This window comes from Pseudomonas sp. zfem002, from assembly GCF_032621685.1.
GTDB lineage: Bacteria > Pseudomonadota > Gammaproteobacteria > Pseudomonadales > Pseudomonadaceae > Aquipseudomonas > Aquipseudomonas japonica.
This window is the reverse complement of sequence record NZ_JAVYJH010000007.1, coordinates 1-163,274: the sequence shown is the minus strand read 5'-3', so window position 1 is coordinate 163,274 and position 163,274 is coordinate 1. Positions and strand designations below refer to the sequence as shown.

Here is a 163,274-nt window from a genome sequence, read left to right as displayed (position 1 = left end):
AGGCGCCCGCTGCCTGAAAAAGCACCAGGACTGAAATATTGAGCGGGGTTTTCGCCAGCAACACCGGAGAGCTGTGTTGCTGGCGAAGCTATGTCTGGAGGAATCGTTTTTAAAAAAGTCCTCGAAGACAGTTGCTCCTACAGAGACCGCGCCAGCCAGAAGATCCAGCTTGTACAGGGTTTGGCGTGGGTCTCAGACCGCCATCGGCGCCGTCATCGGCGGATGGTGCTCATAGCCTTCCAGGCTGAAATCGCTCGGTTCGATCTTTTCCAGCCACTCCGGCTCGTACTTCCCGGTCCTGGCGAACTCCGGCACCCGATCACTGATCACCAGCTTCGGCGCTGCCAGCGGCTCGCGGCGCAGCTGCTCGTTGAGCATGTCCAGGTGGTTCTCGTAGACATGCGCATCACCGATGAAATAGGTGAACCAGCGCGGCGTGTAGCCGGTCAGGCGACCCACCAGCGACAGCAGCGCGGCGCCTTCGGTGAGGTTGAACGGCGTGCCCAGGCCCAGGTCGTTGGAACGGATGTAGAGGGTCAGGGAGATCTCTTTGGTCTGGGTGTTCGGGTGGAACTGGTACAGCAGGTGGCACGGCGGCAGGGCCATTTCGTCCAGCTGCGCGCAGTTCCAGCCATGGAACAGGATGCGCCGGCTGTTGGGGTCGTTGACGATGGTGTCGACGCACTGGCGAATCTGGTCGATCGCCTTGTACAGCACGACGAAGGCCTCGCCGTCTTCCTCGGCCTCGGCAATCTTGACGAAGCCATTGCGCTGCGCCAGCTCGATGGCCGCGGCATTGCTCAGCGGGATGCGCTTGTAGGCCGGCCACTGGCGCCACTGCACGCCGTAGATCTCGCCGAGGTCGTCAGGCCCCTGGCGGAACGGGTTGGCCAGCCAGGCGGCGTTCTCGTTGGCGTTCTGGTCCCAGACCTTGCAGCCCAGCTCGCGGAACTGCGCGGCATTCTTCACGCCCCGCAGGAAGCCGACCATCTCGCCGATCGCCGACTTGAACGCCAGCTTGCGCGTGGTGATGGCGGGAAAGCCCTTCTGCAGGTCGAAGCGCAGCATGGCGCCCGGCAGGGCGATGGTGCGCACGCCGGTGCGGTTTTCCTGCAGGGTGCCGTTCTCGATGACGTCGCGGACCAGGTCCAGATACTGTTTCATAGCGTTCCTGTAACGAAGACGGCAGGGGGATTGCCCCTGCCGTGGAAAATCAGACCGCCGGTTTTACCGTCGGCTTGCGATTATAGGCCCACCAGATCAGGCCGAGGCCGCCGGCGATCATCGGCACGCAGAGAATCTGACCCATGGTCAGCCAGCCCCAGGCCAGGTAGCCGAGCTGGGCGTCCGGCACGCGGACGAATTCGACGATGAAGCGGAAGATCCCGTAGAACAGGGCGAACATGCCGGACACCGCCATGGTCGGCCGCGGCTTGCGCGAGTAGAGCCAGAGGATCAGGAACAGCGCCACGCCCTCCAGGGCGAACTGGTACAGCTGCGACGGGTGGCGCGGCAGTTGCGCGGGGTCGCTGAACGGCGGGAAGACCATCGCCCACGGCACGTCGGTGGCCTTGCCCCACAGCTCGGCGTTGATGAAGTTGCCGATGCGCCCGGCGCCCAGGCCGATCGGCACCATCGGCGCGACGAAGTCCATCAGCTCGAAGAACGACTTGTTGTTGCGCTTGCCGAACCACAGCGCCGCGAGCATCACGCCGATGAAGCCACCATGGAACGACATGCCGCCCTTCCACACTTCGAAGATCAGGGTCGGGTTGGCCAGGTAGGCGCTCAGGTCGTAGAACAGCACGTAGCCGAGCCGGCCGCCGACGATCACCCCCATGGACAGCCAGAACACCAGGTCCGAGAGCTTTTCCCGGGTCCAGGTCGGATCGAAGCGGTTCAGGCGGCGCGAGGCCAGCAGCCAGGCACCACCGATGCCGACCAGGTACATCAGGCCATACCAATGGATTTTCAGCGGCCCGATGGCCAGTGCCACGGGATCGATCTGCGGGTAAGGCAGCATGGTGACTCCTCTCGTTAAAGCAGAAAGCTCAGGCCGACGCAGAACAGCAGCGCGGCGAACAGGCGTTTGAGCAGGCGCGGCGACAGCTTGTGCGCCAGGCGCGCGCCGAAGCGGGCGAAAAACATGCTCGTCACGGCAATCCCGAGCAGCGCCGGCAGGTAGACGAAACCGAGGCTGTGGGCCGGCAGGTGCTCTTCATGCCAGCCCAGGGCCATGAAACTCAGGGCGCTGACCAGGGCGATCGGCAGGCCGCAGGCCGACGAGGTCGCCACCGCCTGCTGCATCGGCAGGCTGCGCCAGGTCAGGAACGGCACGGTCAGCGAACCACCGCCGATGCCGAAGATCGCCGACGCCCAGCCGACCACGCTGCCGGCCAGGGTCAGGCCGGTCTTGCCCGGCACACTGCGGCTGGCCTTGGGCTTGAGGTCCAGGGCCATCTGCACGGCGATCACCAGGGCGAACACGCCGATGATCTTCTGCAGGTTCGGACCCTGGATCAGCGAGGCGGTCTTGGCCCCGATGCCGGCACCGATGAGGATGCCCAAGGTCATCCAGGCGACGATCGGCCACTGCACGGCGCCCTTGCGATGGTGCTCGCGGATGGCGTTGAGCGAGGTGAAGACGATGGTCGCCAGCGAAGTACCGACGGCCAGGTGGGTCAGCACCGAGGTATCGAAGTCTTGCAGGGTGAAGCTGAACACCAGCACCGGCACGATGATGATGCCGCCGCCAACGCCGAACAGCCCGGCCAGCACGCCCGCGCAGGCGCCCAGCAGCAGATAGAGCACGAATTCCATTGTCGCCCCCGGAAAATTCAGTCCGGCATGGTAACGGAAGGTGGTGCCCGGCCTCCAGTGAAGACGCCGACAGGCAAGTCTGGGTACAGTGACGCACTACCACAGGCCTGCCAAACGGGAACCATGATGTGCCTGATCGTTTTCGCCTGGCGGCCGGGCCATGCCCGCCCGCTGATCGTCGCGGCCAACCGTGACGAATTCTACGCCCGCCCGACCCAGGCGCTGGCGCCCTGGGACGAAGCACCGGGGGTCCATGCCGGACGCGACCTGGAGGCCGGCGGCACCTGGCTGGGGGTCGGACCGCGGGGGCGATTCGCCGCGCTGACCAACATTCGTGATCCGGGCCAGCCCATCGGCGCGCGCTCGCGCGGTGAACTGGTGGCCGGGTATCTGCGCGGGGAATTGTCGGTGGAGGCCTACCTGGACAGGGTGGCCGGCGAGGCGCAGCACTATTCCGGGTTCAACCTGCTGGCGGGCGACGGCCACACGCTGGGTTACCTGCATGGCGGCGATGCGGCGCCACGTTTGTTGCCGGCGGGGGTCTACGGGCTGTCGAATGCCGCGCTGGACACGCCGTGGCCGAAGCTGGTGAAGGCGCGGGAAGGCTTGCGCGGACTGCTGGACGAGACGGCGCCGGAGGCGTTTTTCGCCTTGCTGGGGGATGATCGTCAGGCCGCCGATGCCGAGTTACCAAACACCGGGGTCGGCCTGGCGACCGAGCGGCTGCTGTCCAGTGTGTTCATCGCCAGCCAGAACTACGGGACGCGGGCGAGTACGGTATTGATCGTCGAGGCGGATAGGAAGCGGCGGTTGCTGGAGCGGAGTTTCGGGCCGTTCGGGGGGCATCTGGGGGAGGTAGCGCTGGAGATCTGAGGTGCCTGGTCTGGCCTCATCGCGGGCAACGCCCGCTCCTACAGGGTTCGGCAGCGCACGCGGCCCTTGTGGGAGCGGGCGTTGCCCGCGATGGCGTCGGAACAGTCAGCCAGGTATCAGACCCCGTGCCCCTGCCCCGGGTTGATCATCCGCGACAACCCCAGGTTCTTCAGCGCCAGCTGCAACGTACTGTGGATAACCTGCGGGTTATCGATCTCCATGACCTGCGCCAGCATCTCTTTCGACTTGCCCAGGCTGATCTGGCGCAGCATCCATTTCACCTTCGGCAGGTTGGTGGCGTTCATCGACAGGCTGTCGAAGCCCATCGCCATCAGCAGCACCGCCGCCGCCGGATCACCGGCCATCTCGCCGCAGATGCTGACCGGCTTGCCTTCGGCATGTGCGGCGGTGACCACATGTTGCAGCGCTTGCAGCACCGCCGGGTGCAGGTAGTCGTAGAGGTCGGCGACCCGCGGGTTGTTGCGGTCCACCGCGAGCAGGTACTGGGTCAGGTCGTTGGAGCCGACCGAGAGGAAGTCCACCTGGCGCGCCAGCTCCCTGGTCTGGTACACCGCTGCGGGGATTTCCACCATCACCCCCACCGGCGGCATCGGCACGTCGGTGCCTTCGTCACGCACTTCGCCCCAGGCGCGGTGGATCAGGTGCAGGGCTTCTTCCAGCTCGTGAATCCCGGAAATCATCGGCAGCAGGATACGCAGGTTGTTCAGGCCCTCGCTGGCCTTGAGCATGGCGCGGGTCTGCACCAGGAAGATTTCCGGGTGGTCGAGGGTGACGCGGATACCGCGCCAGCCGAGGAACGGGTTGTCTTCCTTGATCGGGAAGTAGGACAGCGCCTTGTCGCCGCCGATATCCAGGCTGCGCATGGTCACCGGCAGCGGATGGAAGGCCTGCAGCTGTTCGCGATAGATCGCCAGCTGCTCCTTCTCGCTGGGGAAGCGCTGGTTGATCATGAACGGCACTTCGGTGCGGTACAGGCCGACGCCCTCGGCGCCACGCTGCTGTGCTCGCGCCACGTCGGCGAGCAGCCCGGTGTTGACCCACAGCGGCATGCGGTGGCCGTCGGTGGTTTCGCAGGGCAGTTCGCGCAGGGCGTCGAGGCCCTGGGCCAGCTGGCGCTCTTCCTCGACCACATCGGCGTACTGCTTGCGCAGCACGTCGCTGGGGTTGGTGTAGACGTCGCCCTTGTAGCCGTCGACGATCATCTGGATGCCGTCGACCTTGGAATACGGCAGGTCGACCAGGCCCATCACCGTCGGGATGCCCATGGCCCGCGCCAGGATCGCGACGTGGGAGTTGCCCGAACCGAGTACCGAGACCAGACCGGCCAGCTTGCCTTCCGGCACTTCGCCGAGCATCGCCGGGGTCAGCTCCTCGCTGACCAGGATGGTGTTGTCCGGATAGACCAGCGACAGCTGGCGGGCTTCCTGGAGGTAAGCCAGCAGGCGGCGACCGAGATCCTTCACATCGGAGGCGCGTTCGCGCAGGTAGGCGTCGTCCATCAGTTCGAAGCGATTGACATGCTCGCCGACCACCTGGCGCAGGGCGCCCTGGGCCCACTGACCGGTCTTGATCACCTCGACCACCTCGCCACCCAGCGCGGCGTCGTCGAGCATCATCAGGTAGACATCGAACAACGCCCGCTCTTCAGGGCGCAGCTGGGTCGCCAGCTTGGCCGAGAGGGTGCGCATGTCGTTGCGCACGCCTTCGAGGGCGTTGTTGAAGAGTTTCAGTTCGGCATCGATGTCGGTGACGGTCTTGTCCGGCACCACATCGAGATCCGCCGGTGGCAGCATGACCACCGCGGTACCCACCGCCGCACCCGGCGAACCCGGGACGCCGACGAACTTGGCTTCCTGGATGCCCTTGCCCTGCCGGCCCAGGCCGCGGATCGAGCCGGTGGCCTCGGCATGGGCGATAACCCCGGCGAGCTGCGCGCTCATGGTGACGAGGAAGGCTTCCTCGCCCTCGTCGAACTGGCGGCGCTCCTTCTGCTGGATGACCAGCACGCCCACCACGCGACGGTGGTGGATGATCGGTGCGCCGAGGAAGGAAGCGAAACGCTCCTCGCCGGTCTCGGCGAAGTAGCGGTAGCGCGGGTGATCGGCGGCGTTTTCCAGGTTCAGCGGCTCTTCCCGGGTACCGACCAGGCCGACCAGGCCTTCGTTCGGCGCCATGCTGACCTTGCCGATGGAGCGCTTGTTCAGGCCTTCGGTGGCCATCAGGACGAAACGGTTGGTTTCCGGGTCAAGCAGGTAGACCGAGCAGACCTGGCTGCCCATGGCCTCTTTGACGCGCAAGACGATAATCCCCAACGCCGTCTTGAGATCCTTGGCGGAGTTAACTTCCTGGACGATCTTGCGCAGCGTATTGAGCATGGCTCGGGGTCGAACTCCGTCGTCAGTCGCGCGCCAGCAGGCGCGGGGCAAGCTCTTTGAGCGCGCGGCGATACACTTCGCGCTTGAATGTCACCACCTGGCCCAGCGGGTACCAATAGCTGACCCAGCGCCAGCCATCGAACTCCGGTTTGCCGGTGAGGTCCATCCGCACCCGCTGCTCGTTGGACACCAGGCGCAGCAGGAACCACTTCTGTTTCTGGCCGATGCACAGCGGCTGGCTGTGGGTCCGGACCAGACGTTGGGGTAAACGATAACGCAACCAGCCACGGGTGCAGGCAAGAATTTCCACATCCTGACGCTCGAGGCCCACTTCTTCGTTCAGCTCGCGATACAACGCATCTTCCGGCGTTTCGTCGGGATTGATCCCGCCTTGTGGAAACTGCCAGGCGTCCTGGTTGATTCGCCGAGCCCATAGCACCTGTCCAAGATCATTCGTGAGAATGATCCCGACATTGGGGCGAAAACCATCGGGGTCGATCACGGCAGCAGCCTCGCAAACGCATGTCGCCGCATTGTTCCACAAAGCCAGCAAGCCCAGCAACGCGCCCGCCATACCTTATGTGCAGCGTCGTGAAAAGTCCGTATTCTGTGGGACTTTTCAGATGTTATGCGAGTGACTCTTCAATGCGCCTGGCTTTATTCGATCTGGACAACACCCTCCTCGGCGGCGACAGCGACCACGCCTGGGGCGACTACCTGTGCGCCCGCGGCATTCTCGACCCGGTGGAATACCAGAACCGCAACGATGCCTTCTACCAGGACTACCTGGCCGGCAAGCTGGACCTGCAGGCCTACCTGAACTTCAGCCTGGAGATCCTGGCCACCACCGAGATGGCCCTGCTCGACGAATGGCACGGCGACTTCATGCGCGACTGCGTCGAGCCGATCATCCTGCCCAAGGCCCTGGCCCTGCTGAAGAAGCACCGCGATGCCGGCGACAAGCTGGTCATCATCACCGCCACCAACCGTTTCATCACCGGGCCGATCGCCAAGCGCCTGGAGGTGGAAACCCTGCTCGCCACCGAGTGCGAGATGGTCGACGGCCGCTACACCGGCCGCAGCATCGATGTGCCGTGCTTCCGCGACGGCAAGGTGACGCGCCTGCGCCGCTGGCTGGAAGAGAACGGTCTGAACCTGGAAGGCAGCCACTTCTATAGCGACTCGATGAATGACCTGCCGCTGCTGGAGCAGGTGGACAACCCCGTGGCGGTCGATCCAGACCCGAACCTGCGCGCCGAAGCCGAGAAACGCGGCTGGCCGGTGATCAGCCTGCGCGACTGAGGAAAAACGTCAGACCGGCTTGGCGCCCATCAGGCCGGCGATGGCGATGAAGCAGACTCCACTGAACAGCGCCAGGGCCAGGGTGAACTGCGGTTTGCCCTTGGCCGGTTCGCTGCGCAGGCGATTGACCCGGGCCAGCAGCCAGAGCCAGGCCAGCGCACCAAAGGTATAGAGCAGGCTGGAGCCCAGCACCCAGGTCTGCCCCAGCGGCCAGCCCACCCGATGCACCAGCCACCAGCCGGTGAACGGCAGGCTCAGCAGGCACAGCCCCATCAACAGCCAGGCAAAACCCTGCGGACGGGCCAGCAACTGCCCGTAGACCGCCGTATCGCCCGCGCGTCGCGCACGCCAGGCCCAGATCGCCAGCCCCAGCGCACTGCCCAGCAGCAGGACGAGGGCCAGTACGTGGGCGACTTTCAGGGCGGTCAGGCTTTCCATGGGTGCAATTTCCTCGGGTGTTGCTCACAGCGTAGCCGTTCAGCCAAGGAACAGCCGGTACGCCGGGTTGCCGGTCTCGTCCCAGTACGGGTAGCCGATCTTCTCCAGCGCCGCCGGCACCAGGTGGCGCTCGTCTTCCGGCACCTGCAGGCCGGCGACCACACGACCGTCCGCCGCGCCGTGGTTGCGGTAGTGGAACATCGAGATGTTCCAGCGCCCGCCCAGCTTGTTGAGGAAGTTGAACAGCGCCCCCGGACGCTCGGGGAACTCGAAGCGCAGCACCAGCTCGTCGGCGGCCTCGGCATGGCCACCGACCATATGCCGCAGGTGCAGCTTGGCCAGTTCGTTGTCGGTCATGTCCAGTACCGGGAAGCCCTGCTCGGTCAGGTGCTGGATCAGCGCACTGCGCGGGTCGGTCTCCGGGTGGGTCTGCACGCCGACGAAGATGTGCGCTTCGCGGCCGGTGTGGTAGCGGTAGTTGAATTCGGTGATCTGGCGCTTGCCGATCGCCTCGCAGAAGGCCTTGAAGCTGCCCGGCTGCTCGGGGATGGTCACGGCGATGATGGCCTCGCGGCCCTCGCCCAGCTCGGCGCGCTCGGCGACATGGCGCAGGCGGTCGAAGTTGACGTTGGCGCCGGAGTCGATGGCCACCAGGGTCTGGCCGCTGACGCCGCGCTGCTCCACGTACTTCTTGATCCCGGCAACGCCCAGGGCGCCGGCCGGCTCGGTGATCGAGCGGGTGTCGTCGTAGATGTCCTTGATCGCCGCGCAGATCTCGTCGGTGCTGACGGTGATCACTTCGTCGACGTATTGCTTGCAGATATCGAAGGTGTGCTGGCCGATCTGCGCCACCGCGACGCCGTCAGCGAACAGCCCGACCTGCGCCAGCACCACGCGCTCGCCGGCGGCCATGGCGGCCTGCAGGCAGTTGGAGTCGTCCGGCTCGACGCCGATGATGCGGATCTCCGGGCGCAGGTACTTGACGTAGGCGGCGATCCCGGCGATCAGCCCGCCGCCGCCGACCGGGACGAAGATCGCATCGAGGCGACCCGGGTGCTGGCGGAGGATCTCCATGGCCACGGTGCCCTGGCCCGCGATGGTGTGCGGGTCGTCGTAGGGGTGGACATAGACGAAGCCCTTTTCCTCGACCAGCTTAAGCGAATAGGCCAGCGCCTCGGGGAAGGAGTCGCCGTGCAGGACCACCTTGCCGCCGCGGGAACGCACACCCTCGACCTTGATTTCCGGGGTAGTGCGCGGCATCACGATGGTCGCCTTGACCCCCATTTCCTTCGCCGCCAGGGCCAGGCCCTGGGCATGGTTGCCGGCCGAGGCGGTGACCACGCCACGGGCGCGCTCTTCCGCGCTCAACTGCGCCAGCTTGTTGTAGGCGCCGCGGATCTTGAAGGAGAACACCGGCTGCAGGTCCTCGCGCTTGAGCAGCACCTGGTTGCCGAGGCGCTTGCTCAGCTGGCCGGCGGCTTGCAGAGGGGTTTCCACGGCGACGTCATAGACGCGCGAGGTGAGGATCTTCTTGACGTACTGTTCGAGCATCGGGAGTGCATCACAGGCGGCTGGACGGGGGATCGGAGTCTACCCCAGCGCCTTGTCGGGCGACCACAGCAAGTCAGGGGTTTTAGCCGCTATAATGCCCGGCTTCACGATACTCTCCCGCTTCGGAGCCCGCATGACCCAGGACCAACTCAAACAGGCCGTCGCCCAGGCCGCCGTCGACTTCATTCTGCCCAGCCTCGATGACAAGAGCATCATCGGCGTCGGCACCGGCTCGACCGCCAACTGCTTCATCGACGCCCTGGCCAAGCACAAGACCGCCTTCGACGGCGCCGTGGCCAGCTCCGAAGCTACCGCCGCGCGCCTGAAGGGTCATGGCATCCCGGTCTACGAGCTGAACACCGTGAGCGAGCTGGAGTTCTACGTCGACGGCGCCGACGAGAGCGACGAGCACCTGAACCTGATCAAGGGCGGCGGCGCGGCCCTGACCCGCGAGAAGATCGTCGCGGCCGTGGCCCGGAAATTCATCTGCATCGCCGACGCCAGCAAGCTGGTACCGGTGCTGGGCGCCTTCCCGCTGCCGGTGGAAGTGATCCCGATGGCCCGCAGCCACGTCGCCCGCCAGTTGGTGAAGCTGGGCGGCGACCCGGTGTACCGCGAGGGTGTGCTGACCGACAACGGCAACATCATCCTCGACGTGCACAACCTGCAGATCACCAACCCGGTGGAACTGGAAGCGCAGATCAACGCCATCGTCGGCGTGGTCACCAACGGCCTGTTCGCGGCGCGGCCGGCGGATCTGCTGTTGCTGGGCACCAGTGAAGGCGTTAAGACCCTGAAGGCATAAGCCCTTCTCGAGAACACCGCAAAACCCTGTGGGAGCAACTGTCTTGCCAGTTCCCACAGGGTCCGTGTTCAGTCTGCTGGCTGCCTGAAGACATAGAACAGGTTCGGCTCGCTCACCAGATACAACGTCCCCGCATCATCCATGGCGATCCCCTCCGCCTGCGGCACGCTCTGTTCCAAGCCCTGGAAGCCCTTGCGCAGCGACATGCTCGCCAGCGGCCGGCCCTTCACATCCAGTTCCAGCACCAGCTTCGACTCGTCCGACAGCGCCAGCAGGTGGCCGCTGCGCTCGTCGAACTGCAGGCTCGACAGATCCCGCACGAACAAGCGGGAATCGCGCTTGCGGTCCTGGACCACATGCACGGCATACGGCTGCTCCGGGTTGTCATGGGGGAAACCGTGGACCTCGTAGATCAGCATCGGATCCCGCTCCTTGGCCACGAACAGGCGCTTGCCCTGCTGGTCGAACGCCAGCCCCTCGAAGCCCTTGTTGCCGTTGAGGCCGATGCCCAGGGTCAACTGCTCGGCATCCTTGGCGTCGAGAAAGGGCGTGTCGTCGGTCAGGCGCACGCGAATCAGGCGCTGCTCGCGCTCGTCAGTGATCACGTAGCTGTCGCGCCCGACATACTCGACCGCCTCCGGATCGCCGAAGCCGGTCAGCGGCACACGGCGCAGGATACGCCCGTCCAGCGACAGCTCGATCAGCTCGGGATCCTTGTTGGTCACGGTAAACAGGCTGTTGCGGTCCGGATCGAAGGTCAGCGCGGAGATGTCCTTGTCCAGGCCCTCGATGGGTTTCGCCTCGATCGCAACCTTGTAGCGGTCAAGCCCGATGCTCTGCTCGGCCGGTTGCCACCAGGTCTTGAGGTTGAACCAGCCGCGTTCGAACAGGCGGTAGTGCTGCCCCGCGAAAAGCAGGACAGCCAGCAGGGCAGCGAGCAAGGCAAGCAGGGAAATTCGCAGACGCATCGGGAAGGACTCTGGCGGGGAATCGAAACGGCCTGAATCTAACCATGTTCAGCTGAATCGAAGCTTAATGCCACTATCGGAAAAATCGCCGTGCATCATTCCTTGCGAAAGCGATAGAACAGGTTCGGCTCGCTGACCATGTACAGCGTGCCCGCCTCGTCCATTGCCACGCCTTCGGCACGGGGAATGCGCTTTGCCAGGCCGTTGAAGCCGCCGAGCAGGGTCATGAAGCTGACCTGCTCGCCCTGCTCGTCCAGTTCCAGGAGCATGTTCGAGTCCGCCGACAGGGCCAGCGTGTGCCCGGTGCGCGGGTCGATGCCGAGGGCGGAAAGGTTGCGCAGGTCGAGATCGTCGCTGGGCAGTTCCTGCTTGGTCCCGCTCAGCGCCGAGCGGCCATCGGTACGCCAGCTGAACAGCCGCGGTGGACGCTCTTCGCCCAGCAGCAGGCGCTGCTGCGCCGGGTCCCAGGCGATGGCTTCGAAGGCCTTGTTCTGGTTTTCCGAGGGGCCGAGGTCGTAGCGCGGGAAGTCCTTGATATTGAGCTCGCGGGTCGAGTCGTCGAGGCTGACCAGGACCAGATCGTGGTTACGCTCGTCGACGATGGCCAGACGCCCGTCCGCCATCACCGCCACGCCCTCCGGGTTGGCCCAGCCCACCAGCGGCAGCTTGCGCAGCACGTCGCCATTCAGGTTCAGCTCGACCAGGAACGGGTTCTTGCCCATCACCGCGAACAGCGTCTTGCGCTGCGGGTCATAGGAAAGGTCCGAGGCCTCGTCATCCTCCATACCCGGCAGCACCTTGGCATCGATATCGGCATGGTAGTCAGGCAGCCAGATACTGGCCTTCTGCTCGACCTGGCTCTGGAAGCGCTCCTGCAGCCAGAGCAGACCGCGGTCGTCCCAATGCATGGCGATGGCCACGCCATAACCGATCACGGCCGCGGTCGCCAGCCAGGTAGACCAGCGCAGGGCAATGGGACGCTTGCGTCCGGGCGACCGGGTGTCGCCAGGGGTGCGAGAAGTGAGGGGGGTGGCCATCGATGATTCCTGTTGTTATCCCGGCTGACGGACGCAGCCAGAAGACCGGGTAGGAATTATCCAGATGTTTTGTGAAAAAAACGGCAAAAGCCGACGAAGCGCATTGACAAGATGGCCGGGACGACCTCTCTGGCCGCCCCGCACCGCCGGGATCAGAGCACCCGGCCTTCGAAGCGGCTGACGCCCGGCAGTTCCAGGACCAGCTCGTCGCCGACATTCAGCGGCCCGACGCCCGCTGGCGTACCCGTGAGGATCACGTCGCCAGCATGCAGGGAAAACTGCGAGGCCATGTGCTGGATCATCGGCACGATGGGGTTGAGCATCAGCGCGCTGTTGCCGTCCTGGCGCACTTCGCCATTGATGGTCAGGCGAATGCCGATATCGGCGAGGTCCTCGAAGGTGCTGCCGACCACGAACGGCGGCAGGACGCAGGCACCGTCGAAGCACTTGGCGCGTTCCCAGGGCAGGCCCTTTTCCTTCAATTGCGCCTGCAGGTCACGCAGGGTCAGGTCCAGTGCCGGGGCAAAACCGGAAATGGCGTCCAGCACTTCCTCCTCGGAGGGTTGCGGCGACAGCGACTTGCCCAGCAACACGGCGATTTCCGCTTCGTAGTGCACCGAGCCGCGCTCTTCCGGAATCTTGAAGCCGCCGTCCAGCGGCACCACGCAACTGCCGGGCTTGATGAACAGCAGCGGCTCACTGGGGATCGGGTTGTCCAGTTCCTTGGCGTGTTCGGCGTAGTTGCGCCCGATGCACACCACCTTGCCCAGAGCGAAGTGGATGCGCGTTCCGTCTACATATTGGTGCTGATAACTCATGGACGACTCCTGGAGCGCTGGTTGAAGCCGAGGCGGGTCACTCGGGGGCGAAGATCTTGCCCGGGTTCATGATCCCGTTGGGATCGAACACCGCCTTGACTGCTTTCATGTATGCGATTTCCGCCGACGAACGGCTGTAGGCGAGGTAGTCGCGCTTGGTCATGCCGACGCCATGCTCGGCGGAGATCGAACCGTTGTACTTCTCGACGGTTTCGAACACCTGCTTGTTGACCACCGCGCACCGGGCGAAGAACTCGTCCTTGCTCAGGTCGTCGGGCTTGAGGATGTTCAGATGCAGATTGCCATCACCGATATGGCCATACCAGACCACTTCGAAATCCGGGTAATGGGTGCTGACGATGCTGTCGATATCGCGCAGGAACGCCGGGACTTTCGCCACGGTGACGGAAATGTCGTTCTTGTAGGGCGTCCAGTGGGAGATGGTTTCCGAAAGGTACTCGCGCAGCTTCCACAGGTTGCGCAGCTGCTGCTCGCTCTGGCTCATCACCCCGTCGAGCACCCAGCCCTGTTCCACGCAGTGCTCGAACAGCGCCAGGGCGTCGTTGGCGACCTCCTCGGTGGTCGCCTCGAATTCCAGCAGGGTATAGAACGGGCACTGGGTTTCGAACGGCGCCGGCACGTCGCCCCGGCCGAGGATCTTGGCCAGCCCCTTGTCGGAAAAGAACTCGAAGGCAGTCAGGTCGAGCTTGCCCTGGAAGGCATGCAGCACCGGCATGATGGAGTCGAAGTCCGGTGTGCCGAGGACCATCGCGGTGAGGTTCTTCGGTGCCCGGTCCAGGCGCATGGTCGCCTCGACCACGAAGCCCAGGGTACCTTCGGCGCCGATGAACAGCTGGCGCAGGTCGTAGCCGGTGGCGTTCTTGATCAGGTCCTTGTTCAGCTCCAGCAGCTCACCGGCACCGGTGACGACCTTGAGGCCGGCAACCCAGTTGCGGGTCATGCCGTAGCGAATGACCTTGATCCCGCCGGCATTGGTGCCGATGTTGCCGCCAATCTGGCTGGAACCGGAAGAAGCGAAATCCACAGGGTAGTACAGGCCCTGCTCCTCGGCGAAGGCCTGCAGCTGCGCGGTGATCACTCCCGGCTGGCAGACCACGGTGCGGTCGAAGGCGTTGAAGTCGAGGATGCGGTTCATGTAGTCGAACGACACCACCACCTCGCCATTGGCCGCCACGGCGGCGGCGGAGAGGCCGGTGCGGCCGCCCGACGGGACCAGGGCGACCTTGTGTCGGTTGGCCCACTGGACGATGGCCTGGACCTGCTCGATGCTTTTCGGGAAGACGATGGCCGAGGGCGCCGGCGGGAAATGCCTGGTCCAGTCCTTGCCATAGGCCTCGAGGGAAGCGGCGTCGGTCAGGACCTTGCCGGGCTCGACAAGGGTCATCAGTTCAGCAAGCAGAACAGGATCGGTCATCGAACGAACTCTCGAACTATTCATGGTCACCCTGAGCACACTTCACGTGCCGGGGATGGTCTGAGCGCGGCGTCGGTATGCTAGCATACGCCCCCCGCTAATCGTGCTTCAGGCCGATCTGCGATAGCTCCACTTCCCTGCCATTTTTCTCCGGGACACAGGTTTACGCAGATGAGCAAGACTTCTCTCGATAAGAGCAAGATCAAGTTCCTTCTTCTCGAAGGCGTCCACCAGAATGCCGTGGACGTCCTCAAGGCCGCCGGGTACACCAATATCGAGTACCTCACCGGCTCCCTGCCGGACGAGCAGCTGAAGGAAAAGATCGCCGACGCCCACTTCATCGGCATCCGCTCGCGCACCCAACTGACCGAAGAGGTCTTCGACTGTGCCAAGAAACTGGTCGCTGTCGGCTGTTTCTGCATCGGCACCAACCAGGTCGACCTGGACGCGGCCCGCGAGCGCGGTATCGCCGTGTTCAACGCGCCGTACTCCAACACCCGCTCCGTTGCCGAGCTGGTGCTGGCCGAGGCCATCCTGCTGCTGCGCGGCATCCCCGAGAAGAACGCCTCCTGCCACCGTGGCGGCTGGATCAAGAGCGCGGCCAACTCCTTCGAGATCCGTGGCAAGAAGCTGGGCATCGTCGGCTACGGCTCGATCGGTACCCAACTGTCGGTCCTGGCCGAAAGCCTGGGCATGCAGGTGTTCTTCTTCGACCCGCTGACCAAGCTGCCGCTGGGCAACGCCACCCAGGTCACCGACCTGCACGAGCTGCTGGGCCTGGCCGACATCGTCTCGCTGCACGTACCTGAGCTGCCATCCACCCAGTGGATGATCGGCGAGAAGGAAATCCGTGCAATGAAGAAGGGCTCGATCCTGATCAACGCCGCCCGCGGTACCGTGGTCGAACTGGACCACCTGGCCGCCGCGATCAAGGACAAGCACCTGATCGGCGCCGCCATCGACGTGTTCCCGGTCGAGCCGCGCTCCAACGACGACGAGTTCGAAAGCCCGCTGCGCGGCCTGGACAACGTGATCCTGACCCCGCACATCGGCGGTTCCACCGCTGAGGCCCAGGCCAACATCGGTCTGGAAGTGGCGGAAAAGCTGGTCAAGTACAGCGACAACGGTACCTCGGTATCGTCGGTCAACTTCCCTGAAGTTGCCCTGCCGGCGCACCCTGGCAAGCACCGCCTGCTGCACATCCACGAAAACATCCCGGGCGTGCTCAGCGAGATCAACAAGGTCTTCGCCGAGAACGGCATCAACATCTCCGGTCAGTTCCTGCAGACCAACGAGAAAGTCGGTTACGTGGTGATCGACGTCGACGCCGAGTACTCGGACCTGGCGCAAGAGAAACTGCAGCACGTCAAGGGCACCATCCGTTCCCGCGTCCTGTTCTGAGTTCACTTCGACAGTGAAAGGGGAGGCCTGGGTGCCTCCCTTTTTTATTGGCCGGACAAAAACAAAAAGTTGCGTAATTGCGCGACAAATATTGCAGCCACCGTCAAACATCCCGGACTCGTTGCGGTCACAAGGGGCAACTTGACCGTGGCAAATCAGAAAGCCACGGCAATACTGTGTCTATTGCCAATAAAAAGGGGCTCAAATGCGTTTTCTTACCGGGGCATTGTTTGCCGCCAGCCTGCTCAGTCCGTGGGCCCACGCGGAATTGATGGACGAAGTCAGCGACCGCAACGAATTGCGCATCGCCATCGAAGCCAATACACCACCGTTCAACTTTCGCGACAGCGCCGGGCAACTGAGTGGCTTCGAAGTCGAACTTGGGCAGATGCTCGCCCGTGAACTGGACGTCCACGCCTCCTTCGTCGAAGTCGGTACCGAGGACCTGCTGCCCGGCGTGCAGAGCGGCAAGTACGACATTGCCCTGAACCAGGTCGCGGTCAGCCCGGAACTGCAAGAGCGTCTGGACTTCAGCACGCCGTACAGCTACACCCGCGCCCAGTTGATCGTGCGTCAGGAAGAGAAACGCCTGCTGCACAGCCTCGAGGCCTTCAAGGGGCACAGCCTCGGCTTCGTCCAGGGCAGCTCGTTCGCCGAACAGGCGAAGGCGGTGGAAGGTGTGGACCTGCGTGGTTATCAGGACACGACCCAGCCGATCAAGGAGGTCGCCGGCGACCAGATCGACGCGCTCATCAGCGATCGCCTGCTGGTGCCCTACGCGATTCGCGACAGCAAGCTGCCCGTGACGGAAGGCGCCAGCGTCGGTCCGGTGCTGAGCCTGGCGATTCCGTTCCAGAAGGGCAGCCCGGCGTTCCAGAGTGCACTGGATAACGCCCTGCAGCGGGTCAAGGCCGATGGCCGCCTGGCGGAACTGTCGAAGAAGTGGTTCGGCGTGGATGCCACCGTGCCGCCGAAACCCTGAATTCGGTTGCGGCAATCGCGTTGCAGGAGCTGGTTCATCACACGCCTACGGAGGAGATTGCAGCCCATCCAGCGCGACGGCAGCCTCTTCCAGTTCCAGCTCACTGAACACCAGCACCCCTTCCCGCCGCAGCAAGGCACTGGTCACGCCCTCGCCCGTGATCTTGCTGCCCGTGAACGTGCCGTCGTACACCAAGCGGTTGCCACACGACGGACTCCCGGACTTGAGCACCGCCACCCGGATGCCATGGCGCCGCACCAGCTCCAGCGCCTGGCGGGCACCGGCGAGAAATTGCGCGCTGACATCCTCGCCCCGCACCGTCACCACCTGCGCGTCCCCATCCAGCACCGCAGCGCCCTGCCCGCCGGGGATCTCCGCCGGTGGACGCGGCGTTGGCAGACCACCCGCAACCTCGGGACACAACGGCACCACGCGACCTTGCGCCTGCCACCGCCGCAGCAGGTCGGGATGCCCGCTGGCACGCCCGTCATAGCGCACCGGCTGGCCGAGCAGGCAGGCGCTCACCAGTACCGGCGGCAGCTCAGAACGGGTCGTTGCCACGGCGGCGGAACCAGCCGGTGACCGACAGGCGCTCGCGGTTGGCGGCGAGCACTTCGTGCGGCAGGTCAGCGGACATGAACACGATCAGGCTGCCACCGAGCGGCGGCACGTCCTGTTCGCTGCCGTCGGCGAAGAACAGGCGCAACTGGCCGCCATCGTCGGGCTGCCAGTCCTCGTTGAGGTAGATGATCGCCGACACGCTGCGCCGGTCGTCGTCGCGAAAACGGTCCAGGTGCTTGCGATAGAAGCTCCCCGGCGGATACAGGGCGAAATGGCACTCGAAGTCTTCCAACCCCAGGTACAGGTCGCGGTTGAGCGCTTCGCGCAGGCTGTCCATCAGCGCCAGGTACTGATCGCAGGCCTCGGACTGACCGGGTTCGAGCCACAGGATGTGGTCGCCGCGAATCCCCTCGCGGACCTCCTGCCCCTGGCCCCGCCCTACACTCGCCGGCGCCAGCTCGCCCTCGGCCTTGCGCCGCCGGCACTCGACCGCCAGCGCCCGGGTCAGGGCATCGGGAAGGAAAATGGCCTGCCGCGACCAGCCCTGGTTGGCCAGGTCGTCGACGATGCCGAGCAACTGCGGATGATCGGAGGATATGTGCATGCCGCGCATGGTAACGGGCCGTCAGGCAAACCGACAGCGCCACTTGGTCGCATCGACGCAAAGGCGTCTCGACAAAGCCCCGCAAGGCCACGGACAATAGCCGCCTGCCGACAGGAGTCCTGAATGCGCCGTCTGTTTTTTCTGCTGTTGATCCTCTGCACCACGCCTGTCCGGGCAGACTCCCTCGATCAGCTGTACAAGGTCGCCGGCTGGCCCGAGCAGCGTGCCCACTTCTCCGATGCCATCGCCGCCGCCCAGCAGCGCTACCAGAAGAGCCTGCCACCGGCGGTGTTCCAGGCGCTGGTGGACAACAGCAACCAGCGTTTCGAAGCCAAGGCCGTCGATCGTCGCGCCGAGGCCCAGTTGCGCGCCAACCTGAGCAACCCCGCCCCGGCCCTGAACTTCTTCCAGTCGCCACTGGGACGCAAGGTGGTGGCCGCCGAACTGCTGGCCACCCGTCGCGATCAACTGGCCAGGAACGCCAAGGGCCTGCCGAAGGTCGCGGCCAGCGATACCCGCCTGCTCATCGTCGGCCACCTGGCCCAGGCCCTGCCGGCCCGCGAAGCCGGGGCCGAAGTCAGCCTGGCGATCGCCGGGGTGGCCGCCGACAGCCTCAGCCAGATGATTCCCGGCCTGTTCGGCGGCGGTCAGGCCCAGGGCTTGCTGGATGGCCAGCGCCAGCGCCTGATGCAGCAGATCGGCGAAGACCTGAACAACACCCTGCTGTATGTCTATCGCGACCTGTCCGACGCCGAGCTGGAGGAGTTCGCCACCTTCGCCGAATCCGCCGAAGGCCAGGCCTACTACAAGGCCGCCCTGGCGGCGATCCGCGCCGGCCTCGCCGTCGGCCAGAGTACCTCCGACCTGCGCTGATCAGCCCAGGCGCTGGCCGATGAACGCGAAGTAGCGCTGGCGGATCTCCGGCAGTTCATTGGCCAGGTGGTGCCGCGCCTGCGGCAGCATGAGGATCTGCGGTGCATCGAACTTGCCCTTGAGCACGTCCAGGTTGTAGCGCCAGTCCACCGTCATGTCCGCCTCCCCCTGCACGATCAGCGGCCGCCGTGCGCAGCCGGGGGCCGCTTCGATCCGACGAATCCACTGCAGCAGCGCGCCGACCCAGGCCGTGGGCAGGCGCCGTGGCTGCAGCGGATCGGCCAGGAGGAACGGCAGGAAGGTCGGGTCGTTGCTGTTTTCGCTGAAACGCCGGGCGATACCCGTCACGAAGGGGCGCAGCAGCCAGTAGCTGAGCTTCGACCAACCCCAGGCCCGTGGCCGCACCAGTGGCGCCAGGAGGATCACCTCGCCGCTCACCGGGCTGCGTTCACCGTGATGCAGCAGGTGATCGACCGCGATGGCACCGCCGGTGCTCTGCCCGCACAGGTGCCAGGGTTGCGGCAGTTGCAGCTCGGCGGCCTGCTCGAACAGGCCGTCGAGCACCTGCTGGTACACGGCGAAATCATCGATGCTGGCCCGCTCGCCGCTGGACAGGCCGTGCCCCGGCAGATCGCAGGCAATCACCGCGAAACGCCGCTCCAGCGCCCAGTCGATGACATGCCGGTACAGGCCCATGTGGTCGTAGAAGCCGTGCAGCAGCACCAGCGTCGCCACCGGCTCGGCGGGCAACCACACCTGGCTGACCACCTCGAATCCGGCGCGGGAAAAGCGCCCCAGCCAGCTTGCCGCCCGCGGCGCGCGGTCCAGGCCGTAGAAGCGCTGATAGGCCTGCCCCTGCACCGACAGCGGCTGGCGTGCCGCCAGCGCGGGCAGGCTGGCACGCAGGGAATCGGCTTGGAATGACGCGGACATGGGGATTTCCCGAAAAGGCGGCAAAGGATTGATCTGCGATATTCATCTGTCGGCGGGGGCATGGCAAGCTGGCCCCCTTCAATTTGCCAGGATCGTCCATGTCGGGGAAAAAGCTGCTCGCCGTCCTTGCCCTTGTGCTGTGCGCCGCCGGCCTTTGGTGGGCCTACGAGAATTTCCAGCGCCAGTACCTGCGCCCCTTCGACAACCAGACCGCGCTGTTCGCCGGCGAGCGGCTGCGCCTGCCGCCCGGGCTGGCCGGCCCCGGTCCGATCCGCCTGGTGCACTTCTGGGACCCGGCCTGCCCGTGCAACGTCGGCAACCAGCAGCACCTGGCCGAACTGATCGAGCACTATGCACCGCAAGGCGTGTCCTTCCATGTACTGCAGAAACCTGGCAGCCATGGCCAGCTCCCCGCCAACCTCGCTGCCTTGCAGCCCATCGCCGACCTGCCGGGTGCCGAGCACCTGCCGGCCAGCCCCGCCGTGGCGATCTGGGACCGCAATGGCAACCTGGCGTATTTCGGCCCGTACAGCGAAGGGGCGACCTGCAATGCCAGCAACAGCTTCATCGAGCCGATCCTGCAGGCGCTGATCCAGGGGCGACCGGTACAGGTGACGCAGACCCTGGCGGTGGGTTGCTATTGCCCCTGGCAAGCGAACCCTTGACCAGGAGCGCAAAGCAGCCCCCGGGTTTCAACGCACCCGCGCCGGATTGCCCACCACCGTCGCCCCCGCCGGCACGTCGCGGCTGACCACACTCCCCGCCCCGATGATCGCATTGTCGCCCACCGTCACCCCGGGCAGGATGATCGCCCCACCGCCGATCCACACGTTGCGACCGATGGTCACCGGCTTGCCGCTCTCCAGCCCGCTGCGGCGGAGGTCCGGATCGCGCGGGTGGTCGGCGGCGTAGATCTGCACCGCCGGGCCGATCTGGCAGTCGTCGCCGATGCTCACCCTGCAGATGTCGAGGATCACGCAGTTGAAGTTCATGAACACGTTCGCGCCCAGCTCGATGTTGTAGCCGTAGTCGCAATAGAACGGCGGACGAATCACCGCGCCAGCGCCGACCTTGGCGAAATGCGCGACCAGCAGTTCGCGGCGCTGCTCGTTGAGCAGGTCGACGGCGCTGTTGTAGCGCTGCATCCAGTGCTTGTTGGCGATCTGTTCGGCCTGCAGTTCCGGGCAGGTCGCGCGGTACAGCTGGCCGGTGAGCATCTTCTGTTTCTCGCTAAGGTCCATTGGCCATCACTCCTGGCTGATCTATCGGCTGGCAAAGTCTATCCTCTGTCCGATCATGACCGACTCGCTGCCAGAAAGATCCCAAGGAGCTTCGATGAAACGCAGCCTCACCCTTCTCGCCGTGGCCATCGCCGTGGCGGCGGCCGGCGCCGGCTACCTGTACATGCAGGACAAGCAGCCGCAGCGCGACGGCGAACTGGCCCTGGCGAAACTGCAGGCGCCGGTCAGCGTGCGCTATGACGAGCGCGGCGTGCCGCACATCCAGGCGCAGAACGAAGCAGACCTGTACCGCGCGCTGGGCTACGTGCACGCCCAGGACCGCTTGTTCCAGATGGAGATCACCCGGCGCCTGGCCCGTGGCGAACTGGCCGAGGTGCTGGGGGCGAAGATGGTCGCCACCGATACGCTGTTCCGCAGCCTGCGCATCGGCGAGCAGGCGCAGGTGTATGTCGATCGCCAGGACAAGCAGGCGCCCGCCTGGCAAGCCCTGCAAGCCTATCTCGAAGGCGTGAACGCCTGGCAGGACAGCCACCCGCGACCGCTGGAGTTCGATGTACTGGGCATCAGCCCGCGCCCGTTCACGGCGCAGGACACCCTGAGCATCGCCGGTTTCATGGCCTACAGCTTCGCCGCGGCATTTCGCACCGAGCCGCTGCTGACCTTCGTTCGCGATCATCTCGGTGCCCCGTACCTGAAGGTCTTCGACCTCGACTGGCATGCCGACGGCGTGCTGCAACGCGCCCCGGCGCTGGCCGACGCCGACTGGAAAACCCTTGGCCAGCTGGCGCAGGTCAGCCAGCAGGCTTTCGCCGCGGCCGGCCTGCCGCAGTTCGAAGGCAGCAACGCCTGGGCGGTCAGCGGCAGTCGCACCCGCAGCGGCAAGCCGTTGCTGGCCGGCGACCCGCATATCCGCTTCTCGGTGCCGGCGGTGTGGTACGAGGCCGAGCTGTCGGCGCCAGGTTTCCACCTCTACGGCTATCACCAGGCGCTCCACCCGTTCGCCTTCCTCGGCCACAACCGCGAGTTCGGCTGGAGCCTGACCATGTTCCAGAACGACGACGTCGACCTGATCGCCGAACAGGTCAACCCGGACAACCCGGACCAGGTGCGGGTCCATGGCCAGTGGCAAGCGCTGACCCGCAGCGAGCAGCAGATCAAGGTCAAGGGCGAGCCGACGCAGACCATCACCCTGTTGCGCTCGCCCCATGGCCCGATCGTCAACAAGGTGCTCGGCCAGGACGCCGGGGCGGCGCCGATCGCCCTGTGGTGGGCGTTTCTCGAAAGCCCGAACCCGCTGCTCGATGGCTTCTATGAAATCAACCGCGCCAGCACCCTCGACGCCATGCGCAATGCGGTGCAGAAGGTCCAGGCGCCGGGGCTGAACTTCGTCTGGGCCAACGCCCGTGGCGATATCGGCTGGTGGGCGGCGGCGGCCTTGCCGATCCGTCCGGAGGGGGTGAACCCGGCGTTCATTCTCGATGGCAGCACCGCGCAGGCGGACAAGTCCGGGTTCTACCCGTTCAGCGCCAACCCGCAGGCGGAGAATCCGCCCAGCGGCTATATCGTCTCGGCCAACTTCCAGCCCCGGTCGCCCAGCGGCGTGGCGATTCCCGGCTACTACAACCTGCCCGACCGCGGTCGCCAGCTCGACCGGCAACTGGCCGACGACCAGGTGAAATGGGACCTGCAGAACAGCCAGGCGTTGCAACTGGGCACGGCGACCGACTATGGCCCACGCCTCCTCGGCCCGTTGCTGCCGGTGCTGCGCCAGGTGGTCGAGGACCAGCAGGGCCGCGAGCTGGTGGAGCAACTGGCGGCCTGGCGCGGCGACTACCCGCTGGATTCGGTGAGCGCCACGCTGTTCAACCAGTTCCTCTACGAACTGGCGTTCGCCGCGATGCACGACGAACTGGGCGATGCCTGGTTCCAGGCGCTGATCTCGACGCGGGTGATCGACGATGCCCTGCCGCGCCTGGCCGCAGACCCCGACTCGCCCTGGTGGCAGACCGAGGGCAGCAGCGAGCGTGGCAGCCGCACGGCGGTGGTCAGGCAGGCCTGGGATCGGACCCTGGCGCACCTGGGCGAAACGCTGGGCAAGGAGCCATCGGCCTGGCAGTGGGGCAAGGCGCACACCCTGACCCACGGGCACCCGCTGGGCATGCAGAAGCCGCTGGACCACTTGTTCAATGTCGGGCCGTTCGCGGCACCGGGGACCCATGAGGTGCCGAACAACCTGTCGGCGAAGATCGGCCCGGCACCGTGGCCGGTGACCTACGGCCCGTCGACGCGACGGCTGATCGACTTCGCCGATGCGGGAACGGCGCTGAGCATCAATCCGGTCGGGCAGAGCGGGGTGCTGTTCGACAGGCACTATGCCGATCAGGCGAAGCCGTATATCGAGGGGAAATACCAGCGGGCGTGGCTGGGGTTGGCGGGGGAGACCGAGGGGACCTTGCGGCTGGTGCCTGCCAACTAAAGGCCTGCCCGCGATCACTCTGTAGGAGCGTGGCTTGCCCGCGAAGGACCGCGTAGCGGTCCCAGACCTCATCGCTATCTGGGACCGCTACGCGGTCCTTCGCGGGCAAGCCACGCTCCTACGAGATGTTTTCGGGAAAGCCTCCAGAAAGAAAACGGGCCGGGTGGAAACTCCACCCGGCCCGTTTCGTCCTGCAGCTCGCCTACACCTGGGCGACAGCAGCGGGACGCCGCACTTCCGGCTGTTTCCAGCCATCCGCGGCCGCTTCCTCGATGGCCTGCTGGATCGCGCGCTTGCGGCGCTCTTCGGCACGGCGGCTGAAGTACCAGACCATGAAGGTCGCCAGCGACACCGCCAGCAGGATCAGGCTGGCCACGGCGTTGATCTCCGGTTTCACGCCCAGGCGCACCGCCGAGAACACTTCCATCGGCAGGGTGGTGGAACCCGGACCCGAGACGAAGCTCGCCAGCACCAGGTCGTCCAGCGACAGGGCGAAGGACATCATGCCGCCCGCCGCCAGCGACGGCGCGATCATCGGGATGGTGATCAGGAAGAACACCTTCCACGGCCGCGCGCCGAGGTCCATGGCGGCCTCTTCGATGGACAGGTCCAGCTCGCGCAGGCGGGCCGACACCACCACCGCCACATAGGCGGCGCAGAACGTGGTGTGGGCGATCCAGATGGTGACGATGCCACGCTCCTGCGGCCAGCCGATCATCTGCGCCATGGCCACGAACAGCAGCAGCAGCGACAGACCGGTGATCACTTCAGGCATCACCAGCGGCGCGGTGACCAGGCCACCGAACAGGGTACGGCCCTTGAAGCGAGTGACCCGGGTCAGCACGAACGCCGCCAGGGTACCTAGCGCCACCGCGGCGATCGCGGTGTAGCAGGCGATCTCCAGCGAGCGCATCACCGATCCCATCAGCTGGGTGTTATCGAGCAGGCCGACGTACCACTTCACCGACCAGCCGCCCCAGACCGTCACCAGCTTGGAGGCGTTGAACGAGTAGATCACCAGGATCAACATCGGCAGGTAGATGAACAGCAGGCCCAGGACCAGCATCAATTTGGAGAATTCGAAACGCTTCATGCCCTGCCCTCCATTTCTTTCGCCTGGCTGCGGTTGAACAGCAGGATCGGCACGATCAGGATCGCCAGCATCACCACGGCCAGGGCCGAGGCCACGGGCCAGTCGCGGTTGTTGAAGAATTCCTGCCAGAGGACTTTACCGATCATCAGGGTTTCCGGACCGCCGAGCAGCTCGGGAATCACGAACTCGCCCACCACCGGGATGAACACCAGCATGCAGCCGGCGATGATGCCGTTCTTGGACAGCGGCACGGTGATTTTCCAGAAGCTGTTGAAGCGGCTCGAACCCAGGTCCGACGCGGCTTCCAGCAGGCTCGGGTCATGCTTCACGAGGTTGGCGAACAGCGGCAGGATCATGAACGGCAGGTACGAATAGACCACGCCGATGTACACCGCCAGGTTGGTATTGAGGATCTGCAGCGGCTGATCGATCAGCCCCAGCCATTGCAGGAACGCATTGAGCAGCCCGTTGTTGCTGAGGATGCCCATCCAGGCGTAGACGCGGATCAGGATCGCCGTCCAGGTCGGCATCATGATCAGCAGCAGCAGCACGGTCTGGCTTTCCTTGCGTGCGTTGGCGATGGCGTAGGCCATCGGGTAGCCGATCAGCAGGCACAGCAGGGTGCTGAAGAAGGCCATCTTCAAGGAGCCCAGGTAGGCCGAGATGTACAGCTCGTCCTCGGTCAGCAGGCCGTAGTTGGCCAGGTTGAGCACGACCTGGATCTTGTCCTCGACGTAGCTGTAGATCTCCGTGTACGGCGGGATCGCCACGTCGGCTTCGGCGAAGCTGATCTTCAGGACGATGAAGAACGGCAGCATGAAGAACAGGAACAGCCACAGGAACGGCACACCGATGACCAGGTGCCGGCCTTCGGGTGTCAGGCGGTTGAGCGCTCGCTTGAGCTTGCGCGGGTTCATGAGCGCAGTACCACGCCGCTGTCGTCTTCCCACCAGACGTAGACTTCATCGCCCCAGGTAGGACGCGAGCCCTGGCGTTCGGCGTTGGCGACGAAGGACTGGACGACCTTGCCGCTCGGCAGCTCGACGTAGAACACCGAGTGACCACCCAGGTAGGCGATGTCGTGGACCTTGCCGCGCGACCAGTTGTACTCGCAGGTCGGTTGCTGGGTGGTGACCAGCAGTTTTTCCGGGCGCAGTGCGTAGGTGATCGACTTGTCTTCCACCGAGGTGGTGACGCCGTGACCGACGTAGATCGGACGCTCCAGTTCCGGGCTGGCGATCCGTGCGTGGCCTTCGGCATCGTCGACCACTTCACCGTCGAACAGGTTGACGTTGCCGATGAACTCGCAGACCAGGCGGCTGGTCGGGGTCTCGTAGACGTCGATCGGGCTGCCGATCTGGGCGATCCAGCCCAGGTGCATGATGGCGATGCGCTGGGCCATGGTCATGGCCTCTTCCTGGTCGTGGGTCACCATCACGCAGGTCACGCCGACGCGCTCGATGATTTCCACCAGTTCCAGCTGCATCTGCGAACGCAGCTTCTTGTCCAGCGCGCCCATCGGCTCGTCGAGCAGCAGCAGTTTCGGACGCTTGGCCAGGGAACGGGCCAGGGCCACGCGCTGGCGCTGGCCACCGGACAGCTGGTGCGGCTTGCGCTTGGCGTACTGGGTCATGTGCACCAGCTTGAGCATCTCGGCCACGCGGGCTTCGATCTCGGCCTTGGGCATCCTGTCCTGCTGCAGGCCGAAGGCGATGTTCTGCGCCACGGTCATGTGCGGGAACAGCGCGTAGGACTGGAACATCATGTTGATCGGCCGCTCGTAGGGCGGCATGTCGGTGATGTCGACGCCATCGAGGAAAATGCGTCCTTCGGTCGGACGCTCGAAGCCCGCCAGCATGCGCAGCAGGGTCGATTTACCCGACCCCGAGCCACCCAGCAGGGCGAAGATCTCGCCCTTCTTGATTTCGAGGGAGACATCGTCCACCGCGACGGTTTCGTCGAACTTCTTCGTGACCCTGTCGATCTTGACCAGCACCTGCTTGGATTGCTGGTCGCCTTCAAGGGCTTTCTTATAGGCGCCGGAGGCAACTGCCATGTGTGAAACTCCCAACAGAATGTTCTGCACCCGCCCCTGCCGTGGCGGGTCCGGATTTTTATTTGCCCGACTTGACCTTGGTCCAGATGCGGGTCATCAAACGCTGCACTTTGGGCGGCAACTCGGAATTGACGTAAAGCTTGTCGATCACTTCCTGCGGTGGGTAGACCGCGGGATCCTTCCGTACATCCTGGTCCATCAGGTCGCCAGCCTTGGGGTTCGGGTTGGCGTAACCAACGTAATCGCTGACCTGGGCGATCACCGCAGGTTCGAGCAGATAGTTGATGAAGGCATGGGCCTCCTTGACGTTGCCGGCATCCTTGGGGATGGCCAGCATGTCGAACCAGAGGTTGCCTCCCTCCTTGGGAATCACATAAGCCACGTCCACACCCTTGCCGGCTTCCTCGGCCCGGGCCTTGGCCTGGAACACGTCGCCGGAGAAGCCGGCGGCCACGCAGATGTCGCCGTTGGCGAGGTCCGAGATGTATTTGGACGAGTGGAAATAGGTCACGTAGGGACGGATGGAGAGGAGTTTGTCCTCGGCCTTCTTGTAGTCCTTCGGGTCTTCGCTGTTGGGGTTCAGCCCCAGGTAGTTGAGCATCGCCGGAAGCATTTCGTCCGCCGAGTCGAGGAAGGCGACGCCGCAGCTGGAAAGCTTCTTGATGTTCTCCGGCTCGAACAGCGTGGCCCAGGAGTCGATCTTGTCGGTGCCGAGCACCGCCTTGACCTTCTCGACGTTGTAGCCAATACCGTTGGTACCCCACAGGTAGGGCACGGCGTACTGGTTGCCCGCGTCGTTGCGCTCGAGGCGCTTGAGCAGGGCAGGGTCGAGATTGTTCCAGTTCGGCAGCTGGGCACGGTCGAGTTTCTGGAACGCACCGGCCTTGATCTGCTTGCCGAGGAAATGGTTGGACGGCACCACCACGTCATAACCGGTGCGACCGGCCAGGAGCTTGCCTTCCAGGGTTTCGTTGGAGTCGAAGACGTCGTACAGCGGCTTGATGCCGGTGGTCTTTTCGAAGTCCGCGAGGGTGGTCTGGCCGATGTAGTCCGACCAGTTGTAAATGTGCACCGTGGGCGCCGCTTGGACGCTGCATGCCAGCGTCAGACCCGCTCCAGCCATGACGGCCTTGCGAAGTATGGAAATAGACAAGTGGGAGGTCCTCTACATTAGTGCCCGTGTGGCGTGCGGCAGAAATGACTGCCGGATCACCGAACCGGCGCGCAACTTACCTTCGATACACCCATCCAGCAAAAAAATTTGTGTTGCGGCCGTCAAGGACGCGGCTTTCGCCGCGTCCCGAGGCAAACATCGGCTTACTTGCCCGATTTGATCTTGGTCCAGCTGCGGGTGATCAGGCGCAGGGTCTGGGCATCCTGGTCGCTGATCGCGTACAGCTGCTTCTTCACTTCATCCGACGGGTAGATGCTCGGATCGCCGGAGATGTCCTTGTCCACCAGCGGGGTGGCCGCCTTGTTGCCGTTCGGGAAACGCACGGCGTTGGTGATTTCGGCCATGATTTCCGGCTGCTGCAGGAAGTTCATCCATTGATAGGCCGCGTCGACGTTCTCGGCATCCTTCGGAATGGCGACCATGTCGTAGAAGGTGCCGGCGCCTTCCTTCGGAATCACGTAGCTCAGCTTGACCTTGTCGCCAGCTTCGTGGGCACGGGCCTTGGACTGCTCCAGATCACCCGAGTAGCCGACGGCCACGCAGATGTTGCCGTTGGCCAGGTCCGAGATGTACTTGGAGGAGTGGAAGTAGGTGACCGATGGACGAATGCTCAGGAACAGGGCTTCGGCGGCCTGCAGGTCCTTCTTGTCCTTGCTCGCGGTCGGCTTGCCCAGGTAGTGCAGCGCGGCCGGGATCATTTCGGTCGGGGCGTCGAGGAAGCTCACGCCGCAGCTCTTCAGCTTGGCGATGTTCTCCGGCTTGAAGACCACATCCCAGGAGTCGATCTTGTCGATGCCCAGCGCGGCCTTGACCTTCTCCGGGTTGTAGCCGATGCCGATGCTGCCCCACATGTACGGGAAGGCGTACTTGTTGCCCGGATCGCTGGCGTCGCCGACGGCCTTGAGCAGGTCTTCGTCGAGGTTCTTCCAGTTGGTCAGCTTGGACTTGTCCAGTTCCTGGTAGACGCCGGCCTTGATCTGCTTGGCGAGGAAGTTGTTCGACGGCACGACCACGTCGTAGCCGGACTTGCCTGCCAGCAGCTTGGCTTCCAGGGTCTCGTTGCTGTCGAAGACGTCGTAGACCACCTTGATGCCGGTCTGCTTCTCGAACTTGGCCACAGTGTCCGCGGCGATGTAGTCGGACCAGTTGTAGACATGGAGAACCTTGTCGTCCGCCTGAACAGCACTAGCCACCATCCCGGCGAGGGATACGGCCAACAGCGTCTTGCCGAATTTCTTCATGCGTATTGCTCCAGAATTTTTATAAAGCCATCTGTTCAGCGGCCGGCCCTGTCCGTGCCAGTACTGGGCGACTGAAACAGGCGCTAGTCTGGCAAGATCCAAGGCGCTCTTTCAACGCCTTGGCATGCCGCAAAGCCACTACGCCAGCCTAGCAGGCGATCAGCTCAGTGCTTCGAGGGTCAGATCCAGACACTTGCGGGCCTTTTCCACCAGTTCGTCGATCTCGACCCGGCTGATCACCAGCGGCGGGGCGATGATCATGGTGTCGCCCACCGCGCGCATGATCAGGCCGTTGTCGAAGCAGAACTGGCGACAGATCATGCCGACCGCCTTGCCTTCGTAGCGGCTGCGGGTGGCTTTGTCCTTGACCAGTTCGATCGCACCGAGCATGCCCAGACCGCGGACCTCGCCCACCAGCGGATGGTCGTTCAGCTCGCGCAGACGTTTTTGCAAATAGGGTGCCGTTTCCTCGCGAACGCGCTCGACGATCTTCTCGTCGCGCAGGATGCGCAGGTTTTCCAGGCCCACCGCCGCCGCCACCGGGTGTCCGGAGTAGGTGAAGCCGTGGTTGAAGTCGCCGCCTGCGCCGAGCACCCTGGCCACTTCGTCACGGACGATCACGCCGCCCATGGGGATATAGCCGGAGGTCAGGCCCTTGGCGATGGTCATCAGGTCGGGCTTCAGGTCGTAGTAGTCGGAGCCGAACCACTCGCCGGTACGGCCAAAGCCGCAGATCACTTCGTCGGCGACGAAGAGGATGTCGTAGCGGGCGAGGATCTCCTTGATCTTCGGCCAGTAGCTGTCTGGCGGGATGATCACGCCGCCGGCGCCCTGGATCGGCTCGGCGATGAAGGCGGCGACGTTGTCCACGCCGACTTCGAGGATCTTCTTCTCCAACTGCTCGGCGGCCCAGATACCGAATTCCTCCGGGCTCTTGTCGCCGCCCTCGCCGAACCAGTATGGCTGCGGGATATGGACGATGCCGGGGATCGGCAGGTCGCCCTGCTCGTGCATGCCGGACATGCCGCCGAGGCTGGCACCGGCCACGGTGGAGCCGTGGTAGCCGTTGACGCGACCGATGATCACCTTCTTCTGCGGCTTGCCTTGCAGTGCCCAGTAGTGGCGGACCATGCGCAGCACGGTGTCGTTGCCTTCGGAGCCGGAACCGGTGAAGAACACATGGCTCATGCCCGCCGGCGCCACGTCGGAGATGGCCTTGGCCAGCTCCAGTGCCGGTGGGTGAGCAGTCTGGAAGAACAGGTTGTAGTAGGGCAGCTCGCGCATCTGCTTGCTCGCCGCCTCGACCAGTTCTTCACGCCCGTAGCCGACCGCCACGCACCACAGACCGGCCATGCCGTCGAGGATCTTGTGGCCCTCGCTGTCCCACAGATGCACGCCCTGGGCCTTGGTGATGATCCGCGGACCCTTCTCCTGCAACTGCTTGTAGTCGCTGAAGGGCGCCAGGTGATGATCACGGCTCAGGTCCTGCCACTCGCGGGTTTGCGGGTTCTTGACGCTCATGTGCTTCTCCGATTGCTGGCGGCCGCGCTCCTGCGGCCCCGGGGTTTATCAGACCGCGAACAGCAGGAACTCGCGTTCCCAGGAGCTGATCACGCGCTTGAAGTTTTCATGCTCGGCGCGTTTGGTCGCGACGTAGCCGGCGATGAATTTCTTGCCCAGATAGGCCTCCAGCGCACGGCAGTTCTCCATGCGTTCCAGGGCGTCCTCGATGGTCAGCGGCAGGCGCAGGTTGCGCCGCTCGTAGCCACGACCCTGGACCGGTGCGCTGGCATTCACGCCCTCGACCATGCCGATGTAGCCGCACAGCAGGCTGGCGGCAATCGCCAGGTACGGGTTGGCGTCGGCGCCGGGCAGGCGGTTTTCCACACGACGGTTCTGCGGACCGGCATCCGGTACGCGCAGGCCGACGGTACGGTTTTCCTCGCCCCATTCCACGTTGACCGGCGCCGAGGTGTCGGGCAGGAAGCGGCGGAACGAGTTGACGTTGGGGGCGAACAGCGGCAGCACCTCGGGGATGAACTTCTGCAGTCCGCCGATGTGATAGAGGAACAGCTCGCTCATGCTGCCGTCTGCGTTGGAGAAGATGTTCTTCCCGGTCTTCACGTCGATGATGCTCTGGTGCAGGTGCATGGCGCTGCCCGGCTCGCCGGTCATCGGCTTGGCCATGAAGGTGGCGGCGACGTTGTGCTTGAGCGCGGCCTCGCGCATGGTGCGCTTGAACACCAGGATCTGATCGGCCAGGGACAGCGCGTTGCCATGACGGAAGTTGATTTCCATCTGCGCGGTGCCGTCCTCGTGGATCAGCGTGTCGAGATCGAGGTTCTGCAGTTCGCACCAGTCGTAGACGTCCTCGAACAGCGGGTCGAACTCGTTGGCAGCCTCGATGGAGAACGACTGGCGACCGGTTTCCGGGCGGCCGGAGCGGCCGATCGGCGGCTGCAGCGGGAAGTCCGGGTCTTCGCAGCGCTTGGTCAGGTAGAACTCCATCTCCGGCGCCACGATCGGCTGCCAGCCCTTGTCGGCATAGAGTTTCAGGACTTTCTTGAGCACGTTGCGCGGCGACAGCTCGACCGGGTTGCCCTTCTTGTCGTAGGTGTCGTGAATGACCTGGGCGGTCGGCTCGATGGCCCATGGCACGAGGAATACCGCGTTCTCGTCGGGACGGCAGACCATGTCGATGTCGGCCGGGTCGAGCAGCTCGTAATAGATGTCATCATCGACGTAGTCACCGGTCACCGTCTGCAGCAGGACGCTCTCGGGCAGACGCATGCCCTTTTCCGCGATGAACTTGTTGGTCGGCGAGATCTTGCCGCGGGTGATACCGGTCAGGTCGCTGATCAGACATTCGACTTCGGTGATCTTGTGCTCTTTCAGCCAATCGGTGAGCTGGTCGAGATTGCTGCTACTCATACATACCTCGGGAGGTAAATGCCTGGACTGTGGTCAGGACGCCCGCAACGGGCCGTCTCCAGCATTCTGGATGCCGCGCGGAGGCAAAGCAAAAGCCGCGCGGGAAGAATGCCGCTCCGGCATCCATCGGGATGCGGGGGAGCCGACTATAGTCATGAATGGCAGTATGAGAGGGTGAATCTTTCGGGAACACGTCGCCTTGGCCGTCAACTATTTTGGCCGGATTGAACGCTACGGGCAGGTAGCGATCGCTGCTCGCGAAAGTGGCGCTCAGGCCTGTCCAGACTGGACAGCCACGATCGCCGTTGATCGACAGGCGGAACATGTAACCCCCGGTATTATTGATGTTATGGGTTGCGACCGAGCTTAGCCTTGTTCATTTTTTTACACAACACCCCCGTAAAAAATAAAATACGGCTTTCATGTTCCAGCGCTTCGGCGACTAAAGCAGTCCTTGTCGACGCCCTCAATTGCAGCAAAAATGCCGCTCTGGTGCCTTTTTAGGGCATCATGGGCCTTGCTTGACTTCACTCGGGCTTTCCGTTTGACTGGGCTTGCAAGCCCCACTTGATTGATATTTTTAACAACAAAGGTGTTGCATCATGTCGGTACCCCCGCGTGCCGTTCAGCTTAACGAAGCGAACGCGTTCCTTAAGGAACATCCTGAGGTTCTCTACGTTGACCTTCTGATTGCAGATATGAATGGTGTGGTGCGTGGCAAGCGCATCGAGCGCACCAGCCTCCACAAGGTTTACGAGAAAGGCATCAACCTGCCCGCCTCCCTCTTCGCCCTGGATATCAACGGTTCCACCGTCGAAAGCACCGGTCTTGGCCTGGACATCGGCGATGCCGACCGGATCTGCTACCCAATCCCCGGCACCCTGTCCAACGAACCCTGGCAGAAGCGCCCCACCGCGCAACTGCTGATGACCATGCACGAACTCGAAGGCGAGCCGTTCTTCGCCGACCCGCGGGAAGTGCTGCGCCAGGTGGTGAGCAAGTTCGACGACCTGGGCCTGACCATCTGCGCCGCGTTCGAACTGGAGTTCTACCTGATCGACCAGGAAAACGTGAACGGCCGTCCGCAGCCGCCACGCTCGCCGATCTCCGGCAAACGTCCGCAATCGACCCAGGTCTACCTGATCGACGACCTCGACGAATACGTCGACTGCCTGCAGGACATCCTCGAAGGTGCGAAGGAACAGGGCATTCCCGCCGACGCCATCGTCAAGGAAAGCGCCCCGGCGCAGTTCGAAGTCAACCTGCACCATGTCGCCGATCCGCTGAAGGCCTGCGACTACGCGGTCCTGCTCAAGCGCCTGATCAAGAACATCGCCTACGACCATGAGATGGACACCACCTTCATGGCCAAGCCGTATCCGGGCCAGGCGGGCAATGGTCTGCACGTGCATATCTCGGTGCTGGACAAGGATGGCAAGAACATCTTCACCAGTGAGGATCCCGAGCAGAACGCCGCGCTGCGTCACGCGATCGGCGGTGTGCTCGAGACCCTGCCCGCCTCGATGGCGTTCCTCTGCCCGAACGTCAACTCGTACCGTCGTTTCGGTGCACAGTTCTATGTGCCGAACGCGCCGAGCTGGGGTCTGGACAACCGCACCGTGGCCCTGCGCGTACCGACCGGCACCGCCGATGCCGTGCGCATCGAGCACCGCGTGGCCGGCGCCGACGCCAACCCGTACCTGCTGATGGCCGCCGTGCTGGCGGGCGTGCATCACGGCCTGACCAACAAGGTCGAGCCGAGCACGCCGGTCGAAGGCAACGCCTACGAACAGGTCGAGCAGAGCCTGCCGAACAACCTGCGCGATGCCCTGCGCGAGTTGGACGACAGCGAGATCCTCAACAAGTACATCGATCCGAAGTACATCGACATCTTCGTCGCGTGCAAGGAGAGCGAGCTGGAGGAGTTCGAGCACTCCATCTCCGACCTCGAGTACAACTGGTACCTGCATACCGTGTAACTGAAAACGCCGCCTGATCAGGCGGCGTTTTTCATGGCTTCATCGCTGGCTTGCCAGCGATAGGGCCTTGGAGGACTACAAAGCCTTCTCGAAGATCTTCGAATTGCGCTGATAGTTGTACAACGACGCCCGCGCCGCCGGCAGCCGCTCCACCCCGCTCGGCACGAACCCGCGCTCGCGGAACCAGTGCGCCGTCCGGGTCGTCAGCACGAACAACGTCTTCAAGCCCATCTCCCGCGCCCGCGTCTCGATCCGCTCCAGCAGGTCATCCCCGCGTCCGCCGTGGCGATACTCCGGATTCACCGCCAGGCAGGCCAGCTCCCCGGCATCGGAATCGGCAATCGGATACAGCGCCGCGCAGGCGATGATGGTGCTTTCCCGCTCCACCACGCTGAACTGCTCGATCTCGCGCTCCAGCACCTCGCGGGAGCGCCGCACCAGGATGCCCTGCTCTTCCAGCGGGCTGATCAGCTCCAGCAGGCCGCCGACATCCTCGATCGCCGCCTCGCGCACCAGCTCGAACTGCTCCTGCGCCACCAGCGTACCGCCGCCCCCGCGGGTGAACAGTTCGTTGAGCAGCGCGCCATTCTCCACGTAGCTGACGATATGGCTGCGCGCCACACCACCACGGATCGCTTCCGCGGCGGCATCCAGCAATTCGCCCTGATAGTCGCTACCCAGGCGCTCCAGATGCGGCGCCACCTGCTGCGGGCGAATCTCCCGCACCAGCCGGCCACTGGCGTCCAGCAGGCCCGGTTCGGCACCGAACAGCAGCAGCTTGTCCGCCGCCAGCTCGATGGCGGCGCGGGTGGCGACGTCTTCGCAGGCCAGGTTGAAGATCTCGCCGGTGGGCGAGTAGCCCAGCGGCGACAGCAGCACGATGGAGCGCTCGTCCAGCAGGCGGTTGATACCCTTGCGATCGACCCGGCGCACCTCGCCGGTGTGGTGATAATCGACACCCTCGACGACCCCGATCGGCCGCGCGGTCACCAGGTTGCCCGAGGCCACCCGCAGGCGCGCGCCCTGCATCGGCGAATTGGCCATGTCCATCGACAGGCGCGCCTCGATGGCGATACGCAGTTGCCCCACGGCATCGATCACGCACTCCAGCGTCGCCGCGTCGGTGATGCGCAGGCCATGATGGTAATGGGCGCTCAGGCCACGCGCGGCGAGGCGGCTTTCGATCTGCGGACGGGAACCGTGCACCAGAACGAGGCGTACCCCGAGGCTGTGCAACAGCACCAGGTCGTGGACGATATTGCCGAAGTTGGGGTGTTCGACCCCGTCTCCCGGGAGCATGACCACGAAGGTGCAGTCCCGGTGGGCATTGATGTAGGGAGAAGCATGACGCAGCCAGTTGACGTATTCGGGCATGACCTGAGCCTGTAAGAGTTAAAACAAGAACGGAACGGCACACAGCGCTCGAAGGGTTATCGTCGCAGCAGGCAAGGCGTCACGCGCGTTCTCCTCTGGCAAGAAATGGGTTTTGTCTCAGCGGGCGATCGCCGGGCTGAGGCAGTAATGCTGGATCAGCTCACGCAACAGACGCACTGTAGGCGCCAGGCGTGACAGTTCCAGGTACTCGCCGGGCTGGTGGGCGCAGGCGATGTCGCCGGGGCCCAGGACCAGGGTCTCGCAGCCCAGGCGCTGAAGATAAGGCGCTTCGGTGCCGAAGGCTACTGCCGCGGCCGCATGACCGGTAAGACGTTCGGCCAGTTGCACCAGTTCCGCATCCGCGCTCTGCTCGAATGGCGGTACCTCGGGGAATAGCGGCGCGTAGTCGATCTTCACCTGATGCTGCTCGGCCAGCGGCGCCAGCTTGCCGCGGATCGCCGCGCGCAGCACCTGCGGATCCATGCCCGGCAGTGGCCGCAGATCGAACTCCAGGGCGCACTGGCCGCAGATGCGGTTGGGGTTGTCGCCACCATGGATGCAGCCGAAGTTCATCGTCGGTTGCGGCACCGTGAACTGGGCATTGTTGTACTCGCGCTGCCATTGCCGGCGCAGGTCCATCAGCTCGCCCATGACCTGGTGCATGGCTTCCAGGGCACTGTGCCCAAGGGACGGATCCGACGAATGGCCGCTGCGCCCGAGGATGTCGATGCGCTCCATCATCACGCCCTTGTGCAGGCGGATCGGCTTCAGCCCGGTCGGCTCGCCGATCACCGCGGCCCGTCCCAGCGGCCGTCCGGCCTCGGCCAGGGCGCGGGCGCCGGACATGGAGCTCTCCTCGTCGCAGGTCGCCAGAATCAGCAACGGCTGCCTGAACGGCTGGTCGAGCAGCGGCAGGACCGCCTCGATGATCAGCGGGAAGAAGCCCTTCATGTCGCACACCCCCAGGCCGATCCAGCGGTCGCCCTCTTCGCTGAGCGTCAGCGGGTCGCTTTTCCACAGCTGTGGATCGTACGGCACGGTATCGCTGTGCCCGGCCAGCACCAGGCCGCCGGGGCCGCTGCCGAAACTGGCGAGCAGGTTGAACTTGCCCGGGGTCACTTGCTGGATCTCGCAGGAGAACCCCAGGTCGCCGAGCCAGCCGGCGAGCAGGTCGATCACCGCGCGATTGGACTGGTCCAGATCCGGTTGGGTACAACTGACCGAAGGCGCCGCAATCAGCGCGGCGAACTGGTCCTTGAGCGATGGCAGCGGCATGCGCGTTCTCCTGGAAACGAATCCCATCATAGGGCCATCGGGCTGCATGAATAAACCGTCGGCGAGCGACTCCTGTACACTGCACGACCAAGACGTACCCCGCCCTTCCAGCCTGGTTACCCGGCAATGAATAAAGAAACCGAAATCAAACTGCGGATCAGCCGCGAGACCCTCGCCGCCCTGCGCGAACACCCGTTGCTGAAAAAGCGCAACAAGTCCGGCTGGCAGCAGCGCGAGCTGCTCAACCAGTACTTCGACACCCCGGAGCGCGATCTGTCCGCGGCCAAGGTCGCCCTGCGCCTGCGCCGTGACGGCGACGTAGTGATCCAAACCCTGAAAAGCCGTGGCAAGAGCGTCGCCGGCCTGTCCGAGCGCAACGAATTCCAGTGGGAGCTGGCGAAGGCCAAGCTGGACCTGAAGAAGCTCGACGACACCTGCTGGCCAGCCTCCCTGGCCGAGCTGGACAAGAAAACCATCAAGCCGCTGTTCACCACCGATTTCGTCCGTGAATTCGCCGATATCGCCTGGGGCCGTGGCAAGTCCAAGGTGGTCATCGAGGCGGCCCTGGACCTCGGTACCGTCAGCGCCGGCAAGCAGAAGGAAGAAATCTGCGAACTGGAGCTGGAACTGCGCGAAGGCGAGCCGGAAGCCCTGCTGGAACTGGCCGCCGAACTGGCCGCGAGCCTGCCGCTGTTCCCCTGCGACATCAGCAAGGCCGAGCGCGGCTACCGCCTGCTCGACCCGGCCAGCTACCACGTGAACCTGCCGGCGCCCGAGCTGAACGCGGAAATGTCCCTGGACGAGGCCTTCGCCGCCATCGCCTGGCACCTGCTCGCCAGCAGCCAGCGCCTCGCCGAACAGTTCCACCACACCGGCCACTGGCGCCTGCTGCAGGACTGGGTGCAGAACCTCGGCGAACTGCGTGCCCTGGCCAGCAGCCTCGGCCAGGCCGCGCCGCGCGCCACCACCCGCGAGCTGCGCAACGTGCTCGACGCCCTGCTGGAAGACTGGCGCACCCTGGTCCTGGCCGGCAACGACGACGAAGATGTACGTCGCGCCGCCCCCGAGCAGTTCGCCGACGAACTGCTGGACACCCGCTGGGGCCAGTTCTCCCTGGACACCTCGCGCTGGCTGCTGGCCCGCGGCTGGACCGCCGAACGCAACAAGCGCGGCGAGCGCCAGGGTGCAGCGCAACTGGCCAACTGGCTGAGCGTGGAACTGGGCGACGAAGCCAAGGCCCTGCAACTGCCGCTGTACCAGCAACAGCCGGAAGACCTCGCCGAGCAGTTGCCGCGCATCGAACGCCTGCTGGTCTGGCTGCACTATGCGCGCAACGTCCTGGAAGTGCCGGAACTGGACCGTCTGTACGGCGAGCTGGTCAAGCTGCAGCACCTGGCCAACCAGCCGATCAGCGACGAAGTCCTCGATGCCCGCGTGCAGCAGGCCTTCGCCGTTGCCCAATGCCGCGCCTGGAAACAGCTGACGCGCAAATAAGCCGGTTTGGGGCTGCGCTTGCGCGCGGTCCCAATGGCTTAACGCAAGACCGGCAGGCTGGTCGTGGACTTGATCTCCGACAACGCCACGGTCGAGTTGACCTCCTGGATCCCCGGCACCAGCGACAGCTTCTCGAAGAAGAAGCGCTCGTAGGCCTCGATATCCGGGGTGACGATGCGCAGCAGAAAATCCACCGCCCCCATCAGCACATAGCACTCCAGCACTTCCGGAAAACCGCGGATCGCCTCGGTGAACTCGGCGAAGTTGGAACGCCCGTGGGCGTTGAGTTTGACCTCGGCGAAAATCTGCGTGTTGAGGCCGATCTTCTTGCGGTCGAGCAGGGTCACCTGGGCGCGGATCACCCCTTCCTCCTTCAGCCGCTGGATGCGCCGCCAGCACGGCGATTGCGACAACCCCACCTTCTCGGCGATCTGCGCGCTGGACAGCGAGGCATCGTCCTGCAGCAGGGCCAGAATGCGGCGGTCATAGGCGTCCAGCTCGCTCTGCATGATTATTTCCCCTTATCGCCATCCAGCGAATTGAATGATTCGAAAAAATGCCACAGAGGCCAATGATAGGAAAACAATCTCCGCTTCGCCGTGCAAAGATTCCTGCATCGCTTTCGGAGATTTCCCATGACCGCACTCGAACGCACCGACCACTTCGCCGCCGCGCAACTGCAGGATGCCGACAGCATCGGCAGCGAAAACAACAAGGTGCGCTACCACTATCAACTGCAGGTCGAGCCGGAATCCGACAGCCTGTGCCGCATCCTCAATCTGTTCGCCCTGCAGTGCCTGCTGCCCCATGGCGTGCAGATGCGCCAGCAGGCCGATCTGCTGCAGGTGGAAATCGCCATCGATGGCCTGAGCTGGCACCGCGCACAGTTGATCGCCCAGAAGATGCGCAACCTGATCTGCGTCTGCGAAGTGGTGCTGCGCACCGCGCTGCTGTCCGGCGACGCACCGGGAAAAACCCTGCAACCCTTCTGAAGCGTCAGCCCGCGTCTGTGCGACTAGCCTTGGCAGCCTCGCCATTGCACAAGGACGTCGCACATGGATCGCCGCCTGGATCTGCTCCAGTTGCTCGACGCGCTGGTCGCCCAGCACCGTATCGCCCCCGACGCGCGCCAGCGCTGCACGGCTGACGCCGAGGGCACCCATCCCCTGGAAACCATCGCCCGCCAGCACCTGGAAGACCTGCGCCAGCCTGGCCAGGTATTCGACCTGGACCGCCTGTGCCAGTGGCTGGCGGAACAGGCGGAGCAACCGTTTCTTCGCCTCGACCCGCTGCAGATCGACCTCGCGGGCACCAGCGGCCTGATCTCCGCCGCCTTCGCCCGGCGCCACGGCATCCTCGCCGTGGCGCAGAGCGCCGACAGCGTCACCGTGGCCAGTGCCGAACCCTGGGTGCGCAGCTGGGAGGCGGACCTGAGCCAGGCGCTCAAACGCAAGGTGATCCGGGTGGTGGCCAGCCCGCTGCGGATTCGCCAGGTCAGCCAGGACTTCTTCCGCCTCGCCCGTTCGGTCAACGGCGCCAGCCAGCAGGAGGTGCCCACGGCGCCCGGCGGCAACCTGGAGCAACTGCTGGACCTGGGCGACGGCAAGCATGATGCCGACGACGCGCATATCGTCAGCATCGTCGACTGGCTGTTGCAGTACGCCTTCGAGCAGCGGGCCAGCGACATTCACCTCGAACCGCGCCGCGACCAGGGCCACCTGCGCCTGCGCATCGATGGCGTGCTGCACGGCGTCTATGCCTTTCCGGCGGCAGTGGCCCTGGCCATCACCAGTCGCCTGAAGAACCTCGGGCGCATGAATGTCGCGGAACGACGCCGGCCGCAGGACGGCCGGATCAAGACCCGCACACCGACCGGCGAGGAAGTGGAGTTGCGCCTGTCGACGCTGCCCACCACGTTCGGCGAGAAACTGGTCATGCGCATCTTCGACCCGCGGCTGCTACGCCAGGATTGCCAGGCCCTGGGCTTCGAGGACGACCAGTTGCGGCGCTGGCAGAACATGCTGCGACGGCCCCACGGCATCATCCTGGTCACCGGCCCGACCGGCTCGGGCAAGACCAGCACCCTGTACAGCGCGCTCAAGCAACTGGCGACGTCGCGGGTCAATGTCTGCACGCTGGAGGACCCGATCGAGATGGTCGAGCCGGCCTTCAACCAGACCCAGGTCCATCCGGGTATCGGCCTGGACTTCGCCAGTGGCGTGCGCGCCCTGCTGCGCCAGGACCCGGACATCATCATGATCGGCGAGATTCGCGACCTGGAAACCGCGCAGGTCGCCATCCAGGCCGCGCTGACCGGGCACCTGGTGCTGTCCAGCGCGCATACCAGCGATGCCTGCGGGGCGATCGGCCGGTTGCTGGAGCTGGGCGTTGCGCAGTACCTGATCAAGGCGACGCTGGTCGGGGTGGTGGCGCAACGGCTGGTGCGGACCCTCTGCTGCGCGTGCAAGTCGGCGAACGGCGCGGTGGGCTGTCGGGAATGCCGGCAGACCGGCTATCGCGGGCGGACCGGGGTGTACGAGGTGCTGGAGCTCGATGACCAACTGCGCGAGTTGATCGGGGTTGAGTGCGACGTGCAGGCAATGCGCAAGCGGGCCCGGAGCCTTGGCATGGAGGGACTGCGCGAGGTTGCCGAACGCAAGGTCGCGGCGGGGATCACGACGATGAGCGAGGTGGACCTGCTTTCCACATGACCCTGCGGGAGCGGATAAATCCGCTCCCACACCAATCAAGTCACGATCCAACCTCAGCGATAATCCTCCACCGGCACACAGGCACAGAACAGATTGCGGTCGCCATACACATTGTCCACCCGGTTCACCGCCGGCCAGTACTTGTGCGCCCGGGCATGGGCGCTCGGCGCCACCGCCTGTTCCAGGCTGTAGGGTCGGTCCCACACCCCCAGCACGTCCTCCAGGGTATGCGGCGCCCGTTTCAGCGGGTTGTCCTCCGCCGACCAGTTGCCATTCTGCACCTCGGCGATTTCCGCGCGAATGCTCAGCATCGCCTCGACGAAGCGGTCCAGTTCGGCCTTGGGCTCGCTTTCCGTGGGCTCGACCATCAAGGTGCCCGGCACCGGGAAGGACATGGTCGGCGCATGGAAGCCATAGTCCATCAGGCGCTTGGCCACGTCCTCTTCGCTGATCCCGGTCTGCGCCTTGAGCGGCCGCAGGTCGAGGATGCATTCGTGCGCGACCCGCTCGTTGCGGCCGCGATACAGCACCGGAAACGCGCCGCCCAGACGCTCGGCCAGGTAGTTGGCGGAGAGGATCGCCACCTCGCTGGCATCCGCCAGTTGCGGCCCCATCATGGCGATGTACATCCAACTGATCGGCAGAATGCTCGCACTGCCCCAGGGCGCGGCGCTGACCGCGGTGTTCTGCGGATCCGGTCCCGGCACCGGGACCACCGGGTGGCTGGCGACGAACGGCGCCAGGTGCGCCCGCACACCGATCGGACCCATGCCCGGCCCGCCGCCACCATGAGGAATGCAGAAGGTCTTGTGCAGGTTCATGTGCGAGACGTCGGCACCGATATCCGCCGGCCGTGCCAGGCCGACCTGGGCATTGAGGTTGGCGCCATCCATGTAGACCTGGCCGCCATGGCTGTGGATAACCTCGCAGATCTCGCTGATACCCTCCTCGTACACGCCATGGGTCGAGGGATAGGTCGCCATCAGGCAGGACAAGCGCTCGCCGGCCTCCCTGGCCTTGGCCTTGAGGTCTTCGAGATCGACGTTGCCGGCCGTGTCGCAGGCAACGATCACCACCTGCATCCCGGCCATCTGCGCCGAAGCCGGGTTGGTGCCGTGGGCCGAGGCGGGAATCAGGCAGATGTCCCGCTGCCCCTGCTGGCGGCTCTGGTGGTATTTGCGAATCGCCAGCAACCCGGCGTATTCGCCCTGGGCACCGGAATTGGGCTGCATGCAGATGGCATCGAAACCGGTGATCGCGCACAGCCAGCTTTCCAGTTCGTCGATCAGGGCCTTGTAACCCGTGGCCTGCGCCAGCGGAACGAAGGGATGCAGGTCGGCGAACCCGGGCCAGGTGATCGGGATCATTTCGCTGCTGGCATTCAGCTTCATGGTGCAGGAGCCCAGCGGGATCATCGACTGGTTCAGGGCCAGGTCCTTGTTCTCCAACTGCTTGAGGTAGCGCAGCATCTCGGTTTCGCTGTGGTGCAGGTTGAACACCGGGTGGGTCAGGTAGTCCGAGCGGCGCAACAGGGCGTCCGGGATGCCGGCGGGCAGCGCCTCGCCGTCCAGGTCCTCGACCCGCAGCGCGTGATCGACCCCGAGGAAGATATCGAACAGGCGCAGCACGGTGCTTTCGTCGCTGGTCTCGTCGAGGCTCACGCCCAGATGGCCCCGGCCAAGGATGCGCAGGTTGATCCGCGCGGCTTCGGCGCTCTGGATGATCGCGGTCTGGCTGCCACCGACGTCCAGGGTCAGGGTGTCGAAGAAGTGTCGATTGAGGCGTTTGATGCCGTTGCGCTCGAGGCCGGCGGCAAGCAGGGTGGTCAGCCGGTGCACGCGCTGGGCGATGCGGCGCAGGCCGTCCGGTCCGTGATAGACCGCGTAGAAGCCGGCGATATTGGCCAGCAGGACCTGCGCGGTGCAGATGTTCGAGTTGGCCTTCTCGCGGCGGATATGCTGCTCGCGGGTCTGCAGGGCCATGCGCAGCGCCAGGTTGCCGCGGGCGTCCTTCGAGACGCCGATGATGCGCCCGGGCATGGCCCGCTTGAATTCGTCGCGGCAGGCGAAGTAGGCCGCATGCGGACCGCCGTAGCCCATCGGCACGCCGAAGCGCTGCGACGAACCGAGCACCACGTCGGCGCCCTGCTCGCCCGGCGGCGTCAACAGCAGCAGGCTGAGCAGGTCGGCGGCGACACAGGCGATGGCCTGCTGGCTGTGCAGGTGCGCGATCGCGGGACGCAGGTCATGCACGCCGCCATGGGTATTCGGGTAGTGCAGCAGGGCGCCGAACACCTGGTGCTGGTCCAGGTTATCCAGCGAATCCACCACCAGTTCGAAGCCGAAGCCCTCGGCACGGGTCTGCAGCACCGACAGGGTCTGCGGATGGCAGTGCTCGTCGGCGAAGAAACGGTTGCTGCGCGATTTGCTCACCCGCTTGGCCAGGGCCATGGCTTCGCCGGCGGCGGTGGCTTCGTCCAGCAGCGAGGCATTGGCCAGGTCGAGGCCGGTCAGGTCGATGACCATCTGCTGGAAGTTCAGCAAGGCTTCCAGGCGGCCCTGGGCAATTTCCGGCTGATAGGGCGTGTAGGCGGTGTACCAGCCCGGGTTTTCCAGGACGTTGCGCAGGATCACCGTGGGCGTGCGGGTCGCGTGGTAGCCCATGCCGATCAGGCTGGTCCAGCGCTCGTTCTGCTCGGCGTAGCCACGCAGCTTCTCCAGCGCGGCCTGCTCATCGAGGGCGGGGGGCAGATCCAGAAGGCGATTGAAGCGAATGCCGGGCGGCACGGTCTGTTCGATCAGCTCGGTCCGGCTGGCGACGCCAAGGGCTTCGAGCATGGCCTGCTGCTCGGCGGCATCGGGGCCGAGGTGGCGGCGCAGGAACGGATTGGGGTCGTGCAGTTGGCTCAGGGACGGCAACAAGGACATAGCGGCTCTCTCTTCCTAGACCAAGCCCCGATGGGTGTCGGAGCCATTAGAGTCTAGGAAGGGATTACCGATCGCGTCGGAAAAATACGCGAGGTAGGGTCTTACTCGCCGATGGCGGCCTGGTAGCCGGCGGCGTCCAGCAGCTTGTCCAGCTCGGACGGATTGGCTGGTTTCAGCTTGAAGATCCACGAATCGTAAGGTTCTTCGTTGAGCAGCTCAGGGCTGTCGGCCAGCTCTTCGTTGACCGCGATGACCTCGCCGGAGACCGGGGCGTAGATGTCCGAAGCGGCCTTCACCGACTCGACCACACCCGCGGCGTCGCCCGCGGCGAACACCTTGCCGACTTCGGCCAGCTCGACGAACACCACGTCACCCAGGGCTTGCTGGGCGTGATCGCTGATACCCACGGTGACCGTACCATCGGCCTCCAGCCGGGCCCATTCATGGCTCTCGGCGTAACGCAGGTCGGCGGGAACATTGCTCATAGTTGTCTTTCCTCAACAGGTCAGCGGTCGGCCCGCCGGAATGGATGTCAGATCAGGATCCTGCCATGACGCACGAACGTCGGCTTGACCACACGTACGGGGTACCACTTGCCGCGGATTTCCACTTCGGCCCGGTCGGCGGTCGCCATCGGAAGGCGCGCCAGAGCGATAGCCTTGCTCAGCGTAGGTGAGAAACTACCACTGGTAATCTCTCCTTCGCCAATTTCCGCTACACGAACGACCTGGTGGGCGCGCAGAACGCCGCGCTCTTCCAGCACCAGGCCGACCAGTTTCAGCGAAATACCGCGGTCTTTCTCGGCCTGCAGCGCCGCACGCCCGATGAAATCCCGCTCGGCGGGCTCCCAGGCGATGCTCCAGCCCAGGTTCGAGGTCAGCGGCGAATGGGCTTCGTCGATATCGTTGCCGTACAGGTTCATCCCGGCCTCGAGCCGCAGGGTGTCGCGTGCGCCAAGGCCGCTGGGAGCGATGCCGGCACCGACCAGGTCGTTGAAGAAGGCTGGCGCCTGCAACGCCGGGAGGATGATTTCCAGGCCGTCTTCACCGGTGTAGCCGGTGCGGGCGATGAACCAGTCGCCTTCGAAGCGGCCTTCGAACGGCTTCAGTTCGCGGATCAGCGCGGCACGGGAGGCACTGAGCAGTTCGGCGACCTTTTCCCGCGCCTGCGGGCCCTGGATGGCGAGGATCGCCAGCTCCGGGCGCTCGCGGAACTGCACCTCGAAGCCACTGCGGTGCGCTTCGAGCCAGGCCAGGACCTTGTCGCGGGTAGCAGCGTTGACCACCACCCGGTAACCGTCGTCGAGACGGTAGGCGATGAGGTCGTCGATCACCCCGCCGTGTTCGTTCAGCAGGGTGCTGTAGAGGGCCTTGCCGCTCTCGTCGAGGCGGGCGACGTCGTTGGCCAGCAGATGACGCAACCAGTCACCGGCATCGACACCGTCGATGTCGATCACGGTCATGTGCGATACGTCGAAGACTCCGCAGTCGCGGCGCACCTGGTGGTGTTCCTCGACTTGCGAACCGTAATGCAGGGGCATATCCCAACCGCCAAAATCGACCATCTTGGCGCCCAGCGCCAGGTGAAGGTCATACAGAGGCGTACGCTGTCCCATGGGTTTCTCCTTCCGGGCGTGGCGAGGCTACGGCTGATGGCAGCGTTTCGGCTACCTGGCCAGGGGCCGGCCGCAGCGAATGCCGCGCATTGTATCCGCAAGGAGGCCGGGTGGCATCCGTCAGTGACTTTGACCAGGGTGACGAGCGGAGCGCCGTATCAGCCCGATGACCGGTAGCAGACCGACCAGCACCAGGGTCAGGGCCGGCAGCGAAGCCCGTGCCCACTCGCCCTCGCTGGTCATCTCGAACACCCGCACCGCCAGGGTGTCCCAGCCGAACGGGCGCATCAGCAGGGTCGCCGGCATTTCCTTGAGCACATCGACGAAGACCAGCAACGCCGCACTCAGAGCCCCCGGGACCAGCAGGGGGAGATACACCTTGAAAAACAAACCGGGCCCACTGACCCCCAGGCTGCGTGCCGCTTCCGGCAGTGACGGGCGGATGCGCCCGAGGCTGTTTTCCAGCGGTCCGAAGGCCACGGCGATGAAGCGCACCAGATAGGCCAGCAGCAACGCCGCGAGACTACCGAGCAACAGCGGTTTGCCGGCCCCGCCGAGCCAGCCGGAAAGCGGAATCACCAGTTCGCGATCGAGGTAACTGAACGCCAGCATGATCGCCACCGCCAGCACCGAGCCGGGCAGCGCGTAACCGAGATTGGCCAGGCTGACCCCGGCGCGGATCGCCGGTGCCGAGGACTGGCGCCGGGCGAAGGCCAGCACCAGCGCAACGCCGACCGTGAGCAGCGCGGCGGCGCCGCCGAGGTAGAGGGTGTGCAGGATCAGCGCGGTGTAGCGCTCGTCGAGGTCGAAGCGACCGCGCTGCCAGAACCAGGCCAGCAGTTGCAGCACCGGCACGACGAACGCGCAGGCAAACACCAGCAGGCACCAGCCACTGGCAGCAGCGGCCTTGATCCCGCGCAGGTGATACAGCGCCTTGCCGCGCGGTCGCTCGTTGCTGCTGCGCACCGCACCACGGGCACGGCGCTCGCCGTAGAGCACCAACATCACCGCGAGCAACAGCAGGCTGGCCAGTTGCGCAGCGCTGGACAGGCTGAAGAAGCCGTACCAGGTCTTGTAGATGGCAGTGGTGAAGGTGTCGAAGTTGAACACCGAGACCGCACCGAAATCGGCCAGGGTCTCCATCAGCGCCAGCGCCAGACCCGCCAGGATCGCCGGCCGCGCCATCGGCAGGCCAACGCGCCAGAACGCCTGCAGCGGCGATTGCCCGAGCACCCGCGCCGCCTCCATCAGGCCCTTGCCCTGGGCCAGGAAGGCGTTGCGCGCCAACAGATAGACATACGGATAGAACACCAGCACCAGGACGACGATGACCCCACCTGTGGAACGCACCCGCGGCAGGCGCATCGGCCCGAACCACTCGCGCAGCAGGGTCTGCACCGGTCCGGAGAAGTCCAGCAGGCCGACGAAGACGAAGGCCAGCACGTAGGCGGGAATGGCGAACGGCAGCATCAGCGCCCAGTCCAGCCAGCGGCGTCCGGGGAATTCGCAGAGGCTGGTGAGCCAGGCCAGGCTGACGCCGATCAGCGTCACACCGACACCGACACCGAGCACCAGGGTCAGGGTATTGCCCAGCAGACGGCTCATCTGGGTATCGAACAGATGCGACCAGATCTGCTGGTCGATGCTCTGCCAGGACAGCAGCAGCACGCTGAGGGGCAGCATCACCAGCGCGGCGACGGCGAAGACCAGGGGATACCAGCGGCGTTGGGTGGGGCGGGGCAAGGGTTGGGTCTCGAAGGGTGTGATGTGTTTGAGGGCCTCCTCGCGGGCAACGCCCGTTCCCACAGGGGCCGCGTACACCGCGAAACCTGTGGGAACGGGCGTTGCCCGCGAGGAGGCCCTCAAAGGCCCGGCAAGGATAAGGGCTGAGCCTTAGTTCCAGCCAGCCCGATCCATCAGGCGAATCGCTTCAGCCTGACGCTTGCCGGCAACTTCCACCGGCAGGGTGTCGGCCTTGAAGCTGCCCCAGGCCGCGACTTCCTCGGACGGCGCGACTTTCGGGTTGGCCGGGAACTCCTGGTTGATGCCGGCGAACATCTTCTGCGCCTCTTCGCCGGTCATCCATTCCACCAGCGCCTTGGCCGCCTCTGGATGCGGCGCATGCCTGGTCAGACCGATGCCGGACAGGTTGACGTGAACCCCGCGGTCGCCCTGGTTCGGCCAGAACAGCTTGACCGGCAGCTTGGGGTTGGCCTGGTGCAGACGCCCGTAGTAGTAGGTGTTGACGATGCCGACATCGCACTGGCCGGCGGCGATGGCATTGACCACCGAGTTGTCGTCGGAGAACACGTCGGTGGACAGGTTGTTGACCCAGCCCTTGACCAGTTCTTCGGTCTTCGCCTCGCCGTGGGTCTCGATCAGGGTAGCGGTCAGCGACTGGTTGTAGACCTTCTTCGCCGTGCGCAGGCACAGGCGGCCTTCCCACTGCTTGTCGGCCAGGGCTTCGTAGGTGCTCAGGTCCTGCGGCTTGACCCGCTCGGTGGAGTAGACGATGGTCCGCGCGCGCAGGCTCAGGCCGGTCCAGTCATGGGAGGACGCGCGGTATTGCGGCGGGATGTTGGCATCGATCACGGCGGACTTGATCGGTTGCAGGATGCCCATCTGCTCGGCCTGCCAGAGGTTGCCGGCATCGACGGTGAGCAGCAGGTCGGCCACGCCGTTCTCGCCCTCGGCCTTGATCCGCTGCATCAGCGGGGCTTCCTTGTCGGTGATGAACTTGATCTTCACCCCGGTCTTGGCGGTATAGGCGTCGAATACCGGCTTGATCAGCTCGTCGATGCGCGAGGAGTACACCACCACTTCGTCCGCCGCCTGGGCAGCACCGCCGAACAGGGTGAGGGTCAGGGCAGCGAGTAAATGCTTGCGTGGCGACATCGGTAGCGCTCCTCGGTATCGAAATAAGGCGCAAATGGTAGTTAATGTCATTTGCAACCACAAACCGAACGCCCGACCGAGGCGTTACCAGATGTTGCCAAACGCTCAGGCCTTGGCCAGCTCCGGCAGATCGCCGCTCAGCCCGAGGGCCTGGCGAACGAACAGCGCCTTGGCCTCGGGCATCTGCTCGACCCATTTCAGGCCGCTGTTGCGCAGCCAGCGCAGCGGCAGGGGATCGGCCTGGAACAGGCGCTCGAAGCCTTCCATCGCCGCCATCAGCGCCAGGTTGTGCGGCATGCGCCGGCGCTCGAAACGGCTCAGCACGCGCACATCGGCCAGGCGCTCGCCACGCTCGCAGGCCGCCTGCAGGACTTCGGCGAGCACCGCGGCATCGAGGAAGCCAAGATTGACGCCCTGCCCGGCCAGCGGGTGGATGGTGTGCGCGGCATCGCCGATCAGCGCCAGGCCCTCGGCCACGTAGCGTTTGGCGTGGCGCTGGCGCAGCGGCACGCAGAGCCGCGGATCGGCAGCGAGCACCTCGCCCAGACGCCCCTCGAAGGCCCGTTCGAGCTCGGCGCAGAAGGCCTCGTCCGGCAATGCCATGAGCCGTTCGGCCTGCTCCGGGGTGGTCGACCAGACGATCGAGCACCAGTCCTGCTGGCCATCGCGCAGCAGCGGCAGGAAGGCCAGCGGGCCGTCGTCGGTGAAGCGTTGCCAGGCCGTGGCCTGGTGCGGCCGGGCACAACGCACGCTGGTGACGATGGCGTGGTGCAGGTAATCCCATTCGCGGGTTTCGCAACCGGTCAGGCGGCGCACCGCGGAGTTGGCGCCGTCGGCGGCGACCACCAGCGGCGCGCGCAGGTTGCGGCCGTCGGCAAGGGTCAGCAGCCATTCGTCACCGGAGCGGCGCATGCGCTCCAGGCGGGCATTGGCCAACAGGCCGATCTCGCTGTCGTGCAGACGCTCCAGCAGGCCGTCCTGGATCACACGGTTCTCGACGATATGGCCCAGCACCTCGGCATGCACGCTGGCCGCCGAGAAGTGAATCTGCCCGGTGCCGCTGCCGTCCCAGACATGCATGTCCGAGTACGGGCTGGCGCGGCGCGCGCTGATGCCCTGCCAGGCCCCGAGGCGCTCGAGAATGCGCTGGCTGGCCGCCGACAGGGCGCTGACCCGCGGCTCGAACGGCGCCTCGGCGTCGAAGCGCTGCACCGACAGCGGGCTGCCGTCGAGCAGGAGAATTTCCAGGCCGCTGTGCTGCAAGGCCAGGGCCAGGGCGCTACCGACCATACCGGCACCGACAATCAACAGATCCGCGCGCATGTCCATGCTTCAAGCCTGTTCCACGTAGAAGAAAGAAGGGGTCATGCCTTGCCCTGGAGGTCGGGGCGAGTGCCCAGGCCCATGGCCTGGCGGGCGAACCAGCGCTTGGCCGGGGGCAGCAGGTCGAGGCCGAGCAGACCGAGGTTGCGCCCGGTGGCGACGAGCGGCTGGGCGGTGCCGAACAGGCGGGTGACCTTGTCGGAGAAGCCGACGGTGAGGTCCTGGTCCAGGCGCTGGCGCTCGCGATAGGCGCGCAGGGTGGCGAAGTCGCCTGGCGTATCCGGTCCTGCCAGCAGCCCGTCGGCCAGCGATTGCACATCGCGCAGCGACAGGTTGAAACCCTGCCCGGCGATCGGGTGCAGGCTGTGGGCGGCATTGCCCAGCACCACCAGATGCGGGCGAATCTGCTCCTCGGCTTCCACCAGCGACAGCGGGTACAAGTGCCGGGCGCCGACCTGGCGCAACGCGCCGAGACGATAGCCGAATACGCCCTGCAACTCGTCGAGGAAACTGCGCTCGTCCAGCTCGGCGAGGCGCCTGGCGTCCATCCCGGCACGGGTCCAGACCAGCGCGCAGCGGTTTTCCGGCAGCGGCAGCAGGGCCATCGGGCCATCGTCGGTGAAGCGCTCGAAGGCCTGGCCGCAATGGGCCTCGCCCGGGGTGATGTTGGCGATCAGCGCGCTCTGGTTGTAAGGGCGCTGGCGGACATGAATGCCCAGTTGCTCGCGCAGGCCGGAACGGCCGCCATCGGCGAGCACGGCGAGGTCGCAGTCGACCATGGTTTCATCGTTGAGGGACAGCCGGTAACCGTCCTCCAGCGGCTGCATCGCGGTGACTTCCGCCGGGCAGCGCCAGCTCACCACTTCGGCGTCGAGGCCTTGCCACAGGCACTGGCCGAGCCAGGCGTTCTCCACCACGTACCCCAGCGCCGGCACGCCTTCCTCCAGCGCGTCGAGACGGGTGGCGCCGAAGCGGCCCCGGTCGGACACCTGGATCTGGCGGATCGGCTCGGCGCGGCGGCTGATGCTCTGCCACAGCCCCAGGCGCTCGTAGATCTGCCGGGTGCCGAAGGACAGCGCCGAGGAACGCGCATCGTAGCTGGGCTGGAAGCTGTCGCCAGGCGCGAACGGCTCGATCAGCAGGATCTTCCAGCCGCGGGCGCGGGCACCGGCCTGCAAGGCCAGGGCGAGGCTGGCGCCGACCAGGCCGCCACCGATGATTGCCAGATTGACCCGGTTCATGCGGCCTGGCTTCTCGCCGCCGCCATCAGCGCCTCGATCTCGGCGACCGTCTTCGGTACGCCGGCGCTGAGGATTTCACAGCCGTTTCGGGTTACCACTACGTCATCCTCGATTCGTACACCGATACCACGCCATTTCCGGGCGACGTTCTGGTTGTCCGCGGCGATATAGATGCCTGGCTCGACCGTCAGGGTCATGCCCGCTTCGAGCACGCGCCACTGGCCGCCGACCTTGTACTCGCCGACGTCATGTACATCCATGCCCAGCCAGTGTCCGGCACGGTGCATGTAGAAGGCCCGATAGGCCTCGCTTTCGATCAGTTCGTCCACGACCCCTTCGAGCAGGCCCAGCTCCACCAGGCCCGCGGTGATCACGCGCACCGTCGCCTCGTGGGCGTGATTCCAGTGTTTGCCCGGGGCGATCTCGGCGAAGGCCGCTTCCTGGGCCTTGAGCACCAGCTCGTAGATCGCTTTCTGCTCCGCCGAGAACACGCCGCTGACCGGGAAAGTACGGGTGATGTCGCTGGCGTAGCAGTCGATCTCGCAACCGGCGTCGATCAACACCAGGTCGCCATCCTTCAGCACCGCGTCGTTCTGCTGGTAGTGGAGGATGCAGCTGTTGCGTCCGGCGGCGACGATCGAGCCATAGGCCGGCATCTTCGCCCCGCCCTTGCGAAACGCATAGTCCAGCTCGGCTTCCAGGCTGAACTCGTGCAGGCCCGCCCGGCAGGCCTGCATGGCGCGGACATGGGCGCCCGCGGAAATGGCCGCGGCCTCGCGCATCACCTTCACTTCCGCTGCCGATTTATACAGGCGCATATCGTGCAGCAGATGATCCAGGGCAACGAATTCGTTCGGTGGCGAAGCGCCCATGCGCGCTTTGGAACGGATCACATTGATCCAGTCCATCAGCCGCCGGTCGAACTCGGCATTGCTGCCCATCGCCGAGTAGACGCGGTCGCGCCCCTCGATCAGGCCGGGGAGGATGTCGTCGATATCGCCGATGGGGAAGGCATCGTCGGCGCCGAAGTCGCGTACTGCGCCTTCCTGGCCGGCGCGCAGACCGTCCCATTGTTCCCGTTCGGGGTTGCGCTCGCGGCAGAACAGCACGTACTCGCCGTGCTCGCGCCCGGGGATCAGGGCGATCACCGCCTCGGGCTCGGGGAAACCGCTGAGGTACTGGAAGTCGCTGTCCTGGCGATAGACGTGCTCGACGTCACGGTTGCGAATGACAACCGCGGCCGCCGGCAGGATGGCGATGCTGTTGGGTTCCATCTGCGCCATCAGCGCCTTGCGGCGACGGGCGTATTCCGCTTTCGGGATATGGGTGACTGCCACGGGGAACCCCTGTTCGGCCTCAGTGCAAGGAAGGTTTGGCGGCGGGCGCGACCGGTTTGCCCAGCTCCGTGTAGAGCAGCAGCGGTGCGACGCGCAGGTACTCCATCACTTCCATATAGTCGCTTTCGCCGTCTTCGGATTCTTCTAGGGCGTCCTGGACCTGGGAAATCGCGCTCAGGTCCTGCAGCACTTCGTTGACTTCACCGCTCAGGTCCTTGCCGCCGGCGTTCAGGCCGAAACCGCTGAGGAAGCCCTGGCACCACTGGCCCAGCGCGGTGGCGCGCTCGGTCAGCGGCTGGTCGTCGCCCGGCAGGAGCAGGACGATGGTGATATCTTCGCCAGTCAGCTCGGCCTTGACCATTTCCTGCAGACCGATCAAAGCGCTGCGCACGTTGTCTACTGGTTCGGTTTCCAGCAACTGGGCGGCATCGGCCAGCCAGCCGTCGACATCGAAGCCGGCGCCCGCGCAGCTGCGACCGAGCAGCAGGCCATGCAGCTCGGCGGGGGAAACAGGATGACCGTTGCTGTTGAGCAGGGTGGCGAAGGCGGTGTACGGCGAATTGGTAGTAGGCATGGGCAACTAGGCGCCAGACGGCGCAATGACTAGAATGAAGGCCTTGTATCCTAGCACCGGCAGGCGCGCCAAGACCATCGACGCGGGCAATTCCGGTCGCGCAGGACGCGGGATCCCGGGCTGTCGGACGGTCGGACCGAATCGAGTGGCGAGCAATGCAAGAAAACGAGCTGCAAACGCTGAAGAGCCGACTCGAACTGCTGATTGAGCGGGTCGAGCAACTAAAACGGCAAAACGCACTCCTATCCGTGCAGGAAAAATCCTGGCGCGAGGAGCGTGCCCATCTCATCGAAAAAAACGAAATCGCGCGACAGAAAGTCGAATCGATGATTTCGCGGCTCAAGGCCCTGGAGCAAGACTCATGAGTTCACCGAACAACGTCACCGTGCAGATCCTCGACAAAGAGTATTCGATCATCTGCCCGCCGGAAGAGCGCAGCAACCTGATCAGCGCCGCCCGCTACCTGGACGGCAAGATGCGCGAGATCCGCAGCAGCGGCAAGGTGATCGGCGCCGACCGCATCGCGGTGATGGCGGCACTCAACATCACCCACGACCTGCTGCACAACCAGGAGCGCCCGGACGCGCAAAGCGGCGGCGCCACCCGCGAACAGGTGCGCGACCTGCTGGACCGCGTGGACCAGGCCCTGGCCGACGACGCAGATACAAAAAGCAACTAAGTTTCTGTATACTCCGCCCCACTCCCTGGAGTGCTTGCCAGTCGGTCATGTCCCTGAGCCGATACGCACAACCACGGGGGTTGCACGTTGGGGCCGGTGTGCATGTCCGCTTGACGGAAAGCCTTAACGCCTCCTGCAATCTCCACCTTGAACTTTCGGGTTCAAGGGCTACACCGACAGCGGTTCGTCGGGGAGCCTGTTTCTCGTTGTTCGCGCCTTTTCTCCCTCCCGCGCGAGCATTCGCGAGGTCATGCCGTGACGCTCGCCCCAAGGGACCGTCCGTGCCATGACCGACACCGCGTCGCTGACCCGCCCCCAACTTCGCCGCCTGCTTCGCGAGGCCCGCCGCGCCCTGACGCCGGCCGAGCAGCGTCGCGCCGCTCGCGGCCTGTACCGCCAGCTGGCGCAGCACCCGCTGTTCCGCCGCGCCCGGCACATCGCCCTGTACCTGCCCAACGACAGCGAAATCGACCCGCGCCTGCTGCTGCGCGAGGCCCAGCGTCGCGGCAAGTTCACCTACCTGCCGGTGCTGCACGCCTGGCCCAGGACCAAGATGGCCTTCCAGCGTTTCGAGCACGGGGAAAAACTGCGGCCCAACCGCTTCCGCATTCCCGAGCCGAGCGTCAGCCTGGCCCGGCAACGGCCGATCTGGGCGCTGGACCTGATCCTGCTGCCACTGGTGGGGTTCGATGAACTGGGCGGGCGCCTGGGAATGGGCGGTGGCTTCTACGACCGCAGCCTGGCCTATCAGGGTCGTCGCAAGGCGTGGAAAAAGCCGTTGTTGCTGGGGCTGGCACACGAATGCCAGAAGGTGGAGCGCCTGGCGCAAGCCAGTTGGGACGTGCCGCTACAGGGAACCGTATCCGATCGAAGCTGGTACCTGGCGCGCTGAAAGGCGCCGGCGGATCAGCGCTGGGACTGCACCTGAGCAGGCGCTACCGGCATCTGGTACGCCGCGTCGGCCTTGCGTTCCCACAGCGTCTGGGCGTAACCGGTGGTGACCACGCCAAGACCGAACACAAAAACGAGTACCCAGAACAGATCCGGTTTGCGATTCATCGATTGCCCCCCTCAGGCAAACTCATCACGATGTCCGCAGCGGTTCTTGTTATAGGCCGTGCAGCAGCGTCAAGCTCAAAATTGGCGCATTTTCCGACAACACGCGCCCGCAAGCAAACGTTGACGTCAACCGGCTGTCGGTTTGATGCAACAGGTTGTTTCACGCCATCAAGGAACTGAATCCATGGCCTACTGGCTGATGAAATCCGAACCCGACGAGCTCTCCATCACGGACCTGGCGCGGCTTGGCGACGCCCGCTGGGACGGCGTGCGCAACTACCAGGCGCGCAATTTCATGCGGGCCATGGCGGTGGGTGACGAGTTCTTCTTCTATCACTCCAGCTGCCCCGAGCCGGGCATCGCCGGCATCGCGCGGATCAGCCGCGCCGCTTACCCGGACCCGACCGCGCTGGATCCGCAAAGCCATTACCACGACCCCAAGGCCAATGCCGAGAAGAACCCGTGGAGCGCGGTGGACGTCGCCCATGTGGAAACCTTCGGCAAGGTCCTCGGTCTCGGCTACCTGAAACAGCAGACCGCCCTCGCCGAACTGCCGCTGGTGCAGAAGGGCAGTCGCCTGTCTGTGATGCCGGTCACAGCCGAGCAGTGGGCGGCAATACTTAATCTTCGCTGAACGGCGTAGGATCGGGGCTCATTTGACGCGAATCAATCCGCCAGGAACGGCGGCACGTCACAATCAGACGTGTATGCAGCAGGACGCAGAATCATGTCGAAGAGCCAACGCACACCCAAACTGTTCGCCGGCGCACTGATCGCGCTACTCCTGGCCGCCGGAGGCCTGGGCTACTGGAAATCCCTGCACGACCGCCTTCCCGAAGGCCTGGCCATGGGCAATGGGCGCCTCGAAGCCACGGAAGTGCAGATCGCCAGCAAGGTCCCCGGACGCCTCGCCGAGGTGCTGGTCCAGGAAGGCGACAAGGTGACCCGCGGGCAACTGCTCGCCCGTATCGATACCCGCACCCTCGAAGCCCAGCGCACCCAGGCCGAAGCCGAGGTGGCGCGGGCTCGCGAGAACTACGCGGCGGCCCAGGCCACCGTGCAGCTGCGCCAGAGCGAGCAGTTGCTGGCCAGCCAGGAGCTGAAGCGGATCAGGGAAATGTTCCAGCGCAAGTACGCCAGCCAGCAGTTGCTCGACCAGCAGCAGGCGCGTTTCGACACCAGCAACTCGGCGGTGCTGGCGGCCCGCGCGCAACTGGCGGCGATCAAGGCGGCGATTGCCGCGGCTGAAGCCCAGGTCGCCCAGTTGACCAGCGAGATCGACGACAGCAGCCTGCGCGCGCCCCTCGACGGGGTGATCCAGCTACGCCTGGCCGAGCCGGGCGAAGTGCTCGGCGCCGGCGGTCGCGTGCTGCTGCTGATCGACCCCAGCGACCAGTACATGAATCTCTACCTGCCCGCCTCCACCACGGGCCGCCTGACCGTCGGCGACGAAGCGCGGATCGTCCTCGACGCCCTGCCCGGACAGGCCCTGCCGGCGAAGATCGCCTTCGTCGCGGCCAAGGCGCAGTTCACCCCCAAGCAGGTGGAGACCCGTGACGAACGGCAGAAACTGGTATTCCGGGTCAAGCTGCGCCTGACCGCCCCCGACGCGGTACCCCAGGCCAAGCCCGGCATGCCCGGCGCCGGCTACGTGCGCAGCGCCCCGGTGGACTGGCCGGCCGACCTGCAATGAACGCCCCGGCCCTGCGCGCCAGTGCTATCGCGCATCGCTATGGCACGCTGCACGCCCTGCAGGACATCGCCTTCGAACTGCCCGCCGGCACCCGCTGCGGCCTGATCGGGCCGGACGGCGCGGGCAAGTCGACCCTGCTCGGCCTGATCGCCGGGGTGAAACAGCTGCAAACGGGTCAGCTCGAGGTGCTCGGCGGCCCGATCCAGCGCCGTTCGCATCGCGCCAGCCTGTATCCGCGCATCGCCTTCATGCCCCAGGGGCTGGGCGGCAACCTCTATCCGGACTTGTCGATCCGCGAGAACATCCGCTTTTTCGCCACCCTGTTCGGCCTGTCGCGCAGCGAGTGCGATGCGCGCATGCGCACCCTGCTGGAGGCCACCGACCTTGCCCGCTTCGCCGAGCGCCCGGCGGGCAAGCTGTCCGGCGGCATGAAGCAGAAGCTCGGCCTGTGCTGCGCCTTGATCCATGAGCCGGACCTGCTGATCCTCGACGAGCCCACCACCGGTGTCGACCCGCTGTCGCGCCGGCGTTTCTGGGAGCTGGTGGACAGCGTGCGCCAGCAGCGCCCGCAACTGACCCTGCTGGTGGCCACGGCCTATATGGAAGAGGCCGAACAGTTCGAGCACTGCCTGATGCTCGACCGTGGCCGGCTGATCGCTGCCGGGCTCAGCGCGGAACTGGCCCGTGCCACCCCCGGCGGCAAGCTCGACGAGGCCTTCACCCATTTCCAGGGCGACCGCCATCACGCTGCCGCCCCCCTGCACATCCCGGCACGGGACGCCGGCGACAGCAGCGTTGCCATCGAAGCCCACGAACTGACCCTGCGCTTCGGCGACTTCACCGCGGTGAACAAGGTCAGCTTCGCCATCGGTCGCGGCGAGATCTTCGGCTTCCTCGGCTCCAACGGCTGCGGCAAGACCACCACGATGAAGGTGCTCACCGGCCTGATGCCGGCCAGCGAAGGCAGCGCCACCCTGCTCGGTCGCCCGGTGGATGCCAAGGACCTGGCGACGCGCAAGCGGGTCGGTTTCATGTCGCAGAGCTTCTCGCTGTACGGTGAACTCAGCGTGCGCCAGAACCTGGAACTGCACGCACGCCTGTTCGACCTGAGCACGGCCGAGAGTGCCCCGCGCATCGCCGAACTGATCGAGCGCTTCGACCTCGGCGACAGTGCCGAACAGCCGTCCGGCGCCCTGCCCCTGGGCCTGCGTCAGCGCCTGTCGCTGGCCGTGGCGGTACTGCATCGACCGGAAGTGCTGATCCTCGACGAGCCCACCTCGGGCGTCGACCCGGCGGCGCGCGACGACTTCTGGCGACTGCTGATCGAGTTGTCGCGGGAACAGGGCGTGACCATCTTCCTTTCCACCCACTTCATGAACGAAGCCCAGCGCTGCGATCGCATTTCCCTGATGCACGCCGGCAGCGTGCTGGCCTGCGACACGCCCGCGGCGTTGCAGGCGCGGTACGGCGGCGAAACCCTGGAAGACGCCTTCGTCACCTGCCTGGAACAAGCCCAGGGCGGCGCCCCGCAAACCCCGGCAGCCCGTCTCGATAGCCCCGACGCCCCGGCCAGCCCGCCGCCGCGTCGCGGCTTCAGCCTGACCCGCCTGCTCGCCGTGGCCAGCCGCGAAGGCAAGGAGCTGCTGCGCGACAAGGTGCGCCTGGCCTTCGCCCTGGCCGGAGCGCTGTTCATGATGGTGATCTTCGGCTTCGGTATTTCCCTGGATGTGGAAAACCTCGCTTTCGCCGTCTACGACCAGGACCAGAGCCCGCAAAGCCGGGCCTATCTGGAAGCCTTCCGCGGCTCGCGCTACTTCGCCGAACAGCCGCCGATCCGCGATCCGCAGCAACTGCACCAGCGCCTGCAGCGCTCGGAGATCAAGCTGGCCCTGGAGATCCCGCCAGGCTTCGGTCGCGACCTGCTGGCCGGGCGCCAACCGGTGGTGGCCGCCTGGCTGGATGGCGGCATGCCGTTTCGCGCCGAGACCAGCCGCAACTATGTCGAGGCGGTGCATCAGGGCAACCTCGAGCAACTGGCCGCGCTGAGCAGTCCGGCACAGCCGCGCCAGGCACCGGTCAAGCTGGAAACGCGGTTTCGCTACAACCAGGACGTGATCAGCGTGAACGCCATCGGCCCCGGCGTGATGGCGCTGATCCTGGCCTTCATCCCGGCGATGCTCACCGCCCTGGGCATCGTCCGCGAGAAGGAACTGGGCTCGATCACCAATTTCTACGCCACCCCACTGACCCGCCTGGAGTTCCTCCTCGGCAAGCAGATGCCCTACCTGGCGGTCAGCCTGGTCAACCTGGCGCTGCTGGTGGCGATGAATCGCTGGCTGTTCGGGGTGCCGTTCAAGGGCAGCGCCCTGGCCCTGGCCTGCGGTGGCGTGCTGTACCTGCTGGCGACCACCAGCCTCGGTCTGCTGATTTCCGCCTTCACCCGCACGCAGATCGCGGCGATCCTCGGCACCATGATCCTGACCAGCCTGCCGACCATCCAGTTTTCCGGGCTGATCGTGCCGCGCTCGTCCCTCGACGGCTCGGCGGCACTGATGGGCCAGCTGTTCCCGGCCGGGCATTTCCTCGATATCGCCGTCGGCACCTTCACCAAGGCCCTGGACCTGCGCGAGCTGTGGCCGCAATGCCTGGCGCTGCTCGGGTTCTTCGTCACCTTCACCGGGCTGAGCCTGGTCATGCTGAAGAAGCAGGAGGCCTGATGCAGCGTCTTGCCCATATCCTGCGCCTTGGTCTGAAGGAGCTGACCAGCCTGCGCCACGACAGCGTTCTCCTGCTGTTCCTGCTCTATGCCTTCAGCGTGGCCATCTACATGCCCGCGGCAGGCTCGGTGATCGGCGTGCACAACGCCAGCGTCGCGGTGGTCGACGAGGACCGCAGCCCGGTGTCGCGCAAGCTCGCCGAAGCGCTGCAGCCACCGGAATTCCAGGCCGCCGTGCCGCTGGCCTACGCGCAGATGGACCGCAGCCTGGACAGCGGCCTGTTCACCTTCGTCATCGATATCCCGGTGAATTTCCACAGCGACCTGCTGGCCGGGCGCTCGCCGGAAATCCAGATCAATGTCGACGCCACGGCGATGAGCCAGGCATTCATGGGCGCCGGCTATATCGGACGGATCTTCGAACGCGAACTGCGCGACTACGCCAACCCCGGCGGCGCCAGCCGCACGCCGGTGCAACTGGAGCCGCGGGCACTGTTCAATCCCAACCTGGAGGGTGGCTGGTTCCTCGCGGTGATCCAGATCGTCAACAACATCACCATCCTCGCCATCATCCTCACCGGCACGGCGTTGCTGCGCGAACGCGAGCACGGCACCCTCGACCACCTGCTGGTGCTGCCGCTGACCGCGCTGGAAATCATGCTGGCGAAGATCGCCAGCAACGCCCTGGTGGTGGTGCTGTGCACCTGGGTGTCGCTGGAAGTGATCGTGAAGTGGGCGCTGGGGGTGCCGCTGGCGGGTTCGCTGCTGCTGTTCCTGGGGGTGACCGCGCTGTATCTGTTCGCCAGCACGGCGCTGGGCATCTTCCTCGCCACCCTGGCGCGCTCGACGCCGCAGTTCGGCCTGCTGGCGATCCCGGTGATCATCCCGATGCTGCTGCTCTCGGGCGGCAGCACGCCGCTGGACAGCATGCCGCAGTGGTTGCAGTGGGTGATGCAACTGTCGCCATCGACCCACTTCGTCAGCCTCGGCGCCGCGATCCTGTTCCGCGACGCCGGGCTCAACGTGGTCTGGCCGGACCTGCTGGCCCTGGCGGCGATCGGCCTGGCGTTCTTCGCGATCGCCCTGGCGCGTTTTCGCCGCAGCCTGGCCTCGTGATTACTGGACGATCAGGTTGTTGAACAGCAGGTCTTCGACGACCGGACGGCCTTCTTCGTTTTCCAGTACCTGCTGCACCTGTTTGAGGGCTTCCTGGCGCAGCTTTTCCTTGGCCTCGACGTTGCTCATGGCGTCCAGGGTCTGCTGGGTGAACAGCGCCACCAGTTGGTTGCGGATCAGCGGTTCGTGGTGCTTGACCGCGGCGGCATCGGCGTCGCCGCTGACCTTCAGCGCCACGTCGGCCTTGTACACGCGCAGGCGCGGGGTGCCGTCGAGGGCATAGTTGCCGACGAAGGGCGGGGTCAGGCTGATGTAGGACACCTTGGGCGCCGCACCTTCCTTCTCTTCTTCGGCCATCGCCGCTGCTGGCAGCATCAGTGCCAGTACCACCAGGATCCACGCTTTCACGAATTCACTCCTCGAAACAATTGGTCGCCAGCATACCCAGCGCATCCCGCAAACCCAAGCCCGGGCTTATACCGGCCCATTCAGGCCAGGTCTGCTCGTTGACCCGGAATCTCGCACACCTACACTTATCGGCCACCACTCGCAAAGGAATAGTCCTGATGAAAGCCGTGTTGTGCAAAGCCCATGGTCCCGCCCGCGACCTGGTGCTGGAAGACGTCGCCAGCCCGACGCCGAAGAAGAACGAGATCCTCCTGGATGTACATGCGGCCAGCGTCAACTTCCCTGACTCCCTGATCATCCAAGGCAAGTACCAGTTCCAGCCGCCGCTGCCGTTCTCCCCTGGCTGCGAGGCGGCCGGGGTGGTGGCCGCGGTGGGCGAGAATGCCGGTGCCTTCAAGGTCGGCGACCGGGTCATGGCCATGACCGGCTGGGGCAGCTTCGCCGAGCAGGTGGCGGTACCGGCCTACAACGTGCTGCCGATCCCCGACGGCATGGACTTCGTCACCGCCTCGGCGTTCGTCATGACCTATGGCACCTCGATGCATGCCTTGCGCCAGCGCGGCCAGTTGCAGGCGGGCGAGACCCTGCTGGTCCTCGGCGCCTCCGGCGGCGTGGGCCTGGCGGCGGTGGAAATCGGCAAGGCCCTGGGTGCGCGGGTGATTGCCGCGGCCAGCAGCGCGGAGAAACTCGAAACGGCAAAAGCCGCGGGTGCCGACGAAGTGATCGACTACAGCCAGAACAGCCTCAAGGACGAAATCAAGCGCCTGACCGGCGGCAAGGGCGTCGACGTGATCTACGACCCGGTGGGCGGCGACCTGTTCGAGCAGGCCGTGCGTGGCCTGGCCTGGAATGGCCGGTTGCTGGTGGTGGGCTTTGCCAGCGGGCAGATTCCCGCCGTGCCGGCGAACCTGGTGCTGCTCAAGGGCGCGGCGGTGGTCGGCGTGTTCTGGGGTTCGTTCGCCCAGCGCCAGCCGGCGGACAATGCGGCGAATTTCCAGCAGCTGTTCGCCTGGTTCTCGGAAGGCAAGTTGAAGCCATTGGTGTCGCAGACCTATCCGCTGGCGGAGACGGGGAAAGCGATCGAGCACCTGGCTGCCAGGAAGGCGGTGGGCAAGTTGGTGGTGAACGTCAGGTAGGACCGGGAGGGCCAATCGCTGGCAAGCCAGCGATGAGGCCCTCAAGCCTGACCCTGAGAGTGGCAGCGCTTGTAGCGTTCCTCCAGCCCCCGGTCCGGCATCGCATGGCTGCGCAACGCCGCCAGGGTCTGCTCCACATACTCCCGGGTCGTGCCATAGCGCCCCTTGGCGCTGGCGAGAATATGGCTGAGCAGGCTGTCCGGCAGATTCCCCGCGTAGCACGGCAGATGCCGCTCCAGCACGAAACCCAGGGCCTGCACCTTGCTGCCGTCGTCGAGCCGGCAGTTCAGCCAGTGCGGGCGATAGGCCGGGTAGGGCATCTCCCGCTGCCACAGGGCCAGCAGCGAATCCTGCAACGACTCTTCCGGCAGGCGATAGGCGAAACCGCTGCACGAACCACCGCGGTCCAGGCCGAACACCAGGCCGGGACACTCCGGCGTGCCGCGATGCTCATGGGACCAGAGATACAAGCCACGGTGATAACCATGCACCCGCCCGCGACGGCGCTCGGCCGACTGGCACTCCGGGCGCCAGATCAGCGATCCGTAGGCGAACAGCCAGACCGGCCCGCCCTGATGCAAGGCCATGGTCTTGCGCACGGAGTCGAGAAGTTGCTCCCGGGACAATTGCTGCCCGAAATCAAGTACCGGCGGATACGCCAGGGAAAAGGGTGCTGGTTCGAGTACCGACATGTTCGCCGCCAAAGTTCCTCGTGAAATACCGAAGTACCTCACTATAAAGCCAAGCCGCTCGCTGAACACTTACCGTACGGCAGATAACACTGTTTTAACAAGCCCCATCGCACTCAGAACCCCTGTCCGTCGGGCATTTCAGAAAGTTCGAGGGTACTCTTGCAAGTGTAGCGATAGTTTTTCGCGGCGTGCGCAACAATTAAGGAAGGCGATTTGCTTATAAGGTTTACTTGCGTGCCTGGTTATTTAAAACGGCGCGTCATTGCAACGCGCCTTATTACCAAAGTTAGCCACGCGGGGCATAAGCGAAAACATCGGCACGCATCTGATGCGCATCCATGCCCGCGTCGACCAGCGCGTCGAGCGTGGCATAGACCATGGCCGGCGAACCGCTGGCATAGACATGGATGGACGACAGGTCGTCGATGTCTTCGCAGACCGCTTCGTGCAACAGGCCGCAACGCCCCTCCCAGCCACACAGATCGCTGACGACCTTGTGCAGGAACAGGTTGGGCAGGTGCTGCCACTGCGCCCATTCCTCGAGCTCGTAGAAATCCTCGGGCCGCCGCACGCCCCAGTACAGGTGCACCGGGTGCTGGAAACCGCGGACCCGGCAATGTTCGATCAGGCTGTGCATCTGCGCCATGCCGGTGCCGGCCGCGATCAGCACCAACGGGCCATCCGGCAACTCGGCCAGGTGGGTATCGCCGAACGGCAGTTCGATGCGCGCCATGCGCTCACGCTGCAGTTGGGCAACCAGATTCTGGGCACTGGGTTCCCGGGCCAGGACATGCAGCTCCAGGTCGCGCCCGCGATGCGGCGCCGAAGCCAGGGAAAACGCCGCCTTGTCACCGCCTTCACGCTCGATCATCAGGTACTGCCCGGCGTGATAGCGCGGCGCCTTGCCCGCCGGCGCGCGCAGGCGCACGCGCCAGACGTCGCCGCCGACCTCCGTGCACTCACTGACCTGACAGGCCAGCGTGCGCACCGGCAGCTCACCCAGGGCGAGCACGCCGTCCCACAGCAGGACGCAGTCCTCCAGCGGCTCGGCGATGCAGGTGAACAGCTCACCGTGATCGCGCACTTCGCCGTTCTGGCGCACACTGCCTTCCACCAGCAGCGCAGCGCAGATATGGCAATTGCCGTTGCGGCAGCTCTGCGGACAGTCGTAACCCAGGCGCTGCGCCGCCTCCAGAATCCTCTCGCCGGGGTTGAGGGTCATCACGGCCCCGGACGGCTGCAAGGTCACCTGCATCACTCTATTCCCAACTGGTTCCACAACTCATCGATCCGTCTGGTGACGGCTTCGTCCTTGACAATGACCCGACCCCATTCGCGACTGGTCTCGCCCGGCCACTTGTTGGTGGCGTCCAGGCCCATCTTCGAGCCGAGGCCCGAGACCGGCGAGGCGAAGTCCAGGTAGTCGATCGGCGTGTTGTCGATCATCACCGTGTCGCGCTTGGGGTCCATGCGCGTGGTGATGGCCCAGATCACGTCGTTCCAGTCCCGCGCGTTGACATCGTCGTCGGTGACGATAACGAACTTGGTGTACATGAACTGTCGCAGGAACGACCAGACACCCAGCATTACGCGCTTGGCGTGGCCGGGGTACTGCTTCTTCATGGTCACTACCGCCATGCGGTACGAGCAACCTTCCGGCGGCAGGTAGAAATCGGTGATCTCGGGGAACTGCTTCTGCAGGATCGGCACGAACACTTCGTTCAGCGCCACGCCGAGGATCGCCGGCTCATCCGGCGGCCGGCCGGTGTAGGTGCTGTGGTAGATCGGCTTGGTGCGGTGGGTGATGCGCTCGATGGTGAACACCGGGAAGCTGTCGACTTCGTTGTAGTAGCCGGTGTGGTCGCCATACGGACCTTCCGGCGCGGTCTCGCCCGGATGGATCACGCCCTCGAGGATGATTTCCGCGGTGGCCGGGACCTGCAGGTCGCTGCCGCGGCACTTCACCAGCTCGGTGCGGTTGCCCCGCAGCAGGCCGGCGAAAGCGTATTCGGACAGGGTGTCCGGTACCGGGGTGACCGCGCCGAGGATGGTCGCCGGGTCGGCGCCCAGGGCCACGGCCACCGGGAACGGCGTGCCGGGGTTCTTCTCGCACCATTCGCGATAGTCCAGGGCACCGCCGCGGTGGCTCAACCAGCGCATGATCACCTTGTTGCGGCCGATCACCTGCTGACGATAGATACCGAGGTTCTGCCGCTCCTTGTTCGGCCCGCGAGTGACGGTCAGGCCCCAGGTGATCAGCGGCGCGACGTCGCCCGGCCAGCAATGCTGGATCGGCAGCATGGCCAGGTCGACATCGTCGCCCTCGATGACCACCTCATGGCACGGCGCATCCTTGACCACCTTCGGCGCCATGGCCACGACCTTCTTGAAGATCGGCAGTTTCGACCAGGCGTCCTTCAGGCCTTTCGGCGGCTCCGGCTCCTTGAGGAAGGCCAGCAGCTTGCCGATCTCGCGCAGTTCGCTGACCGATTCGGCGCCCATGCCCATGGCCACCCGCTCCGGGGTGCCGAACAGGTTGCCGAGCACCGGGATGTCGTAACCGGTGGGACGCTCGAACAGCAGTGCCGGCCCCTTGGCCCGCAGTGTGCGGTCGCAGACTTCAGTCATTTCCAGGACCGGCGAAATGGGGACCTGGATGCGCTTGAGTTCGGAGCGCTGTTCCAGGCCACGGATAAAGTCGCGCAAATCGCGATACTGCATGCAGGAGCCTCGTGTTGGCCGTATCGGTCGGGGTTGGCAGTGTAGCGCCGAACCGGGCCGGTCAGAATAGTCTGAAGGACAGATAGCAAAAAGCCGGGTTTCCCCGGCTCTTGCACATGGCGAGTGCTTACTTGCGCTTCATCGACAGGAAGAACTCGTCGTTGGTCTTGGTCTGCTTGAGCTTGTCGACCAGGAACTCGATGGCGGCGATCTCGTCCATCGGGTGCAGCAGCTTGCGCAGGATCCACATGCGCTGCAGTTCGTCATCGGCGGTCAGCAGCTCTTCGCGGCGGGTACCGGAACGGTTGATGTTGATGGCCGGGAACACACGCTTCTCGGCGATGCGACGGTCCAGCGGCAGTTCCATGTTGCCGGTGCCCTTGAACTCTTCGTAGATCACTTCGTCCATCTTCGAGCCGGTTTCGACCAGCGCGGTAGCGATGATGGTCAGCGAACCGCCTTCCTCGATGTTGCGCGCGGCGCCGAAGAAACGCTTCGGTTTTTCCAGGGCGTGGGCGTCGACACCACCGGTCAGGACCTTGCCGGAGCTCGGGATCACGGTGTTGTAGGCACGGGCCAGACGGGTGATGGAGTCGAGCAGGATGACCACATCCTTCTTGTGCTCGACCAGGCGCTTGGCCTTCTCGATGACCATCTCGGCCACTTGCACGTGACGGGTCGGCGGCTCGTCGAAGGTCGAGGCGACCACTTCGCCGCGCACGGTGCGCTGCATCTCGGTCACTTCTTCCGGGCGCTCGTCGATCAGCAGGACGATCAGATGGCACTCGGGGTTGTTGCGGGTGATGTTCGCCGCGATGTTCTGCAGCATGATGGTCTTGCCCGCTTTCGGCGGGGCGACGATCAGGCCGCGCTGGCCCTTGCCGATCGGAGCGCAGAGGTCGATCACGCGACCGGTGAGGTCTTCGGTGGAACCGTTGCCGGCTTCCATCTTCAGCCGCTCGTTGGGGAACAGCGGCGTCAGGTTTTCGAACAGGATCTTGTTCTTCGCGTTTTCCGGACGGTCGAAGTTGATGGTATCGACCTTCAGCAGTGCGAAGTAACGCTCGCCCTCTTTCGGCGGCCGGATCTTGCCGACGATGGTGTCGCCGGTGCGCAGGTTGAAGCGACGGATCTGGCTTGGCGAGACGTAGATGTCGTCAGGGCCGGCCAGGTAGGAGGAGTCCGCCGAACGCAGGAAGCCGAAACCGTCCTGGAGAATCTCCAGCACGCCGTCACCGGAAATTTCCTCGCCGCTTTTGGCGTGCTTCTTCAGCAGGGAGAAAATCACATCCTGCTTGCGCGAACGGGCCATATTTTCTATGCCCATCTGTTCGGCCATTTCGAGCAGATCGGTAATCGGCTTTTGCTTGAGTTCAGTCAGGTTCATAAGGGGAATGGAGTAATCATGTATGAAGGGAGAGATTAAGCATCTGGCTTAATGAAGCCGCGCCGCGGGAGGCGAAAGATCGCGTACTGAATTCGAATTGGAATGCGGCGACGGGCGTGCAGGGGGCACTGAAGAAACAGTGCGAGGCCGAATGTAACACCTGCTTTTTCTGGCGTCTAGTCACCAGAAAGAGAAAAGCCCCGACAAATGCGGGGCTTTTCCGAGGCTCACAGATGAGCGTCGAGGAAGGCTGTCAGCTGGGATTTGGACAGGGCGCCGACCTTGGTGGCCTCGACGTTGCCGTTCTTGAACAGCATCAGCGTCGGGATACCACGTACGCCATGTTTGCCAGGGGTATCGGCGTTCTGGTCGATGTTCAGCTTGGCGACGGTCAGGCGGCCTTCATAGCTGCTGGCAATCTCGTCCAGGACCGGAGCGATCATTTTGCACGGGCCGCACCACTCAGCCCAGTAGTCCACCAGTACAGGGCCTTCGGCCTTGAGGACGTCGGCTTCGAAGGAAGCGTCGGTGACGTGTTTGATAAGATCGCTGCTCATGGAAATCTCCAAGGTCGGAAGCAAAAAACGTCGCCCATCATAGCCGCCCTGCCTGTCGACAGGAAGTCGCAACCGATTGAGTCTAACTATGATAGTTGATGATCCAGCGTATCGACTGTCACACAGAAGTCATATTTCCTACGCAAAACTGCGCCATATCAAGCCCGAGATTACCGCGCGTTGGCGTAAGCCGACTATCGTGGCAGGATTGCCAGGTTAACGACCGAGAAGCCAACTACCATGCCCCATTCCGCCGCCAAGAATCTCTCCCTGATCGCCGCCATCGACCTTGGCTCCAACAGTTTCCACATGGTTGTAGCCAAAGCCCATCACAGCGAGATCCGCATCCTCGAGCGCAATGGAGAAAAGGTTCAACTGGCGGCCGGCATCAATGAAGAGCGGCAGCTCAGCGAAGAATCCATGCAGCGCGGCCTCGACTGCCTGAAGCGCTTTTCCCAGCTGATCAACGGCATGCCACCGGGCTCGGTGCGCATCGTCGGCACCAACGCCCTGCGCGAGGCGCGCAACCGCGGCGAATTCATCCGCCGCGCCGAAGAAATCCTCGGCCACCCGGTGGAAGTGATTTCCGGTCGCGAAGAGGCCCGCCTCATCTATCTGGGCGTGTCCCACACCCTCGCCGACACCCCGGGCAAGCGCCTGGTGGCCGACATCGGCGGCGGCAGCACCGAATTCATCATCGGCCAGCGCTTCGAGCCGCTGCTGCGCGAGAGCCTGCAGATGGGCTGCGTGAGCTTCACCCAGCGCTATTTCCGCGACGGCAAGATCACCCCGGCGCGCTACGCCCAGGCCTACACCGCGGCACGCCTGGAACTGATGAGCATCGAAACCGCCCTGCACCGCCTGGGCTGGGACGAAGCCATCGGTTCCTCCGGGACCATCCGCGCCATCGGCTCGGCGATCAAGGCTGGCGGCCTGGGTAGCGGCGAAGTCAACGCCGAGGGGCTGGCCTGGCTCAAGCGCAAGCTGTTCAAGCTGGGCGAGATCGACAAGATCGACTTCGACGGGGTCAAGCCCGACCGCCGGGCGATCTTCCCGGCCGGCCTGGCCATCCTCGAAGCGATCTTCGATGCCCTCGAACTGCAGCGCATGGACCACTGCGACGGCGCCCTGCGCGAAGGGGTGCTGTACGACCTGCTCGGCCGCCATCACCACGAGGACGTGCGCGAGCGCACCCTGACCTCGCTGATGGAGCGCTACCACGTCGACCAGAGCCAGGCCGCGCGCGTCGAGCGCAAGGCGCTGCATGCCTTCGACCAGGTGGCCGAGGCATGGGATCTGCAGGACGGTATCTGGCGTGAACTGCTGGGCTGGGCGGCCAAGGTGCATGAAGTGGGCCTGGACATCGCCCACTACCACTACCACAAGCACGGCGCCTACCTGATCGAACACTCCGACCTGGCCGGCTTCTCCCGCGAGGACCAGCAGATGCTGGCCCTGCTGGTACGCGGCCATCGCCGTAACATTCCCAAGGACAAGTTCGCCGAGTTCGGCGACGAAGGCGTGAAGCTGATTCGCCTGTGCGTGCTGCTGCGCTTCGCCATCCTGTTCCACCACATCCGCGGCACCCAGCAGATGCCGAAGGTGGAACTGCACGCCAGCGGCGACAGCCTGGCGGTCGCCTTCCCGGATGGCTGGCTGCTGGAAAACCAGCTGACCCAGGCCGACTTCGACCAGGAGGCCGAGTGGCTGACCCGGGTCGGCTTCATTCTCAGCGTACGATAAGCACCGGGTTGCTCAGGCGCTCCAGCAGGGTCGCCTGGGCGCTGCGCGGGTTCTGGTTGCCGGTCGGCGAGCTGCGCACGTAGCGGCCGTCCGCCTGCAGGATCCACGCATGGGTGTTGTCGGTCAGGTAGCCTTCCAGCTCCTTCTTCACCCGCAGCAGCAATTTCTTGCCTTCCACCGGGAAGCAGGTCTCGACGCGCTTGTCGAGGTTGCGCTCCATCCAGTCGGCACTGGACAGGAAGATCTGCTCATCGCCGCCATTGAGGAAGTAGAAGACCCGGGTGTGCTCGAGGAAGCGGCCGATGATCGAGCGCACGTGAATGTTGTGCGACACGCCGGCAATGCCCGGACGCAGGCAGCACATGCCACGCACCACCAGGTCGATGCGCACGCCGGACTGGCTGGCCTTGTACAGCGCGCGGATGACCTTCGGATCGGTCAGCGAGTTGAACTTGGCGATGATGTGCGCCGGCTTGCCTTCCAGGGCGAACTGGGTTTCCCGGGCGATCATGTCGAGCATGCCTTTCTTCAAGGTGAAAGGCGCGTGCAGCAGCTTTTTCATGCGCAGGGTCTTGCCCATGCCGATCAGTTGGCTGAACAACTTGCCGACGTCCTCGCACAGGGCGTCATCGGAGGTCAGCAGGCTGTAGTCGGTATACAGGCGGGCATTGCCGGCGTGGTAGTTGCCGGTACCCAGGTGCGCGTAGCGGACGATCTCGCCCGCCTCGCGCCGCAGGATCAGCATCATCTTGGCGTGGGTCTTGAACCCGACCACACCGTAGATCACCACGGCACCGGCGGCCTGCAGACGGCTGGCCATCTGCAGGTTGGATTCTTCATCGAAGCGCGCGCGCAGTTCGATGACCGCGGTGACTTCCTTGCCGTTGCGCGCGGCGTCCACCAGGGCATCGACGATTTCCGAGTTGGCGCCACTGCGGTAGAGGGTCTGGCGCACCGCCAGGACGTGCGGGTCCTTGGCCGCCTGGCGCAGCATGTCCACCACCGGGGTGAAGGACTCGAACGGGTGCATCAGCAGGATGTCCTGCTTGCTCACCACGCTGAAAATGTTCTCGCTGTTCTGCAACAGCTTGGGGATCGCCGGGGTGAACGGCGTGTACTGCAGCTCCGGATGGCTGTCCAGGCCGGTGATGCTGAACAGGCGGGTCAGGTTGACCGGGCCGTTGACCTGGTAGAGCTCGTTCTCGCTCAGGCTGAATTGCTTGAGCAGGTAGTCGGACAGGTGTTTCGGACAGGTATCGGCAACTTCCAGGCGCACCGCGTCACCGTAGCGCCGCGAGAACAGCTCGCCACGCAGGGCGCGGGCCAGGTCTTCGACGTCTTCCGAGTCCAGCGCCAGGTCGGCGTTGCGGGTCAGGCGGAACTGGTAGCAGCCCTTGACCTTCATGCCCTGGAACAGGTCGTCGGCGTGGGCGTGGATCATCGACGAGAGGAACACGTAGTTGTCGCCGGGGCCGCCGACGTCTTCCGGCACGCGGATGATCCGCGGCAGCAGGCGCGGGGCCGGGATGATCGCCAGGCCGGAGTCGCGACCGAAGGCGTCGATGCCTTCCAGCTCGACGATGAAGTTCAGGCTCTTGTTCACCAGCAACGGGAACGGGTGGGTCGGATCGAGGCCGATCGGGGTGATGATCGGCGCGATCTCGTCGCGGAAGAAGCGACGCACCCAGGTCTTGAGCTTGGTGGTCCAGTGACGGCGACGGATGAAGCGGATCTGGTGCTTTTCCAGCTCCGGCAACAGCACATCGTTGAGGATCGCGTATTGGCGATGCACTTCGCTGTGCACCAGGTCGCTGATGCGCGCCAGCGCCTGGTGCGGCTGCAGGCCGTCGGCGCCGGCCTGCTCGCGGGCGAAGGTGATCTGCTTCTTCAGGCCCGCAACACGAATTTCGAAGAACTCGTCCAGGTTGCTGGAGAAGATCAGCAGAAACTTCAGCCGCTCCAGCAAGGGGTAGGACTCATCCAGCGCCTGTTCCAGCACGCGGATGTTGAACTGCAGCTGCGACAGCTCGCGATGGATGTACAGGCTGCTGTCATCCAGGCCCGGCACGGCAACCGCCGGCACGGGCGCGACCGCCGGCGCTTCCGCCGCCGGTGCCGGCACCACTTCGGGTTCCGGCGGGGTTTCCAGCATCGGCTCGGGTGCGGCCGGTACTTCCTTGACGTCCTTCACAGCGGCTTCGATCAGTGCTTCGTTATTCATCTTGCGTTCCTGAAGGGCGTTACTGCCCTCTCATCAATTGTGCGGCGCGTACAGCGAAATACGTGAGGATGCCGTCGGCCCCTGCCCGCTTGAAGGCGGTGAGCGATTCGAGAATGACGCCCTCGGAGAGCCAGCCATTCTGGATCGCGGCCATGTGCATCGCGTATTCGCCGCTGACCTGGTAAACGAAGGTCGGCACCTTGAACTCGTCCTTGACCCGCTGAAGGATATCCAGATATGGCATGCCTGGCTTGACCATGACCATATCGGCGCCTTCGGAGAGGTCGGCCGCCACTTCATGCAGCGCCTCGTTGGTATTGGCCGGATCCATCTGGTAGGAGGCCTTGTTGGCCTTGCCCAGATTGAGCGCCGAACCGACCGCATCACGGAACGGACCATAATAGGCGCTGGCGTACTTGGCCGAGTAGGCCATGATGCGGACATTCACATGGCCGGCCAGTTCCAGGGCTTCGCGGATGGCCTGGATGCGACCGTCCATCATGTCCGAAGGGGCCACCACCTGGGCGCCGGCTTCGGCATGGGACAGGGCCTGGCGGACCAGCGCATCGATAGTGATGTCGTTCTGGACGTAGCCCTCTTCATCGAGGATGCCGTCCTGGCCGTGGGTGGTGAACGGGTCGAGGGCGACGTCGGTGATCACCCCGAGCTCCGGGAAACGGGCGCGCAGCGCGCGGGTGGCACGCTGGGCAATGCCGTCCGGGTTCCAGGCTTCGGCGCCGTCGAGGGATTTCTTTTCCGACGGGGTTACCGGGAACAGGGCCAGCGCCGGAATGCCCAGGTCAACCCACTCGGCCGCCGCTTCCAGCAGCAGGTCGATGCTCAGACGCTCGACGCCCGGCATGGAGGCGATTTCCTCGCGGCGGTTTTCACCGTCGAGGACAAAGACGGGCAGGATCAGATCGTCGACGGTCAGAACATTCTCGCGAACCAGACGACGGGAAAAGTCGTCGCGACGGTTGCGACGCAGGCGGGTAGCGGGGAACAGGCGATTGGCGGGGGTAAAGCTCACGGCAGACTCCTGAGCCCGCGCGGACAGGCGGGCGCGACAGTTATAAGCGGCCATTATGACGCTTGTGTGACAGGCAGAGGTAAGCCTGCGACCTACAGACGCAGTCATTGTCCCCTGTAGGAATTGTTCACGTCGAGACACATTTGGACACTTTCCCAAGAGCGCTCGAAGGGGTAGGCTTCGCGTTCATTTCGCCAGCATCCAGAAAATGCTTCAACAATTCCTGCAAGATTTTGGCTACTTTGCCCTTTTTCTAGGTACGTTCTTTGAAGGCGAGACCATCCTGGTGCTTGCCGGATTCCTGGCGTTCCGCGGTTACATGGATATCAACCTGGTGGTGCTGGTGGCGTTCTTCGGCAGCTATGCCGGTGACCAGCTCTGGTACTTCATGGGCCGCCGTCATGGGCGCAAATTGCTCGCGCGCAAGCCGCGCTGGCAGATGATGGGCGACCGCGCCCTGGAGCATGTGCGCCGTCACCCGGACATCTGGGTCCTGAGCTTCCGTTTCGTCTACGGCCTGCGCACCGTGATGCCGGTGGCCATCGGCTTGTCCGGTTATCCACCGCGCCGCTACCTGCTGCTCAATGGCATCGGCGCGGCGATCTGGGCGCTGGCCCTCGGTGCCGCGGCCTATCATTTCGGCGCGATCCTCGAAGGCCTGCTGGGCAACGTGAAGAAGTACGAGCTATGGGTGCTCGGCGGCCTGCTGCTGCTCGGTGGCTGCCTGTGGCTGCGCCGGCGTTTCAAGGCCGCGCGCATCGCCAGGCAGGAGGCGGCTGGAGTACAGGCCGACCAGGCTGAGCAGACTGTAGGCGAGCAGCCCGACCCATCCGAGCGCGGTGACCGGCCCTAGGCCGCTCCACCCCGCCAGGGCGAACGCCGGCAGGTTCAGCGCCAGCCGCAGCAGTTCCAGACGCAGTGCCCAGGGACGGTTCTCCAGCGCCGTCCCCAGCACGAACAGACCAAAGCCCATCACCCCCGCGCCGAGCAGCAATGCCGCGACCGGCAGCCGCGCGCCCGCCTCCATCAGATAACTGCCCAGCGCCACGTACACGGCGAACTGCAGCACCACATAGAGCTGCCGCGGCCAGGCCAGCGGCACCTCGAACTTGCGGAAATCGAGCAGATTCTGCTTCGCCTGTGGATAACGTCGCGCCACATCGTCCGGGCGCCAACCGGTCGGCATGAACCAGATGCGCAGCTTGTCCCACCAGCGCTCGGCATGCCGCGCGTCATGCCACAACTGGGCGTAGAACTGCAGGTTGGCCCACAGCGGATTCCAGCTCGCCAACGGCGTGGTGACTCCGAAAATCACCGGCTCGGCGTCGTCCTCGGGCTGGAAGGTGCCGAACAGGCGATCCCAGAGAATGAACACCCCTCCATAGTTGCGATCCAAGTACAGAGGATTCTGCGCATGGTGAACGCGATGATTGGACGGTGTGACGAACAGCCACTCGTACCAGCCGAGTTTCGGGATATGCCGGGTATGCACCCAGAACTGGTACAGCAGATTCAGCGCACCGACGCTGACGAACACCAGCAGCGGCACACCGAGCACCGCCAGCGGCAGGTAGAAGATCCACGACAGGAGAAAGCCGGTGCTGGTCTGGCGCAGGGCCGTGGACAGGTTGTAGTCCTCGCTCTGGTGATGCACCGAGTGCGCGGCCCAGAGGATGTTGCGTTCATGGCCGAAGCGGTGCAGCCAGTAGTAGCAGAAGTCGTAGGCGACAAAGGCCAGCAGCCACACCCACCAGGCCTCGGCCGGCAGCTGGAACACCGCCAGATGCTCCACCGCAACCGCGTAGGTCACCAACCCCACGCCCTTGGTCAGCAGGCCGAAGGTGGTGGACAGGACGCCCGCGCTCAGGCTGTTGACCGTATCGGCAACCCGGTAATTGCGCATGCCGCGCAAACGATCGGCCAGCAGTTCCACCGCGATCAGTACGAAGAAAAACGGCACGGCGTACAGGATGAAGTCCATGACAGGTCCATTTTCAGGCAATGGATCAAGATTAGGCTGACAATGCTGTAATCCCTATGGCGACAACTGCCAAACTAGACGACATTTAGCGCCTCGAATCGGGAGTAGGAAGCATGACCAAAAAAGTTGCTGTGATTCTGTCAGGCTGCGGCGTCTACGACGGCGCGGAAATCCACGAGAGCGTGATCACCCTGCTGCGCCTCGATCAGCGTGGCGCCCAGGTGCAGTGCTTCGCGCCGAACATCGCGCAATTGCATGTGATCAACCACCTGACCGGCGAGCAAATGCCCGAATCGCGCAATGTCCTGGTGGAGTCGGCGCGCATCGCCCGCGGCAACATCAAGGATCTGCGCGAAGCCGATGTCGACGATTTCGATGCGCTGATCGTGCCCGGCGGGTTCGGTGCGGCGAAGAACCTCTCCAGCTTCGCCGTCGACGGCCCCGGCTGCACGGTGCACCCGGACGTCCTGGCCGTGGCCGAAGCCTTCGCCGAGGCGGGCAAGCCGGTCGGCCTGATCTGCATCTCGCCGGCGCTGGCGGCGAAGATCTACGGCCCAGGCGTGGTCTGCACCATCGGCAACGATGCCGACACCAGCGCGGCCATCGTCAAGATGGGTGGCACCCACGAAGAATGCGATGTGCATGACATCGTCGAGGACACCCAGCGCAAGCTGGTCACCACTCCTGCCTACATGCTGGCGCAGTCGATCAGCGATGCCGCGGGCGGCATCTACAAGCTGGTGGACCGGGTGCTGGAGCTGACCCACGAAGGCGAGTGACCCCGCGTAAACGCGCCCCTCTCGCAGGGGCGCGGCTTTACCGCGTCAGCCGCGTCAGAATCCGATCCAGCGCATTGGCGAACGCCTGCTTGTCCTTGTCCCCATAGGCCGCCTGCCCTCCCCCCACCTGCCCCTGCTCGCGCAGATCGGTGAACAGATTCCGCACCGCCAGGCGCTCGCCCATGTTGCGCTCGTCGAACTCGCGGCCACGCGGGTCGAGTGCCGCCACACCTTTCTTGATCAGCCGATCGGCCAGCGGCACATCACTGCAGATCACCAGTTCACCCGGTACCGCGTGCTCCACCAGATAGTCATCGGCGGCATCCATGCCGCTGGGCACGACGATCAGCTTCACACAGGCGAACGGCGGCTTGGCCTGGGGCCCACCGGCCACCATCAGCACTTCGAACTGACGCTTGAGAGCGAATTTGACGACTTGATCCCTGGCCAGCTTCGGACAGGCGTCGGCATCGATCCAGACACGCATGAGGGAGTTATCCACAACGACTTGATACGGGCGGGCAGTATCGCTGCTTGCCCGCCCCGCTTCAAATCAGGACGCGGCCACGCGACGGGAGGCCAGCCAGCTGCGCCCGTAGAGCACGACGATGGCCAGCAGCGCGGCGGCCTGGGCGGCCAGGGAATAGGCATCGGCGTGAATGCCCAGCCAGTCGAAGTCGAAGAACGGCACCGGGTGGGTGCCGAAGACCCCGGCCTCCTGCAGCGCTTTGACGCCATGCCCGGCGAACACCACCGACAGCGCGCAGAGCAGCGCCGCGTTGATGCTGAAGAACAGCGACAGCGGCAGCTTCGCCGAACCGCGCAGGATCACCCAGGCCAGGCCGACCAGCAGCACCAGCGCCGTGGCCCCACCGGCCAGCACCGCCTGATGACCCGCCGGGCCGGCCTGCAGCCACAGGGTTTCGTAGAACAGGATCACTTCGAACAGCTCGCGGTACACCGAGAAGAACGCCAGCACGGCGAAGCCGAAACGGCCACCACCGCCGACCAGACTGCTCTTGATGTAGTCCTGCCAGGCCGCGGCGTGCCGACGGTCGTGCATCCATACGCCGAGCCACAGCACCATGACGCAGGCGAACAGCGCCGTGCAGCCTTCCAGCAGCTCGCGCTGGGCGCCGCCGACATCGATCACATAGGCCGCCAGCGCCCAGGTGGCGAAGCCGGCGAGCAGCGCCAGGCCCCAGCCGACGTTGACGCTGCGCACCGCGGCCTGCTGGCCGGTGTTGCGCAGGAAGGCGAGGATCGCCGCCAGCACCAGGATCGCCTCGAGACCTTCACGCAGCAGGATCAGCAGGCCGGAAATGTAGCTCAGCGACCAGCTCAGGCCGTCGCCACCCAGTAGCCCGGCGCAGGCTTGCAGCTTGGCCTTGGCTACCTCCAGCCGGGCCTTGACCTGCTCCACTGGCAGGCCGTCCTGCAGGGACTGGCGGTAGGCCATGAGCGCCTTCTCGGTGTCCTTGCGCACGGTGCTGTCGACGTTGTCCAGCGAGCTTTCCACCAGCTCGAAACCTTCCAGGTAGGCCGCCACCGACAGGTCGTAGGCCTGCTCGTGGTCGCCGCCCTGATAGGCCGCCAGGCTCTTGTCGAGGGTGCTGGCGGTGTAGTCGAGCAACTGGCCTGGCCCGCGCTTGACCTGCGGCGGCTTGGCGCGCTGGGCACGGAAACTCTGCAGCGCGTCGGGGCCCTGGCTGACTTCGACTTCGGCCGGGGTCTGCCGGGCCAGATCGCCAAGGCTGAACGCCGGGTCGCTGCCAGCCCTGGCCGGATCGGCGGTGAAACTGGCGATATAGGTGGCCAGGTCCCAGCGCTGACGCTCGTCGAGCTGATCGGCGAAGGACGGCATGTCAGTGCCTTCGATACCCAGCCCGAGGGTGTTGTAGATGTCGTAGAGGCTCAGGCGATCGAGCCGCGCCACATCGCGCAGGTTGGCCGGGGCCGGTTCCAGGCCGACACCCGCCGGGCCGTCGCCGGCACCGCTGTCGCCATGGCAGACCGAGCAATGCTGGGCGTACAGCGGCGCGCCGCGAGCCGGATCGGGGGTGATCAGGGGCGCCAGGGCAACCTCGTAGGCCAGCGCCAGCTCGGCCCCCAGCTGCCGGGCCTGGCGGGCCACGCCGGCCCCGTCCTGGCGCTCGTCGATGGCCTGGCGCAACGCGACTGCGCCGTCTTCCAGCGCCTTGCGCTGCGGACGCTCGGGCAAGGTGGCGAGCAGGCCCTGAAGGGTCCCCATGAATTCCAGCTGTTCGCGGTATTCGGACGTGTCGACGACCTTGCCGGACTCGACGGTGGCCGGGTAGTCGGCGCCGATGTAGTCCAGCAGGTGCAGGGCTTTTGCCGCTCCTTCGACAGGTTCGGCCAGTGCCATGGCACTGCCAAGGGCCAGCACTGGCCACAGCAGCCAGGCAATCAAGCGGGAGCGGGAATTCATGGAGCGGTCTCGGACGTCAGCGATAAGGCGAATATTGTCGGCCGCTGTCCGGGCGGGCTCAAGGCGAATCGTAAAAATTAGCAACAATTTCATCAATTGCCACTTTCATCACGCCGGAAGTTACCGTTCATCCAGCACTTCGGGGATAATGGCACCCGTAATGGCACTCACCCGCTGTAACAATCAGCGCGCCTGGGTCGACGGGAATTCGCGCTTAATATGCCGCGCTTTTCGTTATAGCCATTCGAAACTTCTGCCTAATCCATAAGAACTTTTCGGACTTTATGATCCGAAAAACACACTCCGCCAACACTCAGGGAAGAAGCAATGAAATCCCGCGTTCTCACGCTTGCCGCGCTTTTCGTGGCCACCCAGTTGACTGGCTGCGCGGTGTTCCGCAGCTACGACAACGAGCTCAAGGAAACCAATCAGCACCTCAGCAGCGGCAATGTCGACGCCGCGCTCGCCGTGCTGGAAAAGAACAACAAGGGCGAGGACAAGGACCTGCTCTACTGGTTCGAGAAGGGCGAACTGCTGCGCTCCAAGGGTGATCTGAGCGGCAGCCAGACCGCCTGGCGCGAAGCCGATGGCCTGGTCTTCAAGTGGGAAGAATCGGTCAAGCTCGACACCGAGAAGTACCTCAGCCAGTTCGGCAGCTACCTGGTCAACGACAAGGTCCGCCGTTACGAAGGCTACGACTACGAAAAAGTCATGCTGACCACGCAGATGGCCCTCAACCTGCTGGCGCAGAACGATTTCGACGGCGCTCGCACCGAAATCAAGAAGACCCACGAACGCGAGGCGGTGATCGCCGAATTGCGCGACAAGGAATACCTCAAGCGCGAGGAAGAGGCCGAGAAGGAAGGGGTCAAGACCGAATACAAGGACCTCCAGGGCTACCCGGTCGCCGCCCTCGACGCACCGGAAGTGATCAACCTGAAGAACAGCTACCAGAGCGCCTTCAGCCACTACCTCTCCGGCTACGTCTACGAGGCCCTGGGCGAACAGGGCCTGGCCGCGCCGGGCTACCGCAAGGCCGCCGAGCTGCTGCCCAACACCCCGCTGCTGGAGCAGGCCCTGCTCGACCTCGACAAGAGCGCCGGCAAAAGCAAGGACAAGACCCAGGACAGCGACGTGCTGATTGTGGTCCAGAGCGGCCTGGCTCCAGCCCGCGACTCGATCCGCATCCCGCTGCCGCTGGTGATCAGCGGTAACCTGGTGATCACCCCGCTGTCGTTCCCGATCATCCGCGAAGACACCTCCACCGCGCACATCGGCCAGATCAGCCTGGACGACAAGACCCTGGGCCTGACCGCGCTCAACAGCACCTCCGCCATGTCGCGCCGGGCCCTGCGCGACGACATGCCGGGCATCATCCTGCGCACCACCGTGCGCGCCGTCACCCGCGGCGTGGCGCAAAAGCAGATCAACGACGTGAACCCGATGGCCGGCCTGGTCATGGGTATCGCCTCCACGGTCACCGAAGGCGCCGACACCCGCACCTGGCGCACCCTGCCCAACGAAACCCTGGTCACCCGCGTGCGCCTGAGCCAGGGCGAGCACCAGCTGAGCCTGCCGTCGAACCTGGGCGGCAGCAAAATCTCGGTGAAGGTCGATCGTCCTTATCAGGTCGTCGCCCTGCGCGTGGTCGGCAACCAGGTCTTCGCCGCCGGCCAGGCCGCCCACGTCGTCACCCCATCCGCGCCGGCAACCGCCGTCGCCAGCCTCAAGTAAACGAAGGACTCGTCATGCGTTTCAAACTTACCCTCGCCCTCGCCGCCGCCCTCCTGGCCGGCTGCGCCACCCCGCCGCCACCGGCTCCCGGCAGCGCCGCCAGCAAGGTGGTGGTCATGGGCAAGCTGAAGAACATCGAGACCGGCCCGATGCGGGTGGCCCGCGAGAACGGTTTCCTCACCGTCAAGGTCGCGCTGAACAACACCAGCGGCAGCAACAAGACGCTGCTGTACCGCTTCGCCTGGCTGGGCAACGACGGCTTCCCGGTCGCCGATGAAGAAAGCTGGAAGGCCCTGAGCCTGTACGGCTCGCAATCCACCGTACTGCCGGCGATTGCCCCGGTACCGCAGGCCACCGATTTCCGTCTCGAAGTCCAGTCTCAGTAATTTTTCCCAGGAGTTTTCCATGAAGTTCGTCCAGATTTCCCTGCTCGCCACCGTCGTTGCCCTGGCCAGCGGTTGCTCCAGCCCGTCCCCGGTACTCGGCGGCAAGAACATCGGCTACGGCGACACCAAGGCCGTCGAGCTGGTGACCAACGAATTCGGCTCCACCGACCTGCAGATGATCGCCGAAAGCATGACCCGCTCCCTGGCCCAGTCCGGCGTGCTGCAGGGCCGTCCGGTGGTGCAGGTCTACGACGTGAAGAACAAGACCAGCGAGTACATCGATACCCGCGAGATCACCACCTCGATCAAGACCCAGCTGATGAAGTCCGGCACCGCCCGCTTCGCCAGCGACAACAACCAGATGGACAGCCAGGTCGACCAGCTCAAGCTGCAGAACCAGAGCGGCCTGTACAAGAAGAACACCATCGCCAAGACCGGCAACATGATCGCCGCCAAGTACCGCCTGGAAGGCTCGATCAGCTCCATCGTCAAGCGCAGCAGCGACTACAAGGACGTGTTCTACAAGTTCAGCCTGCAGCTGGTCGACGTCGAAAGCGGCCTGGCCGAGTGGATGGACGAGAAAGAAATCCGCAAGACCACGGAGCGTTAAGCGATGCGCGCATGGATGGGTATTCTCGGCCTGGCCTGCGCCTTCGGCGTGCAGGCGGCCCCCAAGGTGGCAGTCACCGACCTGGCCTACCAGGAGCGTGTGGAGCAGTACATCCACATCGTTTCGGCGCAGAACAGTTCGTCGGCGAGCATGTACCACGCCAACAGTTCGTCCAGCTACAACGAGTTCGAGAGCAGCGAGAGCTACATCGAGCAGACCGAACTGCGCAAGTTCAGCGGTGACATCAAGGGCGAGATCCTCAAGTCCGGGATGTTCCAGCTGGTGCAGGGCACGCCGTACATCACCGGTGCCAAGACCGATGTCTACGACATCATCAAGCGCATCAAGGCCGGCGACTTCAAGGGCGCCGACTACGTGCTGTTCGGCACCCTGTCGGACATCGACTTCCAGCAGGACATCAACGCCATCGACAACACCGACGCCTATTCGGCGGTGCTGGGCCTGAGCCTGGTGGCGGACTTCAGCCTGATCAACACCCGCACCTACGAAATCACCTCGGCGTTCACCGCCATGGGTGAGGGGCAGGACACCAAGCTGGTGAAGAGCCGCGATCGCAAGATCAGCCTGAACCGGCCGCGGGTGGTACGCGAAGTGTCGAAGGAACTGGGCATGGATGTCGCCCGGCAGATGGCCGAGCAGTTGGGCGGTTCGGTGCCCGGGCAGGGTCAGGGGCAGTACGCGCCGCGCAACAACCTGCCGCCGGATGAGCCGGCGCAGATCCTGCGTTAAGTTCGGCCGCGAAGGGCTTGTAGGAGCGAGGCTTGCCCGCGCTCCTACAGGTCAGCGCCAGCGAAGACCTTTCAGACCGGCGCCCGCCGGATGGTGGCCAGCAAGGTCGCCGCGCCCAGGAACAATCCCGCGAAGGTGCGGTTCATCCGCCGCTGCTGCTTCGGTGTGCGCAGCAGGCGCAGTACACGCGACGCCAGCCCGGTATAGCCCGCCATCACCAGCAGGTCGACGCTGATCATCGTCACGGTGATCGCCAGGTACTGCGGCAGCAGCGCTTCATGCGGATTGATGAACTGCGGCAGCACCGCGAGCATGAACACCAGCGCCTTGGGGTTGCTGACGTTCACCAGGAAGCCCCGGAACACCAGGCTCAGCGGTTTGCCGATCGGCCGCACCGCGGCATCGTCGGACAGGTCCGCCGGCAGCGCCCGCCATTGCTTGACCGCGAGATACACCAGGTAGGCGACCCCGAACCATTTGATGACCTGGAACGCGGTAGCCGAGGCGGCCAGGACCGCGCCCACACCGGCGGCGATGATCGCGATCTGCAGGATCAGGCCCAGTTGCAGGCCCAGGGCATTCCAGTAGCCGCGCCAGAAACCATACTGCAGGCCGCAGGACATCGAGGCGATGGCCCCGGCGCCCGGCGACAGACTGATGACCCAACAGGCCGCGAAAAAGGCCAACCACGTTTCCAGCGACATCTCACACCTCGGCCAAAGAACTTGTTCAAGGGTTCAACGCTAATCCGCCTGTAAAAAAATCACCACGAAATTTTTCAGGAAACGATCAGTTGTCGCTGGACGTGCTCTCGCCCACCACTGGCAGCCCATCGCTACCACGCCAGCGGCGTACCGACTTCTGGAAGAACTGGCTGTTCGGCACCTGCACCAGCGCACCGCCGGTCTCGGGCAGTTCCACCAGGGTGGTGAACAGCAGATTGATGGCGATGACCCGACCCTTGATACCCGGCTTGTCGGTGGTATCGACCAGCTCCACCACGTCGCCGATGCGAAACGGTCCGACGGTGAAGATCAGTACCGCGCAGAGCAGGTTGGACAGCACGCTCCAGATCGCGAAGAAGGCGACCGCGGCCACCGCGACGAACCCGGACAACGCCGTCCACAGCACGGTGGCGGAAACCCCGAGGCGCTCCAGGACGAACAGCAGCGCACTGCCCATGATCAGCCAGCGCAGACCACCGCGCAGCGGCATCATCAGTTGCGGCGGCAGCGGGTAGCGCTCACTCAGGCTGTGCAGGCTGCGCGCCACCACCCGTTGCAGGACAAAGGCCACGACCAGGATCAGGAGAATCTGCAAACCCATCCAGAAAGGTCCGATCAACTCCACCGGCAGGACCTGCCGCAACGACTCCATCAGGACAACGCCTCCAGCTCCGCCTGCATGTTCTCCAGCACTTCGAGCGCAGCCATCCAGGCTTCCTCCAGTTCGGCCTCACGGGTCTTCAACTGGGCCTGGCGGGCCAGCAGGTCACGCAACTCATCCTTGCGCGCCGCCTCGTAGACACCGCTGTCGCCGAGGCTGGCCTCGACCTTGGCGAGGTCTTCGTGGAGCTTGTTCAACTCGGACTCGAGCTTGTCGGCCTGGCGCTTGTGCGGTGCCAGTTGCTGGCGCAGGGCCGCGGCGGCCTGGCGCTGGGCCTTCTTGTCGGTCTTGTCCGGATTGACCGACGCATTGCTGACTGGCGCATTGCGCTGGCGGTAATCCACCAGCCAGCGGGCGTAGTCGTCGAGGTCGCCGTCGAAGGCTTCCATCTTGCCGTCGGCCACCAGCAGGAACTCGTCGGTGGTGCTCTTGAGCAGATGGCGGTCGTGGGAAACCACCACCACAGCACCACTGAATTCCTGCAGGGCCATGGTCAGCGCCAGGCGCATTTCCAGGTCGAGGTGGTTGGTCGGTTCGTCGAGCAGCAGCAGGTTCGGCCGCTCCCAGGCGATCAGCGCCAGGGCCAGGCGGGCCTTTTCACCACCGGAGAAATTCACCACCGGCTCGTCGCAGCGATCGCCGCGGAAGTCGAAACCGCCGAGGAAGTCGCGCAGGGTCTGCTCACGCTCGGTCGGTGCCAGGCGCTGCAGGTGCAGCAGCGGGCTGGCCTTGCTGTCCAGGGAATCCAGCTGGTGCTGGGCGAAGTAGCCTACCGCAGTGTTCTCGCCACGAACCAGGCGCCCGGCCAACGGCTCCAGCTCGCCGGCGAGGTTCTTGATCAGGGTCGACTTACCTGCGCCGTTGGGACCGAGCAGGCCGATCCGCGCACCGGGGACCAGTTGCAGCTTGATCTTTTCCAGCACGGTCTTGTCGCCATAGCCGAGACGGGCTTCGGCCAGGTCGAGCAGCGGGCTGGAGATCTTCTGCGACTCGCGGAAGACGAAGTCGAACGGTGAGTCGACATGCGCCGCGGTCAGCTCTTCCATGCGCTCCAGTGCCTTGATCCGGCTCTGTGCCTGACGGGCCTTGGTCGCCTGGGCCTTGAAGCGGGCAATGTACTTTTCCATGTGCGCGCGCTGGGCCTGCTGTTTTTCATAGGCCTGTTGCTGCTGCGCCAGGCGCTCGGCCCGGGCCCGTTCGAACGCGGTGTAACCGCCGCGGTAAAGGGTCAGCTTGCACTGCTCGACATGGGCGATGTGATCGACCACGGCATCGAGGAAATCACGATCGTGGGAGATCAGCAGCAGCGTGCCGGGATAGCCCTTGAGCCAGTCTTCCAGCCAGAGGATCGCGTCGAGGTCGAGGTGGTTGGTCGGTTCGTCGAGCAGCAGCAGGTCGGATGGGCACATCAATGCCTGCGCCAGGTTCAGGCGCATCCGCCAGCCGCCGGAGAAATCGCCGACACGACGGTCCATCTGCTCGTTGCTGAAGCCAAGGCCTGCCAGCAGCTTGCGCGCGCGTGCATCGGCGGTGTAGCCGTCGGCGCTGTCGAGTTCGATGTGCAGGCGCGCCAGGGCGGCGTTGTCATGGGCAGCTTCGGCGGCGGCAAGATCGGCCTGGACCTTGCGCAGGCGGAAATCGCCATCGAGCACATAGTCCACGGCCAGGCGATCGAGGGTATCGACTTCCTGGCGCATATGGGCGATACGCCAATCGCCAGGCAACTGACAGTTGCCCGCGTCCGGAGTGAGCTCGCCGCGCAGCAAGGCGAACAGGCTGGATTTGCCGGCGCCATTGGCACCGATCAAGCCGGCTTTCTGGCCGGCGTGCAGGGTCAGCTCGGCGCCTTCTAGCAGGCGTTGCGGACCACGCTGTAAAGTGAGGTTCGAAAGTCTGATCATAATGGCCGCGGAGTCTACCAGCTTCGATGGCAACTGGCGCGAGTGGGACAATGCACACCGACCTGTGGGATTTCGCCATCGAGCTTTATGCCCGCCCCGGCGTGGAGGCAGCCTGCCTGGATTTGCAGGAACAGGGGGCGGATGTCTGTCTTCTGCTATGCGCGGCCTGGCTCGAACGACGTCGGGCGGGAATCAGCGAAGAACGTCTCGAACAGCTCCGACAACTCGCCGGTCCGTGGCAGTCCACGGTGGTACGACCGCTGCGTGCCCTGCGCCAGCAGTGGCGCGCGGACGCAACCAACGATCCGCAACTGGCGGCATTGCGCGAACGCTTGAAGGCGTTGGAACTGGATGCGGAGCGCCTGCAATTGCAACGCTTGCAGGCAATCTGCGAGGGCTGGCCGCGCGAAGGTGGCGACCGCTCGGATAGCTGGCTGAGCCGGCTGGCGCCGGCAGCCTCCCGCGATCACGACGCGCTGCGGGTGCTGCGCGTCGTGGCGGGTATGACTCAGGAAGCCGAAGACGGCGATTGAGTGCTGTTGGCAGGAGCAGCTGCGGGTGCTGCGGGTGCTGGCGAAGCAGCCGGTGCAGGGGCTGGAGTAGCGGCCGGGGACGCTGCCGGTTTTACCGCGGGAGCTTTGCTCGCTGCAGGTTTGGCTGCCGGTTTGGCGGCGGCTGGCTTGGCGGGTGCTTTCGCGGCAGCAGGCTTGGCTGGCGCTTTGGCGGTAGCAGGCTTGGCCGCTGCAGGCTTCGCCGCGGGTTTGGCTGCGGCTGGTTTGGCAGGCGCCTTGGCGGCTGCAGGTTTTGCGGCTGGCTTGGCTGCGGTGGCTGGCTTGGCTGCTGCAGGTTTGGCAGCGGCAGTTTTCGCGGCTGGCTTGGCCGGCGCTTTGGCTACTGCGGGTTTGGCGGCAGGTTTAGCAGCGGGCTTGGCTGCAGCGGTTTTTGCAGCTGGCTTGGCGGCTGGTTTGGCGGCAGCGGCTTTCGCGGCAGGTTTGGCAGCTGGTTTGGCGGCGGCGGTTTTCGCGGCAGGTTTAGCCGCTGGTTTGGCGGCGGCAGTTTTCACGGCAGGTTTGGCAGCTGGTTTGGCCGCTGCGGTTTTCGCCGCTGGCTTGGCGGCTGGTTTGGCCGCTGCGGTTTTCGCAGCAGGTTTGGCAGCGGCAGGTTTCGCCGCAGCCTTGACTGGAGCTTTCGCTGCAGCAGGCTTGGCTGGAGCGGCCTTCGCAGCAGGTTTTGCGGTAGCGGGTTTTGCCGGCGTACGGGATGCGAGAGCCTTGCCGGCCGCTTCACGAACTTTGCCAACACCCTGAGCCAGTTTCAGACTTTCCTGGGCATCGCGTTTCAGTTGCGCGATATAAGAACGGGTCTGGGTCTGGCGATCTTTCAACGAGACGAGAACTTCTTCCAGTTCAGCAACGGCGCCTTTTGCCTTTTCCTGCGCCTTGGCTTTACCGGCGGCAGCGACATCCTGAAGTTTCAGACGAGACTTGTGCAGTTTTTCCTGAGCCTTGCCACGTTGTTTTTCCAACTTGGCGAGGAGTTTTTCCGCATCGGCCAGCGCTTGCGAGCAGGCATTCTCCAAATGCTCAAGCAGGCTGCCCGAGAGTTGTTGCAGCAGGTGCAACGGCGTGTTGACTGGCTTCTTGTTGGCCGACATGGCTTTCCTCCTGACTGACGAAATTGCGGCTCATACTAGACCTGTGCTGCTATCGCCGCTAGGGCATGTTGACAGTAAAGAAGACGCCGCGTTGCATGCCTGGGCAACGTTATCGAAGCTGCAGCTCGAAACAAGTGTAGATGCTGTGTTACAGGCTGCAGACAATTAACTAACTTGTTCCCACGAACAGGCATAATCTCAAACCTGCGCAACTCTTCTTTTTCATTTTCGGAGCCGCCCGTGCCGCGCTATTTGTTGCTGTCGTTATTCTTCACGCTGCCGCCGGTTGTTGCGGAGCAGACGCCGACGCCATCCGACCATGACCTTGCCTACAGTCTCGGCGCCAGCCTCGGCGAACGCCTGCGCGAAGAGGTCCCGGGCCTGCAGTTGCAGGCGCTGATCGAAGGACTGCAACAGGCTTATCAGAACAAGCCCCTGGCCCTGCCCCAGGCGCGGATCGATGCGATCCTCGCCCAGCACGACCAACAGGCCAACGAAGCCGCCGCGCAGTCACATGTGGAGCAGGCGCTTGCCGCGGAACGCCGCTTCATCGCCAATGAACGAGGCCGCGCCGGTGTACGCGAGCTGAGCGACGGTGTGCTGCTGACGCAACTGCAAGCAGGCACTGGTGGCAAGCCGAAGGCTGACGGCAAAGTGAAAGTGCGCTATGTGGGGAAATTGCCGGACGGCACGGTATTCGACCAGAACGATCAGCCACAGTGGTTCAACCTGGACAGCGTGATCGCGGGTTGGCAGGCAGCACTGCCGGAGATGGCGGCGGGTTCGAAGTACCGGTTGGTGATCCCCTCGGCACAGGCCTATGGGGCAGACGGAGCAGGCGACCTGATCGCGCCCTACACGCCCTTGGTGTTCGAGATCGAACTGCTCGACGTTGCCGACTGAAACGTCGGCAACGAGCAGAACAAACCTCAGACGGCGGCCACGTCTTTTTCCTTGTGTGCGGTGTGCAGGGCTTCGATCAGCCCATCCTCGAGTTCGAAGCGCTCACGCAACTTGCCGCCCAGCTTTTTCAACTCCTCGGCGAAACGCTCGTTGTCCGTGCATGCGCCCTTGCTGCATTGATCGTTGAACGTGAGTGCGTACTCGGTACTGAGATCGATGAGCGGGTTGGTGTTATGGGCCTGCTCCAGCGCGCGCTCGTCACCGAAGGCCTTGGCTTCGCTGATCAGTTGCTCGCAGATTTCGAAGTGCCAGGCCGACACGTAGTCCACGAGAATCTCGCAGAAGCGGCCGTTCAGTGGCTTGTCGGCGAATGCCGGCTTGGCATCGCGTAACTCACGAAACGCAGTTACCAGCTCTTCACGCTCCTGCAGCCAGCGGTCAATGAGCTTGTGAACCCCACCCCAGCGTTCCTGAGCATTCTGACAACTCTCTAACATGGCGGTCTCATCCCTTTTGGGTCGTGCCCCTGCGCCCCGTATCGCAACTCGCGACACACAAGGAAATTACGGCAGAACGGCATTGAGCAGCAGTGTTTTCGGTAGTGCGTGCAGGGGAGATTATTCCCGCACGCCATCAGCTTCAAGGTACGCAGGCGACTAGTTTCATACAAGTGTTTGATCCTGCGACCCATCGCCGCCGGTCGTTTCAAACGCCCGCCGGCCCCCTTTCATGACCCCAGTGAATCACTCAGGTTCAGCTGGTGTCGGGGGATCAGGCGAAACAGCATCATCAACGCGAGCCCGACGAAGGCCAACAGGCTCCACTCCGGCACGCTGAGGCTGAGGAAACTCCAGGTGATCGGCACGCACTCGGCCGATCCGAGAAACATGCTTTGCAACCATTCGGTGGACGTCCCATGCGCCAGCAGGTGCGTCATGGAGTGCAGATCGGAGACTTCAGGCGACAGCGACAGCCCCTGCAGCCAGACATGCCGCGATGCGAGGAGCGCGCCGCACAGCGCGAGGGCCAGGCATAGCCACAGATAGCGGCGCACGCCGGCGCGAAACGCGCCATGAACCAGTGCCGCCAGGCAGGTCAACGAGAAGGCGCCCAATACCAGCCGCTGCCCTTGGCACAACGGGCAAGCGAGCAGACCCAGGCCGTGCTCCAGATAGAAGGAACCAGCCAGGATCAGAAGAGACGCCAGGAACGCCGGGAAGAAAATTGAACGCAGACAGGCCAACGGCATGGCAAAACCAGGGCAGGAAAGACATTTGGCAACGGTAGAGGAAAGCCCCCTGTTGTTTCAAGAAGCAACCAACAGGACAAATCTCTGATTTTTATTGGAAACTTCGCTGAACGTGGTAGGAAAAATCCGCAAAGCAGCGAAGGAGAATTGACCCGACGTGATCGCGGGCTGACCCTTGCGGCCAGCCCGCGAGAAGACTCAAGCCCGAGCCTGGTCCGGCAACGGCAAGGCCAGCAGGCGTTCGTCGAGCAGACCGAGCCCTTCCTGGAACAGCACATTGCTGCGCTCGTTCTCGCCCAGGCTGGCCAGCAAGCGCGCCAGTTCGGCACAGGTTTCCGGGTTGCGCTGCAGGCGCAGGCTGCTTTCGAGGTAGTCGCGCGCCTTGCCCCACAAGCGATTCTGCAGGCTCAACCGCCCCAGGGTCAGCAGCAGACTCGGATCTTCCGGATGCGCCTTGAGCCAGCCTTCCGCGGTCTGCAGTTGTTTCGCCGGATCACCGCCACGCACCAGGCCGTAGAGGCGCGCCAGGTGACTCTCGTACTCGCGCTTGAGTGCAGTGCGAAGGATTTCCTCCGCCTCGCTTTCCGCGCCAAGTTGACGCAGTTGCTCGGCGTAGGCCAGGACCAGTTGCGGCTCCTGGCGCTGGGCGTTGGTCAGTTGCTGCCAGGCGCGTTCCAGCGACTGCCGGGCAGCCTGCCCGTCCTCTTCGCGTTGCACCGCCAGGGACAGGTTCTGCCCCCAGGCACGGCGCTCCAGTTCGGCCAGCTCCTTCGCCGACAGGACCTTGTCCTTGCGCAACTCCGGCATCAGGCGGATCAGCGCCGGCCAGTCGCCACGCTGCTGATACAGACGCTGCAACTGGCGCAACACCTGGGCATTGTGGGGATGGCGCTCGTGCATCGCCTGCAGGGTTTCCAGCGCCGCGTCGCTGTCGCCACGCTCGACCTGCAGTTGCGCATGGGTCAGGGCAATCGCCAGCTCGGCCTGCGGCTGGCGCTCCAGCGCGCGTTCGAGCAGGTTGTCGCTGTCTTCGCTGCGCCCCAGTTCATTGGCCGCACGGGCGGCGCCGAGGTAGTAAAGCAGCGGCTGGCGCTCGGCTTCGGCGGCACGGTGCAGGTGACGCTGGGCGCTGGCCCAGCGACCTTCGGCGAGGTCGAGCTGGCCCTGCTCGATCGCCAGGCGGGTACGTCGCCCGCGATTGCGTCGCGACCAGGGATTGACCACGCCGGTGGAGGTCAGCACCAGGCCGATCAGCGCCTTGACCAGCCACAGCAACAGGACGATGGCCACCAGCAGTCCCAGGGTCGCCCACAGGCTGGACTCGTAGCGGAAGCTGTCATAGGCGATCAGCACGTAGCCACTGTGCCGAGCCACGGCGATCCCCAGCAGGGTCGCGACGACGATCGCCACGACCGCCAGGAGGTAGGCTCGCTTCATGGCGTGGCCTCCTGGGCTTTCTCAGCCGGCTGGCGCAGTGCCGCTTCCTCGGCGGGCAGATGGCGTCGCTCCAGGTAGGCCTGCACGGCACTCAGGCTCTCGGCGAGATCAGGGGTGACCACGGTCACCGGCTGCTTCACTAGGGCATTGAGCTGCTCCAGCATCATCCGGCCCTGCTCGTTGTCCTTGTTGAAGTTGCCCAGCAGTACGCTGCGCGCTTCATCGATGGCCTGGGTGTAGACCTTGGCCTCGCCATTCAGCGCGGCCCACTGCGCCTGCTCCAGGGCCAGGCTGAGGGCCAGGCGCACCTGGCTCAGGGCCTGGCCGGCGAGCAGTGGCTTGATGTTCTTGTCGGCGTCGAAATCGATGCGGAAGTAACGCGAGATCTGCTCCCACCACTGCGACCAGCGACTGGCGCCATCACCATCGACGGTCAGGCCGAACAGGGATTCGCCATCGTTCTTGAATTCCGGTGCCAGCACGTTGAGCTGCACCACCTGCTCGCGCAATGCAGCGAGCTTGAGGAACAGACCCGTGCGGTCCGGCTGCTCCACGCTATTGAGTGCGGCGAGGCTACGGGCCAGCTGTTCACGCGCGGCGAAGGAGGCCGGATCGCTCTGCTCGCGCAGAATCTGATCGGCGCCCTCGACCAGCGCACGGGCACTGGCGATGTCCTGCAAGGCAGACAGGCGCAGGCTGGCGAGACGCAGCAGATGCTCGGCCTCGGCCAGGCGCCAGTCCTTGCGACTGGCACCGAGCACGGTTTCCAGACGCTGGCTCAGGCGTTGCTGGTCGCCCTGCAACTGCGCCACCAGGCGGCGACGGTCTTCCAGCTCGCCGGCCGGCGGCAGGCTGCCCAGTTGCGCCGAGAGCTGCTGCTCACGGGCCTGCAGGGCTTCGGACTGCTCGTTCAGTTGACGGACCTGCTCGAGCTGATCCTGGTTGCTCTGCTGCAGGTGCCGCACCTGCCACAGGCCCCAGCCGCCGGCGGCGACACCCGCGGCGCCAAGCAGCAGGGCGAGGATCGCCAGGCCATTGCCGGAGCGCCCGGATGAGTCGGCCGCGGGGTTCGTCGAAGCCTCGGACGGCGTTGGCTGATCTTCGTTGGGCAAGGCTGTTTCGCTCACGTATCCATCCTTTGTTTTAAGGCGCGTCGCCTCAGCTTAGCGCCTCAGGAAGCGGGCGCAGGGGTTTCCTGCAGCGCCGCCAGCAAAGCCGTGGCACTGGCGCCACGGCAATCCACCACATTCTGCGCACCGGCCTGGCGGGCGCTTTCCGCCACCCGCGGACTCGGCACGAACAGGGGCAACCGCGCCAGACGCGGCCAATCCTGCGCGGCAAGTTGGCGCAGGTGTTCGAAGCCCTGCCCACTGCTGACCACCAGGCCGTTCAGGCGTTCCGCCTCGATCAGCCGCGACAGGGCATCGGCAGGGTAGTCCGGCAGGCGACGACGGTACAACGGCAGATAGTCGACATGCACACCTTGCGTCGTCAATTGCTCAGCCAGCAGCTCGCGCCCGTCCTCGCCGCGCATGATCAGCAGGCGGGGCGAAGCGCAGGCCAACGCCGCCTGCAGTTCGGGCAGGCGCAGCAGCGCTTCGCTGTCGTCACCCGAGGCGGGGAAATGCACATTCAGGCCTGCCGACTCGAGCACCTCGGCCGTCGCCGCCCCCACCGTGAACCAGGCCAGCGCCGGCAGCCGCGGCCATTGCTCGGCAAGCAGCGCCAGGCCGATTCTCGCGGCCGGCTTGCTGACCACGATAACCGCACAGTAGCGCTCGAGATTGCGTGCCAGCGCCCGATGCATCTCCGAAACCGCCAGTGGCTCGATCTCCAGCAGCGGCATGCAGCTGCCATGCACACCGGCTTCGCCGAGGGTCACGGCCAGGGCCGCGCAGTCCTCGGCCGGGCGGGTCAGCAGCAGCCTCCAGCCGGTCACGGGTGACCGGCCTCGCCATAGACCGCCTTGAGAATGTCACCGGCCCCCTGGGCCAGCAGCGCCTCGGCCACCTGTACCCCGAGGGTTTCGGCTTCGCTGCGCGGAGCGCGGGCTTCGGCATTGAGCAACGCGCCACCCGCCGGCTCGCCGACCAGGCCGCGCAGCCACAGTTGATCGCCTTCGAGCACGGCGTAACAGGCGATCGGCACCTGGCAACCGCCATTGAGGTGCTTGTTCAGGGCCCGCTCGGCGTAGACCCGGTCGGCGGTGTCGGCGTGGTGCAGCGGTGCCAGCAAGGCGTGGATCTCGCTGTCGGCGCTGCGGCATTCGATACCCACGGCACCCTGGCCGCCCGCGGGCAGGCTGTCGTCGACGCTGATGGTGGAGGTGATGCGGTCCTCGAAACCGAGGCGGATCAGGCCGGCGGCGGCGAGGATGATGGCGTCGTATTCGCCGGCATCCAGCTTGGCCAGGCGGGTGTTGACGTTGCCGCGCAGGAAACGGATCTGCAGGTCCGGACGGCGCGCCAGCAGTTGCGCCTGGCGACGCAGGCTGGAGGTCCCGACGATGCTGCCGGCGGGCAGCGCATCGAGGCTGGCGAAGGTATTGGAGACGAAGGCGTCGCGTGGGTCTTCACGTTCGCAGATGCAGAACAGGCCCAGGCCTTCGGGGAAGTCCATCGGCACATCCTTCATCGAATGCACGGCGATATCGGCTTCCTGTTCGAGCAGCGCGGTTTCCAGTTCCTTGACGAACAGGCCCTTGCCACCGATCTTCGACAGCGGCGAATCGAGCAGTTTGTCGCCACGGCTGACCATCGGCACCAGGGTCACGATCAGGCCGGGGTGCGCCTGTTCCAGGCGGGCTTTGACATATTCGGCCTGCCACAGGGCAAGGGCGCTTTTGCGGGTGGCAATGCGGATTTCGCGAGTGGACATGGAAGGATCCGTACCAGGTAGATTCGGCGGATCATAACAGTTCCGTCAAAATCTCTTGCAGATCCATGTCAGCAAAGACGCGGGCAAAAAAAGACCATCCCTGGTCGCTGTCCCGTCCATCCCCGCCCTAAAGCTGCTGCATCATTTTCCTGACGCCGGCGACATGCCGCCGGCTGACGATCAGGGCATCGCCATTGAGGCCCTTGAGAAACAGTTGAAAATGTCCGAGAGGGGTACGCTGCAGGCGCTCGATACGGTCGCGGGCCACCAGCGCATTGCGGTGGATGCGCACGAAGCGTTCGCCGAACTCGTCTTCCAGGGCCTTGAGCGGCTCGTCCAGCAGCACTTCGCCGCCTTCGTGGCGCAGGGTGACGTACTTGTGGTCGGCGATGAAGTAGATCACCCGGTCCACGGGTACCAGTTCGATGCCCTTGCGGGTTCGCGCACTGATATGGCTGCGCGGGCCGCTGCCGCTGTCCCCGGCCGGGCGGGTCAGGGCGGCCAGTTGCGCACGGTTGGGCCGCTCGGCCTTGCGCAGGGCGTTGTGCAGGTCATCGCCCTGGACCGGCTTGAGCACGTAACTCAGGGCGCTTTCCTCGAAGGCCTGGCGGGTGAACTCGTCGTCGCTGCTGCAGAACACCACGGCGGGCGGCGCTTCACGCTCGCAGAGGCGCGCCGCGACCTGCAGGCCGTCCATGCCGGGCATGCGGGTGTCGAGCAGGACCACGTCGGGTTTATGGGAGTCGATCAACGCCAGAGCCTCTTCGCCGTTGGTGGCGCTGGGCTCCAGCACGGTATAGCCCTCCAGGTCGCCGAGCAGACGGCTCAGGCGTTCACGGGCTTGGGGTTCGTCATCAACGATCAGGACATTCATATTGCGCTGGATTCCTGCGTGAGTCTCGCACAAAGACTGATGTGGACAATCACGGTGACGGCCGTCACGGCGATCCACGCTCTGACTCGCACGATGGCTAAAGATTCACTGGTCGACAGCAAACAATGCCGATCCTCTGTCCAACTGTAGACGGTTGCCGCAACACTGCCGTTCAATCGTTGAATATCGCCCCAGGGGGCGGCACGGCCCCATATTTGTGCCGACCGCCGAGCCCCGACGGGCGTGGCAACCCTGTTATCATCCGCACACTTTTTCCCGTTCACGCCTTCAACGAGCGAATCCATGAGCACTGACAAGACCAACCAGTCCTGGGGCGGCCGCTTCAGTGAGCCCGTCGACGCCTTCGTCGCCCGCTTCACCGCCTCCGTCACCTTCGACCAGCGCCTGTACCGCCACGACATCATGGGTTCGATCGCCCACGCCACCATGCTGGCGAAGGTCGGCGTGCTCACCGACGCCGAGCGCGACAGCATCATCGACGGCCTGAAGACCATCCAGGGCGAAATCGAGGCCGGCAACTTCGACTGGCGCGTCGACCTCGAAGACGTGCACATGAACATCGAGGCACGCCTGACCGACCGCATCGGCATCACCGGCAAGAAGCTGCACACCGGACGCAGCCGCAACGACCAGGTGGCCACCGATATCCGCCTGTGGCTGCGCGACGAGATCGACCTGATCCTCGCCGAAATCACCCGCCTGCAGCAGGGCCTGCTGGAACAGGCCGAGCGCGAGGCGGAAACCGTCATGCCCGGCTTCACCCACCTGCAGACCGCCCAGCCGGTGACCTTCGGTCACCACCTGCTGGCCTGGTTCGAAATGCTCAGCCGCGACTACGAGCGCCTGGTCGACTGCCGCAAGCGCACCAACCGCATGCCCCTGGGCAGCGCCGCCCTGGCCGGTACCACCTACCCGATCGATCGCGAACTGACCTGCCAGCTGCTGGGCTTCGAAGCCGTGGCCGGCAACTCGCTGGACGGCGTCTCCGACCGCGACTTCGCCATCGAATTCTGCGCCGCCGCCAGCGTGGCGATGATGCACCTGTCGCGCTTCTCCGAAGAGCTGGTGCTGTGGACCAGCGCGCAGTTCCAGTTCATCGACCTGCCTGACCGTTTCTGCACCGGCAGCTCGATCATGCCGCAGAAGAAGAACCCCGACGTGCCAGAGCTGGTACGCGGCAAGACCGGCCGCGTGTTTGGCGCCCTGACCGGCCTGCTGACCCTGATGAAAGGCCAGCCGCTGGCCTACAACAAGGACAACCAGGAAGACAAGGAACCGCTGTTCGACGCCGCCGACACCCTGCGCGACTCGTTGCGCGCCTTCGCCGACATGATCCCGGCGATCAAGCCACGTCACGCGGTGATGCGCGAAGCGGCCCTGCGCGGCTTCTCCACCGCCACCGACCTCGCCGACTACCTGGTGCGTCGCGGCCTGCCGTTCCGTGACTGCCACGAGATCGTCGGTCATGCAGTGAAATATGGCGTGGAAAGCGGCAAGGACCTGGCCGAGATGAGCCTCGACGAACTGCGTCAGTTCAGCGACCAGATCGAGCAGGACGTGTTCGCCGTGCTGACCCTGGAAGGTTCGGTCAACGCCCGCAACCACATCGGCGGTACCGCGCCGGCGCAGGTTCGCGCCGCCGTGGCCCGCGGCCAGGCCCTGCTGGCCAGCCGCTAATGGCCAGCCCATGACCTTGTAGGAGCTGGCTTGCCTGCGAAGGACCGCAAAGCGGTCCCGGTTCCTGATCTGCCGCCGGGGGAAGACAATTGGCCTGGCTGGTGAGCGGGAACCGGGACCGCTGCGCGGTCCTTCGCAGGCAAGCCAGCTCCTACACGCCGCGCGCCTTGACCACCTGCTCCAGGAAGGTCGGGAACTGCGCCGCCTTGGCTTCATTGATGCCGGCCATGTGCGGATTCTGCGCCAGCAGCGCGAGCAGCTCCCGTGCCTGCGGGAAGTCTTCCAGCACGTCCACGCCAAAGACCTTCTTGCCCACCAGGCAGGCCAGGTCGACGCTGAAGGCGAAATAGATGTCCGCCACGGTGAAGCTGTCGCCCGCCACATAAGGCGCGAAGGTGCCGGCGCGCTTGAGTGTGGCCAGGCCGGCGAGCAACTCCTGCCACGCCTTGGCCTTGATGTCTTCTGGCACTTCGGCGCCGAAGAATGCCTGCGGGTACAGGGCGCGGGCCGTCAGCTCGATATACAGCTCGATCTCCTTGGCCAGCTCCCAGACCTTGGCCCGGGCGAACGGATCGGCCGGCAGCAGCGGCTTGCCGCCCTGGGTCTGCTCGATGTAGTCGAGGATCACCGCGGTTTCACTGAGGAAACCCTGCTCGGTCTCCAGCACCGGCACCTTGCCGCGCGGGCTGATCTTCAGCGCGTCCGCCGCCTGCCCGCCGAAGAACAGCACTTCCTCGAACGGCAGGCCTTTTTCCAGCAGCGCCAGTTTGACCATGTTGTAGTAGTTGCTGACCGCGAATCCATGAAGCTTGAGCATGAGGAACAGCCTCCAGGCCGTAGGGGGTTGGCCGGGTTGTTATAGCCGCAATCGCCCGGGACTGACCAGCATCATGCATCCGCCAGATAGCCCGGCATTGTCGCGCGGGCCGTGGCACACTGGCCGCCTCACCCAGAGGAGCGCGCCCATGAGCGACCACGATATCGACCACGACGAAGAAGAAGCCTTCGCCGAATCGACCCTGACCCAGGCCATCGAGAACCAGATCGAAAGCGGCGAACCGCCAGCGGCCAAGGCGGCGTTCAACAAGCTGACCCTGGTCGGCTACGAGCGCGAGGACATCCTCAACCTGATGGCTCACGTGCTGGCGATCGAGATCGACGCCATGCTCGACGAAGACCGCCCGTTCAATACCGAGTGGTACGAAACCGCGCTGCGCGCCCTGCCCGAACTGCCGCCGGAAAAAGACTGACGCACAAGCGGGCGAGGCTGACTACACTGCAAGTCCAGGCATCCGCAGAGGTGCCACCCTCCTTTTCTTGAAGTCCGGAGTACCTATGTCGTTTACCCCCGAGCTGGTTGCCGAACTGGAAATTCTCGCGCTGTTCAACCTCGACAGCACCCAGGAAGGACTGAAAGTCCACACCACTGCCGCGCCCCAGGCCATCGCCGCGGCCAAGCGCCTGCATGAAAAGCAGCTGATCACCCAGCCCGATGGGGGCTACCTGACCAGCCTGGGCATCGATGCCGCCCAGGCCACGCAGCAGTTGCTGACGATCCTCAACGTTTCCGAAACCGTCTGACTCCCGACGTAGCCGGCAAGCCCGCAGCCTCGTGCAACGGGCTTGCCACAGCAAATTCGGCGGTGCCGACCAACGGCGCTGGAAAAATGGCGTCAAAAATCAAATAGCGCTTATCCCTTCGCTGCCACTGCGGCTAAACTCGCCCGTGCCTTCATGACGGCCGGTTTAAGCTTGCGATGAATCTTCCTCACGAAATCCGCCCTGACCTCGACCAGGGTATCGACCGCAAGGTCCTCAACCAGTTGCGCAAACGCTTCCTGGATCTCAACCAGGGCCGTCTGGCCCGGGCCATGGAAGGGTTGTCCAGCCGCCAGCAGCAGGTGCTGACCCTGCTGCCGCTGTTTTTCCACGTCAATCATCCGCTGCTGCCCGGCTACGTCTCCGGCACCACCCCGGCCGGGGTGTCCGCCTATGAGCCCAGCCCGCTGGTCCTGGCCGAGGCCCAGCGCCTGACCCGCTCGTTTTCCTACAAAGCCAAACGCGGCGACAACCTGCTGCCCATCCACGGCCTGTTCCTGATGGGCAGCCTGGGTACCCTGGCCCAGGCGGAACAGAGCGACATGGACATCTGGGTCTGCCACGCCTCCGACCTCGGCGAGACCGCGCTCGCCGAGCTGCGCAGGAAATGCCGCTTGCTGGAGGCCTGGGCCGCCAGCCAGGGCGCCGAGGCGCATCTGTTCCTGATCGAGCCGCGGCAGTTCGTCACCGGCGAGCGCGACAGCCGCCTCAGTTCCGACGACTGCGGCACCACCCAGCATTACCTGCTGCTGGACGAGTTCTACCGCACCGCGATCTGGCTGGCCGGGCGCACGCCGCTGTGGTGGCTGGTGCCGGTCTACGAGGAAGGCAACTACGCGCATTACACCCAGACCCTGCTGTCCAAGCGCTTCGTGCGCTGCGACGAGGTCCTCGACCTCGGTCACCTGGCACACATCCCACCCGGCGAGTTCGTCGGCGCCGGACTGTGGCAGCTGTTCAAGGGTATCGAGTCGCCCTACAAGTCGGTGCTCAAGCTGCTGCTGACCGAGGTCTACGCCAGCGAGCACCCGGACGTGCGCTGCCTGAGCCTGCACTTCAAGCAGGCGGTGTTCGCCAACGTGCTCGATATCGACGAGCTGGACCCGTACATGATGGTCTACCGGCGTATCGAGCAATACCTGCAACGGCGCAACGAAACCCAGCGCCTGGAGCTGGTGCGCCGCAGCCTGTATCTCAAGGTCAACCGCAAGATCAGCCAGCTGGCCCGGCAGAAACCGAACTGGCAGAGCGAGCTGCTGGAGCGCCTGGCCCATGAGTGGGGTTGGGACGAGCGACAGCTGGCGCTGCTCGACAGCCGCAGTCAGTGGAAGGTGCGCCAGGTCGCCGCCGAACGCCGGGTGCTGGTGGCGGAGCTGAACCACAGCTACCGCTTTCTCGACCAGTTCGCGCGCAATCTCGGCGCCACCGCGCGCATCGACCAGCGCGACCTGAACATCCTCGGCCGGCGCCTGTACGCTGCCTTCGAGCGCCGCGCCGGCAAGGTCGAGTTCGTCAACCCGGGGGTCGCCCCGGACCTCGCGGAAGACACCCTGACCCTGGTCCAGTCGCCCGACCGCAAGGAACCGGGCCAGCACCACTGGGGCCTGTACAACGGCAACCTGAACGCCCTGGAATGGGAGCACTTCACCCCGATCAAGCGCACCCGCGACCTCCTCGACCTGCTGGCCTGGGCGCACCGCAACGGCGTGATCGACAGCGCCACGCGCCTGGCCCTGCACCCAGGCAGCAGCGACCTGAGCGAGTACGAGCTGTTCAACCTGCTCGGCAGCCTGCAGCAGAGCGTGATGCTGCCGCTGGCCACGGTCAGCGATGCGCGCCTGCTGCGCCCGAGCGTGGCCGATGAAGTGCTGTTGCTGGTCAACGTCGGCGTCGACCCGTTGCGCCATCACCGCGACCTGAACATCCTCATGACCACCGAGCGCACCGACTCGCTGAGCTACGCCGGGGTGCGGGAAAACCTGGTACTGACCCTCGACCAGATCGTCCTCAACAGCTGGAACGAAGTGCAGGTACTGCGCTACGACGGCGAACACGCACTGATGCGCTGCATCCGCGACTACCTCAACAGCCTCGACAACGGCACCGCGGACCACCCGCATCGCCCCAGGCTGCGGGTGCGCAGTTTCTGCCACAACCGCGCCCTGGCCATCGCCCAGCGCGTCGAGGAGGTCTTCACCAGCGCCCAGGCGCTGTACGACCAACGCCTGGAGCACCGCTACCTGATCCAGGTACAGCAGCACACCCATGTACTCGAGCTGTTCGGCAGCGGCGTCAACCTGGTCGCGCTGGACAGTCACGCCGCCCTGCTCGCCTATCTGGGCGAGGAGCGCAGCACCTACAGCCCGCTGGCGCTGGACGCCAACGTGCTGGAGGACCACGACCTGGCGCTGATCCTGCCCCTGGGCCAGCCGCAGTGCGTGCAGGTGTTCTACCGGGTGCAGGACACCTGGGCGGACGTCTACGTATTGGATGAATACAACGCACTGTGGCAACAGCGCCTGCCGTTTCACGACGAAAGCAGCCTGCTGCTGCCGCTGCAGCGCTTCCTGCAGGCGGTGGTGTTCCGGCGCAATGCACGACTGCCGATGGACGAGCAGCAGGCTCATCCGCTGGACACCCTGTACTACCGGGTGCTGCCGTCAGGCATGGGCCGCGCCCGTCACGTCGAGCCCTGGCAGGCACCGCAACTCGCGCTGGACCTGCCCTACTACGAAGTCCAGGCGATCATCCAGGCGACCGCGGACGACGCTTTGCACGTCACCCTGTACTGCAACCAGAAGGAGTTTTCCGAGCTCGACCACGGCGACCAGCTGTATACCGTGGTCGCCCGCGAGATCATCGAACAGCGCCGCGATGCACAGCGCTACCGCTGCTACATCACCGACCTCGACCTCTCCGACCTGCTCGCCGACGGCCAGGGTTCGAGCATGCTCTACCTGCGCTACAAGCAGGACCTGGAGCGGGTGTTGAACCAGGCGCTGGCGGCGGTCTGATCAGAGGTCGAAGTCGCCCGCTGCTTCCGGCTGGTATTCGACTTCCAGTAGCTTGAGCTTGAGGGTCTTGCCGCCCGGGGCCGGCCAGTCGATCTGCTCGCCCACCGACAGGCCGAGCAGCGCGCAGCCGATCGGCGCGAGGATCGACACGTTGCCTTCCTTGCCGGCGTCCTGCGGGTAGACCAGGGTCAGGTGGTAGTCCTTGCCGCTGGCTTCCTCGCGGCAGTGCACGCGGGAATTCATGGTCACCACCCCGGCGGGGATCTCCTCGTGACCGACCACCTGGCCGGCGCGGTCCAGCTCGCCCTGCAGGGCGAGGACACCCGGGGTGTCTTCATCGAGGCTGTCGATCAGGCGCTCGAGACGCTGCACGTCCAATCGGGTGAGGGTGAGGGAAGGTGTGGTGCTCATGATCCAGTCAGGCTCCTTTTGGCAGATCGAATAAAGCAAAACCCCGCCCAAGGGCGGGGTTTTTGAAGGTTCGGCATTGGCCGGGATGGGCTGACACTACCACAGCAGGGTAAATACTCAAGGGCCCACCGGGACCGCGCTGCGGTCCTTCGCGAGCAAGCTCGCTCCCACAGCAGCAGGATCGGCACCTCATCTTGTGGGAGCGAGCTTGCTCGCGAAGGCCTGCAAAGCAGGCCCGAACCTCCGATCAGGAGGCGCAGGCTGCCGATCGCCTCACATCCGCCTGCGCAACAATCTCCCGCCGCTGCTGGTCATCCGCCGAACGCCACTGGCGAATATCCTCGACATGGCGGAAACAGCCGATGCACACCCGCGCCTCATCCAGGCGGCAGGTGCCGATGCACGGCGACGGCACCGCTGGGCTGACGTTGCTGTACAGCGGCTTGGGCGGGCGGACTTCGCTGCTCATTTCAGATCTCTTCGAAATCGAGCTTCTCGCCGGCACGCTCCCAGACGATGCGCTCCAGCATCTCGCCCAGCAGTTCCTCGGTCTTCTCGCAGATCCACTTGCCGCTTTCTTCGTCGTAGTCGAAGTGGAAACCACCGGAACGGTCGGCCAGCCACAACTGGCGCAGCGGTTCCTGACGGCTGAAGATCAGTTGGGCGCCATTGTCGAACTTGACGGTCAGCACACCGGCCGAGTTTTCCATGTCCAGGTCCAGGTCGCTTTCATCGAACAGGTCTTCCAGTGCCTGTTGGGTCGCGTCTACCAGATCGTGAAAACGCGCTTCGCTCAAACTCATTGCAGGAACCTCGAAAAATGTCTGCTCAACACGCAAGCCGGGCAAGATACGAGCGCTTCGCCGCGAATGCAAAGACAAACGTCGTGCCACCCGGACGCACCGCCCGACGGCTGACCGGCTACATAGGCAAGGCGCCGGGCGCTCGGTATACTCCGGCGCAATACTGCTTAAATCAAAGGATTTCGCCATGAAGCGCCTGATTTCCTCCCTCGCGGCGCTCGTCGCGGTTGCCTGCCTTGTCTCCGCCTGCGGTCAAAAAGGCCCCCTGTACCTTCCTGACGACAGCAAGGACGGCAAGAAGTCGCAATCGCACCAGCACCGGTAAGGAATCCCGATGGACGCTTTCAACTACCGCGACGGCGAGCTGTTCGCGGAGGGTGTAGGCCTGTCGGCGATCGCCGCACGCTTCGGCACACCGACCTACGTGTACTCCCGGGCCCATATCGAGGCCCAGTACCGCAGTTACGCCGATGCCCTGCAGGGCACCTCGCACCTGGTCTGCTTCGCGGTCAAGGCCAACTCCAACCTGGGCGTGCTGAACGTCCTGGCGCGTCTCGGCTCGGGCTTCGACATCGTCTCCGGCGGTGAGCTGGAGCGCGTCCTGGCCGCGGGTGGACGTGCCGATCGGGTGGTCTTCTCCGGCGTCGGCAAGACCCGCGAGGACATGCGCCGCGCCCTCGAGGTCGGCGTGCACTGCTTCAACGTCGAATCCACCGAGGAGCTGGAGCGCCTGCAACAGGTCGCCGCCGAAATGGGCGTGCGCGCCCCGGTGTCGCTGCGGGTCAACCCGGACGTCGACGCCGGCACCCACCCGTACATCTCCACCGGTCTCAAGGAGAACAAGTTCGGTATCGCCATCGCCGATGCCGAAGAGGTGTACATCCGCGCCGCGCAGCTGCCGAACCTGGAAGTGGTCGGCGTCGACTGCCATATCGGTTCGCAACTGACCTCGCTGGAACCCTTCCTCGACGCCCTCGACCGCATCCTGATGCTGGTCGACCGCCTCGGCGACTGCGGCATCCTGCTCAACCACCTCGACCTGGGTGGCGGTCTCGGCGTGCGCTACCGCGATGAGCAGCCGCCACTGGCCGGCGACTACATCAAGGCCGTGCGCGAGCGCCTGGGCGAGCGCGACCTGGCCCTGGTCTTCGAGCCGGGCCGGCATATCGTGGCCAACGCCGGCGTGCTGCTGACCCGCGTGGAATACCTCAAGCACACCGAGCACAAGGACTTCGCCATCGTCGACGCGGCGATGAACGACCTGATCCGCCCGGCCCTGTACCAGGCCTGGATGGACGTCAGCGCCGTACAACCGCGAGACGGCGAGCCGCGCCCCTACGACGTGGTCGGCCCGATCTGCGAGACCGGCGACTTCCTCGCCAAGGACCGCGCCCTGAACCTGGCCGAAGGCGACCTGCTGGCCGTTCGCTCCGCGGGCGCCTATGGTTTCGTCATGAGCTCCAACTACAACACCCGTGGCCGCAGCGCCGAAGTACTGGTCGACGGCGACCAGGCTTTCGAAGTGCGCCGCCGCGAGACCGTAGCCGAGCTGTTCGCCGGCGAAAGCCTGCTGCCGGAGTGACACGATGCTTTTGCGTTTTACCAAGATGCACGGCCTGGGCAACGACTTCATGGTCCTCGACCTGGTCAGCCAGCACGCGCACATCCAGCCCAAACACGCCAAACAGTGGGGCGACCGCCACACCGGGATCGGCTTCGACCAACTGCTGATCGTCGAGGCGCCGAGCAATCCGGAAGTGGATTTCCGCTACCGCATCTTCAACTCCGACGGTTCCGAAGTGGAACAGTGCGGCAACGGCGCGCGCTGCTTCGCTCGCTTCGTGCTGGACAAGCGCCTGACCGCGAAGAAGCGCATCCGCGTCGAGACCAAGGGCGGCATCATCGAACTGGACGTGCGCAACGACGGGCAGATCTGCGTCGACATGGGCCCGCCGCGCCTGGCCCCGACGGAAATCCCGTTCCAGGCGCCGACCCAGGCCCTGAGCTATCCGCTGGAAGTCGGCGGACAGACCGTCGAGCTGGCCGCGGTGTCGATGGGCAACCCCCACGCCGTGCTGCGCGTCGATGACGTCAACGCCGCGCCGGTCCACGACCTCGGTCCGCAGATCGAACACCACCCGCGCTTTCCGCAGCGGGTCAACGTCGGCTTTCTCCAGGTCATCGACCGGCATCGCGCGCAACTGCGCGTCTGGGAACGCGGCGCCGGGGAAACCCAGGCCTGCGGTACCGGCGCCTGCGCCGCCGCGGTGGCTGCCATCAGCCAGGGCTGGATGGACTCGCCGCTGCTCATCGACCTGCCCGGCGGACGCCTGTCCATCGAATGGGCGGGTCCGGGCAAGCCGGTGATGATGACCGGCCCGGCCGTGCGCGTGTATGAAGGACAGGTTCGTCTATGAGTGAGTACCAGCCATGACCGATCAGCCCCAGGCGCCAGCCGCGGAACCCGACGAGAACCTCGTGGAGGGCTCCACGCCCGACGTCGGGGCCGAAGCCGTGGCCGCCTACCTGCGTGCCCACCCCACCTTCTTCGCCGAGCATGACGACCTGTTGCTCGACATGCTCATTCCCCACCAGCGCGGCGACAGCGTGTCGCTGGTGGAGCGCCAGCTGACGCTGCTGCGCGATCGCAATATCGAGATGCGCCACCGCCTCTCGCACCTGATGGATGTCGCCCGCGACAACGACCGGCTGTTCGACAAGACCCGCCGCCTGATCCTCGACCTGCTCGACGCCGACAACCTCGAAGCCGTGGTCATGGCCGTGGAAGATCGTCTGCGCCAGGACTTCCAGGTGCCCTTCGTCAGCCTCATCCTGTTTGGCGAAAACGCCGCGCCAGTAGGCCGCTGGGTCAGCAGCGGCGAGGCCCAGCAGGCCATCGGCGGACTGCTCGGCGGCGGCAAGACCGTCAGCGGCAACCTGCGCGACCATGAGCTGGACTTCCTGTTCGGCGAGGCACAGCGCAAGGAAGTCGCCTCCAGCGCGGTGGCAGCCCTGGAGCACCAGGGGCTGCACGGCGTGCTGGCGCTCGGCAGCCGCGACCCGCATCACTACAAGAGCAGCGTCGGCACCCTGTTCCTCGGCTATATCGCCGAGGTCCTCGGCCGCGTGGTGCCACGCCTGACCCAGACCCTGCGCCCGGTGCGCTGATGGAACGCCAACTGGAGGCGTTCTGCGCGCACCTGCGCAGCGAACGCCAGATGTCCGAGCACACCCAGCTGGCCTACCGCCGCGACCTCGACAGCGTCCTCGCGTATTGCACCACCGCGGGCATCAACGACTGGAAAGCCCTGCAGATCCAGCATCTGCGCCAGTTCATCGCCCGCCGTCACCATCAGGGCCAGTCGTCGCGCAGCCTGGCACGCCTGCTCTCGGCGGTGCGCGGTTTCTACCGCTACCTGAACCGCGAAGGCCTCTGCGATCACGATCCGGCCAACGGCCTGTCCGCCCCCAAGGGCGAACGGCGCCTGCCGCGAGCGCTGGACACCGACCGCGCCCTGCAACTGCTGGAAGGCGGCGTGGAGGACGACTTCCTGGCCCGTCGCGACCAGGCGATTCTCGAGCTGTTCTACTCCTCCGGGCTGCGCCTTTCCGAACTGACCAGCCTCGACCTCGAACAGCTCGACCTGCCCGCCGGGCTGGTCCAGGTCCACGGCAAGGGCAGCAAGACCCGCGTCCTGCCCGTCGGCCGCAAGGCTCGCGAAGCACTGGAGCAATGGCTGGCGCTGCGCAGCCTGAGCAACCCCAGGGACGCTGCCGTGTTCGTCAGCCAGCAAGGACAGCGACTTGGCCCGCGGGCCATCCAGAAGCGGGTCAAGGCCGCCGGCGAGCGCGAACTGGGCCAGAACCTCCACCCGCACATGCTCCGGCACTCCTTCGCCAGTCACCTGCTGGAGTCGTCCCAGGACCTGCGCGCGGTCCAGGAGATGCTTGGCCACGCCGACATCAAGACCACCCAGATCTACACCCACCTCGATTTCCAGCACCTTGCGGCGGTCTACGACAGCGCGCATCCTCGTGCCAAACGCAGTAAAGGCGGCGACTCATGAGTATTCAGCTGATTACCTTCGACCTCGACGACACCCTGTGGGACACCGCGCCGGTGATCGTCAGTGCCGAGGCCGTTCTGCGCGACTGGCTGGCGGCCAATGCCCCCAGTCTCGGCGCAGTACCGGTAGAGCACCTGTACACCATTCGCGAGCGCGTGGTGCAGGCCGAACCCGGTCTCAAGCACCGCATCAGTGCCCTGCGCCGGCGCGTGCTGTTCCATGCCCTGGAAGAAGTCGGCTACAGCGAGGCCCACGCCCGCGAGCTGGCCAACGAAGGCTTCGAGGTGTTCCTCCACGCCCGCCACCAGTTGGAGATCTTCCCCGAGGTACAGCCGGTGCTGGAACTGCTGCGCCGCCACTACACCCTCGGCGTGGTCACCAACGGCAATGCCGACGTGCGCCGTCTGGGCCTGGCCGACTATTTCAAGTTCGCCCTGTGCGCCGAAGACCTCGGCATCGGCAAACCGGACCCGGCGCCCTTCCTCGAAGCGTTGCGCCAGGGAGAGGTCGAGGCCGGTGCCGCGGTACACATCGGCGACCATCCCGGTGACGATATCGCCGGCGCCCAGCGCGCCGGCCTGCGCGCGGTGTGGTTCAACCCGCAGGGCAAGACGTGGGAGGCCGAAGGCCGGCCGGATGCGGAAATACAGCGACTGTCGCAACTGCCCGACGTTCTCGCGGGCTGGCGCTGAGCCTGAAATCGATGTCGCGGCAGCTCCCACAAGCTGCATGCACCCACGGACTTTGTGGGAGCGGGCGTCGCCCGCGATGAGGCCAGCGAAGTTACCCAAGACGCAAAAAAGCCCGCTGCAATGGCGGGCTTTTTCGTCACGGCGACCTCAGATAGGACGGCTGCCGTACTTGTTGTCGGGCTTCTTGGGCGGATCGGCAACCACGTTGGCTTCGACCTCCTGCACCTTGCCACCCCGTGCCAGGAAATCTTCCATGGCCTTGGCGAGCGCGTCGCGCTCCTTCTGCTTGGCTTCCATGCTCGGCATCTCGTCGACCGAGACCGCCGCCTTGGACTTGCCCTTGGCCGCAGGAGCCGGGCTGTCATCGCCGCTGTCGTCGGCTACGTCGTCCGCCGCCGCTTCAAGGCCTTCATCACCCTCTTCGTCGTCGCCCACTTCGAGGTCATCGTTTTCCAGATCGTCGTCGCTCATGTTCTACCTCATGACTTGCGAAAAGCAGATTAGTTATAGACCAGTTGCCGTAGAGGTTTACGACCGCTGGAGAAAGATCACGGGGTCACGAGTCACCCATGATCGGAGCGCCCGCCGCTTCACCTGACGAACGCTGTGCAGGCTCCTCAGAGCCTGACCGAATAAAGAGCCGCCGGTTCAAAAGCACCGGCCAGTCCCTGCCAACCGGCTCGCTCATCAGCAAGCCTAGCAAAGGGCCATGAAGTGTGTGAACAGGCCATCATCACCCCACGGCGCGCATTCTAGCGTGCCCGATGAAAAAGCAAAGTGCCTAAAACGCCCTGAAGACTGTAAGTTTTCCGCCGACAATCGCAGACCCATTCCATGAGGGATGAACCTGCGGCGAAAAACCGTTTGCGTGCTGCCAGAGAGGCAAAATCGGGACGAAAAAATGCCCGGCGAACCGGGCAAGTTTTTTTCTCGGCGGGTTACAGGTTGTAGCCACGCTCGTTGTGTTGTGCCAGGTCGAGACCGACCGATTCTTCTTCTTCGTTCACACGCAGCCCCATCACTACGTCCAGAACTTTCAGGATCACGTAGGTGACGATGGCGGTGTAGATCACGGTGAAGCCGACGCCCTTGGCCTGGATCCAGACTTGCGCGGCGATGTCGGTGACAGTGCCGAAGCCGCCCAGGACCGGAGCTGCGAACACACCGGTGAGGATCGCGCCGACGATACCGCCGACACCGTGCACGCCAAAGGCATCCAGCGAGTCGTCATAGCCCAGTTTGCGTTTCAGGCTGGTGGCGCAGAAGAAGCAGATCACACCGGAAACCAGACCGATCACCAGGGCGCCCATCGGGCCGACAGTACCGGCGGCCGGAGTGATGGCGACCAGACCGGCAACCACACCCGAGGCGATGCCCAGGGCGCTCGGTTTGCCGTGGGTGATCCACTCGGCGAACATCCAGCCCAGCGCGGCGGCGGCGGTGGCGATCTGGGTCACCAGCATGGCCATGCCGGCGGTGCCGTTGGCGGCAGCAGCGGAACCGGCGTTGAAGCCGAACCAGCCGATCCACAGCATGGCCGCGCCGACCAGGGTGTAGCCGAGGTTGTGCGGAGCCATCGGCGTGGTCGGGAAGCCTTTGCGCTTGCCCAGCACCAGGCAGCAGACCAGACCGGCGATACCGGCGTTGATGTGCACCACGGTGCCGCCAGCGAAGTCCAGCACGCCCCAGTCCCACATCAGGCCGCCGTTACCGGACCAGACCATGTGCGCGATCGGTGCGTAGACCAGGGTGAACCAGATGGCCATGAACACCAGCATCGCGGAGAACTTCATGCGCTCGGCGAAGGCACCGACGATCAGCGCCGGGGTGATGATGGCGAAGGTCATCTGGAAGACGATGAATACCGCTTCCGGGAAGGCCGCGGTCAGGCTGGCCGGAGTGACGCCGGCAAGGAATGCCTTGGACAGACCGCCGACGAAGGAATTGAAGTTGGTGACGCCCTGTTCCATACCGGTGGTATCGAACGCCAGGCTGTAGCCGTAGATCACCCAGAGGACGCTGATCAGGCCGGTGATGGCGAAGCACTGCATCATCACCGAGAGGACGTTCTTGGAACGCACCATGCCGCCGTAGAACAGGGCCAGGCCGGGGATGGTCATGAACAGCACCAGGGCCGTCGACGTGAGCATCCAGGCAGTGTCGCCGGAGTTCAGGGTAGGGGCTGCGGCCGCCGTGGTTTCCTCGGCCAGCGCCAGGGCAGGCATTACGAGGGACAAAAGGGCTCCTAGCCCTGCGAATTGACGCAGAGTCATGTTGTTTTCTCCTGGGGCGTTGGGTTTGGGGCGGCTTTTTTAGATCGCGTCGGTATCGGTTTCGCCGGTACGGATGCGGATAGCCTGTTCCAGATTCACCACGAAAATCTTGCCGTCACCGATCTTGCCGGTGTTGGCGGCCTTGGTGATGGCTTCGATGACCCGATCCAGATCCTTGTCGTCGATGGCGACGTCGATCTTGACCTTGGGCAGGAAGTCGACCACGTACTCCGCGCCGCGATACAGCTCGGTGTGACCCTTCTGGCGACCGAAGCCTTTGACTTCAGTGACAGTGATGCCCTGCACGCCGATTTCGGACAGCGACTCGCGCACATCGTCCAATTTGAACGGCTTGATGATGGCAGTGACTAGCTTCATGAAACTCTCTCCCGAATAGGTGGACTTGCCCCAGGAAAACAAACCCGACTCAAGTCTAAGCGCAGTGCCTGGGCTTTGTAACGTTTCGTCGGCACAACTCCCCGTGCCGACTCGCGAAACCGCACCAGACCAAACCTCGTGTCTTCGCTCCGCCTGAGCACTGCTTCGTCCTGGGACTGCATCAGTGCATGGGTCACGATGGTCTTAGCAGAAACAGTGCCATGTCCGGGAAAACGCCAATTTACAAAGACTTGGGTGCAAAACCCGATCTTGGCCAGTCGCCAGCAGGCAAAACGACGCACAACAACGGTGCGCACCCGGCGCGGCAGATGCGCAAAAAGTGTGCAGCGAAAGCCGCAGATTGCCCCGTGCTACACTGCCGGCCCTCTTTTCGAAACAGGAGCGCCGACCATGCTCGCGCCGAAAGCCTTTCTCGATGCCCTGAGCGACCAGGCCTCGCGCCTGTTCAGCAACGACAGCGCACAGCCGCGTGGCGAACTGGAGAACCAGTTCCGGGCCCTGCTGCAAAGCGGCTTCAGCAAACTGGACCTGGTCAGCCGCGAGGAATTCGACAGCCAGATGGTCGTCCTCGCCCGCACCCGCGCCCGCCTCGAAGCCCTGGAAGCCAAGGTCGAGGAACTCGAAGCCCGCCTGAATCCCCTCGCCAGCGAATAAGCGCTGCGCTGCGGCCAGTGCCGTCGGCGCTGGCCACCGTCGATGCCCCGTACACTTCAACCCCGCTGAAACGGCTTCGGGAATCCTCTCCTCGCTTTCGATCCCCGTCGCATCGGCCAGTGTGGACTTGCTACCCGGGGAAATACGCCGAAGCACTCTGCACGGTCCGCCCCACGGACCCGCCACTATCCTTGCAAGGCCGCACGACGCGGCCCCGCAACGATCATGGAGTGTTCATGTCCCTCGCCCTCGTCCACAGCCGCGCCCAGGTGGGCGTGCTGGCCCCGCCCGTCCTCATCGAAGCGCATCTGGCCAACGGTTTGCCGACCCTCACGCTGGTCGGCCTGCCGGAGGCCACGGTCAAGGAAAGCAAGGACCGGGTGCGCAGTGCGATCGTCAATTCAAAGCTGGAGTTTCCCCAGCGGCGCATCACCCTCAATCTCGCCCCGGCAGACCTGCCCAAGGATGGCGGGCGTTTCGATCTGGCCATCGCCCTGGGCCTGCTCGCCGCCAATGGCGAGTTTCCCCTGGCGGCGCTGGAGACGGTGGAGTGCCTGGGCGAACTGGCGCTGTCCGGTGCGGTACGACCGGTACAGGGTGTGCTGCCGGCGGCCCTCGCCGCACGCGATGCCGGGCGGGCGCTGGTGGTGCCGAAGGCGAATGCCGAGGAGGCCTGCATGGCCTCCGGACTGGTGGTGTATGCGGCGGAGCATCTGCTGGAACTGGTCGGGCATTTCAGCGGGCAGCAACCGCTGCAGCCGTATCAGGCCAATGGTCTGCTGCTGAATCCACGGCCCTATCCGGACCTCAGTGAAGTGCAGGGCCAGATTGCCGCCAAGCGGGCGCTGCTGGTGGCGGCGGCGGGGGCGCACAACCTGTTGTTCAGCGGGCCGCCCGGGACCGGGAAAACCCTGCTCGCCAGTCGCCTGCCCGGCCTGCTGCCGCCGCTGGACGAGCGCGAAGCGCTGGAAGTGGCGGCGATCCAGTCGGTGGCCGATGCCAGGCCGCTGGATTGCTGGCCGCAACGACCGTTTCGGCACCCGCATCACTCGGCATCCGGGCCCGCGCTGGTCGGCGGGGGTTCTCGTCCAACCCCCGGGGAAATCACCCTGGCTCACCACGGTGTGCTGTTTCTGGATGAGCTCCCGGAATTCGAACGCCGGGTCCTGGAAGTGCTGCGCGAGCCGCTGGAGTCCGGCGAGATCGTGGTGGCGCGGGCGCGGGACCGGGTGCGGTTTCCGGCGCGCTTCCAGCTGGTCGCGGCGATGAATCCCTGCCCCTGTGGCTATCTTGGCGATCCCACCGGCCGCTGCCGCTGCAGCAGCGAGATGATCCAGCGCTACCGCAACAAGCTGTCCGGCCCGCTGCTCGACCGCATCGATCTGCACCTCACCGTCGCCCGCGAAGCCACCGCGCTCTCGCCCAGCCACAACGACGGTCCCGACAGCGCCACCCTAGCCCGACAGGTCGCCCTGACCCGCGCGCTTCAGCAGCAGCGCCAGGGTTGCGCCAACGCCTTTCTCGACCTGCCCGGGCTACGTCGACATTGCGGGTTGTCCACAGACGACGAGCAGTGGCTGGAAACCGCCTGCGAGCGGCTGACCCTGTCGCTGCGGGCGGCGCACCGGCTGCTCAAGGTGGCGCGGACGCTGGCGGATCTGGAAGCAGTGGAGAACATTCGCCGGGAGCATCTGGCCGAGGCATTGCAGTATCGGCCGGCGGGGCAGGAGAGCTGATTACTCTTGCCTGCTGCTGCCGTTCCGAATGAACCCCGCCAGCACCGAGTCCACCAGCGCCTTGGCCATCTCAGCCTGCTGGGCCAGGCCGATCACCAGGGCGTGGTCGTTGGCGGTCAGGTGTTGCGCGGCATCGCAGGCGGAGGCCCGCAGGCAACTGAGCAGCAGGCAGGCATGGACCAGCGCGTCTTCAGTGCAAATGCCCTCACGCACCATGAACATGCAGTTGCCATGGAAATCATGCGGACCGAATGACGTACCAGAGGTGCTGAACCGGGAGAAATCGAAGGGCGGCGGATCGGGGACGGGCTTTTTCATTGCGCAACTCCTATGCGGTGAAGCTGCCGCCATAGCGCTGCGAAACGAATGGGTGGCAGCTGTACGCGGGTTCGCAGACCGGGCATAGGAACCGGCGCACCCGAAGGTGCCCCGCGCACAACCGCCATGACAGGACAGGCCGACAGTGATCGACCGAAGACTGAGATGAGGTTCTGGCTATGCTCTGGGCTGCGACACCCGGTCGCTGAAAATCAGCGACCGACAGAGGCTAGGCAGCCAGCCAGGCCGGCGCAACAGAGCAACAGGCCGCGAAGTATGATTCAGAAACTACTGACAGAAAACGGCTACAAGGCATTGTGAAATCTGTTGTTTCGAATGACAGTTGGGACAGTCGGGGACTGCTTCGCAGTCCTTCGCGGGCAAGCCACGCTCCTACGGGGGGGCGGCAAGACCCCGTTTTGCGCGATGACCCCGTAGGAGCGCGGCTTGCCCGCGAAGGACCGCCTAGCGGTCCCCAAAAGCACCCCGCACCGTGAGAGCCCCATGCCCACCTTCATCCAGGACCACGCCCTGCTGATCAGCATCACCCTGCTCCTACTCGACCTGCTGCTCTGGCGCGCCATTCCCCTGGAACAGCGCAACTGGCGCACGGCGTCCCGAGTGCTGGCGTTCCTGCTGTTTTCGGCGGTGCTGATCAGCGCCGGCATCAGCCCCCTGCAGCCCCCGCCCTGGCCCGACGACGTGGCGCGCAACCTGGTGGCGACGGTACTGGAGATCGTCTGGTGGCTGTTCGCCGCGCGCACGCTCACCGTGGTCCTCGGCCTGGTCCTGATTTCCCGCAGCGGCCACACCGGCCGCCTGCTCCAGGACGTGCTCGGCGCGGTGATCTTCCTGGTGGCGATCGTCGCCGCCGCGGCCTATGTCATGCAGCTACCGGTCAAGGGCCTGCTGGCAACCTCCGGGGTGATGGCGATCGTCATCGGCCTGGCCTTGCAGAGCACCCTCAGCGATGTGTTCTCCGGCATCGTCCTCAACACCACCCGCCCCTATCAGCTCGATGACTGGATCAGCATCGACGGCACCGAGGGCAAGGTGATCGATATCGACTGGCGCGCCACCCGCCTGCTGACCGGCAACGGCAGCATGGCGGTGATCCCCAACTCGGTGGCGGCCAAGGCGAAGCTGCTCAATTTCAGCCGGCCCAACGATGTTCACGGGGTGTCCATCAGCGTGGTGGTACCGGCCAGCGTGCGCCCGCGCAAGGTCCTGGATGCCCTGGAGAAAACCCTGCAAGGCAGCAGCGCGCTGCTGACCAACCCGGCGCCGAAGGCGACGATCAAGAGCTCCAGCCTGGAGTCGGTGGAGTACGAAGCCAGCGGTTTCGTCGCCTCGATGGGCCAGAAAACCAGTGTGCGCAACCAGATGTTCGACCTGGCCCATCGCCACCTGGTCGCCGCCGGCGTGATCTGGAACCCGGAAAGCGACCTGCGCCCCTGGAGCCGCCAACGCAATCTGCTGGAAGACGTGCGCATCTTCCGCGCCCTGAGCAGCGAGGAAAAGGACAGCCTCAGCCAGCGCATGATCGCCGTGGAGTACCCGGCGGACCAGGTGATCCTCGGCGTCGACGAAGCCTCCGCGCACGTCCTGGTGATCGGCACCGGCGTGGTCTCGGCCTCGGTCCGCGACGGCGAGCGCCTGCTGGAAGCCGGACGCATGGGCCCGGGCGAAGTGCTGGGGGTCGAGGGCCTGCTCGACGCTGACGCCTCCAGCGCCGAGTTCCGCAGCCTGACCAGTTGCCTGCTCTATCGCATCGACAAGGCCGAGGTCCGCAGTTGCCTGGAGCAGCGCGACGAGGTGAAGGCGGCGCTGAGCAAGCTGCAGCGCTTGCGTCAGGAAAACAGCCAGTCGTTGCTGCTGCAGAAACCCGCCACGATCAAGAAAGGCGGGTTCCTCAACTGGCTGCAGCGCAAGGTCTAGAGCACCACGCGCAGACACTGCCCGGCGTGATACAGCGAGAACCCGGTCTCGTAGAAACCGGTGCGCAGCGCCGGCACCGCCACCGGTTTCATCGGCGAGAACGGGATCGGCAATGTGGCAGGATCATCCTCCAGCAGGAACTGGGCGAAGGCCTTGCCGATCACCGTGCCGGTGGTGTTGCCACGGCCGTTGTAACCGGTGACCGCGACGATCCCCGGCGCCGGCTCGAACAGGCGCATCAGGTGATCCGGGGTGAAGTCGATGCAGCCGGTCCAGTGCATTTCCCACTCGACCTTGCCCAGTTGCGGGAAATAGTGACTCTGGATGCGGTCGGCCCAGCTGCGGATGAACCAGGCCGGCTTGTTGTCGACCCGGCCGAGGCTACCCAGCAGCAGGCGGCCCTGCTCGTCGCGGCGGATGCTGCTGAGCACGGTGCGGGTGTCCCAGGAGCCCTGGCCGTGCTTGAGCACGTTGTCGGCGGCGGCACCGTGCAGCGGCGCCGAGGCGACCTGGTAGTAGTAGCCGCGGAAGAAATGGCGTTGCAGGTCGGTCCAGTCGCCTTCGGTGTAGGCGCCGGTGGAGATCACCACTTTTTCGGCCTGCACCGAGCCTTTCGCGGTCTTCACCAGCCAGCCCTGGTTGCCGGCGCGCTCCAGGCCCTGCACCGGCGACTGCGCATGAATCCGCCCCCCCAGGCGCTCGACGGCCGCGGCCAGGCCACGGGTGTAGGCCATGGGGTTGATGGTGCCGGCGCGGCGGTCGAGCAGCGCGGCGGAGATCTGCGTGGTGCCGCAGTATTCCTCGCAGCGGGCGCCGCTGAGCAGTTCGACATCGGCGCCGCGGCGGGTCCATTGTTCGTGGCGGGCCTGCAGGTCGGCGACGCCAGTGGCGTTGTGCGCCATGTGCAGGGTGCCTTGGTTGCGCGCCTGACAGTCGATGCCGAGGCGCTCGATCAGGGCAAAGACTTGCGCGGGTGCCTCGCCCAGAACCTTGTTCAGGCGACTGCCCTGTTGCTGGCCGAGGGTGGCTTCGACATCGTCGGGGCGGATCCAGGTGCCGGCGTTGACCAGGCCGACGTTGCGCCCGGAACCGCCGTTGCCGATGTCACAGGCTTCCAGCAGGACCACGGACTTGCCCTGCTCGAGCAGGTGCAGGGCGGCGCTGAGACCGGTGATGCCACCGCCGATGACGCAGACGTCGGCCACGGCCGCGCTGACCAACGGCGAAGCGGGGGCCGCGGATGGGGTGACGTATTCCCACAGGCATTGTTGACGCAGATCGGGCATGGGTGGGTCCCCGGAGCAGATATTGGTTTTGTTATCTGGGGCCGCTGGGCGGCCCTTCGCGAGCAAGCTCGCTCCTGCAGAGGATCGTCGGGCCCTCAGTCGAACACGATGCCCTGGGCCAGCGGCAGCTCACGGGAGTAGTTCACCGTGTTGGTCTGCCGGCGCATATAGGCCTTCCAGCTGTCCGACCCCGATTCACGCCCGCCGCCGGTTTCCTTCTCGCCACCGAAGGCGCCACCGATCTCCGCGCCGCTGGTGCCGATATTGACGTTGGCGATGCCACAGTCGCTGCCTGCCGCGCTCTGGAAACGCTCGGCCTCGCGCAGGTCGGTGGTGAAGATGCACGAGGACAGGCCCTGCGGCACCTCGTTGTTCAGGCGCAGCGCTTCCTCGAAATCATCGTAGGTCAGCACATAGAGGATCGGCGCGAAAGTCTCGTGACGGACCACCTCGGTCTGCCCCGGCATGTCGACGATGGCCGGCGCGACGTAGTAGGCATTCGGGTACTGCTGCGCCAACTGGCGCTCGCCACCGAACACCTGGCCACCCTCGTCGCGCGCACGCGCCAAGGCGTCCTGCATGGCCTGGAACGAGGCCTTGTCGATCAGCGGCCCGATCAGGTTGCCCTGGCGGGGATCGCCGATACGCACCTTGCCGTAGGCGGATTGAACCCGGGCCAGCACTTCGTCCTTGACCGAACGGTGCACGATCACCCGGCGCAAGGTGGTGCAGCGCTGCCCGGCGGTACCGACGGCGCTGAACAGCACGGCGCGCACGGCCAGGTCGAGGTCGGCGCTGGGGGCGAGGATCATGGCATTGTTGCCGCCCAGTTCGAGGATGCTGCGACCGAAGCGCGCGGCGACCCGCGGACCGACTTCACGGCCCATGCGGGTGCTGCCGGTGGCGCTGACCAGCGGCACGCGCGGATCGTCCACCAGCGCCTGGCCAGCGTCGCGGTCACCGATGATGACCTGGCTCAGGTGCTGCGGTGCATCGCCGAACCTGGCCAGTGCCTTCTCGAACAGGGCCTGGCAGGCCAGTGCGGTGAGCGGCGTCTTCTCCGACGGCTTCCACACCACGGCGTTGCCGCAGACCAGGGCCAGGGTGGTGTTCCACGCCCACACCGCGACCGGGAAGTTGAAGGCGCTGATCACCCCGACCACGCCCAGCGGATGCCAGCTTTCACGCATGTGGTGGCCAGGACGCTCGGAGGCGATGGTCAGGCCGTAGAGCTGGCGCGACAGGCCCACGGCGAAGTCGCAGATATCGATCATTTCCTGCACTTCGCCCAAGCCTTCCTGGGTGATCTTGCCGGCTTCCACCGAGACCAGTTCACCGAGGTCGGCCTTGTGCTCGCGCAGCACCTCGCCGAACAGGCGGATCAACTCACCGCGACGCGGCGCCGGCACGTTGCGCCAGGCCTCGAAGGCCTGCTGGGCGCGCTCGATCCTGGCCCCGACCGAAGCCGCCGACTCCAGTTGCACCGAAGCGATCACGCTGCCGTCGATCGGGGTGTGAACGGGATGGTTGCCCGTGGTGTAGGCGCTGGCCGGGACACCCAGGCGGTCAAGCAGTCCATCAACCATTTTGTTCTCCTGCAAGGCGGTGAGAGGTTGTAATCATTGTCGTGGATCAGTATTAATCCGATCACTACACGGCAACAAACGACGTTTATTCCGCACATCATTCCGTCAGGTAATGATCTTTCGGCCTGGAGATGCCGCTATGTCCAAACGCCTGGTGCCCTCGATGGCCGCCCTGCAGTGCTTCGAAGCCGCCGCCCGGCACCTGAGCTTCACCCGTGCCGCCGAGGAACTGCACCTGACCCAGAGCGCGGTGAGCAAGCAGGTGGCGCAACTGGAGGAAATGCTGCGTCATCACCTGTTCCTGCGCATCCGCCGCCGCCTGCAACTGACCCCGGCCGGCGCCCTGTACCTGGCCGAGGTGAACAAGATCCTGACCCAGGTCGACATGTCCAGCCGCTACATCATGTCCTACGGCGAACAGACCGAAGTGCTCAAGGTCGCCACCCAGCCGAGCTTCGGCGTGCGCTGGCTGATCCCGCACCTGAAAGGCTTCGGCAAGCGCCACCCGAATATCCACCTGGATATCCGCAACGAGATGGAGCCGTTCTCGCTGCTCCAGGCCAAGGCCGACGTGGTGTTCTTCTATGGCCAGGGCACCTGGCCGGGGGCGACCTGCATCGAGCTGTTCGGCGAAGAGGTGCTGCCGGTGTGTGCGCCTGAGCTGCTGCAGGGGCGCACGCTGACCGACGCCAGCGAACTGTCCGACCAGGTCCTGCTGCAGAGCACCACGCGCCCTGAAGCCTGGCACGAGTGGTTTCTCGAACAGGGCCTGCACTCGCCCAACAGCTACCACGGCCCGCGCTTCGACACCTTCCATATGTGCCTGAGCGCGGCCCAGGCAGGTTGCGGCGTGGCCCTGGTGCCGAGCTACCTGGCCGCTGCCGACCTGGCCGAGGGCAAGCTGGTGGTGCCCTGGCCGCATCGCATGCGCAGCAATGGCGCGCATTTCCTCGCTTTCTCCGAGCACGCCGCCGAGGTGCCCAAGGTGCGTAGCCTGGTGGACTGGATCGCGGAGCAGGTGGCGGCCGAGAAAGCCTGAATTTTTGGAATGACTGCTCGACTTTTTTTCGCTTGAAGTCGATCAGCATTCCTCGCTTTCATGTATGAGTGCCCGACCACTCACCAGGAAGCCCGCGATGCCCGCTCAAGATCTCGTCAGCCCGGACAACATCCGCGCGCGGTTCTCCGCCGCCATGTCGCTCATGTACAAGCAGGAGGTCCCGCTCTACGGCACGCTGCTGGCGCTGGTGAGCGAGGTCAATCGCCAGGTGATGGCGGCGCGTCCCGAAGTCGCCGAGGCGCTGCGCTGGACCGGCGAGATCGAACGCCTCGATCAGGAACGCCACGGCGCCATCCGCGTCGGCACGGCGAGCGAGCTGGCGACCATCGGCCGGCTGTTCGCGGTGATGGGCATGCACCCGGTCGGCTACTACGACCTCAGCTGCGCCGGGGTGCCGGTGCATTCCACGGCGTTCCGCCCGGTGCACGAGCAGTCCCTGCATGCCAGTCCGTTCCGGGTCTTCACCTCGCTGCTGCGCCTGGAACTGATCGACGACCCGGCCCTGCGCGAACTGGCCGGGTCGATCCTGCAAGAACGCCAGATCTTCACGCCCCGCCTGCTGGAACTGATTGCGCAGAGCGAGCGCGATGGCGGCCTGAGCGATGCGGAGGCCGAGGCCTTCGTCAGCGAAGCCCTGCACACCTTCCGCTGGCACCCTCAAGCCACGGTGACCGCGGAGCAGTACAAGCAACTGCACGACCAGCACCGCCTGATCGCCGACGTGGTGGCCTTCAAAGGCCCGCATATCAACCACCTGACCCCGCGTACCCTGGATATCGACCTGATCCAGCTGGGCATGCCGGCCAGGGGCATTCCACCCAAGGCGGTGATCGAAGGCCCGCCAACCCGCCGTCACCCGATCCTGCTGCGCCAGACCAGCTTCAAGGCGCTGCAGGAATCCATCGCGTTCCACGATGCCGACGGCAGCCACACCGCGCGCTTCGGCGAGATCGAGCAGCGTGGCGCGGCGCTGACGCCAAAGGGGCGCCAGCTCTACGACCAGTTGCTCGACGCCACCCGCGAGGCGCTCGGTGGCGCCCCGGCCGAGCACAATGCAGAGCGCTACATGAGCCTGCTGGCCGAGCAGTTCCGCGCCTTCCCCGACGATCTGCGGCAGATGCGCGAGCAAGGGCTGGCGTACTTCCGCTACTTCGCCACCGACAGGGGACTGGCCGCCCGCGACGCGGCGCAACGGCCGACCACGCTGCAAGGGTTGATCGACGCAGGGCATGTCCATTACGAAGCGCTGGTCTACGAGGATTTCCTGCCGGTCAGTGCCGCCGGGATCTTCCAGTCCAATCTTGGCGATGACGGCCAGGCGGAATATGGCAGCAATGCCAACCGCGAGGCATTCGAGGAGGCGCTGGGGCAGCGGGTGCAGGATGAGCTGGCGCTGTATGCCGAGACCGAGCGGCGCTCACTCGGTGCCTGCGCCGCAGCCCTGGGGTTGTCGGCGCTGGCCTGACCCGATCACTCGCCGCTGCCGCCTTCATTGGCCTGCAGCATCTCCACCTCCGGCAGGCGCATCGCCCGCGCCTCGCCCTGCAGGAAATCGCTGAGCCGACGCAGGCGCTCGCCGCCGGGGCGGGTACGCGGCCAGACCAGGTAATAATCCAGCCCGCTGGCCACCGCTGCCGGCCACGGCAGGCTCAGGCGCCCCTGGGCTACGTCCTCGGCGACCATCAGCAGATCGCCCATGGACACGCCATAGCCCCGGGCCGCGGCGATCATACCCAGTTCCAGGGTGTCGAAAACCTGGCCGCCCTTGAGCGAAATCTCCTCGCTCAGGCCCATGCGCGCCAGCCAGGTGCGCCAGTCGCGCTTGTCCGGGGTCGGGTGCAGCAGTTCGCAGGCGGCCAGGCGCGCCACGGTCCAGGGGCCTTCGGCGAGCAGTTCCGGAGCCCCCACCGGCACCAGCAGCTCCGAGAACAGCCGACTCACCTCCCAGTCCGGCGGGAAATGCCCGTCGCCCAGCAGCACCGCGCAGTCGAAAGGCTCCTGGTTGAAATCGACATGATCGACATCCATCCAGGCGCTGGTCAGCTGCACCTCGTTGCCCGGCTGCAGATGACGGAAACGGCTGAGCCGCGCCAGCAGCCAGCGCATGGTCAGGGTCGACGGTGCCTTCATGCGCAGCACGCCCTCCTCGCTGCGCAAGGTGCCGCAGGCCCGCTCCAGCGCGGCAAACCCTTCGCGCACGCCGGGCAGCAGCAGCCGCGCCGCCTCGCTGAGCTGCAGGCTACGGCCATTGCGCACGAACAGGCGGCAGGCGAAATGTTCCTCGAGGGTGCGAATGTGCCGGCTCACCGCGCTCTGGGTGATGTTCAACTCATCCGCCGCACGGGTGAACGAGCTGTGCCGCGCGGCGGCCTCGAAGGCGCGCAGGGCATACAGCGGGGGAAGACGATTGGACATGGCAGACCTCCGAGGCAGCATCTTCGCATGAGTTTTACTCATGCCAATGATCGTTTTTATCCTTTTGTGGATCTTGACGCAAAGGTCGAGAATTGGCGGCTTGTCAGTCACGTTCACAAGGACAGCGATCATGCAGGCGGCGCCCACCCATGAACTCAAGGCACTGCTGCGGCTGGCGGGGCCGCTGATTGCCTCGCAGTTGGCGCACATGCTGATGCTGCTCACCGACACCCTGATGATGGCCAGGATCAGCCCCGAGGCCCTGGCCGGCGGTGGCCTGGGTGCGGCGAGCTATTCGTTCGTGTCGATCTTCTGCCTCGGCGTGATCGCCGCGGTGGGCACGCTGGTCGCCATCCGCCACGGCGCCGGCGACGCCGCGGGCGCCACCCGCCTGACCCAGGCCGGGCTGTGGCTGGCCTGGGTGATGGCGGTGGTGGCGGCGCTGGTGCTGTGGAACCTGGAACCGGTGCTGCTGCTCCTCGGCCAGACCCCGGGCAACGTCGAGCACGCCAGCCACTTCCTGCTCCTGCTGCCCTTCGCCCTGCCCGGCTACCTGACCTTCATGGCCCTGCGCGGCTTTACCAGCGCGCTGGGGCGCTCGTCGCCGGTGATGGTCATCAGCCTGGTCGGGACCGTGGTCAACTTCCTGCTCAACTATGCGCTGATCGAGGGCATGTTCGGCCTGCCGCAACTGGGCCTGGTTGGCATCGGCCTGGTCACGGCGCTGGTCGCCAATGCCATGGCCATCGCCCTGGCCCTGCATGTCCGCCACCACCCGGCCTATGCGCCCTATCCGATCCGCCGCAACCTCGCCCGGCCGTCGCTGCCGGCGCTGCGCGAGCTGTGGCGCCTGGGCCTGCCGATCGGCGGCACCTACACCGTGGAAGTCGGCCTGTTCGCCTTCGCCGCGCTGTGCATGGGCACCATGGGCAGCACCGAGCTGGGCGCGCACCAGATCGCCCTGCAGATCGTCTCGACGGCGTTCATGATTCCGGCGGGGCTGTCCTATGCCGTGACCATGCGCGTCGGCCTGCACTATGGCGCGGATCGACTGCTGGCGGCGCGCCAGGCCGGACGGGTCGGGATCGGCTTCGGCGCGGCGGTGATGCTCGGTTTCTCGGTGCTGTTCTGGGTCATGCCGGAGGCGCTGGTGGGCTTGTTCCTCGACCTGGAGGATCCGGCGTTCGCCGGGGTGGTCCACCTGGCGGTGAGCCTGTTGATGGTCGCGGCGTGGTTCGAACTGTTCGACGGGATCCAGACGGTCGCCATGGGTTCGATTCGCGGGCTCAAGGATGCCAAGACGACGTTCCTGGTGGGCTTGTTCAGCTACTGGGTGATCGGCGCGCCGGCGGCGTGGATCATGGCGTTCCCGCTGGGGATGGGCGCGGTCGGGGTCTGGTGGGGGCTGGCGCTGGGGCTGGCGTTCGCGGCGGTCAGTCTGACCCTGGCGTTCGAGTGGCGGATGAAGCGGATGATCGGTGGAGTGGGCAGCTCGCTGGAATTGCGGCCGGCCCCGTAGGAGCGCGGCTGGCCCGCGAAAGGACCGCAAGGCGGTCCCAACTTGCACCGGTATCCGGGACCGCTTTGCGGTCCTTTCGCGGGCAAGCCGCGCTCCTACGGGGAGAGGCGCGATTTCGCGGGTTACAACGCCACCGGCTTCTGCGCCGCATTGAGCAGCAGGTACTCCACCAGCGGCTCGATCGCCAGCGGCTTGCTGATCAGGTAACCCTGCACCTGATCACAGCCGAAACTGCGCAGCAGCTCCAGTTGCTCCTCGGTCTCCACACCCTCGGCGACCACCTCCAGATGGAGGTTGTGCGCCAGGTTGATCATGGCGTGGACCAGCTTGCGGTTCTCCTCGCGCAGTTCCATCCCGCCGACGAAGCTGCGGTCCACCTTGAGCAGGGCGATCGGCAGGCTGTTGAGGTGGACGAAGGACGAGAACCCGGTACCGAAGTCGTCCAGCGAGAAGCGCACACCCAGCCGCCCGAGGGCGTCCATGGTCTGCTTGACCAGGTCGTTGCGGCGCATCACCGCGGTTTCGGTCAGTTCGAACTCCAGCCAGCGCGCATCGACGCCGTGCTGCACGATCAACCGGCTCAGGGTCGCCAGCAACTGGCTGTCCTGGAACTGGCGGAACGACAGGTTCACCGCCATGTGCAACGGCATCAGGCCGCGCTCGCGCAGAATCTGCATGTCACGCAGGGCGCGGGAAATCACCCAGTAGCCCAGCGGCACGATCAGCCCGCTCTGCTCGGCCAGCGGCACGAACTCGCTGGGCGGCAGCAGGCCGCGTTCGCCATGGCGCCAGCGCACCAGGGCCTCCAGACCGACGATGCGGCCTTCGACCAGGTCGAGGCGCGGCTGGTAGTGCAGTTCCAGCTCGTCGCGGCGCAGGGCGCGGCGCAGCTCGCTTTCCAGATCGGCGAGGCTGCGCGCGTTGCGGTTTATGCGCTCGTCGAAGACGTGATAGGTGCAGCCGTGCACGCCCTTGGCCTGCTGCATGGCGATGTGCGCGTGCCACATCAGCGGGTCGGCGCCGGCCTGCGCGCGGGCATGGGCAACGCCAAGGCTGCAGCCGATCAGCAGGCTCTCGCCATCGATCCAGTAGGGCTCGGCCAGGGCTTCGACTATCCGTTCGGCCATGCGCTCGGCCCGCTGCGGCTCGCGGCGGGTGTCGATGAGCAGGGCGAATTCGTCGCTGCCCAGGCGCGCCACGCGGTCACCGGCCTCCAGCTGGCTTTTCAGGCGGCCCACCACCTGCAGGATCAGGCGGTCGCCGCCCTGGTGACCGAGGGCGTCGTTGGCATGCCGGAAGTTGTCGAGGTCGAGGTGCCCGAGGGCCACGCCACGCCCCTCGTTCTCGGCCAGGCGCGCCGCCAGCAGGGTCTGGAAGCCCTGGCGGTTGGCGATGCCGGTGAGCGGGTCTTCCTCGGCCAGGCGCTGCAGGGTCGACTCCAGCACCCCGCGCTCGCGCACATGGCGCAGGCAGCGGCGCACGATGTCGCTGCCCAGCTGGCCGCGTACCAGCCAGTCGCTCACCCCGGGCGGCGCCTTGGCCGGTTCGGCATCGAGCAGCAGGACCATGGGCAGGTCGCAGCGCCCTGGCGCCGGCTGGCGTCCGGGGGTGGTCAGTACCACGGCGTTGCGGTCGCGGGCGAACAGGCTGTCCACCGACTCCCAGCTCGGCGCCGTCAGCAATACCGCGGCGCCCGCCAGCGGCAGCAGAGATTCGCCGAGAGCAGTCGCCCACTCGGGTTCCTCAGCCAGCAGAAGCAAACGCAACGGTTCGGCAGGCGTAGACAAGCTCTCTCCTTAGTTGGCAACACGCGAACGCAGACGGGGCGCGGGACGAATCATTTGTTACAACCGCACTAATGTAAATGATTTTCACTTGAGACAAGCGCTCGCGCCCAAGGAAAATCTATCCATTTGGAGGCGCATCCTGATGGAAAGTAGCAGAGCCGGCAAATTTAGATATTGTGCTGCGTCACACTGTCAGACGGTCGCGCCATGAAGACCAAGCCCTGTTAAACTGCGCGGCTATTTTTCAGCCACCCCCGGTTCACCTCATGTCCCGACTCAATCCCCGGCAGCAAGAAGCCGTGAACTACGTCGGCGGCCCGCTCCTGGTACTCGCCGGCGCAGGCTCCGGCAAGACCAGCGTGATCACCCGCAAGATCGCCCACCTGATCCAGAACTGCGGGATCCGGGCCCAGTACATCGTGGCCATGACCTTCACCAACAAGGCCGCGCGGGAGATGAAGGAGCGGGTCGGCACCCTGCTGCGCAAGGGCGAGGGCCGCGGCCTGACGGTCTCGACTTTCCACAACCTCGGTCTGAACATCATCCGCAAGGAACACGTGCGCCTGGGCTACAAGCCCGGTTTCTCGATCTTCGACGAAACCGACGTGAAGGCGCTGATGACCGACATCATGCAGAAGGAGTACTCCGGGGACGACGGCGTCGACGAGATCAAGAACATGATCGGCGCCTGGAAGAACGACCTGATCCTGCCCCCCGAGGCCCTGGAAAAGGCGCGCAACCCCAAGGAGCAGACCGCCGCCATCGTCTACATGCACTACCAGCGCACGCTCAAGGCGTTCAACGCGGTGGACTTCGACGACCTGATCCTGCTGCCGGTGAAGCTGTTCGAGGAACACAGCGACATCCTCGAAAAGTGGCAGAACCGCGTGCGCTACCTGCTGGTGGACGAATACCAGGACACCAACGCCAGCCAGTACCTGCTGGTGAAGATGCTGATCGGCACGCGCAACCAGTTCACCGTGGTCGGCGACGACGACCAGTCGATCTACGCCTGGCGCGGCGCGCGGCCGGAAAACCTGATGCTGCTCAAGGAAGACTACCCGTCGCTGAAGGTGGTCATGCTGGAGCAGAACTACCGCTCCACCAGCCGCATCCTGCGCTGCGCCAACGTACTGATCGCGAACAACCCGCACGCCTTCGAGAAGCAGCTGTGGAGCGAGATGGGCCACGGCGACGAGATCCGCGTGATCCGCTGCAAGAACGAGGAAGCCGAAGCCGAGCGCGTGGCCATGGAAATCCTCAGCCTGCACCTGCGCACCGACCGCCCGTACAGCGATTTCGCCATCCTCTACCGCGGCAACTACCAGGCCAAGCTGATCGAGCTGAAACTGCAGCACCACCAGGTACCGTATCGCCTGTCCGGCGGCAACAGCTTCTTCGGCCGCCAGGAAGTGAAGGACCTGATGGCCTACTTCCGCCTGCTGGTGAACCCGGACGACGACAACGCCTACCTGCGGGTGATCAACGTGCCGCGCCGGGAAATCGGCTCGACTACCCTGGAAAAACTCGGCAACTACGCCACCGAACGCAAGATCTCGATGTACGCCGCCAGCGAGGAGCTGGGCCTGCGCGAGCACCTCGACACCCGCTTCACCGAGCGCCTGGAGCGCTTCAAGCGCTGGATGGACAAGGTCCGCGAGCAGGTGGCCCTGGAAGACCCGATCGCCGCGCTGCGCAGCATGGTGATGGACATCGATTACGAAAACTGGATTCGCAGCAACAGCTCCAGCGACAAGGCCGCGGACTTCCGCATGGGCAACGTCTGGTTCCTCATCGACGCGCTGAAAAGCACGCTGGAGAAGGACGAGGACGGCGACATGACCATCGAGGACGCCATCGGCAAGCTGGTGCTGCGCGACATGCTGGAGCGCCAGCAGGAAGAGGAAGAAGGCGCCGAGGGCGTGCAGATGATGACCCTGCATGCGTCCAAGGGCCTGGAATTCCCCTACGTGTTCATCATGGGCATGGAGGAGGAAATCCTCCCGCACCGCTCCAGCATCGAAGCCGACACCATCGAGGAAGAGCGCCGCCTGGCGTATGTCGGCATCACCCGGGCACGCCAGACCCTGGCCTTCACCTTCGCCGCCAAGCGCAAGCAGTACGGCGAGATCATCGATTGTTCGCCGAGCCGCTTCCTGGATGAGTTGCCGGCGGACGACCTGGCCTGGGAAGGGCTGGACGATGCGCCCGTCGAGGTCAAGGCCGCACGCGGCAATACGGCGCTTGCCGATATCCGTGCCATGCTCAAACGTTAGATAATCCACCCTTTCAATCGCCCTGGCCCGTGCCGGGGCCTTTTGCTTACATCCGAGGAAACACCCGTGGAAGCACTGCACCAGAAGATTCGCGAAGAAGGCATCGTGCTTTCCGATCAGGTCCTGAAAGTCGATGCGTTTCTCAACCACCAGATCGACCCCGCGCTGATGCAACTGATCGGCGACGAGTTCGCCCGCCTGTTCGCCGATTCCGGCGTGACCAAGATCGTCACCATCGAAGCCTCGGGTATCGCCCCGGCGGTGATGACCGGCCTGAAGCTGGGCGTGCCGGTGATTTTCGCGCGCAAGCACCAGTCCCTGACCCTGACGGAAAACCTGCTGACCGCGTCGGTGTACTCCTTCACCAAGCAGACCGAGAACACCGTGGCCATCTCGCCGCGTCACCTCAACAGCAGCGACCGCGTGCTGGTGATCGATGACTTCCTGGCCAACGGCAAGGCCTCGCAGGCGCTGATCTCGATCATCAAGCAGGCCGGTGCCACCGTGGCCGGCCTGGGGATCGTCATCGAGAAGTCGTTCCAGGGCGGCCGCGCCGAGCTGGACGCGCAGGGCTACCGCGTGGAGTCGCTGGCCCGGGTGAAATCCCTGGAGGGTGGCCAGGTCACCTTCCTCTGACCCCATCCGCACCGAGACTGGGTATTTCTCTCTCGTAGGAGCGTGGCTTGCCCGCGAAAGGACCGCGTAGCGGTCCAGAAATGGTGTCGCCAGAGCGAGTCTGGGACCGCTGCGCGGTCCTTTCGCGGGCAAGCCGCGCTCCTACGAAGTCCCATCCGCCTGCAGTGGGTCAACGCTCGCGCAATGCCTCCGCCCGCGCGCGGATGATCGGCTTGAGCAGGTAGCTCAGCACGCTCTTCTTGCCGGTGATGATATCCACCGACGCGACCATCCCCGGGATGATCAGCAGCGGCTTCTCGTCGGTGCCCAGGTGGCTGCGCTCGGTGCGCAGCTTGATCAGGTAGAAGGTGTTGCCTTCCTCGTCGGTGATGGTATCGGCACCGATCTGCTCCAGCTTGGCCTTGAGTCCGCCATAGATGGTGAAGTCATAGGCGGTGAACTTGACCATGGCCTCCTGCCCCGGGTGCAGGAAGGCGATGTCCTGCGGACGGATGCGCGCTTCCACCAGCAGGGTGTCGTCCAGCGGCACGATCTCCACCAGGTCGCTGCCCGGCTGGATCACCCCGCCGATGGTGTTGACCAGCACCTGCTTGACGATCCCGCGCACCGGCGAGGTGACCAGGGTCCGGCTGACGCGGTCTTCCAGGGCCTTGCCGGTGGCCTGGGTCTTGTTCAGGTCGGTGCGTGCCTCGTTGAGCTGGGTCAGGGCGTCACTGCGGAATTTGCCGCGGGTCTCGTCGACCTTGCGCTCGACCTCCTTGATCGCCGACTCGGCCCGCGGAATCGCCAGCGAGGTGGCGTCCAGCTGACCGCGGTTTTCCACTTCGGCACGCTTGAGGCGCAGCACTTCGACCTGGGAAATCGCGCCCTGGGCCACCAGCGGCTCGGACATGGCGATTTCCTGACGCAGCAATTGCAGGCTGTTGCGGTACTGGGCCTGCTTGGAGGAAAACTCGCGCAGTTCCTGCTGGCGCTGTACCAGCTGCTCCTGCAGGCCGCCGATCTCATCCTGCAGTTGCTGGCGACGGCTCTGGTACAAGGATTCCTCGCTGGCGGCCTGGCTCGGGGCGGCCTTGCGCAGTTCGGCGTCGATGTTCAGCGGCCGGTCCTCGACCTCGGCGCTCAGGCGCTCGACCCGCAGGGCCAGGCCGACGCGGTCGGCCTCGGTCTCGCCGACGTTGGAGACGAAGCGGGTGTCATCCAGGCGCAGCAACGGCGCGCCGGCCTCGACGATCTCGCCTTCGTTGGCATAGATCTGGGCGACGATACCGCCCTCCAGGTTCTGGATCTTCTGCAGTTTCGACGACGGGATGGCCTTGCCGTCGCCGCGGGTGACTTCATCGAGCACGGCGAAGTTGGCCCACAGCAGGAGAAACACGAAGAAGGCGATGATGCCCCAGATGGTCAGGCGGATGATACGTGGAGCATCCTCGACCAGCGCCTTGTTGACCTCGGGCAGCGGCTCCTGGCCGAACGACGGCGAACCCTTGAAATAACCGCGCAGGACATCCCTGAAGCGCCCCACTCCTGACTTAAGCAACACTGATCTGCCCCTTCTTCAGCGCATCCATGACGGCGGCTTTCGGGCCATCCGCAACGATCTGTCCACGATCGACGACGATCAACCGGTCCACCAGCGACAGCAGCGAGGCGCGGTGGGTCACCAAAACGATGGTCTTGTGCTCGATCACCGCCTGCAGGCGTTGCTTGAGGCGCTCTTCCCCGGTGTTGTCCATCGCCGCGGTGGGCTCGTCGAGCAACAGGATCTGCGGGTTGAGCAGCAGCGCCCGGGCCAGGGCGACGTTCTGCCGCTGGCCGCCGGAAAGGTTCTGTCCACGCTCGCCGACCTGCAGCTCGTAGCCCTGCGGGTGGAGCCGGGCGAATTCGTGGACGCCGGCCAGCTCCGCGGCCTGCAGGACCATCTCGTCCTCGACGTAGCGCGCGCCGCTGACCAGATTGTCGCGCAGGGTACCGGCGAGCAGCTGGATGTCCTGCGGCACGTAGCCGACGTTGTGGCGCAGCTCGCTGACGTCGATCTGGCGAATGTCCACGCCGTCCACCAGCAGGGAACCGCCGTCGGCCTCGTACAGGCCGACCACCAGCTTGGCCAGCGAGCTCTTGCCCGAGCCGCTGCGGCCGATGATGCCGACCTTCTCGCCCGGACGGATGCTCAGGCTGATGCCCTTGAGCGCCTGGTTCTGCTGGTTGGGGTAGGTGAAGTCGACGCTGCGGAACTCGATGGCGCCCTGCAGCACCTGGCGGCTCAGCGGACGCTCCTCGAAGTTGCGCTCCTGCGGCAGTTCCATCATCTGGTCGGTGGAGACCATGGTCACCTTGGCCTGCTGGTAACGGGTCAGCAAGCCGGCGAGCTGGCCCAGCGGGCTGAGGGCACGGCCGCTGAGCATGTAGCAGGCGATCAGGCCGCCCATGCTGAGCTTGCCGTCCATGATCTGGTAGACACCGAAGCAGATCAGGGCGACCCCGGCCATCTGCTGGATCAGCAGGGTGATGTTCATCGCCAGGCCCGACAGCACCTTCACCCGCAGTTCCAGGCGACTGAGGGTGCCGATGGTCTGCTCCCACATGTACTGGCGTTCGCTTTCGGCGTTGTTGACCTTGACCGCGTCGAGGCCGGCGAGGGTCTCGATCAGGCTCGACTGGCGCTCCGAGGCCAGGGCCATGGTCCGCTCCAGGGTCGCCGTCAGCGGTTTCTGCAGGGCATAGCCGATGCCCAGGGCGAGCGGGAAGGCCACCACCGGAATCCACACCAGGTGCCCGCCGATGATGCCGATCACCAGCAGGATCAGCAGGGTGAACGGCAGGTCGATCAGGCTGGTCAGGGTCAGCGAGGCGAGGAAGTCGCGCAGGCCCTGGAACTCGTGGATGTTCTGGGCAAAGCTGCCGACCCGCGCGGGACGGTACTTCATCGACATGCCGACGATGCGCTCGAACAGCGTGGCGGAAATGATCAGGTCGGTCTTTTTCCCCGCGAGATCCAGGCACAGACTGCGCAGGCCCTTGAGGATCAGGTCGAAGATGTAGGCACCGGTGATCCCGATGGCCAGCACCCACAGGGTCGAGGTGGCCTGGTTCGGCACCACGCGGTCGTAGACGTTCATCACGAACAGCGGCGCGCCCATGGCGATCAGGTTGATGATCAGGCTGGCGGCGACCGCGTCGGCGTACAGCCACTTCGAGCGCTTGAGGGTATCGCGGAACCAGGAGCGCGCCCGCGGAATCAGGTTGCCGTGGTTGACGTCGAACTTGTGCTGCGGCTGGGCGAAGAACACCCGCCCGGCGTAGTCGCTCTGCAGCGCCTCGCGACTGACATGCACCTCACCGCCGTCGCTCTCGCTGAGCAGCAGGCGCGCGGTGTTCTCGTTCTCCCAGCCGAGCAGGACGGTACTGCGCCCGTCCTTGAGCAGGAGCATGGCCGGCATGGCGATGCTCGGGATCTGCTCCAGCTTGCGCTGCAACAGACGCCCCTGCAGCCCGGCGCGGGCCGCTGCCCGCGACAGCAGCTCGGGACTCAGGCGCTGCGCCGGCAGTGGCAGGCCGGTGGTGAGCATGGCCCGGCTGGCCGGTTTCTGGTGCAACACGCAAAGCGACAGCAGGCTGTCCAGCAGCGGATCGTCGTGCTGGCTTCGCGGATCCTGGGTGAGCTGGGTTCGACTGACTTCTGATTCCACGCGAACTCTCTTGCTGGCTGGTGAAGGACAGGATCTCAGTTGAGTCCGGGCAGGTTCACCTTGGGCTTGAGATCGTTCTGCACGACCGTTGCCATTGGCGCCACGACTCCCTGGCTTTTGAGCAACCGACCAATGGTCGCCTTGATCCGGTATTGGGTAAACAGTTGAACGCTTTTGACTTCAGCCAGACGCCGCTGCGCGGTGAACAGTTCGTTCTCGCTGTCGAGCAGGTCGAGCAGTGTCCGCTCACCCAGGCTGAACTGGCTCTGGTAGGCGGTGCGCACCTTGCTGCTGTGATCGACATATTGCTGGGCGATCGGGACCTGCGCGTCGGCGTTCTGCATAGCGTTCCACGCCAAGCCTAACTCTTCATTGAGCTGACGCAAGGCATTGTTGCGAATATCCAGCGCCTGGCTGGCCATGTAGGCCTTGGATTCCAGGTCGGCCTTGTCGCTGCCGCCGTCGTACAGGTTGAAGCTCATGCGCAACATGGCCTGCCACTCGTTGTTGTGTCCATTCACACCATCGACGTCGTTGTTCGCGGCGCGCTCGAGCTCGGCGTCGAAGCGCGGGTAGAACCGCGACCTGGCTGCGTCGTACTGCTTGTCCGCGGCGGCGATGTCCGATTCCGCCGAACGCAGGGCCGGATTGCTCTCGACCATCTGCAGGCGGGCTTCCTGCAGCGTGGCCGGCAGCAGATCGATGAACGGCGCGGGCGGGCTCAGTTCATCGGGCAGTTGCCCTACGACGCTCAGGTAATTGGTTTGTGCGTCGGCGAGGTTGGTTTGTTCCGTCAGCAGGTTGTTTTTTGCACCGGCCAGCCGTGCCTCGGCCTGGTCCATGTCGACCAGGCGGCCGACGCCGCGGGAGGTACGCAACTGGATCTGGTCGTAGATGCGTTCGTGACTGCGCAGGTTGTCTTCAGCCAGGCGCACCATCTCGCGGCGGGTCAGCACGTCGATGTAGACCCTCGCCGTTTGCAACGCTGTGCGCTCGCTGGTGTCCAACAGCGCATACGCCCGGGCATTGGCGGTGGCCTGTTGACGACCGACTTCGCTGGAGGTGGCAAAGCCGTCGAACACCATCTGCCGCAGGCGCAGGCTGGATTCGCTGCGATTCAGGGTTTCCCGGTGATCGCCGGCCGTGGCACGGGTGCTCGGGCTGTCGGTGCTTTCCCGGCCATAGCCGGCCAGGACATCGACCTTGGGCAGGTAACCGCCTTCGGCGACCCGCACCTGCCTGTCCGCAGCCAGACGCCCGTTCACCCCGGCCTGGACTTCCGGGTGTGCTTCAAGGGCTTGTTGCATGGCTTGCGGCAGGGTTTGTGCAGTGCTGAGGGTGGAAAGCAGAACGAGGGGTACGGCGGTGAAAGCGAACAGACGCATTTGGTTTTTCTTCCCTAGGGACACCGTGTCCCACATCAGAGCAAAACATGGCATCCCGCCAGAAAGTGGCTATAAAAAGAAACCGCGTGTCGGAAACTTCCTAATGAGAACCCCATCACAGTTTGTAGGGTCTTCACCTATCGCAATATCAATGTGACATTAATGGGACGATTGTTTAGGATGGCGATCGCCGGGTCAATAGTTTGACAAAAAAGAAAAACAAATCGGCATACGCCACAAAATTGACATAAATCAATATTTCAGTCGCCTTGCGAAACATTCCAGGCAGATAGCGGCACAGCCCAATCGCGTATGGAAGCCACATAGAACGGATAGTTCGGAGAGTGTCATGAGCAGTGTCGTCGCCATCGTCAAACGTGTTGTTGGCCAGGTTGTCGCCGTTTCCCCGGAAGGCATTCAACGAGTACTCATCGAAGGTGATCGCCTGTTCACCGGCGACCAGGTTCTGACAGGGCTGGCGGGCGCCGTCACCCTGGAACTCGCCGATGGCCGCACCATCGACCTGGGCCGTGAGAGCCAGTGGAGCGCCGACGCGCCGACCTCTACCACCAACCTGGAAGAGGCCACTGCCCAGACCGCGCCTTCCGTCGAGGAGCTGCAGAAGGCCATCGCCGCCGGCGCCGACCCGACCAAAGACCTCGAAGCGACCGCCGCGGGCCCGCAATCCGAAGGCAGCGGCGCGCCAGGTGGCGGGCACAGTGTGGTGATGCTGGATGCGACGGCTGCGGTGGTGGCGCCCACGATCGGGTATGAAACCGAAGGGCTGAATTTTGCGGCCAATCTGGACGGTCAGTTCACAGGGGCTGTGGACACGACGACCAATACACTGGCGGTTACGGCCACCAACCTTCTCTCCCTTACTGCCACGCTAAACACTGCTGAAAATGGCCTCATCACCTACACAGCGAGCCTGACATCGCCATACAGCGGTACGTCCTCACTGAGAGTGACGCTGTCCAACGGCTTGCCCATCTTGATCCTTCCCGGAAACACCAGTGGCTCCGTGTCGGTCGCTGTACCGAATGACGTGTACGTAAACGCCACACAGATCAGTACATCCATCGTCAGCGCAGTTCCATCCTCGAATCTGGCCATCAACACGACCCCAGTCGTGACCAGCATTGCCGATTCGATCGACACCACAACGGTCAGCCTGACGGCCACCGGCGGCTACGAGGAAGGAGGTATCGTCACCTATACCGCCTCCATCGGTTCGCCGGTGACCAGCACACCGGTGCTCATCAACCTGTCCAACGGACAGACCATCACCATTCCAGTGGGCGGCACCAGCGGGTCGGTGAACTTCACCATACCGGACACCCCATACAGCCTCTCCACGTTCAGTACATCGATCACGGCTTTGTCCGGTGGCAACTTCGAACGTCTGGTCGCGGATCCTGCTCCCGCTGTAACGCCCATATTCGGGAGCATCATCACCCCCACCACCGTCAGCCTTGACGCCAGCCCGAGCGTCGGCGAGAACGGGGTGATCACCTATACCGCCAGCATTACCGCGCCGGTGACGGAACAGCCGGTTGTCGTTGTCCTGAGCAACGGGCTGACCATCACCATTCCAGTAGGGGCCTCCACCGGCAGCGTGCAGCTCGCCATACCGAATGACGTCTACAAAGGTCCTTCGGAAATCAGCACCTTCATCACCGGAGCCACCGGTGGCAATTACGAACGTCTGGAAATCAATTTCACGCAGGCGGTGACCACCCTCACCGACACCATCGACACCACCACCGTCAGCCTGACCGCCAACGCCAATGCGGCCGAGAACGGCGTCATCACCTACACCGCCAGCGTCACCGCGCCGGTAACCGATGCGCCCGTCGTCGTCACCCTGTCCAACGGACAGACGATCATCATCCCGGTGGGCGCCTCTACCAGCAGCGTGCAGTTCACCGCACCGAACGACGTGTATAACGGCGCCACTCCGGTCAGCACCACCATCACCAACGTCACCGGTGGCAACTTCGAGAGCCTGGTGGTCAATCCGACTCCGGCAGTGACTACCGTCACCGACACCGTCGACACCACCACCGTGAGCCTCTTCGCCAGCGCCAACGCCACCGAGCTTGGCCTGATCAACTATTTCGCCACCGTCACTTCGCCAGTGACGGGTACGCCCGTAATCATCACCCTGTCAAACGGCCAGACCATCACCATTCCTGTGGGTGAAAACCTTGGGCGGACCTACACCTTCGCAGCGAATGACGTCTACAACGGTGCTCCAACGCCAACGGTCAGCACCACCATTACCAATGTCACCGGCGGCAACTTCGAGAATCTGGTAGCCAACCCGGCCCCAGCGGTGACGATCGTCACCGACTGGACAAACATCACCGAGCTCTCCCTGACCGCCACCGAGAACGTCGTCGAAGGCGGCAGCATCGTCTATACCGCGACCCTGACCAATCCAGCGGGTACGCCGGTCACCGTGACCCTGTCCAACGGCGCGACCATCGTCATTGCCGCCAACCAGACCAGCAGCAGCGTCACCGTCTCGGCACCGCAGGACACCGTGTATGTGGACGGCGGCAACCTCAGCGTGAGCGTGACCGGGGCCAGCGGTGGCAACTTCGAGAGCCTGGAGATCATCGACACACCGGCCGTGACCACGGTCACCGATACCCTCGACACCTCGACCGTCACCTTGACCGCCACGCCGAGCGTGACCGAGGGTGGCGTGGTCACCTACACCGCGTCGGTGACCGCACAGGTCACTGGTACTCCAGTGACCGTGACCCTGAGCAACGGCCAGACCATCGTCATCCCGGTCGGCCAGAGCGCCGCCTCGGTGGACTTCACCGCGCCGAACAACGTGCTGGCGACCAACCCGACACTCACCAACAGCATCACCGGGGTCAGTGGCGGCAACTATGAAAACCTGGTCGCCAACAACGGCACGGTGACCACCTCTGTCGCCGATGATCCAGCGCGTCTGGACAGCACCGGCCTGACCCTGACTGCCACCGGCAATGTCCAGGAAGGCGGCGAGATCATCTATACCGCGCGGGTCACCAATCCGACTGGCAGCGAACTGAAAGTCACCTTGAGCAATGGTGAGACCATCACCATTGGCAAGGGCCAGACCGAAGGCTCGATCACCGTTCCGGCTCCGCAGAACACCGTGTATGTCGATGGCGGCAACGTCAGCGTCACCATCACCGGCACCACGGGTGGCGACTTCGAGAAGCTCGAAACCAGCTCGACACCTGCAGTAACTGCCGTCTCTGACTCAGTCGACACCAGCACCGTCACTCTGACCGCCACCCCAAGTGCAGTCGAAGGTGGCGTCGTTACCTACACCGCCAGCGTCACTGCTCCGGTCACCGGTACTGCCCTGGTCATTTCGTTGGCTAACGGTCAATCGATCACTATCCCGGTGAACGCCACCAGCGCCTCGGTGGACTTCATTGCCCCGAACAACGTGCTGAATACCAACACGCCGCTGACCAACAGCATCACCGGCGTGACCGGCGGCAACTACGAGCACCTGGAAACCGCCGGCACCCCGACCACCGTCGTGACCGACGATCCAGCCCGTCTGGACGCCACTGGCCTGACCCTGACTGCTACCGGCAACGTCCAGGAAGGCGGCGAAATCATCTACACCGCACGGGTTACCAATCCGACTGGCAGCGAACTGAAAGTCACCTTGAGCAATGGTGAGACCATCACCATTGGCAAAGGCCAGACCGAAGGGTCGATCACTGTTCCGGCTCCGCAAAACACCGTGTATGTCGATGGCGGCAATGTCAGCGTCACCATCACCGGCACCACCGGCGGCGACTTCGAGAAGCTGGAAACCAGCTCGACGCCTGCAGTGACGGCCGTCTCTGATTCGGTCGATACCAGCACGGTGACTCTCACCGCCACGCCAAGCGCGGTCGAAGGCGGCGTCGTTACCTACACCGCCAGCGTCACCGCTCCGGTCACCGGCACGGCGCTGGTTATTTCGTTGGCCAACGGTCAGTCGATCACCATTCCAGTGAACGCCACCAGTGCCTCGGTGGACTTCATTGCCCCGAACAACGTGTTGAACACCAATACCCCGCTGACCAACAGCATCACTGGCGCCACGGGCGGGAACTACGAACACCTGGAAACTGCGGGGACTCCGACCACCGTCGTGACCGATGATCCGGCGCGTCTGGACACCACCGGCCTCACCCTCTCCGCCACCGGCAATGTCCAGGAAGGCGGCGAAATCATCTATACCGCGCGGGTTACCAACCCGACTGGCAGCGAACTGAAGGTCACTCTGAGCAATGGTGAGACCATCACCATTGGCAAAGGCCAGACCGAAGGGTCGATCACCGTTCCGGCTCCGCAGAACACTGTGTATGTGGACGGCGACAACGTCAGCGTGACCATCACCGGCACCACGGGCGGCGATTTCGAGAAGCTGGAAACCAGCTCGACGCCTGCCGTAACGGCCGTCTCTGATTCGGTCGACACCAGCACCGTCACCCTGACGGCCACGCCGAGTGCTGTTGAAGGCGGCGTGGTCACCTACACCGCCAGCGTCACTGCTCCGGTAACCGGCACGGCGCTGGTTATTTCGTTGGCCAACGGCCAATCGATCACTATTCCAGTGAACGCCACCAGCGCCTCGGTCGACTTCATCGCGCCGAATAACGTGCTCAACACCAATACCCCGCTGACCAACAGCATCACTGGGGTGACTGGCGGCAACTACGAACACCTGGAAACCGCAGGCACGCCGACCACCGTCGTGACCGATGATCCAGCCCGTCTGGACGCCACCGGCCTGACCCTGACGGCTACCGGCAACGTCCAGGAAGGCGGCGAAATCATCTATACCGCGCGGGTTACCAACCCGACTGGCACCGAACTGAAAGTCACCCTGAGCAATGGTGAAACCATCACCATCGGCAAGGGCCAGACCGAAGGGTCGATCACCGTGCCTGCGCCACAGAACACCGTGTACGTTGATGGCGACAATGTCAGCGTGACCATCACCGGCACCACTGGCGGCGATTTCGAGAAGCTCGAAACCAGTTCGACTCCAGCTGTGACCGCGGTTAGCGACAGCGTTGATACTTCGACTGTCACGCTGACTGCTACTCCAAGTGCCGTCGAAGGCGGCGTCGTCACTTACACCGCGTCAGTGACTGCTCCAGTGACCGGTACTGCTCTGGTCATTTCGTTGGCCAACGGTCAGTCGATCACCATCCCGGTCAACGCCACCAGTGCCTCGGTCGATTTCATCGCACCGAACAATGTGCTCAACACCAACACCCCGCTGACCAACAGCATCACCGGCGTGACCGGTGGCAACTACGAACACCTGGAAACCGCCGGTACGCCGACCACTGTCGTCACCGACGATCCAGCGCGTCTGGACACCACTGGCCTGACCCTGACTGCCACCAGCAACGTTCAGGAAGGCGGCGAGATCATCTACACCGCTCGGGTCACCAACCCAACCGGTACCGAACTGAAGGTCACCCTCAGCAACGGTGAGACCATCACTATCGGCAAGGGCCAGACTGAAGGCAGCATTACTGTTCCTGCGCCACAGAACACCGTGTACGTCGATGGCGACAATGTCAGCGTGACCATCACCGGCACCACGGGCGGCGATTTCGAGAAGCTCGAAACCAGTCCGACACCAGCCGTGACTGCCGTCTCTGATTCGGTCGATACCAGCACCGTCACCCTGACCGCCACGCCAAGTGCAGTCGAAGGCGGCGTGGTCACCTACACCGCGTCTGTGACCGCTCCAGTAACCGGCACTGCTTTGGTTATTTCGTTGGCCAACGGCCAGTCGATCACTATCCCGGTCAACGCCACCAGCGCTTCGGTGGACTTCATCGCACCGAACAACGTGTTGAACACCAACACGCCGCTGGCCAACAGCATCACCGGCGTGACCGGTGGCAACTACGAACATCTGGAAACCGCCGGCACGCCGACCACTGTCGTCACCGACGATCCAGCGCGTCTGGACGCCACCGGCCTGACCCTGACTGCCACCGGCAACGTCCAGGAAGGCGGCGAGATCATCTATACCGCACGGGTTACCAACCCGACCGGCACCGAACTGAAAGTCACCCTGAGCAATGGTGAGACCATCACCATCGGCAAGGGCCAGACCGAAGGTTCGATCACTGTCCCGGCGCCGCAGAACACCGTGTACGTCGATGGCGACAATGTCAGCGTGACCATCACCGGCACCACGGGTGGTGACTTCGAGAAGCTGGAAACCAGTTCGACACCAGCCGTGACTGCCGTCTCTGATTCGGTCGATACCAGCACGGTGACTCTCACCGCCACGCCAAGCGCGGTCGAAGGCGGCGTCGTCACCTACACCGCTTCGGTTTCAGCCCCAGTCACTGGCTCGAATCTGGTCATCAGTCTGGCCAATGGTCAGAGCATCACGATTCTCGTCAATCAGAGTTCCGGTTCGATTGATTTCATCGCACCGAACAACGTGCTCAACACCAACACCCCGCTGACCAACAGCATCACTGGGGTGACTGGCGGCAACTACGAACACCTGGAAACCGCAGGCACGCCGACCACCGTCGTGACCGATGATCCAGCCCGTCTGGACACCACCGGCCTGACCCTGACGGCTACCGGCAACGTCCAGGAAGGCGGCGAAATCATCTACACCGCTCGGGTCACCAACCCAACCGGTACCGAGATGAAAGTCACCCTCAGCAACGGTGAAACCATCACCATCGGCAAAGGCCAGACTGAAGGCTCGATCACCGTTCCGGCTCCACAGAACACTGTGTATGTGGACGGCGACAACGTCAGCGTCACTATAACCGGCACCACGGGCGGCGATTTCGAGAAGCTGGAAACCAGCTCGACGCCTGCCGTAACGGCCGTTTCTGATTCGGTCGACACCAGCACCGTGACCCTGACGGCCACGCCAAGTGCGGTTGAAGGTGGCGTCGTCACCTACACCGCTAGCGTCACCGCTCCGGTCACCGGCACCGCCCTGGTCATTTCGTTGGCCAACGGTCAGTCGATCACCATCCCGGTGAATGCCACCAGCGCCTCGGTTGACTTCATCGCACCGAACAATGTGCTCAACACCAATACCCCGCTGACCAACAGCATCACTGGGGTGACTGGCGGCAACTACGAACACCTGGAAACTGCCGGTACGCCGACCACTGTCGTCACCGACGATCCAGCGCGTCTGGACACCACTGGCCTGACCCTCTCCGCTACTGGCAACGTGCAGGAAGGCGGAGAGATCATCTACACCGCGCGGGTGACCAACCCAACCGGTACCGAACTGAAAGTCACCCTGAGCAATGGTGAAACCATCACCATCGGCAAGGGCCAGACTGAAGCTTCGATCACTGTGCCTGCGCCACAGAACACCGTGTACGTCGATGGCGACAATGTCAGCGTGACCATCACCGGCACCACCGGCGGCGACTTCGAGAAGCTCGAAACCAGTTCGACACCAGCCGTGACTGCCGTTTCTGATTCGGTTGATACGTCGACCGTCACTCTGACCGCGACCCCAAGTGCAGTCGAAGGTGGCGTCGTCACTTACACCGCCAGCGTCACAGCTCCGGTAACCGGCACCGCCCTGATTGTTTCGTTGGCCAACGGCCAATCGATCACCATTCCAGTGAATGCCACCAGCGCTTCGGTTGACTTCATCGCACCGAACAACGTGTTGAACACCAACACTGCTCTGACCAACAGCATCACCGGCGTGACCGGTGGCAACTACGAACATCTGGAAACAGCCGGCACCCCGACCACTGTCGTCACCGACGATCCAGCGCGTCTGGACACCACTGGCCTGACCCTGACTGCCACTGGCAATGTCCAGGAAGGCGGAGAGATCATCTACACCGCGCGGGTGACCAACCCAACCGGTACCGAACTGAAGGTCACCTTGAGCAACGGTGAGACCATCACCATTGGCAAAGGCCAGACCGAAGGCTCGATCACTGTTCCTGCTCCGCAGAACACTGTGTACATCGATGGCGACAACGTCAGCGTGACCATCACCGGCACCACTGGCGGCGACTTCGAGAAGCTCGAAACCAGTTCGACACCAGCCGTGACTGCCGTTTCTGATTCGGTTGATACGTCAACCGTCACCCTGACTGCGACTCCAAGCGCGGTCGAAGGCGGCGTCGTCACCTACACCGCCAGCGTCACCGCTCCGGTCACCGGCACAGCCCTGGTCATCAGCCTGGCCAATGGCCAATCGATCACCATTCCAGTGAATGCCACCAGCGCTTCGGTTGACTTCATCGCACCGAACAACGTGTTGAACACCAACACTGCTCTGACCAACAGCATCACTGGCGTCACGGGTGGCAACTACGAGCGCCTGGAAACTGCCGGGACTCCGACCACCGTCGTGACCGACGATCCAGCGCGTCTGGACACCACCGGCCTGACCCTCTCTGCCACCGGCAATGTCCAGGAAGGCGGCGAGATCATCTATACCGCGCGGGTCACCAATCCGACCGGTACCGAACTGAAGGTCACCCTGAGCAATGGTGAAACCATCACCATCGGCAAAGGACAGACCGAAGGTTCGATTACCGTTCCGGCTCCGCAGAACACCGTCTATATCGACGGTGGCAACGTGAGCGTGACCATCACCGGTACCACGGGCGGGGACTTCGAGAAACTCGAAACCAGCTCCACTCCGGCGGTTACTGCAGTTAGCGACAGCGTGGATACTTCGACTGTCACTCTGACCGCGACGCCGAGCGCAGTCGAAGGCGGAGTGGTGATCTACACCGCCAGCGTCACTGCACCGGTTACCGGTACGGCACTGGTGATCTCTCTGGCTAATGGTCAATCGATCACCATTCCAGTGAACGCCACCAGTGCCTCGGTGGACTTCATTGCCCCGAACAACGTGCTGAATACCAACACGCCGCTGACCAACAGCATCACCGGCGTGACCGGCGGCAACTACGAACACCTGGAAACTGCCGGTACGCCGACCACTGTCGTCACCGACGATCCAGCGCGTCTGGACACCACTGGCCTGACCCTCTCCGCTACTGGCAACGTGCAGGAAGGCGGCGAAATCATCTACACCGCTCGGGTCACCAACCCAACCGGTACCGAGCTGAAAGTCACCCTGAGCAATGGTGAGACCATCACCATCGGCAAGGGCCAGACCGAAGGTTCGATCACCGTGCCTGCGCCACAGAACACCGTGTACGTCGATGGCGACAATGTCAGCGTGACCATTACTGGTACCACTGGCGGCGACTTCGAGAAGCTGGAAACCAGCTCGACTCCAGCTGTCACTGCGGTAAGTGATTCGGTCGATACCAGCACCGTCACCCTGACTGCCACCCCGAGCGCCGTTGAAGGTGGTGTCGTTACTTACACCGCTTCGGTTTCAGCTCCAGTCACTGGCTCGAATCTGGTCATCAGCCTGGCCAATGGTCAGAGCATCACGATTCTCGTCAATCAGAGCTCCGGTTCGATCGACTTCATCGCACCGAACAATGTGCTCAACACCAATACCCCGTTGAGCAACAGCATCACTGGGGTGACGGGTGGGAACTACGAGCACCTGGAAACTGCCGGGACTCCGACCACCGTCGTGACCGACGATCCAGCGCGTCTGGACACCACTGGCCTGACCCTCTCCGCTACCAGCAACGTCCAGGAAGGCGGCGAGATCATCTACACCGCTCGGGTTACCAATCCGACTGGCACCGAACTGAAGGTCACCCTGAGCAACGGTGAGACCATCACAATTGGCAAAGGCCAGACCGAAGGCTCGATCACCGTTCCTGCTCCGCAGAACACCGTCTATGTGGACGGCGACAGCGTCAGCGTGACTATTACTGGCACCACCGGTGGCGACTTCGAGAAGCTGGAAACTAGCTCCACTCCAGCTGTCACTGCGGTTAGCGACAGTGTTGATACTTCGACTGTCACCCTGATCGCCACCCCGAGCGCCGTTGAAGGTGGCGTCGTCACTTACACCGCCAGCGTCACCGCTCCGGTGACCGGCTCGGCTCTGGTGATTTCGTTAGCTAACGGCCAATCGATCACTATTCCGGTGAACGCCACCAGCGCTTCTGTGGATTTCATCGCACCGAACAATGTGCTCAACACCAATACCCCGTTGACCAACAGCATCACTGGGGTGACTGGCGGCAACTACGAGCACCTGGAAACCGCCGGTACGCCGACCACCGTCGTGACCGACGATCCAGCGCGTCTGGACGCCACTGGCCTGACCCTGACGGCTACCGGCAACGTCCAGGAAGGCGGCGAAATCATCTACACCGCACGGGTTACCAACCCGACTGGCAGCGAACTGAAAGTCACCCTGAGCAATGGTGAAACCATCACCATCGGCAAGGGCCAGACTGAAGCTTCGATCACCGTGCCTGCGCCAAAGAACACCGTGTACGTCGATGGCGACAATGTCAGCGTGACCATCACCGGCACCACTGGCGGCGATTTCGAGAAGCTCGAAACCAGTTCGACTCCAGCTGTGACCGCGGTTAGCGACAGCGTTGATACTTCGACTGTCACGCTGACTGCTACTCCAAGTGCCGTCGAAGGCGGCGTCGTCACTTACACCGCGTCAGTGACTGCTCCAGTGACCGGTACTGCTCTGGTCATTTCGTTGGCCAACGGTCAGTCGATCACCATCCCGGTGAATGCCACCAGTGCCTCGGTCGATTTCATCGCACCGAACAATGTGCTCAACACCAACACCCCGCTGACCAACAGCATCACCGGCGTGACCGGTGGCAACTACGAACACCTGGAAACCGCCGGTACGCCGACCACTGTCGTCACCGACGATCCAGCGCGTCTGGACACCACTGGCCTGACCCTGACTGCCACCAGCAACGTTCAGGAAGGCGGCGAGATCATCTACACCGCTCGGGTCACCAACCCGACTGGCAGCGAACTGAAAGTCACCCTGAGCAATGGTGAAACCATCACCATCGGCAAGGGCCAGACCGAAGGTTCGATCACCGTGCCTGCGCCACAGAACACCGTGTACGTCGATGGCGACAATGTCAGCGTGACCATTACTGGTACCACTGGCGGCGACTTCGAGAAGCTGGAAACCAGCTCGACTCCAGCTGTCACTGCGGTAAGTGATTCGGTTGATACCTCGACTGTCACGCTGACCGCAACGCCAAGTGCGGTTGAGGGCGGCGTGGTCACCTATACCGCGTCTGTGACCGCTCCAGTAACCGGCACTGCTTTGGTTATTTCGTTGGCTAACGGTCAATCAATCACCATCCCGGTCAACGCCACCAGCGCTTCGGTCGATTTCATCGCACCGAACAACGTGTTGAACACCAACACCCCGCTGACCAATAGCATCACTGGAGTGACTGGCGGCAACTACGAACACCTGGAAACCGCCGGCACCCCGACCACCGTCGTGACCGACGATCCAGCCCGCCTGGACACCACCGGCCTGACCCTCTCCGCCACCGGCAACGTGCAGGAGGGCGGCGAGATCATCTACACCGCTCGGGTCACCAACCCAACTGGCACCGAGCTGAAAGTCACCCTGAGCAATGGTGAGACCATCACCATCGGTAAGGGCCAGACTGAAGGCTCGATCACTGTTCCTGCTCCGCAGAACACTGTGTACATCGATGGCGACAACGTCAGCGTCACTATCACCGGCACCACCGGTGGCGACTTCGAGAAGCTGGAAACCAGCTCGACTCCTGCAGTAACTGCGGTTAGCGACAGTGTTGATACTTCGACTGTCACTCTGACTGCGACTCCAAGTGCCGTTGAAGGCGGCGTCGTCACCTACACCGCTTCGGTTTCGGCTCCAGTCACTGGCTCGAATCTGGTCATCAGTCTGGCCAATGGTCAGAGCATCACGATCCTCGTCAATCAGAGCTCCGGTTCGATCGACTTCATCGCGCCGAATAACGTGCTGAACACCAACACCCCGCTGACCAACAGCATCACTGGTGTGATCGGCGGCAACTACGAACATCTGGAAACTGCCGGTACGCCGACTACCGTCGTGACCGACGATCCAGCACGCCTGGACACCACCGGCCTGACCCTCTCCGCCACCGGCAACGTCCAGGAAGGCGGCGAAATCATCTACACCGCACGGGTCACCAACCCAACCGGTACCGAGATGAAAGTCACTCTGAGCAACGGTGAAACCATCACCATTGGCAAGGGCCAGACCGAAGGTTCGATCACTGTTCCGGCCCCGCAGAACACCGTGTATGTCGACGGTGACAACGTCAGCGTGACCATCACCGGCACCACCGGTGGCGACTTCGAGAAGCTGGAAACGAGCACTACTCCAGCCGTTACTGCAGTTAGCGACAGTGTTGATACTTCGACCGTCACCCTGACCGCCACGCCAAGTGCCGTTGAAGGTGGTGTGGTCACCTACACCGCATCGGTGACTGCTCCAGTGACCGGTACTGCACTGGTCATCAGCCTGGCCAATGGCCAATCGATCACTATCCCAGTGAACGCCACCAGCGCCTCGGTGGATTTCATTGCCCCAAACAACGTGTTGAACACCAATACGCCGCTGACCAACAGCATCACTGGCGTGACCGGTGGCAACTACGAACACCTGGAAACCGCCGGCACCCCGACCACCGTCGTGAACGACGATCCAGCGCGCCTGGACACCACCGGCCTGACCCTGACTGCCACTGGCAACGTCCAGGAAGGCGGCGAAATCATCTATACCGCGCGGGTCACCAACCCAACTGGCACCGAACTGAAGGTCACTCTGAGCAATGGTGAGACCATCACCATTGGCAAGGGCCAGACCGAAGGCTCGATCACTGTCCCGGCGCCGCAGAACACTGTGTATGTGGACGGCGACAACGTCAGCGTCACTATCACCGGCACCACCGGTGGCGACTTCGAGAAGCTGGAAACCAGCTCGACTCCAGCCGTAACGGCCGTTTCTGATTCGGTCGATACCAGCACGGTGACTCTCACCGCCACGCCAAGCGCGGTTGAAGGCGGCGTCGTTACTTACACCGCCAGCGTCACTGCGCCGGTAACCGGCACGGCGCTGGTTATTTCGTTGGCCAACGGCCAATCGATCACCATTCCAGTGAACGCCACCAGTGCTTCGGTGGACTTCATTGCCCCGAACAACGTGCTGAACACCAACACGCCGTTGACCAACAGCATCACCGGCGTGACCGGCGGCAACTACGAGCACCTGGAAACCGCCGGGACGCCGACTACCGTCGTGACCGACGATCCCACTCGTCTGGACACTACTGGCCTGACCCTCTCCGCCACCGGCAACGTTCAGGAGGGCGGCGAAATCATCTACACCGCCCGGGTCACCAACCCAACCGGTACCGAACTGAAGGTCACCCTCAGCAATGGTGAAACCATCACCATCGGCAAAGGCCAGACCGAAGGGTCGATTACGGTCCCTGCTCCGCAGAACACCGTATATGTGGACGGCGACAATGTCAGCGTGACCATCACTGGCACCACTGGCGGCGATTTCGAGAAACTCGAAACCAGTTCGACTCCAGCCGTTACTGCAGTTAGCGACAGCGTTGACACTTCAACCGTCACCCTGACCGCCACCCCAAGCGCCATTGAAGGTGGTGTCGTTACTTACACCGCTTCGGTTTCGGCGCCAGTCACTGGCTCGAATCTGGTCATCAGTCTGGCCAATGGTCAGAGCATCACGATTCTCGTCAATCAGAGTTCCGGTTCGATTGATTTCATCGCACCGAACAACGTACTCAACACCAACACCCCGCTGACCAACAGCATCACCGGCGTGACCGGTGGCAACTACGAACACCTGGAAACCGCCGGCACCCCGACCACTGTCGTCACCGACGATCCAGCGCGTCTGGACACCACTGGCCTGACCCTGACGGCTACCGGCAACGTCCAGGAAGGCGGCGAAATCATCTACACCGCACGGGTTACCAACCCGACTGGCAGCGAACTGAAAGTCACCCTGAGCAATGGTGAAACCATCACCATCGGCAAGGGCCAGACCGAAGGCTCGATCACGGTCCCTGCTCCGCAGAACACCGTGTACGTCGATGGCGACAATGTCAGCGTGACCATTACTGGTACCACTGGCGGCGACTTCGAGAAGTTAGAAACCAGCTCGACTCCGGCTGTCACTGCGGTTAGCGACAGCGTTGACACTTCAACCGTCACTCTGACCGCTACGCCAAGCGCAGTCGAAGGTGGCGTAGTGACCTATACCGCTAGCGTCACCGCGCCGGTCACCGGTACTGCCCTGGTTGTTTCGTTGGCCAACGGTCAGTCGATCACTATTCCAGTGAACGCCACCAGCGCTTCGGTGGACTTCATCGCACCGAACAACGTGCTGAACACCAATACCCCGCTGACCAACAGCATCACCGGCGTAACCGGCGGCAACTACGAGTACCTGGAAACAGCGGGGACTCCGACCACTGTCGTGACTGATGATCCAGCGCGTCTGGACACCACTGGCCTGACTCTCTCCGCCACCGGTAACGTTCAGGAAGGCGGAGAGATCATCTACACCGCTCGGGTTACCAATCCGACTGGCACCGAACTGAAGGTCACCCTGAGCAACGGTGAGACCATCACCATTGGCAAAGGCCAGACCGAAGGCTCGATCACCGTTCCAGCGCCGCAGAACACCGTGTATGTGGACGGCGGGAACGTCAGCGTGACCATTACCGGCACCACCGGTGGCGACTTCGAGAAGCTCGAAACCAGTTCCACTCCTGCAGTAACTGCGGTTAGCGACAGTGTTGATACTTCGACTGTCACTCTGACTGCGACTCCAAGTGCCGTTGAAGGCGGTGTCGTCACCTACACCGCCTCGGTTTCGGCTCCAGTCACTGGCTCGAATCTGGTCATCAGCCTGGCCAATGGTCAGAGCATCACGATCCTCGTCAATCAGAGCTCCGGCTCGATCGACTTCATCGCACCGAATAACGTGCTCAACACCAACACACCGCTGACCAACAGCATCACTGGGGTGACTGGCGGCAACTACGAACACCTGGAAACCGCCGGCACCCCGACCACCGTCGTGACCGACGATCCAGCCCGCCTGGACACCACCGGCCTGACCCTCTCCGCCACCGGCAACGTGCAGGAGGGCGGCGAGATCATCTACACCGCTCGGGTCACCAACCCAACTGGCACCGAGCTGAAAGTCACCCTGAGCAATGGTGAGACCATCACCATCGGCAAGGGCCAGACCGAAGGGTCGATCACCGTTCCAGCGCCGCAGAACACCGTGTATGTGGACGGCGGGAACGTCAGCGTGACCATCACCGGCACCACCGGCGGTGACTTCGAGAACCTGGAAACCAGCTCGACGCCAGCCGTAACGGCCGTTTCTGATTCGGTCGACACCAGCACCGTCACCCTGACTGCCACGCCAAGCGCAGTCGAAGGCGGCGTAGTCACCTACACCGCCAGCGTCACCGCGCCGGTAACCGGCACGGCGCTGGTTATTTCGTTGGCCAACGGTCAGTCGATCACCATTCCAGTGAACGCCACCAGTGCCTCGGTCGATTTCATTGCCCCGAACAACGTGTTGAACACCAACACCCCGCTGACCAACAGCATCACCGGCGTCACGGGCGGCAACTACGAGCACCTGGAAACCGCGGGTACGCCGACCACTGTCGTCACCGACGATCCAGCGCGTCTGGACACCACTGGCCTGACCCTCTCCGCCACCGGTAACGTTCAGGAAGGCGGCGAAATCATCTACACCGCTCGGGTCACCAACCCGACTGGCAGCGAACTGAAAGTCACCCTGAGCAATGGTGAAACCATCACCATCGGCAAGGGCCAGACCGAAGGTTCGATCACCGTGCCTGCGCCACAGAACACCGTGTACGTCGATGGCGACAATGTCAGCGTGACCATTACTGGTACCACTGGCGGCGACTTCGAGAAGTTAGAAACCAGCTCGACTCCAGCTGTCACTGCGGTAAGTGATTCGGTTGATACCTCGACTGTCACGCTGACCGCAACGCCAAGTGCGGTTGAGGGCGGCGTGGTCACCTATACCGCGTCTGTGACCGCTCCAGTAACCGGCACTGCTTTGGTTATTTCGTTGGCTAACGGCCAGTCGATCACCATCCCGGTCAACGCCACCAGTGCCTCGGTGGACTTCATCGCACCGAACAACGTGTTGAACACCAACACCCCGTTGACCAACAGCATCACCGGCGTGACCGGCGGCAACTACGAACACCTGGAAACCGCCGGCACCCCGACCACCGTCGTGACCGATGATCCGGCGCGTCTGGACGCCACAGGCCTCACCCTCTCCGCCACCGGCAATGTCCAGGAAGGCGGCGAAATCATCTACACCGCACGGGTTACCAACCCGACTGGCAGCGAACTGAAAGTCACCCTGAGCAATGGTGAAACCATCACCATCGGCAAGGGCCAGACTGAAGGCAGCATTACTGTTCCGGCTCCGCAGAACACCGTCTATGTGGACGGCGGCAACGTCAGTGTGACCATCACCGGCACCACCGGCGGCGATTTCGAGAAGCTCGAAACCAGCTCGACACCAGCCGTGACTGCCATCTCTGATTCGGTCGACACCAGCACCGTAACCCTGACCGCCACCCCAAGCGTGGTCGAGGGCGGCGTGGTTACCTACACCGCCACCGTCAGCGCCCCGGTCACCGTGGCTCCGCTGGTGATTACTCTGGCCAACAACCAGACCATCACCATCGACGTCGGCCAGACCGTCGGCACAGTCAACTTCACCGCGCCAAACAACGTCTACGCCACCAACGCGGCACTGACCAACAGCATCACCAACGTCTCCGGCGGCAACTACGAGAAGCTGGTCACCGCCGGTACCCCGTCCACCACCGTGACGGATAGCCCGAGCAACCTCGACACCACCAACGTCACCCTGACCGCCACCAACAGCGTCCAGGAAGGCGGCCAGATCACCTACACCGCCAAAGTCAGCAACCCGACCGACAGCGCAATGACGGTGAACCTGAGCAACGGCTCCAGCATCACCATCGCCAAGGGCGCGACCGAAGGAACCGTCACCGTCGATGCGCCGCGCAACAGCGTCTACGTAGACGCCGGCAACGTCAGCGCAACCATCACCGGTACCACTGGCGGCAACTTCGAGAAGCTGAATGTCAGCACCACGCCGGCGGTCACTGCCGTAACCGACACCGTCGATACGAGCACCGTAACCCTGACCGCCACCCCAAGCGTGGCCGAGGGTGGCGTGATCACCTACACGGCCACTGTCAGCGCCCCGGTCACCGTGGCTCCGCTGGTGGTCAACCTGGCCAACAACCTGATGATCACCATCGCCATCGGTGCCACCGTCGGCACGGTGACCCTGGTTGCGCCGAACAATGTGTACGCCACCAACTCGTCACTGAGCACCAGCATCAGCAGTGTCAGCGGCGGCAACTACGAGAAGCTGGTCACCGCCGGCACGCCGGTGACCACCGTCACCGACAACCCGGCGAATCTGGACACCACCAACGTCACCCTGACCGCCACCAACAGCGTCAACGAAGGCGGCCAGATCACCTACACCGCCAAGGTCAGCAATCCGACCGGCACGGCGATGACGGTGAACCTGAGCAACGGTTCCAGCATCACCATCGCCAAGGGCGCGACCGAAGGCACCGTCACCGTCGATGCGCCGCGCAACAGCGTCTACGTCGACGCCACCAACGTCAGCGCCACCATCACCGGCACCACCGGCGGTGATTTCGAGAAGGTGAACGTCAGCACCACGCCAGCCGTAACGTCGGTCACCGACACCATCGACACCAGCACCGTGACCCTGACCGCCACGCCAAGCGTGGTCGAGGGCGGCACCGTGGTCTACACCGCCACCGTCAGCTCGGCGGTCACCGTCGCACCGCTGGTGATCACCCTGGCCAACAACCAGACCATCACCATCGCGGTCGGCCAGACCGTGGGCACGGTCAATTTCACTGCGCCGAACAATGTCTACACCGCCAACCCGACGCTGACCAACAGCATCACCGGGGTCAGCGGCGGCAACTACGAGCGACTCGACGCCACCGGCACCACCAGCACCACGGTCAACGACGGCCCGATCGACACCACCAACGTCACCCTGACCGGTACCGCCTCGGTCGCCGAGGGCGGCCAGTACAGCTACACCGCGACCCTGACCAGCCCAGCGGCCTCGCCGGTCACCGTAACCCTGTCCAACGGGCTGACCATCGTCATTCCGAAGGACGCGCTGTCGGCCACAATCTTCGTCAATGCCCCGACCGATACGCCGTACATCGATGCCGGCAGCGTCAGCGCGAAGATCACCGGCGCCAGCGGCGGCGGCTTCGAGAACCTGACCTTCAGCAGCAGCAACGTGATCACCCAGATCACCGACACCGTCACGCCGACCACGGTGAGCATCACCGGCAGCACCTCGGTGGCCGAAGGTGGCACCGCGACCTACACGATCAACCTGAGCAACCCGTCGCAGTCCGCGGTGACAGTGAAACTGAGCTACTCGGGCACCGCCGCCAACGGCAGCGACTACACCGGGGTCACCACCGTGACCATCCCGGCCGGCGCCAGCAAGGTCGACTTCAGCATCCCGACCATCAAGGACGCCGTCACCGAGGGCACCGAGCAGTTCACCGTCAAGGTCGACTCGGCCAGCGGCGGCAACTTCGAGAGCCTGGTGGTCAGCGGTACCGCGGGCAGCGTGACGACGCAGATCTTCGAACCGGCACCGATCCTCGACCTGGACGGCAACAACTCCAGCGGCAAGACCGGCGCGGATTACCAGGTGACCTTCACCGAAGGCCAGCCAGGCACTGGTGTGTCGATCGGCGACGTCGACCTGAGCATCACCGATATCGACAGCACCAACATGACCGGCGCCACCGTCACCCTGACCAACCGCATGGCCGGCGACGCGCTGAACCTGGGCAATAGCGTCAATGGCATCACCATCAACGCCGTCAACACCAACGACAAAGTGGTGCTGACCCTGAGCGGCAATGCGAGCATCGCCGACTACATCCAGCGCCTGAAGAACATCACCTTCATCAACACCAGCGACGATCCGAGCAGCACGCCACGGATCATCACCGTGACGGTGACCGACGGGGTGAATACCTCCAACGTCGCCACCACCACGGTCAACGTGGTGCCGGTGAACGATGCGCCAACAGCTGCCGGCGGCGAGATCACCGGTACCGAGGACACCGACCTGGCCCTGACCTGGACCAGCCTCGGCGTCAGCGACCTGGACAACGCCGCCAGCGCGCTGGGCATCACCATCACCCAACTGCCGGTCAATGGCACCCTGCAGTACAAGGACGGCGCGAGCTGGAAGACCCTCACCGCGGCCGACGCCGGCAAGGTCTTCAGCAAGGCCGATATCGACGCGGGCAACCTCAAGTTCGTGCCACTGGCCAACCAGTCGGGCATCACCGCCAACGGCGGCACCGGCGTGGGCAACCAGCAGGCCGACTACGCGCAGCTCAAGTACAAGCCGTACGACGGCCAGGCGCTGGGCAACGAAGCCACGCTGAAAATCGACATCACCCCGGTCGCCGACAAACCGACCCTGAGCATCGGCAGCAATGCCGTGGCCTCGATCGGCCTGACCAAGGAGATCTACACCGGCCTCTCGGGCCTGGGCACCAACGGCAACGGCGCCGACGCCGCGACCCTGAAGTCGGTGATCGATGCGGCGGCGGGCAAGGCGCAATCCAGTGCCATCGCCACCAACGTGGCGGCGACGGATGTCACCGCGGGCATCGCCTCGAAGACCTCGGGCCTGATGTACATGGAAGCCGGCAGCACCTACAAGTTCACCGGCGTCGGCGATGACAGCCTGGCGGTGGTGGTGGGCGGCCGCGACGTGGCCAGCACCACCTGGGGCGCCGGTGGCCAGCTCAACGGCACCTTCACACCGGCCAAGAGCGGCTACTACACCGTCGAGATCTACCACTACAACCAGGCCGGTCCGGGCAGCTACGACGTCAACGTGTCGGTCAACGGCGCCGCGACCATCGACGTCAGCCAGGTCGGCACCGCGCTGTACCCGACCGCCGCCGCACTGGCCGCGGCCGGGGTGACCGTCGCTGACTTCCACGGCAGCAACGGCAAGGGCTACTACGACGGCTACAAGCTCAACGAGGGCGGCGAGAACGGCACCGTCAAGCTGGTCGGCATCAGCGCGGCGCTGACCGATACCGACGGTTCGGAAACCCTGAGCGTCAAGCTCGGCGGCATTCCGGTCGGCTCGGTGGTCAGCGACAACGCCGGCCACAGCGTCACCGTGGGCAGTACCGCGGTGGATGTCAGCGGCTGGAACCTGAACAACCTCAGCATCAAGCCGCCGGCGTACTACAGCGGCACGTTCAACGTAGCGGTCAGCGCCACCTCGACCGAGACCATCAACGGCAGCTCGGTCTCGACGCCGGACACCATCAAGGTCACCGTCTACGGCGATACCTATGCCCTGGCGACCAACGCCACCGCCGAGAGCGACACCTGGACCGGCACCGACGGCAACGACATCATCGCCGCCGACATCAACGGCCTGCACGTGGTCGCCGGGCAGAGCTACAACCTGGCGTTCATCGTCGACACCTCCGGGAGCATGAAGTCGGACGGCGTGGACGCGGCGCAGAAGGCCCTGCAGTCGGTGTTCACGACCCTGTCCAACAGCGTCCAGGGCGCGTCCTCGGGCACGGTGAACATTCTCCTGGTGGACTTCGCCACCCAGGTCAAATCCACCGTGGCGGTCAACCTGGGCGACAGCGGCGCCCTGCAGACCCTGAAGAACGCCCTGACGGCGATGTCCTCCGGCGGCGGCACCAACTACGAGGACGCCTTCAAGACCACGGCCAACTGGTTCCAGAACCTGGTCACCGCCGGCAACACCGGGAAGAACCAGACGTTCTTCATCACCGACGGCGAGCCGACCTACTACCAGACCGGCGAGCGCGACAACCCGACGCTGGTCAAGGGCTCCGGTTCCAAGGCCGAGATCACCATGGACAGCTACCTGACGTCGATCGGCTACAAGCTCGGCCAGGTGGTCAACGTCAACGTCGACAGCAGCAACAGGCTGACCATCGACAGCAGCGGCAACCTGAACCTGTACAAGAACGGCAGCTACTTCTCGTCACTGAGCGGCACCCTGCACGCCCAGGGCGACGGCACCTACGAGCTGTCGAGCCTGGCCGGCCAGGGCAACTACGCCGACTCCGACACCATCAGCAACTCGAAGAGCGCCTTCGCCGCGCTCAAGGCGCTGTCGCCGACCGTGGAGGCGATCGGTATCAACAGCGGCGTCGACGTCAACGACCTGAAACCGTACGACAGCGATGGCGTGCCGCAGACCAACATCGACCCGAGCAACCTGGCCAACGCCATCCTCGGCCACACCGAAGCGACCCTGCCGGGCAACGACACGGTCAATGCCAACGATGGCAACGACATCGTGTTCGGTGACCTGATCATGTTCTCGACGGTATCGGGCAACGGGGTGGAAGCCCTGCAGAGCTACGTCGCGAAGCAGACCGGGCTGGACGCCAGCGCAGTCGACAGCAAGACCATGCACCAGTACATCACCGAGCATGTCAGCGAGTTCGACGTGTCGCGTACCAGCGATGGCGACGACAAGCTGTATGGCGGCCAGGGCAACGATATCCTCTTCGGCCAGGGCGGCAACGACCTGCTCGACGGCGGTGCCGGCAACGACATGCTGCTCGGTGGCAGCGGCAACGACACCCTGCTCGGTGGCGAGGGCAACGACCTGCTGTTCGGCGGCAAGGGCAACGACACCCTGACCGGCGGCAGTGGCGCCGACACCTTCATCTGGAAGGCCGGCGACACCGGCAACGACATCATCAAGGACTTCAAGGCGGCCGAAGGTGACCGTCTCGACCTGAGCGACCTGCTCCAGGGCGAGAAGGCCAGCACCATCGACAACTACCTGAAGATCACCACGGCGAATGGCGAGTCGACCCTGCAGGTCAGCAGCGAAGGCAAGCTCAACGCCGCGGGCGGTATCGCCAACGCCGACGTGACGATCAAGCTGGAGGGGGTGAACTGGTCCAACACCACGATCAATTCGTTGATCAGCGGTGCCGACCCGACCATCAAGATCGACCACAACAACAGCTGATGACGGGAATCGCGCCAGCCTCTTCGGGGGCTGGTGCGGGTCGTGGTCTTTGCCTGCCGGCCAGCGGCGGCGCATACTCGTGCGCCGCCGGCGCGCAGTGGCTGGTCGATGACTGTAGGAGCGAGCTTGCTCGCGAACGGGCGCGCAAAACTTGATTGCTCCCACAAGAACGGCAAGTCGCTCACCGATCTAGCGAAATTCGGCGAGTCCGTGCACCACACCGCAGCCGCGGCGTAGCCATTTCCGATACAGGGCCTATTCTCTGAAGGCGACTATGGATTCACACTCTCGAGGAAACCCCATGTTCTACGTGCAACGCGATGCCGAGGGCCAACTGCTGCGGGTCGAGGCGGCCGCCTTTGCCGAAGCCACGGAAATTCTCCCGGCCGATCATGCCGAGGTGCTGGAGTGGTTCGCCGACGATGTCGTGGAGAACAGCCTCAAGCAGCTCAAGCAGAGCGACCTGGACATGATCCGGGTACTGGAGGACCTGATCGACGTCCTGACCACCAAGGGCGTGATCAGCATCACCGACCTGCCCCCTGGCGCCCAGGCCAAACTGCTCAACCGCAATACCGCCCGCGCCGCACTCGGCGGCCTGAACAACCTGATCGACGACGAAGAGGTCGGCGGTCTGATCTGAACCCTGTCGGCCTCGCCAACGAGGCCGGGTTCACGCCCAGGGTGCCGGCTCGCCTACCAGCCGGCCCTGCACGCCCTGGATGCCCATCTCGCGCAGCACCTGCAGCTCCCCTTCGGTTTCCACGCGCTCGGCGATCAGCGGCAGGTCGATGCTGTGCGCCGCACGCTGCACCGCCTCGATGAACAGGCGCTTGTGCTGCTCCTGATCGATGGCGCGGATGTAGCTGCCGTCGATCTTCAGGTAGGCCAGCCCCAGGTGGGCGAGGTTGCCGATCATGCTGAAGCGACCGCCGAAGTGCTGCAGGCTCAGGCTGAAGCCGAGGACGCGCAGGCGTCGGGTCAACTGTTCCAGCACGACCTGTTCCGGCAGTTGCTCCTCGGCGATCTCCAGGGTCAGGCGCGGGCCGAGCACGGCATGCTGGGCCAGCAGCTCGAACACGCGCTGCTGGCTCGCCGGATCGACCACCGTGGTCGCCGACAGGTTCAGCGCCAGCGCCTGGTCATGCCCGTGCATCTGCTTGAGGACCTTCTCCAGCATCACCAGGTCAAGCCTGCTCGCCCAGCCGAAGCGCTCCAGGGCTGGCAGGAAGCGGCCCGCGGCGATGGTCTCGCCATTGTCGTCGACCAGCCGCGAGAGCACCTTGTAGTGCAGTACGCGGTCCAGCTGGTTGCAGTCCACCACCGGCTGGAAGAACAAGCGGAAGCGGCCCTGGTCCAGGGCCTCGTCCAGCAGGCTATGCCACTGCCGGTGGGTGTCGCTGGCCTGGGCCGCAGAACCCTGCTCCAGGCACACCCAGGACGGCTCCGGCTGGCTCTGCGCCCGTGCCAACGCCTCGTCGGCCAGTTGCAGCAGGGCCTTCGGCTCGTCACCGGGACTGAAAGGCGCCAGGCCGATGCAGACCGACGGGGTGACATCGGAAATACCGCGCAGGCCGAGTTCCAGGGCCGGGGCCAGGGCAATGGCATCGTCATGGGTCAGGCCCGGCGCCAGCACGGCGAACTCGCCCCCGCGGCTGCGGGTGATCAGGTTGTTGGTTTCCGGGTAGGCGGAGCAGATACGCTGCAGCTGCTGACCCACCGCCTGCAGCAACTGGTCGGTACGCTGGCCGCCGAGACGCTGGTTCAGACCGGCCAGGTCCTGCACCCGCAACAGCAGCAGGTAGCCTTCGCGGGCGTCCTCCAGATTGCTCACCCGGGCGTTCAGCTGCATCTCGAAATAGCGCCGGTTGGCAAGGCCGGTGAGGCTGTCCTGATAGGACTCGATCCGCAGCTTCTCGCTGCGCTCGGCCTGCTCCTTGTACAGCGCCTTGAGCTTCTCGACCATCTGGTTCATGGCCTGCACCACGCGGCGCAGCTCCGGGGTACGCGGCAGGTCCGGCAGGCTGAGGAACTCGCGACGGGCGATGGCGTGGGACTGCTCGACCATGTAATCCAGCGGCCTCAACTGCCGCCGCAGCAACAGGGCACCAGCCACCGCGCTGAGTCCACCGCACAGCAGCAGCCAGCCGAGGCTGCCGAGGGCGCTCTGCCACAGCTTGGCGAGGGCGAACATCGGGTGGCTGACCACCTCGACCCGTGCCGCCTGCTGCCAACCGCGCATGACGATGGCGTCACCGCCGGCCGCCTCCAGGCCGATCAGCTGGATGAACCATTGCGGCACGCCCCCCGGATCAGGGTCGGCGTGACGCTCGACCAGCAAAGCGTTGGAGCCAAGATCGACGACACGGATGCTGGCGTAGTAGCCACTGTCGAAGATCGAACTGACCAGCAGCTCGACCATCGCCGGGTCGTCCAGGTTCGGCGTCAACGACAGCGCCAGCGCCGTGGCGGCGTCCTGGGCGTGGGAACGCAGCTGGTTGACGTACTGGCTGCGCGAACTTTCCAGGCTGACCATGAAACTGCCACTGAAAGCGACCACCAGAAACAGGCAGATGGCGAGCAACAATTGTTTGAACAGTGACATCGGAGCTCCTCAGTAAACCGGCTCGGCAGGGAATCCTTCCGCCTGCATTTTCTTTAACAGATCCTGCCAGCGCGACAAGCGCTTGGTATCGCCCACTTTCTTGTTGCCCGCCGCGCCGGTCAGCCACAGGCCCTCGCCATTGAAGGCGTAGACCGGCAACAGGTCGGTGCGTTGGCTGGCCGGCTTGATCGCGTCGATCAGGCTGTCGAGGACCAGGGGCATGGCGTCAGGACTTGAATAGTAGGTCAGGACCATGTGCGCGCGGTTCTGGCGCAGCGCCTTGACGTAGGTGATGCGCAATTTGTCGGCGGGAATGCCGAGGCGACGCAGGCTGAAGTACTTGGCGATGGCGTAGTCCTCGCAGTCCCCGGCACCCTTGATCAGCGACTGGATCGGCGTGGCCCAGTAGTCGACTTCGTGCCACAGGTCGATGTCCTCTTCATAGCGCAGCTGGCGGTTGAAGAACTGGTTGACCACCTGCAAGCGCTCGGCCTCGCCGAGCTGCTTCTGCGTCGCCAGCAATTGCTGCCAGGCATCGATGCGCTGCTGACCGGCACCCAGCGGGCCATACAGGGCCGCGGCCTTGCGGCTGATCTGGGAGAAGTCCCAGTCGGCACGCAACCCGCCCAGCAGCGCCAGGCCGAGCAGCAAGGCCAGCGACGCCCGGCGCAGGAGCAGATGAAGAGTCCAAGGTATCGCCAAGGCGAACCGTCCGCGAAGTCACTGGAAACGCCGATGGTGCAGCCAGCCCCGTGAAAAAACAATGGCACAGGACAATCACCGCGATATCACTGCGCCCTGATGCCCGACAATCGGTTGACGCTCCCTTCATCACGACGCTTTCCTTCGATCTAAAGTTCATTCACGATTAGCACCGCATTCAGCGGCAGGCGCCTCATGGCGTGGGGCGAAACGGTTCCGCCACCGATGTCCCGGCCGGTTTGACAAGGATCGACTCCCTCACTAGCTTGATTGGATCCAATCGAGCGCCGAATTGCAGGACAACATTAGCGTGGCCGGAAAAACCAAACTCCTCAGCAGCATCCTGGGTGACGAACAGGTGCCCGCGCACCTGGCGCGAAGCGTGATCGAAGAGCGTTTGCGCAGTGCCATCCTGGATGGCCGCCTGGCGCCGGGCATGGCCCTGCGACAGCAGGAGCTGGCAACGCTGTTCGGGGTCAGTCGCATGCCGGTTCGCGAAGCGTTGCGCCAGCTGGAGGCGCAATCGCTGCTCGAGGTGGTACCGCACAAGGGCGCGGTGGTGGCGCCGCTGATCGGCGAGGACGCGGTCGATACCTACGAGCTGCGGGTCATGCTGGAAACCGAGGCCCTGCGCCAGTCCATTCCGCTGCTCGGCCCCGACGACATCGCCCTGGCCCGCAGCTATATCCACCAGCTGGAAAACGAAACCCGCCACTCCGAGATCGGCCGGCTCAACCGGCTGTTCCACATGACCCTGTACAGCAAGGCGAACAATGCCAAGCTGCTGCGCCTGATCGACAACGAACTGCTGCAGGAAGAGCGCTTCCTGCGCTTTCACCTGTCCTCCATGGGCCTGGGCAAGCTGACCCAGGACGATCACAACGGCCTGACCGACGCCGCCAACGACAAGGACATCGAACAGGCCGTGGCCGTCCTGCACCGCCACCTGAACAACGCCATGCGGACCATCCGCGACTACCTGAGCCGCAAGGACAAGTAACCCTCCGCGCCCGCCATCGGCCTGCCGCCATGGCAGGCCCGCCTCTCTACCGCCCTCCTCGCCCCTCGCGGCCATCGTCGAGCCATGACAGCCATGGCGTTTTCTGCGCACTCTAACGGCAGCAAGTGACCGGTTGGTCGGCTGCGGCAACGCCCCTCACTTGCCAATCCGCCACCAGCAGAAGGAGCCGCGCACCGGGCGAGGGCCGCCAGCGATCAACCGCCCCCGATATTTCAGAACATCGACTTGCCCATTGGAAAGTGCCCGGGGTGAGGCATTCACTCATGAAACGATTACTTTGGTTGCAAATAACCGAAGCGGGCAACTTCATTCAAATAAAACAACTTCAACTTGTTTTATCGACTCGACACATGTCAGAGAAAATACCCACACAAATATATCCACAAAACCACTTGCAGATAACTTTTAAGTTGCCTTAGCTTCAAAACGCCGGCAGCTATTTCGCCAGCCGCGAGATAACCAGCACTGCGGACACTTCCCCCGAGAGCCTGATGACAAAGCATCCGCTGTTATTTGCTCGAAGGCCGGCATTCGCCCGAAATAAAGTTTCGGCAACTAACACCTGTTGTACCGGCATGAACTTCTGCAACCACTCGAACAGCAAAGGAACTTGCAATGAACACTCTCCACGCCTTGTTGCATGAAAAGAAAAGCGAACTGGCGAAACATCCCATCTTTGCCGAAATCGATTCGCTCCCGGTATTGCGCCGCTTCATGGAAACCCATGTCTACGCCGTCTGGGATTTCATGTCCCTGACCAAGCGCCTGCAGCAGGAACTGACCTGTATCCAGCTCCCCTGGCTACCGCCGACAGACCCCAAGGCCGCTCGCCTGATCAACGAGATCGTGCTCGGCGAGGAGTCGGACGACCGCCTCGACCACGATCACTACAGCCACTTCGAGCTGTATCTGGACGCCATGCGCGAAGTCGGCGCCTGCACGGCCAGTATCGAACGTTTCGTCGCCCTGCAACGCGGCGGCCTGCACCATCGCGCCGCCCTCGCCAGCGCCGGGGCCAGCGAGGCGGCGCGACATTTCGTCGAGCAGACCCTGGACGTCGCCCTCAATGCCCCGGCCCATGCAGTCGCGGCGGCCTTCCTGCACGGTCGCGAGAGCGTCATCCCGACCATGTTCCAGCGCATTCTCGATGACTGGGGCATCACCGGCAGCCAGGCACCGACCTTCCGCTACTACCTGCAGCGGCATATCGAAGTGGACGCCGAAGATCATGGCCCCGCGGCCGGACAACTGCTGGCGCGTCTGGTCGACGACGATCCACAGCGCCAACGCGAGGTGTACGAAGCCGCCATCGCCGCGGTGGAGAGCCGCTTGGCGTTCTGGGATCGCCTGCGGGTGTCCATGCACCAGGAAATTGCCGAGGCCAACGTATGAACGATCTCGACTATCAATCCTTCGCCGAGGCCTGGGAGGGCCGGGCAACCATCCGCACCCGGCCAAGACGCCTGGTGGAAGACGACCAGCGGCTGATCTTCCCGCTGAGCCGCCAGTCGCTGGTGCTCACCGCCACGTTCCAGCGCGAATGCCCGCACCTGTGCGATTTCGTCCTGGTCCAGAGCCTCTACAAGTTCATCAACGACGTGGTGATCTTCGAGACCGAGATCGTTGACCGCACCGCCCGCGCGATCGCCAAGGACCGCTTCGCCGTGCGCTTTCCTTTCGCCTGCCGCTACGACGCCATGACCGTGGTGGTCGACGAGGACTATCACGCCCTGGTGGCCATGGATTTCATGCAGCAGACCGTCGCGCTCACAGGCCTCCAACCGCTGGTGCTGCCACGGGAAATCGAGCTTAGCCGGGCCATTCCCGCCGCCCTGGACCTGGCCCCGGAGCACCTGCGTGACGCGCTGGAACTGATCTGCGTGGGCATCGCCGAGAACACCCTGACCAACGATGTCGCCGCGTTCGCCCGTGATGACAGCGTGAAGGCCTCGATCAAGGGATTGATGGCCGACCACCTGCTCGACGAAGGGCGTCACTCGACCTTCTGGGCACGGCTGACCCGCATCTACTGGAGCCAGGCATCCGCCCAGGACCGGCAGTGCATTGCCGGGATCCTGCCGGTGTTCCTGCGCCACTACCTGACCAGCGAGATTCAGCAAGCCTTCGACCTGCAACTGATCGACGCCCTGGACGTGCCTCCCGCGGTCACGGCGGCGCTGCGCGCGGAGGCGGTCGGGATGGACTGGCCGATCGGGCCTCGCCACCCCTTGCTGGGCAACATCCTGCGCTTCTTCCGTAACAGCTCGTTGCTCGACACGCCCTGCGTACAAGAGGCGCTGAGCGACTACCTGCCCCCATCGAGGACTGCGCCATGAGACGCCTGGATATCCTGCTGGCAGGAAACAGCCCGGCGCTCGGCCAGCTGTCCGAAGAACTGGAGCAACATGGCCATACGCTGCATCACGCGACGGTCGCTCCCGACCTGAGTACTGGTCCCCTGACCCGTCCGCACCTGGTGATCGAGGACGGCAGCATCGATCTGCCGGACCTGGGTGCCGGGATCGTCCTCAGCCTGCGGGTGGGTAGCGGCGACACGCCGGTCGCCGACCTGCCCGAACTGGAGTTGCTGTACTGGGCCGGCAGCGCACGGGCGCAGAGGCTGATCGACCGACAGGCGCTGGAGCAGGAGGCATCGGGTAACGGCCAACAACTGCGTATGACCGCGCTGAGTGCTCTGCGGGAGCGCGTGGCTTTGCATGTCAGCCGTTTCTCCCGCAATCCCGAGTATTTTCGCGAGTGCGAGACCCTCGGGCCGATGCGTCAGGCCCATGAACATCCCCTGCCCTGGCTGGAACGACTGGCCTGGTTGCATCGCTTCAACCGCGAGGCGCAACGCGGCTTGCTGCAGGCCAGCGAATCAGCGCTGATCGAACGCCTGGAGCAGAGCCTGGCGCGGCACGCGCGACTGCCGGCGCTGAACATCCAAGGACGCCGGATCAGCTACGCGCAACTGCAAGCGCAGGCCGTGGCAATTCAGACGCAACTGCTGCCCCTGCTGCCCTCGGACAGGCCATTGGTGGCTGTGTGCCTGCCGAAGTCCCTGGCGCTCTATGCGAGTCTGCTGGCAGTGCTGGGCTGCGGCGCGGTGTACCTGCCGCTGGATCCGTCCACGCCGTCCGAACGCCTGGCGTTCATTCTGAAAAACGCCGGGGCAGCGCTGCTGATTCATGACGGACAGATCCGCGAATGGGACAGGTCGATTCCCGATGTGGACCTGGGCCAGCTTCCCGAACCCGCCGCGGCGCCCTCGACGAGGCTGCTACGCCGGCTTCCCGGCGCAGATGAGCCCTGCGTCGCGATCTACACCTCGGGTACCACCGGCCAGCCCAAGGGCGTGTTGCTCAGCCAGCGCAACCTCAGTCATTTCCAGGCCTGGTACAGCAGCCATGTGCAACTGACCGCGCAAAGCCGCGTACTGCAGTTTTCCACGATCAACTTCGACGCCTCGCTGCTGGATATCCTGCCGACCTGGGTTGCCGGGGCGGAACTGGTGGTTCCGGATGAGGAGCAACGCCGCGATCCGGCGCGCCTGGAAACCCTTATCCGCGAACAGGAAGTCAGCCATGCCTTTCTGCCACCGGCCCTGCTCAGCCTGCTGACGCTGGAGGGCACCTGCCTCGAGCACCTGGTCACCGGTGGCGATGTCTGCGAACCGGAAGTGATCGAGCGCCTGGCTGGCCGCTGTCGCTTCCACAATATCTACGGGCCGACCGAAACCACCGTACTGGCTACCACGCGGGTATTCGCCAGCGCAGACAACGCCCGCAACCTGGGTACGCCCATCAGCAATGCCCGGGTGTTTCTCCTCGACGAGGCGCTGCAACCGGTGCCGGAGCGCAGTGTCGGCGAGCTATACATCGGTGGTCCCGGCGTCGGCCTGGGTTACCTGAACAATCCGGAGCTGAGCCGCGAGCGCTTCATCTCGCTCGCGTTGCCGGATGGCGAGTGCCTGCGCCTGTACCGTAGCGGCGACCTGGGCCAATGGACCGCCGACGGCATCGAGATCTGTGGCCGGCGCGACAATCAGGTGAAGATCCGCGGCTTCCGCGTCGAACCGGAAGAAATTGAGCACTGTCTGCGCGCCAGCCGGTTGTTCGCCCAGGTCGTCGTGGTGATCGACGAACAACGCCGAGTGCTCTGCTTTCTCGCCCAGCCACGACAGACCGGGGCCCTCGAGCGGCTCCGCGCCCATGCCGAGCAGAACCTGCCCGACTACATGCGCCCCCTGTTCTATCAGGAACTGCCGCAGATGCCCTGCACGGCCAACGGCAAGGTCGACCGGCGCGCCTTGCTCAGCCTGCCGGTTACCCTGGCCGGGGCCCGGCAGCGACTGGTGCCGGCCAATGCCCTGGAAGAACGCTTGCTGACGCTGTGGAGCGAACTGCTGGAGCTGCCTGCGGAAGATATTTCCACCGACGACAGTTTCTTCAATCTGGGTGGGCACTCGATTCTGCTGTCGCGGCTGTTGCTGGCACTGCGTGACGGCTTTGGTCGCGGTATTTCCATCAACCGCTTTATCGAGATGCCAACCCTGCAGCGTCTGTCCGCCCTTCTCAGCGGGGACGCCACCACGGTCGGGGTGCTGCATCCCCAGGCACTGGCCGACGCGGACCGGGCACTGGAGCTACGTGTGCTGCCGCTGGAACGGCTGGGCGATGTGCACCGGGTGATCGTCACCGGGGCCAACAGTTTTCTCGGCGTGCATATCGTCGAGGCACTGCTGGCCTGGGGGGCGAGCGAAGTGGCTTGCCTGGTGCGGCGTGGAGAGGGCGTCAGCGCCGCCGAGCGGTTTGCCCGAGCGGTGAGCGACAACCGTATCGGCGATCTGGACTGGCGTCGTGTCCGGGTCCTCGAAGCCGATCTGCGCCTGCCCAGGTTCGGGCTGAGCGACACCGAGTACGAAGACCTCGATCGTCGCTTTGGCTCACTCGTGCATAACGCGGCGCAGGTCAATCACGTGCTGGATTATCCGGCGCTGGCCGCGGACAACGTGGAACCGCTGTTCGAGTGCCTGCGCCTGTGCGAGGGACGCAGCAAGAAGATCTTCAACTTCGTCTCGACGCTCTCCGCCTGCAGCGCCAGGGACGGGCAAGGCCGGGTGCTCGAGCAACCGCCGGCGGCAACACCGCCGCTCTACATCCGCAACGGCTACAACCTCAGCAAGTGGGTCGGCGAGCGCATCCTGCAACGGGCACGGGAACAGGGGGTGCGGGTCAATCTGTTCAGACCCGGGAACATCACCTTCGACAGCCGCAACGGGGTCTCACAGCCTCACAAGAATCGTCTGATGCTGATGCTCAAGGGCTCACTGCAACTCGGGCAGGTACCGGCCCTGGACCTGGAGTTCGACCTGATGCCGGTGGACTTCCTCGCCCGCTTCATCGCCTTTCACGCCAGCCGACACCACCCCGCGCAAGCGGTGTTCAACCTGCATAACCCACAGCCGTTGCGCTGGAAGGGCTATGTCGAGGCGTTCCGCAAGGATGGCCGGGCATTCGAGCTGGTCAGCGTCGCGCAATGGCAGCACGCGCTGCAGCGGGTCGATCGCGACAACGCGCTGTTCGAGGTTCTCGGTTTCTACCTCGACGGCTTCGAGGAAGACATCGGCGACACCGCCCTCATCGAGCACGCCAATGCGCGGGAAGGCGTACAGCGCATGGGCGAAGACTATCCCGAGAAAAGCCCGGCGCTACTGGAGCGCGGCTGCCATTACCTGCGGGAAATCCGCTTCATCTGATTCACCACCCAGAGGAGCTACATCATGCAAGTACTGAAACCCGATACCCTGATCCGCAATCCGCAAGGTTGCCTGGTCGTCTCTCAGATCGACATCGCCGCGGAGGCCGCCAGCGTCTGGAACATCGTCGGCAATTTCGCCGGCTTCGCGGTGTTCATTCCGGCGCTGAGCCACATCGAGATGACCGGCAGCGGTGTTCGTTCGATTCGCAAGAAGTTCTTCAAGGACAACAACTTCGTCATCGAACAGTTGAACTCGCGGGACGACAAGGCGATGAACATGACCTGGAGCCTGATTCACACCAGCCTGAACATCGGCAATCTGTGGGCAGCCATGGAGGTGAAGAGTCTGGGTGAAGGCCGCAGTCGAGCGGTCTGGACCATCCAGGCCGAACCCTATGAAGGCGGCCCGGAGGGGCTACCCGGATTCCAGGCGTTTCTGCAGACGTTCGCCGATGACGCCATGAACAATGTGCGCAATCTGCTGAGCTGAAGCCCAGAAAGACAAAACCCCTGTCTGCGTTGCAGACAGGGGTTCTGGAATTGAATCTTGACGATGACCTACTCTCACATGGAGAAGCTCCACACTACCATCGGCGATGCGTCGTTTCACTACTGAGTTCGGGATGGGATCAGGTGGTTCCAACGCTCTATGGTCGTCAAGAAATTCTGTGTGCTGATCCGTCGTCGAGACAGACCCAGCGAAATTCTTGGTACTTCTACTTAAAGACAAAACCCCTACCTGCATTTGCAGATAGGGGTTTCGGAATTGAATCTTGACGATGACCTACTCTCACATGGAGAAGCTCCACACTACCATCGGCGATGCGTCGTTTCACTGCTGAGTTCGGGATGGGGTCAGGTGGTTCCAACGCTCTATGGTCGTCAAGAA

General features: G+C 64.4%; 127 protein-coding genes, 2 rRNA genes, 1 other RNA gene and 1 pseudogene. 55 read left to right on the top strand and 76 right to left on the bottom strand.

Annotated features, from left to right (window positions below):
- Nucleotides 1–192: 192 nt before the first annotated feature.
- Genes RTI28_RS11225 through RTI28_RS11215 form a run of 3 tightly spaced genes read right to left on the bottom strand, consistent with a single transcriptional unit; the run spans nucleotide 193 to nucleotide 2,820 of the window.
- Nucleotides 193–1,164 carry a thymidylate synthase gene (locus RTI28_RS11225; RefSeq protein WP_316920513.1) on the bottom strand — a complete coding sequence of 324 codons (972 nt, stop codon included), beginning with the start codon at nucleotides 1,162–1,164 and terminating at the stop codon, nucleotides 193–195.
- 49 nt (nucleotides 1,165–1,213) lie between these two features.
- Nucleotides 1,214–2,023 (bottom strand): prolipoprotein diacylglyceryl transferase, encoded by an 810-nt coding sequence (lgt, locus tag RTI28_RS11220; protein WP_316920512.1) that lies wholly within the window; start codon nucleotides 2,021–2,023, stop codon nucleotides 1,214–1,216.
- Nucleotides 2,024–2,037: 14 nt separating this feature from the next.
- Nucleotides 2,038–2,820 (bottom strand): sulfite exporter TauE/SafE family protein, encoded by a 783-nt coding sequence (locus tag RTI28_RS11215; RefSeq protein ID WP_316920511.1) that lies wholly within the window; start codon nucleotides 2,818–2,820, stop codon nucleotides 2,038–2,040.
- A 126-nt stretch (nucleotides 2,821–2,946) separates the two neighbouring features.
- Here RTI28_RS11215 and RTI28_RS11210 point away from each other — a divergent pair, with 126 nt between their 5' ends.
- Nucleotides 2,947–3,693 (top strand): NRDE family protein, encoded by a 747-nt coding sequence (locus RTI28_RS11210; RefSeq protein WP_316920510.1) that lies wholly within the window; start codon nucleotides 2,947–2,949, stop codon nucleotides 3,691–3,693.
- Between the two features lie 116 nt (nucleotides 3,694–3,809).
- Here RTI28_RS11210 and ptsP read toward each other — a convergent pair whose 3' ends face one another.
- Both ptsP and RTI28_RS11200 read right to left on the bottom strand, forming a co-directional pair.
- On the bottom strand, nucleotides 3,810–6,089 hold the full coding sequence (gene ptsP / locus RTI28_RS11205; RefSeq protein ID WP_316920509.1) for a phosphoenolpyruvate--protein phosphotransferase: 2,280 nt from the start codon (nucleotides 6,087–6,089) through the stop codon (nucleotides 3,810–3,812).
- A 22-nt stretch (nucleotides 6,090–6,111) separates the two neighbouring features.
- The gene (locus RTI28_RS11200) at nucleotides 6,112–6,591 is read right to left on the bottom strand and encodes an RNA pyrophosphohydrolase (protein ID WP_009396722.1); all 480 of its coding nucleotides are present in this window, start codon (nucleotides 6,589–6,591) and stop codon (nucleotides 6,112–6,114) included.
- Nucleotides 6,592–6,734: 143 nt separating this feature from the next.
- Here RTI28_RS11200 and RTI28_RS11195 point away from each other — a divergent pair, with 143 nt between their 5' ends.
- Nucleotides 6,735–7,391, top strand: coding sequence for an HAD family hydrolase (locus RTI28_RS11195; protein WP_316920508.1), 657 nt, complete (start codon nucleotides 6,735–6,737; stop codon nucleotides 7,389–7,391).
- A 9-nt stretch (nucleotides 7,392–7,400) separates the two neighbouring features.
- Here the strand turns inward: RTI28_RS11195 and RTI28_RS11190 are convergent, their stop codons facing one another.
- Together RTI28_RS11190 and ilvA are read right to left on the bottom strand one after the other, a co-directional pair.
- Nucleotides 7,401–7,829 (bottom strand): DUF2269 family protein, encoded by a 429-nt coding sequence (locus tag RTI28_RS11190; protein WP_316920507.1) that lies wholly within the window; start codon nucleotides 7,827–7,829, stop codon nucleotides 7,401–7,403.
- 39 nt (nucleotides 7,830–7,868) lie between these two features.
- Nucleotides 7,869–9,380: a threonine ammonia-lyase, biosynthetic gene (ilvA, locus tag RTI28_RS11185; protein WP_316920506.1), complete on the bottom strand. Its 1,512-nt coding sequence runs from the start codon at nucleotides 9,378–9,380 to the stop codon at nucleotides 7,869–7,871.
- 133 nt (nucleotides 9,381–9,513) lie between these two features.
- Here ilvA and rpiA point away from each other — a divergent pair, with 133 nt between their 5' ends.
- Nucleotides 9,514–10,185, top strand: coding sequence for a ribose-5-phosphate isomerase RpiA (gene rpiA / locus RTI28_RS11180; protein WP_316920505.1), 672 nt, complete (start codon nucleotides 9,514–9,516; stop codon nucleotides 10,183–10,185).
- A gap of 68 nt (nucleotides 10,186–10,253) precedes the next feature.
- Here the strand turns inward: rpiA and RTI28_RS11175 are convergent, their stop codons facing one another.
- The 4 genes from RTI28_RS11175 to RTI28_RS11160 form a co-directional block, all read right to left on the bottom strand.
- Nucleotides 10,254–11,153 carry an SdiA-regulated domain-containing protein gene (locus tag RTI28_RS11175; RefSeq protein WP_316920504.1) on the bottom strand — a complete coding sequence of 300 codons (900 nt, stop codon included), beginning with the start codon at nucleotides 11,151–11,153 and terminating at the stop codon, nucleotides 10,254–10,256.
- 95 nt (nucleotides 11,154–11,248) lie between these two features.
- The gene (locus RTI28_RS11170) at nucleotides 11,249–12,190 is read right to left on the bottom strand and encodes an SdiA-regulated domain-containing protein (protein WP_316920503.1); all 942 of its coding nucleotides are present in this window, start codon (nucleotides 12,188–12,190) and stop codon (nucleotides 11,249–11,251) included.
- Between the two features lie 152 nt (nucleotides 12,191–12,342).
- A complete protein-coding gene (locus RTI28_RS11165) occupies nucleotides 12,343–13,008 on the bottom strand; it encodes a fumarylacetoacetate hydrolase family protein (protein ID WP_316920502.1) in 666 nt (221 codons plus the stop codon).
- A 37-nt stretch (nucleotides 13,009–13,045) separates the two neighbouring features.
- On the bottom strand, nucleotides 13,046–14,443 hold the full coding sequence (locus RTI28_RS11160) for an FAD-binding oxidoreductase (RefSeq protein WP_316920501.1): 1,398 nt from the start codon (nucleotides 14,441–14,443) through the stop codon (nucleotides 13,046–13,048).
- 171 nt (nucleotides 14,444–14,614) lie between these two features.
- On the opposite strand from RTI28_RS11160, the gene serA reads away from it, so the two are divergent.
- Entirely contained in the window at nucleotides 14,615–15,844 is a 1,230-nt protein-coding gene (gene serA, locus RTI28_RS11155) for a phosphoglycerate dehydrogenase (RefSeq protein ID WP_316920500.1), read from the top strand.
- A gap of 205 nt (nucleotides 15,845–16,049) precedes the next feature.
- Complete coding sequence (locus RTI28_RS11150; RefSeq protein ID WP_316920499.1) at nucleotides 16,050–16,826, top strand: transporter substrate-binding domain-containing protein; 777 nt, start codon at nucleotides 16,050–16,052, stop codon at nucleotides 16,824–16,826.
- A 45-nt stretch (nucleotides 16,827–16,871) separates the two neighbouring features.
- Here RTI28_RS11150 and RTI28_RS11145 read toward each other — a convergent pair whose 3' ends face one another.
- Nucleotides 16,872–17,387, bottom strand: coding sequence for a DUF523 domain-containing protein (locus RTI28_RS11145; RefSeq protein ID WP_316920498.1), 516 nt, complete (start codon nucleotides 17,385–17,387; stop codon nucleotides 16,872–16,874).
- Nucleotides 17,368–18,000, bottom strand: a complete 633-nt coding sequence (locus tag RTI28_RS11140) for a 2OG-Fe(II) oxygenase (RefSeq protein WP_316920497.1) — start codon at nucleotides 17,998–18,000, stop codon at nucleotides 17,368–17,370. Before RTI28_RS11140 ends, RTI28_RS11145 begins: the two co-directional genes overlap by 20 nt.
- 114 nt (nucleotides 18,001–18,114) lie before the next feature.
- On the opposite strand from RTI28_RS11140, the gene RTI28_RS11135 reads away from it, so the two are divergent.
- A complete protein-coding gene (locus RTI28_RS11135; RefSeq protein WP_316920496.1) occupies nucleotides 18,115–18,864 on the top strand; it encodes a hypothetical protein in 750 nt (249 codons plus the stop codon).
- Here RTI28_RS11135 and RTI28_RS11130 read toward each other — a convergent pair whose 3' ends face one another.
- The gene (locus RTI28_RS11130; RefSeq protein ID WP_316920495.1) at nucleotides 18,865–19,797 is read right to left on the bottom strand and encodes an alpha/beta hydrolase; all 933 of its coding nucleotides are present in this window, start codon (nucleotides 19,795–19,797) and stop codon (nucleotides 18,865–18,867) included. It abuts the gene before it with no gap.
- A gap of 98 nt (nucleotides 19,798–19,895) precedes the next feature.
- Here RTI28_RS11130 and RTI28_RS11125 point away from each other — a divergent pair, with 98 nt between their 5' ends.
- On the top strand, nucleotides 19,896–20,462 hold the full coding sequence (locus RTI28_RS11125; protein WP_316920494.1) for a DUF6436 domain-containing protein: 567 nt from the start codon (nucleotides 19,896–19,898) through the stop codon (nucleotides 20,460–20,462).
- 27 nt (nucleotides 20,463–20,489) lie between these two features.
- Here RTI28_RS11125 and RTI28_RS11120 read toward each other — a convergent pair whose 3' ends face one another.
- Nucleotides 20,490–21,038, bottom strand: coding sequence for a sugar O-acetyltransferase (locus RTI28_RS11120; RefSeq protein WP_316920493.1), 549 nt, complete (start codon nucleotides 21,036–21,038; stop codon nucleotides 20,490–20,492).
- 94 nt (nucleotides 21,039–21,132) lie between these two features.
- Between RTI28_RS11120 and RTI28_RS11115 the strand changes: the two genes are divergently transcribed.
- Entirely contained in the window at nucleotides 21,133–23,514 is a 2,382-nt protein-coding gene (locus RTI28_RS11115; protein ID WP_316920492.1) for a penicillin acylase family protein, read from the top strand.
- A gap of 202 nt (nucleotides 23,515–23,716) precedes the next feature.
- Here the strand turns inward: RTI28_RS11115 and RTI28_RS11110 are convergent, their stop codons facing one another.
- The 7 genes from RTI28_RS11110 to RTI28_RS11080 form a co-directional block, all read right to left on the bottom strand.
- The gene (locus RTI28_RS11110) at nucleotides 23,717–24,607 is read right to left on the bottom strand and encodes an ABC transporter permease subunit (RefSeq protein ID WP_316920491.1); all 891 of its coding nucleotides are present in this window, start codon (nucleotides 24,605–24,607) and stop codon (nucleotides 23,717–23,719) included.
- Nucleotides 24,604–25,524 carry an ABC transporter permease subunit gene (locus RTI28_RS11105; RefSeq protein ID WP_316920490.1) on the bottom strand — a complete coding sequence of 307 codons (921 nt, stop codon included), beginning with the start codon at nucleotides 25,522–25,524 and terminating at the stop codon, nucleotides 24,604–24,606. The genes RTI28_RS11110 and RTI28_RS11105 overlap by 4 nt, the downstream gene beginning before the upstream one ends.
- Nucleotides 25,521–26,663, bottom strand: coding sequence for an ABC transporter ATP-binding protein (locus RTI28_RS11100; protein WP_316920489.1), 1,143 nt, complete (start codon nucleotides 26,661–26,663; stop codon nucleotides 25,521–25,523). Before RTI28_RS11100 ends, RTI28_RS11105 begins: the two co-directional genes overlap by 4 nt.
- A gap of 58 nt (nucleotides 26,664–26,721) precedes the next feature.
- Nucleotides 26,722–27,816, bottom strand: coding sequence for a polyamine ABC transporter substrate-binding protein (locus RTI28_RS11095; RefSeq protein WP_316920488.1), 1,095 nt, complete (start codon nucleotides 27,814–27,816; stop codon nucleotides 26,722–26,724).
- 164 nt (nucleotides 27,817–27,980) lie between these two features.
- Nucleotides 27,981–29,078, bottom strand: coding sequence for a polyamine ABC transporter substrate-binding protein (locus tag RTI28_RS11090; RefSeq protein WP_316920487.1), 1,098 nt, complete (start codon nucleotides 29,076–29,078; stop codon nucleotides 27,981–27,983).
- A 159-nt stretch (nucleotides 29,079–29,237) separates the two neighbouring features.
- The gene (locus RTI28_RS11085; RefSeq protein WP_316920486.1) at nucleotides 29,238–30,599 is read right to left on the bottom strand and encodes an aspartate aminotransferase family protein; all 1,362 of its coding nucleotides are present in this window, start codon (nucleotides 30,597–30,599) and stop codon (nucleotides 29,238–29,240) included.
- 48 nt (nucleotides 30,600–30,647) lie between these two features.
- Complete coding sequence (locus RTI28_RS11080) at nucleotides 30,648–32,009, bottom strand: glutamine synthetase family protein (RefSeq protein ID WP_316920485.1); 1,362 nt, start codon at nucleotides 32,007–32,009, stop codon at nucleotides 30,648–30,650.
- Nucleotides 32,010–32,611: 602 nt separating this feature from the next.
- Between RTI28_RS11080 and RTI28_RS11075 the strand changes: the two genes are divergently transcribed.
- Nucleotides 32,612–33,988: a glutamine synthetase family protein gene (locus RTI28_RS11075; protein WP_316920484.1), complete on the top strand. Its 1,377-nt coding sequence runs from the start codon at nucleotides 32,612–32,614 to the stop codon at nucleotides 33,986–33,988.
- Nucleotides 33,989–34,063: 75 nt separating this feature from the next.
- On the opposite strand, the gene argA is transcribed toward RTI28_RS11075, so the two are convergent.
- The gene (gene argA, locus RTI28_RS11070; RefSeq protein ID WP_042121107.1) at nucleotides 34,064–35,362 is read right to left on the bottom strand and encodes an amino-acid N-acetyltransferase; all 1,299 of its coding nucleotides are present in this window, start codon (nucleotides 35,360–35,362) and stop codon (nucleotides 34,064–34,066) included.
- A 117-nt stretch (nucleotides 35,363–35,479) separates the two neighbouring features.
- The gene (argE, locus tag RTI28_RS11065) at nucleotides 35,480–36,637 is read right to left on the bottom strand and encodes an acetylornithine deacetylase (protein WP_316920483.1); all 1,158 of its coding nucleotides are present in this window, start codon (nucleotides 36,635–36,637) and stop codon (nucleotides 35,480–35,482) included.
- Between the two features lie 126 nt (nucleotides 36,638–36,763).
- Between argE and RTI28_RS11060 the strand changes: the two genes are divergently transcribed.
- Nucleotides 36,764–38,131, top strand: a complete 1,368-nt coding sequence (locus RTI28_RS11060) for an inorganic triphosphatase (protein ID WP_316920482.1) — start codon at nucleotides 36,764–36,766, stop codon at nucleotides 38,129–38,131.
- A 38-nt stretch (nucleotides 38,132–38,169) separates the two neighbouring features.
- On the opposite strand, the gene RTI28_RS11055 is transcribed toward RTI28_RS11060, so the two are convergent.
- Nucleotides 38,170–38,640, bottom strand: coding sequence for an Lrp/AsnC family transcriptional regulator (locus tag RTI28_RS11055; RefSeq protein ID WP_316920481.1), 471 nt, complete (start codon nucleotides 38,638–38,640; stop codon nucleotides 38,170–38,172).
- A 126-nt stretch (nucleotides 38,641–38,766) separates the two neighbouring features.
- Between RTI28_RS11055 and RTI28_RS11050 the strand changes: the two genes are divergently transcribed.
- Entirely contained in the window at nucleotides 38,767–39,123 is a 357-nt protein-coding gene (locus RTI28_RS11050) for a hypothetical protein (protein ID WP_316920480.1), read from the top strand.
- Between the two features lie 63 nt (nucleotides 39,124–39,186).
- Nucleotides 39,187–40,842 (top strand): GspE/PulE family protein, encoded by a 1,656-nt coding sequence (locus RTI28_RS11045; protein WP_316920479.1) that lies wholly within the window; start codon nucleotides 39,187–39,189, stop codon nucleotides 40,840–40,842.
- A 53-nt stretch (nucleotides 40,843–40,895) separates the two neighbouring features.
- On the opposite strand, the gene gcvP is transcribed toward RTI28_RS11045, so the two are convergent.
- From gcvP to RTI28_RS11000, 9 genes are all read right to left on the bottom strand, one after another.
- Nucleotides 40,896–43,769: an aminomethyl-transferring glycine dehydrogenase gene (gene gcvP / locus RTI28_RS11040; protein ID WP_316920478.1), complete on the bottom strand. Its 2,874-nt coding sequence runs from the start codon at nucleotides 43,767–43,769 to the stop codon at nucleotides 40,896–40,898.
- Between the two features lie 101 nt (nucleotides 43,770–43,870).
- Entirely contained in the window at nucleotides 43,871–44,254 is a 384-nt protein-coding gene (gcvH, locus tag RTI28_RS11035; protein ID WP_316920477.1) for a glycine cleavage system protein GcvH, read from the bottom strand.
- Between the two features lie 47 nt (nucleotides 44,255–44,301).
- Nucleotides 44,302–45,384, bottom strand: a complete 1,083-nt coding sequence (gcvT, locus tag RTI28_RS11030) for a glycine cleavage system aminomethyltransferase GcvT (RefSeq protein ID WP_316920476.1) — start codon at nucleotides 45,382–45,384, stop codon at nucleotides 44,302–44,304.
- Between the two features lie 120 nt (nucleotides 45,385–45,504).
- Complete coding sequence (locus RTI28_RS11025; protein WP_316920516.1) at nucleotides 45,505–47,067, bottom strand: iron ABC transporter permease; 1,563 nt, start codon at nucleotides 47,065–47,067, stop codon at nucleotides 45,505–45,507.
- 210 nt (nucleotides 47,068–47,277) lie between these two features.
- Entirely contained in the window at nucleotides 47,278–48,279 is a 1,002-nt protein-coding gene (locus RTI28_RS11020; protein WP_316920475.1) for an extracellular solute-binding protein, read from the bottom strand.
- A gap of 105 nt (nucleotides 48,280–48,384) precedes the next feature.
- A complete protein-coding gene (locus RTI28_RS11015; RefSeq protein ID WP_316920515.1) occupies nucleotides 48,385–49,602 on the bottom strand; it encodes a 2-octaprenyl-3-methyl-6-methoxy-1,4-benzoquinol hydroxylase in 1,218 nt (405 codons plus the stop codon).
- 41 nt (nucleotides 49,603–49,643) lie between these two features.
- Complete coding sequence (ubiH, locus tag RTI28_RS11010; protein WP_316920474.1) at nucleotides 49,644–50,843, bottom strand: 2-octaprenyl-6-methoxyphenyl hydroxylase; 1,200 nt, start codon at nucleotides 50,841–50,843, stop codon at nucleotides 49,644–49,646.
- Complete coding sequence (gene pepP, locus RTI28_RS11005) at nucleotides 50,840–52,180, bottom strand: Xaa-Pro aminopeptidase (protein ID WP_316920473.1); 1,341 nt, start codon at nucleotides 52,178–52,180, stop codon at nucleotides 50,840–50,842. Before pepP ends, ubiH begins: the two co-directional genes overlap by 4 nt.
- Before the next feature lie 19 nt (nucleotides 52,181–52,199).
- The gene (locus tag RTI28_RS11000) at nucleotides 52,200–52,754 is read right to left on the bottom strand and encodes a YecA family protein (RefSeq protein ID WP_316920472.1); all 555 of its coding nucleotides are present in this window, start codon (nucleotides 52,752–52,754) and stop codon (nucleotides 52,200–52,202) included.
- A 155-nt stretch (nucleotides 52,755–52,909) separates the two neighbouring features.
- Here RTI28_RS11000 and RTI28_RS10995 point away from each other — a divergent pair, with 155 nt between their 5' ends.
- The 4 genes from RTI28_RS10995 to RTI28_RS10980 all read left to right on the top strand — a co-directional run bounded on the left by RTI28_RS10995 (nucleotide 52,910) and on the right by RTI28_RS10980 (nucleotide 54,325).
- Nucleotides 52,910–53,119, top strand: coding sequence for a TIGR02449 family protein (locus RTI28_RS10995; protein WP_316920471.1), 210 nt, complete (start codon nucleotides 52,910–52,912; stop codon nucleotides 53,117–53,119).
- On the top strand, nucleotides 53,116–53,433 hold the full coding sequence (locus tag RTI28_RS10990; protein WP_042121087.1) for a cell division protein ZapA: 318 nt from the start codon (nucleotides 53,116–53,118) through the stop codon (nucleotides 53,431–53,433). Before RTI28_RS10995 ends, RTI28_RS10990 begins: the two co-directional genes overlap by 4 nt.
- Nucleotides 53,434–53,452: 19 nt before the next feature.
- Nucleotides 53,453–53,631, top strand: a non-coding RNA gene (gene ssrS, locus RTI28_RS10985) — 6S RNA.
- An 88-nt stretch (nucleotides 53,632–53,719) separates the two neighbouring features.
- Entirely contained in the window at nucleotides 53,720–54,325 is a 606-nt protein-coding gene (locus tag RTI28_RS10980; protein WP_316920470.1) for a 5-formyltetrahydrofolate cyclo-ligase, read from the top strand.
- A 14-nt stretch (nucleotides 54,326–54,339) separates the two neighbouring features.
- On the opposite strand, the gene RTI28_RS10975 is transcribed toward RTI28_RS10980, so the two are convergent.
- Nucleotides 54,340–54,492 (bottom strand): hypothetical protein, encoded by a 153-nt coding sequence (locus RTI28_RS10975; protein WP_316920469.1) that lies wholly within the window; start codon nucleotides 54,490–54,492, stop codon nucleotides 54,340–54,342.
- 184 nt (nucleotides 54,493–54,676) lie between these two features.
- On the opposite strand from RTI28_RS10975, the gene RTI28_RS10970 reads away from it, so the two are divergent.
- The 4 genes from RTI28_RS10970 to RTI28_RS10955 all read left to right on the top strand — a co-directional run bounded on the left by RTI28_RS10970 (nucleotide 54,677) and on the right by RTI28_RS10955 (nucleotide 60,017).
- The gene (locus RTI28_RS10970; protein ID WP_316920468.1) at nucleotides 54,677–55,126 is read left to right on the top strand and encodes an EVE domain-containing protein; all 450 of its coding nucleotides are present in this window, start codon (nucleotides 54,677–54,679) and stop codon (nucleotides 55,124–55,126) included.
- A 93-nt stretch (nucleotides 55,127–55,219) separates the two neighbouring features.
- Entirely contained in the window at nucleotides 55,220–56,185 is a 966-nt protein-coding gene (locus tag RTI28_RS10965) for an HlyD family secretion protein (RefSeq protein ID WP_316920467.1), read from the top strand.
- Nucleotides 56,182–58,902 (top strand): ribosome-associated ATPase/putative transporter RbbA, encoded by a 2,721-nt coding sequence (gene rbbA / locus RTI28_RS10960; protein WP_316920466.1) that lies wholly within the window; start codon nucleotides 56,182–56,184, stop codon nucleotides 58,900–58,902. The genes RTI28_RS10965 and rbbA overlap by 4 nt, the downstream gene beginning before the upstream one ends.
- On the top strand, nucleotides 58,902–60,017 hold the full coding sequence (locus tag RTI28_RS10955) for an ABC transporter permease (protein ID WP_316920465.1): 1,116 nt from the start codon (nucleotides 58,902–58,904) through the stop codon (nucleotides 60,015–60,017). The genes rbbA and RTI28_RS10955 overlap by 1 nt, the downstream gene beginning before the upstream one ends.
- On the opposite strand, the gene RTI28_RS10950 is transcribed toward RTI28_RS10955, so the two are convergent.
- The gene (locus RTI28_RS10950; protein ID WP_316920464.1) at nucleotides 60,018–60,425 is read right to left on the bottom strand and encodes a flagellar basal body-associated protein FliL; all 408 of its coding nucleotides are present in this window, start codon (nucleotides 60,423–60,425) and stop codon (nucleotides 60,018–60,020) included. It lies immediately after the preceding gene.
- 158 nt (nucleotides 60,426–60,583) lie between these two features.
- Here RTI28_RS10950 and RTI28_RS10945 point away from each other — a divergent pair, with 158 nt between their 5' ends.
- Nucleotides 60,584–61,561, top strand: coding sequence for an NADPH:quinone oxidoreductase family protein (locus RTI28_RS10945; RefSeq protein WP_316920463.1), 978 nt, complete (start codon nucleotides 60,584–60,586; stop codon nucleotides 61,559–61,561).
- A gap of 41 nt (nucleotides 61,562–61,602) precedes the next feature.
- Here RTI28_RS10945 and RTI28_RS10940 read toward each other — a convergent pair whose 3' ends face one another.
- From RTI28_RS10940 to trxA, 5 genes are all read right to left on the bottom strand, one after another.
- Nucleotides 61,603–62,253, bottom strand: coding sequence for a gamma-glutamylcyclotransferase (locus RTI28_RS10940; RefSeq protein ID WP_316920462.1), 651 nt, complete (start codon nucleotides 62,251–62,253; stop codon nucleotides 61,603–61,605).
- Nucleotides 62,254–62,539: 286 nt separating this feature from the next.
- Nucleotides 62,540–63,508, bottom strand: coding sequence for a CDP-6-deoxy-delta-3,4-glucoseen reductase (locus tag RTI28_RS10935; RefSeq protein WP_316920461.1), 969 nt, complete (start codon nucleotides 63,506–63,508; stop codon nucleotides 62,540–62,542).
- Nucleotides 63,508–64,974 (bottom strand): 4-hydroxy-3-polyprenylbenzoate decarboxylase, encoded by a 1,467-nt coding sequence (gene ubiD, locus RTI28_RS10930; RefSeq protein WP_316920460.1) that lies wholly within the window; start codon nucleotides 64,972–64,974, stop codon nucleotides 63,508–63,510. The genes RTI28_RS10935 and ubiD overlap by 1 nt, the downstream gene beginning before the upstream one ends.
- A 127-nt stretch (nucleotides 64,975–65,101) precedes the next feature.
- Complete coding sequence (gene rho, locus RTI28_RS10925) at nucleotides 65,102–66,361, bottom strand: transcription termination factor Rho (protein ID WP_009395654.1); 1,260 nt, start codon at nucleotides 66,359–66,361, stop codon at nucleotides 65,102–65,104.
- Between the two features lie 227 nt (nucleotides 66,362–66,588).
- Nucleotides 66,589–66,918 carry a thioredoxin TrxA gene (gene trxA, locus RTI28_RS10920; protein ID WP_316920459.1) on the bottom strand — a complete coding sequence of 110 codons (330 nt, stop codon included), beginning with the start codon at nucleotides 66,916–66,918 and terminating at the stop codon, nucleotides 66,589–66,591.
- A 240-nt stretch (nucleotides 66,919–67,158) separates the two neighbouring features.
- Here trxA and ppx point away from each other — a divergent pair, with 240 nt between their 5' ends.
- A complete protein-coding gene (gene ppx / locus RTI28_RS10915; protein WP_316920458.1) occupies nucleotides 67,159–68,661 on the top strand; it encodes an exopolyphosphatase in 1,503 nt (500 codons plus the stop codon).
- Here the strand turns inward: ppx and ppk1 are convergent.
- Together ppk1 and hemB are read right to left on the bottom strand one after the other, a co-directional pair.
- On the bottom strand, nucleotides 68,648–70,882 hold the full coding sequence (ppk1, locus tag RTI28_RS10910; protein ID WP_316920457.1) for a polyphosphate kinase 1: 2,235 nt from the start codon (nucleotides 70,880–70,882) through the stop codon (nucleotides 68,648–68,650). The two genes, ppx and ppk1, sit on opposite strands and share 14 nt — an antisense overlap.
- A gap of 19 nt (nucleotides 70,883–70,901) precedes the next feature.
- Nucleotides 70,902–71,912, bottom strand: a complete 1,011-nt coding sequence (gene hemB / locus RTI28_RS10905) for a porphobilinogen synthase (protein ID WP_316920456.1) — start codon at nucleotides 71,910–71,912, stop codon at nucleotides 70,902–70,904.
- Nucleotides 71,913–72,120: 208 nt separating this feature from the next.
- Between hemB and RTI28_RS10900 the strand changes: the two genes are divergently transcribed.
- The gene (locus tag RTI28_RS10900) at nucleotides 72,121–72,765 is read left to right on the top strand and encodes a DedA family protein (RefSeq protein WP_316920455.1); all 645 of its coding nucleotides are present in this window, start codon (nucleotides 72,121–72,123) and stop codon (nucleotides 72,763–72,765) included.
- Nucleotides 72,766–73,266: 501 nt separating this feature from the next.
- Here RTI28_RS10900 and RTI28_RS10895 read toward each other — a convergent pair.
- Nucleotides 73,267–73,815 (bottom strand): annotated as a pseudogene (locus tag RTI28_RS10895) (sterol desaturase family protein); the annotation flags it as partial.
- Between the two features lie 191 nt (nucleotides 73,816–74,006).
- Here RTI28_RS10895 and elbB point away from each other — a divergent pair.
- Nucleotides 74,007–74,672 carry an isoprenoid biosynthesis glyoxalase ElbB gene (elbB, locus tag RTI28_RS10890; RefSeq protein WP_316920454.1) on the top strand — a complete coding sequence of 222 codons (666 nt, stop codon included), beginning with the start codon at nucleotides 74,007–74,009 and terminating at the stop codon, nucleotides 74,670–74,672.
- Nucleotides 74,673–74,709: 37 nt separating this feature from the next.
- On the opposite strand, the gene RTI28_RS10885 is transcribed toward elbB, so the two are convergent.
- Nucleotides 74,710–75,159, bottom strand: coding sequence for a YaiI/YqxD family protein (locus RTI28_RS10885; RefSeq protein WP_316920453.1), 450 nt, complete (start codon nucleotides 75,157–75,159; stop codon nucleotides 74,710–74,712).
- A 66-nt stretch (nucleotides 75,160–75,225) separates the two neighbouring features.
- Entirely contained in the window at nucleotides 75,226–77,121 is a 1,896-nt protein-coding gene (locus tag RTI28_RS10880; protein WP_316920452.1) for an FTR1 family protein, read from the bottom strand.
- Between the two features lie 327 nt (nucleotides 77,122–77,448).
- Between RTI28_RS10880 and RTI28_RS10875 the strand changes: the two genes are divergently transcribed.
- Genes RTI28_RS10875 through RTI28_RS10860 form a run of 4 tightly spaced genes read left to right on the top strand, consistent with a single transcriptional unit; the run spans nucleotide 77,449 to nucleotide 80,601 of the window.
- Complete coding sequence (locus tag RTI28_RS10875) at nucleotides 77,449–78,855, top strand: hypothetical protein (RefSeq protein WP_316920451.1); 1,407 nt, start codon at nucleotides 77,449–77,451, stop codon at nucleotides 78,853–78,855.
- Between the two features lie 14 nt (nucleotides 78,856–78,869).
- Nucleotides 78,870–79,241 carry a YcfL family protein gene (locus RTI28_RS10870; RefSeq protein ID WP_316920450.1) on the top strand — a complete coding sequence of 124 codons (372 nt, stop codon included), beginning with the start codon at nucleotides 78,870–78,872 and terminating at the stop codon, nucleotides 79,239–79,241.
- A 19-nt stretch (nucleotides 79,242–79,260) separates the two neighbouring features.
- Nucleotides 79,261–79,851: a penicillin-binding protein activator LpoB gene (gene lpoB / locus RTI28_RS10865; protein WP_316920449.1), complete on the top strand. Its 591-nt coding sequence runs from the start codon at nucleotides 79,261–79,263 to the stop codon at nucleotides 79,849–79,851.
- Between the two features lie 3 nt (nucleotides 79,852–79,854).
- Nucleotides 79,855–80,601, top strand: a complete 747-nt coding sequence (locus tag RTI28_RS10860) for a penicillin-binding protein activator LpoB (protein WP_316920448.1) — start codon at nucleotides 79,855–79,857, stop codon at nucleotides 80,599–80,601.
- Nucleotides 80,602–80,672: 71 nt separating this feature from the next.
- On the opposite strand, the gene RTI28_RS10855 is transcribed toward RTI28_RS10860, so the two are convergent.
- The 3 genes from RTI28_RS10855 to RTI28_RS10845 all read right to left on the bottom strand — a co-directional run bounded on the left by RTI28_RS10855 (nucleotide 80,673) and on the right by RTI28_RS10845 (nucleotide 83,888).
- A complete protein-coding gene (locus RTI28_RS10855) occupies nucleotides 80,673–81,305 on the bottom strand; it encodes a LysE family transporter (protein WP_042121058.1) in 633 nt (210 codons plus the stop codon).
- Nucleotides 81,306–81,390: 85 nt separating this feature from the next.
- Nucleotides 81,391–81,978 (bottom strand): mechanosensitive ion channel family protein, encoded by a 588-nt coding sequence (locus RTI28_RS10850; RefSeq protein WP_316920447.1) that lies wholly within the window; start codon nucleotides 81,976–81,978, stop codon nucleotides 81,391–81,393.
- Complete coding sequence (locus RTI28_RS10845; protein ID WP_316920446.1) at nucleotides 81,978–83,888, bottom strand: ATP-binding cassette domain-containing protein; 1,911 nt, start codon at nucleotides 83,886–83,888, stop codon at nucleotides 81,978–81,980. Before RTI28_RS10845 ends, RTI28_RS10850 begins: the two co-directional genes overlap by 1 nt.
- 50 nt (nucleotides 83,889–83,938) lie before the next feature.
- Here RTI28_RS10845 and RTI28_RS10840 point away from each other — a divergent pair, with 50 nt between their 5' ends.
- Entirely contained in the window at nucleotides 83,939–84,421 is a 483-nt protein-coding gene (locus RTI28_RS10840) for a TIGR02444 family protein (RefSeq protein ID WP_316920445.1), read from the top strand.
- Here RTI28_RS10840 and RTI28_RS10835 read toward each other — a convergent pair.
- A complete protein-coding gene (locus RTI28_RS10835) occupies nucleotides 84,397–85,542 on the bottom strand; it encodes an AlgP family protein (protein WP_316920444.1) in 1,146 nt (381 codons plus the stop codon). The two genes, RTI28_RS10840 and RTI28_RS10835, sit on opposite strands and share 25 nt — an antisense overlap.
- A gap of 240 nt (nucleotides 85,543–85,782) precedes the next feature.
- Here RTI28_RS10835 and RTI28_RS10830 point away from each other — a divergent pair, with 240 nt between their 5' ends.
- Entirely contained in the window at nucleotides 85,783–86,445 is a 663-nt protein-coding gene (locus tag RTI28_RS10830; RefSeq protein ID WP_401249283.1) for an FKBP-type peptidyl-prolyl cis-trans isomerase, read from the top strand.
- A gap of 26 nt (nucleotides 86,446–86,471) precedes the next feature.
- On the opposite strand, the gene rsd is transcribed toward RTI28_RS10830, so the two are convergent.
- From rsd to RTI28_RS10795, 7 genes are all read right to left on the bottom strand, one after another.
- The gene (gene rsd / locus RTI28_RS10825; protein ID WP_316920443.1) at nucleotides 86,472–86,942 is read right to left on the bottom strand and encodes a sigma D regulator; all 471 of its coding nucleotides are present in this window, start codon (nucleotides 86,940–86,942) and stop codon (nucleotides 86,472–86,474) included.
- 230 nt (nucleotides 86,943–87,172) lie between these two features.
- Complete coding sequence (locus RTI28_RS10820; protein ID WP_316920442.1) at nucleotides 87,173–87,694, bottom strand: disulfide bond formation protein B; 522 nt, start codon at nucleotides 87,692–87,694, stop codon at nucleotides 87,173–87,175.
- A gap of 198 nt (nucleotides 87,695–87,892) precedes the next feature.
- The gene (locus RTI28_RS10815; RefSeq protein WP_316920441.1) at nucleotides 87,893–89,131 is read right to left on the bottom strand and encodes a heme biosynthesis protein HemY; all 1,239 of its coding nucleotides are present in this window, start codon (nucleotides 89,129–89,131) and stop codon (nucleotides 87,893–87,895) included.
- Nucleotides 89,128–90,258 (bottom strand): uroporphyrinogen-III C-methyltransferase, encoded by a 1,131-nt coding sequence (locus RTI28_RS10810; protein ID WP_316920440.1) that lies wholly within the window; start codon nucleotides 90,256–90,258, stop codon nucleotides 89,128–89,130. Before RTI28_RS10810 ends, RTI28_RS10815 begins: the two co-directional genes overlap by 4 nt.
- A gap of 44 nt (nucleotides 90,259–90,302) precedes the next feature.
- Complete coding sequence (locus tag RTI28_RS10805; RefSeq protein WP_316920439.1) at nucleotides 90,303–91,070, bottom strand: uroporphyrinogen-III synthase; 768 nt, start codon at nucleotides 91,068–91,070, stop codon at nucleotides 90,303–90,305.
- Nucleotides 91,067–92,008: a hydroxymethylbilane synthase gene (gene hemC / locus RTI28_RS10800; RefSeq protein ID WP_316920438.1), complete on the bottom strand. Its 942-nt coding sequence runs from the start codon at nucleotides 92,006–92,008 to the stop codon at nucleotides 91,067–91,069. Before hemC ends, RTI28_RS10805 begins: the two co-directional genes overlap by 4 nt.
- 127 nt (nucleotides 92,009–92,135) lie before the next feature.
- Nucleotides 92,136–92,882, bottom strand: coding sequence for a LytTR family DNA-binding domain-containing protein (locus tag RTI28_RS10795; protein WP_316920437.1), 747 nt, complete (start codon nucleotides 92,880–92,882; stop codon nucleotides 92,136–92,138).
- Between the two features lie 303 nt (nucleotides 92,883–93,185).
- On the opposite strand from RTI28_RS10795, the gene argH reads away from it, so the two are divergent.
- The gene (argH, locus tag RTI28_RS10790; protein WP_316920436.1) at nucleotides 93,186–94,580 is read left to right on the top strand and encodes an argininosuccinate lyase; all 1,395 of its coding nucleotides are present in this window, start codon (nucleotides 93,186–93,188) and stop codon (nucleotides 94,578–94,580) included.
- A 151-nt stretch (nucleotides 94,581–94,731) separates the two neighbouring features.
- Here the strand turns inward: argH and RTI28_RS10785 are convergent, their stop codons facing one another.
- A complete protein-coding gene (locus RTI28_RS10785; RefSeq protein ID WP_316920435.1) occupies nucleotides 94,732–95,397 on the bottom strand; it encodes a glutathione S-transferase in 666 nt (221 codons plus the stop codon).
- 148 nt (nucleotides 95,398–95,545) lie between these two features.
- On the opposite strand from RTI28_RS10785, the gene RTI28_RS10780 reads away from it, so the two are divergent.
- From RTI28_RS10780 to RTI28_RS10770, 3 genes are all read left to right on the top strand, one after another.
- Nucleotides 95,546–95,830: a hypothetical protein gene (locus RTI28_RS10780; protein WP_316920434.1), complete on the top strand. Its 285-nt coding sequence runs from the start codon at nucleotides 95,546–95,548 to the stop codon at nucleotides 95,828–95,830.
- An 85-nt stretch (nucleotides 95,831–95,915) separates the two neighbouring features.
- Nucleotides 95,916–96,161: a TIGR02647 family protein gene (locus RTI28_RS10775; RefSeq protein ID WP_316920433.1), complete on the top strand. Its 246-nt coding sequence runs from the start codon at nucleotides 95,916–95,918 to the stop codon at nucleotides 96,159–96,161.
- 176 nt (nucleotides 96,162–96,337) lie between these two features.
- Nucleotides 96,338–99,193, top strand: coding sequence for a class I adenylate cyclase (locus RTI28_RS10770; protein ID WP_316920432.1), 2,856 nt, complete (start codon nucleotides 96,338–96,340; stop codon nucleotides 99,191–99,193).
- Here the strand turns inward: RTI28_RS10770 and rnk are convergent, their stop codons facing one another.
- The 3 genes from rnk to cyaY all read right to left on the bottom strand — a co-directional run bounded on the left by rnk (nucleotide 99,194) and on the right by cyaY (nucleotide 100,407).
- Nucleotides 99,194–99,604 (bottom strand): nucleoside diphosphate kinase regulator, encoded by a 411-nt coding sequence (gene rnk, locus RTI28_RS10765; protein WP_316920431.1) that lies wholly within the window; start codon nucleotides 99,602–99,604, stop codon nucleotides 99,194–99,196.
- A gap of 247 nt (nucleotides 99,605–99,851) precedes the next feature.
- Nucleotides 99,852–100,073 carry a DUF1289 domain-containing protein gene (locus RTI28_RS10760; RefSeq protein ID WP_316920430.1) on the bottom strand — a complete coding sequence of 74 codons (222 nt, stop codon included), beginning with the start codon at nucleotides 100,071–100,073 and terminating at the stop codon, nucleotides 99,852–99,854.
- 1 nt (nucleotide 100,074) lies between these two features.
- Nucleotides 100,075–100,407: an iron donor protein CyaY gene (gene cyaY / locus RTI28_RS10755; protein WP_316920429.1), complete on the bottom strand. Its 333-nt coding sequence runs from the start codon at nucleotides 100,405–100,407 to the stop codon at nucleotides 100,075–100,077.
- 187 nt (nucleotides 100,408–100,594) lie between these two features.
- Between cyaY and lptM the strand changes: the two genes are divergently transcribed.
- The 6 genes from lptM to RTI28_RS10725 are packed head-to-tail and all read left to right on the top strand — an operon-like array spanning nucleotide 100,595 to nucleotide 105,166.
- Nucleotides 100,595–100,732 carry an LPS translocon maturation chaperone LptM gene (gene lptM / locus RTI28_RS10750; protein WP_042121033.1) on the top strand — a complete coding sequence of 46 codons (138 nt, stop codon included), beginning with the start codon at nucleotides 100,595–100,597 and terminating at the stop codon, nucleotides 100,730–100,732.
- 9 nt (nucleotides 100,733–100,741) lie between these two features.
- The gene (gene lysA / locus RTI28_RS10745; protein WP_316920428.1) at nucleotides 100,742–101,989 is read left to right on the top strand and encodes a diaminopimelate decarboxylase; all 1,248 of its coding nucleotides are present in this window, start codon (nucleotides 100,742–100,744) and stop codon (nucleotides 101,987–101,989) included.
- A 4-nt stretch (nucleotides 101,990–101,993) separates the two neighbouring features.
- Nucleotides 101,994–102,824, top strand: a complete 831-nt coding sequence (gene dapF / locus RTI28_RS10740; protein WP_316920427.1) for a diaminopimelate epimerase — start codon at nucleotides 101,994–101,996, stop codon at nucleotides 102,822–102,824.
- Between the two features lie 13 nt (nucleotides 102,825–102,837).
- Nucleotides 102,838–103,575 carry a DUF484 family protein gene (locus tag RTI28_RS10735; protein ID WP_316920426.1) on the top strand — a complete coding sequence of 246 codons (738 nt, stop codon included), beginning with the start codon at nucleotides 102,838–102,840 and terminating at the stop codon, nucleotides 103,573–103,575.
- A complete protein-coding gene (gene xerC / locus RTI28_RS10730; protein ID WP_316920425.1) occupies nucleotides 103,575–104,474 on the top strand; it encodes a tyrosine recombinase XerC in 900 nt (299 codons plus the stop codon). The genes RTI28_RS10735 and xerC overlap by 1 nt, the downstream gene beginning before the upstream one ends.
- Nucleotides 104,471–105,166, top strand: coding sequence for an HAD-IA family hydrolase (locus RTI28_RS10725; RefSeq protein WP_316920424.1), 696 nt, complete (start codon nucleotides 104,471–104,473; stop codon nucleotides 105,164–105,166). The genes xerC and RTI28_RS10725 overlap by 4 nt, the downstream gene beginning before the upstream one ends.
- 147 nt (nucleotides 105,167–105,313) lie before the next feature.
- On the opposite strand, the gene sutA is transcribed toward RTI28_RS10725, so the two are convergent.
- The 3 genes from sutA to glnK form a co-directional block, all read right to left on the bottom strand.
- Nucleotides 105,314–105,637: a transcriptional regulator SutA gene (gene sutA / locus RTI28_RS10720; protein ID WP_042121027.1), complete on the bottom strand. Its 324-nt coding sequence runs from the start codon at nucleotides 105,635–105,637 to the stop codon at nucleotides 105,314–105,316.
- 467 nt (nucleotides 105,638–106,104) lie between these two features.
- A complete protein-coding gene (locus RTI28_RS10715) occupies nucleotides 106,105–107,439 on the bottom strand; it encodes an ammonium transporter (RefSeq protein WP_316920423.1) in 1,335 nt (444 codons plus the stop codon).
- A gap of 39 nt (nucleotides 107,440–107,478) precedes the next feature.
- The gene (gene glnK, locus RTI28_RS10710) at nucleotides 107,479–107,817 is read right to left on the bottom strand and encodes a P-II family nitrogen regulator (protein WP_002555808.1); all 339 of its coding nucleotides are present in this window, start codon (nucleotides 107,815–107,817) and stop codon (nucleotides 107,479–107,481) included.
- 411 nt (nucleotides 107,818–108,228) lie between these two features.
- Between glnK and RTI28_RS10705 the strand changes: the two genes are divergently transcribed.
- Nucleotides 108,229–108,492 (top strand): accessory factor UbiK family protein, encoded by a 264-nt coding sequence (locus RTI28_RS10705; RefSeq protein WP_316920422.1) that lies wholly within the window; start codon nucleotides 108,229–108,231, stop codon nucleotides 108,490–108,492.
- 236 nt (nucleotides 108,493–108,728) lie between these two features.
- Nucleotides 108,729–110,228: a YifB family Mg chelatase-like AAA ATPase gene (locus tag RTI28_RS10700; RefSeq protein WP_316920421.1), complete on the top strand. Its 1,500-nt coding sequence runs from the start codon at nucleotides 108,729–108,731 to the stop codon at nucleotides 110,226–110,228.
- Here the strand turns inward: RTI28_RS10700 and RTI28_RS10695 are convergent, their stop codons facing one another.
- On the bottom strand, nucleotides 110,229–110,546 hold the full coding sequence (locus tag RTI28_RS10695; RefSeq protein ID WP_042121009.1) for a DUF6124 family protein: 318 nt from the start codon (nucleotides 110,544–110,546) through the stop codon (nucleotides 110,229–110,231).
- A 504-nt stretch (nucleotides 110,547–111,050) separates the two neighbouring features.
- Between RTI28_RS10695 and RTI28_RS10690 the strand changes: the two genes are divergently transcribed.
- Nucleotides 111,051–112,484, top strand: a complete 1,434-nt coding sequence (locus RTI28_RS10690) for a mechanosensitive ion channel family protein (RefSeq protein ID WP_316920420.1) — start codon at nucleotides 111,051–111,053, stop codon at nucleotides 112,482–112,484.
- Here RTI28_RS10690 and RTI28_RS10685 read toward each other — a convergent pair.
- Together RTI28_RS10685 and RTI28_RS10680 are read right to left on the bottom strand one after the other, a co-directional pair.
- The gene (locus tag RTI28_RS10685) at nucleotides 112,481–113,770 is read right to left on the bottom strand and encodes an FAD-binding oxidoreductase (RefSeq protein ID WP_316920419.1); all 1,290 of its coding nucleotides are present in this window, start codon (nucleotides 113,768–113,770) and stop codon (nucleotides 112,481–112,483) included. The two genes, RTI28_RS10690 and RTI28_RS10685, sit on opposite strands and share 4 nt — an antisense overlap.
- A gap of 95 nt (nucleotides 113,771–113,865) precedes the next feature.
- A complete protein-coding gene (locus RTI28_RS10680; protein ID WP_316920418.1) occupies nucleotides 113,866–115,356 on the bottom strand; it encodes an aldehyde dehydrogenase family protein in 1,491 nt (496 codons plus the stop codon).
- Nucleotides 115,357–115,495: 139 nt separating this feature from the next.
- Between RTI28_RS10680 and RTI28_RS10675 the strand changes: the two genes are divergently transcribed.
- Nucleotides 115,496–116,395, top strand: a complete 900-nt coding sequence (locus tag RTI28_RS10675; protein ID WP_316920417.1) for a LysR family transcriptional regulator — start codon at nucleotides 115,496–115,498, stop codon at nucleotides 116,393–116,395.
- Nucleotides 116,396–116,492: 97 nt separating this feature from the next.
- On the top strand, nucleotides 116,493–117,881 hold the full coding sequence (locus RTI28_RS10670; RefSeq protein WP_316920416.1) for a VOC family protein: 1,389 nt from the start codon (nucleotides 116,493–116,495) through the stop codon (nucleotides 117,879–117,881).
- A gap of 5 nt (nucleotides 117,882–117,886) precedes the next feature.
- On the opposite strand, the gene RTI28_RS10665 is transcribed toward RTI28_RS10670, so the two are convergent.
- Complete coding sequence (locus RTI28_RS10665) at nucleotides 117,887–118,831, bottom strand: LysR substrate-binding domain-containing protein (RefSeq protein ID WP_316920415.1); 945 nt, start codon at nucleotides 118,829–118,831, stop codon at nucleotides 117,887–117,889.
- A gap of 130 nt (nucleotides 118,832–118,961) precedes the next feature.
- Here RTI28_RS10665 and RTI28_RS10660 point away from each other — a divergent pair, with 130 nt between their 5' ends.
- Nucleotides 118,962–120,350: a NorM family multidrug efflux MATE transporter gene (locus RTI28_RS10660; protein WP_316920414.1), complete on the top strand. Its 1,389-nt coding sequence runs from the start codon at nucleotides 118,962–118,964 to the stop codon at nucleotides 120,348–120,350.
- A gap of 122 nt (nucleotides 120,351–120,472) precedes the next feature.
- Here RTI28_RS10660 and RTI28_RS10655 read toward each other — a convergent pair whose 3' ends face one another.
- The gene (locus tag RTI28_RS10655; protein WP_316920413.1) at nucleotides 120,473–122,137 is read right to left on the bottom strand and encodes a bifunctional diguanylate cyclase/phosphodiesterase; all 1,665 of its coding nucleotides are present in this window, start codon (nucleotides 122,135–122,137) and stop codon (nucleotides 120,473–120,475) included.
- Between the two features lie 266 nt (nucleotides 122,138–122,403).
- Here RTI28_RS10655 and rep point away from each other — a divergent pair, with 266 nt between their 5' ends.
- Entirely contained in the window at nucleotides 122,404–124,413 is a 2,010-nt protein-coding gene (gene rep / locus RTI28_RS10650) for a DNA helicase Rep (protein WP_316920412.1), read from the top strand.
- A gap of 66 nt (nucleotides 124,414–124,479) precedes the next feature.
- On the top strand, nucleotides 124,480–125,049 hold the full coding sequence (locus tag RTI28_RS10645) for a xanthine phosphoribosyltransferase (RefSeq protein ID WP_042120998.1): 570 nt from the start codon (nucleotides 124,480–124,482) through the stop codon (nucleotides 125,047–125,049).
- 169 nt (nucleotides 125,050–125,218) lie between these two features.
- Here the strand turns inward: RTI28_RS10645 and RTI28_RS10640 are convergent, their stop codons facing one another.
- The 3 genes from RTI28_RS10640 to RTI28_RS10630 are packed head-to-tail and all read right to left on the bottom strand — an operon-like array spanning nucleotide 125,219 to nucleotide 130,123.
- Nucleotides 125,219–126,592: an HlyD family type I secretion periplasmic adaptor subunit gene (locus tag RTI28_RS10640; protein WP_316920411.1), complete on the bottom strand. Its 1,374-nt coding sequence runs from the start codon at nucleotides 126,590–126,592 to the stop codon at nucleotides 125,219–125,221.
- A complete protein-coding gene (locus RTI28_RS10635; RefSeq protein WP_316920410.1) occupies nucleotides 126,582–128,738 on the bottom strand; it encodes a type I secretion system permease/ATPase in 2,157 nt (718 codons plus the stop codon). Before RTI28_RS10635 ends, RTI28_RS10640 begins: the two co-directional genes overlap by 11 nt.
- 35 nt (nucleotides 128,739–128,773) lie before the next feature.
- Nucleotides 128,774–130,123, bottom strand: a complete 1,350-nt coding sequence (locus RTI28_RS10630) for a TolC family outer membrane protein (protein WP_316920409.1) — start codon at nucleotides 130,121–130,123, stop codon at nucleotides 128,774–128,776.
- Between the two features lie 349 nt (nucleotides 130,124–130,472).
- On the opposite strand from RTI28_RS10630, the gene RTI28_RS10625 reads away from it, so the two are divergent.
- Entirely contained in the window at nucleotides 130,473–152,297 is a 21,825-nt protein-coding gene (locus RTI28_RS10625; RefSeq protein ID WP_316920408.1) for a retention module-containing protein, read from the top strand.
- Between the two features lie 301 nt (nucleotides 152,298–152,598).
- Entirely contained in the window at nucleotides 152,599–152,940 is a 342-nt protein-coding gene (locus RTI28_RS10620) for a tryptophan synthase subunit beta (RefSeq protein WP_316920407.1), read from the top strand.
- Nucleotides 152,941–152,970: 30 nt separating this feature from the next.
- Here the strand turns inward: RTI28_RS10620 and lapD are convergent, their stop codons facing one another.
- A complete protein-coding gene (gene lapD, locus RTI28_RS10615) occupies nucleotides 152,971–154,902 on the bottom strand; it encodes a cyclic di-GMP receptor LapD (protein ID WP_316920406.1) in 1,932 nt (643 codons plus the stop codon).
- A gap of 9 nt (nucleotides 154,903–154,911) precedes the next feature.
- Nucleotides 154,912–155,604, bottom strand: coding sequence for a cysteine protease LapG (lapG, locus tag RTI28_RS10610; protein ID WP_316920405.1), 693 nt, complete (start codon nucleotides 155,602–155,604; stop codon nucleotides 154,912–154,914).
- 310 nt (nucleotides 155,605–155,914) lie between these two features.
- Between lapG and RTI28_RS10605 the strand changes: the two genes are divergently transcribed.
- The 5 genes from RTI28_RS10605 (at nucleotide 155,915) to RTI28_RS10585 (ending at nucleotide 162,875) form a co-directional block, all read left to right on the top strand.
- Nucleotides 155,915–156,604 (top strand): GntR family transcriptional regulator, encoded by a 690-nt coding sequence (locus tag RTI28_RS10605; RefSeq protein ID WP_316920404.1) that lies wholly within the window; start codon nucleotides 155,915–155,917, stop codon nucleotides 156,602–156,604.
- A gap of 636 nt (nucleotides 156,605–157,240) precedes the next feature.
- Entirely contained in the window at nucleotides 157,241–158,017 is a 777-nt protein-coding gene (locus RTI28_RS10600) for a DUF3050 domain-containing protein (RefSeq protein WP_316920403.1), read from the top strand.
- Complete coding sequence (locus RTI28_RS10595; RefSeq protein WP_316920402.1) at nucleotides 158,014–158,961, top strand: diiron oxygenase; 948 nt, start codon at nucleotides 158,014–158,016, stop codon at nucleotides 158,959–158,961. The genes RTI28_RS10600 and RTI28_RS10595 overlap by 4 nt, the downstream gene beginning before the upstream one ends.
- Nucleotides 158,958–162,383 carry an amino acid adenylation domain-containing protein gene (locus RTI28_RS10590; protein ID WP_316920401.1) on the top strand — a complete coding sequence of 1,142 codons (3,426 nt, stop codon included), beginning with the start codon at nucleotides 158,958–158,960 and terminating at the stop codon, nucleotides 162,381–162,383. The genes RTI28_RS10595 and RTI28_RS10590 overlap by 4 nt, the downstream gene beginning before the upstream one ends.
- Before the next feature lie 24 nt (nucleotides 162,384–162,407).
- On the top strand, nucleotides 162,408–162,875 hold the full coding sequence (locus tag RTI28_RS10585) for an SRPBCC family protein (RefSeq protein ID WP_316920400.1): 468 nt from the start codon (nucleotides 162,408–162,410) through the stop codon (nucleotides 162,873–162,875).
- A 55-nt stretch (nucleotides 162,876–162,930) separates the two neighbouring features.
- Here RTI28_RS10585 and rrf (RTI28_RS10580) read toward each other — a convergent pair.
- Both rrf (RTI28_RS10580) and rrf (RTI28_RS10575) read right to left on the bottom strand, forming a co-directional pair.
- Nucleotides 162,931–163,046 (bottom strand): 5S ribosomal RNA (gene rrf / locus RTI28_RS10580).
- Nucleotides 163,047–163,156: 110 nt separating this feature from the next.
- Nucleotides 163,157–163,272, bottom strand: a 5S ribosomal RNA gene (gene rrf / locus RTI28_RS10575).
- Nucleotides 163,273–163,274 lie beyond the last annotated feature (2 nt).

Coding starts and splice junctions, on each gene's coding strand:
- RTI28_RS11225 (WP_316920513.1), bottom strand. CDS start 1,164: ATGAAACAGTATCTGGACCTGGTCCGCGACGTCATCGAGAACGGCACC.
- lgt (WP_316920512.1), bottom strand. CDS start 2,023: ATGCTGCCTTACCCGCAGATCGATCCCGTGGCACTGGCCATCGGGCCG.
- RTI28_RS11215 (WP_316920511.1), bottom strand. CDS start 2,820: ATGGAATTCGTGCTCTATCTGCTGCTGGGCGCCTGCGCGGGCGTGCTG.
- RTI28_RS11210 (WP_316920510.1), top strand. CDS start 2,947: ATGTGCCTGATCGTTTTCGCCTGGCGGCCGGGCCATGCCCGCCCGCTG.
- ptsP (WP_316920509.1), bottom strand. CDS start 6,089: ATGCTCAATACGCTGCGCAAGATCGTCCAGGAAGTTAACTCCGCCAAG.
- RTI28_RS11195 (WP_316920508.1), top strand. CDS start 6,735: ATGCGCCTGGCTTTATTCGATCTGGACAACACCCTCCTCGGCGGCGAC.
- RTI28_RS11190 (WP_316920507.1), bottom strand. CDS start 7,829: ATGGAAAGCCTGACCGCCCTGAAAGTCGCCCACGTACTGGCCCTCGTC.
- ilvA (WP_316920506.1), bottom strand. CDS start 9,380: ATGCTCGAACAGTACGTCAAGAAGATCCTCACCTCGCGCGTCTATGAC.
- rpiA (WP_316920505.1), top strand. CDS start 9,514: ATGACCCAGGACCAACTCAAACAGGCCGTCGCCCAGGCCGCCGTCGAC.
- RTI28_RS11175 (WP_316920504.1), bottom strand. CDS start 11,153: ATGCGTCTGCGAATTTCCCTGCTTGCCTTGCTCGCTGCCCTGCTGGCT.
- RTI28_RS11170 (WP_316920503.1), bottom strand. CDS start 12,190: ATGGCCACCCCCCTCACTTCTCGCACCCCTGGCGACACCCGGTCGCCC.
- RTI28_RS11165 (WP_316920502.1), bottom strand. CDS start 13,008: ATGAGTTATCAGCACCAATATGTAGACGGAACGCGCATCCACTTCGCT.
- RTI28_RS11160 (WP_316920501.1), bottom strand. CDS start 14,443: ATGACCGATCCTGTTCTGCTTGCTGAACTGATGACCCTTGTCGAGCCC.
- serA (WP_316920500.1), top strand. CDS start 14,615: ATGAGCAAGACTTCTCTCGATAAGAGCAAGATCAAGTTCCTTCTTCTC.
- RTI28_RS11150 (WP_316920499.1), top strand. CDS start 16,050: ATGCGTTTTCTTACCGGGGCATTGTTTGCCGCCAGCCTGCTCAGTCCG.
- RTI28_RS11140 (WP_316920497.1), bottom strand. CDS start 18,000: ATGCGCGGCATGCACATATCCTCCGATCATCCGCAGTTGCTCGGCATC.
- RTI28_RS11135 (WP_316920496.1), top strand. CDS start 18,115: ATGCGCCGTCTGTTTTTTCTGCTGTTGATCCTCTGCACCACGCCTGTC.
- RTI28_RS11130 (WP_316920495.1), bottom strand. CDS start 19,797: ATGTCCGCGTCATTCCAAGCCGATTCCCTGCGTGCCAGCCTGCCCGCG.
- RTI28_RS11125 (WP_316920494.1), top strand. CDS start 19,896: ATGTCGGGGAAAAAGCTGCTCGCCGTCCTTGCCCTTGTGCTGTGCGCC.
- RTI28_RS11120 (WP_316920493.1), bottom strand. CDS start 21,038: ATGGACCTTAGCGAGAAACAGAAGATGCTCACCGGCCAGCTGTACCGC.
- RTI28_RS11115 (WP_316920492.1), top strand. CDS start 21,133: ATGAAACGCAGCCTCACCCTTCTCGCCGTGGCCATCGCCGTGGCGGCG.
- RTI28_RS11110 (WP_316920491.1), bottom strand. CDS start 24,607: ATGAAGCGTTTCGAATTCTCCAAATTGATGCTGGTCCTGGGCCTGCTG.
- RTI28_RS11105 (WP_316920490.1), bottom strand. CDS start 25,524: ATGAACCCGCGCAAGCTCAAGCGAGCGCTCAACCGCCTGACACCCGAA.
- RTI28_RS11100 (WP_316920489.1), bottom strand. CDS start 26,663: ATGGCAGTTGCCTCCGGCGCCTATAAGAAAGCCCTTGAAGGCGACCAG.
- RTI28_RS11090 (WP_316920487.1), bottom strand. CDS start 29,078: ATGAAGAAATTCGGCAAGACGCTGTTGGCCGTATCCCTCGCCGGGATG.
- RTI28_RS11085 (WP_316920486.1), bottom strand. CDS start 30,599: ATGAGCGTCAAGAACCCGCAAACCCGCGAGTGGCAGGACCTGAGCCGT.
- RTI28_RS11080 (WP_316920485.1), bottom strand. CDS start 32,009: ATGAGTAGCAGCAATCTCGACCAGCTCACCGATTGGCTGAAAGAGCAC.
- RTI28_RS11075 (WP_316920484.1), top strand. CDS start 32,612: ATGTCGGTACCCCCGCGTGCCGTTCAGCTTAACGAAGCGAACGCGTTC.
- argA (WP_042121107.1), bottom strand. CDS start 35,362: ATGCCCGAATACGTCAACTGGCTGCGTCATGCTTCTCCCTACATCAAT.
- argE (WP_316920483.1), bottom strand. CDS start 36,637: ATGCCGCTGCCATCGCTCAAGGACCAGTTCGCCGCGCTGATTGCGGCG.
- RTI28_RS11060 (WP_316920482.1), top strand. CDS start 36,764: ATGAATAAAGAAACCGAAATCAAACTGCGGATCAGCCGCGAGACCCTC.
- RTI28_RS11055 (WP_316920481.1), bottom strand. CDS start 38,640: ATGCAGAGCGAGCTGGACGCCTATGACCGCCGCATTCTGGCCCTGCTG.
- RTI28_RS11050 (WP_316920480.1), top strand. CDS start 38,767: ATGACCGCACTCGAACGCACCGACCACTTCGCCGCCGCGCAACTGCAG.
- RTI28_RS11045 (WP_316920479.1), top strand. CDS start 39,187: ATGGATCGCCGCCTGGATCTGCTCCAGTTGCTCGACGCGCTGGTCGCC.
- gcvP (WP_316920478.1), bottom strand. CDS start 43,769: ATGTCCTTGTTGCCGTCCCTGAGCCAACTGCACGACCCCAATCCGTTC.
- gcvH (WP_316920477.1), bottom strand. CDS start 44,254: ATGAGCAATGTTCCCGCCGACCTGCGTTACGCCGAGAGCCATGAATGG.
- gcvT (WP_316920476.1), bottom strand. CDS start 45,384: ATGGGACAGCGTACGCCTCTGTATGACCTTCACCTGGCGCTGGGCGCC.
- RTI28_RS11025 (WP_316920516.1), bottom strand. CDS start 47,067: ATGCTGCCCCTCAGCGTGCTGCTGCTGTCCTGGCAGAGCATCGACCAG.
- RTI28_RS11020 (WP_316920475.1), bottom strand. CDS start 48,279: ATGTCGCCACGCAAGCATTTACTCGCTGCCCTGACCCTCACCCTGTTC.
- RTI28_RS11015 (WP_316920515.1), bottom strand. CDS start 49,602: ATGCGCGCGGATCTGTTGATTGTCGGTGCCGGTATGGTCGGTAGCGCC.
- ubiH (WP_316920474.1), bottom strand. CDS start 50,843: ATGAACCGGGTCAATCTGGCAATCATCGGTGGCGGCCTGGTCGGCGCC.
- RTI28_RS11000 (WP_316920472.1), bottom strand. CDS start 52,754: ATGCCTACTACCAATTCGCCGTACACCGCCTTCGCCACCCTGCTCAAC.
- RTI28_RS10995 (WP_316920471.1), top strand. CDS start 52,910: ATGCAAGAAAACGAGCTGCAAACGCTGAAGAGCCGACTCGAACTGCTG.
- RTI28_RS10990 (WP_042121087.1), top strand. CDS start 53,116: ATGAGTTCACCGAACAACGTCACCGTGCAGATCCTCGACAAAGAGTAT.
- RTI28_RS10980 (WP_316920470.1), top strand. CDS start 53,720: ATGACCGACACCGCGTCGCTGACCCGCCCCCAACTTCGCCGCCTGCTT.
- RTI28_RS10975 (WP_316920469.1), bottom strand. CDS start 54,492: ATGAATCGCAAACCGGATCTGTTCTGGGTACTCGTTTTTGTGTTCGGT.
- RTI28_RS10970 (WP_316920468.1), top strand. CDS start 54,677: ATGGCCTACTGGCTGATGAAATCCGAACCCGACGAGCTCTCCATCACG.
- RTI28_RS10965 (WP_316920467.1), top strand. CDS start 55,220: ATGTCGAAGAGCCAACGCACACCCAAACTGTTCGCCGGCGCACTGATC.
- rbbA (WP_316920466.1), top strand. CDS start 56,182: ATGAACGCCCCGGCCCTGCGCGCCAGTGCTATCGCGCATCGCTATGGC.
- RTI28_RS10955 (WP_316920465.1), top strand. CDS start 58,902: ATGCAGCGTCTTGCCCATATCCTGCGCCTTGGTCTGAAGGAGCTGACC.
- RTI28_RS10945 (WP_316920463.1), top strand. CDS start 60,584: ATGAAAGCCGTGTTGTGCAAAGCCCATGGTCCCGCCCGCGACCTGGTG.
- RTI28_RS10940 (WP_316920462.1), bottom strand. CDS start 62,253: ATGTCGGTACTCGAACCAGCACCCTTTTCCCTGGCGTATCCGCCGGTA.
- RTI28_RS10935 (WP_316920461.1), bottom strand. CDS start 63,508: ATGCAGGTGACCTTGCAGCCGTCCGGGGCCGTGATGACCCTCAACCCC.
- ubiD (WP_316920460.1), bottom strand. CDS start 64,974: ATGCAGTATCGCGATTTGCGCGACTTTATCCGTGGCCTGGAACAGCGC.
- rho (WP_009395654.1), bottom strand. CDS start 66,361: ATGAACCTGACTGAACTCAAGCAAAAGCCGATTACCGATCTGCTCGAA.
- trxA (WP_316920459.1), bottom strand. CDS start 66,918: ATGAGCAGCGATCTTATCAAACACGTCACCGACGCTTCCTTCGAAGCC.
- ppx (WP_316920458.1), top strand. CDS start 67,159: ATGCCCCATTCCGCCGCCAAGAATCTCTCCCTGATCGCCGCCATCGAC.
- ppk1 (WP_316920457.1), bottom strand. CDS start 70,882: ATGAATAACGAAGCACTGATCGAAGCCGCTGTGAAGGACGTCAAGGAA.
- RTI28_RS10900 (WP_316920455.1), top strand. CDS start 72,121: ATGCTTCAACAATTCCTGCAAGATTTTGGCTACTTTGCCCTTTTTCTA.
- elbB (WP_316920454.1), top strand. CDS start 74,007: ATGACCAAAAAAGTTGCTGTGATTCTGTCAGGCTGCGGCGTCTACGAC.
- RTI28_RS10885 (WP_316920453.1), bottom strand. CDS start 75,159: ATGCGTGTCTGGATCGATGCCGACGCCTGTCCGAAGCTGGCCAGGGAT.
- RTI28_RS10880 (WP_316920452.1), bottom strand. CDS start 77,121: ATGAATTCCCGCTCCCGCTTGATTGCCTGGCTGCTGTGGCCAGTGCTG.
- RTI28_RS10875 (WP_316920451.1), top strand. CDS start 77,449: ATGAAATCCCGCGTTCTCACGCTTGCCGCGCTTTTCGTGGCCACCCAG.
- RTI28_RS10870 (WP_316920450.1), top strand. CDS start 78,870: ATGCGTTTCAAACTTACCCTCGCCCTCGCCGCCGCCCTCCTGGCCGGC.
- lpoB (WP_316920449.1), top strand. CDS start 79,261: ATGAAGTTCGTCCAGATTTCCCTGCTCGCCACCGTCGTTGCCCTGGCC.
- RTI28_RS10860 (WP_316920448.1), top strand. CDS start 79,855: ATGCGCGCATGGATGGGTATTCTCGGCCTGGCCTGCGCCTTCGGCGTG.
- RTI28_RS10855 (WP_042121058.1), bottom strand. CDS start 81,305: ATGTCGCTGGAAACGTGGTTGGCCTTTTTCGCGGCCTGTTGGGTCATC.
- RTI28_RS10850 (WP_316920447.1), bottom strand. CDS start 81,978: ATGGAGTCGTTGCGGCAGGTCCTGCCGGTGGAGTTGATCGGACCTTTC.
- RTI28_RS10845 (WP_316920446.1), bottom strand. CDS start 83,888: ATGATCAGACTTTCGAACCTCACTTTACAGCGTGGTCCGCAACGCCTG.
- RTI28_RS10840 (WP_316920445.1), top strand. CDS start 83,939: ATGCACACCGACCTGTGGGATTTCGCCATCGAGCTTTATGCCCGCCCC.
- RTI28_RS10835 (WP_316920444.1), bottom strand. CDS start 85,542: ATGTCGGCCAACAAGAAGCCAGTCAACACGCCGTTGCACCTGCTGCAA.
- rsd (WP_316920443.1), bottom strand. CDS start 86,942: ATGTTAGAGAGTTGTCAGAATGCTCAGGAACGCTGGGGTGGGGTTCAC.
- RTI28_RS10820 (WP_316920442.1), bottom strand. CDS start 87,694: ATGCCGTTGGCCTGTCTGCGTTCAATTTTCTTCCCGGCGTTCCTGGCG.
- RTI28_RS10815 (WP_316920441.1), bottom strand. CDS start 89,131: ATGAAGCGAGCCTACCTCCTGGCGGTCGTGGCGATCGTCGTCGCGACC.
- hemC (WP_316920438.1), bottom strand. CDS start 92,008: ATGTCCACTCGCGAAATCCGCATTGCCACCCGCAAAAGCGCCCTTGCC.
- RTI28_RS10795 (WP_316920437.1), bottom strand. CDS start 92,882: ATGAATGTCCTGATCGTTGATGACGAACCCCAAGCCCGTGAACGCCTG.
- argH (WP_316920436.1), top strand. CDS start 93,186: ATGAGCACTGACAAGACCAACCAGTCCTGGGGCGGCCGCTTCAGTGAG.
- RTI28_RS10785 (WP_316920435.1), bottom strand. CDS start 95,397: ATGCTCAAGCTTCATGGATTCGCGGTCAGCAACTACTACAACATGGTC.
- RTI28_RS10780 (WP_316920434.1), top strand. CDS start 95,546: ATGAGCGACCACGATATCGACCACGACGAAGAAGAAGCCTTCGCCGAA.
- RTI28_RS10775 (WP_316920433.1), top strand. CDS start 95,916: ATGTCGTTTACCCCCGAGCTGGTTGCCGAACTGGAAATTCTCGCGCTG.
- RTI28_RS10770 (WP_316920432.1), top strand. CDS start 96,338: ATGAATCTTCCTCACGAAATCCGCCCTGACCTCGACCAGGGTATCGAC.
- rnk (WP_316920431.1), bottom strand. CDS start 99,604: ATGAGCACCACACCTTCCCTCACCCTCACCCGATTGGACGTGCAGCGT.
- RTI28_RS10760 (WP_316920430.1), bottom strand. CDS start 100,073: ATGAGCAGCGAAGTCCGCCCGCCCAAGCCGCTGTACAGCAACGTCAGC.
- cyaY (WP_316920429.1), bottom strand. CDS start 100,407: ATGAGTTTGAGCGAAGCGCGTTTTCACGATCTGGTAGACGCGACCCAA.
- lptM (WP_042121033.1), top strand. CDS start 100,595: ATGAAGCGCCTGATTTCCTCCCTCGCGGCGCTCGTCGCGGTTGCCTGC.
- lysA (WP_316920428.1), top strand. CDS start 100,742: ATGGACGCTTTCAACTACCGCGACGGCGAGCTGTTCGCGGAGGGTGTA.
- dapF (WP_316920427.1), top strand. CDS start 101,994: ATGCTTTTGCGTTTTACCAAGATGCACGGCCTGGGCAACGACTTCATG.
- RTI28_RS10735 (WP_316920426.1), top strand. CDS start 102,838: ATGACCGATCAGCCCCAGGCGCCAGCCGCGGAACCCGACGAGAACCTC.
- xerC (WP_316920425.1), top strand. CDS start 103,575: ATGGAACGCCAACTGGAGGCGTTCTGCGCGCACCTGCGCAGCGAACGC.
- RTI28_RS10725 (WP_316920424.1), top strand. CDS start 104,471: ATGAGTATTCAGCTGATTACCTTCGACCTCGACGACACCCTGTGGGAC.
- sutA (WP_042121027.1), bottom strand. CDS start 105,637: ATGAGCGACGACGATCTGGAAAACGATGACCTCGAAGTGGGCGACGAC.
- RTI28_RS10715 (WP_316920423.1), bottom strand. CDS start 107,439: ATGACTCTGCGTCAATTCGCAGGGCTAGGAGCCCTTTTGTCCCTCGTA.
- glnK (WP_002555808.1), bottom strand. CDS start 107,817: ATGAAGCTAGTCACTGCCATCATCAAGCCGTTCAAATTGGACGATGTG.
- RTI28_RS10705 (WP_316920422.1), top strand. CDS start 108,229: ATGCTCGCGCCGAAAGCCTTTCTCGATGCCCTGAGCGACCAGGCCTCG.
- RTI28_RS10700 (WP_316920421.1), top strand. CDS start 108,729: ATGTCCCTCGCCCTCGTCCACAGCCGCGCCCAGGTGGGCGTGCTGGCC.
- RTI28_RS10695 (WP_042121009.1), bottom strand. CDS start 110,546: ATGAAAAAGCCCGTCCCCGATCCGCCGCCCTTCGATTTCTCCCGGTTC.
- RTI28_RS10690 (WP_316920420.1), top strand. CDS start 111,051: ATGCCCACCTTCATCCAGGACCACGCCCTGCTGATCAGCATCACCCTG.
- RTI28_RS10685 (WP_316920419.1), bottom strand. CDS start 113,770: ATGCCCGATCTGCGTCAACAATGCCTGTGGGAATACGTCACCCCATCC.
- RTI28_RS10680 (WP_316920418.1), bottom strand. CDS start 115,356: ATGGTTGATGGACTGCTTGACCGCCTGGGTGTCCCGGCCAGCGCCTAC.
- RTI28_RS10675 (WP_316920417.1), top strand. CDS start 115,496: ATGTCCAAACGCCTGGTGCCCTCGATGGCCGCCCTGCAGTGCTTCGAA.
- RTI28_RS10670 (WP_316920416.1), top strand. CDS start 116,493: ATGCCCGCTCAAGATCTCGTCAGCCCGGACAACATCCGCGCGCGGTTC.
- RTI28_RS10665 (WP_316920415.1), bottom strand. CDS start 118,831: ATGTCCAATCGTCTTCCCCCGCTGTATGCCCTGCGCGCCTTCGAGGCC.
- RTI28_RS10660 (WP_316920414.1), top strand. CDS start 118,962: ATGCAGGCGGCGCCCACCCATGAACTCAAGGCACTGCTGCGGCTGGCG.
- rep (WP_316920412.1), top strand. CDS start 122,404: ATGTCCCGACTCAATCCCCGGCAGCAAGAAGCCGTGAACTACGTCGGC.
- RTI28_RS10630 (WP_316920409.1), bottom strand. CDS start 130,123: ATGCGTCTGTTCGCTTTCACCGCCGTACCCCTCGTTCTGCTTTCCACC.
- RTI28_RS10625 (WP_316920408.1), top strand. CDS start 130,473: ATGAGCAGTGTCGTCGCCATCGTCAAACGTGTTGTTGGCCAGGTTGTC.
- RTI28_RS10620 (WP_316920407.1), top strand. CDS start 152,599: ATGTTCTACGTGCAACGCGATGCCGAGGGCCAACTGCTGCGGGTCGAG.
- lapD (WP_316920406.1), bottom strand. CDS start 154,902: ATGTCACTGTTCAAACAATTGTTGCTCGCCATCTGCCTGTTTCTGGTG.
- RTI28_RS10600 (WP_316920403.1), top strand. CDS start 157,241: ATGAACACTCTCCACGCCTTGTTGCATGAAAAGAAAAGCGAACTGGCG.
- RTI28_RS10595 (WP_316920402.1), top strand. CDS start 158,014: ATGAACGATCTCGACTATCAATCCTTCGCCGAGGCCTGGGAGGGCCGG.
- RTI28_RS10590 (WP_316920401.1), top strand. CDS start 158,958: ATGAGACGCCTGGATATCCTGCTGGCAGGAAACAGCCCGGCGCTCGGC.
- RTI28_RS10585 (WP_316920400.1), top strand. CDS start 162,408: ATGCAAGTACTGAAACCCGATACCCTGATCCGCAATCCGCAAGGTTGC.